The organism is Paenibacillus aquistagni (genome assembly GCF_900177815.1).
Taxonomy (GTDB): domain Bacteria; phylum Bacillota; class Bacilli; order Paenibacillales; family Paenibacillaceae; genus Paenibacillus_B; species Paenibacillus_B aquistagni.
Window position 1 is genome coordinate 1 of sequence record NZ_FXAZ01000001.1, and the last position, 230,686, is coordinate 230,686.

Sequence of the window (230,686 nt, forward strand, 5' to 3'; positions counted from 1 at the left end):
AGACCCCTTGAAGACGACGAGGTAGATAGGTTGGGGGTGGAAGCACAGCAATGTGTGGAGCTGACCAATACTAATCGGTCGAGGGCTTATCCTAAGAAATAAGATGACTTTACTTCCTTCACGATCAGTTTTCAGGGTGCAAGCCTTGAATAGACGATTTTGAGCTGCACGCCTTTTAAGAGGTTTGAACTTTTGCTGGGGATTAAGCTCTGCAGGATGACAGCGCAAAAATCAGGTTTGGTGACGATGGCGAAAGGGTTCCACGCGTACCCATCCCGAACACGACCGTTAAGCCTTTCAGCGCCGATGGTACTTGGACCGCAGGGTCCTGGGAGAGTAGGACGTTGCCAAGCCAACCTTTCTTTAATAGGAATACATCATCATATGAGTTCTTATTAAAGAATAACAGAGTGTAGTCGACACTGATTGCACAACTATACACGATTATTCCCTGATAGCTCAGTTGGTAGAGCACTCGACTGTTAATCGAGTTGTCACAGGTTCGAGTCCTGTTCGGGGAGCCATATGGAGAGATGTCCGAGTTTGGTCGAAGGAGCACGATTGGAAATCGTGTAGGCGCCACAAGCGTCTCGGGGGTTCGAATCCCCCTCTCTCCGCCAGTTACTTTCATGCGGCCCGTTGGTCAAGGGGTTAAGACACCTCCCTTTCACGGAGGTAACAGGGGTTCGAATCCCCTACGGGTCACCATATGGACACTTAGCTCAGCTGGGAGAGCACCATCTTGACAGGGTGGGGGTCAGCGGTTCGAACCCGTTAGTGTCCACCATAGAAGCTTATATCTTCAAAAAGATACATAGCGAGTAGAAATTAATATCTTGGACGCTTAGCTCAGCTGGGAGAGCATCTGCCTTACAAGCAGAGGGTCGGCGGTTCGATCCCGTCAGCGTCCACCATAATATCGCGGGGTGGAGCAGTCTGGCAGCTCGTCGGGCTCATAACCCGAAGGTCGTAGGTTCAAATCCTGCCCCCGCAACCAATCCACACATGGAGCTGTGGTGTAGAGGCCTAACATGCCTGCCTGTCACGCAGGAGACCGCGGGTTCGAATCCCGTCAGCTCCGCCATTTTCATCTTAAGTGAGGCCCGTTGGTCAAGGGGTTAAGACACCTCCCTTTCACGGAGGTAACAGGGGTTCGAATCCCCTACGGGTCACCACTAAGAGCCATTAGCTCAGTTGGTAGAGCACCTGACTTTTAATCAGGGTGTCGAAGGTTCGAGTCCTTCATGGCTCACCAGTTTCATACATGATGCCACAGCGTGGCTTTGCCTCTGATATTATCAGAGGTTTTTTTGTATATCTCGTAAAAATAGCATTGCACAATCCAGCTAGTATCGATAGGATAGGTCAAGTAGATTAAGGTGAATACATCGTCTTTTTTCATAAACGAGAGTCTATCAGTCAGGAGAATGCCATTATGCTAAAAAATATGACAGAGGGAAATCCTGCGAAGTTAATCTTCATGTTCACAATCCCTTTGTTAATCGGGAACTTGTTTCAACAGCTCTACAGTATGGCTGATACGTTAATTGTAGGTCGAACAATTGGGGTTGGAGCACTGGCTGCTGTTGGTGCCACGGGGAGCATTACTTTTCTTATTATCGGCTTTGCGCAAGGCTTAACCGTCGGTTTCTCTATTGTAACCGCTCAGCGCTTTGGCGCAGGTGATGAGCGTGGAGTCAGGCAAAGTGTAGCGGTTAGCGCACTCCTCAGTCTCATTATTACCATTATCCTTACGACACTAAGCGTTCTTTATGCGAGGTCCATCCTTGAATGGATGCAGACTCCGCCTGAGATAATAGATCAAGCCTATCAATATATCAACATCATCTATTGGGGAATTGCCGCTTCGGTATTGTTTAACCTGCTGTCCAACATTATACGGGCTTTAGGAGACAGTCGGACGCCTTTACTATTTCTTATTATCGCATGCGTGCTGAATATAATCTTGGATTTATTGTTTATTTTAGGCTTCTCCATGGGTGTAGAAGGTGCAGCTTGGGCAACCGTCATCTCACAGCTTGTATCAGGAATTCTCTGCTTGTGTTATATGATTAAGAAGCTTCCCATTGTTCGCTTGACCCGTGCTGAATGGAAAGCTGATAAGCAAGCATGGATAGAGCATATGCGATTGGGGCTGCCGATGGGCTTCCAATCTTCGATTATTGCGATCGGCGCGATTATCCTTCAAGCAGCCTTGAACAGCCTTGGGGCAATGTCGGTAGCCGCTTATACTGCTTCACAGAAAATTGATATGGTCGCGACAATGCCAATGGCATCCTTCGGCATGACGATGGCTACATATGCCGCTCAAAACTACGGAGCAAGGAAGTTCGAGCGAATACGCCAAGGGGTCAAGCAATGCTGTATCATGTCGGTTAGTTTTAGTGTTGTTGTAGGCTTGATTATTATTTTAGCTGGACATAAGCTCGTGGAGATCTTTGTTGGACCCGGGCATCCTGAGGTCATTGAGCTAGCCCAAACCTATCTCGTCATTAACAGCGTCATGTATTTTGTTTTAGCGTTTTTATTTATATTTCGTTTTACTCTGCAGGGATTGGGCCAGAGCTTTGTTCCGACCTTTGCGGGTGTTATGGAACTTGTCATGCGTATTTTTGCGGCGATCATATTGGCTGACTATCTTGGGTTTGCGGGAGTATGTCTTGCGAATCCATTGGCTTGGCTCGGGGCGTGCATTCCGCTGACCATTGCTTATGTTATGTCTGTTAAAAAGCTGGTCTATCGCATATAGCTGATGCATAGCTAGACGAGCTGAACTTATATTCCTTAATCCTCAACGTTTAAAAGGTTGGAGCTCCTGCTAAAGCAGGTGCCCAACCTTTTTTATTAGGAAAATGAACATTCCGCTCCATATATTCAAAGTGTTGTGACAAGAAACTATTTCACTTGCAGTTCGCGTACCGCAAATGTTCAGTAGACATTCTATGCTGTTAGCCAACATCAATGTGCTTCATTCTGTTGGTTTGTTGAACGGTATCATCCCTCCTGATCGGACGTGTTACGTTCATTCAGCCTTAGCCATAATGGCCAAGTTGATATGGCTCGTCGTCATGGCGTTCCCCCTTCTTGATGCTTGGATTGAAGATGCTTCAGCACAACCTGATACAAATTGGCAGAATTAATGTGCTGGTGGGAAGCGTGCCAGATCACTTGACCATGATCGATGAACAGAATTTGCGGTGAAACGTGAGGAATGCCAAACTGAGCTGTAATTTGATTAGATAGCTGCTTCTCCTCAAGCACACGAACAACATAGATATGGATCTGACTGGCGATTGGCGCATACCGATTGATAAATAGATTAAGCGCCGAATGAGCCACACGGCTGGAGCCGCATTGGCTGCTATGCTTATACAACAGCACCGGTATCGTGCTGGACTCTTGAATGACAGACTGCAATTGCTCTAAGGTCTGTATAATCATTAATCCCGACATAGGCGACCCTCCTGTTCTGACTAAAAAGAGGCTGATAGGGAAAAAGCAGCTATGTATAAGCAGCAGTGCTGCGTTCTAGTGTCCTCATCTCCTTCATAAACTATTGCAGCATCAAGTTCAAAGAGAGGAGTTTATCGACATGTGGACATTGGATGGGATAACGTTTCTGCTGCTCTTTCTGGCAGCTTATCGATTGACACGCTTGATCGTATTTGACGACATTACCTCTTTTATTCGCAAGCCCTTCATTGAAGAGAAGTTCGAGCTTAATGACAAGGGCATGCTAGTTGCAGTCATAGAACAGAAGGGAGGAGCCTTTCATCGCTTCATGGGCAAGTTGTTGAGCTGCTATTGGTGCACCGGAGTATGGGCATCAGCAGCCGTTGTGCTGCTCTATCTGGTTGTGCCTGATGTTGTAAGCACACCTCTGATCTGGATATTGGCGATAGCAGGCGCAGCAGGCATTCTAGAGTCTTTCGTGAAGGGGTAAGAGCTTGAACTTACCCCTTGTCTTGATGGGATAAACATGGAGTTAAGAAGGAGTCAGGACAATCGTCGGTCTCTTAGAACGCTTCTCTAGCATATGATACATCATGGATGGTGGTGAATCGCTTTAGACAAGAGCAAGAGTGGACATCAGCCTATCAACCCGGTGCAAAAAGGTATGCTCTCTCTGCGTTCTAGCTATTGCACGAGCAGCTATCGCTTCTCTTTCTTCTTGCTGATTTAGATAGTGCATGATAAGCTCGGCACCTTCTTTTGGGGACTGGAAGCCAACGATTTCCTTGTCAGGCTCATAATATGTGCTGAGATCGGCTCGATAATCGATAAGCTGGAAAGCCTGGCAGGCTGAGATATCAAAGGTTCGATTATTGATGGAATGGGCGGGTGCGCCAGTACGATTCTTATCCAAGTAGCGATCGTCTTCACTGCGGTGAAGATTAAGTACAATTTTCGCTCCATTGAAGTAGCGAGGAGTTTCGGTAAAATTAATCCATTTGCTCCTTAATTGAGGTCGTACGCCTCGAGACCAATCCACGTGCTCCCAAAAATGGCCAATGAGATGAACGCGAGTCGATGGCGGGAGATAATGAAGCATCTCTTGCATCGTATCCAGTCTGTTTTTGTAGCCGGTGCCAATGAAGCATACGTCGGTACTGTAACTTGGATGTACTGGATAAGGCTTGAAAATATCCAGATCGGTTCCTAAAGGAAGATGAAAGACTTCTTTGCAGCCGTGAGCTTTATAGTACGGTATGCAGCCTGAATCAATCGTGAATATCGTGTCATAGGCAGCAGCGACTTCAAGGGCGTTGTCAATCGCATACGGATCATCAACAAACCATACTGCCGTATGGAAGCCCAGACTGCGAATTTGATGAACAATGGTTATCGGAAGATGTGATTTGGGACCGCATAAGGTGATAACAAGGTCAGGTGCATGCTCTCTGATTGCAGGAATAAGCTCTGTCAAAGGCCGACGATTCGTCAGAAAGAATGTTGTGTCATAACCGGCTGCGATCAAGGCCTTGATTAACGCATTATCCAGAATATCAATAGGCCTGCGATAACCTGAGGTGATATAAAAAAGTTTCATGGCGGAACCTCCGCATGACAAAGGTCTAAGAAGAAAAAAGGGATGGTTGGTTTACCACCCCATAACGGTCTGTACAATTGGTTAAAGATAAGCTTAGGTCGGGAATGGATAAGGAACGCCAGGGAAGATGTCTGGGCATTGCGGCGGGAATGTAACCACACAAGGATTCTCTGGGATTGGAATCTCTTGACGAGGCTGGCAGAGCTCCGCTTCGATGATAAGCTTAACGATTGCCGTGACCTGAATGCTCTGGCAGATTACGATGTCCACGTTGACGAAGGTGTCATCCACAACATCCAACACTTCGATCCGAGTAGCAGTCGGAACAATGTGGACATTGACATCTGTTCCAGGAGGCGCACAGAGAAGAACTTTTTCAAAGCGAACAAAGCTCTTCGTGTAACGGCAGTGAACGACGTTAGGTACAACCGAAGTATCAATGATGGTCACTTCATACGTACCAGACTTGCGGATAATAACACGCTGCAGTGTGACAGGCGTTGTGCCCACGGTTACGACAATATTTTCTCTGATAGAGCCCGGCTTCTCAACGGATTCTACATCAAGCACTGCAACTTCCACTCTATAAGAGCTTGGTAATGGCAAGCACAGTGCAGGGTCGATCGTAGATTCGTCGACAATTTGGGTCACTTTCAACACCCAGTCGAATATTTTAGGAACCTCAATACACTCCAAAGAGGGTAGAGGCAAATATTCCGGGACCTGTTGACCTTGGACTAATTTGCTCTCCATTAAGGTTTCAAGCCTCCTTTGTAGAATTCAAATTCAATAACATTCTATGGAGCGCCCGAGAAAAGGTGACGACACCCCATCATTTTATTTTTCTGGAGGATTGTTATGGAGCATTCAGCCTTTCACCGCATCTCGTCAGAGCTTCACTGGTTAAGCAAAACAACGACACGCAAGCTGACCCATGTTGTGCATTGCAAAAACCTTCCTCCCTCCATTACATCGTGGTCACTTAAAGGCTCAATCTGCGATTATTGCGCGCTGTACCTCCCTGAGGGGTTATTCATCCTTGTACGCACTGTGGATGAACTGCTGCTCCTGCGTGAAGCCAATCAAGCTTGGCTGGAGCTGCGGCTCGCAACCTCAAGGAACGTAACTGCCCCATATATATGTAAGGAAGGGGAGTCCATATACATAAGTTATGTGATGGTGGAAGAAGGGAAGCTTCGCTTTGTCGTCAGATCGTTAGCTAGCGGCGTATGGAATTCACAAGAAGCAGGTCGCAAGCTGCATTCGCCACAGGGGCAATGGAAGGTTAAACAGTCTGCTTTCAGTCTTGGCGATGCCCACATGCTGTACGGATTGCTTCAGCTTCATATCGAGGAAGAGCAGCTGGATATTCTGGTATGCGTGCGCATCAATCTTCTTGATGTACAATCAGCCCATTGGCAGGAACTGGGTCGGCATTATGGAGGGACTGGAGACTGGCAGCTGTCGTTAGCTAGAGATGAAGGGAACCTGCACCATGCTTCATGGGGGATTCCAATCGATGACTCTCATGGCTGTCACTACTACTATTGTACGCTTCATGCAATGAGGCCGCGGCCTGTCCTTGTATGGAAGGAGGAAGGAACACAATCGAGTGTTCCGCATTTCATTTTTGGCAATGGGCTGATGCTGTTGTTATTTATGAGAGAAGACGGTCATATGGTATATGGAATCTCTCTTGATCAAGGCAGGCATTGGCAAAGAGCCAATTGGATCTCATTTGGAGATAAGTCCTCGTTTTTATTTACACAAATCACTGGTGTAAGAGATGAGCAGTACTACCCGATGACGGCGCTTGGCGTAGGCGATCCGGAATATCGCATCTTCAATTGGTTTGACTTGTGCTGCCCATGGCTTTTTTGGCAAAATGAGAATCCTTATGTACTTCATCATGCATTGGAAGCGCAGCTGTCTTATCTTCACTCCTTAATAAAAGAAAAAGCAGCGGATTGGGTGTACGAAGTGACGCATCTTGCAGAACAGAAGGCGGCAATCGACCAGCAATTGCAACGAATCATGGTACAGTGGGAGACGTTGGAGCATAAGGAGAAGGAGCTTGAGTCAAGATTACGTCTTCTTGCTACTGCAGATGACATGGAACATTTGCCGCTTCGTCACATACGATAACCATAGGTCGACATTAGCGGAGGGAATGAAGATGTATATTGTAGTGAACGGGAGCATGTTTCGTGAATTGCGAGATTCACTGCTGCCCGATATTGTGCAGATGCTTGGTGAAGCATCATTTCCATTTAAGCTGGACCAAGCCCAGAATACACTTAGGATTACGCACCCGATTATGGGGAATCAGATCATTATAGTGTGTGAGAATCCAGCTCTTCAACAAGCTTTAGTGCTGAAGGCAGGCGATATGCTGGAGGAGTGCGGGTTTTATGTCACGATTCTTGAACGAATAGAGGATCAAGCAGCCGTCATTCAAGCTATGGATAAAGAAAAGCCGATCCTTTGGCTGAAGCTGCAGCAAGGAAGCAGTCAGGAGTGGAGTGCCCAATTTTCTTTTCAACAAATGAAATGGAGCAAATCACTAGCACATCGCATCATTAATCAACTGTCCCGCTGTTCAGATCTGGAGATTCAAGGCGTTCAATTTAACTGGAAAAATATGATAGGATCCATTGTTGCAAAGTCCGATCCCCCTTTTCCAGCCGTCACTTTGAATTGCGGAAGCGTAGAGGGATTATCGAGCTTCCAGCAGGGATTGCTCGCACAAGGCTTAGTAAAGGCGATTACATCCGTATACACGGATAGGCCTATATTGGAAGTGCTGCGCGCATTGCGATCCTTGGCTTATGAGCCAGGTGTCCATCCCCAGGTTCAACAGGAGGGGGTTACCGTAAGCAAGCCTTCCACAGAGCACAAACCGGATCATCGTGAACAGCAGCATCATTCAACAGCGCAGGATCAGGCTGGCGCATATGCTGCAAAGGCAGATCATCAAGCAGCACCAACCCATTCGTCAGCTGCTCATACAGTTAGCGAAGCAAGAGGGACGGCGGGTACCGATCAGCTGATGGTCGAATCCCATCAAGCAGCTTCGCCTGAAGGATCAGAAGCAGCAGTAGCGGAACAGCCAACGGATACAAGGCGTACTAAGGTGAAGAAGCTGGCTCGCCTCCATCGTTCCTATGATCAAGTGCGCAGCCATCACGAAGAGTACGAGAAGGAAGCATGTGCCAAGGGTGAAGGCTTAGATAACAAACCCGTTGCAGCACAAGCAGAAGCGAAGCTTATTGAATCCGCTTTGCGAGAAGAGGAAGCACCAAAGGCAGTGCTAGAGCAAGACCTAGCATCTAGCACTTTAAATGAAACGAATGAAAGCAATAACGATGTGAGGCGTCACAATCAAGTCTTACAAACCGAACAGGCAGCCTTAGATCAGACTGATTCTCCAGAAGCAGACTCAACGAAGGATGAAGAGCAGAAGATGAAGAAGCCGCCTTCCTATTCTACATTTCTATTATTGAAGGTTACTCATCAAGGAAAGGAAGCGCCAGATCGTGCTTTAGGTAATGCTTCAGGTAATGACAGACAGCGCGGTCAATCCTTTATGACCTATATGAATCAATTATCGACAGCCAAAGAGCCTGAGCGCAAGCAGCAGGAGATACCGACATTTAATATGTTGACCAACAAGAAATCCAATAAATCTTAGGAGCGTAGATGTGATCACCATTACAGCCCAAGCATATCGAGAGTTAGCTGGATATTGCGTTTCCAAGCTTCCAGTGGAAGCGTGTGGGTTATTGTCCGGCAGAGAGGGAATAGCGGAGACCTGCTGGCCGATCACGAATCGGGAGGAGAGTCCGACAGCCTTTACGATGGATGAGGCAGAGCTTGATATGGTGCTGGAGGAGATTGAGCGATCCGGCGAAGAGCTGGTAGGGATGTTTCACTCCCATCCGACAGCAGCGGCGAAGCCGTCACCCTTTGATAAGGAGCATATCGTGTTCCCTTGCTCGTATCTCATTTTATCCCTTGCCAGCGGCAGGCCTCGCCTTCGGTCCTACAAGCCTCAAGAGGGCGAGCTAATCCCAGAGAGAATCACGATTATATACGATAAATAAGGTATCCTCCCCTAAGAAGGGAAGGATACCTTTTCTTCGACTGCATAGGCATGTCGTAGTAAGGATAGCTCGAATTACAGTATAGTTGATTGATAAATATCTGCTGCGAATGATAGACCAGCAGTATTGATTGCACCGTTAGTCAAATAGTTTGTTACTTGGAAGGAGAAGACGAAGGTAACAGACAATGCGACAGATATCAGACCAAGAGAAGCTGGAATAGAGTAGAAACGAGTCTTCTGCCAGTTGTACGGGTTCGCTACATCTGTCGTTATCCCCGTAATAGGATTGAGAGAGCCGGCTTGCAAGTCGACATCTAGTCCAGGTACTGGGAACAAGCTAAGGGATAAAGGACTAAAGGCTTGTATGCGAGCGGTAACGGCGTTATCCGCAAACACGGTAAGTGCGATTAAGAAGTCGTTCACTATTCCGATAGTTAGTGGAATGGTTACAGATGCAGCAGCAAAGCCGTGTGTTTCACCTGGAATGAACGCGTTTTGTGTCCATACAAACTGTGGATCTGGGGCTGCAGCTAAGACGGTGTTGTCATTGTCGAACTTGCTCGGCTGCGGCCAAATCGTTGGTGCATTGCCGACATTTACAACGTTAGGTGCACTACCAGCTAAGAGTGCAGTTACAGCACCTGCACGTGTGTCAGCCGCGACAACATTCGTTGTTTGGCTTGTCAAACGCTGAATAGGTATTAAAGGCATGCGAGTAACCTCCTTATGAACGAGAATGGAAGGAAGGTTTATCCTTCTACCATTCTAGTATATGGCGTTGTAATAGGATTGATTGGATGAATGGCTAGCTTCAAACGTACAATCGAAATGAGAGATTCCTTCATATTAATATCTTAAGCTGTTCTATTCATAAGGAGGTTTCCCCGCATGTCGATTCCATTCAAACAAAACGAGAGATGCTACACTTTTGATTGCTTGCCTAAGGGCGAACGCAGACTGCAGTTTATTTTCCGGAATGAAACGAATCAGCCTTTGTGCAGCCTGTTGATCAAGATTCACTCGAAGAAACTTCATACTCATGAGCTGAATTCAGGCGAGGCTCATATTAAACGTCACGATGAAGGGCTGAAAAAGATAGATCACAAAAAGAAATCTCGTAAGCCGGGCTCACCAGAAGGGGTGTCTATTTCTTCAAACTATTGTGACTGCAACATTTGCAAGAGAAAACGCAAGCATGACTGTCATCATGGGCGGCATTCCAACCATGACCACGGCTGCTGTGATCACCATTCCTACGATCCTTGCAAGCAGAAAAAGAAAAAGGACTGCAAGAAGCCGCAGCCGGTGAAAATAGCAAAAGCGAAAGTTCAAACCACCTTCTGTGCGGATGTGCTGGAGTGGTGTCCGCCTAGCAAAAAAGTATGCATTGATTTTGAGGATGTGTTCTATGGGAAGTGTATTCCTTTCCACGCGCCGAACAATGTCTTGATTCTAACGCTGGAGTTCACGAAGCCGCTCTGTGGAAATGAAGTGTTAACCTTTGAGCCTGGGAGCGGTTATGGACCAGTATTGATTAATGATGATCACTTTAAGGATGATTGCTGCTAATAAGAGGGTTTAATCCTAGGCTATACGGGTTAACAAGACAAATAATCCGCTAGAGTCAAGCGCTCTGGCGGATTATTTGTTCATTCTTTTGGATTATGGCGTCCAAAATGTTCGGATTGTCTCCTGGATGAATGCATGCAGCTCTTGCTCTTGCTGGGATCTATTGGAGGCGATAATGCTAAGGCCGTGCTGATGGGGGAGATGATGCATTCGTAATGTATGCGAGGTTTCCGACAGGAAATCCTCCACCGCAGTAAGTACACCATTGCGAGGGCCGTATTCATGCTTTGCATTCCATACGGTTTCATTATGACCGCCTTCTATAAGCTCGTTTATTCCTGGAAGCATGCCTTTGCGTTCATTAGGCTGACGATAGGCTTCAGGAATGGAATCCGGAAAATAGTACATATCTCTTCTGGCATAAGGCCACTCGGTATCATGAAGAAAGACTAGGGGGAATGCCTCATACCTTTCTAGATATTTAAGCTCATGATAGACGGTGTACCAATTATGGTCACCGTCGATCAATACGACATCAGCTTCCGTAATGCTTGGGAGGCTGTTCAGGCTGTAATCACGAATGATCTCTACTGCCGTTCCATACTTGCTCTTAGCTAATTCCGTATCAAATTGAGGATAGGGATCAATGACCGTCAGCTTTCCTTGATGAGCCTGAGCAACCTCTAGCAGGTGCATCGTGTTGTAGCCTTGAGCACATCCAATCTCAATGATGGATAGCGGTGCTGTTCGCTGCAGTATCGGATGGATGATGTCCTTCCAAAAAAAATTCATCCGTTACCCTCCGTTCTTACCCATTGTACGTACGAATGAACTCTTCCACTCGATTGGAAAACAGCAGCGGAAGAGCTTCAAGCACCTGATGGATTGGCCAGTTCCACCACGCCATCTGCTCTAAGCGAGCGATGATGTCGGGGGTGAAGCGATAGCGAATGATCTTGGCCGGGTTCCCTCCAACTATCGCATACGGGGGGACATCCTTTGTTACGACACTGTGGGCAGCCACTACGGCACCGTTTCCGATGGTTACGCCAGATAAAATGAAAGAGCCCAGGCCGAGCCATACATCGTGTCCGATTGTCACATTGCCCTTTGTCTTTGGATGCCCTAATATCCCTTGTGCTTGTGGGAAGATGGGATTGAAAGGATAGGTGGTTACCCAATCAACATTATGCTCGCCGCCAAGCATAATCGTCACTCTTGCTGCAATAGAGGTATATTTTCCAATATGCAGTGTGGCGCCTTCACCCCATGAGAACACATCTGGTTCACCATAGGTCCATTCTCCAATAGGGTAACCGGCATATTTCGGGTTTTTGTTCATGAACATCGGGGGATTCCCCCTTGAAACCTAGACATGCCTAACGCTGAACATAACTGTTCATTCTCCATTGAAGCAAGTATTGCTCCAGTAATTGAATAACTTGCGGCGGGACAAAGTTCCCTTTAATTCCGATTCCAACGACAGTGTGAGGGAACAATTCCTCACCGGCATAGTTCGTCAAGACCGTGTCAAAAGGCTTCAATATGCTGGCAAAGGCTTGAGGAGTGAAGCGCCAATAATCAGCAGGATAATCATGAATCGGGAAGTTCATCACGGAACTGATCAATGCAATTCCGTTCGGCTTAAGGATGCGGTGAATCTCTTGCATGGCAAGCCTTGGGTCTTCAACGTGCTCCAATGTATCCATGCTGATCACGAATCCTGCGGTTTCATCGGGCAGGTCAATATGATGAAGATCAAGCACCATATCGACTCCGGGCCCAGGACGCATATCGCAGCCTACATAGGTCTTCCCAGGGAAATAAGGGCGAAGATCGGCAAACACTTCTTGCCCGGCCACCTGATATGCCCCAAACTCATATACCGGTTCTTGGTATGGCAATATGCCTGCACAAATGGCTACCAGATCTTTTATGATTTGTCTCAAGCTATTCACTCCCTATGCTGATGTGAGCCTACATAAAAAACGCTAGTAATGCTTATGTATTCTCACCATATTCATTTAAGCGATGGAAGTTGTTGAGACAGTCGCACAATTTACTTGTTGAAATGAACTTGAATAGGATTCATGACCGGGAACGATTGCTCAGCCACCTCCACTGAACCTTGGATGCTAAGTGGTCCTTGGAGAGCGTCGATGTCGACTTCTACTTGCCATTCTTTAAGCTCACCCCATACACCTGGATGCAGCGTTAAGTCCTCAATCGGCTCAATATGATACTTCCCGTCGGCACGAGCCTCCTTGAACCAATCGGAAGTGGTGAATTTCCAGCCTGTTTGTTTGCCGTTCCTCGTATATACCCCAACGGCTTGAACGAGTTCTGGAGATAAAATCTTGCCGCTAATAAGAGCGGAGGTAGGCGTCACTTGCAAGGTGATGCTCGGGCTTGGCAGCGATTCGCGGCTTAAGTTCCTAAAGAGCAGATTGGCATAAACGGTAATGCGATTCAGATCCATATCAACGTCAATCGATTGCTGAAACAAGGCCTCTACGTAATAATTGGTTTCGTTTGTACTCAAGAGGGATCACCTCACGGTTTCTTTTTTATGGGATCGCTTCATCAAGCTTAGCAATCGACCACGTATTGTCAGCTTAGCAGGAGAGGATGAAGGCTCTGTTTGATGTGCTGCAGCTGATGCTGATGCAACAGAGCTTGTATGCGCTAGAGAATGTCGTGGGGATGACACGTATGGGACGGTCTGTTCACCAAGTCTCTCGCTTTGTGTTGATTGTTGTTGATAGCCTGCCGTTCGCAAGGCATCCTTCTGAAGCAGCTGTTGAACATGCTGCTGCTTCTGCCGTACCTGCTGCCTCCAATACAACAACTTGGACTGAGAGGTAGCCAGCTCTTGCTGTAGTTGGTGCCGCTGCTCCATGATATTCATCATATAGGCAAGGGAGGATTCTGTATAAGTCACGGAAGCTTCGAGGCTTTGTTCCAACTTAAAGCACAGCAGCCATTCTGAGAGTGGAGAGGTATTGGCATCTATATGTTCATGCGGTGAGATCCACTGTGCAGGGGATCTGCGTGGGTGGGGGGCGCTCGCAAGCAATGTCCACCATACAGGCTCTTGGGCAGGAGAAGCGTTCAGCATTCCCCAAGTATGCGAAAGCGTGTCATATCGATGATGAAGAAGCTGTTGATCCGATACCCAGGTAAAGGACAACATCCCCTGATGGCTGCTTACCATCGCGGATGTAACTTGTCGAATTGGCGTGATGAGCTCTGCTTCAAGCTCAGGTTGCAGTACACTCGATTCCAGATCATCGAGATATCGCCTCACAATCATCCGGCCTCGCGGATAGCTTAAGACTACCCATACTCGTTTTTGCTTCGATTCTTCGACTTTTTGAATAAACAAGGGTTCGGCTGTATTCCAATCTCCTAGAAGCTCTTGACTAAATCCTTCTATCCACTGCATGCGTGAGGAATGATAATGCCATCTTAGCAGTGTAATGTGCTCTGACTTCCTGACAGCTGTTAATCTCCATTCCAAATTCTCATATGTTACATGGACTTCTGTAATGTTAGATTGAGCGATCAGCTCGTCTACTGCGCTCCAGTGCAGTCCGGTCAGCTTCGCTTGCAGCAATCGATCTGGTGTAAGAACGAACAGCTGCAAACCCTGATCCATGTGGAACAGTTGAAGCGATGTGATGGTATCTGCATATAGTAAAGGAATCGTAAGGGTATGAAATTGTTGGGTATCGGGGTCGTAGATGGTATGAAGAAGCTCTTCGTCTTCTGTCAAATAGACCACATGAACATTGTCTTGACGGTCAAGGCATACCGAAAAAAGGGTTGCCGAGTGAGCTATGGTATGCGGGGACAAGAGCTTCAGTTTAGAGTCCGCAAAGGTATCCATCAAGAGCCTGTGATTGCTGATGCGCACAACCGATAAAAGTCCCTTTGAGGCAATAACGCAGCGCACATTCATCATGAAGAGCCCTCGCCTCCTCTACACTACTGTTCCTTTATTCGTATTCATAAGCATGATGGAATAGGATGCCTTTTAGAAAAAATCATCTATGTAAACGGGTATTGATGTCAAAGAAAGAAGATTTTCCATACAGTATAAAGATTAGCAAAATTAGATGACGGCAAGTCACGGAGGGATTGATGTTGAGACTCGTCCAAATCTTACAGCAGCTGTTTCAATTGGAGGGTGAGGCCTTCGTAGAAGAACTGTATCGACAGATACTCGGACGAGAGGCTGAAGCAACCATAAAGGCCTATCATGCCCCGTCGATGCGTGCCCATTCGCCAAAAATGAATCTGATGCTTAACTTATTGCGCTCAAGAGAAGCCCGCTTGTTATACATGAGACCATCCATGGGAGCGATGCTTAATGGCTCGACGATTCAACATCTCATCTTGGGAACGCTGAATTCGAACACGGATGACGCCTTTGTCGCGTCGTTGTACCAGCAGCTGTTAAGCCGCGACCCTGAGCCTGATGCGGTGCAGCATTATGCCATTATGCTGCAAGGAGGACAGCATCGGTATGCTATTGTCGTGGGCATGCTGAGTGCAGAGGAATGCACAGGGCTTATTGCCTCCGGTGCAAGACATATACCTCCAGGTGTTTCTTTTGGGCAATATGCATTGAATCTAAATAAAAGTTCATTCACCCTTCATACTCCTGCACCGAAGCTTGCGCGCAAGCTGTCCATTGTCATCCTTACCTGGAACGGGCTTGACTACACGAAACGCTGCCTTCAATCGTTAAGCTATCTTGCAGGCAACTCTCTTGTAGATATTATGGTATTTGATAATGGCAGTCGTGACGGAACAGTATCTTATCTAAAGTCGCTGCCATGGATTAAGCATCACGCTCATCCGGACAATATCGGGTTTCCTGCAGGCAATAATGCAGCGATCGCCTTATGCCACCCTGAGAGCGATATTGTTCTACTGAATAACGACATTGTCGTGACCGATCATAATTGGCTTGAGAAGCTGCAGCAAACGGCCTACTCCGATACTCGCGTAGGCGTTGTTGGATGCCGGCTAGTAGGTGAAGACGGCCGACTGCAGCATGCGGGCACGTTTATCTTCTCTGAGACGTGCTGGGGTCAGCAAATTGGCGGTCAAGAAGTCGATATACAGCAGCATGAGCGCGTGCAAGACGTACAGGGTGTCGTCTTTGCCTGCACGTATTTGAAGCGTTCCATGATGAATCATATCGGATTGCTTGATACGGAATACTTTGCTTATTTTGAGGATACGGAGTATTGTCTTCGAGCCCTTGCCCATCACTATCGTGTCATTTGTGATGGACGTGTTACGCTGATTCATACGCAAAACACAACGACAAAGGTGAACAAGGTCAACTTCAACAAGCTGTTCGAGACGTCAAGAGACAAATTCCGGCGCAAGTGGGGGAGTTATCTGGATCAGTCCTATGAGCTGCCGGTCAACTGGCATTCGATCGCCAATGTATCATCTGGCTATGCCAATTCCTCTCGCAAGCTGATGGTCGCGCTTGATGAGCAGCATGTAAAGGTGCATTACCGGTATGTATATGGTCCAGGAACGCCTAACCCGGCCATGGAACCGCAATCGAGCAATGACTATCGTGTTAATTTGTTCAACAGCCGGCATAAGCATCCACATGCGACAGAGGTGGTGTATGGCCAAGGGGATGTATTCTTTAAAAATAACGGCAGATACAAGATCGGGTACAGCATGCTGGAGGTGGATGGGCTGCCGCGCGATTGGGTTCATCAATGCAATCAGATGAACGAGGTGTGGGTGCCGTCTCATTTTAATGTATCGACATTCCGAGACAGCGGGGTTCGAGTGCCGATGTATGTCATGCCATTAGGCGTCGATCCGAATTATTTTAATCCGAATATTCGCGCAACGCGGTTCTCCGATCGCTTTACCTTTCTTACCGTATTTGAATGGGGAGAACGCAAGGCCCCTCTTGAGATGCTTCAAACCTTCATCAATGAGTTCCGGCATGATGAGGTGCTGTTGGTATGCAAGGTCACGAACCAAGATCCTCATGTCCATGTGCATGAGGAACTTCGAAAGCTTGATTTGCAGGGTGCTAGATGCAGCATACACTTGCTGTACAACCAGAATCTTGAGGATTATTTGCTGGGAAGCTTGTATCGTGCAGCTGATTGCTTCGTCCTTCCAACAAGGGGAGAAGGCTGGGGCATGCCGATTCTCGAAGCGATGGCCTGCGGGCTGCCTACGATTGCGACGAACTGGAGTGCACAGACGGACTTCTTGAATGATACAACTGGATTTCCGATCCGTGTCAAAGGTTTGGTGCCTGCTGTAGCCAAATGCCCTTATTATCATGGATTTCGTTGGGCGGAGCCAGATCTTGAGCATATGGCCAGTCTTATGAGATTTGTGTACACCCATCACGAGCAGGTAAAGAAAAGAAGCGAGCTTACTGCGCATTACATTTTGAACAATTGGTCTTGGGCGCACGCAGCACAGAAGATCAAGAACCGCCTCAAGCAGATCATGTAGGAGGACCTAATGAAATACTTGGTTGGCATTCCGTATGTGAATCGCATCGATCTATTGCATCGTGCAATTCATAGTGTTCCTGTTTATTGGCCTCATACGGTCGTACTGGACAATTCCCCAGCAAGAGAGCTCAGGCAGGCATCGTGGCTGCAGCAAGTCGTTACCGTAGTGGAACCGCTTGTTCCGCTAACCTTTGTGCAATCCATGAACGCTTTTCAACGGATGGCAGCGGAGCGGGAGGCAGATGCTGTGTTCTATATGCACAATGATGCGGAAGCCCACCCTGGAACACCCGAGAAGTTTCTTGAGGTGCTCACTTCACTACAGGCTGCCGGGAGAAAGTGGGGCATTGCTCTGACCAACTTTGATGCTTTGGCAGCTTACAATATGGAAGCGGTGAGGGCTGCTGGCCCTTGGGATACTGTATTCAGCAGCTACTTTGCAGATATCGATTATCATCGCAGGCTGAGGCTGGCTGGGTATGAAGAGGTATTTACAGGACTTCCTGTTGAGCATCATGGCAGCTCAACACGCAAATCCGATTCAAAGGTCAATTTCATGGTAGATGTGACATGGCCCTTGTATGAACGTTACTATGAACTCAAGTGGGGCGGGAAGATGGCCGAAGAGAGATATCACACGCCTTTTAACCGTCCTCTATAAGGAGAGAGGACCATAAGATGAACCTGTCTGAACTAAAAGGCGACTATGATGGCTTCTATAGCCTTGGCTCTAATTGCTATCCAGCACAGAGGCTTGAGCGGTATGGGCTGAGGCCATACAGCGGTGTCATTGACTGGATGTATTCCAATTCGGTTGCAGGTCTCGTGAAGCTGTTGAATCATCGCTTCGACAGCTTCATGCATCCTGCGAACATGGTGATTGAAGGGACGATGTTCGAAGGCCATAATTACTCTGTTCGGGACTGCTTCTATGACATCGAATCTGTTCATGATTTCCTGACTAGTGAGCAAGTTGAAGGCTATCAAAGAAAGCTGCCCGAGTTCAGACAAACGATGGAAAGACGGGTCAATCGTCTTCTTCATAAGGCGGAGTATTGTCAGAAGCTGCTGTTTGTTCGCTTGCACGCAAGCTTCGTTGAGGCTTCTGTTCTGGAAGGAGCTCTAGCAAAGCTCGTCAAGCATCAATTCAGGCTGCTGGTTGTGAATCCAGGGCCTAAGACACTGCATGACCTTAATTGGCCGCTGCCCCACACCTGTGGCCTTCAACTGCCAATAGAGTGGGATGCAGAGAGCGATATGATCTGGAATGAAGTGTTTCGGGATATTCGCTATATTGCTCCTTCGCTATAAGGAAATCAATACTTGGTTTGGCAAACCATCGAGATAAAATGAATTTGAGAGAACACCATCTGATCTAATTCACGATCTTCAATAAAATGGCTGTTTTCTTTCCCATGATGGTCACCATTTTAGCTTAACGATCCACATTGATGAAAACAAAAAGCCTCCAAGCTGATATCAACTTGGAGGTACTATTATGAGCTGACTTGCTATGAAAAAGAACAAATGAAGTGATAGTTTAAGTTTATTTATTGTATGTTGACCAATTAGAAGCATTAGTTCACTCTAATTATAAACATGTCCTGCAAAACTAGCAAAGCTGCTTTTGACCCTTGTCAAGAGTAGTAATGTATCTGCCATCATTTAACCTTGGGGTGCTATTTTGATTGGTGTACAATGACGGGTTCAAGGATGCCAAGGTTTCAATGTCGTTTGCCTATCTGCCACTGAGGAAACGTTTAATATGGAAATAAATATGTGACGGAGTTTCGATAAGGGGAGTCTATACTGGATAAGAATATGCCTTACTTTCATGACAAAAGGGTTTGTAATGCTTCGTGAGGAGGTCATTTGAATCATGACGAAATATGCAAACAGAAATCAAAAAAGATATAGCGTAGGTGACATGTCCCGGATAAGCGGGCTTAGTATTCCTTCGATAAGATTCTATGATGAGAAGAAAATTCTTGTTCCCGCATATAGAGATGAGCAATCTCATTATCGTTATTACTCAGAGGAGCAGATTTTGACGGCATTATCCATTCGAGAATTACGATTAAGGGGCATATCAGTGAAAGAGATGGCCGATATTTTAGAGGCTGAATCGCTACATACACTTAATGATATATTGACGCAGAAAAGAAAGGTTATTGAGAAAAAGATTTTGGAATTGGAAAAATCAAAACAATTAGTAGAAACAAGTCGCCAGATTTTATCCCGTGTGCTAATGAATCGGGGGCAAACTGTTGCAGATGATCAAATTTTCCTAGCGGAGCTGCCTGTCTATAATTGCTTGTACTCGGATAGCGTTTCAAGAATATCGGTGGATGAGATTTTTTGGGATCGTTTTGCAGAGCTCTATCAATTGTTAGATGAGTATGGGTATAAGAGAACCCATCCTATCATGGCGGTGTTCCATGAACATTATACTCATCAGTTTTTCTTTGATAACGGACAGTTGGAGGTTTTTATTCCCGTGGAAGAATATGATGCTAGTAATCCGAATATGAAGCAATTTGGTGGATTTTTGACAGCAGGGATTGTAACGACAGGACACTATAATCAGATGTTGCCGTACTATACAAAGCTTGTTCGATGGATTGAGGAGAACCAATATGAAATTATTGGAGATCCGATAGAAATCTATGTAGTGGAATTTACACACACTCCTAATAGCAATGAATATGTGACCGAGATTCGCTTCCCTGTGAAAAAATCTAATTAAAAAAGGGCACTAAGCAAGTTGGGACTGATCCCTGTCTCACAAACAGGGGCAATCCCGTTATTGACTCTCAAGTGGTAGAGACTTTTATACTTAGTGTATATCGAGTATTTTCAATCTCATATCAAAGGAGGGATGATATAAAGTCAGCGCGCAAGTCAGATTAGCCTCTACTATGCCAGGTGCATATGTTTTTGTGAATTTTATAACAAACTTCTTTTTGCGAAACCCATAGCTGTCTACATATCTTTTGCCCATGTTTGTTTCAAAATTGATTGATGGTCTTTTAGCCGTACTTGCTGCGTTGCATCTCACTAAGAGCAAAGCAGGAATATTGAAATAATAGTTTGCATTGTTCGTGACGAACATGATAATGAGGAGGATGACATACAATGAAGAAATTGAGCGGAAAAACAGCCTTTATTACAGGAGCTGCGATGGGACTCGGAGCAGGAATTGCCAAGGTTTACGCACATCATGGAGCTAATCTGATATTAGCTGATATAAATCCAGATGTGGAGCAAGTGGCACATGAGCTTGCCGCTGAATATGGCGTTGAGGTCATAGCTGAAACAATCGATGTGACGAAGATCGAATCTTGCAAAGCAGCAGTGGAAAAAGGAATAAGCAAATTTGGCAGGATTGATATTCTCTGTGCGATTGCTGGTGTATGCAAATTGGGGGATTTTCTTGAAATGAGCGAGTCGGATCTTGATTTTCACATTAACGTGAATATTAAGGGAGTCTGGAACTCAACAAAAGCGGTGTTGCCTTATATGCTAAAGGATAACGGCGGGAATATTGTTGTGATGTCTTCGGTAACGGGTGATTTGGTTGCTGATCCTGGTGAAGTTGCATATGCGTTATCCAAATCCGCATTAATCGGTTTTACCAAAGCGTTGGCTGTAGAATATGCAACAAAGAAGATTCGTGTCAATGCAATTCAGCTAGGTTATGCACGTACACCGATGGCAGAAAGCATCGCAGTACAATCCAATCCAGCTAATCCAGAGGCTGTACTTGAGGAAATGGCAAAAGCGATTCCAATGCGCCGCTTGGGATTGCCGACAGAGGTAGGCGAGTTGGCAGCATTTCTAGGCAGTGACGAATCCAGCTACATAACCGGTGGGCAGTTTGTAATTGATGGAGGAAGCACATTGCCTGAGTCTGTATCGGTTGGTGTATAAACGTCGCTACAGTGCAAAGTAAATTGATATAAATGGTTCTTCGGAGGTTACGAGCTAGCAGTCCTCATTAAGTGAATGAGGGAACATGGCGCAGAAACACTTGGCAATTAATATGAAATACAGCAAGATTGTAAGATAAAATTATAGCAAGAGCTGCTAAAGTAAAATGGGAATAATTATGACCTGTACGGAATGCTAGCATAGCCTTACTAGCATTTGTTTGGAAAAGCCGCCAATCTGGCGGCTTTTCTTTTTGGATTGCTCCAAACCATCCTTTTTGGATATATATATCCAATCCATCCATTGATATACTGGTGTCTAATTCTTTAATCAAACTTTTGACGAAAGGTTAGTAGAAAGAGGGGTAGGAGACATGGGGAATCAAGTTGAAGAAAATCTCAAAACCGTAATTCAGCAAATGGAGTTGGCTTGCCAAGCCTCGGGGCGCAGCATCGATGACGTGCAATTATTATTGGCAACCAAGACTGTACCGCTTGAAAAGCTGCAAATGGCAATGAAAGCGGGTCAAACGCTGTTTGGAGAAAACAAAGCGCAGGAATTACGGGGCAAATTTCCACTGATGCAGCAGTATAAAGAGGTGGAATGGCATTTTATTGGTCATCTGCAAACGAATAAAGTGAAGGATGTGGTCAAATATGTTACGCTCATTCATTCTGTCGATCGTTTGAAATTGGGACAGGCTTTACACAAGCAGCTAATCAAGGAGAACAAGACCATGGATATTCTGATACAAATCAACACGTCCTATGAAGAAAGCAAATTTGGCGCTTCGCCGGATATGGCATTGGAATTAGCAGAACAATTGTCCCAGCTTGAAACGTTGAACGTAAAAGGCTTAATGACTATAGGAAAACTGAATGCCACAAACGACGAGACCCGGAACTGCTTCCGATTATTAAAAAAGATTCAAACTCAAATTAAGGATAAAAAGCTGCCGCGAGTAGAAATGGATATCCTCTCCATGGGCATGTCCGGTGATTTCAAGGTGGCTATCGAAGAAGGCGCTACCCTCATTCGCGTAGGAACAAGCGTATTTGGTGAACGTTACTTGCCAGACAGCTATTACTGGAACGAACACGCGAGTCAGGATGATTAGGAGAGGGGCAGGATGATTAGGAGAGGGGCAGGAGAACGAATATGAGCAATGCATCAACTTCGCTGCGCGGCCGTGATTGGATATCGCCATCTATAGCCGCCTTAATATCGGTCATTGTGAACTATGGGGGTACTTTTATTCTCGTGTTTCAGGCAGCAAAGGTTGCGGGATTAAGTCCTGAAATGACCGCTTCATGGATTTGGTCAATCTCTATTGGGGTAGGTATAACTGGGATATGGCTAAGCTTTCGATACCGGGAGCCCATTATTACTGCTTGGTCAACGCCAGGCGTGGCTTTTCTCGTTTCAGCTTTGGCGGTAACTCCTTATCCGGAAGCCATCGGCGCTTATCTTATCTCGGCTTTAGGATTTATTGCTCTAGGGTTATCGGGCATGTTTGAGCGCTTCGTTGGACTCATTCCTTCTGGCATCGCTTCAGGGCTGCTAGCAGGCATTTTATTGCAGTTTGGCATTTCGGCCTTCGGAGGAGCGCAAGTTGATCCATTGCTTGTTGTGATCCTGTTTGCCGCTTATATCGTGCTAAGACGCTTCACATCCCGCTATGCGATTGTAGGCATATTGGCCATCGGATTGGTGTATTTGATTAGCACGGGGAAAGCCGATTTCAGCACGATCCGATTGGCGATTGCCTCACCCGTCTTTGTCGTTCCTGAGTTTTCGTTGCATGCCACACTGGGCGTTGCTTTGCCGCTGTTCATTATTACCTTAACGGGACAATACATGCCTGGAATGCTCGTATTGCGCAATGACGGCTTCAAGACGAGCGCGAACCCGATCTTGACTGTAACAGGCATCGGCTCGCTCCTTGCAGCGCCATTTGGCTCGCACGCTTTTAATGTAGCAGCCATTACAGCAGCGATTTGCACGGGGAAAGACGCGCATGAGGATTCAAAAAAACGTTACATTGCCGGCATTGTCTGTGGCATGTTCTACATTGTTGTCGGGATCTTTGGCGTGACGTTGGCTGCACTGTTTTTGATTCTTCCTGCGACCTTTATCGCCACGTTAGCGGGCTTAGCATTGCTAGGTACCATTGGCGGCAGTCTCGCTGGCGCTTTAACGGATCCAAAGGGACGTGAGACGGCATTGATTACATTTTTAGCGACAGCCGCGAATGTGACCTTGCTTGGTGTCGGCGGGGCATTTTGGGGACTTGTTGCGGGTTTGGCAGCACATCTATTGATTCATGGGAAATGGCAAAGCAAGCGATACCGGCTCGGTGGAAGGCAACACGCTGAGCAAAAACAATAATGCGCAGATACAGAGCGGGAGCTTGTTTCACTATCAGCCGAACAGCGCAGGATAGCATCATGCTGGCGAAGAGACTGGAAACGGCTCGCTGGTCGGGGCTATGAGGGAAAAATAAAACGCAGCAGGGATGCCTGTATCATAGCAGCATCCCTGCTAGACGATAAATGCCTTCTTTAATGGTTGTTTCATCGACTTTAGCGAAACCGAGAACCCAACCTTTTCGATCGCTTTCCAAACAATATTTGCTAAGCGGATACACCCGAATTCCTTTTTCGAGCGCTAAGGCCGTCACCGCCTCTTCGTCAAATGCCGGCTCCGCCTCAAGAAGCATATGCAACCCCGTTTCTACGCCGCTCAATGTGAAGTGTTCACTCAGACCTGACGTAATGATAGCCTTTGTCATGGCTTCGTGCCTGCGCCGATATACATTTCGCACTCGTCTCATATGGCGCATAAAATGACCGTGTTCAATGAAATGAGTAAGGGTTAATTGCTCCATAACTGGAAGCTGGCGATAGGTGAACTCATGGACCTTAGCAAGCTGACGAATGGCCTCTTTGGGGCCGATGATCGCGGATATTCGAATGCCTGGAGCGATCATTTTAGAGAAACTAACCATATACAACGTGTTTTGAGGTTGTTGGCTGAACAAGGTAGGAAGTGGATCGCCGCGATATCGAAATTCACTGTCATAATCATCTTCCACGATCCAAAATCGATGTTGAGCAGCCATTTTCAGCAATTGCTGCCTGCGAGGCTCCGACATAATGACTCCCACTGCGCACTGGTGTGATGGCGTGACAAACACAAGCTTGGATTCAGGGTGAATATGGTCTGGGCAAAGCCCATACTCATCGACCGGAACAGAGGCAACTTGCATTCGCCGATACTTCATCGCCATCCAGGCCGCTGGGAAGCCCGGGTCTTCAACGGAAACCGTTTCTCCTTCATGCAAGAGGGCTTGGGCGATCAAATCGATGCTATGCTGTGCGCCTGAGGTTAACAGGATTTGATCGGTACTCACATGAACCCCTCTCTCAAGTGACAGATAGCGTTGAATTTGTTCTCGCAGCGGCAAAAATCCATAAGGGTCACCGTAAGCCCAACTGTCCAAGTCTGTTTTAGTGGAGGCCTGTAAAAAGGAGGTTCTCCAATTTCTTTGAAAATGTTCATCCAAATACGGCTCATGGGGACTAAAATCGATCTCTGCTTTTTGATGTTCTTTATCTCCAAACCAACTTTGCAAATGACCGACTGCAGCATTTAATAAAGGCAATTCAGGGGGAATTATTCCTTGAATTGCACCGTCTTCTGTAGGACGCGTCGCACAGGCGCAATCGCTAACTCTCGTTCCGCCGCGGCGAGAGGTTATCGTGTACCCGCGACTGAATAGTTCTTCGTACACGGTCTGAATGGTTGAACGGGAAACGCCGATCAATTGTGCGAGTTCTCGGGAAGGGAGCAGCAATTCCCCAGGCGGCCATTTGCCAGTTGTAATATTATGAATCGCTTGGTCTACTAGTTGCTGCCAAATGGGGCGTTTATCGTCCCGGTTAACTTTCAGCATTTGATTTACCTCCAGTATTTCTACTGAAATTATAGATTGTTAAAAGGTGGGTGAAAACTCTTATCGAGTTATTTCTTTCTAAGGCTTACAGGTAAATTTGTTTAATTCTTATAAAATGTGGCAAATAAAGTTAAATGTTAGTATAATGTGTTCTGTATAGTGTATACATATTGAATATGTTTTCTTCATCTATAGAATCTTGATTGAGTTGCGCTGGAAAAAACAATTATCTTATCAAGAAATAGCTGCTGAGCTTCTAACAACGTCAGAAATCATTCAACAAAAGCTTCATCGTGCAAGAAAGGCCTTACGAAAACAAATGAATGATTGGATGAACGAAAATTGATGATAACTCAATAGATCAATTGATTTGCGATTAAATATATACCTACTACTTTAATTAATCACCCCACCTTAGTAAATAATCACCTCATTAATATCAGACGGTAAGGAACTATCAAGTCTTGGCGCGATAAGCAATAGCAGCTCAGGGCAATTTGCCTTGTATACATTTGGTGACCTTATTAAAGGAGCGCATTCTTTTGAAAAAAATAAAGTTTGTCATTAGTTTTATCCTGATCTTAATTGGGTTTTTCATTACGGGTGAAAGCTATCAACTTTACTTGGATAATTTTGAAACCCAGAACTATAGCACTACTCTTTTCTTGAATGGATCTCCTAATAATACGGAGCAAAAAATGGTGGAAGATATAAAAAAAGCCGCTGAGCAAAATGACGTACAAGTCTTTACAGTTGTATCAGATGTGAAGAGTATGCTGTTAAGTGAACGTCGTATTTATGGAACTGTGGGCACAGAGAAATATATACGGGATCACTTTCAAATTAAAGGAAAGAGTTACCCTAGTATACTATCTGGAACTAAAAATATCGTTTTTCATTCGCTTGAACAACTTGTACAGAATGAAGACTTGACGAGCATCACCCAATATTACCTGATTGGCGCAAAGGATGCTGTTTTTAATTTTAAAGACAGCTTGAATGGCGTGTATGCAGGGAATTTTCCCCAAGAAGGATATGACAGCTCGGGAAAGGTGACTATTTTTTCTATTTGGTTATTGATTTCGTTTGTGCTGTTATTTCTATCCTATTACGACGTCACTTTACAAAAAAAAGAAAGCTTTATTCGAATCTCTTTGGGTGAGCGAACAAGCGTTGTTATGTTTAAAAATATAGCTTTGGATACGATCGTGTATTCCCTTGTTTTTTTTGGGACATTTTTTACTGTGCGATATTATACAAGTACGTTCTTTCACTTTGATATTTCTTTTGTTGTTTTCATGAGCATGTTATTTTTTAATGCTTTGTTATATCTCACGTTCTATTTTTATAATATAAAGGAAGCAATGGCAGATACTAAAAGCTCTAAGAAATTATTGGTTATGAATTACGGTTTGAAAATCTTCAGTGTAATGATTACATTAACAGTTGTTTCTAGCAATATTGCTGTTATAGTTGAGAGTTTACAATTTTATCAACAGCGCGCTTTTTTTAAAGAACATGCCGATTATTTTTATGTAAAACTGCAATATAGGCTTACACCAGAGCAGAGTGAAGACAACTCGCTTGAAGACTCCTTTTTGGTTACGGAAACGTTTTACCGTAAGTTCTTCAAAGACTTTGATGCTACACAGCTTGTTACTTCTGGCGTATTAGGTAACAATGTCATGCTGGCAAATCAAAACAGCTTACCTTACTTGCAAGATCATATTGAAGAATTAAGCATGATTAATTCGCAAAAAGAACTATATTTTATTTTGCCTGAGGATTTGAAGAATGACAAGAATCTAATCAGTCAACTGAAAAATAATGTTGAACTAGTGGAACAAACAAAGTTCGATTACGACTACGATATTATCTTTTATAAAGGAAATCCCAAGATAATTTGTATAGATGAATTTTCTATAAACGGTAGTTATTATATGAAGCTCCCGATTATTGTTTATAACAATATGGATTTAACTAATAGGGTGGATTTGGCGAACGCCAGTCATTTCCGTTGGGATTACGCCCATGATATTTTGTACAAGATTTCTCCCGATCAGCTAGACAGTTTTGTTGCGGAACACAATTCGGAAACCAATGAGCTTCACTACCAGCTAACAAATGTCCTTGAGAAATATGAGTATCAGTGGAGCATCATCAAGAGAACCTTGTACTTAAATGTAATCCTGACTCTACTAATCTTATTTTTGGAGTTCATTATTATTACGACTATCCTAAGATTGGAGTATAAAGTGAATGCGATAGAGTTAAGCATTAAAAAAGTATTAGGACATACGGTATGGCAAAAAAATCGAAAAATTTTACTGATTACCGTAATTCCTACGCTGCTAGGAATTGCTGCAGCATCAATATTAAGGCTGTTCACCGATGCAGAACATTTTTATGATTATTTGATTTATGGAAGTCTTCTTATATTAGCCATCGAACCCTTCATTATCTTGTCTTATATACGGAAGCTTGAAAGAGCCAATATTCAAAAAATATTAAAGGGGGGAAGCCTATGATTGAGATCAATAACGTATCAAAGTCTTTTGAAGATAAACCTTTGTTTGCTAACCTGAATTTAAAAGTAGAAAAAGGCGAGTTCGTTATTTTCTCAGGTCCAAGCGGATGTGGGAAAACGACTCTTCTCAATATGATTGGGGCTATTGAACCCATTGACAACGGCGAAATCCTTGTAGATAACCTTAATATTCAAAAAAGAAAAAACCAACTTCATTACTTCAAATTTAAACTGGGTCTTCTTTTTCAGAATTTTGCACTTGTTGAAAACAAGACTGTGAAAGAAAATCTAAACTTTGTTCGTAAAGAATGCCGATCGGGAGTGTCTATTGAACAGGCTTTGGAATGGGTCGGGCTAGCGGATAAACTTAATAAAAAAATATACACATTATCCGGAGGAGAACAGCAGAGGGTTGCGTTATCAAGACTAATGATAAAAAAATGTGATATTATCCTTGCGGATGAACCAACAGGTTCGCTCGACAGCAAAAATGCAGAGGTTGTACTGGACATTATTAAGCAGTTCCATACTCAAGGAAAAACGGTGATTATGGTGACTCATGACGAGGAAATAAAAATGAGAGGTGAGCGGATTATTCACTTATGAAAATAACACAGAAAAAAATCATTCGGCTTGTGACGGGTATCTTGCTGCTGATCTTTACGGTTTGGAATATTACATGGTTTGTTTATGTAGCGTTTAAATATACTCCTTATACGGAGTTGGTTCCAAAGGACAAATATGGGTCTCATCATATTGTGGATTCTGATGGATACAACTTTAATGTTGAAAAGCCAATTTATTTATTTTTTACTGGTAATTTAGCGGCTGTTGCTCCAGGTGCCGCTTGCACTCTCGTTATTTGGCCAGAAGTGTTTGGAGGATATGAGTACGGACTACGTGTAGAAGATGAGAGCGGTGGTTATGAGATAATAGTAGATTCGAATGGTAATGCCCTTCGATTAGACGGACAAAGTGATAATGAATTTGAACAATCAGTAGCTGTTATTGAAAACAACAGAGAGAGCATACAAAAGATATTTGAAAAGGCGAATAATCTTTGGGCTTTAGAGTAGAATTTTTTAATATGGCAATAGGACCCAATATAAACTTGCAGACTGCAGAATATACTTACAATCAATCATGTAGTAAACAAAGAAAAAGCGCTTGTGTTATACAACCGGTGATCCGGTCATATGACTAAGCGCTTTGATCATGTCTTGAGCAGCTTCCCGCGGAGTAAACAGGGAAGTAGCAGCCTGCTGCGCATATAAGCCCTTGGCTGCAGCCTCCTGATAGTTGTCGGCCACATGCCGCATAAGGGAACGCAGCGCGTCAACAGAGCATTCTGCCCACAGCTGATCACGCTGATAACCATCAAAGTAATGCTGCGGCTTCACGGGAACGAAGGTGAATGGGACAGGATAGCTGTTGTACTCATTCAAAAAGTCAGTATGGCCACCCCAGCCGGTAGCAATAATCGGCAGCCCTCTAACCGCAGCCTCCAGCATCGGATAGCCGACTCCTTCCCCGCGGCTGACGTGGACAAAGGCCTGGCAATGACGGAACAGAGCATCCATCTGCCATTCACTGCGGAACTCAAGGTCAAGATAGAGCGGAGCGGTTGGATGATGAATGCCCAATTCACTTTTCATCTGTGCAACGCTCTGATGCAGGTCAGGGCCTGCTGCTGTTTTGATTACGAGGCATACAGGGTCCTCGGGGCCAAACTCTTCCCAGAATGCTTTTAGGAGAAGATCCATGCCTTTGCGTTCAATCCAGGAGCCTACGGCTAAGAATCGGAAGGGAGGCAGATTCTGAAGGTACCCAGGTACGTGATGGGAGCCTGCTCTTTCCTTTGGGATATGCAGGCATGGGCGGATATGATACAGCGGGACCTTCACTCCAGAGGCACGAAAGACTTCCATATTGTTCGCACTCGGCAAAAATAGGGCGTTCATCTGATTGGCCTGATGCACCCAGCGATCAGGGATTTTGGACGTCTCCCAATAGGTGAAGCCAATGGAAGGGTGCAGCTTGCGCTTCCAGAGATCGGGGATGGAATGAAGCACATAGATGCGGCGCTTGGTTCTTATCTTTCGCTTTACAGCAAGATGATGAAGAACCTCCCGCTGCTCACGGGGCAGCTCAATCTCGGGCATTGCAGCGTGGAAGGCTTCGAGTTTTACATCCACGCCGCTCTCGTGCAAAGCCAGAACATACTGGCGAGTTGCTTTGGCATAGCCGGTAAAGTCGAACACATTACCTTGCCAGACAAGCTGAAGAATGAGGCTCACCCCCTATAGGATTAGGCTTCCTTCAGATTAAGACGCTTAGGATGAGGTAGGGGCAGGGGCAAAGCGATTGAATACATGAAGCAGCTTGTTGATGACGCGCGGCCAGTTGTATGTCTTCGCTGTTTCAATCGCATTAGCGGTCAAAAATTGTGTGAACTCCGGATCATTCATAATGCGATGAATGCCGTTCATCACTGCGCTCGCATCCCCTTTATTGACGAGTATGCAGTTCCAATTGTCTTTGCAGAATTCCTCATTGCCTTCAGCACGAGTCGTAACGACAGGCGCGCCGCAGGCCATTGCCTCTAGAATGGGAAGGCCGAAGCCTTCGTGATGGGAGGTTTGAACGAAGACACCGCAGTTGGCATATAAGTATGCGATCTGAGCATCATCGGGAAAAGGAAAGTGCATGGTCGAGATGCCGCGGACCTTGGGCCGCTCAATGCCGAAGGTTACGAAGGAAGCGCGCGGTTCATATTTGGCAAGCCCCTGCACGGCGCGAAGCGTCACTTCAAAGCCCTTCAAGTGCTGACTTCTGCGGCTGCAGGCCAGTATCCGGTACGGATCATGATCTTGTGTTCGATTCGGCTTGAAGATCTCCGTATCGACCGCAATGGAGATATTGTCCGCCGTCTTATGGAAACGCTCAAACAGCTGATTTGTCGTCCAGTCTGCGATGGTCAGCATGTGCACAGGCAGACGATAGGTATGACGAACGCGTTCTTGCATGTCTTTGAGCGCGGGATAATAGCTCTCTTCGATGTCTTGAACGAGGTACATCGGAATGCCCTGCCCGCCTTGATTCGGATCACAGCTGTTCCATACAACCGCCATCGTCTTCCACCAGGTTGCAATCTTGATGCCGCGGACTTTTTTAAGCTCCTTATACATGGCATTATAATTGGCGAAGCTTCTGAGCGGCACCTTCAAAGGAAACCAAGAAGGGTCGCCTTCGAGTGCGAACAGCTGGACATGAACACCTGCTTCATGAAGACGATTGACTTGCTCCATCACATTTTTTATTCCACCAGACAAACCAACTTTCTCCAATACATATACGATTTCTAACGTACTCATCAGCTACAATTGCTCCCCTCTCCACGTGGACCAGAACAGCTTCCGTGCTTCAAGCTCCTTGTGACGCCAGTAGCGATTCTTGTTGAGCTTCGTTGTTCCTCGCGTGTAGCCTTCAAGATGCACCGCATGAGCAGTGCCGCAATATACGACACGATACCCGTGCTGCTTCGCACGATAGCAGTAGTCCACATCTTCATATGCAATAAAGTAGCGCTCGGATAGCGGGCCAATCTCATCTATCAGCGCTCTTGAGATAAGCATTAATGCCCCGGTTACGGCATGCGCATCCTCTACAGCAAGAGCTGGAGGGTAGTCAGCAGGCTGGAAGCGATAGCGATGATCAAAGTTGCCTCGCAAGGAAGGGACGACTCCGCCATGCTGAATCGTCTGGTTCGCATACAGCAATCTTGCCCCAACAATACCGATACGGGAGTCCTGCTTCATCGTGTCAATCATGAGGTTCAGCCAGCCAGGCTGCTGGAACACGATATCGTTGTTGATCAAGATGACATAATCACCGCTTGATTGCTGTATGCCAGCGTTCACGGCTTTGCTGAAGCCTTCATTCACGGCATTGGCGATAAGGTGGACTTGGTTGTCTCTTGCCCATGGAATGAGCGCCTCTTGCACAGAGGCTGCGCTCCCATCATCAACAACAATAATCTCGCTCTTGAGATCGAATGTTGTTGCCTGGTAGCTGTTGACACATTGCTGGACCAGCTCTATATGGTTAATCGTAGGGATGATGGCACTAATCATCATGAGTCTCTCTCCTAGCTAATGAATTGAGAGCTCTCTAAGCCTGAGAGCAATCCTCTCTGCACATTGCCTCCACGTATATTGTTCGGCTACCGTCTGCCGTGCCCATGCCGCCTTCATTCGTGCGTCCTCTGGATGACTAACAACGTGGCGCATCAGCTGTCTTAGCGCAATTGGATCTGGATCAGCCCAGCATATCCGAGGAGTGGAGGGGCTTGAAGCTACTAAGCCTCGAATGGGAATAAGGAAGCTGTTGCCTTCATGCAGGAAGTCCAAATGAGCGGACCAATTGGTCGTAATGACAGGCAGTTCGCACGCCATTGCTTCCATTACAGTTAAGCTCCAGCCTTCCCCCCGTGTAGGCAGCACGTAGCCGTCTGCAAGGTTATAAAGATCAACCAGCTGTTCCTCGGACCAAGCTTCTACGGAAGAGAGCAGTTGAATCGAGGGGCGAGGTGTACCGCTGATCCGCTCTGCTGTGGCTTTGATTTGAGCATGCTGCCGATGGATCTCCTCTATGCTGCTGGCCCTCGACTTGATCAGCAGGCACACATCTTCTTGCTCGGAGAATTCAGTTGCGAAGGCTGCAACGAGACGTTCCACACCTTTGCGGTCATCAAAAGAGCATATACAGAGGAAGACAAAGCTTCGAAGATTCGGAATGGATAAGGAAGTAGGCCTCTTGCGAAAGACATCGCAATCTACACCGTAGGGCATGACCTTCAGCTTATGCAGAGGAACGCCGCTTCTGGCGAAAGACTCTTGATTGAAGCGGGACGGCACCCAGACCTCATTCATCATATTGCACATTCTAGCCCATGAACGAGGCAGCCTATGGCATTCGAACATGGTCATTCCAATCGTATATTGCTGAACAGGCTTGAAAAAATATTGAGCGGGATAATGGATGAGGACGGGATGGTTTGGAGGAAGCGCTGTATGCACAAGCTGATTGAAAAATGCGGCTTGATCTGCTTCGATCGGAATCTGAACAGTCTCGGGGTGGATCGGTGTATAGCGAACGGACACCTGCAGCTTGGTGAGCTCCTTGATCATCTGCCGATTCGCATTAGCATAGCCTGTTGGCTCATAAATCGTGCCAATGCTGTGAAGACTTAGTGCTCCGTTCACAGGATAACCTCCTTGTAAGGCTGAATAAAGCAGCCCTAATGGACCTAGGGCGGCAATCATTCACAAGCAGATAAAGCCAATTATTAGAATATATGTGATCAAGGCGCAATGGGGAACGGCACAATCCATTAAGTGAAGCGCTTAATCTCGTGATAAGCTCTGCCAAGACGGTATTCAGAAGGGCTGATGCCATATTTTTCCCGGAATTGATTCGTAAAATAATGAATAGAGTCATAGCCGAGCTCTAGCGCAATATGTGTAATGGTCTGCCTGCTTTCCATGAGCAGCACACACGCCTTTTTCATTCTGGCGTCAAGCAAATAAGCTTTAGGGGTGATTCCCATCTCCTGCTTGAAGAGACGGTAGAACTGAGATTTCTCAAGCCCGCTTATCGCACACCATTCCTCATGAGAAGCGCGGGTCTCTGGATGATTGTCCATCTCTTCGACAACATGGGCAATGCGCTCATCTATGGGCTTATTAACGCTCGCGATATGTGCCCATTGCAAGAGCCAGCTCTTAAGAAGCGAGGCAGCGGCTTCTTGTGTATAAGCTCCCTGCTGATTGAAGGCAGCTAAGGTCAGCTTCATGAGATCAATGAGGTGGGGATAGGAGCGCAGCGACATGGAGGTTGGCAGCAGATCAAGCGGCTTGCAGTTCCTGATGGCTGTCATCCACTCCTGCTGGTACTGATCCCATTCATAGGCAAAGTTCGGCTGATGTGGAGCCGGGGCGGTCCACAGATCAAAATAAATATTGTAAGCATCCATTGTCTCCATGGGCGCATGCTCAAATAAATGCCATTCTCCTGGTCGAACAAAGATAAGGGTTCCATTTGAGATGGGATGGCATTGATCCTCAACCAGCATATGGCCATGACCTTCGATAAAAAGGTGACAGGCATAACCATATCCTCTTCTTCGCTGTTCATCTCGCTCACCACGATAATTGTACAGATGAGCAGCACGCACATAAGGGGTAATGTCCGTTAGATCCTGCATGGATGACGCCTCCAATTCATGAGCAATATATCGGAATAATTTATAACCTGATGGAAGCTTGCCTAAATACGAAAACGTTAGGTCAATGATACAATGAGGCCAAATAAAAGTCATCTATAGGAGGATATTATGCGATTTAGACAAGTGCATCTCGACTTTCATACCTCTGGACTTATTCCGAACATCGGAAGAAAATTTTCTAAATCACAGTTTCAGGATATGCTGAAGCTCGGACATGTTGATTCGATTACGATCTTTGCCAAATGCCATCATGGGTACGCTTACTTTCCGTCAGAAACGATTCCCAAACATCCGGGACTATCGTTTGATCTGCTCGCTGCCCAGATTGAGGCTGCTCATGAGATTGATGTCAAAGTACCGATTTATCTCTCCGTAGGATTGGATGAGCATCTGGCGTGGGAGCATCCAGAGTGGCTGATGAGAAATGAAGAGGATAAGACGAACTGGGTGGATTCCTTTATGAAGCCTGGGTACCATCAGTTTTGTCTCAATACTCCGTATTTGGATCTCATGCTTGAACAGATTCAAGAGGTTGTTCGCAAATATGACGGAGATGGGATCTTCCTTGACATTGTCGGGGAGCGCAAATGCTATTGCCCAACCTGTCTGAAGCAAATGCTCAATGATGGCATGGATCCCAAGGACCCTGAGCAAGTGAAGGCCAATGGACAGCGCATCTATGCTCATTATACGAAGCGAGTGCGAGAGGCGATTGATGCGATTAAGCCTGGTCATCCCGTCTTCCATAATGAAGGCCATGTCCATCAAGGAAGATTTGAACTGGCGCGCATGAATTCTCATCTTGAACTGGAGTCACTGCCAACAGGAGGATGGGGGTATGACCATTTCCCATTGTCAGCTCGATATGTGCAGCAGTCAGGCATGGATTTCCTCGGCATGACGGGAAAGTTTCACACGTTCTGGGGGGAATTCGGAGGATACAAACACCCGAATGCCCTGCGTTATGAAGCAGCTTTAAGCATTGCCAATGGGGCTCGCTGCTCGATTGGCGACCAGCTTCATCCAGAAGGATTGATGGACCATGCGACGTACTCCTTAATCGGCAAAGCCTATCAGGAAGTGGAGCAGAAGGAGGCATGGTGTGCAGATACGATAAACCATGCAGACGTAGCTCTCTTTACGGTCGAAGCTGCGCGAATTCAGCAGGATAGCGGCTCGATGTTCTCTGGCAGGATCGACATGGGGGCAGTGCGCATGCTGCTCGAGGGCAACATTTTGTTTAACGTGGTTGATCTGGAATCCGATTGGAGCGAATATAAGGTTGTGATTCTGCCTGACTCCATATTGATGACGGAGCCGATTCTCAAGAAGGTAGAGAGCTATCTTGCTGGTGGGGGCAAGCTCCTAGCTTCTGGCCGCTCGGGACTGAACCCGGAAGGGACGAAGAGCATGCTACCGCTCGGTATTGAGGATTTGGGTGAGAACCCTTATAAGCCAGACTACTTCTATCCAGACTTCGAGATGTCTAACTGTGAGCCGGCATCCTATATTATGTACAGTCAAGGGCGCCGCATCGCTTTGATGGATGGCATCGAGCTTGGAAGAAGAGAAGACCCGTACTTTAACCGTGAAGCCTTCCAATTCAGTTCTCACCAGCACACGCCGACTTCGGGTGAATATGGCGGTCCTGGCATGGTGGAGACGAAGCAAAGCATCTATATTGCGTGGAATGTCTTTGAAGACTATGCAACGAAGGGCAGTCTTGTTCTAAAGGAAATGGTGCTTTATGCTCTTGCTCGCCTATTAGGAGAGAAGCAATCCATCGTGACTTCGCTGCCTGCTCAAGGCGTCACCACCATTCAGCATCAAGCTGGGGAAAAACGCTATGTGCATCATTTGCTGTATGCCTCACCAGTGAAGCGGGGAGAGCGGGTCGAGATCATTGAGGATATTGTACCGCTCTATGAAGTGAAGGTAGAAGTGCGATTGCCTGTAGAGGTTGCGCATGTCTATCTTGCTCCGCAGATGGAGGCTGTTCCATTCGAGAAGACGGCTCATGGCATCTCCTATATTGTTCCGAAGCTTGACTGCCATCAGATGGTTGTGCTTGATTATAAGAATTAAAAGATGTATGTAAGTGAAGCAGGGCTGTTGAACGCTGTTCGAGCTGTTTGGCAGGAGAGCGGCCTTGCTAATGTACAGGGAGGGCTGTCTGTGCTAAGAACAGGCAGCCTCTTCTTGTTGAATACCTAACGCTAAGGAGTACTCATGTTGATGCAGCGATGGGAGCATGTAGCGGCTAAAGTCAGTCAATATTTCCCTTCGACAAAATTCGAAAAAAAGGTTTGCAAATCTATTTTGTGTATGATATATTAATTCTTGTCCTCGCGAAACACGAGTTGCTGAAAACGAGCGTATAAGTGAGGAAAAGAGAGTATTTGGAAGATATGCGGACATAGCTCAGTGGTAGAGTATCGCCTTGCCAAGGCGAGGGTCGCGAGTTCGAATCTCGTTGTCCGCTCCAGAATTTTATATGCGCCCTTAGCTCAGCTGGATAGAGCGTTTGACTACGAATCAAAAGGCCAGGAGTTCGAATCTCTTAGGGCGCGCCACTTTTTATTGAAATGGATTAAGCCGGTGTGGCGGAATTGGCAGACGCGCGCGACTCAAAATCGTGAGGGAAACCGTGGAGGTTCGAGTCCTCTCACCGGCACCAATTCAAAAACGGGACGTAGCTCAGCTTGGTAGAGCACTTGGTTTGGGACCAAGGGGTCGCATGTTCAAATCGTGTCGTCCCGACCATCTTATTCAAATCATGGACTTACATAAGAAAAACCGCCATTGGGCGGTTTTTTGTTTTCTTTTCTAACAGAGGAACTGGAGGATTCATCTTGAATGCTAGGACAAGACTAATGCAGGATGGTCGTTAAAATATACTTGTTCGTAAGATTGCATATTTTGTCCGCTGGATACAATACACCTAATGCTTCTGGTCTATGCTTCCCTTAGCAATCATATTGCTCATCTGGTATCGTAAGTGAAAAGTCCCTTATTAGGGATTGCAACAGGCCTGAAACAACAGAAAGGGATTAGATGAATGAATGCTTCCAAGACAGCTAGACGCAGTATGAGTATCTCCGTGGTCCTTGCAGCCTTATTTATTATCTTTGCTTGGCTAGTGCTGACTGATCGGCTATCCTCATTCGATCTATTGATCATTGAGACGATTCAAGGTCTGGAGAGCCCGCTGTTAACCAAAGCCATGCTGCTGATTACCAAGACGGGGGAAGGCTTGCTGCTCATTATGATCACGCTTGCGATAATGATTGTGTTATTTGCTGTACTCCGTCATCGAAGAGAATTGGAACTGCTTGTATTTGTCTCACTTACTTCTGCTTGCTTAAATCAGTTGTTGAAGATCATAATCGTGCGTCCGCGACCCACCCTTAACCGCTTGATTGAGGTAGGCGGGTACAGCTTCCCAAGCGGGCATTCCATGGCTGCGTTCAGCTTGTACGGGACGGTCACCTATTTGCTATGGAAGCACATCCCGAATCGAGCTGGACGCATCGTGCTGCTGACATTGAGCGGCTGCTTTATTGTGCTCATTGGGTTAAGCCGAGTGTATCTTGGCGTTCATTATCCTACAGATGTTTTGGCAGGCTACTTAGCGAGTGCCAGCTGGCTGCTGCTTTCCATTAGCTTATATGAACGCTGGATCAGGAAGATATCTTAATCGCGGCGATCAACAATGCAAGATAGCTATGAATAATCAAGAATGATAATGAGAATAATTATCAGTATAAGAATAGTGTGGCAGGCAAGGTTAGAAATGGACAAAGCAGCCTTGGAGGAGGCTGCCTCGCATAGGGACAAGGTTTAGATCTTAGGCTCAAACGTTTTGCAGTCGGTTTCCTGGGAGTTCTTCGCTTGCTGTCCACGATGGCTGACCACATAAATCGAAGAAGCGTTGCATTTGTTGCCTGGTGCCCAGAATTTGCAGTTGTTTACTTCACAAAGCACATCTTTTGCCATGGCTCTCTTCACCTCCTATCCCTTATAGGATGGACAGCCAAGACAGCGTTTTATACGATCTTCGCTCATCTTTTTATGGATGAGCTCTTTTGTGTGCTTTGATTTCTCTTTTTTTCATTAGCGTTGGAAAAATTCAATCCATTCGCCCTCTGGACCAGAAATAAAGAAATAACGGTATCCATTAGGCAAGGTCGTTATTTGCTCATCCAAAAATGGAGCATCCGTATCCTTCAAACGTTGGAATTCAGCTTCAACATCCTCAACATGTATGGCAAAATGATGAACCGTCCCTTCACTAGGGAGCTGGTCGCTGTATCCTTGAATCAGTTCTACTTCCGTCTCGTCTTGGCCGTTAAAACCTAGAAAGGCCAGCTGGAAAATGCCGTTTGTGTGGGTTACCCGCTGTTTGAGTTCAAGACCGACAATGGTGGTATAGAAACGAATCGTTTTTTCAATGTCTCGTACAATAATGCCAACATGATCAATGCGCTTTTGTGCCATCAGCATCTGCTCCTTTGAATGTATGAGAGTATTCATAAATCATGGAGAAAGGACTAAAGTGGGGTATCTGTACATCCTCCATGTCACCTTCACATTTATCTGCCCATTTTGTTGAAATAAGTAATAGTTAATTCTATATAAATAATTCCGATGTGTAAAGTATGTATTATGCATTTCCCTTGATCTGCGGTTGCTTCATTGCAGAGCTTTCATTAGAAGTGAGTTAGAATGAAGCTTATGTTCCCAGATGCTATCTAAGCATTAGAGAGTTTACACTGCTTTAATAACTTTTTTCGAAAAAATGAACGATTGCATAAAGCAGATCGTATTAATGACGATTGCAATCCACAACATGCCGTTATATAAGCTGAACAATGGCAAGGAAAAGGTGAGCGGATGGAATGAAGCTGAAGAGTCACATCCCATTGCTTATATCAAAAGAAAGGAGCGTGAGAATGCTTGTCTGAACAGCAGCTGATTCAACAAGCTCAGCAAGGCAATACGGAGGCGCTTGCGCTCCTGCTGCGACAGCATTATGCCATGGTTCGCGGTTATATGCTTAAGCTGACCATGAATCCAAGCTTAACGGATGATCTGGTTCAAGATACAATGCTTCGAGCGATGGAGAAGCTTCATACCTACAATGGAAAGTCCAAATTCTCCTCCTGGCTGATCACCATTGCGACTCGATTGTACTTGGATCGACTGAAGCGGATGAAGGTAGAGAGACGATGGCTTGAACAGGAAGGACGGCTGATTCGCTATCAGGTGGAGACGAATCAATTGGAATGGAGCGAAGCTATGGAAATGCTCCAGCAGCTTCCCCCAGAGCAGCGAGCGGCGATTCTGCTGAAGCATTATTATGGATACGCCTATCCTGAGATTGCCGCGATCATGCAGTGCAGCGAGGGTACCGTCAAGTCCCGTGTACATTATGGTACGGAACAAATAAGAAAGGAGATGAAGGAGCAATGACAAGAGATAAGAATCCAGTACAAGCAGATCCCCAGTTGCTGCAGGATCAAGAGCTGACGCAGAAGCTGCTTAACAGTTGGAATCAGTTGGATCAGCTAAATGAGCGTACACCAATGCCATCTGAAGAAGATATGTTCCAGATGCTCGTACACCATAAACGGCGATTAAAGCACAAGCTGTGGAAAGAACTCGCATGGCTATGGATCCTTGCAGCCTTTGTGATTGCAGGCAGCTTGATACTTATGCACCGTGAGTTGATCCTCTATATTGGGATTCAAATTGCACTTGGCATTGGTGCAGCCGGCTACTTGATCTTGACTTCCTTTTATCGAAAAAAAGAGATGAGGGGGAGCACAAGTGAATAGTCCTGAAGAGGTTCCTGTGTGGGTATGGTTGATTCTCATCCCGATCCTGGTTGTACAGGGCACCGGCCTGTTCATACACGCAAGGAAGTCAGGGCGCTTCCCTTGGCTCTGGGCACTGTGGGGATTCATGAATGTTCCGATGCCGACACTTGTATATGTATTATTTGCAGTGAAACCATGGAGACGTTCTAAATCAGATTAAGCAATACCTTGGGAGGGGTAACGGATGGATACTTGGCAAACGATTCCTTGGCATTTGATTATGCCGCTTATTGTACTGCAGCTCATCCTGATGATAACGGCACTGATCTCGCTTGCAAGAACGCCATATACGAGAGGTCCAAAGTGGCTGTGGATTATACTGATTATTGGCCTTAATCTAATTGGCACGATCGCTTATTTCGTGGTTGGAAGGAGGGATCGCAGATGAGCAGCCTGGTTATCAAGCAGCTTACCAAGAGCTTTGGCTCTCATACAGCCGTTCATCCGCTTAACCTTACGATTCGAGAAGGCAAGTGCACAGCATTATTAGGTCCGAATGGAGCGGGAAAAACAACGACGCTTCATATGCTGACAGGTTTGTTGAAGCCTACAAGCGGGACGGTATCGCTTCGAACGAGTGCAGGAAAGAGTGTTGGTAGCGATCTTAGGCCCCATCTAGGGTTTTTGCCGCAGGCTCCAAGCTTCAGCGACTGGATGACAGGCAGAGAATGGCTGCGATTCATTGGGAAGCTGAGCGGTCTGAGCCGCAAGGAAGCAGCGTCGAGGGCTGGCCAGTGGCTTGAGACAACGGGGTTGGCAGAAGCGGCAGACAGAAGGATTGGCGGGTATTCTGGCGGCATGAGGCAGCGGCTTGGGCTGGCTCAAGCAATGATCCACGAGCCTTCTATTCTGCTTCTGGATGAACCGGTCTCCGCCCTTGATCCGATTGGCCGCAGAGAGGTGATGAGTCTTTTGCAATCCATGAAAGGCGAGATCACACTCTTATTCTCGACGCATGTTCTGCATGAAGTGGAAGAGCTATGCGATGATCTTGTCCTGATGAAGGAAGGCTCGATCGTGAAGCAAGGCGAATGGGCAGAGCTTCGCAAAGAGTCTGAGGGCACTGTAATTACAATAGAAGTGGAGCGATTTAGTGAAATGCAAGACTGGCTATCAAGCTTGTCTCAGCTTCCTTCCATAACAAAAACGGAGATTTCGGGGTATACCGCAGCACTCCATACTAATGATATGAACAAGGCAAGGCAAGCGCTGCTTCAGGAGGTCCAAAGGAAGCGTATTCCGCTCTCGCGGTTTGATGCAGGCGTGATATCATTGGAACAGCTGTTCATGGAGGTGGTTGCAAGATGAGGAACACCCTGATTTTATTTCAAAAAGAATGGATGGAGCTCATTCGTCATTATAAATGGCTGTGGGTGCCGCTCGTCTTCCTTTTGCTCGGTATTTCCCAGCCCATAACCATGAAGTTCCTCCCCGATATTCTTGCCAGTACGGGCAGTCTGCCGGAAGGCACGATGATACAGCTGCCTACGCCAACCTCAGGGGAAATACTTGGCCAAGTGCTTAGCCAGTTTAACACGGTCGGCATTCTCTTGTTGGTCCTTGCGACGATGGGAACCATCTCATCAGAGGTAAGGAGCGGGGTTGCAGGGGCGATATTAACGAAGCCCGTATCCCCTGCGTCTTACTTGGCAGCGAAATGGGCTGCCGCAATGTGCCTCACGATTCCAGCATTCAGCATAGGCTATGCGGGCGCGTGGTATTACACGGTGCAGCTGTTCGAACCTATTCCTGCACTTGCTGTTCTCACGGCAGCAATAGTTGCATTAGGCTGGTTCTGCTTTATTGTCACTCTTGCTGTTGTGATGAGCTTATGGCTTGCAAGCGGTGCGGCCGCAGCCTTCTCAACACTTGCTATCGCATTGCTGTTTGGACTTATAAACTTGCTATGGAAGGATTCCTATCTCCTTAATCCTTCTAAGCTTATCGAAGGCGCGCAGTATATGCTGATGGAACAGCCCCCGTCATTTTCAGTAGGGGTTACGGTCTTTATGACATTGCTGCTTAGCGGATTGCTTTTTGCTATTGGTTTGTGGAGTGCAACAAAGCGTCAGAGCTGGCTTCCTGCAGATAAAGGCTCTTACTAAGGTTAGTTTGCAGGTTTGAAAGGATGCAAGTATAAGAATCCCCTTCAGATGGTCACACTAGAAAAAAAAGAAGGAAATGAAGGGGATTCATTATGACGAAAGAACGTCGTTTGTTAGTTCAATTGTCATTGCGACTGAAATTGAAAAAACGCTTGAAGCGATGGAAGCGTCCGTTGTGGTCGTTGGCTGTCTTTTTATTATTCGCCGCCATCTTTACGATTGGAATTCGTATGATGGATGAGTCACGCAAGCTCACAGATCGCGCTATACCGGATAATTCGGAGGTACAAGCTGCATTTGCTGCGAGCAGCGAAGCCTTGGCTCAAAACGCTCACAAGCAGGTCATTGAGCAGCTGATGGGCGAGAAAAAGAAGCTGAAAGTGATTCAACGAACTTCGTATATATGCGGTCATGTCGATAAGTCACTAGGAAAGCAAGCGCCATCACAGGTGATTCAATTGCTGCTCGAACATCCGAACTGGAGTGCAGTGATGAACGCAAAGCATGAGATTGTACTCGAAGAGCGAATTGATGATTTGTCGGAAGATTGCAAGGAACGCGCTTATATTGGCCTTGATAAAGACGGCAATCTCACTTTATATGACGATGTGCCTGAAAAAGACAATGTGATGCGCACGTTCTTCCAGCTGGATGTGGAGTCTATGGAGAGCGCCCTGCCTCCACAGGTGCTTAAGCAGCTTCAAGATGGTATACGAATAACGGATATCGATGAATATCATAGCGTCATCTCAACCTTCAGTGACTATGCGGTTGAGGAGACGAAGGGCGTCATGAAGCAGACGCCCGCACCATAATCAAACGAATAGGATCGTAATGAGGGGCGCTGAGAACAGCGTCCTTCTTCGTTTTGTTTAATTAAGGGGAAAAAGAAGAAGAATAACCATGAGCTGTTGGAATATGATCAAGAGGAAGGTGACCCTATGGAATTGATGCTGATGCTGCTTATCATTCTGACGGCAACAAAGCTAGCCGGAGACCTGTCCGTTCGGCTGGGGCAGCCGTCGGTGCTTGGCAAGCTGATCGTGGGGATTCTGCTTGGGCCCGCGGCGCTTGGCTGGATCACCGAAGGCCATCTAATTACACAAATGGCGGATGTCGGCGTTATACTGCTCATGTTTATTGCTGGGCTCGAAACAGATATGGACCAGCTGAAGCAAAATTGGAAGTCGGCCTTCGCCGTCGCTGTCGGCGGCATCGTGCTGCCTTTTATCGGCGGATATCTCGGGGGCTTGGCTTTTGGGCTTGCCTCTACGCAGGCGATGTTTATCGGGCTATTGCTCTGCGCAACCTCGGTGAGCATCTCGGTACAGACTTTGAAGGATATGGGGCAGCTTAGTACGCGTGAAGGCACAACCATTCTTGGCGCTGCTGTCGTTGACGATGTCTTGGTCGTGATTATGCTTGCCTTCATGCTAAGCCTTCTTGGCGGTGGAGAAGTCAATCTTGCAGTCGTTATCATCAAAAAGCTGGCATTCTTTGCAGGAGCGATTATTGTTGGTTGGTGGGTCGTTCCCTATATCATGAAATGGCTGGCTCCTCTAAAAGTAACAGAGGCTATTATCAGCGCCGCCTTAATTGTCTGCTTCTTGTTCTCATATGCAGCTGATTATCTGGGCGTCGCAGGCATTATCGGTGCGTTCGCTGCGGGCATCGCCATCTCGCAAACGCCCTTTAAGCATGAGGTGGAGGATCGCATCGAGCCGATTGCTTATGCCATCTTTGTCCCGATCTTTTTTGTTAGTGTCGGGCTTAAGGTCACCTTTACGGGACTGGGCGAATATGTGTGGTTTATTATCGCCTTCAGCTTCATCGCGGTCGTAACGAAGCTCTTTGGCAGCGGTCTTGGAGCGAGACTAACGGGATTTAATCATCGAAGCTCGCTTGGAATCGGCGCTGGAATGGTATCCCGAGGGGAAGTGGCCTTGATCATTGCGACGACAGGCCTTGCAGGAGGCCTATTTCAAGAGGAATACTTTACGCCGCTTGTGCTTGTTGTCATTATTACGACGCTGATTACGCCGCCTATGCTTAAATCCATCTTCGGCAATCGACAGCTTGGATAGTAAGCAGCCTCTGCATTTTACTTCATGAAGTCTTTTGAAATAAGGGCCATTGAACCATTTTTGCCGGCCTGCTTCTGATGGATTCTCTTCCGGTTGATCTATGTTATAATAGGTTGAACACATATGTTCGCCTGTGACAGGATCGATAAGGGAGAGATTTTTTTTGCGCATTTTAGGAATTGATCCGGGGATTGCCATTGTCGGCTTTGGCTTCGTTGACAAGCAGGGGAGCCGCGTTGTGCCTGTTCAGTACGGCTGTATTCAGACAGAGTCCACGACGGCTCCAGAGGTACGGCTGCTGCAGGTATTTGAGGCGACAGAGAAGCTTCTCGATCAGTATAAGCCGGATGCAGTCGCGGTAGAGAAGCTGTTCTTCAACCGCAACGTCACAACGGCATTCTCGGTAGGACAGGCGAGAGGGGTTGTTATTCTCGCTGCTGCCAAGCGAGGGCTTCAGATTGCAGAATATACCCCTATGCAGGTGAAGCAGGCCATAGTTGGCTACGGGAAGGCAGAGAAGAAGCAGGTTCAGGAGATGGTGAAGCTCTTTTTGAAGCTTAAGGCCATTCCGAAGCCAGACGATGTAGCGGATGCGCTCGCAGTAGCGATATGTCATGCGCACTCTAGTGGATTACAAGATCAATTGAACGGAGCTTGGACTCGATGATAGATTATGTGAGAGGGCAGGTTGCCCATATAGAGACGGATAGTATCACGATTGATGTGCATGGGCTTGGCTACCGTGTGTTTTGCCCTAATCCATACGCATTTGCAAAGTCTGAGGAAGAAGTCATCGTATTTACGCATCATCATGTACGTGAAGATGCGATTTTGCTGTTTGGCTTCCCATCGCGCGAGGAGCAGAAATTGTTTCGCAGGTTGATAGATGTAAACGGCATTGGACCGAAGGTGGCGCTGGCGATGCTATCAGCAGGCAAGCCAGAATCGCTAGTGATGGCGATTCAGCAAGAGAACCTGACCTTCTTGACGAAGCTGCCTGGCATCGGCAAGAAGACAGCCCAGCGCATTGTGCTGGATCTAAAAGACAAGCTTGACAACATTGGCCTTGATCTTCGCGTTCAAGCGGAGACGCTGTTCGTGGACGCGCCAGCCATTCTATCGGATGAGGACCATTCCTCGTGGGGAGAAGCACGCGCGGCGCTTAAGGCGCTCGGATATCGCGATGCAGAGCTGGATCAGGCTTGGGCGGATCTTAAGCATCGCGTTCATGCGGATGAGAGCGTCGATTCGTTGATGAAGAAAGCTCTATCTGTACTGTTCACGGGTTAGAAAGGCGGTTAATCAATGGAGGATGAACGCATTATTTCAGCAAACTTCATGATGGAAGATCAAGCGGTGGAACTTAGCTTAAGACCGCGCTACTTAAATGAATATATTGGGCAGTCCCAAGTAAAGAACAATCTGAAGGTGTTCATCGAGGCTGCTAAGATGAGGAAGGAAGCGCTGGATCATGTGCTGCTGTACGGCCCGCCTGGACTTGGCAAGACGACCTTATCCAATATTATAGCAAATGAGCTTGGCGTTAATATTCGTACGACGTCAGGGCCTGCGATCGAGCGTCCTGGGGATCTTGCTGCCCTGCTAACGAACTTGCAGGAGGGCGATGTCTTGTTCATCGATGAGATTCACCGACTGCACCGCACCGTTGAAGAGGTGCTGTATCCTGCAATGGAGGACTTTGCACTCGATATTATCATTGGCAAAGGCCCCAGCGCTCGCTCCGTGAGATTGGATCTGCCGAAGTTTACGCTGATTGGCGCGACCACGAGAGCAGGATTGCTGTCCGCCCCATTAAGGGATCGTTTCGGTGTCGTCAGCCGTCTGGAGTTCTATACGACAGACGAGCTCAGCTTCATCGTATCAAGAGCAGCGGATATTCTTGATGTGGAAGTCATCGGCGAAGCATCTCATGAGATTGCAGTACGGTCGCGGGGAACGCCGCGGATCGCGAATCGCTTGTTGAAGCGGGTGCGTGACTTTGCTCAGGTAAGAGGCGATGGCGTGATTACACCTGAATTGGCAAAAGAAGCGCTGCACTTAATTCAAGTCGACCCGCTAGGCCTTGATCAGATTGACCACAAGATGCTTGAGGCGATGATCACAAGCTTCAGGGGCGGACCCGTTGGTCTGGATACGATCGCAGCTACAATCGGAGAAGAAAGCCAGACAATTGAGGATGTGTATGAGCCTTATTTGCTGCAGATCGGTTTTCTTCAACGGACGCCGCGTGGTAGAATAGCGACACCAAAAGCTTACGCGCATCTTGGCATTCCAATGCCGGATAGCCAGTCATAAACCGCAATACGAAAGTTCGGGAGACTTTCGTATTGTTTTTTGCGGGAGAGGAGACATACACATATGGTTATGAGAACATGGTTGCAGCGTACGGCTGTAACGGTTTCTGCCTGTGCATTGCTAGTCGGAGGTAGTGCTTTTGCTTCCTTGCCAGCAGCAGAGGCCGCTCAAAGCACAGATGCAGCGGCCCAAGCAGGCAGCAAGACGGAGGCGAACACCGCTATTCGTGTAGCTTTGTTTGGAAATCTGGGGAAAAGCACGCAGAATCGAGCAGGTCAGGTGACATTGTCCTCAGAAGGCGTGCTTAGCGTGAAGTCGCGCAGTGCAAGCGGGCAAGTTGCTTTAGGCACCAAACAGGCTCGATTCAGCCTGGATGGTTATCAAGTGAAGCTGTTTGAATCAAAGGACAAAGCAGCTGCACAAGCTGTATTGAAGCGTGCGCAAGCCTCAAACAGTGCTTACATGATTCAGATTCCAAGACGCGGGGCGACGTTCTATGCGGTCTATGCGGGCTCTTACGCGACAGAGGCGCAAGCTTCCAAAGCCCTTGCAAACTACCAGGCTGACGGCACGATGAAGTCTTTGACAGCAGGCTACAGCAGTGTGGTCGCAGGGCCAAATTATTGGCAGGCAGGTACATATGGATCTCAAGCAGAAGCGAATGCAGCTCGCAACGCGCTGCTGAATGCGAATATAGAGGCTTACACCGTAACGATTGAAGGTGAAGGTGCGCACCATACAGCTGTATGGGCTGGACAAGCAGGATCACAAGCTGCGTTATCGCAGCTGAAGGCGTCCATCCAGCAGGCTCTGCCCGGTGCGGCAGTTAGAGAGGTTCAAGCTCAGGGAGCCTTGATACACTCGATAGAAGATACAGGCTCAGGAACCATCGCGCGCTATAGTGTGTATGGCGCGCAGAAGTGGGCGTTGTCCACAGATGCTCAATCCATCAAGGTGTCAGAGCGATCGGGTCGCTCTTACCGCGGAATGATGGAGCTTAGCAGCTACAATGATGAGCTCGCGCTGGTCAATGAGCTTCCATTGGAACAATATCTGGTCTCGGTCGTTGGCGGCGAGATCTATCCGAACTGGCCGGAGGCTTCCCTGAAAGCCCAGGCAGTGGCAGCTCGTACCTTTGTGCTCTATCAGGGCAATAAGTTTGGCATAGCCAACGTCGTGGACACGACGCTAAGCCAGGCCTACAATGGCCTGGAGAAAGAGACAGATACTGTGCGTCGAGCAGTGGAATCAACGGCTGGCGAAGTATTGATGTCTGATGGCAAGCTGATTGAGGCGATCTTCAACTCTAATGCTGGCGGAATGACGGCAGAGGCAAGCGAGGTATGGGGCGGAGGCCTTCCTTGGGCGCAAGCGACAAAAAGTCCGGATGAAGGTGCTGAAGCGGGCAAGTATGCTTGGTATTATGTTGCATTAGAGGATGGAAAAGTTGGCTATGTTCGTGAAGATGTCGTGCAGCTGGATGCAGGACGGGACCAAGCAGGCTTCCAGATTGCAAGGCCAATCGAGGACAACACGAATATTCGTCCGTTCCCAGCCGTTCAATCGAATGCTGGACCGATTGCTTCCGTGAAGAAAAATACACGTCTTATCGTCATGGACACGGTGAAGGAATCCAATGCCTACAGCTGGATTCGCGGGCCATATACCGCTACGGAAGTGCTCAATATGATTCAATCCAAGACGAAGACCAAGATAGCAGGACCGCTCTATACGCTGACGATCGCTGAGCGAGGCCCATCCGGGCGCGCAACGAAGATTGAAGCGAATGGCGTGCCTGTTGAAGTGAGTTATCCGGATGCATTCCGAAGTGTGTTTGGCGGCTTGCCGAGCACCATGTTTGATATCGTGTCCACTAAGGATTACGCTGTCATGGGCAGTGATGGCAAAGCCGTTGCAGGAAGTGGAATAAGCGGCAAGCAGGCAATAGGCGGTAACGGCTCCTCCACGAGTCTTAAAAATGGCACCATCGTTGTCGATGGACAAGGCAAAGGAAGAGTGCTGAACGCGGAGACAATGTATATCTTTAAGGGCAAAGGCTATGGACACGGGATCGGCATGTCTCAATGGGGTGCCAAAGGCCTTGCAGATCAAGGGTATGACTACGAGCAGATCTTGAAATACTATTACAAAAATGTGGAACTTGTACAGCGTTAGGATGATACGACAATGGATGTAAATCAATTTGATTTTTATTTGCCTGAGCAGTTGATTGCTCAGACCCCACTCGCAGATCGCACGGCTTCGCGTCTGTTGACGCTGGATCGAGCGACAGGCAAGGTAGAGCATCATCAGTTTACCGATATTATGAACTATCTTCATCCTGGTGATCTCATAGTACTGAACGATACCCGCGTTATTCCTGCTCGTCTATATGGAATAAAGGCGGATACCGGAGCAAAGGTTGAGGTCCTGCTTCTCAAGCAGGAGGAAGGCGATGTATGGGAAGCACTGGTGAAGCCCGCTCGCAAGCTCAAGGTGGGCACTGTGGTTACCTTTAGCGAAGAACTGCGCGCTGTCGTAACCGAGGAGCAGGATATGGGAGGCCGACTGCTTCGCTTCGAGTACGAGGGCATCTTTCAAGAGATTCTTGATCGCTTGGGTGAAATGCCGCTTCCTCCTTACATCAAGGAGCAGCTTCAGGATCGAGAGCGATATCAAACCGTATATGCGAAGCATGAAGGCTCAGCTGCAGCTCCGACAGCAGGTCTTCACTTTACAGAAGAACTGCTTCTGGCTATTCAAGATAAGGGTGTTCAGATTGCACCGATAACGCTTCACGTTGGGCTAGGAACCTTCCGTCCCATGTCTGTGGACAATGTGGAAGATCACGTCATGCATGCGGAATATTTTGAAATTTCACAAGAGAGCGCCTCGTTGATTGCGAAGACAAAAGCAGAGGGCGGAAGAATTATTGCAATCGGCACGACATCAGCCAGAACGCTTGAGAGTGCAGCGCAGCAATTCGGCGGCTCCGCAATTGAAGCCTGCTCCGGCTGGACGGACATTTTTATCTATCCTGGCTATCCATTCAAGCTTGTAGATGCGCTTGTTACTAATTTCCATTTGCCTAAGTCCACGCTGGTGATGCTGGTGAGTGCACTTGCAGGCAGAGAACATATCATGAAGGCCTATGAAGCCGCTGTGCAGGAACAATACCGCTTCTTCAGCTTTGGAGACGCCATGTTCATATACGACAGCAGGTTCAACAGCAAATAACGAATAAGGATGATCTAATCAATGGCAGCAGTAACGTATGAACATATAAAGACCTGTAAGCAGACGGGCGCTCGTCTTGGAATTGTGCACACACCGCACGGCTCATTTGAGACGCCGATCTTTATGCCGGTAGGCACGCTGGCAACAGTGAAGACCATGAGCCCAGAGGATCTTAAGGAGATGGATGCTCGCATTATATTGAGCAATACGTATCATCTTTTCTTGCGTCCAGGACATGAACTTGTCCGTGAAGCAGGCGGACTGCATAAGTTTATGAACTGGGACCGTGCCATTCTTACAGATAGCGGTGGATTTCAGGTATTTAGCTTGAGTGATATGCGTAAGATTGAAGAAGAGGGCGTTCATTTCAAATCTCATCTAAATGGGGACAAGCTGTTCTTGTCGCCAGAGAAGGTGATGGAAATTGAGAATGCCCTTGGTCCGGACATCATGATGGCTTTCGATGAGTGTGCGCCTTTTCCTGCTGATTACGATTATGTGAAGCATTCCATGGAGAGAACGACTCGCTGGGCGGAACGCTGCCTGGAGGCTCATGCTAGACCGCATGATCAGGCCCTGTTTGCCATCGTGCAAGGCGGAATGTATGCAGACCTTCGCAAGCAAAGCGCGATGGATTTGACTTCGATGGATTTCCCGGGGTATGCTATTGGTGGACTGAGCGTAGGAGAGCCTAAGCATCTGATGTATGAGGTGCTGGATTCGACGATGCCGCTGCTTCCATTCAACAAGCCGCGCTACCTCATGGGCGTTGGTTCGCCGGATGCGCTGATCGAAGGGGCGATACGCGGCGTCGATATGTTCGACTGCGTACTGCCAACACGAATTGCGCGCAATGGCACCACGATGACAAGTGAAGGCCGTCTTGTTGTACGCAATGCGAAGTTCGAGCGAGACTTTGGTCCGCTTGATCCGAATTGCGATTGCTACACATGCCGCAACTATTCTAGAGCGTACTTGAGACATTTGATTAAGTGTGATGAGACATTCGGACTTCGTCTAACCACTTATCATAATCTGTACTTCTTGCTGAACTTGATGAAGCAGGTTCGACAAGCGATTCGCGACGACCGTCTTGGCGACTTCCGAGATGAGTTTTTCGAGAAGTATGGCATGGATCAGAATAAGAGCGGCTTCTAACCTTGGGGTAGACAAGCTTTCGCAAGGCCCATTCGCTTTGCAAGCTTGATGTCCGTACATAGATTGCTTATATGGAAAGGGGAATATTACACATGTTTATTGCAGCTGGAGCGGCTGGTGGTGGCGAAGGAGGATGGCTTCAATTAATCCTGCCTTTCGTGCTTATGTTTGCTGTATTCTACTTCTTGCTGATTCGTCCTCAGCAGAAGAAGCAAAAGCAGCGCAATTCGATGCTTGGCCAACTGAAGAAGGGGGACAAGGTCGTAACCATTGGCGGACTGCATGGTACCATCCTTGAGATTACAGATGATACAGTTGTGCTTCGTGTGAATGACGTTACGAAGATGACCTTTGACCGCAGTGCAATTAGCCATGTTTCAAGTGTGGAAGAGAACGCTTCTGCATAATATGAAACACAAATAACATGAATGGGATTCACCTTAGCGTGTGTTTCATTTCCAAGAAGGCGGGAGACTAGATGTCTCGCGCCTTTTTTCATATTTTTTTAAAGGCTATACCTATTCACAGCTCTAATAAGGTTTAACAGGGCGCAGCCAGATCTTTACGAGCACCAACATATGAAATGATATGCTGGATATAACGCGTAACGCTGGCTTCGATAGCGGCGCTTAACGGCTCATTGGCAATGCTTTGCGGCTCTATACAAGCATAACAGCCATCCCTGCAGCATGTATCAATGCTTCAAGGATGGCTATTCGTGTGCTTGCTATAATGAGCCGTGCCATAGCAGCCATTAGCGGCTAGCTATGTTTACCCTTTGGCTTGATAAGGTCTGATGCTCACCTGATCGCGAGAATCCATCTTGGCAAGCTTCATGCCAGCCCAAGAAGCAAATGCAGCAAGCGCTACGCCTGCGATCATATCAGACAGCCAGTGGATGCCGAAATAGAAAATGGAGAATACGATGCAGAATGCACTGATTCCCGTAATAATCTTCCAGATCTTCGTGTTAGATTTGAAGGCCAGCATGGCCACAGTAACCGAGATCGAAGTGTGCAAACTTGGGAAACAGTTGTCAATTCCAGAGAAGCCTCGATACTGCTCTTCAAAGGTTGGGAAGGCGTGCAGCATCAGAAATTCAACCGAAGCTGGCGCATAGGACCACACCTCATTGACTTGGACAAACAAATAAAAAGGCAGTGCGATTAAGTAATTGAGCATTATTGCATAACAAGTAGCTGTAGCTAGTCCTTTTTGATCCGTCGATACATAGATCATTAACGAGGATACGATTAAAGCTTGAAAGACAACCAGATAAAACACGCTAAGAATGGAAGTGAGTACAGGTGTCTCGAATACATTTTGGAAATGGTAAACGAATTGACCTTCGAGCTGATGAATGAACGGTGTCAGGTCAAATCCGGCATTCAGCCATTCTTCAAACTGCAGCTCATATTTGTTAACGAGTAGAATGAGTACGAGCATTATAAAGGATATGGTAAACCTTTTGGATTGAAATAGCGTCTTGATGAATGATTGAACCGCATAGAGCGGATTGCGGCCTGAACCTATCCATACAAGCAGGATGGTTGCTGCAACACTCCATAGAATAACGCTTTGCATCGTCTGAAACAGGATCATGAAGTCCTCCCTATTCTTGTGATCCACAGATCTTTATGATGAATATATGACAACGTGTTGGCAGATTCAGCTAATGACCTAGACCAACTTTCATAGTATATCACAAACGCTGCAGATCATCACAGGGAAGAACACAATTTGGATCGTTTGGGTCTATTCCTTTTTCATGTTAACGCCAACCACGCCCCCAAGGCCACCTGCCGCAAAGCTAAGCAGCATATACAGCGCTTTGTTCCAATCTAGTCCCGCATCCATGGCCAAGAAACCGATCATCAAGACGAGGATCATATAAAATAAGCCTGTCATCCCGCCATAATACCAGCCCTTCTTGCCGCTCCTTTTGCCTGCTGACCAGCCTCCAACGATCAAGGCAAAGCCATGAATGAGATATACATAGGTTGATGCTCCTTCTTCGCTGGATGAGCTTGCAACCAGGAGAACAGACAGTGCAAGAGCGCCAAGACCAAGCCACACAAAAGCGTTGCACAGTCCGGCTAGTATAGGATGACTTAGCTTCCATTGACCAACCCGCTGGAATGAACTCATATTAATTCCTCCCATTATGCTATTTGTATTCATCGTATGGGCAAGCTAGAGGAAATAGTACAAGACTTATTGTCATCGTAGACGAAAAAAACGGACAGCGATATAATTTCTAGATCGGGTTCGTGGGTAAACATGAACAATAAGAGAAAAGGCAATAGTACCTTTTAGATCGCAACAAGAGGAGATGGACGTTTTGGAACACCAAGTGGAAACGTGGCAAGTGACTGCAGCAGTCATTATATTTTTAGTGACATATGCCATCATTATTTCAGAAAAATTGAATCGGGCAGTAATTGCACTTTTTGGCGCTGTGATTATGCTTGTCCTGCAGATTATTGACGTGCATACGGCGTTTACGGAATACATTGAATGGAACACGATATTCCTGCTGGTCGGCATGATGATTCTGGTAGGAATCACGAACAAGAGCGGCATATTTCAATATATCGCTGTAAAAGCAGCGCAAACAGCAAAGGGAAGGCCTGTGCAAATATTGATTATTCTTACGCTGCTTACGGCAGTTGGCTCAGCTTTCCTTGATAATGTGACAACGGTTCTTCTCATTGTGCCGATTACATTCTCGATAACCCGCATTCTAAATGTGAATCCGATACCTTATCTTATGGCTGAAATTATTGCGGCAAATGTTGGAGGCACGGCGACAATGATCGGTGACCCGCCTAACATCATGATTGGTTCAGCGAATCCGCACTTGACATTCAATATGTTTTTACAATATCTCGCACCGATTGTCGTTGTCATCATGGCTGTCATCATCGTGCTGCTGGTCCTGATTTATCGCAAGCAGCTGAAGGTGACCGCTGAGCAAAGAGACGCATTGATGCAGCTCCAACCATCGGAGTACATTACCGATCGCAGACTTGTCCGCAAGTCCTTGATCGTGCTGCTGTTGACCATCGCAGGCTTTGCCCTTCACTCTGTAATCCATGTTGAAGCGGCAGTCGTTGCGATGGGCGGGGCTACCCTGCTGATGCTGATTGGACTTAAGACGGAGCATGAGTTGGAGGAATCACTCAATAAAGTAGAATGGATCACCATTCTGTTCTTCATTGGGTTGTTTATGCTTGTTGGAGGCTTGATTGAAGTCGGCATTATCAATCGTCTGGCTGAGGTGACTTTGAATGTCACAGAAGGAGATGTGGCGAAGACGTCCATGCTCATTTTGTGGGTATCGGGTATTGCTTCAGCAACAATTGACAATATTCCATTTGTGGCAACGATGATTCCTTTGATTAAGGATCTCGGTGTTCAGATGGGGATATCCGATCCATCCCAATTGAATCCGATCTGGTGGGCATTGGCGCTTGGGGCGTGTCTTGGCGGAAACGGTACAGTTATTGGCGCTTCCGCAAACGTGATCGTGTCTGGGATGGCCAAGCGTGAAGGTCATGGCTTCAGCTACTGGGACTTCTTGAAGATTGGAGCACCGCTGACGTTACTGTCGCTATTTATGTCCATGATCTATTTGCTGCTGTTTATTCTGTAAACCAGCAAAGAGGGATACGGCAATGCACTGCAATGTTAAAGCGAGATGGCAATTTTCACATCCTAACAGCGTGCATGCCCGCACATGGTACAGGTCAGACTACCCTTACATGGTTAATCGTTGTTCTTTTTCATGAGAAGCTAAGAGCTGCGAGGAGGGCGTGTAAGGGTGCAGTTATGGAATTCAATCTGGCATACGATGCTGATGTACGTTCTTGTATTTGCGATTCTTAGAATCATGGGCAAGCGGGAAATTGGCAAGCTGTCGGTATTTGACTTGGTCATCTCCATTATGATTGCGGAGATTGCTGTTTTTAGCATTGAGGATATGAATAAGCCATTATGGGAGTCTGTTGTACCCATTCTTGTTCTGGTGATTATACAAATTAGCCTCGCCTTCATCACGCTGAGAAGCCGGAGGGCACGGGCATGGTTTGATGGCAAGCCAAGTATTATTATTAGCCAAGGTCACCTAAACCGCGGCGAGATGCGCAAGCAGCGCTACAATCTGGATGACTTGATGCTTCAGATGCGCGAGCAAGGGATTGATAACCTTCAAGATGTTGAGTACGCAATATTGGAGTCTACTGGCAAGCTGACTGTTTTCTTGAAGGAGGATAGCAGCCAGGGAGGGCAAGCTCAGCAGGGGGGACAGCAGAGCGGAGGTATGCTCGATATTGCGTCGTCTGCGGATATTAGTGCAGGCGGCGGCAGTGAAGACGGGAATGATTCCTCTGATCAAAGAGGGGCAAGCGCACGTGGAAGTGCCGCATCGTCTTCCTCCTCTCAGTCCTCATCCTCCCAAGACGAGAACCAAGTGCTGAGATTCCCTGAACAAATCCACTTCACCACACTTCCGCTTCCGTTAATTATGGATGGCAGGGTGATGGATGAGAATTTGGATCAGATTGAGAAGACGAGATTCTGGCTGAAAAATCAAATCCAAGAGCATGGGGTATATGATTTTAAGGACGTATTTTTCTGTTCCATTGATCATCGCGGCAGGATGTTCTTAGATAAAAAGGATGCGCTTCGTTAAGCGCATCCTTTTTGTTATGAAGACTAAGCGGCCTTGTCGTGGAACCAGCGGCCGATAACGGGCATGCGAGCCATATCGCTGCGATCCACGAGCTTCATGAAGATGAGCAGCCCCGTATAGGTAAGCGCACCAAGCATGCTCGCTGCAATAAAACGGAAGACCATATGAATATCTCCCCATGGTGCATGAATGTAGGCGTATTGCGTCACAGCTGCCATAATAATCATCGCAGTGATGACTTTAAGAATATCCATCCACGGCAGCTTGAGCTTTAGCGATCGTGTAATCATATATGCATGCAAAGAGGTTACAATAACGATATTGATGCTGATTGCAATCACAGCCCCTTTAATGCCTAAGGCGGGAATGGAGGCAAGCTGGATAATAAGTCCAAGCTTCAAGACTGCGCCAATCAAGGTGTTGGTTAAGGCTGTGCCTGGGCGATCCAAGGCTTGCAGCGCGGCTTGCAGCGGCGCTTGAATGTAAATAAAGATTGCGACTGGCGCCATCCAGCGAAGCATGGTGCCTACGGAAGGATCATTGTACAGAATCGCGCACAAGGGAACGGCGAGCACGAACATAATGACGGCAAATGGCGCTCCGGACACCAAAGCAAGTCTAATCGCTTGATGCAGCCGCTTGCGGATGGTCTGCATATCCTTGCGACCGTAGGCTTCCGACAAGGAGGGGACAAGCGATACCGCCAAAGAATAGGTTAGGGCGCCTGGCAAGGTAAGCACAGGGATAATCATGCCTTGGAGAATACCGTATTGTGCAGTGGCCACGGCAGTTGTGACCCCTGCTATCGCGAGACTTCTTGCAATCGCGATGGATTCCAATAAATAGGAAAGCGATCCAATGAGCTTGCCGCCTGTTACGGGAATTGCGATCTTGAATAAATTGCGCCATTCTTTGGGCTGTTCCATTGACTCTGCTTCTTGCATGGCCTGGTCTGAATACGGATTCGGATGAGGAGCATCCTGAGCTTCGCTTCTTCTTGAAGCTCGAAGCTCCAGCCAGAGCACGAGTAGTCCTGCTAATTCGCCTATAACGACGCCAAGCATAGCCCCTGCCGCTGCCCATTCCAGACCATATGGAAGAAACAAGTAGGCGCAGCCAATCATGGTGATGATGCGGATCACCGTCTCTGCCACCTGAGAGGCGGCAGTTGGAATCATGTTCTGCTTGCCTTGGAAGTAACCGCGAAGCACCGATGAGATCGATACAAGCACAATGATCGGCGTCATCATCATAAAGGTGTAATAGACACGCTTGTCCGTTAGAATATATGACGTAATCCAAGGAGCGAGAATCAGGCACAGGCCTGACAGCAGGATACCTGCGGTTACTGAGAATAGAAGCGAGTTGTTCAGGATTTGCTTGCTTCTTCGGTGATCAGAGATCGCATCAGCTTCTGCGACAAGCTTGGCCACCGCAAGTGGAATGCCGCCTGTGATGAGGGTAATGACAACGAGCAAAAAAGGATAGCCGAGCTGATAAATGCCGACTCCCTCAGCACCAATAATTCGAGGCAGCGTAATCCGTGGAATGAATCCCAAAATACGATTAATAATGCCTGCTGCCAATAATATGAGCGTTCCTTGGATAAAGGACTGCTTCGTAGATCGCTTCTTTTTCAACGGGAATCCCTCGCTTAGGGTGAGACTTGTACTACAATGGTTAATACATAGTTATGCAGCGAGAGCACGATCCAAGACTGAAATTTTCGCTTTCAAACGGTTATGAGCAGGAAATGACATTTTTATCGCGAAATCATCAGATGAGGAGAGGGAAAGGAGAGGGCATAATGAGTGAACAGCTAGATATCAAAGACGTTGTCGCTGCCGCCCGAGCAGGAGAGCGCGATATGGTCACAGAGTCGTCCTCGAGTACGGAGAAGCATAGAGAACAAGAAGCGCATTCGTCGAATAACACAGTGGAAGCGCATGATTCGGATTATCCAGACAGGCCGCTGCTGCTGGATCAAGACATAGAGATGCTGTGCAGGAGTAAGGCAGAGGAGTTCTGGCTGCTTGGCTATGAGCAAGTTACAGCCGAGGAGATATGGGAGTGCGTTCTTCATAAGACGCGTAAGCAGCACACGAATCAGATGCACAAGGTTGTGAATGATATCTTGTCGCTTAAGGTTACGGACTTTATGAATTACATGACGATGCAGGCGTATCGCGGCTTCTCCTAGAAGAGAGGCCTTTTTGCTGAGAATCGGCCCATATTCTGCTGTTCATGCCAGTGAAATGGCTTACAGTCCTCGAATGTGAAAATTGACTCGAATTTTGGCGATAGCTATAATAGGAATATTGATTTAAGGAAAGGGGTATAGAGACGCAATGAAGAGAATTGTAGCGTTTGTGCTCATTGTTGTCGTTTCTCTTGGGGTAATGGCCTTTACTTCCCCATCGATCGTCAACAACATTCGTCTCGGTCTGGACTTAAAAGGCGGCTTCGAGATTTTGTATGAAGCTTCTCCACTTGAGGAAGGCGGAAAGGTTACATCTGATGCCTTAACACAGACTGCGAAAAGCTTAGAAAAGCGTATTAATGCGCAAGGTACAAGTGAACCGGAAATTACAACTGAAGGAACGAACCGTATTCGCGTAAAGATCGCGGATGTACAAGATGAGGAAGCGGTTCGCCAGAAGCTCAAGGAGCCGGCAGTATTAACCTTCCGCAGCTCAGATGGCTGTAAGGATGCTACAGATTACTGCAAGGTAGAGCTGAAAGGGACAGACTTCAAGGAAGGCGGCGCCAGCGTAGTGTTTGACGACCTCAGACAACCTGTCGTTGCAATTAAGCTTAAGGACGCTAACAAATTCGCAGAGATTACCAAGCGGCTAGCGTCAAAGCCGGAAGAAGAAAACAAGCTTGCGATTTACATGGATGAGAGATTAATATCTGCTCCTGAAGTTCGTTACGAGATTAGCGGTGGTGAAGCGACTATTACGGGCAAATACACCAACGCTGAAGCCAATGAATTAAAGGATACAATTAACCTTGGTTCATTGCCACTGAAGCTGACAGAGAAGTATTCGCAGAGCGTTGCGGCTACGCTTGGCAAGCTGTCTTTGGACCAAACGATTAAAGCAGGCATTATCGGTACGATCTTCATTTTGCTGTTCATGCTTATTGTTTACCGCATGCCAGGCATTGTGGCAGCCTTCTCCTTGATCGTCTTTACATGGGTGCTGCTGCTCGTATTCTGGGCTTCTAACATCACGCTGACTCTACCAGGTATTGCAGCCTTTATACTTGGACTTGGGATGGCTGTTGATGCCAATATTATTACGTATGAACGGATTAAGGATGAGCTGAAGAGCGGGAAATCTGTCATGTCTGCGTTAAAAGCAGGTTCTAAGAACTCATTCCGCACCATTGTGGATGCTAACGTGACAACGATTATTGCAGCTCTTGTCATGTATTTCTTGGGTGAAAGTCAAGTTAAAGGGTTTGCCCTTATTTTGATGATGACAGTCGTGGTTACGATTATTACAAACGTATTCTTGTCCCGTTGGCTGCTTCACCTGCTCATTAAGAGCAATGTGCTTAACAAGCCAGGCTACTATGGCGTGAAGGAGCGTGATATTCGTGCGCTTTAAGGGGACGTTCAACTTTGTTCATCAGAGCAAGTATTTCTTTATCTTTTCCATTGTGGTAACGATTCTTGGCGTGATCACCCTGTCCGTGTTCGGCCTTAATTATGGGGTAGACTTTAGTTCCGGTACGAATGTGGATATCACCGTCAAGCAGGAAGTGAAGAAGGAGCAGGTTGAAGAGATGCTTGCAACCTTCCAGCAATCCAAAGCTCCTGTCGTTACACCGGGGAGTGAGCGCTTAAACATCCGCTTTAACGATGTATTGAGCGATCAGCAGCAAAATGAGCTTAAGGCAGCCTTTGAGAAAATTTCGCCTGGGGCATCCTTTGAGATGAACGTGGTGGATGTAGAGATTGCCAAGGAATTGCAGCGCAATGCGATCTGGGCTGTGCTCCTGTCCTCTATCGGGATTATTATCTATGTCAGCATTCGCTTTGAATGGAGATTTGCGGTGTCAGCGGTTGTGGCACTGCTGCATGATGCCTTTATGGTCATCAGCATATTCTCGATCTTCCGGCTTGAAGTGAACCTTCCGTTCATCATAGCCATATTGACGATCATTGGTTATTCGATCAATGATACGATCGTTATATTTGACCGTGTTCGTGAGAATCTACGCTTTGCGAAAGTGCGCAATTGGGATGACCTAGCACATCTTGTGAATGATAGTATCTATCAGACGCTAACACGATCGATTAATACCGTTCTTACGGTATTGTTTGCAGCAGCGTGCTTGTTCATCTTCGGCAGTGAGTCGATTAAGATGTTCTCGCTCGCGATCTTGATTGGTCTTGGATTCGGTGCATACTCCTCCATCTTCATTGCTAGTCCATTGTGGGCAGTGCTGAAAAATAAGGAGCTGAAAAAGCCGAAAGCAGCAGCTAAGCCAAAGCAAGCTTAGACAGGACAAACACAAGATTTAAGTAAACAAAACGGAAGAAAACAACAAACCCAATCTGCTGTCTTCGGTTCAAATGGACAGTTTGATCGGAATGCATGGAATTATCGGGAACGTTATAAGCCGATATTCTGATCAAAGCCGCGTCTTTTAGGCGCGGTTTTGCTTGTTGGCAGCTATGAGAATGACAGAAGGGAAAGAGGGATGCAGCATGGCAGAAGGTCGTTTGTCTCAAGCTGAAAAAGGAGCAAAGATGGGGATCATCACTAACTTTGCCGTATCGATGCTCAAAGGCTTTGCAGCTATCTTCTCCGGCAGCTTCGCTTTGTTTGCTGATGCGATGCATTCCTTGACAGATGCCTTCGGTTCACTAGCTGTATGGCTGGGACTCAAGCTGTCTAAGAAGCCAGATCGTAATGAGCCTAACGCTCCCGGAAAAAATGAAGCGCTCGGCATGATGATTGTGGCCGTTGTCCTATTTGTCATCGCGATCGAACTGCTGATTCAGGCAGTACGCGTCGCGTATTCCGGGGAGACGATACGTCCTGCATGGTATGCCTTTGCCGCTTTGTTTGTGTCGATCGTGCTGAAGGAAGGGCTCTATCAATATCGGGTGAGACGAAGCAAGATGGTATCATCTAAGCTCTTGCTTCTGTATAATGAAGAGCGTCGGCAGGATATCGGCGTGACATTCATCGTGTTGCTCGGGATGAGTGCTGATCTCTTTGCCGCCAAGCTGGGCCTGCCATGGCTGTGGATTCTTGATCCATTCGCAGGCATCGTGATTGCCTGCTTAATGTTCTATAAGGGGCTTCAGCTTGTTCGAAGAGCTGTTCATGCCGCTTGGCAGCATGAACTCATGGCCGAAGAGGCAATGCCGTTCATGAAGACCGTTCAGAACGTAGATGGCGTTATCCTGATCAAGGAGCTCAAGGCAACGGAGCACGGGCATTATGTTATCGTGCAGGTTACCATAGGGGTGAATCCGAACTTGTCCGTTGCTGAGGGCTATCAAGTTGGCCATCGAGTGAAGGAGCATTTGATGCATCGATACCTGCACGTTGCTGATGTCGATGTTCATGTACATCCATTAGAGCGTGACGATCGCTATCAGATGAGCCTGGAGGAACCTTCTTCTCATTGGATTCAATAAGGAATCTATGGATGAAATATAGTATGCAGCAGTAAAGGAGAGAATCATGCTTCAATCACGAACAAGATGGCGAATGACGGAGATGTCAGAAGAGCGTGTAACACAACTGGCAGAGGAAACTGGATTGTCCCCTTTGCTTGCCAAGATGCTGCTCATACGTGGAGTTGACAATAAGGACAGCGTACAGCACTTTTTGCATGATGGCACAGAAGCGCTTTTAGACCCCTTCAAGCTGGCAGGAATGAGAGAAGCGGTTCTGCGTATACAGGAAGCTTTGCAATCCCATGAGCGAATATGGATATATGGAGATTATGATGCGGATGGCGTATCTAGCACCTCATTGCTCGTTCATCTTATGCGTCAGTTAGAAGCGAACTTCGACTATTATATTCCGCACCGGGCGAATGAAGGCTACGGGCTGAATACACGAGCCATAGATCTTGCGAAAGAGCAAGGTGTGACTTTAATTGTAACGGTGGATACAGGCATCAGTGCTGTTGAACAAGTGGCCTATGCTAAAGCGCTTGGCATCGACATCGTTGTTACGGACCACCACGAGCCGCCCGAGGAGCTGCCAGAGGCTTATGCTTTGGTGAATCCCAAGCTGCCGTATTGCCCTTATCCTTTCAAGGGACTAGCAGGGGTAGGGGTTGCATTCAAGCTGGCTCATGCACTATTGGGCGAAGTCCCTTATCATCTATTGGAGCTGGCTGCAATTGGCACGATTGCAGATTTGATGCCTCTGATGGGGGAAAACCGAGTGATTGTTCGCGAAGCGCTTAAGCGGATGCAGCACTCGCAGTATCCTGGCATCAAAGCCTTAATGGCGGTTGGCAATATCGAGCCACAAGCCGTCAATTCAATTAGTGTTGCTTTCTCAATGGCACCTAGAATTAACGCCAGCGGGCGGCTGGAGCACGCGGGAATCGCTGTTGAACTGATGACAACCGATGATGATCAGGTTGCTGTGGAGATTGCATCAGAACTTGATCGGCTGAATAAGGAGCGTCAAAAGCTTGTCGAGACGATGGTGAAGGAAGCAGAACAGCAGCTTGCAGAGAAGATTGAGCTGTATGGAGAGGTTCCCAAGGTCATTGTACTATCGAATGCAAGTTGGAATGTGGGCGTCATCGGCATTGTAGCCTCTAAGATTGTAGATCGTTACTACCGTCCCACTTTTATTCTTGGCATTGATGAAGCTACCGGTAAGTGCAAAGGGTCTGCGCGTTCAATCGATGGATTTGACTTATATGAGTCCATGACGGAGATAAAGGATGTATTTGAGCACTATGGTGGACATACTGCAGCAGCAGGCATGACCGTGTCTCAGGAGAAGCTTGCTGAGTTAGAGAGCCGCTTGATCGAGGTGGCAGACCGAGTGCTGAACGAGGAGCATTTTATTCCATGCACAGACGTAGATGCGGCTTGTGAACTGCAGGACATCTCCTTGAAGACGATTGAGGAGCTAAGTCTGTTAGAACCTTATGGGATGGGGAATTCCAGCCCACGTGTTCTGATTCACAGCGCTGTAGTAGCCGAGACGCGTACAATGGGCAAGGAAGGACAGCATCTGAAGATCATGCTGAAGCAGAACCAGGCGGCCATGGATGCAGTAGCCTTCCAGAAGGGGGCGCTTAAGGATCGCATAGCGGATCAGGTGCAGGTGGAGGTGCTGGGTGAGCTCAGCATCAACGAATGGAACGGATCACGCAAGCCGCAGCTGATGCTGCAGGATATTCGGATTAACGAACGTCAGCTTTTTGACTATCGATATTGTTCTGATCCTGTTCAGACAGCGGTGCAGCTGGCCCGCAAGCTTAATGATTCGATTGCTGGAGCGGCAGTCTGGTCAACAACGCTTAAGGAAGCAGGAGTGCATGCTGCGGAATCATTTGTTGATTGTCTAGATCGACAAACTGAAGATAATTCCTCTTTCCAAGAGCATGTAAAGGATGTTATCATCAGTTCGGTACCTGAATCGGCCGAGGCCTATTTAGCTCTAGCCAAGCGATATCCTGCCATGCAGAGAATGCATGTGGTGCTGCCAAAAGAACCGTCGGCGGGCAAGCTTAGAGCACCTAGCCGTCAGATGATTGTTCCCGTATTTGCACACTTGCGAGAGCTCGGATCTTGGAAGGATGAGGAAAGCACGCTGCAGGCTATTTCATTGCGAACAGGTATGTCCAAGAGAGAGTTGCGCATCCTTATGAATGTGTTTGCTGATTTGGCTTTTGTTCAGGTGGAAGAGCAGGTGTCTGGCTGTACGTACGAGATGGTGAAGGAACCGAAGAAAACATCCTTGGAAAGTTCAAGCTGTTATCAAGCGTGGTCTGCTCAAAGCGAGTGGGAATCACTATGGTACCGTGGAACGGCAGCTGAACTGCGCGAGAAGCTGCTGGCGCCTTGGAATAAGCATTAGGCATGATTCATGTTATCCATTTATACACGATAGAAGCGATGTCAGCAGGCGATTCCTTCTTTGAGAGTTGACTCTTCGAAGCATCCTTCTACATATTCTTTACTGTTCAAGGAGGAACCCTTTAATGGATTTTAAGTCTTATATTCGAGTGATCGAGGATTTCCCGAAGCCGGGAATCAGCTTTAAGGATATTACAACGCTCTTGAAGGATGGAGATGCTTATCGCGCCTCGATTCAAGCGATTGAAGATCTGGTAAAGGATTTGGAGATTGACGTCATTGCTGGCCCTGAGGCAAGAGGCTTCGTTGTTGGCGCACCGTTGGCGGTTCAGATGGGCAAAGGCTTTGTCCCGATTCGCAAAAGCGGCAAGCTTCCAGGCAAAACGGTAGAGCAGGGCTATGATCTTGAATATGGCAGCGACAAGCTTGCTGTTCATGACGATGCGATTCAGCCCGGACAAAAAGTATTGATTGCCGACGATCTTCTGGCGACAGGCGGAACGATCTGCACAACGGTCAAATTGATCGAGCAGCTCGGTGGCGTTGTCGTTGGCGCGGTATTCATGATCGAGTTAGAGGAACTAAACGGACGCGATAAGCTGCCAGGCCTACGCGTTCAATCCTTAATGACCTATTAATCTGATGAAATGCGGTATTCTAAGTTCTTGTAGCAGCTTAGAGTACCGTTTTTTTTGGTTTCAGCTTTACGATCGTGAAAGCACTGAGTTTATAAGCTTGCTTGGGATATTCAAATGCATCGTTATATGACACACGAAAGGCGGATTGCACATGGCCAATCGCAGAAGGAACATCGTCGTTACAGACTATGATGAACACTGGGTCTCTTTATTCGAGCAAGAAGCAGCGATTCTTCGTGATATTTTTAAGGATGAGCTCCTAGACATTCATCATATTGGCAGTACATCGGTGCCGCGCTTAAAAGCGAAGCCGATCATTGATATCCTGCCTGTTGTAAAGGATATTGCAAGGGTGGATGATTATAACGAATCTATGATAAACATAGATTATGAGCCGATGCACGAGTTTGGAATACAAGGAAGAAGATATTTCCGAAAGGGCGGGATAAATCGAACACATCAATTGCATGTGTTTCAATTCGATAATACGTATGAGATCGAACGCCATCTAGCCGTTCGTGATTACTTGAGAACGCATCAAGAAGACATGATTGCGTATGGGGACCTGAAGGAACAGCTCGCAGCATTGCACCCTGCGGATATTGAAGGATATTGTGACGGCAAGGATGAATTTGTTAAAGCATTGGAGAAAAGGGCTCTTGAGTGGAAGCGCGGTCTAACTGATTAGGCTCGCATTGTGTGCGATGAAGAGCGTTTAGATGATATAAAAAGAGCGCCCTAGACGATAAGGTCAATCATTCGTCTAGGGCGTTCTCCGATGTAAGGATTACATTTAATGAGCGGAGTCTTCTTTGTCGTTCGATAAGCCAAGCTTGTCAATGACGATGAAGAAGATATTCAAGACAATGGCAAGAATCGTGGCAAGCGCCATTCCTTTAAGCTCAACATCGCCAAGCTTCAGGGTAGCGCCGCTAATCCCGACCACAATAACAAGTGTTGCCAAGATTAGATTTTTCGGATTACTGAAATCTACTTTGGAGTCTACAAAGATGCGAAGACCCGAAGCTGCAATGACGCCGAACAAGAGCAGGGATACGCCGCCCATTACCGGAGTTGGAATGTTGGCGATCAATGCCGAGAACTGGCCAAAGAACGAGAGCAGGATGGCGAGCGCGGCAGCACCGCCGATTACGAATACGGAGTAGACGCGTGTAAGGGCTAATACCCCAATGTTCTCACCATACGTTGTATTTGGCGTGGAACCTACAAATCCTGATATAACAGTAGAAATACCGTTGCCTAACAAGGAACGATGAAGTCCAGGGTCGCTGGATAAATCTTTGCCAACAATATTGCTTGTTACCATCAAGTGTCCGATATGTTCTACGATAACAACTAATGCAGCTGGCAAGATGATGCCAATCGCCGTCCAATTGAATTCAGGGAAAGTAATCGTAGGCATTTTAAGTATGGCGGCTTCTTTTATCGGTTCAAAGCTTGCCACTTTTAAGAAGAACGACAAGACATAGCCGACAATAATACCGATCAGTATCGGAATGATGCGGAAGAATCCGCGGAACATTACGTTCCCGATAACGGTAACAGCAAGCGTTACCACCGCTATGGTTATGTTTGTATAGTTGAATGCGCCCTCTGCATCAGGGAGGAAACCGGACATGTTAGCGGCTACAGGAACAAGCTCAAGACCGATAACTGCGACAATAGCCCCCATTGCTGCTGGAGGGAATAGGATATCCAGCCAGCGCGTTCCTACCCATTTGACGATTAAGGCAACCACGATAAACACGATACCTACTATAATGAATGCGCCGAGTGCCTGAGGATAGTTCTCTGCTTTACCCGCTAACACTACGGTTACAGGCGAGATGAAGGCAAAGCTTGAACCGAGATAAGCTGGGATCAGGCCGCGGCATAAGATCAGATAAAACAAAGTCCCGATTCCGTTCATCAGGAGAACGATTCCTGGATCGACTCCAAAAAGATTAGGTACTAAAACAGTAGAGCCGAACATCGCAAACAGATGCTGGAAGCTAAGCAGTATGCCAGGACCAAGCGATGGCTTTTCGAGTACTTGAATTTCTCGTTGCAATGAGGATGCACTCCCTTTTTTCTATTTGATTGTGTAAACCTAACTATATAATTTACATGGAACGGGTTCCATATTTCAATATCTTTTTTCATTTTCGTGTCAAAAAAGATAACATCATCCCTGTTTTTCTGGAATAAGATCGCTTAATTCGACATATTATGACAAAATTCGCAATGAAAAATGGGATAACCATTGACGTGTATACGGTTCAAAGGCATAATTATAGGATAATCTGTAAACAGGGACGACGCACGACCCAAATGGAAAGGAATCGAGACGAGTCCGATGGGCATAGATCAATTATTGACGAAAGCTTCAACTTATATAAAAGAACCAGATTTGGACCGCATTCGTGAAGCTTATGAATTCGCTGACAAAGCCCACTACGGGCAAGTGCGCAAATCTGGAGAGCCATATATCCTCCACCCACTAGCTGTGGCGGATATTGTGGTGAGCATGCAGATGGACCCGACCTCTGTTGTCGCGGCCCTGCTTCATGATGTCGTCGAAGACACCTCTGTCTCGCTTGAAGAAGTACGGGAAAAGTTCGGTGATACCTGTGCGATGCTTGTGGATGGCTTGACAAAGCTTGAGCGCATCCGGTTCCGCTCCAAGGAAGAGCAGCAAAACGAGAATTATCGGAAGATGTTTGTTGCAATGGCTAATGATATTCGCGTCATTGTGATCAAGCTTGCCGATCGCCTTCATAATATGCGTACGCTTAAGTTTCAATCTGAGGAAAGCCAGCGCCGCATTGCCTATGAGACGCTCGAAATCTTCTGCCCGATTGCGCATCGTCTAGGGATATCTGCGATCAAGTGGGAGATGGAGGATATTGCGCTTCGTTATTTGAACCCGCAGCAGTATTACCGGATCGCGAATCTGATGCACAAGAAGCGGGCAGAGCGAGAGCAATTCATTACCGATGTGATTGATCGCATCAAAGAGAAGCTTGATGAGATGGGCATCGAGGCCGATCTGTCAGGCAGACCGAAGCATATCTATAGCGTCTACAAAAAAATGACCGTCAAGAACAAGCAGTTCAACGAGATCTATGATCTGCTTGCCATCCGCATTCTGGTGGATAATATTAAAGACTGCTACGCAACTCTAGGCATTATCCATACGCTGTGGAAGCCGATGCCTGGCCGATTTAAAGACTATATCGCCATGCCGAAGGCGAATATGTATCAGTCGCTGCATACGACCGTGATAGGGCCGACAGGTGAACCTACCGAAGTGCAGATTCGAACATGGGACATGCACCGCACGGCGGAGTACGGGGTTGCCGCGCACTGGGCCTATAAGGAAGGCAATCCCAATGGCGTAGGGGGCAGCTTCGAGGAGAAGATGACATTCCTGCGCGAGATCTTGGATCTGCAGCAGGAGACAAAGGATGCGAGCGAATTCGTCGAATCGCTCAAGATGGACTTTTTCTCGGATCTCGTGTTCGTCTTTACGCCTAAAGGCGAAGTTATTGAGCTTCCTGCAGGCTCGGTGCCGCTTGACTTTGCGTATCGCATTCATACCGAGGTCGGGAACCGGACGATTGGCGCCAAGGTGAACGGACGCATCGTACCGCTTGATCATAAGCTGAAGACAGGCGATATTGTAGAAATTCTGACTTCGAAGCATTCTTACGGTCCGAGCGTGGACTGGATGAAGATTGCTCAGTCTTCTCACGCGAGATCGAAGATCAAGCAGTGGTTCAAGAAGGAAAAGCGGGAGGAGAATGTTCAGAAGGGACGCGAAGCGATTGAAAAAGAACTGAAGCGTCTTGGCATGGACGTGATGGAAACACAGGCGTTAATGGCAGAAGACAAGCTGTTAGAAGCCGCTAAGAAGTTTAATTTCAATGACGTCGAAGATATGATGTCAGCGATCGGATTTGGCGGCTTGACCGCTGCGCAGGTCTGCACAAGATTGACAGAGAAGATGCGCAAGGAAGCCGAAGAAGCGCAGCTTAAGCATCTCGAATTGACACAAGAAGTCAAAGAGATGAAGAAGGACACGACGAATCGCAAGTCAAGGCCAACGAATGGGGTTCGCGTGAAAGGCATCGATAACCTGCTTGTCCGCTTTGCCCGCTGCTGCAACCCGGTGCCTGGGGATGATATCGTAGGTTATGTGACGAGAGGCCGTGGAGTTTCTGTCCACCGGGCAGACTGCTTGAACCTGCCGCAGGAGATTGAAGGGGAGGAAGCAGAGCGCATCATCGAAGTCGAATGGGAAGATTCGAACGAGGCGAATTACAGTGTCGATATTGAGATTACCGGCATGGATCGCCGCGGCTTCCTGAATGAAGTGCTGCAGGTGGTATCTGAGAGCAAGACAAATATTGCAGCCGTATCTGGAAGATCGGATAAGAACAAGCTTGCGTTAATCCATATGACTGTGCTGATCCGCAATACGGAGCATTTGCAGTCTGTTGTGGAGAAGATCAAGCGGGTCAAGGATGTTTATACGGTTCAGCGTATTATGCAGTAACGAAGCAGCAACGAATGGAACGCATAAAGAGATGACATAGAGACTTCAAACAACGTTATACCTGCAATGAACAGCTGCCGAATGAGGCGGCTGTTTTTGTAAGTGTTGCAGAATCTACTGTTTTTTAAGTCGAGAAGCCTTTTGTTAATATCTTCAGGTCTTTCAGATGACGCATGACTTTAACCTAGTCATTCGTTTACGTTGTGGACGGAATTTGTTGTAAAATGCAATTTGTTAAAGAAACTTTTGCACTAAATCGCATTCTTGACATTTAGCGCCTTACGTAGCAGCATAGCTAACCATAAGGATGGATAACAGAGGGCAAGTTGTAACCCCATTATTTTGGATCAACAAAGTGGCCCGAGTTAATGAGCGAAGTGGAATAAATGAACGCAGTGGAACAAAGGAGAGACACAAAGATGAAAATCGTTGTACAGCGCGCAAAAGATGCAAAAGTTGTTGTTGAAGGCCAAACGGTTGGCCAGATTGATAAAGGGTTCATGCTGCTTGTTGGCGTAACGCATGAGGATACGGAGCAGGATGTAAACTGGCTGGCGGACAAGATTGTGGGTCTTCGCGTCTTTGAAGACGAAGCAGGCAAGATGAACCATTCGGTTCAAGACATAGGTGGAGCTATTTTATCGGTATCACAGTTTACGTTGTATGGCGACTGCCGCAAGGGCAGAAGACCGAACTTTATGGCTGCAGCTCGTCCTGAGCAAGCTGAGCAGCTGTACGAGCGCTTCAATGATCGGCTGCGAAGCCATGGCCTTACAGTAGAGACGGGCCGATTCGGTGCAATGATGGATGTTTCCTTTATCAATGATGGTCCGGTTACCTTGATTTTGGATAGTGAGGGAAAGGCGTAGGGCATACTAAGGCATCAATTCTTCACAAAGGAGCCTGAAATATGCGACAATCTCTGCAGCAGTTAGCCGTTCAGTATGGTGCGCATCGTCATGCCCATTCTCATCGCGAACGAATGATGGAGCTAAGACAGCATGAGCCAGAAGCTTGTCAACAGCGCCGAGAGGCGCCTGCTGGTCGCCGATGTTGAGAATCTTCGTCATGTATAGAGGCATTCGTTTGGCAATTATTGTGTTTCAGGCCATGAGAATGAGGTTAATGGAACACTACACCAACATCCAAGATGAAGCTTCAAATACGGATGATTGGACTATTCAAACGGCAATCGCATGAGAATCCAATGATAACGAGGTGATCATCATGACACGAATTCAAGCTTATACAAGAACGGAAAACGAAGCGGAGGCGCTGCGCACCTCTCTTGTTAAGGTGGAAGCCACGCAGATCGAGATCGGATCTATGGAAGATCCACTGGACAAAGGGGCAATGGTTTTTGCACCGCTGCCAGCGAACCCAGCTGGAGTCAGCTATGCAGGGTCCACCGCTCTTGGCAATGCAGGAGTAGTGGTTACGAATCCCAGCACAGAGGACAACGACGAGGTAGGGGCTCCTTATGAGGCGCGCTCAGAGGATATTCCGCTTGCAACTGACCGTGATGCCATTCTTGATGATGGCGATGATATCGTTGATGCCCCTAGCGATTTGCAATACGTCGTATCTGCTGTTGTTCCTGAGGAGCGTTATCGTGAAGCAGTACAGATGATTCGCAATCGCGGAGGCTATGTACTGAATACGAGTGCGCGTGTGGAGTAAATGTGAGCGGCAGGCAGGCTCCCGTACATCTATAGGGATGTAATAGAATGGCTTATTAGAAACTAAGCATGTACTTTTAACACATGTTCTTTATAAGAGTTCAAGCTGCTCACTTCGTTACGAGGTGAGCATTTTTCTTTTCAGCAAAGGGAGGCCTAATGCTTGTTAAGAATAAAAACATGAGAAAAACGGTGTAGAGAATGCTTATAGAAGCTCGGTTATAAAGCGCTTTCTTTGTTGTAATCTTTTTGTAATATCCGTTTCATGTTCCTTTAATAAATGTTTCCTATAATAGGCTCATGACCCCCTTTTAAGAATATATATTTTGTTGACCTACAATGATGATTGTAGGTTTTTTTCTGTTTATATAAGGGAATGCTTGACTTTAGTGTGCTGCATTATTACAATGTTTGTTATATATCTTTAGTGTTAATAATGAACTTATATGGATTCAATGACGGGAACAAGTAAGCTGCCCCCTCATAAACAGAGATAGGCTCCATGGCTGGAAGAGCCTTTTATGCAGGACAGTTGAATGACACCCCAGAGAACCGGCGGCGAAAGACTTGCTTGAATGGCAAGCTCCGGTAGACGTTAGGCGTGATGCGCACGTTACAGCGAATGAAGCGGAACAGCAGGCGAAGGAGCAGGCAGGCGATTATCATTGGTAAATGGATATCGTACATGTGCTCTATAAGGCAATGTTCCGGAATGTGGGTGGCACCACGGGTGAATGGCACAACCAATCTCTCGTCCCTTTTGCTCTTTAGAGCGCGGGACGGGAGTTTTTTATTTTTTACGAGTATACAGGGCGAATGCATCACAAGTAGAATGTGGGCGGTTTGTGTAGGAGGAGGATAAGCATGGCTTTTCAAAAACCAACAGGAACCCAGGATTTTTTGCCTGGAACGGTTGAGATTTGGCAGCACGTTGAGAACAAGGCAAGAGAGATCTGCCGCAACTTTAATTACAAGGAAATTCGCACCCCGATCTTTGAACAGACAGAGCTGTTTGAGCGCGGCGTAGGGGAAACAACGGACGTAGTAGAGAAGGAAATGTATACGTTCGTGGATAAGGGCAAGCGCAGCATGACGCTTCGTCCAGAAGGCACAGCTGGTGTTGTGCGCTCTTATGTGGAGAACAAATTGTATGGTGATCCTGACCTAACGAAGCTCTTTTATATGGGGCCTATGTTCCGTTATGAGCGCCCGCAGGCAGGTCGTTATCGCCAATTCCACCAATTCGGGGTGGAGGCGCTTGGAGGAACCGATCCAAGCTTGGATGCCGAGATCATTGCGCTTGGCTACGAGATCATGAAGGGAATCGGCCTGTCTGGTGTTCGAGTGGAGATTAACTCTGTCGGCAATGCAGAGAGCCGTGCAGCTTATCGCGAGAAGCTGCTTCAATTCTTGACTCCGATGAAAGAGACGCTCTGCAAGGACTGTCAGTCCCGCATGGAACGCAATCCGCTGCGCGTGCTTGATTGCAAGGTTGATCAAGAGAAATTTGCGGATGCGCCATCCATTCTGGACAGCTTGGATGAGGAATGCGACACGCATTTTGCCAAGGTAAGACAGCACCTGGATGCGATGGGCATCGAGTATGCCGTCAATACTCGCCTTGTTCGCGGCTTGGATTACTATACGCATACTGCATTTGAATACAAAGCAGAAGGCATTGGCGCCATCGATACTGTTGGCGGCGGCGGCCGCTACAACGGGCTTGTATCCGATATCGGCGGCCCAGATCAGCCAGGCATCGGCTTTGCGCTTGGACTTGAGCGCATTGTGCTTCTGTTAGAAAGCCAGAAGGTGGATCTGAACGCGCAAGCCCCAATTGATCTGTACCTGATTGGCTTAGGTGAGGCAGCCGAAAATATGGTGACAAAGCTTCTTTATCAGCTTCGCAAGGAAGGCATTGTTGCGGAAAAAGACTACCAAGGCCGCAAAATGAAGGCGATGATGAAGTCCGCGGACCGCATGCAGGCGCGCTTTGCAGCTATTCTTGGGGACGACGAGCTTGAGAAGGGCGAGGTAGCCCTTAAGGAGCTTGCAACAGGGGAGCAGCGTCTTGTGCCGATTACAGAGCTTGCTCAAGCGATCCGCCAGGCTTAAGGCGGCCACTTCTTAAGCAAGTAAACCATTGTACGGCAGTGAGCGATGACAGCAATGCTGCTTTTAGACAATGAAGCAGCATGTTACGTTATTAAATTTATACTTATAGATGGGATGTGCCAGTTATGATGTACAAAACACATCATTGTGGAAAGCTAACAAAAGAAAATATTGGAGAGACGGTTACTCTCAATGGCTGGGTACAGCGTCGCCGCGACCTTGGCGGCGTATTATTTATCGATCTTCGCGACCGCAGCGGCATTATGCAGGCGGTATTCAATCCTGAATTCTCAGCAGAAGCGCATGCGATTGCAGATAGAGCCCGCAACGAGTTCGTAATTGCTGTAACTGGCACCGTCGTGCTTCGTGATGAGGAGACGATTAACAAGAATCTCCCGACAGGCGAAATCGAGGTACGTGTAACAGAAATCGAGATTTTGAACCAAGCGAAGAATCCGCCATTTTTCATTGAAGACGATATTGAGATTGATGAGTCCCTTCGTCTGCGCTATCGTTACCTAGACCTTCGTCGTCCCGAGATGCAGCAAACGCTCATGCTTCGCTCAAAGGCTGCAAAAGCTTTCCGCGACTTCTTGGACAGCGAGGAGTTCATGGAAGTGGAAACACCGATCTTGACGAAGAGCACACCAGAAGGCGCACGCGACTATCTTGTTCCAAGCCGTGTGCATCCAGGCGAATTCTATGCCTTGCCGCAATCTCCGCAGCTCTTTAAGCAGTTGTTGATGGTTTCCGGTATGGAGCGCTACTACCAGATCGCTCGCTGCTTCCGCGATGAGGACCTTCGTGCGGACCGCCAGCCTGAGTTCACACAGGTCGACATCGAGACATCGTTCTTGTCCCGCGATCAATTGCTTGACATGATGGAGAAGCTGATGGTTCACTTGTTCAAGACGACCAAGGGCATCGATGTTGCTACTCCTTTCCAGCGCTTGACTTATGATGATGCAATGAATAAATACGGCTCCGATAAGCCGGACCTTCGCTTTGGCCTTGAGATTCAGGATGTATGCGATATCGTTCAGAACTCTGGCGTGAAGGTGTTTGCTTCTGTTATTGAGAACGGCGGAGTGGTTAAAGCCTTGAACGCGAAGGGCTGCGGCACTTGGAGCCGTAAAGAGATCGACGACTTGGCACCATTTGCTGCTCGTTATGGCGCGAAGGGACTGGCTTGGATTCAAGTGAAGGACGGCGAATTCAAGGGTCCAATCGTGAAGTTTATGAGCGAAGAAGAGATCGCTGCACTTCGTGAGCGTCTTGGCGCAGAAGATGGAGACCTTATCTTGTTCTCCGCGGACAAGAAGAAAGTTGTATATGATGTGCTTGGCAATCTTCGTCTGCTTGTCGGCCGCCGCATGAATCTTATTAATGATAAAGAATACAAATTCGCATGGGTGGTTGACTTCCCATTGGTTGAGTATGATGAAGATGCGAAGCGCTATGTGGCTCTTCACCATCCATTCACACGCCCGCTGGAAGAAGATCTGCACCTGTTCGACACTGATCCAGGCAAGATGCGTGCAGAAGCGTATGACGTTGTCTTGAACGGCTACGAAGTAGGCGGGGGTTCCATGCGTATCTACAAGCGCGACGTGCAAGAAAAAATGTTCGCGGCGCTTGGCTTCTCACCAGAAGAAGCGCAAGAGCAGTTCGGCTTCCTGCTTAACGCGTTCGAATACGGAACACCTCCACATGGCGGTGTAGCATTCGGCCTTGATCGGCTTGTCATGCTTCTTGCTGGCAGCACGAACCTTCGTGAGACGATTGCTTTCCCTAAGACAGCGAGCGCAACCGACTTGATGACAGACGCGCCAAACGAAGTAGCCTTGAAGCAGCTTGAAGAGCTTCATATTCGCACCAAGGTGAAAAAAGAAGAAAAGAAGAGCGAACCTAACGCTTAATGAATACAGCTTACATGAGAAACGCTTCCGCCCTGTGCTTGGCGGCTAAGCGTTTCTTCTTCTGTAGAAGAAGGAGGCATGAGAATGCTTAATCAATTTTCCCGAACGGAGCTTGCGATTGGTCCTGAGGGAATAGAGAAAATGAAAAACAGCACCGTGGCTGTGCTTGGCATTGGGGGAGTAGGCTCAATCGCTGCAGAGGCATTAGCGCGCACGGGAGTAGGCCGCATTATTCTTATCGACAAAGATGTTGTGGATATTACCAATATCAATCGTCAGATTCATGCGCTTACGACGACAATCGGTCAAAAGAAAGCCAACTTAATGCAGGAGCGGATCAAGCTGATCAATCCTGAGTGCGATGCGATCGCGCTTAATATGTTCTATACAGAAGAGACCTGCGAAGAGCTTTTTAAATATGAGCTTGATTATGTCGTGGATGCCTCGGATACCGTATCCTATAAAATCCATCTGATTAAAGAGTGTCTGCGCCGCAAAATTCCGATTATCTCAAGCATGGGCGCCGCAAATAAAATGGATCCTTCTCGCTTTGAGGTTGCGGATATTTCCAAGACAAGCGTTGATCCTATTGCGCGTGTGATTCGTCAGAAGCTGCGCAAGCAAGGAATTAAAAAAGGGGTAAAGGTGGTCTTCTCTACTGAGGAACCGATTAAGCCTCGCGAGGATATTACGCAAAAGATCGTGCCTGAGAATGCGCCGGATATTCGCAAAGCGAAGCAGCCTCCATCTTCCAATGCCTTCGTGCCGCCAGTGGCAGGGCTTATTATGGTAAGTGTGGTTGTGCAGGATCTGTTGAAGAAAATGAAAAAAGAGCAGGAGCAAGCCGAACAATAGGTTTAAGCTTTTACTCTTCAGGAGCTGTTCATTGAATGTAAATTTCGATGGACAGCTTTTTGCTATTGCTGACATGGGGCGCACAATGTGTAACGGTGTGGAAGCACTTCAGCGTAGGATTGGTTTTCTCGCCTCCATGGTTATTGCAGCGAACATTCGTTCTTGATATCGTGAATAATCGACTTGATTATGATAAGATGTAGGCAAGTTGTTGGTAATGATCGTAAAGAGTGGTGACCGAGATGGACTTATTTTCATATCAGGAAGAACAGAACCCCAGCATGCGTCTTCTAGCTGATCGCATGCGTCCAAAAACATTGGATGAATATATCGGGCAGGAGCATATCGTAGGCCCGCATCGCTTGCTGCGGCGCGCGATTGAAGCTGATCGAGTCTCCTCGATCCTGCTGTATGGCCCTCCAGGATGCGGGAAGACGACGCTTGCGAATATTATCGCCGAACGGACACAAGGCGCATTTGTCCGCTTGAATGCAGTAGATGCTTCGGTAAAGGATGTCCGAGAGGTCATTCAAGAAGCAGAGACCGCGCGCAACATGTATGCGCGCAAGACGATCCTCTTTCTTGATGAGGTGCATCGCTTCAATCGCTCCCAGCAGGATGCGCTGCTTCCTGCCGTTGAGAAGGGGACGATTATATTTATCGGTGCGACAACGGAGAACCCGTTTCATACGGTCAATGGGGCTCTGATTAGCCGTTCTACTTTGTTTCAATTGAAGCCTTTGACAGCCGAGCACAGCATGCTCGCGATGCAGCGCGCTCTTCTAGACAAGGAGCAGGGCCTTGGCTTCCTGCCGCTGCAAGTGGATGAAGAAGCGATGAAGCATATTGCAGCTATGGCGAACGGCGATATTCGCAGAGCACTGAATGCCTTGGAACTCGCAGCAATGACGACAACGCCAGAAGAAGACGGCACGATCCGCGTGACGCTTCAAGAAGCCGAGGAGTCTGTGCGCAGACCTACCGTGCAGGCCGATGAATCCACTCAGTATGATGTGCTGTCGGCCTTTCATAAGAGTATCCGCGGTTCCAGTGATGCAGCGCTGTTTTGGTTCTTCTATGCTGTGGAGAAGCTTGGCATGGACCCGATGACCTTTATCCGCCGCTTAACCGTAGCATGCAGCGAAGACATAGGGCTTGCCAATCCACAAGCAATGGTGCAGGCTGTCAGCGCTCTAGAGGCCTATCATCGCATTGGATGGCCCGAGTCGAAGTATATTATTTCCCAGGCCATATTGTTTGCTGTGGAAAGTCCGAAGTCCAACAGCATTCCCGTTGCGATCCAGAGGATCATGCAAGCGATGGAGGAGAGCCGCTCAGCAGAGGTTCCGATGCATCTGCGAGACACGCATTACAAGGGTGCTGCTCAGCTTGGCAACAAAGGGTACCAATATCCGCATGATTATCCTGAGCATTATGTTGTGCAGCAGTATTTGCCTGATGCTATTCGCAATCGAACCTTTTTCATGGCCTCAGAGCAGGGAATGGAAGCAAAGATGAAGATTAATCAAGAGCGAAGACGCAATCGTGCTAGGCAGGAAAAAGGAGAACGATAGAAGTTGCTTCATGTAGAAGCAGGTTGCATCATAAGAGCAATGGGCTGTTAGGCTTGCGTACTTCTGATGGCCAGACAGCAACAAAAATTACGGTTTCCGTTTATTCGGAAGAAGGACCACGTCCATTGATGCAGAATTGTTGAAGTGATAGCAATGCTTAGTACAGCTTGCTGATTTATGAGAGCAGCATGACAGAAGGAAGCCTCGTGTGCTCTAGAGAATGGAACTCACAGCTGTTGCTTATCGTTTTGGCAAAACACATCAAGGGTAAACATGATCATGTGCGTTTGCCTAAGTGTGATGTTGTGTGACAGCATCCGATCTGATCAGCAATCAAAAGGACATTCCTTAGAATGGAAGCACCTGAACAAATCTTCCTCTTCATATGTGGTTATGTTCAGAAGATGGAGGACAAGATAAGGAAGGCAGCAGCCATTATCCATGCATGAGCCTGACAGAATGGAATGAACGATAAGGAGTCTGATTTCAATGGACGTATTCGAAGCAAAAGAATGGAGCCCTGATGTATTGGAAAAAGTATCGCAAACATTCAAAGCATTGGGGGACCCGACCCGTATTCGCATTTTGACTTTGCTGGCCAAGGAAGAATGTGCGGTAAATCAGATTGCAGAGAGCTTGCAGTTGTCCCAATCTGCGGTATCTCACCAATTGAAAACGCTTCGTGCGTATCGATTTGTCCGCTATCGCAGAGAAGGTCAGAATATGCTTTACTCTTGTGATGACGAACAGATCATTGGGTTGTTGAACGAAGCCTATCGTTATGCATCCACGGGGTCCTAATTGGGGTTAGTCGACTTGAATTAGTTGTGATAGGACTCGCAAAAGAATGAATATACATAATCTCAATCCTCGATATCGGAGGTGCTGCCATCTGGTTTAAAGGAGGTCGTTCTCCCGTCGGTTTGACGATTATGTCAAAAGTTCTATAATGGACGTAAGGCGAATAACGATTCAATGGATATGAATAATGCATCATGAGGAGGTGGACCTGTTCGTCATGGGAGGCGAATAGGGATACGTTTGGAGGATCCGTTACCGATATTTTGGGGAATGCTGTTAGTTGTAGTATTGGTTTTTTTGAATGGCTTTTTTGTTGCCGCAGAGTTTGCCATCGTGAAGGTACGAGGCTCTCGCATTGATACCTTGGTTCAAGAGGGCAATGCCAGAGCCAAACGTGCAAAAGTCCTGACCCATCACTTGGATGCGTATTTGTCCGCTTGTCAGCTGGGCATTACCTTGGCATCGCTAGGTTTAGGGTGGATTGGTGAAGCGACTGTGGCGAAGCTGCTTCATGATCCTCTGCAAGCATTGGGCTTTAGCGAGGCGCTTATTGTAACCATTGCGACAGCGATTGCATTTATTTTTATTACGATCATGCACATTGTGCTGGGCGAACTGGCGCCGAAGACACTAGCTATTCGCAAGTCCGAGCAAGTTGCTTTGCTGACTGCGCTGCCGCTCACCTTGTTCTATAAACTAATGTTTCCTTTTATTTGGCTGCTTAATGGAACCGCGAATATGCTGCTGAGAGTGTTCCGCGTGGAACCTGCTTCCGAGCACGATTCCGCTCACACCGAAGAAGAAATTCGTATTTTGGTCAAGGAAAGTCATAAAAGTGGACTCATTAATAATACGGAACTAACCTTGATGGATAATATATTTGAATTCTCCGAGACGCATGCGCGCGAAATTATGATACCACGTACGGAGATGGTCTGCTTATATACGGAAGACGGTTTTGAGAAGAATCAGCAAAAAGCCTATCGTGAGATGCATACCCGCTATCCGGTCTGTGATCCGGATAAGGATCATATTATTGGCTTCGTTCATATTAAAGACCTTGTTAAAGTGACTGATGTTAATCCGAATATCCGTGATGTTATACGCCCCATCCTTAGTGTGCCAGAGTCCATGTCCATCAGCGCGTTAATGAAGCTGATGCAGAAGACGAAAATGCAGATTGCAATCCTCATTGATGAATATGGTGGAACAGCAGGTCTTGTGACGCTTGAGAACATCATGGAAGAGATCGTCGGCGAGATTCAAGATGAATTCGATGAGGAACTTCCCCAGATGATCAAGCGCGCTGATCAGCTATACTCTATTGATGGCAAGATGCTTATTGAAGAAGTGAATGCTTACTTCGGCTGCTCCATATCCTTGGAGGATTATGATACGATTGGAGGATGGTTGTATTCTCAGGTGGAGATACCGCCTATGAAGGGACAACGAGTCACATTGGATCATGCGCTGGAGTTTATTATAGAAGATACGTATCATCTTCGAATTACAAGAATCCTGGTAAAAAAAATAGGTGAGCTCACGCCTTCCATGGAAACGCACGAAGACGCCTCATCGTTGAAGGAAGCCCGCTAATTTGAATAGCGGGCTTTTTCATATGTTTTTATTGCAGTGGGCATCGGTGTTCGCCAATCTATAAGGATGGAATATATTGAGAGCAAGGAGGTGGAGCGTATGCTAGCTTTTGTAGACAAAATCATTCTTCCTCTGCTCTCAATCTCGCATTCGCGCAAGATTGTCGAAGTAGGAGCGGAGTTTGGTAACACAACGTTGAAGCTGCTGGAGTATTGCCGAGTAGTAGGAGGGCACTTATTCGTTGCTGACCCTGCTCCTCGATTCGATGTAGAGGATTATAAACGCCGTTACCATAAGCAATTTCATATGCTCAAGGATTACAGTCTTGAGATTCTCCCTCATATTCACGACTATGACTGCATTCTATTAGACGGTGACCATAATTGGTATACCGTGTATAACGAGCTGAAGTGCATCGAGAAGATGGCGCTTCGCAATCAAAAGCTCCCTATTATTTTGCTCCACGATACGGAGTGGCCTTATGGCCGTCGAGATATGTATTACTTTCCTGATTCGATTCCTGATCTTTTTCGCAAGCCTTATGCGAAGAAAGGGATTAAGTTGGGACAGTCTATCCTGCTGGAATCAGGCGGAGCCAATGCGATCCTTAATAACGCGCTGTATGAGAATGGACCATGGAATGGGGTGCTTACTGCGATTGAAGATTTTCTGAAGCAAACACCGCTCCCTTACAGTTTCCATCGATGCTACTCCAATAATGGTCTTGGCATTCTCACACCGAAACACCCCGAGTTTGATAAAAATGTCCAAAACTTGATTACAGCCTCAGGCTTATAGGTGCATGGCATTTTGAAGAGGAGGAGGTATGGTGACTAGCTCCCTATTTACCATCGTCATTCTTGTAATGAATCAAATTGAGATTACAAGACAATGCATCGCTTATATTCGTGCACTCCAAAGCAAGCCTATCCCGATTCTAATCATTGATAATGGCTCGGATCCGATCTATTCCAATGAACTTAGACATCTTGGAGATGGATATATTCGCAATGAACAGAATCTTGGTGTCATTTCTGCAATGAATCAGGCGTGGCCATTGATCCAGACTCCGTTCGTGATGTATATGCATAATGATGTGCTTGTGCTGGAAAAGCATTTTGATGAAAAAATAACGGCTGTCCTTGCGCATATTCCCCATGTGGGAGCAGCAGGGTTCGGCGGCGGCTATATGGTGGATTGCCGAGGAACCCGCAATCGGTTTACAAGCAATTTGCTCGATGCTGAGGTACATGGAACTCGAATGATCGCTCCTTTCGTACCATCTGTCGCGCTTGACGGCTTATGCCTGATTATAAGGAAAGAGCTGCTCATTTCGTTGCGAGGCATTGCTAAGGAATATACGTACCACCATTTTTACGATATGGATATTTGCTTGGCGGCTATTTATCAAGGTTATAAAGTAGTTGCAATCAATATTCTGCATCAACATACAGGCTCAATGACCTCAAAGCGCGCGGATTATGTGAAGTGGTTAAGTGAACGCGGAATGACAGATATGGAGCTGTATGAATATAATCGAGGCATCTTCCATACCAAGTGGGGGCATAGAGGTTATGTGCTCGTGCATGAACATCACTTTCTATACCATGATAGAGCAGGCATGATTCCAATGAGAATTTAAGGAAAGAGGGATGGACCTTATTGTATGGGATGCATGCTTCGGACAGGCCGAGTGAAGGCTGATTACGTAAGCATGCAGACTGAGGAAGAAAATGAGGAGAGCTGGCTGGCCTGAAAGCTGCTTCATGCTGCAAGGAAACAGGCATTCGTTTAAGCGAAAATATGTTTTATAAAGAACAAGACGGCGTCTTAGAAGATACCGTCTTGTTTGAACTGCGAGAACATATTTAGCACAAAAGTGCCTTATCCCTGCTTGGCAGCAGTGGGTGCCTTTTTAGCTTTAGATGGCTTCTTTGCCTTCGTCGCCTTTGGCTTCTTCTCCAGAATAGGAGGACGCTTCGTATCGATCATATGAATATGATCGATCGTTCCTCCACCTAAGCATTGCTCGCCGTCGTAGAAGACGACAGCTTGGCCTGGAGTGATGGCACGCTGCTGTGTATCAAACACAACATGGACAGAGCCATCGGAGAGCTTCGTGAGCGTTACGCCTTGGTCTGCTTGGCGATAGCGGAACTTTGCCGTGCAAGTGATGGGCCCCTCCGGCATATCTCCGGCAATCCAGTTGACATTAACTGCCGTAAGCCCAGTTGAATATAAGCTTGGGTGAGCATCTCCCTGCACAACATACAAGAGATTCTGCTCTAGATCCTTATCGACGACGAACCATGGCTCGCCTGTACCAGAACCGCCGATGCCAAGGCCTTGCCGCTGTCCGAGCGTATAATACATCAGCCCGTCATGGCGTCCTTTGACTTCTCCTGTGCGTACATCCACCATTTGCCCTGGCTGTGCGGGAAGGTACTGGCTTAGGAACTCCTTGAAGTTGCGCTCGCCGATGAAGCAAACGCCGGTGCTGTCTTTTTTCTTCGCTGTTGCAAGGCCGTTCTCAAGAGCAATGCGGCGCACTTCGGGCTTAGGCAGATGACCGATAGGGAACATCGCTCGCGAGAGCTGCTCTTGGCTCAAGGCATTAAGGAAGTAAGTTTGATCCTTATTGCTGTCAACGCCGCGAAGCAGCTTGAATTGCCCGTCTTGTTCGATCACTCGCGCATAATGGCCGGTCGCTACGTACTGCGCTCCAAGATCAAGCGCGGTTTGCAGGAACTCGCCAAACTTAATCTCGCGATTGCACAGTACATCCGGATTTGGCGTGCGACCGTGGCGATATTCATCCAGGAAGTAAGCGAATACCTTGTCGTAGTACTGCTTTTCAAAATTTACGGTATAGTATGGAATGCCGATCTGTTCACACACACGGCGCACATCTTCAGCGTCATCCTCAGCTGTACAGTGGCCAAATTCATCGGTATCATCCCAGTTTTTCATAAATATGCCGATAACGTCATAGCCTTGTTCTTTCAAGAGCAGGGCCGTCACGGAAGAATCAACTCCCCCTGACATGCCGACAACGACACGAGTTGAGGCATTGCTAGTTGTCATGATTATCACCATCTTACTTTCTCATATTATTCTACGATCTATAGATACAGTGGTGGAGGAGCAGGAATGAAACGTGTTCAAGCGGCTAGTGCATGCTCTATAGCAACTTCCGCTGAGGTTCACATCGTGGAAATGCACACCACTGTCTACAAAGGCAAAAAGACTTATCGTATATTGTAACATACTCGCCTTTTATACCGAAAGTCAGAACAATTGTCAAGAAGTGTCCGAATAGAAAGGGATAATATTGTCCATAACGTGGATAGTTATGATAGGATATACAGAGTGGCTATAGGAATACACAGAATTAATATAGGAATAGATGAGGTGTCGATTGTAAATGAAGATTTCTACTAAAGGTCGTTATGGATTAACCATTATGATGGAGCTTGCGAGGAGCTATGGCGAGGGGCCGACTTCCTTAAAAAGCATTGCAGAGCGTAATCAGCTCTCAGAGCATTATTTGGAGCAGTTGATCGCGCCCCTTCGTAATGCAGGGCTTGTAAAAAGCATCCGCGGGGCATATGGAGGCTATATTCTTTCCCGCGAGCCAGAAGTGATTAGTGCTGGCGAGATTATCCGTGTATTGGAAGGTCCAATCTCTCCGGTTGATTTTACGGAGGAAGATGATCCTGCGAAGCGGGATTTGTGGATGCGCATCCGGGACAGCATTGCGCAGGTGCTGGATTCAACAACGCTTAATGATCTGATTCATTATAATGGTCAGTCCGGACAGGATAACTACATGTTCTATATTTAATATTAATAAAGTTCGAGATATTGCTCCTTGGCATCAAGCCGTTGCTGACCATTCGGGGCAGGAATTACCGTAATAGAGATGAGGGAAAGTCATGGAACATATCTACATGGATCACGCAGCCACGACGCCAATGCGCCAAGAGGTCGTAGAGGCAATGATGTGTGCGATGAACAAAAGCTATGGGAATCCGTCCAGCATTCATGCTTATGGACGTGAAGCTAAGCGAATGATCCAAGATGCAAGGGATCAGATTGCCTTGATGCTAGGCGCTTCTCCTCATGAGATTATCTTTACAAGCGGTGGCAGCGAGAGCGATAACACTGCAATCTTTGGCGCAGCTTGGTCTGCCTGGCTGAGAGCAAGAGAACACCAATCTGGTGCAGAGCGCTCTAAGCCCCATGTTATTACTTCCACGATTGAGCATCATGCGGTGCTGCATGCATGTGAGCATCTAGAGAAGCTGGGCTTCGAGGTCACTTATGTAGCGCCAGATGCTTGCGGTGTGGTGCGCCCCGATGCGGTTAAGGCGGCCATTCAGCCGAATACCTGCCTGATCAGCTTGATGATGGGCAACAATGAAGTAGGGAGCCTGCAGCCGATTCAAGAGATCGGAGAGCTTGCTCATGCTCATGATATTCTCATGCATACAGATGCTGTGCAAGCCTTAGGAATGATCGAACTGTCTTTGAACAAGCTGCCTGTTGATTTTGCCAGCTTTTCTGCTCATAAGATCAATGGCCCAAAAGGAGTAGGCATCCTATATGTGAAACAGGGCGTGGCCTATGAGTCCTTTATTCACGGAGGCAACCAAGAACGCAAGCATCGGGCAGGTACTGAAAATGTGTCTGGCATCGTAGGCATGGCTGCTGCAGTGAAGCTTGCTGAAGAGGAACGATCCGATAAGCTGGTGCAGCTTGCGGAGGTTCGGGATGCCCTTTGGACAGGATTGCAGGAGCTGTTGCAGGATCGAGTGGTGTTGAACGGTCACCCTACAGCACGTCTTCCCCATATTCTTAATGTCAGCATTCTTGATGTTCCGACAGAGAACATGCTGATGAATCTGGATATGATGGGTGTGATGGTGTCCAGTGGATCAGCATGCACCTCTGGCTCGCTCGAAGTCTCCCATGTGCTGCAGGCGATGGAGCTTTCTGACGAAAGATTGCGCTCGGCGATAAGATTCAGCTTTGGATTGGGCAATACTAAAGAACAAGCGCAAGAAGTCGTTAAACGAATTGCAACCATCGTCACCCGCGTACGTAATAGACACTGAGAGCTGTGAGATTCGAAGGTCTTCTTAGCGCAGGGGTGGCCTTGTGTACTAGAAGGAGGCTCTTCGATGAAAGTGCTTGAATTGATCGGACTTCCTGTTTATGACATTTTTACAGGCAAGAAAGTATCTAAGGTGAAGGATGTCTGGATTACAGAACAGTGGATGATTTCGCATTTGGAGCTAGAGAGCAGTCACCGCTTCTCTCGCAAGCTAAGAATGATTGCTTGGGAGCATATATCTGCGTTTGGCGAGGACGCCGTTATGATTAAGAGCCGTGCAGTGATCGAGGAGACAGAGCAGGTGCATGAAGGGGCGCGCACCTTTCTCATTGGTCCAAGACATTTGAAGGAGATCCCTGTCGTTACCGAGGAAGGAAACCAATTGGGAAGCATTGCGGATGTTTATTTTCGTCCCAATATGGGCAATACAGTAACAGGATTGGAAATTACAGACGGAATCCTATCGGATCTTCTAGAAGGAAGGCAGCAGTTGGATTGGACAAGCCAGATGCGTCTAGGGGATGACGCGGTGGTGATTGTGACCACGGCGTAAAGGGATCAATGTCTTGGAACGGAATGGTGAACGATATGCGATGCCCGAACTGCAACTCCAAAGATATCGGGAAGATTGGCTCCCATCAATTCTATTGCTGGGGCTGCTTCATTGAACTGACGGTAAATGGAGACAAGATGAGCGTCTATCAGGTCGAAGAAGATGGAACCTTGAGTTCCCTGGACGACCTGTTCTTTGGCGATGACTGGCTCCCAACCGATGTGGGAGAAACACAGACCTCTACTCAAATGTAGAGTAGTCTGGAAGAAGAGCGTTCTTCTTATAGAGGTTATGCTGAACGATGATGAGCATGCTTCTAGCAGGAGGGACGCTTATTTTGTGTACGTTATAAACTTGCACGCTATCGTATAATCAAGCAAGGCGTGCCTATTTTTGGCTCGGAATGATAGCGAATCCGTCCCATAAAATTTTTAAGAAATTTCATAATTTCATGGTCATACAGGATGGCATAACGTGATGCCCTTGCCCTGCAAGGCTTCAGCCCTCTCTATAAGCAACCGAGCAGATCGTAGAAGAATGTTAAAGCGCTAAATGCTGTGACATAATACATATTGTATTAAAAAATCGGTGTGCATACTATATATTGTGTTTATAAGAGAGGATGGAGATTAAAGATGTCAAAGGCAGCCATTCGAGTTCTACCTGAACAGTCGAATATACATACATGGTTTATGACTCAGGAACAGGAATCTTTCTACCCAGAGAAGCAACTGAGCGCCTCCATTGATCGCATTCTAGAAGGCCAAGATCGTGATCTCATGCAAGAAAATGCGAATGTGGATGGACGATCGCCAATGGGAATCATGAGCAAGATGGCGAGCGAAAGCTCCAAATGGTACGTGATGAATCATTTGATAAGCGACGAAGCGAGAGTTGCAATGGAGGCGAACCTGCTGTATCCGCATGATCTTGACTTCTATTCTACAGGTACAACGACCTGTTGCCAGATTCCGCTCGGCAAGATTCTTAAACAAGGCTTTAACACTGGACATGGACATATGCGCGAGCCTCAGGACATCAAGAGTGCGTTGGCGCTTGCCTCTATTATTCTTCAAGCCAACCAGAACCAGCAGCATGGGGGGCAAGCTTATCCAATGTTTGATTATGACCTAGCCCCCTATGTCGCGAAAACATACAATAAGCATGTGAAATATCTATCCTCACTTCCGCTTGCTCCTGATTATGATGTGGATGAGGAGGCATGGCGCTTGACGGAGCGCGATGTGTACCAAGCCTGTGAAGCGTTTATTCATAATTCCAACTCTATGCACTCAAGAGGAGGAGGGCAGGTTCCGTTCATCTCCATCAATTATGGTACAGATACCTCTAAAGAGGGACGAATGCTGATCAAGCAGCTGCTGCTCGCTACTCAGGCGGGTCTAGGCAATGGAGAGACGCCCATCTTTCCGATTCAGATCTTTAAGCTGAAGAGCGGGGTGAACTTCCAGCCTGAGGACCCGAACGTGGATCTCTATGAACTGGCACTTCAGACAACTGCGAAGCGCTTGTTCCCGAACTTTGCATTCTTGGATGCTCCTTTCAACGCTCAATATGATCAGGGAAACCCTGAGAGCGAGGCCTGCTATATGGGCTGCCGCACAAGGGTGATGAGCAATTTGAATGGTGATGAGACAGCCATTGGAAGAGGGAACCTGTCTTTCACTTCGATTAATTTGGTTCGATTAAGCCTGGTCTCTAGTGGAATAGAGGATTTTGTTGAACGCCTTCAAGAGCTGATTGCGATTGCGGAGCGACAACTGCTCGCTCGTCTTGACTTTCAGGGCGAGAAGCGGGCAAAGGACTTCAAATTTCTGATGCTTGAGGGAGTATGGCGCGGCAGTGAAGGGTTGAAGCCTGATGACAAGCTGCTTGATATCCTCAAGCAGGGAACATTAAGTGTTGGATTTATTGGACTTGCAGAAGCGCTTAAGCAGCTTACAGGCAAGCATCATGGCGAATCTGAGCAAGCGCGTAAGCTCGGCTATCGCATCATACAGATGATGCGAGCGCAGATGGACGAGGCTGCGGAGCGGACAGGGCTTAATTTCTCCTTGATTGCGACTCCGGCTGAAGGCTTATCGGGCAAGTTTACAAGACGGGATTGTGAGGATTTTGGAGTCATACCAGGGGTTACGGATCGGGACTACTATACGAATTCCTTTCATGTGCCTGTCTATTATCCGCTTACGGCATTTGAGAAGATCTGCATCGAAGGTCCGTTCCATGCGCTGTGCAATGCTGGCCATATTACTTACGTCGAGCTGGACGGCAGTGCATTATCCAACCCGCGAGCGTTGGATCGGCTGGTGCGTGCGATGGCGGAGCACGGAGTGGGCTATGGATCTATCAATCATCCAGTTGATCGCTGCAGCGCTTGCGGCCATCAAGCTATTATTGAAGCGGATTGCCCAGCATGCGGAGCCTCTACAGATGAGATTGAACGCATTCGGCGGATTACCGGCTACCTAGTTGGTACGATGGACAAGTGGAATACGGCGAAGCAGGCTGAAGAGGCAGATCGGGTGAAGCACCGATGAGCTTATACGTGATGTCGATTGTTCATGACAGTGTGGTGGACGGGGAAGGGCTTCGCACCGTTATCTTTTTCAGTGGCTGTCCGCACCGCTGTCTCGGCTGTCACAATGAGCAATCATGGAAGCTTGCGAATGGAACGCTAATGACAATCGATGAAGTGTGCCAAGAAGTCATGCGCAACCCAATAACGGATGTGACCTTGTCAGGCGGAGACCCCTTTGTTCAGGCGAAAGAAGTGGCGAAGCTGGCTAGACGTCTTAAGGAAGCGGGCAAGCATATATGGGCCTATACTGGCTATACGCTGGAGGAGCTGAAGCAGGGAACCGCGGACAAGCAGGAACTGCTTCGATATATCGATGTGCTGGTTGACGGCCGCTTCGTGTTTGAACGGAAAATTCCGGGGCTGTTGTTTCGTGGAAGCGACAATCAGCGCATCTGGAAGCTGAAGGATGGAGAACCAATCGGGTTAATTTCTTCCTAGTCTACATATACTCTACTGTATGATGCATGTCCGAATGTGGGGTGTGAAAGAAACAGTGGAGAAATTGATGAAGAACCGATTGTTCGTTTATGGGATATATGTGCTGCTTGGCCTTGTTATTATATATATGCTGTATCAATTGCGGCCGGTTATTGGACATGTTTATGACTTCTTGAAGTCTATTCTCGCGCCCTTTTTCCTCGCGATGATCATTGCTTATGTGCTTAATCCTGTCGTTACGCTGTTGAATGACCGCAAAGTGCCGCGAACCATCGCCGTTCTGTTAATCTACGCCGTCTTTATCATCAGCCTTGTGATCATTCTTATGAACATGATTCCGATGCTGATGGAGCAGCTTGAAGAGCTGAATCATCAGATGCCGCATCTGAATGCGAAGGCCGAGGATATTATGGATGGCATCAATCGTTCCGCGATTCTCCCTCATTCGGTTCGCTCAGGTGTGAATCACTGGATGTTTATCGCGGAGGAGCGGATGTCGAAGACCATTGCCGGGTTTATCGACAATATTGATGAGACCCTGAACGTGCTGATGCTTGCCCTCATCGTGCCGTTTTTGATCTTCTATATTCTAAAAGACTTTGAAGTGTTCGAGCGGGCTGTTATTGCCTATGTGCCTCGCAGTCACCGCAAGCACTTGGTGATGATGTTCAAAGACATTGATGCTGCGCTTGGCAATTACATTCGCGGACAGTTCCTCGTCTGCGTCATTATTGGGGTGCTTGCCTACATTGGCTATATAATCATTGGGCTGCCCTATGCGCTGCTGCTTGCCTTATGCGTTGCCATCTTCAACATCATCCCGTATCTCGGGCCATACTTCGGCGCTGCGCCAGCTATGATTGTGGCTTCGACGATCTCGATCAAGATGTTGATCTTTGTCGCTATCGTGAATACGATCTGCCAGATTCTTGAAGGGAACATTATCTCGCCGCAGGTGGTGGGAAGGACCTTGCATATGCACCCGCTCTCCATTATTTTTGCCCTGCTGGTGGGCGGTGAAGTTGCGGGCATCACGGGCTTAATATTGGCTGTGCCGTTTTTTGCCGTGATCAAGGTTGTGCTGCAGCATGTGTTTACGTATTATGTAAGGCGCAAGACCTTATAATGAAGGGAAAGCCCAAGGGCATGCCCCTAGCGGCATTAACGATGCAGATATAACTCCAAAAAAAGAAAAGCAGAAATCCTGTATGGGTCAGTCCCATGTCATTAGCCAGGATTTCTGCTTTTTTAATGATAATAGAAGGTATAAGTTGAGTTATAGACGAAACCGGAATTCGATTTGGCGATGCGGACCAGACTTCTTGTAGTCGCAGATGCTCTTTGTCGTTGCAACCTGCCTTTAAACGCGCTCGCTCATCTTGGAATGGCGAGGATAGAGATTATCTCTTCTTACCGTACTCTATTGGTCGTTCATTACGCGGTACAAAAGAATGGCAGCCTGCGCACGCGTGGTTGTGCCTGTCGGGTCAAATGTATTATTGCTCATGCCTTTGATGAACCCTTTGCTGACGGCGTACGCGACAGCAGCTTTTGCCTCGGAAGAGATGAGAGCCTCGTCTTTAAAGCCAGCTGTTGAGCTCGTTTGGGACAGGTCTGCTTTTAAGGCCTGTACAAGCATGACTACCATCTTCTCGCGGGTAATTGGCTTGCGTGCTCCAGGCTCAGCGATCCGCTCTTCCCATGTCATGCCGTTATTCGTCATGCGATCAAGCAAAGTGGCGAATTCCGCTTGAGTAAGGATGTCGCTTGGCTTGAAGGTGTCAATACGGTCTTTGCCTCGAAGCAAACCATGTGCAGCAATGACCTCAATCTCATCCTTGGCCCAGTGCAGCACGATATCTCTGAACGTTCTTGCATGTTCTGCTGCGGTGTAGGTGCCAAACTGGGTGATTGCGAAGGTGATCGCCTGCTTGTTCTTTGCCTTTATGCCTGCTTGATCATAATTCCAGACGCTGTTTTTCGCTTGGTCAAGATCAAGAGCATATAAGGCAGCCTTGCGAATATCCTTGGTGCGCACCGTCTGCTTCATGGTCATTTCCATTGAGGTGCTCTTTACATTTTCTGGACCACGGATAGTGATCATGGGAGAAGTGAAGGTTGTTTCGCCGCCATCTTTGCTGAACCCTTTCTCCTTGTGCTCTGCAAGGGATAGGACCAGCTCGAATCCATCTGTGCCAACAAGCGGCTTGATCGATTCAGATGGAAGCAAGAGACTGAATTCCGCAGCCGACAGCATCAGGCCTTTCTTCGACTCCAGCAGCTGTTCGACAGTAGATTTGTCCAGCCTGAAGGCAACTTCGCTGTACTCCTTAAAAGGAATATCGCTTATATCAAGCAGAACCTGCTTGACGGTGCTGTCTTGGAGCTGCTTTTTCACAGTCTCGGCATCGATGTTGAACACCGCTTTGACGATCTGGTCTTGCTTGGTCTCTACCAGCTTTCCTGCCTTCAAGGTCTTGCTGGAAGTATCCATACCAATAAATCCTCCTGGCCAAGAAGGCGAAGTCGGCGGCTCAGGCTCTGGGTTCGGAACGTTAGGCTTCTTCACATTGACGGTACCCGGCAGGACATGTTGGATTGGAATCTCCTCGCGATTTGCATTGTACAACCTTGCCTGACTGAGCTTGAAGTCGTATTTTCCTTCATGATCGCTCACGAAGGAGATTGTTGCGATGCTGCCGAAGTTAGGGACGGCGCCACCGCTTAAGCTCACGCTGTAATTCAAGGTTGTCATGCCATTCGGCTCCTCTTTGGTGTCTATGTCAATTTGAAGTGGGGTGCCTGGGAAGTGCTCTTGCTGATACGTAGCCATTGTAACGCTTGGCGACATCTGCAAGACAGTCAGCTTGCTGTCATAGGTGAGACTGAAGGATGCGGCGTATACCTCTTCGGTTACGGAATACTCGACCTTCACATCAAATGCCTCTCCTGTTTGCACATTTGCCTTGCTTACTGAGGCCGCCACCGCTTCAGGAATGAAGTGCTCTATTTGATGAGCTGGAGCTAATGTGCCGTTTAAAGCCGAATCATATACAAACAGGTCATATTGGTTCATGCCTATGCCGAGCGGTACACGTACGGTAAATGTACCGTCTTCTTCAATAATGCCGTCATACTGTGCACCGTACATATCCAGTGCCGCTACGGCAATGTACGCGCTTATTGGAAGATCCGCAGGGAACAATTCCATCAGCAAATCCTTCGTAACCTTTCCACGAATAACACCCATGCTTGGATCAAGCGGGTCAACGATCAGAGCTTCTTCATCCAATACGGACTCAGGTGCCTCGCGATCAATAATGAACGAGCCTGCCTGATTGTCAAGCTCTTCCTCATTGGCTACTGGTGTGAGACTATACAAGCCGTCAGGCAGCGGCGTCGACTGGCCGTTATTCAACACCGTGCCGTCCCATCCTTCTACACCATAGAGGTTCGGATGATGTTCTTCCATGCTCGTATACATGGTGCCCATGAAGTCGCCGTATACGATGTCAGTTACACTCATCGACACCTTGTCTAGCGGTTTGTTGACGGCGAAGGTGACGTCAGTTGCCTGCTGCGGGGATTCGCCGTTAGGAGAGAACAGCATAGGCTCTACCTTCACATCTGTGATGGCATCGATTTCAAACGCTTGACCGATGTACAAGCTGACAGGCAAGCGCAGCAAATGCTGCGTCGTCGCTTCCGTCAAGGTAATGATCCCCTCGTAGATGCCTTCTGGGGCCTGTGTCGGCACTTCAACCTGCACGTTAAAGCTGGCTTCTCCATTGGCCGGCACGTCGATGGTGCTGTGATCGAATGACAGATGAATCCCATTGCCGGTGCCGCTCCAAGTGCTTGATATCGCATAGCTTTGCGCTGCTTGGGCGATATCCTTTACCTTAATGGTTTGGCTTCGTGTGCCTGATGGCACTAAGCCGAAGGACACCCCGCCTGTCTCATACACGATGCTTGCTTTATCCTTTGTTGCGCTTGTGGAAGCTTGTACAAGCGCAATGGCCTGTGCTTTGATTGTCTCGTTCAGATCGACACGCCCAGAGCCTTGTTCCGTAACCGAATAGACGCGCTGGCTGCGATCTTTAATAGGCACCGCATTGTTCATCAGCAATGCTTTAAGCTCTGATGTTTTAATCTTATGCTGATATTGTTCCAGCAGCAGGGCAGCCGCGCCTGCTATATGAGGAGCAGCCATGCTGGTCCCTTGAGAATCCTTGTACGCATTGCTGTAGTCCCCATTCCATGAAGGAACGGATGAACGGATGGCGACACCAGGTGCGGTAAGGTCGGGCTTGATGGTGTAGTCAGGGTAGATAGGGCCGCGGGAGCTGAAGTCAGCGAGGAGATCTTGCTCTTGAACGGTGTTGAACGCAATGGATGTTACTCCTTGCTCGATATTGTTTAAGAGGGCTAGACCCGCTTCTCTTGAAATAGTGTAAGTAGGCGCATATTGGCCTTCGGCGCCAAGCGTTGCTTTGAGCTCACCAGGCGCATTGTTGAAGATGATAAGTGCAGCAGCTCCAGCTTTGGCCGCGTTGACGGCCTTCTCTTGGAAGCTGATATCGCCGCGCATGACAAGAACGAGCTTCCCAGCAGCATCCAAGCTGCTGTAATCTTCAGGCTTGCCAAGGCTTGCATAGACTGCTTCTAAGGTCTTGCCTTGCTCCGTAATCTCAGGAGCGTATTCAGCCAGCTGCGCGTACAAGGTGTCGATGCCTGCTGAAGTGAAGGTAGGCGTGATCAGCGGAGGGGTGGAGGCGCCAACGGAGATTGGGATATGAGCTCCGCCAGGCGTGCTGACCGTCCCCGGTTCGGGTCCTTCGTTGCCTGCTGCCAGCACAACCGTAACGCCTGCCAGCATGGCATTGTTGACAGCTACCGAATCAGCAGTGAAGGCGTTGTTGAACTTTCCTCCCAGGGAAAGGTTGATGACGTCCATCTTATCCGTTATCGATCGCTCGATAGCTGCGATAATATTCTCTGTTGATCCTCTACCATAAGGGCCAAGTACCCGGTATACATACAGATCGGCTTCAGGTGCTACGCCTCTCACCCATCCAGTGGAGCCTGTCGGATCATCCGGATCGCCACGTCCAACGATGGTGCCGGATACATGGGTGCCATGAGTGGTCTGATATTCCGTTCCATCTGCTAATGGCGGCTTCGACGAATCGGGGAGGGTTTCCATTGGATTATCGTCATTATCCACGAAGTCCCAGCCGCCCTTATAAGCACCTTGGAGGCTCGGATGATTCATATCGACGCCAGTATCCAATACGCCAACCTTAATGCCTTTGCCGGTGACATCAAGATCCCACAGCTTGTCCGCTCCAATATAGGGAGCGCTTTCATCCATGAGGGGCTTGAATACATATCCGTTGTCCACAGGCAGCGTCTTATATTCGAGATTCGGATAAACCGCTTTTACACTAGGAAGCCGGGTCAATCGATCAACTTCATTCGCGGGAATTACGACAGAGTAGCCATTGAATGCTTTGGTATACTCTCGATTAAAGCCAATATTCAAATTGTTTTGCGCTTGTGTCTTGAATGCTAGATGCTCTAGGCGGATTTTGCGTTCTTGGTCAGCGGTGGAGGTTTTGCTTGTGGATGAATGGGATTGAAATAAGGCGATTGGCTCATGGCTTAACTCGACGATGACGGTGATGGGTTCATCGCTGTCTGATTGCAAGATGAAGTTGTTTGCAAGAGGTGATGGTGATGTGCTCGGCTGGCCGGGAATCTGAAGCTTGGGCGACAATCTAGAGGTTATCTTGGGTGATAAGGACTCCTTCGCTGCTTCTTCTTGGGCGTAAGCAGGAGTGATTGCCGGGAAGAGCATAGCGGCCAGCATGGCCAGTGAGAGTATTCCGGCTAGGGGTTTGCGTATCGTTTTTGAGTTCAAGCGGTGGTCTCCTTTCGGGATATGATGCTGTGCTTCATCATCGGTGCGAACGAAGTGCAGGCAGCCCTCCTTTAGGAAAAAAATATAAATTCCATATGTTGCCATTAAGGCTAAGCATATTGTAGCGTACTGCTACTGCATAATCATGAGCATTATGTCCTATGAACAGTGGTCAAATTTAAGCTGCAATTGAAGGTGAATAACGCACAAATTTTCCATTTCATTTGAATTCAGCCTCATGCCATCAGCAGCTCCTGATTATGTTGAAAGATGCCACAATCCCCTGCATTACTGCGAAAAAACGCATCCTAACCATTTATTTCAGATCAGGACTTGCAAGGGGCGCTCCTTTTAATTTCAAGTACAGGGCCTTAATGGGTGTGAGAAAGCTCAAGATATATCAAATGCTGTCAAAAAACAGGTGAAATATCCACTAAAGTCCCGTATTTAATGTTCGAATCGCTTATGAAAGATGCCGCTTTGCGCTCAGTCAGGGTATAAGGAACTATTTTGAAAAATAAATAAAACAAATGTAAGGAAGTCACGTCTATAAAGCATAGGCAATGAATTCCATGGAAAAGTGAGGGATATGAGTGGTAAAAAAGACCTTTATAACCTTGCTGGTTTCTTTATTTATGATTGAAGGCTCAATAGTCGCGGGGGCTGCTGCTGATCCTACCGTGCAAGCAGGCAGTGAACGCGTAGCAGCGCCAGGTTCCTTAGACGCGTCATTTCAAGACACTCAGCAAAACAGTTATCGTGCGCCTAAAATTATTTCCTTTGAGCCAGGCCATCAGTCGACCCTAACGAAGGTGGATCAGCCTGTACTTCGGTTTACGTTTGACGAAGAGGTGGATAAAGGAAGCGGCGATCTGATTGTCTATGAGGCTTCAAGTCACAAAGAAGTATGGCGGAGCTCGGTAAAGGACCGCAATGTGACGCTGTCCGATGATGACAGGACGGTTAATTGGAAGCTTGGTACGCGCTTGGCGTGGGAAAGCTCTTATTATGTGACAATCGGCTACGGGACCTTTAAAGGAGAGCGGGGAGATTTCGTCGGGCAATATGGTCCAGATGCATGGCTGTTTAAAACATCTGTGGATGCTTCCGCTCCATATGCTGTGTCGTACTCGCCAGCAGCGGGCCAGCGCGACATAACCGTAGGCAGCAGCTTATCGATTACCTTTAATGAACCCGTATGGGCGCACGAGGGTTACATTACAATAAAGTCCATTACGCGTGATACAGTTCTAGAGAAGCTCCCTGTTACCTCTTCGCGTGTTACAGGCGAAGGGACGAAGACCATTAAGATCAATCCGAGTAAGGACTTCCAGCTGAATGAGCAGATTGCTATTATCGTGGATAAAGGGGCGTTCCGCGATAAGGATAAGCATCTGTTTCGCGGGATTGCGGAAGGGGATAACTGGCGCTTTACAACCAAAGCATTATCAGCAGACACGACACCTCCTGTTATTCAGTCCTATCGCATGATCAACAGTGAGACGATAAAGCTTACCTATAATGAAGCCTTGAATACGAACGCAGTTCCTCCTAAGAGCGCTTATCGTGTGCTCGTAAATGGCGAGGAGCGTACGATCAGCCGCGTATCCGTTAAAGACAACGCGGTAGAAGTAAAACTTAGCAGCGGTGTTGCTGCAGGTCAGGTAATTGTTCTTGCTTATGCTCCATCAAGCCAAGAAAGCGGTGTGGAGGATCGAGCAGGCAATCGTGCCAGTGATATTGGAGCCGTGCTCATTGAGAATGGTCAGGACACGACTGCTCCCAAGATGACAAATGCGGTGTTGTCAGGCTCAACACTTAAGCTTACATTCAGCGAGGCTCTTGAACAGGTGTCTTCGAATGCTGCTTCTCAGTTCAAAGTCACCTCTGATAACCGCGCCGTGTCCGTAAGACGCATCGAGCAGAGTTCCTCTAATACGATAACGCTAACCTTGCAGTCCTCTGTTTCCAACGGCCAGGTGGCGAAGCTGTCTTACACGCCAGGTTCTTATCCGCTTAAGGATAAAGCAGGCAACCCGCTGTCTGCGATAAAAGAGCAGCTCGTCCAGAACCTGCAGGATACTAAGGCGCCTACACTTGAGACGACCTCGGTCAAGGGCAATCTGCTCACACTGACATACAATGAGCTTCTTGATCCCGACGATGTTCCGATGAAGAGTCATTATTCCGTGCTTGTAAACGATATCGCACGATATGTAGATCGAGTGCAGGTATTGAATCACACCGTCGTTCTAACATTAAGTGCGGGCGTTAAAGACGGAGATAAAGTAAAAGTGTCCTATGTGCCTGGGGAACCGAGGATTCGCGATCTGGCGGGCAATGCGGCAGGCGGTTTTTCCTATAAGAACGTCACCGATGCTTCGGATCATACAGCGCCAACACTGAAGTCGGGTATCGTGAAAGGCAGTGTTGTCACCCTTGTATTCTCTGAGAAGCTAGATGTGAGCAGCATGCCAGCTTCCAATCAATTTTATGTGTATGATTCCAATGTTCTTCGTAGCGTGAACAGGATCAGCATGCAGCAGGCTACTGTTACGTTGGTGCTTGATAAGCCTGTGAGTGCTGCTGCGAATGTATCCTTAACTTATGTGCCTGGCAATACGCCGCTGCAGGATGCCAACGGCAACAAGGTAGCAGCCTTTGGGAATGCAGCGTTATCTAATCAGACCGATCAAGCATCGGGTAGACCGGAATATGTCGTTCAAGCGCCATATGATGCTTTTTTGGATGCCAACCTTTACTTGCTTCAATCTGAAGCCGCATCCACCTCAAGCGAGCGATCCCGATATGGCGAATCGATCAAAAAGTATACGGTATCTGAGAGCAAATTACGAGACGCGCTGCAGTACGCAGTTCGCTTCAGCCAAGACCATCATCTTGCTTTTGAGGTTCCAGTTAGCGAGAAAGCAGCAATGGTTGCTGTACCGCTTCAAGTGCTAGAGGAGATTCATGCAAAGGAAAAAGACGCAAAGTTCTCGGTGCGCTATGGTCATATTTTATACACGCTGCCGATTGATAAGCTGAATATAAGTCAGATCAAGCGTCAGTTCGGCTACTCGTCTTCCATCTACATTCAGCTTCAGATTGAAGAAGCCGCCAAGCAGGCAGGCACGATGTTAGGCGCCATAGAGGACAGCGGCGCTCTGCTGAAGGTGCTGCCGATTGATTTTTATCTTTCGGCTTATGCGGCTCAATCCGCCACTCATGCGCTTCAAGTTCCGATGGAGGCGAGAGTGAAGACGATGGGAACAGTTAGCAGTCAGCGGACGACGATGATCCGATATGATCGATCCCAGCAGCGGCTGCAGTACATCCCGAACAGGATGAAGCATAATGGAGGCTTATCCGTGCTTCATTTCTATCCTATGGATCATGAAGTGTTTGCTGCCGTTGAGCGGAGCAAGAGCTTTAGCGATATTCGAGCACACTGGGCACAGGCGTCCATTGCACATCTAGCGAATAAGTTTATTATAGAAGGTGTCAGCAGCAGTCGATTTGCGCCGAACGCCTCTGTAACAAGGGGGCAATTTGCCGTATTGCTTGCACGCTCCTTTGGACTCGAAGCGAATGCAAGCGATGCAAATGCCTTTTCGGATGTAGGCTCTTCCCATCCGATGGCAGCCTATATTGGCGCTGCTGCGAAGGCAGGCATCATCGGCGGCTATGAGAATGGCACGTTCCGGCCGAATCAGAATATTACGCGCGAGCAGATGGCCGTAATGCTTGTTCGAGCCATGGATGTTGTGAAGCGGGATACCTCTTACAACAGCAGTGTGCTTCAGGGCTTCAAGGATCGAGGCCGCATCTCCTCTTATGCGAAAGAGGCGGTGATTCGCTCGGTGTCTTCGGGCCTCATTGCAGGCGTTACCGCGAATACATTCGACCCGCAAGGAGCCGCCACGCGCGCTCAAGCGGCAGTCATGCTTGAGAGGCTGCTCGTTCAGGTGAATTATTTGACAAAATGAGCGCGGTAAAATATACTTTTGATGAATTAATGGTATAGGTTTGAACAATGAAAAACGTTGAAGAAACCGAAGTAAACAGAAGCCCTTGGACCAGAGAAAGAATTACAGTGCAGCGTGAGAGAAGATTAGCGATGCAGCGTCTTGCTTCATTAGCTAATAGAGCCTTTTGCCACTGCCAGGCTGAAATAATTCTTGCCATGAAGAACTGTTGAAAGCTAGTTTCAGAGTGTGAAAGGACTTCACCGGGTCGTTCCGTTATCGACGCTCAAGGAGATCGTGCGCTGTCTACACAGATAGGCGCGATAACCAGGGTGGTACCGCGATGCTCATCGTCCCTGTATTTTACAGGGGCGTTTTTTATTTTTATAGAACATGTTCAGGAGGAATCTTTGATGAAAGCAAGTGAGATACGTTCCAAATGGTTGGCATTCTTCGAGAGCAAAGGCCATCACATCGAGCCAAGCGCTTCGTTGGTGCCGCATAACGACCCGTCTTTGCTATGGATCAATGCGGGGATGGCGCCGCTAAAGCCTTATTTCGACGGCCGCGTGAAGCCGGAGAATCCACGCATTGCGAACTCGCAAAAGTGCATTCGTACGAATGATATCGAGAATGTAGGCAAGACACGACGCCACCACACCTTTTTTGAAATGCTCGGCAACTTTTCCATTGGCGATTACTTCAAGGAAGAAGTTATCACTTGGGCGTGGGAGTTCCTGACAGACAAGCAGTGGATCGGCTTTGATCCAAATCGCCTCTATGTCACGGTATATCCTGAGGATGAAGAAGCCTTCCGTTTCTGGAATGAGAAGATTGGCCTTCCGGAAGAACGCATTATCAAGACAGAGGACAACTTCTGGGATATCGGCGAAGGTCCATGCGGACCTTGTACAGAGATCTTCTACGATCGCGGCGAATCCTACGGGGACCCTAACGATCCAGAATGCTATCCTAGCGGCGAGAATGAGCGCTACTTGGAAGTATGGAACCTGGTATTTTCACAATTCAATCACAACAAAGACGGCAGCTATACGCCGCTTCCTAATAAAAACATTGATACAGGCGCAGGACTTGAGCGCTTCGCATCCATTCTTCAAGATGTGGACTCCAACTTCGATACCGATCTCTTTATTCCGATCATTGAAGCGACGAGCCGCATCGCTGGCGTGCCTTACAAGAACAATGAAGAGCATGATGTTGCGTTCAAGGTCGTTGCAGACCATATCCGTACGGTTGTATTTGCTGTAGGGGATGGTGTGCTTCCTTCCAATGAAGGCCGCGGATACATTATTCGGCGCTTGCTTCGTCGCGCGGTACGTTATGGCAAGGTGCTAGGCATTGAGCGTCCATTCATGGTTGAGCTTGTGAAGACAGTAGGCGATGTGATGGGTGGACACTACCCAGATATTGTTGAGAAGCGCGAGTTCATTGAGAAGGTTGTTAAAAATGAAGAGGAGCGCTTCCATGAGACATTGACGGATGGCTTGAACATCTTGTCTGAGATGGCAGCTGCGGCAAAGGCAGAAGGCCGCTCGCAGATCAATGGTCCAGAAGCCTTCAAGCTGTATGATACTTATGGCTTCCCGCTCGACTTGACGGAGGATTATGCAGCCGAGCATGGGCTGAGCGTCGACCATGATGGCTTCGAGCAGGCGATGCAGGAGCAGCGTGACCGTGCACGCGCAGCGCGTCAGGATGTGGAGAGCATGAAGGTTCAAGGCGGAGCCCTTGCCGACTACACCACTCCAAGCTCCTTTATTGGTTATCAGCAGGTAGAGGCTAGTGCTAAAGTGCTCGCGGTCATTGTCGATGAGGCGCTCGTAGAAGAGGCGGCTGCAGGATCAACCTGCCAAGTCATCCTTGATCAAACCCCGTTCTATGCCGAGAGCGGCGGCCAAGTGAGCGACAATGGCGTGCTTACGTCTAACGCGCTGAAAGCCATCGTGACCAATGTAAAGAAAGCACCTCATGGTCAGCACGTGCATGCTGTTACGGTAGAGTCAGGCACACTTAAAGCAGGAATGGAGCTTACCGCTTCTGTTGATCGTGCTGAGCGTGATTCGATCATTAAGAACCACACCGCAACGCATCTTTTGCATCGCGCGCTGAAGGATGTGCTTGGCGAGCATGTCAATCAAGCAGGCTCCCTTGTGGAAGAAGAGCGTCTTCGCTTTGACTTCACACAGCTTGGCAGCATCAAGCCAGAAGAGCTTCAAGACATTGAGCGCCGCGTTAATGAGCAGATCTGGAAGAGCACGCCGATTGTCATCGAAGAGATGAGCATTGATAAGGCTAAGGCTCTTGGCGCGATGGCCTTGTTCGGGGAAAAATATGGAGACGTTGTGCGCGTCGTTCAAGTAGGCACATACAGCATCGAGCTTTGCGGTGGCGTGCATGTGAAGAATACATCGGAGATCGGCTTGTTCAAAGTTGTAAGCGAGAGCGGCATTGGCTCTGGTGTTCGCCGCATTGAGGCAGTAACGGGCCGCTTTGCTTATCAATACATGGATGAGCAGCTGGATCTTTTGAAGCAGTCCGCTCAATTGCTCAAATCCAACATCCAAGACGTGCCAAAACGCATCGAGGGCATGTTCTTGCGCGAGAAGGAATTGCAGCGTGAGAACGAATCGCTGAATGCGAAGCTCTCAAGCATTGAAGCAGGCCAATTAACGGATAAAGTTCGCTCCATCGCAGGTGTGCAGGTGCTCGCTGCTGAGATTCAAGCCAATGGCATGGATGCCATTCGGACGACGGCGGATGAGCTGAAGTCGAAGCTTCCAGACACGATTGTTGTTCTTGGCGCTGTTGCTGAGGGCAAGGTAAACTTTGTGGTGTCTGTGGCTCCAGAGCTTGTGAAGAAAGGCTTCCATGCAGGCAAGCTGATCAAGGAGATTGCTGCTGTGACTGGCGGCGGCGGTGGCGGTCGTCCAGATATGGCGCAGGCTGGCGGCAAAGACGCAAGCAAGATTCAAGAAGCGCTTATGCTTGTAGATAAGCTAGTCAGCGATCAAGCAGATGCGTAAGTCATACTCAACCGTTCATTTTCAGTGAATAGCAAGATCATTCGCTGAGGATGGATTCAATCATAAGCAGGTAGTAAAGCTTAAGTGAGAAGACAGCTGCAGCAGAAGATGATTTGGAATAGAGGCGTATAAGAAGCATCTTGGGTATATAATAGTAGAAGAGTGCTTCTATATGCCTCTATGTTCATAAGTCTGGCACAAATATTGGGACACGGTTATCACGAGGATATTTTTTGTTTGACTTGGGTTGTGTTATGATAAGAGAAAAGCGAGGTGATGACGATGAGTTCGTTGGATAAGACGATGAAATTCAATGTAACAGCTGAAGAGCAAGCGACATCCAGTCAAGACATCCTATTGTCTGTGTATGATGCGTTGAAGGAGAAGGAGTACAATCCGATCAACCAGATCGTCGGATACCTGCTCTCCGGGGATCCAGCTTATATTCCACGTCATAACAATGCTCGAAGCCTCGTACGGAAAAAGGAAAGAGATGAACTGATCGAAGAACTGGTTCGGTTCTATCTTAGTCATCACCGTTAATCCTGTATGGGCCATGCTGCTTGAATGTTCTGTTCAAGCGTTGTGAACTTGAGCTGTAGGAGACGATCATGAGAATATTAGGATTGGACTATGGAGATCGCAAGATTGGTGTGGCTGTAAGCGATGCGTTTGGTTGGACAGCGCAGGGGCTTGAGGTTATTGTTCGCACCAGTGAAGAAAAGGTTTTAAAGCGTTTGGAAACGATCGTAAAGGATCATGAGGTCGAAGCGATCGTGCTTGGCTTGCCAAAGAATATGAACGGCACAGTCGGGCCGCGAGGCGAGATCAGCATATCCTTTGCGGAGACATTAAGGCAGTCACTTGGGTTGCCCGTTCACCTATGGGATGAGCGCTTGAGCACCGTGTCTGCAGAGCGGACCCTGCTCGAAGCGGATGTCAGCCGCAAGAAGCGCAGACAAGTAGTTGATAAAATGGCAGCAACGATTATTTTACAAACATATCTCGACTATCAATCTAGAAGGTGAGGGGTTAACAATGGCACATGACAACCATGCACATGAGGAACCGGAAATTATCTATATTCCAGATGACGAGGGCAATGAAGAAGAGTTCGAAGTCATTATGAAATTCGAGGTTGATGGTTCCGATAACAAATATATGATGGTCGTCCCTGTGGATTCAGAGGATGAGGAAACAGATGAGGTCTATGCCTTCCGTTATGAAGAAGACGGAGACGATTTGAAGCTCTTTATCATCGAAGATGAAGAAGAGTGGAATATTGTTGAAGAGACTTTTAACACACTGGTCGATTCAGAAGAGGAGCTGTAAGGCGTGAGTGAAGCCGTTCAACTCAAATTTATCGATGAACTATCGAAGCAATATGGAAGCGCGCTTGAAATGACCGATGAAGAAGGCAAGAGCCGTTTTTTTGATCTTCTTGCTGAATTCGAGGTTGATGGACATAGCTACGCGATTGTACAGGATCAAGAGGGACAATATGAACCCGAAGCTCTTCGCATGGTAAAGGACGAACATGGAACATGGCAGCTAGAGACGATCGACAGCGATGAAGAGTGGGAAGAGGTTATGGAAGCCTATGACGAGGTAGCCTATTCAGAAGAGCTGGATGAAGAACAGTAAGATTACGCTTTCTTCATCTGACCCATCTATATAAGTTGAACGATGGTAAGGAACAACTTATACAGCTATATGGAAGCGTTAAGCGGGTATAGTGGGGCTGAAGCATGTAATTCACAAGAAAAGGGCGGCTAACGACCGCTCTTTTTCCATGTAGGAGAGTGATCTATTGAGGACAGCGGCAAAAGCAGCACTCGCTTTATTTTCTGTTATTATTTTAATTATTGGTGCGGGTGCTTGGTATGTATGGAATGGAATGAAGCCCGTTCAAGGGCAGGACAAGCCAACTGAGGTTACGATTGAGCATGGAACCGGAACATCAGCCATCGCAGACAAGCTCGAACAGCAAGGCGTCATAAAAAATGCGATGCTCTTTAAGCTTTATTTAAAGTATAACAATCAGGGATCTTCCTTTAAGGCAGGGGAATATGCGTTTGAACCAAGCAGCACCTATGAAGCGATTATTCAAAAGCTTAACGATGGTGAGGTTATTCCTGTCGAGACGGTGCGGGTGACGGTTCCAGAGGGTTATACGATTGAGCAAATAGCAGCTGATCTAAGCGAACAGGGCATTGTGGAAAAAGCGGCGTTCCTGCAAGCAGCAGACAAGATCGCGAAGTCGAAGCCAGAGGGGATCACGCTGAATCTTCCTAAGCCCAATGATCAGGTAAAGCATGGCCTTGAAGGCTATTTGTTCCCGGAAACGTATGAATTCGCAGTAGGCACAAGCGCTGAGGATATGATCATTCGTATGATCAAAGAGACAGAAAAGAGATTAATTGAGATTCAAGACTTCGATGAGAAGCTGCAGGCGCGCAAGATGAATTTGCAGGAGCTGCTTACCGTCGCTTCGCTTGTGGAGCGCGAAGTGGTTGTGGATGAAGAACGTGCGCTTGTGGCAGGCGTAATCTATAATCGATTGAACAAACCGATGCGCTTGCAGATCGATGCGACGATTCAGTATGCGCTGGACAAGCCGAAGGAACGGCTGTATTATAAGGATTTGGAAATTGATAGCCCGTACAATTCGTACAAGCATGATGGACTTCCGCCAGGACCAATCGCAAGCCCGAGCATCGAATCGATTAAGGCAGCGTTAAGTCCGGAAGCATCGGATTACTTCTATTATGTAACGAAAAAAGACGGTACCCAAACTCATTTATTTGCTAAGACCTATGATGAGCATCTGCGCAATATTGAGAAGAGTAAACAGTAAAGTGGTGATTTCATGACAACAAAACCAGAACTGCTCATTACGGCGGGGACGCTTGAGGAAGTGAAGGCTTATTTGGAAGCTGGAGCAACCGCAATTACGGTAGGAGAGTCCAAGTATGGTATGCGTTTGCCGGGACAGATGACCCTTGAACATATACAGGCCGCGCTGCCGATGGTGCATGAGCATGGAGCGAAGCTCTATGCGGCGGTTAACCATATTTTTCACAACGATGCATTGCCAGGGCTTCAGCAATATTTGGCTGAACTTGAGCGCGTAGGGATTGATGGGATCACATATGGCGACCCGTCGGTATTGATGACGTCCAGAATAGCGGCACCTAGCTTGAAGCTGCATTGGAATGCGGAAATGACTTCAACCAACTATGCCACTGCGACATATTGGCAGAAGCGTGGCGCAAGCCGCATCGTGCTGGCACGCGAGCTGAATATGGATCAGGTTATTGAGATCAAGAAGCAGCTGCCGGATATGGAAGTGGAGGTTCAAGTGCATGGAATGACCAACATCTATCACTCGAAGCGCCACTTAATCCAGCACTATCTACGCCATATCGGCAAGGAAGAGGACACAGAGCATGTGGGCCTGGAGCGCAAGCTGTTCCTCATTGAGAAGGAACGTCAAGATGAGAAGTTCCCTGTTTATGAGGATGAGTATGGGGCTTATATTATGAGCTCTGATGATGTATGCATCCTAGAGGACTTGAAGCTGTTGCTGGATGCTAAGCTCGACAGCTTCAAGATAGAGAGCTTGCTTAAGCCGCGAGTATATAACGAAGCGGTGCTTCGCGCTTATCGCCGTGCGATAGATGAATATGCCAAAGATCCCGAAGGCTATGCATTCAAGCCAGAATGGATGGATGAGATTCGAACACTTCAAGATCCAGAACGCGAGCTGTCGTTTGGATTTTTCTATAAAGAACAGATGTATTAAGAAGGGGGCGTGAAGCCGATGACAACAAAAGTAAAGCATAAATACAACGGAAAACGTAACCGTCTCGATAAGCCGGAACTGCTCGCTCCCGCCGGCAACTTGGAAAAGCTCAAGTTCGCCATCCACTATGGCGCCGACGCGGTATACATCGGCGGCCAGAAGTATGGACTGCGCTCGAATGCGGACAACTTCAGCTTTGAAGAGATGCGCGAGGGCGTTGAATTTGCAAAGAAATACGGAGCAAAAGTATTCGTTGCGACGAACATTTATGCCCACAATGAGGATTTAGAGGGCATTGAGGAATATTTGCTGAACCTCCAAGATGCGGGAATCAGTGCGATCATAGCGGCAGACCCGATCATTATCGAGACCGCGCAGCGTGTGGCCCCGAAGCTTGAGGTTCACATCAGTACGCAGCAGTCAATCTCGAACTGGCAGACCGTTCAGTTCTGGAAGGATGAGGGAGCTCCTCGCGTCGTGCTTGCACGTGAGACGAGCATTGACGAGATTGCTGAGATCAAGGAGCACGTGGATATCGAGATTGAAGCCTTCATTCATGGAGCAGCGTGCTCTTCTTATTCCGGCCGATGCACCTTGTCGAACCACTTCACGGATCGGGATTCGAACCGTGGAGGCTGCTGCCAATCCTGCCGCTGGAAATACGACTTGTTCGAAGATGCGCGCGATGACCTCGACGAATGGATCAGCCAGACCGAAGCTGAAGGCGAGCCGGTGCTGGAGCAGTTTCGCGTAGGCATTACGCAGCTGCCGTTGTTCCAAGAGGGGCAAAACGAGTTCTCCATGAGCGCGAAGGATCAATGCTTGCTTGAGCATTTGCCAGACCTAATTGATGCTGGCATCGACAGCTTCAAGGTGGAAGGACGCATGAGATCGATTCACTACGTAGCGACGGTTATTAATGTCTATCGTCAGGCGATTGATGCTTACATGGAAGATCCGGACAACTATGAGCTGAATCCAGAATGGATTGAGGAGATCAATAAGGCTGCAAATCGTCCTGTGAATACGGGCTTCTTCTATGAAGAGCCTGATCATGAGGATCATATTTACGAGCCAGAGCAAAAGTCAACCCCTTATGATTTTGCAGGTCTAGTTATGGATTACGATGAGAGCACGAGAATGGCTACTATTCAGCAGCGCAATCACTTTAAGCCAGGAACCGAAGTTGAATTCTTTGGTCCCAATGGTACCTTCTTCAAGCAGAAGGTGGATGCCATTTGGGATACAGAAGGCCAAGTTCTCGATGCAGCGCGCCATCCTTTGCAGCTTGTTCGAATCAAGGTTGATCAGCCTGTCCATTATTTCGATATGATGCGCAAAAAGAATCGCTAGTGTGATCGGTGCTAGGTTAAAGAACGAAGCCTATGCGCGTTAAGAAGTTCGATAAATAGCGTCCCTTATCTCTTGCAGAGAAGGGGCGCTTTGTTGTGATGGATGCGCTGCGTCCATCTGCAACGATTTCACACCTGCTTCGGATCGACTATGAATGCCGGCAGCCATACCGAGATGCACGAGGATTGAAGAGATGCGCACCTGCCCATACTAGAAATAGCGACATTCCATTAAAGGGGCGTGGGTCCGGTGAAATCTCAAGCATCAATCAGACAACTGCGGCGCATCGGTTATGCAACTTTTATAATCACAGCAATGCTGTGCATCTGGGTGGCTCGACTTGCCTGGCTCCAATTTGTTGAAGCGTTTCAAGCGCTTCCCCATGATTCTCATACTTTAATGAAGCAATCGGTTATTCAGCGCGAACGCGGCATTGTTTTAGATGACGGCAGAGGTCATATTGTGGATCGTCGAGGTACACCGATAACAGGATTGAAGGCAAATGCGCTCATTTTCTTTCCTATTCAATCTTCAAAGGAACAAAAGGCTGCTGTAGAGCAAATTGCGTCGCTTCTTGAACTGGATGCAGGACAGCTGATGCGTCAATGGAGTATGGCTTCAGAACCATTTGTCCTGCGTGATAATCAGAAAAAAGTGGTATCGATAACTGAAACAAAATTGCAAACTTTGCAGCAATATCATTGGCCGGGGGTTCGACTGCTTCCATATACTGATCCTTACCCGCTAAAGGAGCTTACTCCACATTGGGTGGGTTATACGATAGAGGCAAGTACCGCCAATACAACTGGCGCCAAGGCTGAGAGGCATGATCATGGCTGGCGGTATAAAATGCGGAAAGGGGCATACGGACTGGAGCAATCCTTTAATCCTTTGCTCGCTGGCATCGGTCCTGTCACCTTTGTTCATTATCAGGACGCAGGAATGAAGCCGCTCCCGGGCCTTGACGTGCGAATTCGCAAGCCTGGCAACCCTTATTATCCGCTGCGGCTGGTAACGACAGCAGATCTAAGTCTGCATGAACCGATCGTTACCATTATGAAGCAGCATCATGTGAAAAAAGGAGCTGTCGTTGTCCTCGACGCAGCAACGCGTGATGTGCTGGCTATGGTCAGTGTGCCCGCTTATAATCCGGAGCGCATTGACCCAAAAGATCATGCATGGAATAATCTTGCGCTTCAGGCGGCAGCGCCAGGCTCAGTATTCAAACTTGTCGCGGCGGCGTGGGCTTTGGAATCAGGCGCATATAAGCCTCAGGATTCCTTTTATTGCAGCGGTGAGTATGGCAAGTACGGATTGTCTTGCTGGAAGAAAGGCGGTCACGGTACATTGACCTTGGAGGAAGCATTTGCACAATCCTGCAATGTGGCTTTTGCACAGATCAGTGAGCGCATGACTGCGCTGGATATGTACCATTATGCCCACAAGCTAGGGTGGATTGGTTCTGTTGGGCAGATTGGAAGCGACCATCTGGGGCATAGGGAGCTTGCTCAATTGCCGAATGAGGAAGGCGGTCGTATTGAAGGGCCAGGCAAGAAATCAATTGAAATGGGAGAAGGGGAAAAGGTTCAATCGTCCATCGGCCAGCGTGATGTTCGCATCACTCCACTTGCCGCTGCCAATGCCATGGTTACGCTCCTTCAAGGCGGAGTCTACGGCGAACCGCGCTTAGTGCAGCGAATAGAAGATCAATCCGGAGCGGTTATTTCAACCTTTTCCAAGCAGGCAAATCAAGAACGAAGGCTTCAAGCAAGGACCGCCCATTATCTTCGCTACTGGATGGAGCAGGTCGTAAAGCGAGGTACGGGGGAAGCGCTTCGTCATCGTGCTTGGACGCTCGCTGGCAAGAGCGGAACAGCACAAGCCGAAGCTTACGGAACGAAGCAGCTGCATACTTGGTTTGTTGGTTATGGACCAGTAAAAAAACCTCAATATGCAGTCGCGGTTGTATCGCTTGATGAAGAGAACGATAGTCAACATCGGGCAACAGCTGTATTTGGAGATGTAATGGATATGTTGGCTTCCTACCAAGTGAAGCCATAATGTTCGCATGAAGCTGGCGTCGTTGTAGAGAAGGATGTTTACGCATCGCAGGTACGGCTTAATTCTTAAGCTGCTTAGCTCAATACAAAGCGGTCAACTGGTTTGAAAGTAAGCCGCTCCCTATTACAACCAGCAAAGCCGTGAGATGCAGCAGGCATTCGCGGCTTTGGTTGCTTGTTGTCGTTATTGAATTCGGGATGGTCTACTCCTGCTTTGAATCGTGAGTGCTGTGCCCGCTGTGCTCAAGATGAGGAGAGAGCGGATTCGCATCGAACTCCTCGCTTGGCATTCGAATCCAGCGCTGCAAGTAGCCTTGATCAAAGAGCGCCTTAATCAATATGACGAGCACAGGCGACAGGATTAAGCCAGCAACTCCAAAGATCGATAATGATATGATCATGCAGGAGAGCATCGTGAATGCTGAGACGCCAAGGGTATTGCCGGTAATCTTCGGCTCAAGAATCTGCCGAGTAAGCATGACAGTGACAAGAATAACAAGCAGCCAGATGGCTTGGGCCGTGTGTCCGACAATAAATAAGTACGTAATCCACGGAATGAAGATCACCGGGATTCCTAGAATCGGCAGCACATCAAACAAGGCGCACAGCAGTGCGATTGAAAAAGCATTATCGACACCCAAGAGCAAAAATGAAATGAAAATGACAGTAAAGGATATCGAGATGAGTTTCGCTTGCGCTTTTATGTATACGCCAAGCCCTCGAAACACATTGTCTCTAAGGAAAACAAAAGCGTTCTTGAAGGTTCTCGGCGTCTTCTCCTGTGCGAGCTTTCGCCACGAGCTAATTTCTGTGCTCAGGAAGTAAGCCAAAACGATTGCGATCGCAAAGTTGAAAATGAAGGTAGAGAAGGTCGCGACATGATTGACAAGCCAGCTTAGAAATGTCTTCAGCCAAGTCTCCGCAACAGCTGCAAAGTCAGAGATGTAGGAGTTAATCCGGTCGGTTACGTCATGCGGAAGGGTCTCATATTTCATTTGGATGTAGTTCATGAGCGCGGTGGATTCCTTAATGACGATATCGCGGTATTGGGGAAGCTGGCTGATGAGATCGCTCATCTGCTGCGTAAATACAACGCCTGCTCCAACTAATGAACCGAGTATGATTAAGACGAATACAATAACAGAGATGGCTGAAGCGATGGATTTCTTCATCCCTCTTCTAGCGAGGAAGCGTGCCAGCGGCTCAATGATCAAATAGATGATGAACGCTAGAAAGATAGGAGCGGCAATGCGGTACAGATAGCTGAATGCAAGCATGGTCAGATAGACCGTGAGCACGATCAAGCCGATATCAAATGCTGTGCGCCAATATTTTCTATAAAAAGCGAGCATCAGCAGGCCTCCTTTTGGGTAATAGACATAGGTAAGAATGATTGGTTCATATTGTATTATTGTACACGAAATTGATTTCAGATGCCTATTCTGTGTGCGGTTATGATACAATATTGATGAAAAAAATATTGTTTAGAAACGGGGAACGAGGCGGATGGAAATCTTACTGCTGTGGATATTTTATATCCTTACGTTTTATGCGTTCCTCCCAGGTCTTATTAGCCGTCTCTTTGGCTTTCGCGTATTTCGAAGAGGTATAGCCGAGCGGGAGATTGCTTTAACGTTCGATGATGGTCCAGACCCAATTTACACGGCAAAGCTGCTCGATTTGCTGAAAACTTACAAAGCCAAAGCCACCTTCTTCGTCGTTGGGGTTCATGCTGAGCAGAACCCAGAGCTCATTAAGCGCATGCATGAGGAAGGGCATCTCATTGGCATCCATAATTATGTTCACAAGAGCAACTGGCTTATGCGTCCGAAGACGGTCAAGCGCCACATTCACAAGACCTCGGGTATGATTGAGGAGATTACCGGCAAGCCAGCGATTTATTACCGGCCGCCATGGGGCATTGTTAATTTGTTCGACTTTGGCAATCTGGGACATATCCAGATTATATTGTGGTCCGCCATGTTTGGTGATTGGAGAAAAAGACTGGGAGCAGAACGCTTATATAAGCGCATGAAAAAAACATTAAAAGGCGGGGAAGTGCTGCTGCTGCACGACTGCGGGCTTACCTTTGGGGCTGATCGAGATGCCCCGGAGCAGATGCTGTCCGCACTCGAACGCTATTTGAAGGATGCGGAGGAAAAAGAACTTCGCTGTGTACGAATTGATGAATTGATTCGCACAACGGAGAAGCACAAGGCGCTTCATCCTTCGCTGTTTAAGCGATTAACCGTCAAATTGTGGCTCGGTTACGAGAAGCTGTTTCATGTTGTGTTTGGTTTGAAGACAGCTAGTGAGACGAAGCCAGTCCTGCATTTTAGAGCTCGGCCTTATCATGGGGAAACGATGATGCTCGATGATGGAGTAACACTGCAGCATGATGATCAGGTGCTAGAGCTCCATTTTGACAACCAGCATCTATATGATATCGGCCATTCGTCGAAGAGCAGCGTGCACTTGGCGATTAAGCTCATTCGTGATGTTGAGAAGGCGCTCCCTGAGATTGCGGCTTATGTAGCGGAACGGCCGGAATTGCAGCAGATAAAGGCACTGTATGGCGTGAGCTTCATCCATCGAGGTCCTGAGCAGTTCGGATTTACCGTTCGGGATCTGCCTAAGGGACTGTTCAGTTGGATGACAAAGCGTTACTTGAAGCTGCTGCTGCGTGTCATTCATCCTATGGGACAGAATCGCTTAAGACAGCAGTCCGATCAACTCGTTCCTAAGACGATTACGATGTCGATGGAATATTTGATGAAGCGGTATGGTCCAGGATATCATTTTTCTGCCCATGAGATGGAGGCATCGATTCATGGAGCAGAGCAGCCGTTCAAAAATGCATCTTTGTAGTTGAACCACGTACATGATTAACTTTATTAATTAATAACAGCGGCAAATGGCAGAAGGATATTCCAATATCAGGCATTCATTCATATACAAGAGAAGCAACTCACTAGTGTGGCAATTTATGCCAATGCGTGAGTTGTTTTTTTATATTTATGCATCTTTTTGCAAATATTTTAATTTTGAATTGCTTTTAATTTTGATTTCATGTGAAGGACATGTAAAGTGGTGTGTCCTCCATGTAAGAACAAATGTCTCTCTATTTGGTGTAAAACCACAAAGAAAATCAAGTTTTGAGGAAAATTATGTATAAGTGTTGTTGAAACTTAATAAAAAAATGTGATCGGGAAGCTTAAAAATATTTTAAAAGAAACCTAACATAGGCATTTACAAAACGAAATTTATATAATAGTATTATGAAAAATATTCGTTTCCTGCTTATGGTACAGCTGTATTACACACTCATTTGACCACTGTTCTATAAGCGTGAGCCGAATATTCTCTATAATTCATTGGTAGATTTATAGAGACGGTATCATGGGTTAGAAGCAATCAATATTCGATTAGGGGGAAAAGACGTGAAAAAGAGACTATTAACCGTTTTGAGTCTTGTGCTCGCATTGACATTGGTATTGTCAGCTTGCGGCGGCAACGACTCTGCTAGCTCTACTGGCAACGGTAACACAAACACTAATAATTCTTCTGAAGGTAACAGCAATGAAGGTGGCGGTGATGAGATCATCACTAACGGTGTGATCCCTGCATCAGATCCTAGCAAAAACCCTGCTGCAGCTACAAACCGTACAGATACTGTTATTATCGGTATGACTGCACCAAATGGTATCTTCAACCCACTTTTTGCAGAAACAACTTATGATGTATATGTAGCTGAGGCATTATTTGATTCTTTGGTAAAGATCGAAAAGGATGGCTCTTATTCGCCGCAAATGGCAGATTATGAAGTATCCGAAGACGGCTTGGTGTACACTTTCACCTTGAAAGACGGCATCAAGTGGACTGACGGCACGCCTGTAACAGCGAAGGACATCGCGTTCTCCAGAACATTGTTGTTCGATAGCTCTTACGATGGCCCAACAGACGTTATGCAATCCGCTCCAATCAAAGGCGGTCAAGATTATAAGGATGGAAAAGCAACATCCATCTCCGGTATCAAAGTAGTAAACGACAAAACGATTGAATTCACAATGGATTCCGTTAACCCATTGGCACTTGCAACATTGGGCTCCGGCGTTATTCCTGAGCACTACTATGGCAAGGACTACAAGCAAGGCAACCTTGGCTTTATGAAAGACTTGTTCACGAAGCCGCTTGGTAACGGTGCATACATCTTGAAGAAGTTCGCTCCAGGACAAGAAGTTGTAATGGAAGCAAACCCTGACTACTATGCAGGCGCACCTAAAGTGAAAAACTTGATCTATAAAGTAACTACAGATGAGACGTTGGTTTCCAACCTGCAAACAGGCGAAACAGATATGGACTTCCCAACAGCGTCCAAAGACCAAATCGAAGATATCAAGGCTATGGGCTTCCTTGATACACAAATCTTCCCTACAAATGGCTATGGCTACATCGCAATGAACCATAATGATCCGAAGTTCAAAGATCAAAAGGTTCGTCAAGCGTTGACATATGGCTTGGATCGTCAACAAATCGTTGATGCTGTATACCAAGGCTACGCAAAAGTAATCAATGTTCCTCAGTCCGACCTGTCTTGGTCTTACACGGATGAAGGAATTGAAAAGTATGATTTCGATCTTGAAAAAGCAAAACAATTGTTGGATGAAGCTGGCTGGGTACCAGGCGCTGACGGCATCCGTGAGAAAGATGGCGTAAAGTTCAAAATCAACTTTGCTGCAACTTCTCCAAACCCAGTAAATGATGCAATCATTCCAATCGCTACAGCGAACTACAAAGAGCTTGGTATCGACTTCGTTGCTGAGCAAATGGACTTCAACGCCGTTATCGACAAGCGTAAAAAAGGCGACTTCGACATGCTGTTCATGGCTTGGGGCTTGACTCCAGATCCACAGTCCATGCAAAACGTATACATGACTAGCGGATCCCAAAACGATATCGGCTACTCTAACGCTAAGATTGATGAGCTCTTCAAGAAAACAGGTTCTACTGTAAACCAAGAAGAGCGCAAGGAACTGTTCAAACAAGTGTACCAAGAGATGAATGCTGATCTTCCATACATCTACTTGTACCAACGTTCTGATATGTGGTCGATGAACAACCGCGTAAAAGGATTTGATCTTTCTCCTTACAAAAACTTTACAGGTGATCTGAACGTTATCTCTGTTCAGTAATCATCAAAACTTCATTTATAACAGTCATTAATGTCTGTCCAATGCTCAGCCCTGTCGTGGCTGAGCATTGGGTTTATATGTAGCTAGGAGGAATATTTATGAAACAGTTTCTCATCCGGCGCATCTTGCAGATGATTCCGACCTTGATTGGGGTGTCGATCATCCTATTTAGCGTGTTCTCGATGGTTCCCGGTAACTTCATCGACTCGAACCAGACGATATCCGCTGAGCGTGCGGCAGAGTTGAAGCATATCCACGGATTGGATAAGCCTGCGACAGAACGTTATTTCATTTGGGCGTCAAACGCTCTCAAAGGTGATTTTGGTTATTCTTTCCAACACAAAGTAGATGTAACCACGGTCATTGATCGTTATATTTGGAACTCCGTCCTTATCGCAGCGTTTTCCATGATCTTTACATGGATCATTGCGATATTTATCGGCGTATTCTCAGCGGTCAAGAAGTATTCTCTATATGATGGAATTATAACGTTTATCGTCTTTGGACTTATGTCCCTGCCATCATTCTTCTTGGGTTTGCTTGCGATCAAATTCATAGCCGTAGATATGGGCTGGGCGCCTGTTGGAGGCATGTATACGACAGGAAGTAGTGCTACAGGATTTGCCAAAGTGTTTGATTTGCTTGAGCATATGATTCTACCCGTAACCGTATTGACAGCACTTGGTGTCGGCGGCCTTACTCGTTATTTCCGTACAAGCATGCTCGATATTATCAACCAAGATTATATTCGTACTGCACGTGCCAAAGGTGTAAAAGAAAGCACAGTTATTTTCAAGCATGCACTGCGCAATGCGCTTATTCCTGCGATTACGTTGCTTGGATTCGAGCTTCCTGCATTGTTCTCTGGGGCAATGATCACAGAGAAGATCTTTAACTGGCCAGGTATTGGTCGCGTATATTTAGACGCATTAAACTATCGTGACTACTTCCTGCTTATGGGATACTTGATGTTCCTATCATTCCTAACCGTATTAGGAAACTTGCTTGCAGATACGTTATATGGACTGGTAGACCCTCGTGTACGTCTGAAATAGAAAGGAGAAATTCATGTGTCCCAAGTTACTGCTAATCCAAACGTAACGACAGCAGCAGAGCCAAAAGTAAAGTCCGCATCACCTTGGGTTCTTGCGTTTCGCCAGGTGCGTCAAAGCAAGCTTGCCATCTTTGGTATTGTTATGTTGTTGCTTATGTTTCTTATTTGTTTTTTTGGTCCGTTCTTCTCACCATATACGATAGATACATTGAATATTCGCAACGGCAACAAGGCTCCATCTGCTGCACATTGGTTAGGTACAGATAATCTAGGTCGAGACATCTTGTTGCGTGTGATGTTGGCGGGTCGAATCTCGCTATTGGTTGGTTTTGTTGCCATGATGGTATCGGTGTCCATCGGTAGCCTCCTCGGTGCTATTGCAGGTTTCTATCGCGGGTGGGTCGATACGATCATCATGCGAATTATTGACATTATGATGTCTATTCCGTCTTTGCCATTGCTTATTATTCTCGGTAGTATTCTTTCGGATTGGAAGATACCGCCTTCAGAACGTATTTATATCGTCATGTTTATGCTAGGTATACTCAGTTGGCCAGGCCTTGCGCGTCTTGTGCGTGGTCAGATATTGAGCTTGCGTGAACAAGAATTTATGCAAGCAGCAGAGTCATTGGGCCTTCGTGACTCGAAGAAAATCTTCCGTCACCTGCTTCCAAATACGATCCCAATCATTATCGTAAACGCTACACTTGCTGTAGGTGGCGCGATCTTGATGGAGTCTGTATTGAGTTATTTGGGTCTTGGGGTTGTGCCTCCAACACCGTCCTGGGGGAATATGATTTCCGCGGCGAACAACTTGATCGACTTCCAGAAGCGTCCGTGGCTCTGGATTCCACCGGGTGTATGTGTGTTTATCACCGTTATGTCCTTTAACTTTGTCGGGGATGCACTGCGTGATGCATTCGATCCTAAGTCTAAGTCGAAGAGGTAGGGATAGATATGTCAAACAATTTAATCGAATTCCGCAATCTTCGTACCAACTTCTATACAGGTTCTGGTGTAGTCAAAGCGGTTAATGACGTTAGCTTTTCTATTCGCGAAGGGGAGACACTTTGTGTCGTAGGCGAATCCGGCTGCGGTAAAAGTGTTACTGCTATGTCTCTCATGCGTCTAGTAGCTACTCCAGGTAAGATTGTTGGCGGAGAGATTCTATATAAAGGTGAAGACCTTCTTAAATTAAAAGAACGTGAGATGCGTTATCTTCGTGGTAACGAGATTGCGATGATCTTCCAAGATCCAATGTCTTCGTTGAACCCTGTTCTGACCATTGGTCATCAGATTGCTGAGCCGCTTCGCATCCATAAGAAGTTATCCAAGCAAGAAGCGAAGAAAAAGTCCATCGAGCTTATCGAATTGGTAGGCATTCCGCGTGCCGCGAAGATCTATGATTCTTATCCGCATGAATTGTCCGGCGGCATGCGTCAGCGTATCATGATCGCGATCGCGCTCAGCTGTGATCCTAAGCTGCTTATCGCTGATGAGCCTACAACAGCATTGGACGTTACAATTCAGGCGCAGATTCTCGATTTGATGCGTGATATTAAGAAGGAATTCAATACAGCCATTATGATGATTACCCATGACCTTGGTGTTGTGGCAGAGATGGCGGACCATGTTGTTGTTATGTACGCAGGTAAAGTGATTGAAGAAGCGCCGGTACATGAATTGTTCAATAATCCGAAGCATCCGTATACGCAAGGCTTGCTGAAGGCAAAACCTGTCATCAGCAATCGTCAGGATCGTCTATATACGATTCCTGGACAAGTTCCTAACCCTGTAGAGCTTGGGGAGAACTGCTACTTTAATGATCGCTGCGAGCACTGTATGGAAATTTGCGTACAAAAGCAGCCAGACCTTAATATTTATGACAATAAGCATAAAGCTGCATGCTGGTTGTATGAGAAGGAGGGGAAGTAAATGACTCAGCCATTAATTGAAGTTAAAGATCTTAAAAAATACTTCCCAATCACTGGCGGCGTATTCCAAAGAACCGTTGGCCACGTTAAAGCGGTCGATGGTGTTTCCTTCTCTTTGAACAAAGGCGAGGCCTTGGGCCTTGTAGGTGAATCTGGCTGCGGTAAGTCCACGACTGGCCGTACTGTCCTTCGCCTGCTTGAGAAAAGCGGCGGTTCTGTTCATTTCAAAGGAACAGACCTGCACAGCTTGAATAAAAAAGATCTTCGCGCAATGCGCCCGAAGATTCAGCTCGTCTTCCAAGATCCGTATAGCTCCTTGAACCCGCGTATCAAGGTCGGTGAAGCAATCGGTGAGGCTCTTGTCGATCATGGCATCGTATCAAGATCAGAGGTTCGCGATCGTGTAAAAGAAATTTTGTCGATCTGCGGCCTGGCTCCTTATCATATTGATCGCTATCCGCATGAATTCTCTGGTGGTCAGCGTCAGCGTATCGGTATTGCCCGGTCGCTGATCCTAAAGCCTGAATTCATGGTGTTGGATGAGCCTGTATCAGCCTTGGATGTATCCATTCAAGCACAGATTATTAACTTGCTTACGGATCTTCAAGAGCAAAACGATCTGACGTACTTGTTCATCTCTCATGACTTGTCTGTCGTTGAGCACTTGTGCAACCGTGTAGGGGTTATGTATCTCGGCTCCATGGTTGAGATGGCGTCCCGCGATGAGTTGTTCAGCAATCCATTGCATCCGTACACGAAGGCTTTGCTGTCTGCGGTGCCGGTTCCAGACCCAACGAAGAAGCCTGAGCGCATCGTGCTGCAAGGGGATATCCCGAGCCCGGCGAACCCGCCATCTGGCTGCAAGTTCCATACTCGCTGCCCATTTGCTAAGGATATTTGCAAGCAGCAAATACCGGAGTACAAGGATGCGGGCAGCAACCACTATGTGGCCTGCCATTTCGCTGGAGAGTTTTAATCGTCTAGCAAATGCGAATGAAGAGCGAGCATGTCATGCATGCTCAGCTGATTTTATATTGCCTTACAGAGTAAAGCGTGGACTATATCGGTCCACGCTTTTTTTGTGCGAAGTTCCTTATCGTTCGAAGTTCCTTATCGTTTAATCCAAGAATGGCAGCTCGGTGTGGAAGCTAGCAGCAGCTAAGCCGGATTCACGCTACCTATGATTCTGCGATTGTCCTACCCGCTCTTACTAAGCTCATTTGGCATCATCAGGGCATGATGCAGCATTCGATGATCTTACCTCACTTGCAACTTTCTTGCCTCTACACGTAATTTCACTCTTCTATGTTCAATCGCTTTAATGTTTATTAACACCAAATTAACAGGCGCCCAAGTACAATAACTATAAACTTGGGAGGGATCGCAATGGCCAATATCTTGTTTAATCAGGTATACAAACGCTATGGAAAATATAAAGAGATTGCTGTAAGCGATTTCAATCTAACGGTCGAAGATACAGAATTCATTGTCCTCGTTGGCCCATCTGGATGCGGGAAGTCCACTACGCTTCGAATGCTGGCAGGCTTGGAGGATGTATCGGATGGAGAGATATACATTGGTGATAACCTTGTGAACGATATCCCTCCGAAGGATCGGGATATCTCGATGGTGTTTCAGAATTATGCACTCTATCCGAACATGAGCGTGTATGAAAATATTGCGTTTGGGCTCCGCTTACGGAAGCTGCCGAAGCATGAGATCGATCTTGCCGTGAAGCGAGCAGCACGTGTGCTTGAGATTGAGAACTTTCTGAATCGCAAGCCAAGAGAATTATCAGGCGGACAGCGTCAGCGTGTTGCGCTCGGTCGAGCCATTGTGCGCACGCCGCAGGTGTTCTTGATGGATGAGCCGCTGTCTAATCTGGATGCGAAGCTCAGAGTCCAGATGCGCTCAGAAATCATTAATTTGCACCGCAAAATTGAAGTCACGACGATTTATGTTACGCATGATCAGATCGAAGCCATGACAATGGGAGATCGCGTGGTCGTGATGAACCGAGGAATTATCCAGCAGGTAGACTCGCCAGAGATGATTTATAACAAGCCTGTCAATATGTTTGTTGCGAACTTCATTGGCAATCCGCCTATGAACTTTATTGAAGGGAAGCTGCAAGAGCGTGAGGGACAGCTTGAGTTCCACACGAACCGCTTTGCGTTAACGCTAACGTCCGAACAAGCACATACCTTGCGCAAGCACAATCTGTTGGACCGAGCAATCATCATGGGCATTCGCCCAGAGCATATTCATTTTATGGCTGAGGGTTCTGAGGATGCGGAGTCTATGGTTACAGGCATTCTTCAATTCAATGAATTTGTGGGGTCTGATCGCTATTATCATATCGACATCAAGCAGGAGCGCCCGCTCGTCATAAGGGCAAGCGAGGGAGTACGCAGTGAAGACGGCCATGCAATCTCAGCCCTTATCAACATGAATAAGGCTTTATTTTTCCATAAAGATACCGAAATGCTTCTGACGAAATAAGGAGGTTGGAGTCGTGAAGCAAGTCATGCAACGATGGAGAAGGTTATTTATCATCGCAAGTATAGTGGCAGCAGGTGCAGGTCTATACGGGCTGAAGCTGTATGGTGATCAGCCATCTGTTTATGCGGCATCCACTTCCTCGAATGTCAAAACACTCAGCATCAGCGACTGGAGCAGTGAAGAGGGGCAGATTGAGCCTTATTATCTGGAACAGCTTGAGCACTGGCAGGATGCGGGAGTACCATATGGTTCCAAGGAGATATCCATTGCAGCCGCACAATATGCGAACAAGTCTGAAGATGCCAAGCTTGAAGTCAAGGATTATGAGGGCAAGCAGGATGCCTTGATCTGGTCTAACCAGAAAGGTTACGTGGAATATGAAGTAGAGGTTGAGCAAGAAGGCCTATATGAGCTGTGGGCTCATTACTATCCGCTTCCATCGCATGATGGCGGCAACCGTCAGCCGGTGCTTGTATCCGCCCTAATAAATGGACAATATCCGTTTAATGAGGCGAGATCTATTGTGCTTGAACGGCATTATCGCGATGTAGATACGGAGCGCTACGACGAATTCGGCAATCAGCTTCGCGCGCAGATAGAAGAGATGCCGGGTTGGAAAGAGACGGCTTTTCGAGAATCGAATGGTTCCTATGCCCTGCCGCTTAAGTGGCATTTGAAGCAGGGGAAGAATACGATTCGCCTCCAAGTGCTGCAGCAGCCGCTGGCTCTTCATGAGCTCGGCATTCGGCCCGCAGCTGCGATACCTACGTACAAAGAGGTATTGTCATCTTATCCACAGGATGGGCTTCGAGAAGGAGAACCTCTAATCATCGAGGCGGAGCATTATCATTACAAGAACTCGACGTCGATCCAAAACGTCTACGACCGTGATCCAGCCACCAAGCCAAGCTCTGCAGGCAAGATTGCCTACAACACACTGGGTGGTTCTCGCTGGATGAAGGGCGGTCAAACCGTAAGCTGGAGCCTTGATGTACCGGAGGATGGCTTCTACAAGCTTGCGATGCGCGCCAACCAGAGCACGGTAAAAAACATGTCGGTCTTCCGCAGCATCTACATTGATGGGAATATACCATTTCAAGAAATGGAGCAGGTGCAATTCCCCTATGATGCCAATTGGAGGGGCGTTACGCTCTCAGATTCAGATGGACAGCCGTATGCGTTCTACCTGACGAAGGGCGAGCACACGCTCTCGATGGAAGCCCATTATGAGCCATACATGCCGATGATTATCGAGATGGATCATATCTCTAAGGAACTAAGATCCATCCTGCTGGAGCTTCGGATGGCCACAGGCAACCGCGAAGACAAATACCGGGTATGGAATGTGGAGAAGGATATCCCTGGGCTAATCGAGCGCATGGAGCGAATACGAGAGCAATTTATTGTACTGGAAGAACAGATGAAGAGCATCAATCCCAAGACAGACAATGTCGCGCAGATGCTGAAGAATGGTGCTGCGGATATGAAGAGCATTCTCAGCAAGCCCAATGAAATTCCCTATGCCAAGGAGCGAATTGCAACGGTTCAGGAGTCATTGGAATCGAATCGTTCCTTGTTGATGGATGCCCCGCTGCAGCTTGACCAGCTCTTGTTAGCTCCTGTGGATGCGAAGCTTCCTAGCATGACATCGAATATTTGGCAGAAGACCGGCGGTATGTTCCAGTCTTTGTTCTACTCCTTCCAGGATCGATCAACCACAACGAGTGGCGATGAAGATGTGCTTGATGTCTGGATGGTGTGGGGACGCGACTATGTGGATGAACTGCAGCGCTTGGTCAATGATCGCTTTACTCCTGAGACCGGAATCAAGGTGCATATCAACCTGATTCAGAATCCTCAGCTCTTAACGCTTGCCAATGCTTCTGGCATGATGCCGGATGTTGCCCTCGGCGTCCCAGTCAATGTTCCATTTGACATGGCGCTTCGCAATGCGGCACTTGATCTGTCCAAGCTTGAAGGCGCTGAGCAATTTTTCTCAAGATTCAATCCTGGGATGCTGCAGCCGCTGTATTATGATGGCGGGTATTACGGGGTTCCAGAGACGGTTCGCTTCAAGGTGCTGTTCTATCGCAAGGACATCTTGAATCAGCTTGATCTGGAGGTTCCAGATACATGGGATGATATATACAAGATGCTGCCAACGCTCTTGCAGAATCATTACAACTTTTATATGGACCCTGTGGATTATACGCCAATTATGTTTCAGAACAATGTCGATATGTACACCAAGACGGGACTAAAGACCGGACTTGACACACCAGATGCATTCAAGTCCTACAAGATGTGGACCGACTTCTACAACGTTCAAGGGCTTGAGCGGGTCGTGCAAAGCTTCTACAACCAATTCAGAAGAGGGGATATCCCGATCGGCATCTCTGATTTTAATATGTACATCCAGCTTCTAGTCGCAGCTCCTGAGATTGCAAACGATTGGGCTATTGCGCCAATACCAGGAACGAAGCAAGACGATAACAGCATGATTCGCTGGTCAGGAGGCTCCAACCCAACCAATGCGATGCTGTTCAAGAGCAGCAGGAAAGAGAAGCAAGAGGAAGCGTGGAAGTTCCTGCAGTGGTATATGTCCACCGAGATTCAGACGGAGTTCGGCTTGAATCTGGAGCAGTATTATGGGGAAACGTTCCGGTGGAATACGGCCAATGTCGAGGCCTTTGCACGAATGCCTTGGAAGCCGGAAAATCTTAGCGTCATCTTGGAGCAGTGGAAATGGACGAAAGAGGTGCCGCAGGTGCCTGGCGGCTACATGACAGATCGTGAGCTTGGCTTCGCCTGGAACCGGACTGTCGTCGATTCCGAGAATTCGCGGATATCTCTTGAGAAAGCGATCAAAGAGATTAATCGTGAGCTCGCTAGAAAGCAGCAGGAGTTCGATATCATCGGGCCGAACGGCGAAGTGCTGAAGTCGCTTGAGCTGCCAGATATGGAGAAACCGTGGGAGGGAGTGGATGAGTTTGTCGAATGACGCGACACCAGTCGTTCAGCAGCCGATAACGGCATCAGGAGCGAAGCTTAAAGGCAATCTGAGCCGCAAGCTGAAAGACAAGATGAGAGAGATGTGGAAGTTCCGACTGTCTTATCTCTTCATTGCTCCGTTCCTTATCGTATTCAGCCTGTTTATCATCATTCCCGTGCTGACCGGCGTTGCACTTAGCTTCACCTACTTCAACTCCATCGAATTTCCGAAGTGGGCAGGCTGGATGAACTATCAGAATCTCTTTTCACAGGATGTGATCTTTCTAAAGCACGTCATTCCCAATTCATTTAAATTCGCGTTGTTTGTTGGTCCCATCGGCTATGTGCTGTCTTTTGTGCTGGCTTGGCTCATTGCGCAGCTGCCTTCCACGATACGCGTATGGTATGCGCTCGCTATGTATGCGCCGTCGCTTACAGGCGGCATTGCCATGGTCGTTGTGTGGCAGGTCATGTTCACGGGAGACCGCACAGGCTACATTAACAGCTTCCTGCTAAAATGGGGCTTCATTGACCAGCCTGTGCTGCTTACGATCGATAAGGAATATCTCCTTGGCATCATGATCATCGTATCGATCTGGTCGAGCATGGGCTTAGGCTTCCTTGCGATCTTAGCCGGAATCTTAAACGTAGATCGCACCTTGTATGAAGCGGGACGAATCGACGGCATTTCGAGCCGGCTTCAGGAGATCTGGTATATTACAATCCCGATGATGAAGCCGCAAATGCTTTTTGCCGCCGTCATGGCGATTGTGGGCACCTTGAAGTCAGGCGGGATAGGGACTCAGCTGTCTGGCATGAATCCTACACCCGACTATTCCGGACAGCTCTTCATGAATCATATCGAGGACTTTGGCTTTACGAGGCTCGAACTTGGCTATGCAAGCGCCATCTCCATCGTACTGCTTATCTTAACGATTCTACTCAGCCGTTTCCTATGGATGCTGCTTGGCCCGAAGGAGGATGAATAGCATGACATGGCTACATCGGATACGTAGGTCGATGGCGAGCTCATGGTCCATGTACCGCAGCGACTTTCGCAGCTTGGACAAAACGCAGATCCTTCTGCTTTTTCTCTTGACTGTTCTTGCCATGTTTATGCTGCTTCCGCTTGTCTTTATATTCAACCATGCCTTCAAGCCGCTGCATGAGCTGTTCTTGTTCCCGCCAACGTTCTTTGTGCAGCAGGCGACAATGCAGAACTTTACGGATTTGCTTCATGCGACGCAGGATACTTTCTTACCGGTAACGCGCTTTATTTTCAACAGTATTATGGTGACGCTGCTGTCCACGGTAGGGATGGTGATCTTTGGCGCCTTATGTGCCTATCCGCTGTCTAAGCATCCCTTCCCGGGCCGCAAGATCGTGTTTGGCGTTATCTTGCTGTCCATCATGATTGCGGTAGAGACGATGGGCATTCCGCGCTATATTGTCGTGAAGTCCTTAGGCATTATGAACACGTATTGGGGCCATGTGCTGCCTATACTTGCTCTTCCGGTAGGCGTGTTTTTGCTCAAGCAGTTTATGGATCAGGTGCCCAATGAGCTGCTTGAGGCAGCAAAGCTCGACGGCGCCAGTGAATGGCAGATCTTCATGCGGATCATGATCCCGATTGTTACTCCTGCAATGGCGACAATCACCATCCTTTCGTTTCAAACAGCGTGGACGAATTCCGAGACCTCCGCCTTATTCATGCAGGATGATGCGATGAAGACGCTGCCATTCTACGTCGAATCACTTACTTCGAATCTTGCGAATACGGTTGCTAGGCAAGGGGTTGCAGCAGCGGCCTCATTGATCATTTTTGTTCCCAACCTGATGATCTTCTTGCTGTCTCAGCGAAAAGTAATTCAGACGATGGCCCATTCGGGTATCAAGTAGGGATTAACGGAGGTTCATTCATGAAAAAGCGATGGGATAGACAACGGCTCATCTATATAATGCTCGTCTTATCGATGACAATAACTGCCTTATTTCCTAGCTTGGCGTCAGCGGAACCGCCCTACACGACATTCAGCAAGGACGGCTACAATCGGACGATCCCGAGTCAAGCGGCCTATTATCCGTCTACCGTAGTAGGCGACAATCTGTATAAGACTTTGAATGAGAACGGAGTGGAGCGTCTTGATTATTCTCCACTTAAGCGGCCGCAGGATCTGTTTATCGATAGCAAAGACGAGATCTACATTGCGGATACCGACAACAACCGCATCGTACACTTGAATCAAGACGGGGCATTCGTCCGGGAGATTATGGCTGAAGGCATGAAGTCACCACAGGGCGTCTTTGTAACCGAAGCGGGAATCATTTATGTCGCAGATACAGGCAACAAGCGAATTCTGAAGCTGTCAGGAAGCGGAGAACTGCTTGCAGCCTACGGTCGACCAGAATCTAGGTTCATTGATGAATCCTTTCATTACGAGCCAACCAATCTCGTTGTCGATGAGCGCGGATTTATGTATGTAATCAGCAACGGGAGCTATCAGGGGGTTGTTCAGCTTGATCCTAGCGGCAATTTCTATGGCTTCTACGGAACCAACTTGACTGAAGTGAGTTTGATGGATATCGTTCGCAAGCTGCTGTATACCGAAGAGCAGTTGAGTCGCCAGGTCCGCACGCTACCAGCGACGATTCGCAATATTCATATTGATGAGAAGGGATTCATCTACACGGTCTCTTCAACAGATAAAGAGCAGGTGAAAAAGCTCAATATACGCGGGGAGAACCAGTGGAAAGAGAAGGCATTCGGGGTGGAGCCAAGATTTCGCAACCGAGGGACGAATGCGAATACAGAGACTGCAGATCCCAATCAAGAGGAGCAGAAGTCGGGCTTATCTGATATTACAGTGGACCGCAATGGCAACTTGGTCGCGATCGACAAAGTATCCAATGCGGTCATGCAGTACGGCCCTAACGGAGAGATGCTCTTCTTCTGGGTGGGTCAGGTGACGATTGGATCGCCCCAACTTGGAATTAGCCAAAGTCCAGTGGCTGTTGACACAAATTCCAAGAACGAATTGTTTATCTTGGATGACTCGCAGAATTTGATCCATGTGCTAAAACCAACGGAATTCGGCCTTCTTCTGCATGAAGCTACGACATTGTCGCAAGAAGGAAAATATGTAGACAGCGAGCCGATCTGGCAGGAGGTATTGCGGCTTAATGCCTTATATTCTCCAGCTTACCAAGGGCTGGCTGAAGCTGCGTATTACAAGGAGAACTATAAGGAAGCCTTGCGCTTGTTCAAGCTTGCAGGCGATGCAAGCGGCTATTCAGACTCCTTCTGGCAGCTTAGACTGCAGTGGTTTCAGCACAACTTCGCTTTGGTCGCCAATATTGCCTTTGTGGTTGTAATCCTGTTCATGATATGGAGCAGCCGCAAGAAGAAGCTGCCATGGCTTCATCAGCTTCGCCAAAAAACAAAAGCTTTCGTGGGCCAGAAGAAGCTGCTGTTCCAACTTAAGCAAGCCTTTATCATTCTTAGGCATCCTATAGATGGCTTCAGCGACCTCCGCTATCATCGAAAGGGCGGATATGTAAGTGCCTCCATCTTGCTTGTGCTGGTTGCGCTTGTGCTGCTGATGAAGGAGTATTACACCAGCTTCACCTTCATGCCTGTGCCAAGCAATGAACGAAACAGCGGCTTCTTGATTGCGATCTTCGTGACGTGGCTGACATGGGTCATCTGCAATTACTTGATCGGAAGCATCCGCCAAGGGGAGGCGCGTTTTAAGGATGTCTTTGTTGGCAGCTCCTACGCTTTATTCCCTATTGTCATTCTTGGGCTGCCGCTCGCCGCGGTATCCAACGTCATGACAGCAAGCGAGATGTCGATCTACAGCTTTTTTGAGACAGGAATGCTGTTGTGGTGCGGCTTGATGTTCTTCTGGATGATTCAGTCGCTTCAGAACTACAGTGTGGGCGAGACAATTGCGAATATTTGCCTAACCGCATTTGCGATGATGATTACGTGGGTGCTGATCTCCATCATCGTAGGTCTGTCCTCTGAGCTTCAGAACTTTTTCTATACCATCTATCAGGAGGTGTCGATGTGATGAGGGTACCTGCTAGGCTAAAGCGCATGCTGATTCTTACCCTGATTGTCGCTATGACGAGCGCAACCATCGTCACGTACTCCAATGCTGCAAAGACGAATGAATCTACAGAAGATAAGGCACAAGGAACGCAAGCTGCAATCAAAGAAGAAATGGCTGATCAACGGGATCAGGCTGATTCTAAGGAAGCAGCCAAGGTGTCTGATGAAGCGATAGAAGCAGGCAAACAAGAGGACAGTCAAGCTGGAAAAGATGCAGGGAAAACAACAGCAGCCAGCGCGAGCGAGCAGGCGAAGCAGCCGGCAAAGAACAGCTATGCATCCTTGTTTCCAGCAGATCAAGCCTTTCAGCTGGCAAGCGAGAATGAGAAGCTTGCACTGTTAGTCGATCGGAAGACAGGCCATTTCATTGTGAAGGATAAGCGAAGCGGACAGGAGTGGAGATCCTTCCCTGATTCCTATGGCTGGAATGACAAGGACAACACCAATGCATGGAAGAAGCATATGCAGTCTCCGCTGTTTATTAAATATGTGGAATTCAATGTACGCAAGGATCAGATGAAGGAAACGAATGTGATTGATCAAAAAGCTGCAATCGAGCAGTTCGAAATGACGGACAGCGGATTCAAGCTGACTTTTGAGATGTCGAACATCGGCTTTGTCGTCCCGATTGAAGTCTCCTTGCACGATGATTATGTCGAGACCAAAATCATCGAGGATGGCTTTAAGGATGGAAAAAGCGAAGAAGAGATGAAAGCCTACGAGGAGGAGACAGAGAAGAAAGACAAAAATGCTCGTATCGCCGCACTTCGTCTGTATCCTTTCCTTGGGGCTTATACGTCGGAACAAGAAGACGGATATCTGTTCATCCCGGATGGACCGGGGACGCTGATTCAGTTCCAGAAGGATCGTCCGCCGAACAATAACTTCTATTTTGAGCGGGTGTACGGGGAAGATTACGCGTTTAGCAACAATAACAACTCGTTCTCTATTCGAGAGCCGATTCGCATGCCGGTATTCGGCATTAAAGCTCAGGATCAAGCCCTTCTTGCGGTCATACAAGAAGGCGCGGTATATGGCAATGTGCTCGCTGCACCGTCCAAGTCCATGAATCAATACAACTGGGCTACTGCAGAGTTTACGTATCGCCAGCGCTTTTTCCAACCGACTGATAAGCGCAAACGCAACGGCTTCCAAACCTTTAACAAGGATCGAACAGCAGGAGATCGCTCGGTTCGCTACTATTTCCTGGATGGGAAGTCGCATGCTGCCAACTATGTTGGGATGGCTTCTCGCTACCGTCAAGTGTTGATGGAGGATGAGGGCTTGACGCGGATTCAGCTTGAAAATGGGGGTATTCGCCTTCCAATTCATCTGCTCGGCGCAGATTCGAAAGAGGGCTTCTTGTGGGACAGCTATGAATCGTTGACAACGACGGGGCAGGCCGAGGAGATGATCAATGAGCTGACGGCAGTCGGAGTCAAAAAGATGTCGATTACGTATTCTGGCTGGCAAAAGGGCGGGATAAGCGATTATGGCGGACACTTCCCGGTAGACAAGGGAATTGGCGGCAATGAGGGCATGAAGCACTTCATCGCTTACGCCCACAACAAGGGGCATACGGTGACGCTTGATGCTTCCTCCTATACGTTCAACAATACGGGGCGGGATGGCTTTCGCTCCAGCCGGGATGGTCTGCAGGATTTAGGCTCTGTGGTTATCCAGTATGGGGGCAGACGTGAAGCGTTTCGAACGCTTGTCAGTCCGCGCTTTATGGAGAAGGTGTTCCTCAAGGATTTCGAGAAGGTGAAGCAGCTTGGAGCAGACGCCATGGCTTTCGGCGATGGCATGGGCGCTCTCTTGAACAGCGACTTCAATGATCGATATGCCTCAACAAGAGAGGAAGTCAAGCAGCTGCAGGAGAATCTATTCGGCCAATCTGTTGATCTCCTTGGCTCAGCACAAGCGGACAGCGCGAATGCTTATGCTTGGAAATACGTCAATCACTTAAGCGGGGTGCCAATTGAGAATTCCTTTGATCTGTTCGTGGATGAAACGGTTCCATTCATGCAGATCGCACTGCATGGCTTGATCTCGTATTCATCGGAGTTTGCCAACATATCGGACAATTACACAGCTTACTTGCTAAAAAATGTAGAGTATGGCTCAATCCCAAGCTTCATGCTTACGTATGCTGCCTCTCAAGACCTGATTGGCACGCGTTCGCTGTACAACTTCTACAGCACGCATTACAAAGACTGGGCCGAAGAGGTTGCGATGCAATACAGCCGCTTCAATGATGCTCTGCACGATGTGCAGGATCAGATGATCGTCCATCATCAAGCACTTGCTGCTGGCGTGTACGAAACGACTTACGAGAATGGCAAGCGAATCATCGTCAATTATAATGAGACACCGTTTAATCAGGGAGGCGTTCAAGTGAAGGCTCAAGATTTTGCGGTTGTGAAGGGAGGGGGAGCTTAATGAGCAGATTCAAGCTAAAGGCTAGAACTTCGCGCCATCTGGAAGCACTTGTCTTTATTGCGCCATGGGTGATCGGTTTCTTATTGTTCATGGCATTCCCTCTTGGCTTCTCGCTGTACATGAGCCTTCATAAGGTAACCGTTCTGCCCACTGGGCTGAAATATGATTACCAAGGGCTCAAGTATTTTACTGAAATATTGTTCGGAAGCTCTGCTTTCTATGATAATCTGCTTCCCTTCTTTCAAGAAATTATCATCATGGTGCCGGTCATTATCGTATTCTCCTTGTTTATCGCAATCATGCTGAATCAGGACTTTCCGGGGCGCCTTGTGTTTCGAGTTGTATTTTTTCTTCCGATTATCTTTACGTCAGGCTATGTTCTCACCGAATTTGTGAATCAGGGAGAGGGGACGCTTGGTTTCCTTGAGCGTTTCTCCATCGGTGAATATTTGATTCAATTCCTAGGGGACAGCTCTTGGGCGAAGCCCGTAATGGATGTATTGAATCGATTTGTGCTTGTCCTCTGGTACTCGGGCGTGCAGATTCTCATTTTTCTTGCGGGAAGGCAGACCATCTCCAAGTCGAGCTATGAGTCAGCGCGAATTGATGGGGCATCTCCATGGGAGGTATTCTGGAAGATCACGCTGCCTGCGATGTCCCCGTTTATTTTGCTGAATCTGATTTATACGGTCGTGGATATGTTCACATTCCCGTACAACCCCGTCATTGAGCTCATTAACACTGGAAACTATGGCTACAACAGTGCTCTTGCCTGGATCTACTTTGTCGTCATTGCGTTGTTTCTAAGTGTCATTATGCTCTTGTTCTTAAGACTGAACCGACAAGCGAGAAGCCGCTAATAGCTGTGTAGATGCTGTGGCGAGAGGAGGATTCAATGATGGGCAAAATCAATATTGCCAAGTTCAAAGCCCCGCCCTTAAAAAAGAGGATAATGCAAAATGGGCTTCAAACGTTTCGCTACGCCATCTTGGGGCGGGAAGTCAACAGAGGCTTGCTGTTTAAAATTTTTATTTATTGGATTCTTATCGTAACCTCCTATATTTACTTGAATCCGATCCTGAAGATGCTGGTAAAAATGGTGATGAATGAAAAGGATCTTAATGATCCAACGGTGACCTGGATACCGCATGAGATCTATCTCGGTCACTTGAAGACGGCATGGGCAGCGCTTCAATATCTTGAATCCCTGTTTGTCAGCATCGGCATCTCCACGATTGTGGCGGTATTTCATGTGATCTCCTGCGGACTGATGGGCTATGCACTGGCTCGCATGCAGTTCCCCTTCAAGAAGCTGCTGACGTTCCTGCTTATTATGACGTTTATCATTCCACCGCAAGTCATCATTTTGCCCATGATTATTATGTACACCAAGCTCGGACTGCAGGGGAATCTGTTCTCCTTGATACTGCCCTCCTTGTTTGGATTTGGGATCAAGGGTGCGTTATTCGTTATTATATTCCGACAGTTCTATACGACCCAGCCGAAGGAACTTGAGGAAGCGGCCAAGATTGATGGGGCCAGCAGCTTCAAGTTCTACTGGAAGGTGATGTTTCCTCTTGCCAAGCCGGCCATTCTCGTTGTATCGTTATTCTCCTTTGTCTGGACCTGGAATGACACCTACTATCCAAGGATGTTTCTGGGCCAGTCGCCGCTAGTGCCGCTCGCGACTCAAATGAGCAGAGTGGATGCAAGCATTACGAGCATGATTGGCAATGAGGAGACTGCCTTAGTTCTAGTCGAGGCCATTAAGATGTCTGCCAGCTTCCTTGCGCTGCTTCCACCGCTTCTCATCTTCTTCTTTGCCCAACGCTACTTCGTCGAGAGTGTCGAGCGTACAGGACTTGTAGAATAAACGCGTTTAGCTGCTGCATAAGAGGCAAGCTGCTTGCTTCTGGCATGCTGCGTCTTATGCAGGAGTGGAGAATATGAAATGGGGGTGGACTAAGGAGCATATAGCACAAGGCTCTCTTTTACATGGTAACGTCATAGAGAATTCAGAAAATACACGGAGAAGGGATGTATGTTGATATGCCAAAACGCATGAATGTCATTCTCTTGATTTCGCTTGTATTTATTCTCATGTTGGCGGGATGCAGCTCTACGAACTCGGGGATCGAGGCACCGAAGAAGCAGACCCAGACTGAGGGATCAGGAACCAAGACGCCTGTGGAACAAAAGACAGAAGAGGATGAGAAGGATAAAGAGCCAGTGAAACTGGTCTTTATGGCGCCTTGGAGCAAAGAGCAGGTTGAGAGCCGATTTCACGAGGGAACAAAGGAGAAGTTCCCGCATATCACGATTGAGCCGACAGGCAAATTCGCAGATGCCGCCTCCTTTGACGAGCTGTTTGCTCAGAATGTGATGCCGGATATCATTCTAACGACAGACGGCTTCGATATCTTAAAAGATCGAGATATGCTCCTTCCACTTGATGATCTGCTTAAAGAACGCAACTTTGACTTCAACAAGATTCGACCCGGCATTATGGAAGCATTGAGAGCTAGAGATCCGGAAGGGCAGGGCAGGCTCCTTGGCATTCCGATCGAGGATGTTACCGTTGCACTGCATTATAACAAGGCCATCTTTGATAAATTCGGTGTCGATTACCCAACGGACGGGATGAACTGGGATGAAATTGTCGAGCTTGCCGCTTTAGTGACAGGAGAACGTGATGGAATTAAATATCGCGGCCTTGCAACCAACTCGTTATCGCAAGCGATGACACAGCTCTCGGCCAATGGTACCGATCCAGAGAGCGGAGAGCCGCAGTTCTCGAAGAATCAGGCCTTTGGCAAGTTCTTTGAGCTGGCGAAGCGCATTGCTAGCATTCCAGGCAACTGGGAGCCAGACATTCAATATGACTTTATAAAAGGGGATGTTGCGATGAGCTTGGGTCTCATTGCGAACACGATTCCTCATTATCCTGATGAGCTCGATTATGATGTTGTAAGCTTCCCGACTTGGCCTGATCTTCCAGGGATAGGACCATCCACATTGCCGCTTACTGTCGCTATTAACAAGCACAGCAAGCATATTGACGAGGCGTTGGATGTTCTTGAATATTTGCTCAGTGACGAGCAGCAGCTGCGGATGCACCGCTTGGAGGTTCCTTCTGTGTCTGGAGATCAAAGCATTCTTGAGCAGTTTGCTGCGGATACATTAGAGAAAAAAGGAGGTCGGGAACTCAATATAAAGGGAATCTATTCCTTGCAGCAAGCGAAGCCTGCTCTGTACAGCCCTTATGGACCGGATATTCTGCTCTATGGAACCAATTATGTAGGCTCGCAAGTTGTGCCATTCCTTAAGTCCGGCGATGATGTTCAAACCTTCCTTCGCAAGATGGATGAGGACTATGCGACTATTGTTAAGGAACGTCAGCTCCTGAACTAATGCTCTTTGCTCGACTCTTCAAAAGTGATGTCCATCCAAAAATGTAAGCGGATTCAATCTCTGTTAAAAGGAAAGGAGCTAGGAGAATTGAAGCGAAGTCTTTCTGTATTCCTCATGGTATGTATGGTGTTCATGATGGTATTAGCGGGGTGCAGCAGCAATGCCCCAGATCCTGTTTCAGAACAAACGCAAGCAGCGGATCAGACCGATCAGAAGAAGGTTGCGAATGAGGAAGGACAGGAGCAAGAGACTGTTCAGGCAGACAAGACAACAGCTGTAGCCTACAACGGAGATCCTGTGACATTGAAGTTTATTATTGCCGTGGATGAGGAGACATTCAACAACCAGTATAGGAACCATGTGGAACAGAAGTTCCCGAATATCAAGCTAGAGCTTGTGGATGCTGTATTGGACCGAACGGGGCTTCAGGAGCTGAATGCAAGAGGTGAAACTCCCGATATGTACGTCATGCATGAAGGCTATGAGGTGTTCGAGGAGTTGGATATGCTGGAGCCGCTTGATCCATACATTGAACAATCGAATTATGATCTTAGCGTCTTCCAGGATGGAGCTATCGACATTCTTCGTGCTCTAGACCCAGCTGGAACGGGACAATTGTATGGATTCCCATATCAAAGCTCTCAGAAGGCTCTTTTCTACAACAAAGATATTTTTGATAAATTTGGCGTGGACTATCCAACAGATGGAATGACCTGGGATGAAATTATCGAAATCGCGATGCAATTGACAAATGAAAGAGAAGGAATAAAGTACAAGGGGCTATCCTTTGGTTATTACTCGCATGCTTTTTCCCAATTAGGCGTTAATGGCACAGATCCAAAGAGCGGGGAAGTTCAGTTTACCAAGGATCCAACCTTTACCCAGTATTTTGATCTGCTGGATCGCTATCGAGCCATTCCGGGCATGATCGATACTAGTGGCTATAAATACAGTTTCAGCAATGAACAGAATCTGGCGATGTATGTGGGACAGGTGCAGCATCTCCCTCTCAATGCGAGGGTGGAGGGGTTGGATTTTGATATGGTTACGGTCCCTGCTTGGCCTAATCATCCTGGGGTGGGGCCTACCGCGCCTCCTGGAGCAATCAGCATCAATAAGCACAGTAAGAATAAAGAAGCAGCATGGGCGGTTATGGCTTTCCTCTCCTCTCCTGAAGGACAGATTACCCTGTCCCGTGCTGGCGGACCTCCCATTGTAAAGGACGAACAGGTAATAAGCTCCTACGCAGCAGATATCATTGAGGACAGCGGAAGGGAGTTCAATGTGACTCCAATTTTTAACCAGAAGCTAGCAAAGGTAGATCAGTTTTCTCCGTTTGGCCCACTCATTACGTTTCATTATGACGACTATATGAATCAGAAATCCAAAGACTTTGTGAAGATGCAGGAAAAGGATGTTGCAACGTTCCTGCGCGAGATGGAAGAGGAATATGTAGCGATCGTCAAGGAAAAGCAGGCGAAGCAGTAAGGCATCCAACCGCGCGCAGCAGCTCTGCGCGCGGAATTCCCGGTTGTTCACTAACGGATGAGATTAGCTGATTAGCCATGAGGGGGAATGAAGATGGGCAGGAAACGGTTTCGTTTAGCATGGATAAGCTTGCTTGTGCTGCTTATCCTAACCGCTTGCTCAGGCGGAGCGAATTCAGAATCGGCTGTAGAGACGGAGCCGAAGACACAAGTAGAGGTAGATCATCCGACGGAAGCTGATGAACAGCAGCCTGTAACAACCTTTTCTTCAGAACCAGTGGAGCTGTTGGTGGCGACACCCTGGGGCGAGGAATATTTTAATTCACGAATTAGCGATGTTATGCGAGAGAAGCTGCCTCACATTCAAGTGACCCATGTGGATTGGAACGGAACGATCGAGCAGATGCAAGAGCATAATGCTTCTCAGATCGTGCCGGATATCGTGCTTGCTTTTACCGGGCAAGCGCCGCTTGAAGAGCTGGAGATGGTATTCCCACTTGATGAGAAGATCAAGGAATACGGCGTTGATCTAAGTACGATCGACCCGGCTATTATTGCTCAGGTTAGGTCTCGAGACAAGCAGGGACGTCTGATTGGGATTCCTCAGGAGATGGGGGTTATTGGCCATTATTGGCCTTCATTACAATAAGGAGATCTTTGATCTGTTTGGAGTCGAGTATCCAACAGATCATATGACATGGGATGAAGCGATTGAGCTTGCAGGGCAGCTGACCGCTGAGCGCAATGGGGTACAATATCGAGGCTTGGAGATGGGCAGCTATACCTTTCCGTTAAAGCAGCTGTCCGTGACTTTGACAGATCCTAAGACGGGTAACGTTCAGCTTACGGAGGAGCCAGAGTTCACACAATACATGGAGCTGCTGAAGAAGCTGTACAGTATTCCGGGAATGTATGACGAGAATACCTATGGATTTAGTGATAAGACTGTTGCGATGCATATCGATTGGCATGGGTATCTTACATGGTTCGGCGGCAATGATGAGGAGGCGCAGGAATTCCAGCAGGAGATGGATATCGTGCCTGTGCCAACGTTTTCTGGAAAAGAGGGGCTTGCGCCAACGCCAAATACGCAGATTTTTGCGATCAATGCCTTTAGCGAGCATAAGGAGGCGGCTTTTCAGTGGATATTGGAGAGCATCTCGCCAGATTATCAGCTTAAGCTTGCCAAGTCGGGAACGCCGTCGGTCATTACTGGCGACAAAAGCATCAATGAACAGTTTGCACAGGACAATATCCGGTTTATTGGGAAAAACATCAACGCCTTTTTCCAATATCCTTTTACGCCTCCACCAGCCAAGATCAGTCCTTGGGACAGCTATGTGAAGCTTGAGGATGGGATCAAGACGTTCTTGCAATCGGATATGGATATTCAATCATTCTTGAGAGCTCTGCAAGAAGAATCGCAGAAGGCGATCCGTGAAGCACAATCTGCGAACGGCTAGATTCTAGGAAGAAGCGGAGTGCTGCTGCAGCCTGTAAAGCTCGTGAGCAGCGTTATAAGCTGCGTAATAAGATAAGCCGCGTCAAGAGGGGAAAAGGCCCTCTTTGGAGGGCCCTATCAGCCGCCTATTTTCGCTTATGGAGATAGAAATGCAAGGCAAGCAGGGGATAGGGGGCGGTTCAGGCTCTATTATTACAAAGATTAGCGCAACTCTATCGAAGCTCAAATCTGCCCCTACCCTTCGTATTTCCTTGCCTCCATATAAGTAAGCATAAGCGCTAATAAGAATACACTCATCAGCACGTCATAGATAATAAGGTAGCCGATCAGCATTGGCGGAGAATGGAATCGGTTGACAAGCAAGCTTGCCATGCCTGAGAAGATGAGCAGGCTGACAGCCATGGCTATAGATGGCGGCCAGTGCTGCTTCAGTGTTTGAAATGCACGGCGAAGGGCTGTATCAAAAGACAGCCTGTCTGTCACCATCGTAAATTCCAAATAAATAAGCAGCACCCGGAATACAAGAAAAAACAATAACCCTGCGCCTAAGCCTATGGTTCCAAAGAACAGGATTAATAGAGCCATGACAGCAGAGGTTGCAAGCATCATGGCCAGCTGCAAAAATAAAAAGGGGAGTCCGTATCGCTTATTGGCTTTCATGAGCTGAGACATGGATAAGGTCGTGCCTGTGCAGGAGGCAATGAGGGAACGGATGTAGCCTCCCTGCCCGAAGGACCATAGAAGGATCGCCACGAACAGAAACCATGAGAAAGGCAGTGAAAATAGGTGAAACATGGAAGGCATTCCGACTGCCACCAATACTCTAGAGCTTGACTCGGATGTAAGCGTAAGCGCTTGAGTGCCAAACAATATGGCCAGAAGAATAATATCGATGATGATGGGCTGGATGACAATATAAGGATAACGTATAAGGATATGATAGGCTTGAACAATTGGCATAGGCGCCTCCTTGAGGTAAAATATCACGTCTGAGATTAGGAATCAGCCTGCAGTTAAGCTTTGTCGGTTCTGTTCTAGAATGGATAAGGGATGACTGGGCAGCCGAATCCAAAAGGTGGAGCCTTCTCCAAGCTTGCTCTCGCACCATATTTCTCCTTGATGCGCTTCTACAAGCGCTTTGGCGATGCTTAATCCGACACCAAGCCCGCCGCTGTCTCTTGATCTTGACTTGTCAGTTCGATAGAAGCGGTCAAAGACTCGAGTAAGATCTTCCGCGGCTATGCCCATACCCGTATCTTTACAGAACACATAGATGCTCCCGTTCTGATGAAGAAGCCCGACTTGGATGTGACCGCCGCGGGGAGTGTATTTGATCGCGTTATACATAACATTAGATAAAATCTGCATCATTCGGTCTGGATCAACGAGCAGCATGCACGGCGTTCTGGATGGCACAAACTCGAACTGAATCTCTTTATCTCGGCTTAAGAATAAAAATCCCTCATAGATGTTTTGAACAAGACGTGAGAGATTGACCTCCTGCTTGTTCAGCTCAAATTGCGCACCTTCCGCTTCGGATAGCTTCTCCATATCTTCCACCAATCGATATAAACGCTCAATATCGACTAAAATGCGCTGGATATGCTCTGTTGTCAGCGGATAGATCCCGTCGATAATGGCGTCCAGATGGGACAGCACGGCAGTAAGCGGGGTTCTAAGCTCATGAGTAAGGTCCTGCATCAACTGATTGCGCCAAGCTTCATGCCGCTCGAATTGATTCATCAAGGTATTGATCGCCGTTATCATAATCTTCAGTTCTTCTGTTCCATGGACTTTTAGAGGAATTGGCCGGTTATCGATAACAATTGATTCCGCCAATCGTGCGGTTGTCCGAATAGATCGGCTTATCCGCCATGCTAGTCCTGTGCATACAAGAAGCACAGCCAAGATGCTAGCGATCAGCAGCTGCTTGCTGCGCAGTTGATACTGCTGCTCCAAGACCTGAAGGGCAGGTGAGTAACTGGCTTGCTCCATATCATAGTAAGTCATTAGATAGCCTTCTAGTTGTCCATCGATAACAACAGGTACTTCAGTGGCATAGATGGAAGGGCGAGCCTGCCACTGTGGATCAAGCAGATTGATATACAAGTCCTCTCGATTCGGTCCCGTATACTGAATGGGAACGGAGAAATGCTGGCTTGCTTCCTGAAACAGCGCCAAGCGCTCTGCTTGCTCTGTCGCATGCTTGAGGCGTTCCCGAATAGTGTACAGCAGGTGATAGCTTTGCTCCTTGGCAAGCTGCTGCTTGTACTGATGCAGCTCACGATCCCATACGTAACGGAACCCTGTATATAAGCTTGCAATCAACACGAATGACAAGCTCATCAGCAGCACAAGAAGCCAAGCTTGAGTTGATAGGGTCAAGGATGGCAGGCGTCGTCGCATACATTCTCCTCATTCATCAGGCTGTAAGTTGAACTTATAGCCGGAACCGATCTTCGTTAAAATGTATTTTGGATTTCTTGGGTCCTCTTCGATTTTCTTGCGAATATTCCGTATATGCACATCCATCACACGTCCATCTCCGATAAAACGATAGCCCTGCACCTCATATGATAAATCATGGCGGCTAAATACCTTGCCAGGCTTCTTGACGAGGATGCTCAGCGTACGGAATTCTGTTGCCGTAAGATTAGCCGGCTGCCCGTCTATATATACATCCTCAAGCTCGAAGTTGACCATCAGCTTCCTGCGGTTGAAGTAGAGGAGGCTTGGCCCGGTCTTGCTCAAAAGGTTGATTCTTCGCTGTAGAGCATAAATTCTAGCGATAACCTCCTTCATGCGAAAAGGCTTCGTTATATAGTCGTCCGCCCCCAGGTTAAGGCCATTGATCATGTCCACTTCACGAGCCTTGGATGTAATCATTATCAGAGGGACATTGGATACCTGCCTAATGTTGCGGCATACCTCTTCGCCTGATAGGCCAGGAATCATGAGATCGAGCACGATCAGGTCAAGCTTGTGCAATTGCAGCTTCTTCAAGGCGTCCCTGCCATCGCTTGTGATATGAACATTCCAGCCTTCGTTAATAAAATACGATTGCAAAATATCTCGGACCGAAGCTTCGTCTTCTACAATCAAGATGTCCATTCTGTACCCCCTTAGAACTCTTCATCATGATGTTATGACTGTAATAGCTTTTCAAAATGATTGATTCTAGTTCTTGGCAAACGGCGCTTGACAAAGAGACTCTATTCTATATTAATGCGTAGAATAGAGCTCCTAGACCAGACTGGAAGAACAAGTGAAGCGGGCATCGATGTCGCACTCTGTGGTATCCATATGATATTAGTAAACGCTTTCAATAATGTTTGGTTATATTTTACAACAAATACTAACGAAGTACATCTGTATTGTCAAATAAATTGTGTGAAAATATTACTTTTGCAAGGGGAAGCATTCAGACATAAGCCCTATGTTTGTTGAAAATTGTAACATAGAGCATGGTGTTATAGGAGAAAAAGACCAGCTGGAATCGGATACTGCCGCTCCAACTGGTCGGGTAATCGTTGTTACATCAATAAGATTGAATTAGATCTTCAAAACGCCGCCTTGGCTGGCATTTGTAACAAGCTTGGAGTAACGAGCCAGCAGGCCTGTTTTGACTTTCGGCTCGAATCCCTTCCATTCCGCACGGCGCTGTTCAAGCTCTTCCTCTGAGACTTGCAGCTCAATCTTGCGTTCGTTCAGGTTCAAGTCGATAATATCACCGTCTCTTACGAAGGCGATTGGACCACCTTCTGCGGCCTCAGGAGAAATGTGGCCGATGCTGATGCCGCGGGAAGCGCCTGAGAAACGACCGTCTGTAATCAAGCCGACCTTGGCGCCAAGCCCCATGCCCACGATCTGGGAAGTAGGGGCGAGCATTTCTGGCATGCCAGGTCCGCCCTTTGGCCCTTCGTAGCGGATAACCACGACATGGCCTTCTTTTACTTTGCCATTGGCGATGCCAGCCAATGCTTCATCCTGCGAATCGAAGCAGATGGCTGGACCTGTATGATGGCCGCCAACCGATGGATCGACAGCGCCGACCTTCACGATTGCACCTTCTGGAGCAAGGTTGCCGAATAATACGGCAAGGCCGCCGCGAGCAGAGTGAGGGTTGTCGATCGTATGAATGACATCCGTATTCAAGATCTCGCAGCCAGCAACATTCTCGCGAAGCGTATTGCCGGTTACGGTGATGCAATCTCCATGAAGGGCGTCATCAAGCTTGAACAGCTCATTAAGAACAGCGCTTACGCCGCCTGCATTGTGCACATCTTCGATATGCCAGTCTGAAGCAGGAGCGATCTTCGCCAGATGCGGAACGCGTTCTGCCACTTCATTGATGCGGCCAATTGAATATTCAACGCCAGCTTCATGAGCGATCGCAAGCGTATGAAGTACGGTATTGGTAGAGCCGCCCAGCGCCATATCAAGCGCGAAGGCATTATCAATTGCTTTTTCTGTTACGATATCGCGAGGCTTGATGTCTCGCTTGATCAGCTCCATAAGCTGTGCCGCAGAGCGCTTTACGAATTCACGGCGTTCTGGGGATACGGCAAGGATTGTGCCGTTGCCAGGGAGGGCAATCCCAAGCGCTTCAGCTAGGCAGTTCATGGAGTTCGCAGTGAACATACCAGAACATGAGCCGCAAGTTGGGCAGCCGTATTGTTCCAATTCGAGCAGGCTCTGCTCATCAATCTTGCCTGATTGGAAGGCGCCTACGCCCTCAAATACGCTTGTAAGCGAGATGGAGCGACCTGTCGAGTCTTTACCAGCCTTCATCGGGCCGCCGCTTACGAATACGGTAGGGATATTGCAGCGAAGCGCACCCATGATCATGCCTGGTGTAATCTTGTCACAGTTCGGGATACATACCATGCCGTCGAACCAGTGAGCGGATACGACCGTTTCTACGGAATCTGCAATAATATCACGGCTTGGCAAGGAGTAGCGCATGCCGATATGTCCCATGGCGATCCCATCATCAACACCAATTGTGTTGAATTCGAACGGAACGCCGCCAGCTTCACGAATCGCATCTTTTACAATCTTGCCGAATTCCTGCAAATGCACATGGCCAGGAACGATATCAATGTACGAGTTGCATACTGCGATAAACGGCTTGTCGAAGTCTTCTTCCTTCACGCCTGCTGCACGAAGCAAGCTGCGGTGAGGAGCACGATCAAAGCCTTTTTTAATCATATCTGAGCGCATTCTAGGGGATGCCATTACGATTCCTCCACTTCTGTACGTCATTGCTTCAACGTATTTCAAGTTATTAATATATGAGTCTACCATAATTGAGAATAAAACATAATATTTTTTAGCATAAAAACAAGATTTTTATATCAAAAGTAGAAAAGTAAGTATCATACATCTTTAAGAAATAATAGTATTGAGGGGCGTAAAGGAAAAACATCAGCAAGAAGAGGAATCGAAAGTGCAAAAAGAAGCAAAACAAAGAGAAATTAATAATTAAAAACAGCAAAAACACTTGAAAACATGGACGGGTGCTTTTATACTCAACCTAAAGGCTGACATCAGCTGTTCTTGGTTTATTTCGTTACTCAATCAAACCATACTGCGGTTAACTGTATAGATCTTGGATGCGAGGGGAGAAGAGATGCCTTTACCGTCAATTCGCTTTGGTCTAATGACAGATGTTCATTATGACATCATGCCTAATGCAAGCGCACGCCTTGAGGATTTTATTCAAGAGATGGTCAACGAGGATGTGGATTTTATTGTTCAATTAGGTGACTTCTGTCATCCGACACAAGAGAACAATCCTTTTTTACAGGTGTGGAACCAGTTTAAAGGGTCCCGCTATCATGTGCTTGGCAATCATGATATGGATCGCAATGACAAACAGACGATGATGGATTATTTGGGTATGCAAAGCTCATATTATTCCTTTGACCAAGGCGAGTTTCACTTCGTTGTATTGGATGGGAATTATCTCAAGCGTGGCGATCAGTATGTGGATTATGATCATGCGAATTACGGAAGATATCCCCATCTGGTCGATCATATTTCATCAGAGCAGCTGGAGTGGCTGAGGAAAGATCTAAGAGAGACAAAGAAGCATACGATCATATTCAGCCATCAGAATCTAGATGATTCGGAGCTTGGGCTCAAGAATGGCAGCGAGCTCAGGGAGATTTTTCGCATAGCTAATGAAGCGGCGGGATACCAGAAGGTGGTAGCATGCTTTAACGGACACAACCATCTAGATGGGGTTAAGGTCATTGATTCCATTTACTACATTCACGTAAACAGCATGTCTTACTATTATATGGGCGAGGAATATGATGTAATCCGGTATTCGGAGGAGGTGACGGGAAAGTATCCGATCTTAGCCAAGTCCGCTCCCTATGAAGATGCCTTATATGCTGTTGTAACCATCGGAGCAGGGTTAATAACAATAAGCGGCAGAGAAAGCCAGTATGTGGGACCTTCCCCGCGAGCATGCGGGCATCCAAACATGGCTGGCGGCCACGAAGTATCGGCTAGGATCTCAAGTCGGCAATTGCACTATTAGAAGACAAGCTAGTGTAAGCATTCAGTATCAATCCCTAGATTCCTAGATATCAATCCCTAGATATACGCATCCTAGTACAACACAGGGCGCAACCAATGAGGTTGCGCCCTGTGTTTAGGAGTGAAGCGGTAAAGTATATGTGAAGCATTCGTCAGGATCCGGTGTGATGAGATGAAGGGTTAGCGGGGGGAGGCTAACTATGCTTCATGTGCGAGCGCCAAGCGCCGCGGCGGATCCATCCGAATACAGCTTCGCTATTGGGTTCAATAACGGGGCGTGTCCATTGACGCACCTTCGGATGAAGCAATAAGATCGTGCTGGTCACTGCACAAGCAATCAGCAAGATGGCAAACCATCCATTCGTAATATGATCATACATGCCCGTGGCAGCGATGATGCGGATGATGATGCCGTGGATCAGAAATACGTAAAGGGTTCGTTTGCCCCAATCGGTAAAAGCGCACAATCGCTGCGGCACCCATGCTAGAAACGCAATGGAGCCGATAAATTCAATGCCATATATCACGCAGCGCATCACGATGGCTTGCCATGATGAATGCATCCACCCAAGCTCATAGAAGTTCATGCTGTTGGAGAGCCATGCGGGCTCCAAATGCGGAGCGAAGACAAACATGACCGTGAACAGCACGAGTGATACGGCTAAGCCAGCGGTGCGAATAGCCCCGTGCATGCGTGCTTGAATCCATTCTAAGGAGAAGCTGTAGCCAATCACGAAGAACGGGAAGTAGACAAGGGTCTTCATAAATCCGAACCAAGTTCCTTGTATCGGAAGAAAGCCTGCGAGAATGCCGATGGCACAAGCCCAGATGAACGGATGTCTCACATTCAAGCGAGCAAATACTCTCATAAGCAGTCTCCAGATCATATGCCCAACAAGAAACCATAATAATAGGTATGGCACAAAAAAGGAGTGCTTGATTCCCGGCACCTGAAACCAAATGATATCAAGCAGGGAATAAATCGATTGAAACAATAAATATTGAAGAGCTATTTGCTTCAAGATCCGGTCGCCTGAATGTCCTAACAGATTGTTTTTGGCAAAGTAACCGGTAACGCCGACAAACAGCGGCATTTGGAAGGTCAGCATCCATAAGAACAATGCTTTGACCTCAGGCATCGTTTGAATCAACGGTTCTACGGCATTTCCGACAAACACAGACACAATCAGCATGAATCGAAGATTTAATCCGAAATTCTCTCCACTCCAAGGCGAGTCCTTCGGATTGCTGCTGCGCAGGCGGTACCGCAATGGTGTTCCCGACATTGTCGTTCCTCCTCTTGCGAGTTCAAGGTAACGCCCAGAGTTTTTTGTTTATTTAATGTTTCGTATCGAAGATAACATATCTGGCAGTATGTTCTTGTGATATTAGTCACAAAGTATCCAGTGGAAAGGTTTGAATTTTTGGCAGTTTCATGAACGTGCATTTTTTAACGTAGTTGGCAGGCTTTTGATACAAGGTCTGAAGGGACTTTGATGTGGGAAACCATTTTTCCAATGATTGACGGCTTATTCGACTTCTCCTAAACTAAAGATGATCACGGGTAGGTGGAGGGAGTTGAGATTGTTGGAAGCGTTATCAGCTTGTGAAGGCAAGAAGCTTGATGTGGTGACCTTTGGCGAAACCATGGCTTTGTTCAGCTCAACAGACACACGAGGAATAGAATATGCACAGACGATGATGAAATCATTCGGCGGCGCCGAGAGCAACGTTGCGATTGGACTGGCTCGGCTTGGGCACCTTGTCGGCTGGTTCAGCCGATTGGGCAAAGATCCCCTAGGCCGATATATTTTAAAAGGAATTCGTGGGGAAGGCGTGGATATTTCCCGTGTAGAACTTGCGGATCACGAGGCGACGGGAGTCATGATGCGGGAACTGGTGGCAGGTCAATCGTCAGTGTATTACTATCGCAAGCATGCGGCAGTAAGCCGGCTTGCTCCAGAGCATCTTGACCCTGCCTATATCGAGAATGCCGCGATGCTTCATATTACCGGTATTACCTGCGCACTCAGCAGCTCATGTGCGGATGCCGTTGAGGCGGCTGTACGCATCGCGAAGGCAGCCGAGGTGAAGGTAAGCTTTGACCCGAATCTTCGACTGAAGCTGTGGACTATCGAGGAGGCTAGGGCAAGACTGCTGCCTCTTGCGGATAAGGTGGATTATTTTCTGCCGGGGCTTGATGAATTAAAGCTTTTGTACGGCACTAACGATCAGCAGCAGATCTTTAATCGCCTAGGACAGCTGTCCGCTGTGAGCGTGGTGAAGGGCGGGCTCGGTATGAACTATATTGTGCAGGGCACCCGCGTCGAGGAAGTGCCTTATCAGCCGGTGGCTCATGTTGTTGATACTGTAGGCGCAGGGGATGCCTTCTGTGCAGGCTTGCTGTCGGGTTTGGTTAGAGGCTTAAGCGTGCAGGAAGCGGTGCAGCTTGCCAATGTCACAGGAGCGATGGCCGTACAGGCGTTTGGAGATTGGGAAGCGCTTCCGACAAGGGAGCAGGTTGAAGCGAAGCAAAGCCAAGCTGTACATATTGAACGCTAGTCTTGATTAGGAAGAGGCATGATCCTGAGGAGGAGTGGAAGACATGAAGAAGATCCAATTGCTGAAGCAAATCCATGAGCAAGGCGTTGTTGCAGTACTGCGTGCAGATAACCATGAGCAGGTCATTGAAATGGCGGAGGAGGCAATCCTAGGCGGCATCAAAGTTATCGAGATCACGATGACGGTTCCAAAAGCACTTCGTGCGATCGAAGAGCTCGCTTCCAAATATTCAACGATTCCAGATGATGATAAGCCGTTTGCCATCATTGGCGCAGGAACGGTGCTCGATGCTGCCACTGCGCGGGCATGCATCCTTGCAGGAGCCGCGTTTGTCGTTGGCCCATCTCTGCAGGAGGATACTGTGAAGCTGTGCAATCGCTATCGCGTGCCGATTATGCCAGGCGTGATGACCATTGCGGATGTGCAGACAGCGCTCGAGCTTGGCGTGGATATCGTGAAGCTGTTCCCTGGCAATCTCTACGATCCATCCATTATCAAGACGATGAAAGGACCGTTGCCGCAAGCCAACTTTATGCCGACTGGCGGCGTCAATGTCGACAATCTGGCGGACTGGATCAAAGCAGGCGCTGTAGCGGTTGGAATCGGCTCTGACCTGACAAAGGAAGCGGTGGCGACAGGCGACATGAGCTGTGTGCGCAAGCAGGCGCAACGATATATGGCAGCTTATAGAGAAGCTGTCGGCACAAGCGTGAAGAAAAGCGAAGCTGTGACCTCTTAAGTGCAGTCCCTATCCTATTGTTAAACCGTGATGAAACGTAATCATTCCTGTATTGCTTCCAAATAACGTGTAAAGCCGGCATGGCTGCAGCATTCATGAATCATAGAGAGCAGTAAGTTTTCTTTTATCATATAAATCATAATCCCTTCTGCCGTGAATCATGTGGGTTCAAGCGCTAGAGGGGATTTTTTTATCCAAAATGGTCTTATTCATAAATGACCCTCACATCTCGGCAGAGACAGGCTTAATGATGCGCCGCAATGGTTGGATAAGCCAAGGCTAGGGCATTTTTCTCTCCACACTTTCATACTGTAGTTATAAGCTTTGCCGCTGCAAGGACACAAAGGATAAAAATTTAGTTATCTTCATACAATCGTCATCGGCAGGATAAAAAGTAGTGACATTCCTCACAAAGATTCCTTCCTTGATAGGTTAAGATTTGGTCGCATCATCCAATAGACAGGCTGTGAGTGGTTTGTCTTTAGGTGTGTAGATAGATGACTAGTTTCGTTCCGGTCTCAACAATATGGAGATCAAGGAAAGGAGATATAAGATATGGTTCAATTGCCGAAAGTCAATGATCTCGGCTTTTTTGAGATTCGCTTAGAATCGATTGGCGGCTTAGGCGCAAACCTGGCTGGCAAGATGCTTGCGGAGGCAGGCGTCGTGGGCAGCGGCCTGCATGGGGTAAGCTTCTCTTCCTATGGTTCAGAGAAGAAGGGTTCGCCCGTCAAGGCTCATATTCGATTCTGTATGCCGGACACCTTGATTCGAGATACGACGCCGATTGAGCGCCCGCATATTGTAGGTGTCTTTCATGAAGCGCTGTATAAGACGGTAAACGTGACCAGCGGCATAAAGGAAGATAGTCTTGTGCTGGTCAATTCAGAGAAAACACCTAAAGTGCTGATGGAGCGCATGGGGCTCGCTGGAGGCAAGATTGCGGTCATCGATGCAACAGGAATTGCTCTTGAGGAGCGCAATCGAGTGAATATGGCGATGCTTGGCGCATTGTTCCGCTTATGCGACTTTTTGGATCCAGAGAAAATGAAGGATGTTATTCGCAAATCATTGGAGAAGAAATATCCGAGCTCGGTTGATCCTGCGCTTCGTACGTTCCAGCGCGGCTATGATGAGGTGAAGTTTGAGAACTTCGCCTTCCCGGAAGGCTATACGCTGCCTGAACCTAAGCGCTGGGACATTCCGGTGCTGGGCTATGACACGCAGCCGATCGGCGGTGTGGTGGTGCATCCCGGCAATTCGGTGCTGAAGGACTTAAGCATCTCTCGCGCAGGCATGATGCCTCATCTGGCAGAGGACAAATGCATTCATTGTGCAGCATGCGACAATGTCTGCCCTGACTTCTGCTTCGTCTGGGAAGAGAAGGAAGACAAGAAGGGGCGCCCGCAGATGTTCCTGCAGGGCATTGATTACCAATACTGCAAGGGCTGCTTGAAGTGTGTGGAGGCTTGCCCGACAGACGCGCTGTCGAGTGAGAGAGAGCAGGATGGCTATGGTGAAGCGCATCGAACACCACATCCTTTCTCGCTTGTGCATCGCTTATAAATAAAGAGAAGCAGGCTGCATGTTACAGCTATCCATCGATTCGATGGGATCCATAGAGGAAAAATGAAGGGTAAAGGGGGAGAGGACCCGTGTCCATGGAGGCAGCAAACTCGACTACAACGAGCAAGATTGAAGAACGCATTGTCTATGAATCTGGCAATGAGATGGCCGCTTACGCCGCCTATCAAATCAACTATCATATTATGGGGTATTATCCGATTTCGCCTTCTACTGAGGTCGCCCAGTTTCTTGATCTAATGAAGGCCAATGGACAGCATGACATTAAGCTCATTCCAGCGGATGGCGAACATAGCTCTGCAGGGATCTGCTATGGAGCGTCGACAGCAGGCGGACGGGTGTTCAATGCAACGAGCGCCAATGGGTATATGTATATGCTTGAGCAGATGCCTGTTCAGTCGGGCACGCGCTTCCCGATGGTCATGAATCTGGTATGCCGATCTGTATCAGGACCGCTCAATATTCATGGCGATCATTCAGATTTGTACTTCGCGCTGAATACAGGCTGGCCGATTCTGCTCTGCCGCGATCCGCAGGCCGTGTATGATATGAACGTGATGGCGATCAAGCTGGCGGAAGATCCAGAGGTTCGCCTGCCGGTTATGGTTGCTTATGACGGCTACTTCACATCTCACCAGAAGCGCCGCGTAACGACTTTTGCAAACGTTGAGGATGTGCGTGCATTTGTTGGCGAGCAGCCAACAGGCTTCGCCAATACCCTTGACCGCGATAATCCGATCACGGTAGGACCTTACATGAACGAGCCGGATTATATCAACAACTGCTATCAACAGTCCATGGCGATGTACAAGGCCGGCGAAGTGTTTGACCGCATTCGCAAGGAGTATAGAGAGCTAACGGGCCGCGATTATCCGGTACTTGATCTATATCGCATGGAAGATGCTGAGGTTGCGGTCTTCTTGCTGAATTCCTCGGCTGAGATTATAAAAGATGTAGTCGATCAGCTGCGGGCGGAAGGCATCAAGGCAGGCTCCATCTCGCCAAATATCATTCGGCCGTTCCCAGCGAAGGAGATCGCTGAGGCGCTCAAACACGTGAAGGCTGTGACAGTAGGCGATCGCGCTGATTCTTATGGCGGCCATGGCGGCAATATGGTTAATGAGATCAAGTCAGCTTTAATGACCTATGGGGTGCATGAGCCGATGGTGATCAGCCGCATTTATGGTCTTGGCGGCAAAGACTTCTATGCCGAGGATGGCCACGCCTTCTTCCAATATGCGCTTGATGCGGTTGAGAAAGGCGCAGTAGAGAAGCCATTTGATTACCATGGGCACACAGCAGGCGATCCAAGTCAGGCGCCGAAGCGGGTTGTTGAGCCGCTGAAGCTGGAGGATCTGAAGACAGGTTTGATTAAGGTTACACCGAATGAAGAGACCGGCAAGCTTAATGTGCGAATTCCGCCGCTTCGCAATCTAACCCGCAAGCCAAAGCGAATTGCTCCAGGCCATGGGGCTTGCCCAGGATGCGGCATCTTCTCTGGCCTTGAAATGTTCTTCAAGGGCATTGAAGGGGATATTGTGACCTTGTTCCACACAGGCTGTGCGATGGTGGTGACAACTGGTTATCCATACTCGGCGCATAAGGCGACTTATATCCATAACTTGTTCCAGAACGGCGCAGCCACATTATCCGGCGTGGTGGAGATGTTCTGGGAGCGCAAGCGCCGCGGCGAGCTGGATCATTTGAATCTATCCGATGACTTTACCTTTGTTATGGTTACTGGAGACGGTGGCATGGATATTGGTATGGGGCCAGCCATCGGGGCTGCGCTTCGCAATCATAAGATGATTATTCTAGAGTACGATAACGAAGGCTACATGAATACGGGCGCGCAGATGTCGTATTCTACGCCGCTTGGCCATCGCACTTCGACATCCAATGTCGGCTCTGTGCAGCGCGGCAAAGGGTTCCATCATAAGGATACCGCACAGATCATGGCTGCTACGAACATCCCGTATGTGTTTACAGGCAGCGAAGCGAATCCGCAGGATCTCGTGAAAAAGGCAGCGAAAGCCCAGTGGTATGCGCAGCAGGAAGGGCTTGCTTATGGGAAAATTCTCATTACTTGTCCGCTGAACTGGCTGTCGGATGAGAAAGATGGAACATCGATCATTCAGGCTGCAGTCGATTCCTGCTTCTTCCCGCTGTATGAGGTAGAGCAGGGCATCACAACGATCACTTACGATCCTGAGGAGAAAAATAAGCGAATTGCCTTATCGGATTGGCTGAAGCAGATGGGCAAGACACGCCATCTGACGAAGCCGGAGAATGAAGCCAGCCTGCACGCCTTCGAGCAGGAGGTAGAACGCCGCTGGCAGATGCTTAAGGCTAAGCATGAAAGTCCGTTCTTATAAGTTAAATAGATGAAATGAAAGATAAAGGACCGCTTTCCTGAAGCTGCGCCGACATGGGTTTATCAGGCTGTAATGGCTTGAACCGTGTCGGCTGTGGTTTAGCCAGGGAGCGGTCTTTTTGTATGACTGTGCTATACTAAAGAGGTTAGCAGAGGACGACGGCTAAAGACATGACAAGGAGGAAGGTTGAGATGAAGAAAGAACCTATCCGCTACGAGGAACAGGTTCAGAAGCTGGCAGAGCTGCTTCGCTCCAGCGAACGCATCGTGTTCTTTGGTGGAGCAGGCACTTCCACAGAAAGCGGTATTCCGGACTTTCGTTCTGCGGGAGGAGTATTCAAGGGAGAGGAAGGCAAGGTGCCTTACCCTTATCCGCCCGAGGTGATGGTAAGCCGCTCCTTCTTCTACCAGAACACAGAGATGTTCTATACGTTTTATCGCGACAAGCTGATTCATCCTGAGGCCAAGCCGAATCCTGGTCATCAGGTGCTTGCGAAGCTTGAGGAGGAAGGTAGACTCCAAGCAGTCATTACGCAAAATATTGATGGCCTGCATCAGCTTGCAGGCAGCAGGGAAGTGATTGAGCTGCACGGCTCCATTCATCGCAATGATTGCTTGTCCTGTAGAGCTAGATATGACCTGTCCACTGTGCTGCACAGTTCAACCAATATACCAGCTTGTCCGGCCTGTGGAGGAATGCTGAAACCGGACGTGGTGCTGTACGAGGAGGCGCTTCATGAAGAGGATATCGCCTCAGCTATTCATCATGTTCAAGCGGCCGATCTGCTCATTATCGGGGGGACCTCGCTTAGCGTGCAGCCGGCGGCAAGCTTTGTACAGATGGGGCGGGGAGCTAGAATTGTGCTGATGAATCGCACGGAGACGTCCATGGATTGGCAGGCGGAAGCGATATTCAGAGAGCCGCTAGGGAAGCTGTTGGCCGATGCTTATCTGGCGCTGAAGCGTTAGATCCATAGGAGTGAAGAGGGGGAAGCTTTACATGTACATGATGGGGATCGATCTTGGCACAACGAATCGTAAAGTCGGGTTGTTCGATGAGAACGGACGGGAGCTCGCTATAGCGAGCCGGCCAACGGTGGCTATTGAGACGTCAGAAGGCCATTCGGTATATGATCCTGAAGCACTGTGGCAGGATGTCGTAGATATGATCAAGGAAGTCACGGCAAAGTCAGGCGCCAAGCGCGTTCAGACAATCGGAATCGCGAGCATGGCAGAAAGCGGTCTGCTGGTGAATAAGGAGACGGGACGGATTCAATCGCCGCTGCTGCCGTGGTTTGAGACAAGCTCAGCTCCGCAAGCGGAAATGATTAAGCGATCGGATACTCCGCTCGCCTTGTTCCAGCGCACGGGGCTTCATTTGTCCTTCAAGCATGGATTGCCGAAGCTGCTATGGCTGTATGATCGTGATCAAGAGATGTTTCGTGATGCCAAGTGGCTGTCCGTATCTGGCTTTATTGCCTATCGGCTGAGCGGGGTTATGGCATGTGATCCCACGCTTGCAACGAGGACGTTTGCGTATGACATGAGAAGGGACGAGTGGGATACGGCCTGGATTCAGGAGTTTGGCCTGCCAGCCGATGTATTCCCAGACGTTGTGCCGAGCGGAGCTCCACTCGGTACGGTAAAGACCGAGCTCGCCGCTTCGCTTGGCCTTGAAGCTTCGACAACAGTAGCCATCGCGGGTCACGATCATGTCGCGGCCTCCCTGGCCGTCGGGGCGGTGGAGCCAGGCGAGGTGTTTGCCTCTATGGGTACTGCGGAGACCTTGGTTGGCATGATGAAGCCAAGAGCGCTAGGCCAAGCGGAGTTCGAGACCGGCCTATCTTATGGCTATCATGTCATACCAGGGTATCAGTTCTGGATGGGAGGCAATGCCGCTTCTGGCGGCGCAGTCGAGTGGATTCGCAAGCAGCTTGGGGATGATGCGCTAAGCTACGACGAGATTGCAGAGCTGCTCATGGAAACGGAGAATGCCCCTAGCGAGGTGCTGTTCTTCCCTTATCTGTCGGGAAGCGGCGCCCCTTATCCGAACTCGCGTACTCGCGCATCCTTTATCGGATTAAGCTATGCCCATGGCAAGGCTGATCTTATTCGAGCAGTGTGCGAAGGCACCGCCTATCAGCTCACGATGATCAAGGAGAGCGCAGAGCATGTAACGGGACATCCGATTCATGTCATTCGCGCTGTTGGCGGCGGAACGCGTTTGAAGCCATGGCTTCAGATGAAGGCGAATGCAGCCAATGTGACGCTTATCGTGCCGCCAGTTGACGAAGCGACCTTGCAAGGCGCAGCCTATACCGCACTGCTTGGTGCTGGGCATCTGAAAGATTTAGGAGAGCTTAAGCAGCTGGTCGAAGGACGCGGAGTTGAGCAGCTTGATCCGGATGCTAAGCTTCATGCCCAGTATAAGCAAGTATATGAGCAGCAATATGTGGCAATGGCTGCAGAGCTGAGACGCTTAAGCCAATAGCGAGGGACAATAGCGAGGGACAATAGATGTTCTGCTGCGTGGCCTGATTCGCAGGAATTAGGATCGAGCAGTTTAGCCTGCAGGAGAGAACAAGGAAATAAGAAGTGGATGGAAGCCAATCCTGTTGTTGTAGGGGTTGGCTTCTTTTTTGCGCTGTCTTGATTATGTCCAAAGAAAAACTTGAGTTTGTCTATTGCCAATTCATGCAACATGGACATACAATGGTCTTTGTGATATTGATAATCAATATCAATAAAATGGAACGACTATACTGAACAAGGGTGACAGCATATGAGTGCATCTCTGCATGCAGGTAATAAACAGACAGACTCAACAAAAGTTAAGCTCAAGTCCCGGCCGTTGGCGGCTACGATCATCATGATCGGCGGCTTGATTGCTCTGGCGTTTGGCGTGGGACTCTCGGTATCCTTCGGAGCGGCCGACATCAAGCTTGCTGTGGTGTGGGACGCCATTTTTCACTTTGACAGCAATAATACCGCGCACCAAGTCATTCATGAGCTGCGCTTGCCGCGCGTATTCGGCGGCGCCATGATCGGTGCATGCTTTGCGGTTGCGGGGGCATTGATGCAGGGCATGACCCGCAACCCGCTCGCTGATTCCGGCTTGCTCGGCCTTAATGCGGGAGCGGGTTTTGTTTTAGCCATATGCTTTGCCTTATTTCCGGGACTACCCTTTATGTATCTGATCATTTACTCCTTCTTCGGCGCTGCGCTCGGAGCTGTTCTGGTCTATGGCATCGGGGCCGTGGGCAAAGGGCGCACTTCTCCTGTTCGATTGGTGCTTGCGGGAGCGGCGCTAAGTGCTCTGCTGACGGCGTTGAGTGAAGGCATTGCGCTGTACTTTCAAGTTGGACAGGACTTGGCCTTTTGGTACGCAGGGGGAGTTGCGGGAACAAAGTGGTATCAGCTTGAGATGATGTTTCCTTGGGTTGCAGCTGCCTTGCTGGCTGCAATTGTACTGTCTCCATCCATCACGACCTTAAGCTTAGGTGAGGATATTGCGAAGGGGCTGGGCCAGCGGACAGGGCTTGTTCGCTTGCTGGGTACGATCGTCGTCGTTATATTGGCTGGCGCCGCGGTCTCTGTCGTTGGAGCCGTTAGCTTCGTTGGGCTGATGATACCGCATATGGCACGTTATTTGGTCGGTGTGGATTATCGTTATATCATACCGTGCTCGGCAGTATTGGGAAGTCTTCTTGTCGTTTTCGCGGACCTTGCCGCTAGAATGGTCAACCCTCCATATGAGACTCCGATTGGTGCAATAATCGCATTAATTGGCGTTCCCTTTTTCTTATACCTTGCACGTAAAGAGAGAAGGGAGCTGTAAGCATGAACAACAACATGATAACGACGGAGCAGCAAAGGATGCAGCGAGGCTTGATCGTTTGTCTCGTATTTACGATTCTTATCGTCCTTGCCTTCATGATTAGTGTAAATACTGGACCGATCCGCTTAACTCCAGAGGAGCTGATCCGAACGCTGTTTGGAAAAGGGACTGCAAAGCAAGAGCTCATTCTGTTTGATTTTCGTCTGCCGCGGATTGTGATCTCCATGCTCATTGGTGCAGGACTTGCAGTATCAGGCTGCGTTATGCAGAGCATCTCTCGCAATGCGCTTGCTGACCCGGGCATCCTGGGCATTAATGCTGGAGCCGGACTTATGGTTATGCTGTTTGTATCCTTCTACCCGAATATGGCGACGGCTCCAATTATGGCGCTTCCGCTGCTTGCACTGCTTGGTGCCGGACTAACGGCGGCATTGATCTATATTCTCGCTTATAAGCAAAATGAGGGACTGTCTCCGACACGTCTGCTTCTAACAGGGATTGCAGTAGCTGCGGGAATCAGTGCAGCGATGATTGTGCTAACGCTAAGACTGAGTCCAGAGAAATATCAATTTGTCGCTTCTTGGCTTGCAGGAAGCATTTGGGGCTCCAATTGGAAGTTTGTACTGGCGCTCCTGCCATGGATCGTCGTGCTGCTGCCGCTTGTTTTCTATAAAGCACGTGTTCTGAATGTGATGAACTTGGGTGATCAGATCGCCACAGGGCTTGGTGCATCTGTGGAGCGGGAGCGACTTGTCCTTATTGCCTGCTCCGTTGCGCTTGCAGGCGCATGTGTTGCTGTAAGCGGCGGAATCGGCTTTGTCGGACTGATTGGGCCGCATCTCGCGCGCAGGCTTGTGGGGCCAAAGCATGAGCTCCTCCTGCCGACAACCGCCTTGGCCGGCACTCTGCTTGTATTGACAGCTGATACGCTGGGCCGCTGGATTCTTCAGCCTTCTGAGATTCCGACTGGAGTTGTGGTTGCAGTTATCGGCGCTCCGTATTTTCTCTATCTGCTTGCCAAAACGAAAGCGTAGCAGTGTTCTTGACACCGCTCTTTTTAGTTGATTAAGAAGATGGCTCATGAGATGTTTCTGTGAAAAGCGCTGTCAGAGGAGGTCGGCATCATGCACAAATGGATACATAAACATCGTTCCCCTGCATGCTTTGTGCCTGTTCAACTGAGTGAATGGGAAAGCATTACCCTACAAAATTACGAAGGGGAAGCATCGCCTTATTACCGAATCGTTGTCGTTGTGAGCGGCAGGGGCATCCTGCAGGGAGAAGAGAAGGAACATTTGATCTCGCGACGGGATATGGTACGCTGCCCTCCCGGGCAGCGCCTAAGCATAGTAGGCAGCACTCGTGCTCCCCTTCACGTTATTCAGCTCGAATATCATGCTCTAGGCGAACAGAATAAGCTGCCCCAAGCGGTTCGGGAACAAGCGTGGATCACTCCTTGTTCGATCGAGACCATGAGGGTTGTGCTTGAGCTGAGACAAGCATGGCTTCATCCTAGAGCAGGGGAGCCTTATCGTATCCAGCAGCTGTTCACGGAGCTGCTTATTGCTGTGGAGAAGGAGCGGGCAATGGACGAGCAGAACGCCTTGCCTTGGCTTGAGGATGCGCTGGCCTTTATGGAAGCCCATTATCATCAAGAGGTAACGCGCGAGCAGCTTGCGAGCAGAGCGAATGTGAGTCCCGAGCATTTCTCGCGCATGTTCCGCAAGCATACAGGGCGGACCTACACCGCACATTTGACCCTGCTGCGCGTTCGCCATGCCCAAAGGCGGCTATTGACTCAATCGATGGATCTTCATGCGCTCGCGCAGGAAGTAGGCTACAAGGAAAGCACTTATTTAAGCCGCAAATTCAAGGAGCTTGTAAAGCTGTCGCCTACTCGGTATCAGCATAAGCCAAAGCGCATTGCCGCATTGAATGTGAACCATACTGCGAGCCTGCTCGCCTTGGGGGTGGTTCCAGAGCTTGGCGTCTATACGACTTGGCTCAGAGAACAGCTAAGCGGCTCCTGTCACGCTGGCCGCAGGCTTGAAGATTCCTTAGCGCAGTCTGAAGCTTATTACCGCTCAATAGCTGCCGCTGAACCTGATGTCATTATTCATTACGAGGCAGCAGAGGGGAATCGTCAACTGCTGCCTGTGGCTCCTGTGCTGGAAATCCCCGTGGTGACAATGGGGTGGCGTGAGCAGTTTGAATATCTTGGGGCTATTGTGAATCGACTAGAACGAGCACGCCATTGGCTGGAACAATTTACACATCAGGTTGAAGCATGCAATCAACAACTGGATCATAGGCTCGGCTGCCGAGGAACAGCGATGGTGTGGGAGATCTGTGATCATGCCGCTTATGGCATTGGCAGCTGCTACGGTCGCGGGGCTCAGATCCTGTATGAGGAGCTTGGATTCCACGTGCCGCAGAAAGCAATGGAACAGAGCATGCTGACAGAAGGCTATATGGAAGTCCCGATTGAACAAATCACGGACTATTCGGCGGATTACCTGTTTGTTACATCGCTTCCCACGGAACGAGAAGCGCTCAGGCGCGTGGAGCAGCTTTTCTTATCTGAGCAGTGGCAGAGCATGGAAGCGGTACGCCAGGATCATGTGTATATTTTAGATCATGGGGAATTGTTCTATGGCTATGATCCGCTCTCTTCAGCGGCACAGCTGAAGAGATTTATGGAAGTGCTGTGCCCGAATCACAATATTATATAAATGAAGATCATATTTAGGCATGGTCAACTTCTCTCTTGCGTAGTACATTTTATTGAGAATGATTATCGTTATTACAAAAGAGGGGGATCATCATGAACATATCACTTCCACGGCAAAAAAGGGCTAGGCATCGATTCGTTGCAGGCTTCCTGCTGCTTCTTATTTTGAGCATGCTGTCGGCTTGCGGAGCGCAAGAAGCAGCCACGAGCAGTAATGTGGCGCCTGCTTCAGCGAAGGAGGAGAGCACGGCTGTTCAGTCTCGTGATGCGTCTAATGCAGCAGCAGACAGCTCTGAGGTGAGAACAATCTCGACCATCCACGGCGATATAGAGATTCCCGCTCATCCGAAGCGAATTGTGGCAGAGGAATATTTGGGCAGTCTTATTGCGCTTGATGTGATACCCGTAGGCGCTCCAGGGCTGACAACCCAAAATTATTATTTCAAGGAAGCGCTGACGGATGTCGCGGATACAGGCACATATGGCAAGCCATCGGTAGAGAACATTCTAGCACTCAACCCGGACTTGATCATTATGGGCAACGGCGAGAATTACGAGCTGCTCAGCAAAATCGCACCGACAATCGTAATTCCATATGGCGAGCTCAAAAATGTGCAGGAGGAGCTGACTTACTTCGGCAAGCTGCTTGGCAAGGATACAGAAGCCAAGGCATGGCTGGAGCAATACGATCAGCGCATCGCAGCAGCCAAGAAAAAGGTTGATGCGGCCATTCCAGCAGATGCCTCTTTCTCGATCATGGAAGATGGCGAGAAAAAGATCTGGGTATATGGCGACAACTTCGGCCGCGGCGGGCAGCCCATCTATCAGGCTCTGGGACGCAAAGCGCCGACTCCCATTGCAGATGAGCTCATGGAGAAGAAATGGGCTGAAATCTCGCTTGAACTGCTGGATACATACGCAGGCGACTACATCGTGTTAACGTCCAACCGCCTAAAGATCGAAGACTTGAAGTCTGATCCGATCTGGGCGAGCCTCCCTGCAGTCCAAAACAATCATGTCTACATTTGGCCAGAGGAACGTTCGTGGTATTACGATCCGTTGGCGGTTCTTGCTCAGACGGAGGAACTGACAACATGGCTTGCGGATAACGCCAGCCAATAGATGAAAACGCACTTCTATCGATCAAGCAGGTACTAGCTCTGATCGATAGGGGAGGTGCGTTTGTTATTATGCTTCCATGCCAGCCTTCTTGCTAATGAGCTGGGGAAGCTCATGCAGCAGCCGCTCTCTGGTCAGCGCATCGTTCAGATTCCAATGCAGGGCTGGAATCTGATGGACATGACCTTTTTGCACCGCAGGGAGATTGAGCCAGCTAGCGCTCTGCATCATGCGCTTCGCGGCTTGACGGGATTGTTCATGTTGTCCAAGCAGCAAGAAGATGCGGTCTCCCGCATACAGAGGCAGCTCCTCCTCTTCAATTTCTAAATAGCCATTGCCTGATTCCAAAAGCGGCTGCACGCGATCAACTGCCTTGAAGCCGTCACGGTGATAGAGTGCGGCAGACATTCCGATGGAGCCCATCACAAACAGCCGCTCTCCACGGTCATAAATGAAAACGGTCGCCGTCTCGTTCAGCTGTATCCAAGGCCTGAGTTCATTCCACATGTCCTGCTCTTTGCGCTGGAACGCTTCTAGCCACTGCTTCGCTTCCAACTGCTTTCCAAGAAGTTCTCCTAAGGTCAGGAGCCGCTCCTCAAGCGGTGCGAAGGAGTTGAATGTCACGGTTGGGGCAATGCCAGCGATGGCCCTGTAGAGCTCCTCCTCTTCATTGGCGATAATGATTAGATCCGGTGCCAGCCGCCTCGTCTTCTCCTGATCGAAGGGATGCCCGACATCTTCAATGTGATTAAGCAGATCCTCGTATATGGAGCCTTTCATAAAGGTAGAGGATGTTCCAACAGCCTCAACGCCGAGCGCTATTAGATCACCGAATGTCTCTCCGTGATAGATAAGGCGCTTTGGACGAAGCGGGATCTCCACGACATGGCCTGTCCAATCGGTTACGGTTACGCTGCCGCGCATCAGTCTTGCATACTGCTTGGGGGTGATGCCTACAACTTGTCGGAAGCGGCGATTAAAATAATATTCATCGGTGAACCCGACGGACAGCGCAATCTCTCTTAACGGTTCATCCGAGCTTTGCAGCAGTTCTTTTGCTTTATTGATGCGAACATCCGTTACATAATCGATCGGTTTCTTGCCTGTCAGCTCTTGAAACATCGGTGTATAACGCCAAGACGTTACATTTGCAAGCTGTGCAAGCTGCTTCACGGTAATATTTTCACTGTAATGCTGATTAATATATTGAATCGTCTGCTCTACCGATTGGGTAGGGCTAGGCGCCTTGCCAAGCCGCAGGTTATGTTCAAATATCGTGCTCATAAGCTGCATGAACAGCACCTGCTGATTAAACCAATCGATATCCGACTTCTCATTGCGATTCGCGTAAATCTCTTCGATTGATCGAAGGAAGCGAGACCATGGGTAGACGTATAACTCGTACTGCCCAGGAAAAAGGGGCGAAGGATAGACCTCGATGATGTCATTCGTCTTCCATTGCTCAATCCGAAAGGTTATGTGATAATAGCTAACGCTGCTGGCGCCATCGCTTGTCATGCAAAGAGAGGTCCCCGGCGGGACGATATAGCATTTGCCTGCCGTATAAATGAAAGGCTTGGACTCGATAAGCAGTCCCCCCGTTCCTTCTCTGAACACAAATAAGGAGTGCAGCTCGCATTCAACCCGCTCGAAGGTGCAATTACAGTGATGCCTGATGTAGAGGACATCTTCCAACTGAAACCTTAGGGAACGAAGAGAATGGGAGAGTTCATAGGTAGATCGCATGCGACAGCTCCTTTTTCATGTTGATAATAGTTCTCAATTAAAGATTGTATCCAAAATAAAGAAGCCTTTCAACGGTTTGTTGAAAAGCGTTCTTCCTCATTAACGCTATGCATCTTAAATTCTACTACAAGATGCGCTGAGCTGATCTTTACTTGCTTTCTAGCTTCTTGTTGTTAAGCAGTTCAGGCAGCTGCTGTATGATATATTCCCGCGTTGTGGCATCGCTCTCTGAGAGGCGAATCGGCAGCTGATAGACATGGCCGTTTTTTACTGCGGGCAGATCACTCCAGAGCCTGCTCTTCATCATCTCATTCGTGGATTGAACCGCATCTTCAGAGATAGGGGTAAGGATAAAGATACGATCGCCTGCAACCTCAGGCAGCAGTTCCATCGAGATTTCCTCAAATCCATTGCCCGCATCGAGTACAGTCTGAATGCTTGGCGTTGGCTTAAAGCCGTTTTCTTGATATAGGATTTGCGAGAAGCCAGTTGCGGCCATGACGAATAGGCGGTTGCCGGGGTAATAGGTGAGCACACTAGCCGTTTCGCCAGGCTTTATCTCCGCGCTGTGAAGCTGCTCCCACAGCTGCTGTTCTTTGGCATGGTAGTCCGTAAGCCATTGCTCAGCCTCCTCCTTCTTATCGAAGATATCGCCCATCAAGCGGAGCCGTTCATCAAGCGGTGCAAACGTATCAACCACCAGCGTCGGCGCAATTTTGGACAGTTCGCTATAAATCTTCTCGTCCGTGTTGGCAATCAAGATCAGGTCAGGATCAAGCTCCAATACCTTTTCAAAATGAATAGGGAAGCCGACATCAGTAAGCGAGGTCAACTTGTCTTCAAAAATCGTTCCTTCATAAAAGGCGCTCGCAGCTCCGATCGGCATGATGCCAAGCGCAAGCAGGTCCCCTAACGACTCGCCGTGGAAGACAGCACGCTTAGGAGAAGCAGGAATCGTGACCTGATGTCCGACTGCATCTGTCATGCTGCGCTCTTTTGGTGCGGACGCTTGGTTGGTTTCGCTTTGGGCTGACGTAGTGCTGGGCGCAGGCGAGTTCGCTGCCGAGCCTTCGCTAGATGCGCCGCAAGCCGTTAATAGGGAGCTGAGCAAGACGAAGATGCCAAGCCAAGCTCCTAGTCGTTTTATTTGAAACATGATAGACCTCCTCAAACGTATATAACAATAATGATAATCATTATCAACAAAAGCTATCTTATATAAATTTCGAGGAGAGCTCAATGGATAAATTTTAGATAGGGTCTTCGTTTTGTATAAAGCCATTGTGTATGGCGACACCGAGAGTGAAGGGGGAAGGGCTAGTTCGTTCTTCCCCTGCCATTGCAATTGTCAATGATGCTGCTCGACAAGAGCAGCTTGTGATAATTGTGACTTGGAGCTTGTGGGGCTATTGTTCAATAACGCAGAATACCTGCTGTCGATATTGCGTGGGAGACTGCTGATAGAATCGGCGGAACTGTCTTGAAAAGTAGAGCGCATCAGGGATGCCTACAGATGAAGCAATTTGCTCGATGGTCAGGTCCGGCCGCTCGCGCAGCAGCTGGCGTCCCTTGTCAATTCTAAGCTTCAACAAGAAGGTGACAGGGGACAGCTCCGTCACCTGCTTGAACAGCCGTGACAGGTAGGCTCTGCTGTATCCGAGGCTTGATGCCATCTGCTCCATGGTGAACGGATGGGCATATTGGGTGGACATCATCCGAATCATCTGCCTTACAATTTGCTCAGATTCATGCTCTGGCCGCAAATGCGAATCTCCTTCTGCATCGGTTGCAACCTCTGCATAAGCAGCCATGATAAGATGTAGATACCCTGCTGCCCTGATGTCGCAAGCCGCTGTGCGTTCTTTGAAGTCTTGACGAATGCGAGCCAGCCAATCGAACAGCTGCGTGTTCTCCTTCAGATGGACTACCGGCGCATGCATCGTCAGGCCAGCTCTTCTGACAAGAGAACCAGCCTTCTTGCCTTTGAAGGCGACCCAGCGGTACAGCCAAGGCTCCTTCTCGTCTGCCTGATAATTGACTAGCTGATTCGGCGTGATGAGAAAGGCGTCTCCTGCGCCTAAGGCGAAGGTCTTCCACTCTGTGGAGAATTGGCCTTTGCCATCAATAATCTGGTGAAGCAAATAATAGTCATACAGCTTGGGTCCTAGATGGTGGCCGGGCTTCGTGCGGCTCTCGCCGGCAAATAGAATATGAAGATCCTCGTTCTCGATCAGCACGGGATTCGGGGACACCTCGTAAGACGATTCATAACCAGCCGCATCTAACGAAGAATGCCTGCTGGCCGATTCCTGCTGGTCAAGCAGCAGGTGGGATGTCTCTATTGAACTAGCCTTATCATTCATGGTATACCTCCTGAATCATAGAGGGTGCTGTGGCGATGATAAGGTTATCATATCACATTTATCCATATGTAGTTCACATCAGACTATTACGATCTCCGTATCGAGCAAGTAAGATGGAGATAAGAATCAGAGGTTTAGCATGATAGTCAAAGGAGGAAGTGTTAACATGAGTCACGTGCAATGGCTGGAAGAGTTTGATAATCGTATGGGAAAAGCTGCGGAAAGGGTTCGTTTTTTCCATGCTCCTGGACGTGTAAACCTGATTGGCGAGCATATTGATTACAACGGGGGACTTGTACTGCCTGCAGCGCTTCATATTGGCACGACATTAATGATTAGACCTAGACAGGATCAATGGGTTCGCTTGGCGAGCCTGCAGTTTCCTGAGACGGGAGAAGCCTCCATTCATGCACTTCCTGAAGCAAAAGCGGATGTATGGACGGATTATGTGTATGGCGTTATGCAGGAGCTGGCTGTGGACAATAAGCCTGTGAGGCATGGGTATGACATCCTGATTACTGGCAATATTCCAAATGGCTCGGGCCTGTCCTCCTCCGCTTCATTAGAGGTTGTGGTCGGATATGCGCTGATGACGATGGAAGGCTATGCTATTGATCGGACGAAGCTGGCGGTCTTGTCACAGCGGGCAGAAAACGGATTTGTTGGCGTTAATAGCGGGATAATGGATCAATTTGCAGTATCGCAAGGCAAGAAGGACCATGCGATCCTCTTGAATTGCGACACGCTTGCGTATGAGCATGTTCCATTTCAAATACAAGGCTACAAGCTGGTCATCGGCAACACGAAGAAGCGCCGGGGACTGGTGGATTCCAAATACAATGAGCGCAGATCACAGTGCGAAGCAGCGCTTGCTGTGCTGAAGACGGTTCATCCTGAGCTTGAATATTTGGCTCACTTGAGTCCAGATGCCTTCGAGCAAGCGAAGGAGGCAATTGAGGATGAGACGGTGAGCAATCGGGCCCAGCATGTCGTGTATGAGAATGAGCGGGTGAAGCAGTCGATGACAGCACTTTCTCAAGGCGACCTGAAGGTGTTTGGTGAACTGATGAATGCGTCCCATATGTCCTTGCGCGATCTCTATGAAGTCAGCTGCACCGAGCTAGATGTGATGGTGGAGGCAGCGCTCGCTATTGAGGGAACCTTAGGTTCCAGAATGACTGGCGCAGGCTTTGGCGGATGCACCGTGTCGCTTGTGAAGGAGGAGGCAGTTCCAGCCTTTATCGAGGGTGTGGGTGCTCACTATGAAGAAAAGACTGGCATCACGCCAGAATTCTATGTATGCGAAGTCGGGGATGGCGTGCATGAATGCAGCCATGAAGCGACAATAACGGAGGTGTAGAACATGGCAGTATTAGTAACAGGCGGTGCTGGTTATATTGGCTCACATACCGCAGCTGAATTGATTGCAAGAGGCGAGGAAGTTGTCATTGTCGATTCTTTGGAAACGGGGCATCGCGGCGCGGTGCTGGGCGGTACTTTGGAGATTGGCGACATTCGAGATCAGGAGTTTTTGAATGCGGTATTTGCAAAGCACTCCATCGATGCGGTTATTCACTTTGCTGCTTATTCGCTCGTTGGCGAGAGCATGACGAACCCGGGCAAGTACTATGACAACAACGTACACGGTACCCTTGTGCTGCTGGAAGCCATGCAGGCTCACGGCGTCAAGCATATCGTATTCTCTTCAACGGCAGCCACGTATGGAGAGCCAGAGCGCGCGCCGATCGTAGAGAGCGACCGCACCAATCCAACGAATGTGTATGGAGAGACGAAGCTGGCTATGGAGAAGATGATGGGCTGGTTCGACCAGAGCTATCAGCTTCGCTACGTGGCCTTGCGATATTTCAATGCGGCTGGAGCCCATGAAAACGGGTTGATTGGCGAGGATCATCGGCCAGAATCGCATCTTGTGCCGCTCGTGCTGCAGACGGCTCTTGGGAAGCGGGAAGAGATCGCGGTATTCGGCAGCGACTATGATACCAAGGATGGCACTTGTGTTCGTGATTACATTCATGTCAGTGATCTTGCTGACGCTCATGTTCTTGCTTTGCAATACTTGCGTCAAGGCGGTGCGAGTGATGTGTTTAACCTGGGCAATGGGACAGGATTCTCGGTGCTTGAAGTGATTAAGACTGCAGAGGCAGTAGTAGGCAAGCCGATCCGAACGGTTATGAAGGAACGCCGAGCAGGCGATCCTGCCATATTGATCGCTTCTGCCGATAAAGCCAAGCAGGTACTCGGTTGGCAGCCTAAGCGCGATCAATTGACTCAGATCATGGAAAGCGCGTGGAGATGGCATTCCTCGCGTCCTAACGGCTACGCAGACTAATGGTGATGCAATACAAGAACGAAGCGTTGACGGATAAGGAGGTCATCAATATGGGAGTACAATCCGAATCGATGCGTGAGGAGTTCGCTGCTGTCATGGAATCAGAGGCCCAAAGTGAGGGGATGTCGCTCACCGAGCAGGTGCAGTGGAGCATTGAGGAATTGCTGCGCTATGGAGTGAATAAGCAGCTGATGGAGCCTGCGGACTGTCCGTATGTGCGCAATGCGCTGCTTGATCTGTTCCATCTACGTGAGCCGCATCCGATGTATAAGAGCGAATATGCCAAGGAGCACACGAGCGAAGAAGACGAGCTTCAGCCGATTATGAAGACACTGCTTGATTACGGCCATATTATCGGTCTTACGAAGCATAATACGATAACGGAGCGCGATCTGCTCGATGCAAGAATTACGGGCTTATTGATGCCAAGACCTTCGGAAACCAATGCTAAGTTCCAGCGCACAGCTCGTGAAGAGGGGATCGAGCAGGCGACTGCCCAATTTTACAAGCTGTGTGTAGACAGCAATTATATTCGGATGGATCGGATTCGCAAGAACAGCTACTGGCGTTATGAGAGCGAGTATGGCGATATTGAGATCACGATCAATATGTCGAAGCCGGAGAAAAGCCCAAAAGAGATTCTGGAGGCCAAGAAGGCAGGTACGTCTCATTATCCACAATGCCTTCTCTGCGCAGACAATGTAGGCTATGAGGGGCATTCGAATCATCCAGCCCGCCAGAATCTTCGCCAGATCCCGATTCAACTAGAGGATGAGAGCTGGTTCTTTCAATATTCGCCTTATGTGTATTACAACGAGCACAGCATCGTCTTGCATCATGATCATGTTCCGATGAAGCTGACGAAGCGCACGTTTGAGCGTCTGCTCGCCTTTACAGCCCAGTTCCCGCATTACTTTATCGGCTCGAATGCCGATCTGCCGATCGTCGGCGGCTCGATCCTGAGTCATGACCATTTTCAAGCAGGACGGCATACCTTTGCGATTGAAGAAGCGAAGACGGAGCGCAAGTTCCAGTGGACGGCATATCCTGGCATTGAGGCAAGCATCGTGCACTGGCCTATGAGCGTGCTGCGCCTAGCCGGGAAGGATCGCCATCAGCTTGCTCAAGCTGTTCATGCGATCTATGAGAGCTGGCAGCAGTACAGCGATAGAGAAGCCATGATCATCGCATTTACGGAGTCGGAGGCTGGCAGGGTTCCTCATAATACGGTTACGCCAATTATGAGAAGACGAGGCGAGCTGTATGAGGCAGACGTGGTGCTGCGCAACAACCTGACGAGCGAAGCGCATCCAGAGGGTATTTACCATCCTCACCGGGAGATGCATCATCTGAAGAAGGAGAATATAGGCCTCATTGAAGTGATGGGGCTTGCTATCCTTCCAGCTCGCCTGCAGGCTTCCATTACGAGCATTATCTCGATTCTTGCGGGAGAAGGATCTTGGCAGGAGCAGCGCATGGCGCTTCGCGAAGAGAATGCCTTATATGTGCACAAGGATTGGATAGATGCCTTGGTATCGAAGCATGGCACATCCTTGGACGCTCATGAAGCAGAACATGCAATTAAGCAGGATATGGGACGGTTGTTTGTCGAAATTCTAAGTCAAGCAGGTGTTTATAAGCAAGATGATGCTGGACGTCATGCCTTCTTGCGTTTTACAGAGCACCTGGGGATGGAAGAAATCTGACGACTTCAAGTAGAGAAGAGGCGAGAGCATGACTACCGTTATGGTATCGGTACAGACCGTGGATCATGAACTGTATGGCAAGTGCTTAAGTGTTGAAAATGAAACCTACACGCTAATGGTTCCACTCGATTATGGAATCCGCATCATTCATTTCAGCTTGCGAGAAGGCTGCAACGTCTTCTTCTACGATGCGAATGAAGCCATTACTCAGTCTGGGGATGCGTTCGAGAAAATGGGATCAGACGGCTGGAAGCTAAGAGGCGGGCATCGCTTATGGACGAGTCCCGAGGCCTTTCCACGCACGTATGCACCAGATGATCAGCCCATTACTTGGAGCAAGACAGAAGCAGGCGTGCTGCTGACTTCAGCGCCAGAGCCATGGACGCATCTGCAAAAGCAAATCGAAATTCGCTTTGTCGGAGAAGAGGTAGAACTGATTCATCGCGTGACCAATGTTGGAGCATGGACGATTGAGACTGCGCCTTGGTCGCTGAACGTGATGGCGCCGGGCGGAACGGCAGTCATTCCTCAAGTCAGCCGCGATACAGGCCTTCTGCCGAATCGCAATCTTATCTTATGGCCTTATACGAGAATGAACGATGAACGCGTAGAGTGGGGCAATGATGCCATCGTAATCAAGCAGTCGCAAGATGCGGATCAAGCCTTTAAGATCGGGATCAATCATGAGCCTGGCTTTGCAGCCTGCGTGTATCCAGACGTTACCTTCGAGCTTCGCTATGAGCATAAGCCCGAAGCGGTGTATCCTGATGGCGGCTGCTCTTTTGAGTGCTACACGAATGAGCATATGATGGAGCTTGAGACATTGGCGCCGCTTGAGAAGCTTGAGCCTGGACAGACCGTCGAACATAAGGAAACGTGGAAGCTTGTTACAGGACAGACGGTATCCCATTATCGGCAGCTATAGCAGATCGTATATCTTTCAGAGCGCATATAGCGATATTGGTGAAATGCTTGTAAGGAACAGCAGCAATTCATCTTGCTGCTTTTATCCCAGAAATATCATGTATCCAATTTGTATCGTTAATTAATATCGCCAGCTTGACCGGCCTGTTATCATCTTCCTCGTTTGTTGCAGATGGTATCAGGCTTTTTTCTTGCTATGAAGCTAGGAATTGTCGTATATTGTTCTCTATTCTTCTCTTTACATAACCTTCCTGCGCCTTCATAATGAAGGAGATTCATAGGATTAATGATCCAATTATAATGAAGGTGGTGTACTTATGAGGCGTATTCGTACAGGAGTAGCAGCTTTGCTCGCGATGATGCTGATCGTGCTTGCAGGCTGTCAATCTGTTGGCGGCGTGGATATTGCGCAAGTTGTGAAGCAATCGCTGAATGTCAAATCCGTAGAATCTAAAGAAACACTTACACTGAAACTGAATGTAAACAAAGAGGCTAAGCTGAATCAAGAAGATGAAGAGATGATTGCTCTCTTGAATGGCTTGCAAATCGATCTACATACAATGAAAGAATCCAATGAGAAGATGTCGGCCAAGGGTGAATTGAAGCTTAAGGACAAGACACTTCCCTTCCATATTACTGTAGATACGAAGAACATTGCACTTGATGTCAAGGGTGCCAAGGAAGCTCTTGTCATTCCGATTACAGAAGTGGATCCTAGCATGGCGGAATTAACACCGGACGTGAAGGAGCTAGAGGCGTTCCAGCAGGCGCTCGTTCAGTGGTTCACCAAAAATGCACCGAATCCGAAGAATATTAATGTAACAAGCGGCATGGAAAATGTATTTGGCGAGTCCAAATATTTGGATCGCATTCATCTGGAGTTTGGCGCAGATGAGACGCTTGGCTGGATTCAAGGATTTGTGAAGGCCGTTCTTGCTGATGAGGAAGGTACGAAAGCGTTCCTTGAAGAGGTTGGCAAGCTGTATGGCCCAATCGTGAGTGGTCTGATGGAGCAAGAAGGCATGGAAAGCATGGAAGGCATGGATATGTTCAAGGACGGAGAGCTCTTTGCTGCTTATGCATTCAAGTGGCTGAAGGAAAATGGCGAAACGATGCTGAATGAGCTTACAACAAGCTGGGAACAAGCGGTGAAGGATTCCCCGGAGCTTGCGCAGGTACTAAGCGATAAGACGAAGCTGAAGCTTGATCTGTACAGCGACTCGGCCAAAAATATTCATAAGTCTGTCATGGAACTGAACATTCAGCTTCCTACAGCAGAAGACATGCCAGTAACGAGCATCAGCGTTCAGACAACATCTGAACTTAAAAACCATAACAACACAGTCAAGGTTGAACCTATTGACATTAGCGAAGCGGTAAACGTAGTCGAGCAGGAGATGACGCCTGGTGAATGGCTTCGATTCTTTGAAGATGGTTCTTTAGCTAAGGATATGCTCTTGCAATCAGGCATCACAAACAAATTTGTTTATCTGCCGATTGCGCAGGATGAATATGATGAATGGCTGAATGATTCGCCGCTTCCTTATGTGGACAAAGGCGTTACGATGGTTCCGCTTCGCTATGTGGCTGAGGAACTGGATGCAGAAGTGAAGTGGGACAGCAAGCAGAAGCAAGTTACGATGATTGATGACCTGACTGGCAGCAAGATTGTGCTTAAGCTGGGCAGCAATATCGCCCTTGTGGATAATGTAGAGAAGAAGATCAGCGGCACACCGGTAATGAGCAAGGAAGGCAATGTCTATGTGCCGCTGCGCTCGGTATCGGAGCTTCTTGGAGCCAAAGTGCAATATGAAGGGGATGCCGTGTACGGCAGCTACGTAACCATCGAGCGTTCTTAATTCGTTAGACAACAAGCTCAAGCAGGCACATTCGATCATATTCGGATGAACGCTGCTTGAGCTTGTTTTATATCATGCTGCTGCCTTAAAGATGTGAGCCTCCACTCGCATCAATCAGCTGCCCGGTTACCCAGCGGCTGTCTGAGGAGGCGAGAAAGGCTGCGATATCCGCGACGTCCTCGGGTTCTCCCCAGCGCTTGAATGCGGACAGCCCTGCAGCCAATTGCTGGCCCTGAGGGTCGCTTAGCGTTCCGCTGTTCATTTCGGTATTGATGATACCAGGAAGTATGGCATTGACGGTGATGCCGCGGCTTCCAAGCTGCTTCGCTAAGGCAAGGGTAAGGGTATTTATCGCTCCCTTCGAAATGCTGTAGGTAAAGACGCTAGGAGAAGCTGCCCGTGTCACGAAGGAAGAGAGATTGATAATGCGTCCACCATCTCTAAGACGCGAGAGTCCCTGCTGGATCATAAACAACGGAGATTTCACATTGATATTCATCACTTCATTAAACGATTCTTCCGTTGCTTCTTCTAGCGTTAGGATCTGCCCGATTCCAGCATTGTTTACTAGAATATCGAACTGCTGCTGCCCCGTTCTTGCATGAAGTTGTTCATCCATGGCACCGTACAGATCATGAATGCCCTGAAGCGTGCTGATGTCTGCTCCTATTGAAAATGCGGAGCCGCCGTGGCTTATAATCTCCTGAACGACTTGCTCGGCTTCCATCTGTCTTCTTCCGTAATGGACGGCGACCAGAGCCCCCTCTTGAGCGAGACGCAGGGCAATCCCGCGGCCAATGCCTCGACTGGCTCCTGTTACGAGCGCTGCTTTATTTTTTAAACTGTTCATCTTAACCTCTCCTTATCGTTCATTTATGCATGGTGATTTCATGGATAGTTATATCACAGCTTCTTTTTAGAAATATTGCGGTGTCATTTTAGAAAAGGGCTTAACGCTGAATATCCTTGACAATATCAATAATATCAACAATATCAACGGCCTTAACGGCAGTATCGACGGCATCAACGGTTGGATGGCAGGAGAAGGCTTCAATAGGGCTGCGTGGAGCGAAGAAGATAAATAAATATCATCCATTGGTCAAAATAGGTAAAAAATGAAGGATTTTAGATGTTTGTGAAGAAGAGTTATGATGCACCTCCTTTCCACAGCAAGTAAGTAATGATAAACTAAGGTTCGGACTGAGATTGTCATGCCAATACTTGGAATATATTCTTAGTCTGAGAGAATGAAGGATCGGAGTTGCAGTCTTTCATTAGGAGCGGTAAAACGGCATAAAGGGATGGAATTATTTTGCAATTCATTATCCGAAGTCGCACAGGATATATGTAATTCCTGTAACGGAACAAGGGGAGAATAACTTTCATGGCCAAATCACTAGGATCGAGCACAAACATCATTATCCGAATTGAGATCGACAAGAGCAAGTGCACCTTCGCTCAGGTTGCCCAGACAATTGGGGAAAGCGGTGGTGATATTGTGGCGATCGACGTTATCCGCAGCAGTGGAACGGTCACGCTGAGGGACTTAACGGTTAATGTGTTTGATGGTAGTGTTGGGGACCGTATTGTTGGGCGGTTAAATCAGATTGAAGGAATGAAGGTTATCAATGTATCCGATCAGACCTTCTTGATGCACCTTGGCGGCAAGATTGAGATGCAGCCGAAGATTCCGATTCGCAACCGCGACGATCTATCTCGTGTATATACACCGGGAGTAGCGCGCGTCTGTATGGCGATTCATGAAGATCCGAACCGCGCGTTTACGCTTACGATTAAGCGTGACACGGTAGCTGTCATTTCTGACGGTACAGCCGTATTGGGGCTTGGCAATATTGGCCCTCGAGCAGCAATGCCTGTTATGGAAGGGAAAGCGATGCTGTTTAAGCAGCTGGCAGGAGTGGATGCATTTCCGATCTGCTTGGATACACAGGACCCAGACGAGATCGTCAGAACGATCGTAGCTATCGCTCCAGGGCTTGGTGGAATTAATCTGGAGGATATTTCGGCACCTCGCTGCTTCGATATCGAACGCCGCTTGACGGAAGCGCTCGACATTCCTGTATTCCATGATGATCAGCATGGAACCGCTGTCGTATTGCTGGCAGGAATCCTTAATTCCCTGCGTATTGTAGGCAAGAAGCTTGAGGATTGCAAAGTTGTGCTGTGCGGCATTGGCGCGGCAGGGATGGCTTGTACGGATATTCTGATCTCTGCGGGAGCGAAGAAGGTGATTGGCGTTGATCGGCAAGGAGCGCTCGTTCGCACGACTGCTTATGAGAATGAGGCTTGGAATGCTTATGCGGCGAAGACCAATCCGGAGCTTGAGGAAGGCGCGCTTGCTGATGTTATTCAAGGCGCAGATATCTTCATCGGTGTATCAGGACCTGGGGTGCTGAAGCGTGAGAATGTGGAAGCGATGGCGAAGGACCCGATTGTATTTGCAATGGCTAATCCAACGCCTGAGATTGACCCTGATGAGATTGAGGAAATTGCGCGCATTATCGCCACCGGACGTTCTGATTATCCAAACCAGATCAACAATGTACTGTGCTTCCCAGGATTATTCCGGGGGCTCTTGGATTGCCGCGCATCGCGGGTTACCGAGAACATGAAGCTGGCGGCAGCTTATGCGATAGCGGAAGTGGTGTCTGAGGATGAACTGAGCGAGCTGTATATTATTCCGTCCGTGTTTAATGATAAAGTTGTGCCGAAGGTGCGCGATGCAGTTATTGATGCTGCTTATGCCGATGGTGTAGCACGTCGCCGCGACTTCAGAGACAAGAAGTAAAGTTAGCCTGTGAACGGCTGCAAGCATTGTCTCGACATACAAGTGTGACCTCACAAAAGATAATAAAGGACCTCCATGACCACGAAGATTGTGGTTATTGGAGGTCCTTTGTTGGTTAGGGATAAGCTGCTTGCAGATCTTCACACCCAGCCGAATGCACGCGCCAGCTGCGCGGTAATGAATGTAACCCCGATCGCGATGCCTAAAGGAATAAGGGCGGATAATATAGTCCACTTCTTGCTGTGTGTTTCTTTATAAATATTGAACAATGTCGTACCACATGGATAATGGAGCAGAGAGAACAGCATCATATTGAGCGCAGTAAGCCACGTCCAACCATGATTAACAAAGATCTCCTTAATATTGTCAATGCCATCCGCGTCTACCATAGCGCCAGATGACAGGTACCCCATCAGTAGAATGGGCAGGACAATCTCATTGGCAGGCAGTCCGAGCAGGAAGGCCATAATAATGAAGCCGTCCATGCCGAGAAGCTGGCCGAAGGGATCAAAGAAGCCTGCCATATGATTCAGGACACTGTCTCCACCAACGAATACATTTCCAAGAATCCAAGTGATAACCCCAGCAGGCGCTGCTACGATAACGGCACGCTTCAACACGCTCCAAGACTTGTCACGCGAAGCGAGCAGGACCGTCTTCCAGAACTGGGGACGGCGATACGGCGGCAGCTCCAAGGTATAGTGAGTCGGTACGCCGCGAAGCAATGTCTTGGACAGCACCCATGATACGGTAAAGGTGACGACAATGCCGAACATGACCATCGCAAGCACAACCCCGGCGGTAGCAAAGGATTGAAGGCCACCGGATACACTTACCGTCATAAATAACGAAGCGAGTAGAATAAGCGTTGGCCATCTGCCGTTACAAGGTACGAAGTTGTTCGTCACAATAGCAAGCATCCGCTCCCGCGGAGACTCGATGATTCGCGTGGACATAATCGCAGCCGCGTTGCAGCCAAATCCCATGGACATGGTCAGTGCCTGTTTGCCATGGCCTCCTGCGCGCTTGAACAGACGGTCCATATTGAACGCTACCCGCGGCAAATAACCGAAGTTCTCCAGCAGCGCAAAGGTTGGAAAGAAGATGGCCATAGGCGGCAGCATCACACTGATTACCCAGGCAGAGCCTCTATATAAACCAAGCACAAGCAGGCCATGCAGCCAATCTGGCGCATGAATCGCTTGGAAGAACATTGTGATGTATCCTTCAATGAAGCCGAACATATCAGCGAGCATAGCAGATGGCACGTTGGCGCCGGCAATGGTAAGCCAGAAGACGACAGCCAGCATGGCGAGCATGATAGGGAAGCCCCACAGCTTCGAGGTCAAGATGCGATCCAAGCGACTTGTGCTGGCAAGCTTCGCGCGATCTTCATAGCGTACCGACGCATCGCATATCTCATGGGTGATCTTGTAGATGTCACCCACAATGCCATCGCGCACCGCATCTCCTTGCGACATGCTGCGCGCCTTATCCAGCAGCTGATCGAGCGCCGAAGCGCTTGGCGCATTAGTGGCAAGCGGTCTCTCCATATTGGAGCACCTCCTTCCGTGACGCAGCATTCTGATCGCGTTGGAGCCATTTCTTCAATGAAGTCAGCAAGCTCTCATCGTCATCAAGCAATCGGAGCGCGATCCATCTTGACGGCAGATGGGTGCCGAACATCTCGCGAACCTGCGGCTCAATGGCAGCAATCTTCTTTTCAATCTCCTCGCTGTAGGTGATCGATATTGGAGAAGGAACAACTGCGCCGCTTGCAACAAGCATCACCTGCTTCAACAGCTCATCGATTCCTTTCTTGCTTCGTGCGGAGATGGCGACTGTTGGCACGCCAAGCTTCTCCTGCATCTTCTTAAGATCAATCTTAATGCCAAGCCGTCTCGCTTCATCCATTAGATTGATGCATACGACGACGCGATTGGTCATCTCAAGCACTTGCAGCGCCAAGTTCAGATTGCGCTCTAGGGAAGTGGCATCCAAGATAACAATCGTTACGTCAGGATTTTCAAATATAATGTAGTCTCTTGCGGCTTCCTCATCGGTTGAGTTGGAATACAAGGAATAGGTGCCGGGAAGGTCGACGATTCGAAACGAAGCGTCATCATATTCAAAGAAGCCTTCTGCACTCGTTACGGTCTTGCCCGCCCAGTTGCCCGTATGCTGGCGCAGACCTGTTAAGGCATTGAATAAGGTGCTCTTCCCTGTATTCGGATTCCCCGCTAATGCAATGGTGTATGATCTCATGATCTTATTCTCCTATTCGTTCTCCCCAGATCTGGGAGCTTTCTTCACTGCGAAGGGCGATGGTAGTATTGTTCACTCGAAAGGCGATAGGATCTCCAAGCGGGCTCTTCTGCAGAACCTCGATCCGATTGCCAGGTACAAATCCGAGATCAAGCAGGCGCCTGCGCATGACGCCTTGTACTTCGATGCGAGTAATGCGAACCTGATTGCCCGTTCCTGCTTCTAGTAAGGTTGTTTCTGCTGAAGCCATAAGTAGTACCTCCTGTTTTTGCATAGGACAGAATGTTTCTATAAGGCAACTTTTTCAATAGCATATGCCCAAATCCATAAAAAGGATGATCTATTTGAAAAATAAAAGCAGGATGAAAGGGCTGCTTTTATCTCTATATGATGTGAACAAAACATGATCATAACTCAGGTTTTAGTATATAGCAAACTTGTTTCTTCGGCAACATATTCTTTCCCTAGGGAAACTTTTAACGGTTAAAATGGAGAGCATTAATAAAACAAAAATAATTCGCGCATATCGTTGATAGCGTTTGTTGTTTGCACAATCTTCGTCAGAAAATGAAGCGTATGGAATTAGGATGATAATTCCATTTTTATTTCCTTATAAATCCAATTATTTACAGAACTATCAGCCTTTTATATTGACGTTCATCCTTGAGCCATTACAATAACACTATAATGCATTAAAGTATTTATGCACATTCGCATTAATTAGATGCTGCGACGCAACCCTGCATCTCAAATGTCCACAAGCTCAGCTTGTATATGGCGTTGGAGCCCGAGGTAATGACGGTTGTTGTCAAAAGCACAAATTGAAGCCTTGAATGAAGAAGAAAAGGGGTCGAGTAGTCATGACGTTAAAAAGGAATTTTCGCATTCTGCTTGGCATTTGCTTAAGCAGTATGTTGATCTTGGCAGCATGCGGGGCGAACACAGGGAAGGAAGCGAGCTCTACTGAAGGACAAGCCTCAGAGGGCTCTTCGGGGAAGAAGATCAAGATCGGCATTACGCAGATCGTAGAGCATGCTTCCTTGGATGAAGCAAGAAGAGGATTTCTGAAAGCGCTTCAGGACAATGGATATGAAGAAGGGAACAATTTAGAGGTCGACTTTCAAAATGCGCAAAATGATCTGAATAATGCTTCGACCATCGCTCAAAAATTCGCCTCAAGCAAACTGGATCTGGTGCTTGCCATCGCGACGCCTTCCGCTCAAGCGGCTGCGCAGAATATCAAGGATGTGCCAATCCTGTTTACAGCGGTAACCGATCCGGTCGGTGCAGGTCTCGTTAAGAGCATGGAAGCACCAGGAAGCAATGTGACCGGGACAACAGACATGCATCCAGAAGCTGTATCGACCTTGATGGAATTCATTCACAAGAATGTCAAAGACGTAACGGCCGTAGGCATAATGGCTAACGAAGGGGAACAGAACACGGTAGCCAATGTGATGGAGGCGCAAAAGGCAATCGAAGCCTTGGGGCTCAAGGTTGTAAAGGCGCCGGTAACCAACAGCTCTGAGGTCAAGCAAGCGGCGGAATCCTTGGCAGGAAAGGTCCAAGCGATATATGTGCCTCAGGATAATACCATCGTCAGCGCGCTGAGCACTGTTGTAGGCGTTGCCAATGAGAAGAAGATTCCGCTCTTTGTCGCAGAAAAGGATTCGGTTAAAAATGGCGGTGTGGCGTCATATGGCTTTGAATATTTCGATATCGGTTATACGACCGGCAAGATGGCCGTAGACATATTGAAAAATGGAAAAAATCCTGCAGAGCTTGCCGTCAAGTATCCGGAGACGCTTGATCTGGCCTTGAATTTGAAATCCGCAGCAAGCCAAGGGTTTGAAGTAACAGATGCCATGAAAGCTGAAGTAAAGCCTGAAAACTTGTTTGAATAAACTAGAAGACAACGTAATCACACAAGAAGAAGTGAGTGAGATGGGTATGCATGCAGTCCGTTAGCCGATTGGACATTCGCGCTTGGCGATGTTCACTTGCTGCGGACTGTTCTGCTAACAAGGGGAGGAAGATACAATGCTTGGAGGAGCCTTTCTAGATGTGCTTTTAAAGTCCTTTGAGGCAGGGCTGATCTATGCCATTATGGCCTTAGGGGTGTACATGACGTTTCGCATTTTAGATTTCCCGGATCTAACAGTGGATGGAAGCTTTACAACGGGAGCAGCTATTGCAGCCGTATCGATCGTCAATGGGCTGCCGCCTATTATTGGAACCATCCTTGCCTTTGCTGGGGGATGTATAGCAGGAGCCTTGACCGGAATCATGCATACAAAGGGGAAGATCAATCCTCTCTTGTCCGGTATTCTTATGATGATTGCCTTATATTCCATTAATCTGCGCATTATGGGCAAGTCCAATATCTCACTGTTGAATCAGGACACCCTGCTGACCCCGCTTGCTGGGCAATATACGCTGGCGATTATCATGCTGATATTCATCCTTGTGATCCGGCTGCTGCTCAACCTATTTTTACGCACCGAGGTTGGTCTTGCGCTGCGGGCGACAGGGGACAATCCGCGTATGATCCGAAGCTTTGGCGTACATACCGATCATACGATCATCATTGGGGTCAGCCTGTCCAATGGACTTGTAGCTTTATCTGGAGGCTTGGTTGCACAATACCAAGGGTATGCGGATATTCAATCTGGTGTCGGTATGATTGTGATCGGACTTGCATCTGTCATTATCGGCGAAGCCATCTTCGGACATAAAACGATTGCAAGAACGACGATGGCCGTTATTCTAGGCGCTGTATTGTATCGCATCATTATAGCCATTGCACTGCAGCTTGAGCTGAACGCGACAGATCTGAAGCTGCTTACAGCTGGCATTGTCATCATCGCCTTGATCCTGCCGATGACAGAACGCTCGCTTCGTGAACGCAGCATCAGCCGCAAGCGGGCTGACGAGCTGCTTAGGAAGGGAGGGCATCTGGATGCTTAAGGCAGAGCAAGTATGCAAGCTGTTTAACGCAGGGACAGCAGATGAGAAGTTCGCGCTCCAACATGTCAATCTGGAGCTTCATGAAGGCGACTTTGTGACGATTATCGGAAGCAACGGAGCTGGGAAGTCAACGTTGATGAATGTCATATCGGGTGTGATGATTCCAGACATTGGAACGATACGCATCCAAGGCATGGACGTCACGACTATGCCTGAGCATGTTCGCAGCAAGTGGATTGGCCGAGTCTTTCAGGACCCGATGGCAGGAACGGCTCCTTCGATGACGATTGAGGAGAATCTTGCGCTAGCTTTTGCACGCGGGGGAAGAAGAGGGCTGAGGCTTGGGCTGGGCAGAAGGAGAAGGGAATGGTTTCGCTCCCAACTTGAGGATCTCGGCCTTGGCCTAGAGGATAGGCTGACAGCTAGGGTAGGCCTGCTGTCCGGAGGAGAACGGCAGGCGCTCAGCTTGTTGATGGCTACCTTTATGAAGCCAAGTCTCCTGCTGCTCGATGAACATACGGCAGCGCTCGACCCGGCTCGCGCGGAGATGGTTACAAGACTGACAGAGCGGATCGTTCGCGACAGCGCATTGACGACACTGATGGTGACCCATAACATGGAGCAGGCGATTCGACTCGGCAATCGCTTGATTATGATGGATAAGGGACGAATCATATTAGATATCGGGCCGGATGAAAAGGGGATATTGACCGTGGATAAGCTGCTGCGTGAATTCGAACGTCTAAGAGGCGAAAAGTTTGTTGATGACCGTGTAGTATTAGGGAGCTAATACGGGATCTGGAAGCTGTGTTTTTAACTGCCACACCTTGATGCAAATATCGATTAGATATTTGTGTTTTGGTGTGTTTTTTTACATTTTTCATCCAATTCATATCAAGATATAACGCTGGTAAACCGATATAAGATTAGGGGTATTTCTGCCTAATTATATGCGTGTTGAATGAGGGGATGTAAAAGATGAGAGGATTAAGGCACAGTATTATTGTGAAGATGATAGCGGTGATCGGGATTTTGCTAGTCGTCGTATGTTCACTATTTGTTATTCGTCAAAATAATCAGCAAGAACGGCTCCTCATGCAGTCATTTGAACAGCGGTTAGATATTATTATGAATTTAGAGATTCGCGAGATTGTGTCTGCCATTACTAACGCTGCGTACAGCTTCTCCAGCAGTAAGGAATCTACGGATTATGCATCTAATCCTAATTTCCGGCTGATGAAGGGGAAGTTGGATCTTATTTCCAAAAATGATATTGTCAATGCCTTTATCCTCGTACCTAAAGGAGAAGCGGACAAAGAGTTCAAGGTCATTCAAGGCAGTACGAATTTCGAGGTACAAGGCTTTAAGCCAGGTACAATGCTGCCTGCGCAGCCTGCGATGGATGCCGCGTATAAGAATATGCTTAAGAATGGAATTACGCTTTCCGAAGCCTTCACGATCAATGATCATGACATCATAACGGCTCTTGCACCGATCAAGGATGCTCAAGGCAAGATGATCGGGGTCTTTGGAATGGATTATGACTTTACAGTCATTCAAGACAAACTTAACCAGATGACTTTTGAAACGATCGGTCTTGCAATCATTCTCCAAATCATTGGGGTACTGGTGTTGATCTGGTATATTCGCTTCCAATTGAAGCCTCTCATTCGAGTGAAGTCGCTTGCTGCACAGGCGGCGGGTGGAGACATGACCGTAAGGCTCCACGTATCAGGCAAGAGCGAGATTAGTCAGGTTGCGCTCGCATTCAACCAGATGATCGAGAAGCTTAATGCGCTCCTAATTGAAGTGAGATCAGCTTCAACAGGCGTGTCGCAAGCAACTAAAGAGCTAGGGACAGCTGCAGAGGAAACGGCACTCAGTGCCTCTGAGGTAAGCGCATCGATGCAGCAGGTGGCATCGGGTTCGCAAGTTCAGCTGCAAAGCACGGAAGAGACGAAGCAGGCAATGGGAGAGATTGCAATTGGTGTGCAGAAGCTGTCCGAGACGTCCTCTTTTGTTTTTGATAAGATGACGAGTTCTTCCGCACAAGCCACGGAGGGGCGGGAAGTCATAACTCGTACCGTTGAGCAGATGGTTCTTATTCAAACAGCCTCAGAAGAAACGAATCATTCTCTTACAGAGCTTACTCGTGAAGTATCCGAGATCAGTGATGCCGTTCAATTTATTCAAGGAGTGGTGAAGCAAACGGAACTGCTTGCTCTTAATGCATCGATCGAGGCGGCGAGAGCAGGCGAGCACGGGAAGGGATTCCAAGTGGTTGCCCATGAAGTTCGCAAGCTAGCGGAACACTCCAAGTCCTCACTCGATCATATTATGGGACTTATTGCGAATATTCATGCAAGACAGCAAGCGACGGAGAAAGCAGCTTCTGAGCAGCAGCTGGCTGTAGCGGAAGGCTTGAAGGTGGTTGAGGCAGCGGATGATGCCTTTGTGGACATCTCGGAATCGGTCCACGAGATATCCACACAGGTAAAAGAGGCAAACCTCATTGCAATGGAAATGTCAGCTGCTTGCGAACAAATATCAGCATCTTTAGACGAGTTGACACATATTGCTGTTCAAAGCCATGATCATAGTGAGCAGGTAGCGGCAGCGACAGAAGAGCAGACAGCCATGACAGAGCAAATGAAGGCTACCGCTGATCAGTTGAAGCATCTCAGCACACAGCTGGAAGAGCAGCTTACGCAGTTCAAAGTATAAGGGGTGATTGCGATATCTTCTCCTAAGGTGGTTTGGATTACAGGAGCATCAAGCGGCTTTGGCAAGCTTGCCGCTCAGGTGTTTGCTAGGAATGGGGATACGGTTATTGCTGCACTTCGGCAAAAAGACGCGCGGCAAGCGGCGTTATTAGCTTCTATCGAGGCACCGCATCGTGATCATGTCTTTGTCTATGAGCTGGATGTTCGTGAAGAGCAGCAGATTCAAGCTGCGGTGAATCAAGTCATCAAAGAGCATGGTCGTATTGATGTGCTTATCAATAATGCGGGTTATGCAGTAGGCGGCTACGTTGAAGATCTGGATATAGAGACGTGGCGAGAGCAATTCGATACTAATGTGTTCGGCCTTATCCAAATGTGCAAAGCTGTTATCCCCTATATGAGGGAAGCGCGTGCAGGATGCATCATTCAGATGAGCAGCATAAGCGGCAGAATGGCCTTTCCCGCCTTAGGCCCTTATGTAAGCAGCAAATTCGCGGTGGAGGGGTTCAGCGAGACGCTGCGACTTGAGCTGCTGCCTTATGGAGTTGATGTTGTCTTAGTGGAGCCAGGAAGCTATCGTACAAAAATATGGGCGCGCGGCATCACTTCAGCATCTCAGGATGATACCCCTAATGCGAGGTTTGTAAGCCGTATTATGGAGCAGGTGAAAAAGACGGGGGAGCAGGCGCAGGATCCAAGAGAAGTTGTTGATCTTCTGCTTCGCATCGCACATCTTCCGAATGGAAGCAGACGTTTACGCTATCCAATCGGCAATAGGGTATCCTTGAATCTTGCTGCAAGAGCGCTTCTTCCTTGGCGAATATTTGAACGAATGGTGTGGAAGGTAATAGGGATTAGAATCAATAGAAAATAAAGTGTTTGCTCACAAACTAAAGAAGTATCCTCAGCCATCTGTAGAAGGAGTGGCGAGGATGCTTTTTATTTTACAGGCAGCTGTCGCACTTCAAATGACAACCTGTCTTCATTAGCATCTATAACTGCAGGAATTGCTGCCAGCTCTCATAACTGTATGACTTCTGGTTACGCTATTAGCAGGAGGTGTCGAAAATGCCGCATAACAAATCAGAGCGCACGCATGAGCTTCAAAATAAGTCCAAGTGGAGTGAATCAAGTATTACCTTGAAGCCGCATAAGGCTGGACATCGTGCGCCAAATGTAAACAACATCCCTAAGCAGGAATCCTAAGAAGTCATAATATGGTGGACTTGTAATTGATGGAAAAAGGAGAAGATGAGATGTCAAGAAAGCAGCCAGGACATTCCAAACAAAAGAAAACAACACGCACGGCTGATGCGAATCATGACAAAGGTCAGCACCGTTAGGAGAGATGACATGACACTAGGCAGCCTTGATCTTAACAGCGACTACAACTGTGCTTCAGCTCATGTGGATGTGCCTCGAATCCAAGCGGAACTAGAGCGCTTGGCAGACATTCCGAGCACTTCTGTGAACAAGGAAGATGAAGAGGAACGGAATCATCTTAACAATCAATTGAGCTTCATCAAGAATAAATGCGGACTGCGGTAAGATCAGCTTAGCTTAAAGGAAATATATAACCCGACCCCGACGAATTATTGTTCGTCTTATGTTTCCTTATGAAGCAGGAAGTTTTGACACAATAAAAAAGCCTCTAATCTCACGCGAGTGTGAATTAGAGGCCATTTTTAGTTATTTTTCATTAGGATGAAAGAAACAATCCATGTTAAAAAGCAGCTTGAGCTTCTTTGGGCTTGCTAATTTATGTGGCAGAGACGCTAGAAGCAGAGAGCGGAGGGACAGTCTTCGCATTGGAAGTATTCGATTCATCGGTATCCTGCTCATCTTCCATTTCCTCAACTTGATCTGCTGCTTGTTCAGCGTCTTGAGCCTGCCCGCCCAATTGAAGCTGATACATACGATGGTAGCGTCCTTCTATTGCCATCAGCTCATCATGGGTTCCCTGCTCCACGATTTCTCCACGATGCAAAACGAGTATCTTGTCAGCTGACCGAATCGTTGAGAGCCGATGCGCGATAATGAAGGTGGTGCGTCCACGCTTCAGCACATCCAGTGCATCTTGGATCAATGCTTCTGTCTCCGTGTCGATATTCGCTGTAGCCTCGTCAAGGATTAGGATCGCAGGCTCAAATGCCAATGCCCTCGCAAAGGAAATAAGCTGCCGCTGACCAGCGGACAAGGTGCTTCCTTTTTCAATTACAGGTTCATCAATTCCCTTCGGCAGCTGCTTCAGGACGCGATCTGCGCCAACTGCTTTTAGCGCTGCTTCGACCTTTTCCCGGGAAATACGAGGGTCGCCTAAGCTGACGTTGGAGGCAATGGTGCCTGTGAACAAGTAAGGGTCTTGAAGCACGATGCCCATATGCTCACGAAGCCATTGCTTCGGTGTATCCACGATTCTTTTACCATCAATACGAACTTCACCCTTCTGAGGATCATAGAAGCGGAAGAGCAGGTTCATAATCGAACTCTTGCCTGAACCCGTATGCCCGACTAGCGCTACCGTCTCGCCTGGCTTGGCTTCAAAGTTGATATTTTTAAGCACATAATCTTCGCTTTTGTAAGCAAAGGAGACATGGTCGAATTCTACGTGCCCTTGATATCTTGGCATAGAACCTTCATGGACATCCTCGCCCGGCTCATCCATGAGCTCAAAGGCGCGTCCTGCAGATACAATGGATTGATCCAGCTTAGCGAGCTGGTTAACCATGCCGGTTATCGGCTGGAAGATACGAGAGAGCAGATCCGTGAAGGCATACAGCACACCTAATGTAATAATGCCTGAGCCAGTTAAGGAAGCCCCGCCGAAGTACCAAAGCACCGCTGCAAAGGATAAGTTGCGCAAGACTGTTACCAGATTGTGAGAAGTTAAGGCATTCAAGGACAGCATTTTGTTGGAATAGGTCAGATAGTCCTCGTTTAGCTTCTCGAATTCCTCCATCGTTTGCTTTTCGCGGCGGAATGCGCGAATAACGGGCATCCCTTGAATGGATTCATTGATAATGGCATTGATGGAGCTTAGCCGCGAGCGAATGATCGTGTTAAATTGTGTTGCATACTTGCGATAAAGCACGATCCAAGCGATAAGGATCGGAACAAGGATTAAGCTCATCAGCGCAAGCTTCGCATCTAGGATGAACAAAGCGGTATAGATCCCTACAATTGTAATAATCCCTGAGGTGAAGTTGGACAGCACTGCAACGAACAGATCCTTAACCGCTTCTGTATCGTTCGTAATGCGTGACACGACTTTGCCTGCTGGCAGGTTGTCGAAATAAGGGATCGGCAGCCGCTGCACATGCGCATAAATATCGCCGCGCAGCTTGCGAATTACCTTGTTCGCTGCGGTTTGAAGGCCAAGGATCTTGCCGAAGCTCATGATGATGCTGATTGCAAGCATAAGCAGGTAGATGCCGAGCCATTTGATAATGCCATGGACTTCCGGTTCATAGAAGACCAGCATCTCCTTCAGTGGAAGCAGCCGCGCTTCACCCTGCCATTCCTGATCCCGTGAGGTAATGGTAAGAATCCCATCGTTGAACTCACGGGTTCCGGCAGGATTAGGGACAACCTCATTCGTTAAGTAAAACGAAGTTCCGACTTGAATAATATGGACGCCTTCCCCGCGAGTCTCCTCCGGACTGAAGCGGTCCGTCCGCTTATAGGTGTGATCTTCATACGTTACATTATATTTGGATTTCGTGTTCGTCTCATAGTAAGGCTGTTCAATGCCAAGAATATGCTGATCGATGATTGCCTTGGCTATGAATGGAGCGGTCAGTTCAGCCGCGACAGACAGAGTGAGCATCAACAAAGCAACGATGAAGCTGACCTTGTATTTCATCGCATACTGCCACAGGCGCCTTCCGACGTTCTTCGCCTTTACAGCCTCGACCGGCTGTTCTAATTCTTCCGTATGCATAAAGAGGATTCCCTCCATTTCAATTAAAGTTCCATTTCAATTCAAGCTGCTGCACGAAGGCAGCAGGCGTTAATAGGCTCTTGCCATATTACAATGAAGATTCGAGCTGCTGGCGTTCATATTGCTCACGATACCAGCCGCCACGCGCCATAAGCTCCTCATGCGTGCCCTGCTCGACGATTGTCCCATCATCCAGCACGATAATCATGTCCGCATGCTCTACTGCAGACAAGCGGTGAGTTGTGATGAATGTCGTCTTGCCTGCACGCTCGCTACGAATGTTAGCGATGATATTCGCCTCCGTTCTTGCATCAACGGCAGAGAGGGCGTCATCCAAGATGAGGATCTCGCTGTCTGCGATGAAGGCGCGTGCAAGAGATACGCGCTGCTTCTGGCCGCCGGAGAGCGCAACTCCTTTTTCTCCGACGAGGGTATGGATGCCGTCTGCAAGCGTCGGCACGTCCTGAGTAAAGGAAGCGGTCTCGATGGAGTCAAGCACATCTTGTTCTGAACCTTGCCCGCGTCCATACAGAATATTTTGCTTAACGGTCTTCGAGAACAGGATTTGTTCCTGTGGAACGTAGCCAATCCAGCCACGGAGCTGCTCAAGCTCGATCTTTGTCATGTCTGTGCCATTCACCAGCAGCTCTCCTGAGCCGATTGGATATTCGCGCAGCAGCTGTCTGACGAAGGTGGATTTGCCGCTGCCCGTACGACCGACAATACCGAGCGTCTGTCCTTTTCTCAAGGTTAGATTAATGTCGATCAAATTATCCACCGTCGAGGTCGGATAACGGAATTGATAATTTCTCCATGTTAAGGTCTCAGGGACTTGAATGTTAACCGGACTCTTGGCATCCTGCACATCAGGCTCATAATCGAGCGTCTCATTCACACGATCAAGGGAGGCGTTGCCGCGCTGCATAATGTTGATGAGATCACCAATCGCAAACATAGGCCAGATCAGCATGCCAAGATACATATTGAAGGCAACCAGATCACCGATGGATATCTCATTATGAATGATGAGATAAGCCCCGTAGCCAAGACCAATTAGATAGCTAAGCCCGATGCTGAAACGAATCGTTGGATCAAACATGGCATCGACCTTGGCCACATCCACATTCTTCTTGAACACATCCTGCACAATGTCGCGGAAGCGCTTCTCGTCGTGCTGCTCCTGCACATAAGCTCGAATGACACGCACGCCGCCGACGGATTCGAGCACCTGATCATTCATGGTGCCGAAGGCATCTTGTGCAATCGTGTAGCGCTCGTGGATCATCTTGCCGAACACTTTCATGGCTAGCGCGATGATTGGCAGCGGAAGCAATGCGGCAAGCGTGAGCTTCCAGCTGATCAGGCTGATCATGGCCACGAGAACAACGAGCAGGAATACAGTGGAGTCGGTAATAAGCAGCATGCCATAGCCTGCCGTCTCGGAGACCGAGCGCAGATCATTGGTGGCACGAGCCATCAGATCACCAGTACGATACTTTTCATAGAAGGGAGGAGTCATCTTGAGGAGATGGCTCATGTATTTGGAACGAAGCTTGCGTTCAACAAGGATGGAGCCTCCAAACAGTAAGTACATCCAGATGTAAGTGATGACATAGATGACGGCCATCGATACTAATATATAGATGATATAATACTGTAAGCTGCTCCAGGTTATGGTTCCAACCACGATGCTGTCAATGGCAGAGCCAAGCAGACGAGGGGGAACCAGTTCGAGAATACCGACGATGACGAGCAGGGCGATCCCAATGATATAACGGGTGCGATGCTCTCGGAAAAACCAGCCGAGCTTCTGTAATACCGCAAACATGAATAATTCACTTCCTTTTCAGAATAAAATGCAAACAAAAAAGGTATACCGTCGTAAACGATATACCTTGTGGGCAACAAAGGAATATGTATACGAGCTTGTGAGCCCGTATGTTGATGCGCATCTCTTCATTGGAAGACACGTCGAGTGTTGCTTGACATAGCTACAGTCAAGTCAAGTATATCCTCAACATGCTTGAAAAGAATGGATGTACGCTTCAGCAGGGCTCCATGTATGTAATTTGCTATCCTCACGATGGTGAAGATCAATCATCAAGTTGTACATGGTTTGCACCTGCCCTTCGTGTTAGAATGTGCACGCTGTCGTGCTTGCTTTGTAGATTCTAGCATCCAATTCTTCACATTGTCAATTCAATTTTAGCCATCTTCGTTGTAAAGAATAATTATAATGAAGGACGCCTCTGCATCAGAGATGCCTCAGTCCCCGCGCGCTCAGCCGCCTTTGCCGATGATTATCGACAGCAGCCCAGCTGCAATGAGAGGTCCTACAGGCACGCCCCGGAAGAGGGCAACGCCGATAACCGTACCGATGAGCAGGCCTGCTACAATCGTTGGAGACTGGCTCATGAGAAAGGCGCCTCGTCCTCCCAAATAAGAGACAAAGATCCCGATGGCAATCCCTAATAATGACTTCCAATTCATAAAGGAGGACAGCATCGTTTCAAGCGTATATTTTCCACTGGCGATAGGAGCCATAACCCCGATCGTAAGGATGATAATCCCTATTGTAAGTCCATACTTCTCGATCCATGGGAACAGCGAATCGAGCTTGGTCACGCGAAGCAGCAGCAGGACGACCATGGCGATGGTCACCGTTGAGTTGCCGCTAATTAGACCAAGTCCCGCTAAAGCAAGCAGGATGATGGAGGGAATGTCAATTTGGCTCATGTGATGGACAACTCCTTTCAATTTTACTACCATATCATAATGAGGCTTGATTGAACATGAAGCTATTAACAGGATGACCAAGAAGAAGCAATCGTATCAGAAGGATAGAAGGGATGGGATTATAGATGAAGCGGATATTGCTAACAGGCTTTGAGCCTTTTATGAAGGAGGCCATTAATCCCTCTTGGGAGGCGGTGCGCCGATTGGATGGCGAGCGTATTGCCGGATATGAAGTGAGCGCATGTGAGCTCCCAACGGTATTCAAGCGCGCCCAGCAGGTCTTGATTGAGCAGATCAAGAAGCTTAGGCCATCTGTTGTGATCTGTGTAGGTCAAGCAGGGGGAAGAGCGGAGATTACGGTGGAGCGTGTCGCCATCAATCTTATTGATGCGCGTATCCCCGATAACGATGGCGAGGCGCCGGTCGATGTTCCCGTCGCAGATGAAGGCCCCGCAGCCTACTTTGCCTCCATTCCCGTCAAAACCATTCAGCATCAGCTTAAGCAGGCAGGCATTCCTTGTCAGGTGTCATATACAGCAGGTACTTATGTATGCAATTCCACCTTCTATGCGCTTATGCATGCCATATATTCGATGCAGGCTCAAGATGAGATTAGAGGGGGATTCATCCATATTCCATTTTTGCCAGAGCAGGCCGCTCATCATCCTGGCAAGCCCAGCATGAGCTTGGAGGTTGTGATTGAGGCGCTGAGAAAGGCGATAGAAGCACTGGATACAGAAGCATCAGCTGGTGAGAGTGCAGGAACGCTGCATTAATGCAAGAGCAGCATGTCAAGGGAGCAAGGCGCTCCCTTGTTCGATCGCGATAAAAAGAGGCGGGTTCTCATGAGATGAGAATGCCGCCTCTATGTATAATATAAAGCTTATGCCTTAGCCTTGAGCCTGCATGTCGGCCCATTCCTCACGGCTTGGCCCATAGGTTCCAGGAACGACAAGTCCTGCTTGGCGCATAAGAACGGTCATCTGTCCACGATGATGCGCTTGGTGCTGGATCAAGAAGCGAAGGGTGCTTGCGTTTGCACTCTCTCTGCCGAATACTTTGCGGACGTCCATCAGCGATTCGTCTGTCCAAGCAGACGTCATCGCTTGCACGAAGCTGTCACTAGCTTGTTTGTAGCTGTCGGCAATTACAGCAGCTTCTGTTGGAGTGCTGCGATAGTCTCCCAGACTGATCATCTCAAGACCAACCTGTTCGGCGAATACGGGGATGCTGTGTGCCAGATGCCAACCGAGTTCGCCTAGCTTAAAGTGGTTCTCCACCACCTGCTGGGGCAGTGACTCATCTGTAAGGACATGAAGAAGGCGCAAGGTTGCTTCTGATTCCATTGCCCACTCTTGTAAAAACTCCTCCACCGTTCTAAACATCAACATACCTCCCAAGTCTTTTGGTTTTTGAATGCTTCAATATGGTTTGGAACTTCGTTCCATTAAGTAGTATAGCGAACTCTTGTTTGCATTGCAAATGCCAGCCATCTCGTCATAACCAATAAATAAAGCAGCTGCTTCATCGATAGAAGCGCTGCTTTCATGGATGCCATAACCTCTGGCCGTAATTGTCTTTGTCGTCGTACCTAACTAAACTTGTACAAGCGTCAGCACGCTTAAGAAATGAGTGATGGAACCGGCCAGCACGAACAAATGCCAGATCATGTGATGGAACGGAAAAGCCCGCCACACATAGAAGATGGTTCCTACGGAATATAGAATTCCGCCCGTTACGAGAAGATTAAGCCCAACAGCTGGCATGGTGCTCGTAAGCGGTCCCCATGCAATGACGATAATCCAGCCCATTAACAGGTACAGGGCTGTTGAGGCAAAGAGAAACTTCTTGGTGAAGAATGCCTTGAACACGACACCTCCTACAGCAATGGCCCACACGATGCCAAATAGCGTCCATCCGAGCTTAGGCGGCAAAGCGATCAGTACGATCGGGGTGTAGGTTCCTGCGATAAACAGGTAGATGGATGAGTGGTCAAAGGTCTCGAACAAGTCTTTGACTTTCCCCTCAGGGAAGCTGTGCACCAAGGTTGATGCGGTGTAAAGAAGCAGCATCGTGATCCCGTAAATGGTGAAACTGACCACATGCATTGGCCCCCCATAGATCGCGGCAAAGACAATAAGCAGTGTCAATGCAGCGATACTGAGGACGACACCGATGCCGTGGGTTATGGCATTTGCAATCTCTTCTCCGCGAGAGTAAGTATGGGTGTTCGCCATCATTAATCAACTTCCTTCCCATGCTTCTGCTGCAAGCAGCAGACAGCGCTTCTACTTCTATTGTAGCGGAGTGGGCTTGCGCCTGCAAATGAAGCTTTCATGAAATTGCAAGCCATAGCGCATGAGGGATAAAAGAGGAGAATCCAAGCGTCTGTCGAAGTGGAAGAAGGTTGGGTAAAAAGGAAGGCATGCGGCTAGACCATGCTTTGACGAGGTAAATGTAAGCACTTACGACTTATACATGTGAACAGCGGGCTTTTGGTCTTTTGGCTGTTTTTGACCATTAGGAGGGGAATTATGGAGCGTACAGCGATTACGGAGCTTGCTCAACGAATGAAACAGAATGTAGAAAAGGTGATTGTGGGCAAGCAGGAAACGATGGAGCTGCTTTTTGTCGCCTTGTTTACAGGCGGCCATGTCCTGCTGGAGGATGTGCCTGGAACGGGGAAGACCTTGCTTGCTAAAGCGATAGCCAAGAGTATAGATGGTCAGTTCAAGCGCATACAATTTACGCCAGACCTATTGCCTACGGATCTATCAGGCATGAATGTATACAGCCAGAAGAGCGGGGAATTTCATTTCCGTCCAGGACCGATATTTACGAATATCCTGCTCGCTGATGAGATTAACCGGGCGACGCCAAGAACGCAATCAAGCTTGCTTGAGTGCATGGAGGAGCGTCAGGTCAGCATTGATGGGGAGACTTACGTTCTGGATAAGCCTTTTTTAGTATTAGCGACGCAGAATCCGCTTGATAATTATGGGACCTTCCCTTTGCCGGAAGCGCAGCTGGACCGCTTCATGCTGAAGCTCAAGATGGGCTATCCGACCTTTGAAGAAGGGGTCGATATTCTGAAGCGCTTCCGTACGGAAGATCCGCTCGCTGCGATAGAACCTGTAGCAGCGCAGGAAGAAATCATTGCTGCACAACAGTATTATGTGAATGTACGCGTCGAAGATGCCATCCTTGCTTATATTGTTCGCTTGGTGGAAGCAACCAGACAGCATCCTGATATTGCACTTGGGGCGAGTCCGCGTGCGAGCCAAGCTCTGCTTCGAGCGGTTCAGGCGTATGCGATTGTGAAGGGAAGGGATTATGTTATTCCAGATGATGTGAAAGCGATGCTTGCTCCTGTGCTGTCCCATCGCTTGCTGTTCCATCACCATCAGCATTCACGAGAGACGCAGGCTGAACAGGCGCTGCAATCCATCATGAGGCAGGTTGCGGTTCCAGCTGAGCCTGTCGCATCGGAGTGACGCATGATGCCTCTTCATTGGTTGTTACTGTGTGCAGGGCTTGCTGCAGCGGCAATTGGCTTCTTGTATGACCGCTTGTCGTTAAGGCGGCTAAGCTATGCGCGACACTTCACGAAGGACCGCTTATACGCGGGAGAGAGGCTGGAGATGGTGGAGACGATACGCAACGACAAGCTGCTGCCGCTGCCATGGGTCCGCTTGGAGTCGATGATTCCAAGCTCCCTGCAGTTCGACAGCCAGTCGAATCTGGAGATCAGCATGGGGGATGTGTCTCAGAACCACAAGAGCCTGTTTTCTTTAAATGGCTATCGTCAGATTGTGCGCAAGCATCAGCTCACCTGCACCAAGCGGGGGATTTATAAGGTGGACACGGCAACGCTTACCGTAGGAGATTTGTTTGGGGTGTCGGAGAAGGTCAAGCAGATTCCGCTGAACATCGAGCTCATGGTGTACCCCGAGATTGTTCAGCCGCGCGATATTCCGTTCTCCAACAAGAGCTGGATTGGCGATGTTACAGTGCGGCGCTGGATGATGGAGGACCCCTTCTGGAAATCAGGGGTAAGGCCTTATCAGGCAGGCGACTCTCTCAAGTCTGTCCACTGGAAGGCAACGGCGCGGGCACAATCCCTGCAGGTGCATCAGCTTGATTACACCGCGGATCGCAAGCTGATGATCGTGGTTAATGTAGAGACCGATGAGAAGATGTGGGATAAGGTAACGAAGCCGGAGCTTGTGGAGCAGGCGTTGTCTTATGCTGCGTCCCTCGCGCATGTATCGATTCAGCAGGGAATTGAGACGGGCTTTGCCTGCAACGCCTATTTACCGGATACGCCGAAGGGGCAGATGCTGCATATTCCAATGGCAGCCGGCACTCATCATCTGCAGGCGATGATGGAGGCGATGGCGAAGCTTAGGCTGGAGCTGTCACTGTCCTTTGTGACGATGATGAAGGAGTGGGAGAACGCATCGAACGTTGACTTCTTGATTATTAGTCCGATTGAGCCGCATGAAGCAGAGGCGAGCTTTCGATTGATTCGTCAACGCGGCAACACGATTGATGTGCTGAGGCTCCATTCTTCTCAGCAGAAGGTCACAAGCGAGGAGGCCGCCAGCGCATGAAAGGACAAGAACGAGGACAAGTGCGGCTTGCTTGGCAAAGAGTGCTTGCTGTGTGGCATGAATATATTCTGTTCTTCCCTGTGTTCGGCATTACCTGCTGTCTCTTGCTAACTGAAGGGGAGCGGGGGTTATGGTTGTTCGTGTGGTACCCGCTTAGTGCACTTATTGGTGCGGCGTGGGGCGTGATCGTGCGATGGAGGCGGGAGAACCTATGGATATTGCTCCTGTCGGTAGGAGCTATGGCTCTTGCAGCGGCGGGTATCCTGCAGGAATACTTCACATGGCAGCAGGGTGCTGCAGGAATGCTTGGATATATGCTGCTTGCCCGAGGTATCCAAGCCGGGTCAAGGTCTTATGCGATGCTTGAAAAGCAGTGGCAGTTTGCCGGGATTGCTCTTACCCTGATTAGTTATGCCGCAGCTCACTATGTGGAGTCGCTCTTCGTGCTGCAAGGGTACTTGTCTATTACCGGAATGATATCCTTGCTTACGCTGCTGTTTTACTTGAATCATCATCAGCTGGTTCGAGCAAATCGGGCGCTTCATGGCGGGAATGGACAGCTTCCCCGTTCGATAGCTTCCTTTAATCGCCGTTATCTGGCTTATCTAGTGCTTGGCATCGTGGTCATGGTGCTGATTTTCTTTAGCTCCTTCATGGACGAGGTGTCAAGCCTGCTTCATCGGTTCATCGCGATGCTGTTAAGGCCCGGAGAGACGGTGGAAGCTCCCCCGCCGCCGCCACCTGGCCCCAGCGCGAACGATTTTCTGTCAGGCTTGGGTGAGGCGAAGGAGCCAAGCGCATTTGCGAAGCTGATGGAGCGGCTCATGATCGGAGCAGGCTGGCTTATCATTGCGGCGCTAACCATCTGGGTGCTAGGGATCGTGCTCAAGAAGCTGATAAAGACCTGGATGCCAGGCTTATGGAAGCGGCTTATGCTGCTGTGGGCAAAGAAGGATCGAGCAGAAGCGAGTCGAGGCTATGTGGATGAAGAGACCGATCTATTCCAGTGGGAGCAGCTTCGTCATCGCTTAACGAATCCAATCATGAAGGCGGCTGTGAAGCTTCGCAGGAGAACGCCGCGGTTAGAGGATTATGCAACGAATAAGGAACGGATAAGGTTTCTATATCGCGACCAAGTGAGGCGGGCTGTCAAGGCGGGTTATGAGCCGCACCGTTATTTAACGCCTTCTGAGACGCTGCAAGGAATTGCGGAGCAGCAGCCAAGCGCGAGCCCGGACAGCTTAAAGGCATTATCCCATGCGTATAATGAGGCGCGTTATGGAGATCAAGAGATGTCGGATGCACAGGTAAAGCATTTGGCGGAAGCCCTTGAGTCGAATCATTCCTATAAGCCGAGCAAAGATTAATATTTGGTGCTGCCTGCTATGCGGCAGGCAGCGGCAGGTGTAAGTGCGATAGCTGAGCTCATACAGAATCGCATAGCAACAAAGGAAAGACCTTCGTACAGGGAATGCTGGACGAAGGTCTTTTGGTATGGCATGAATGCAGTCCAGTTAGGGAAGTTGAACTTACCAGTTCGAGCCCCCGGAGGACTGATTGTTATTTTTGTTGTCAGAGCCGAAGCTTGCGCCGCCAGAGCTGTTGGAACCGCTGCCCCAACTAGAACCGCCAGAGCTATTGCTCCAAGAGGAACCATTGGACTGGCTGTTCTGCGCCTGCTCGCGTCTTTGCTGCTCTGCTCGCCTTGCCTCCTCCTTGCGGCGCTCTTCAGCCAGCACGGACTGGTAGGCAGACTCCATAGAGGAGATGAGTCCCGCCATGACTGCCGCTTCTCTTGCTGCTTGATCATAAGCGCCTCGTCTCATGAGGTTATCCACGCTGGACATAATGCTCGAATGCTGGGAATGATAGCGTGAGACATGAATCTTGCGCTGCACCTTACGATATGTGGATTGATAGCGGCGTTCGAGCTGTTCGATCTCTCGCTCCGCATTTTTCTTTTGCACAGAAGCGTATTCGACTTGCTGGAGATACTTCTCCGCTCGCGTTTGATACTCGGATGCCACCTCCGTGAGCAGCTCGACATCATAAGGAGGTGCAGCGTTCATCTGCTGAACTCCAGCCTTTAACTTCGACAGTGCATTCTCCTCTTGCGACCACATGCGGACCAGATGATGGCGCGCGATTAAGCTCTGCCCTTTCTCATAGGCTTGGTCGCCTCTAGATTGCAGACGCCTTGCTTGCTCCATGGATTGATCCAGCCCATGAATCAAGGCTTCAAACGCCTTGGCCTGCTCGTGCTGCGCTTGAACTTCTTTCATATGCAGATCAAGCGCTTGGCGCGCTTCTTCGTATTCTTGTATCTCTTCGGAGCTCAAATGCTCAATCCGAGGCAGCTCTTGTGAGGCCTCTGCAATGGCCTTTCGCCCATAATCGCCTTGCAGCCACTCGGATTCCCAGTGCTTCTTGCGATAGAGCTGCTCCGCATGAGACGACCAAGAATGGGTGGAGACGTCGAGCTTGGAATAGGCGAGGATCTGTTCCTTCAGATCCACGATATCCTTGCTGTTGCGAAGCTTCAGCTCCTTCAATCTTTGCGTCATCTGCACGGCGTCCTTCACAAGCTGCGTTCTTGCTTCCGCATGCTTCACCGCCTCAGGCATATTGCCTTCCTTCAGTTCGCTTAGCATCTGCTCGTTCAGCTGCTCGGCACGTGCTAATGTACCATACGGGTCAATGCGAATAAGCTTCAGCTTCTGCTCCGTCACAATCGCTTCTATGTCCTGCACAGCTTGCTGTCTTGCTTCAGGAAATGCGCGATAGGATTCTGCGAATGAAGCAATGGCTTGGACATCGCTGTCATAGCGCTGCAGCAAGGCTTGAACCTGGCCCATCAGCTCATCAGCGCCTACGGGATCAAAGGCGTCCATATCATCTACAGCCTGCAGCTGCTGGATGATATGATGAGCGCGTTCTTCAAGACGAGTAAGCGGCCAGCCTCTAGCATGCTGCTCAGAACGATACAGGTGTTCAAGCTGCTGCATTCGTTCTCGACTGTCCTGCAAGCCTTGAACGAGTTCTTTTTCCGTCTCTTCGATGCCAGTTATGCGTGCGTGCAGCTGTTTGTTGCTCTCATTGCGCGAGCCAAGCAGCGTCTTCGTCTCTTGGTACTTTTTAACATAGGTTGAGGTGAGCAGCTTCACAAGCTTGGTTCTTCCAAGGTCCTCCCAGGCATGCTGCACGACAATCAAATTATCGGTCAGCTGTGCTTCGATCTCCTTGGCGCTCTGTAACGTATGTCCTTGATATAAGCTGGCAAAGGATTGAACCCTGCTCAAGCCACTGCTGGCTTCAGCCATAGCGGCTGGCAGCTGGGATAGTAAGCGCTTATATGCAATCAAGCGGATTACGAACAGCAGGATTGGAATCAACAGCGCTATCACGACTAGCGTAAGTGCGATCGTTGGCCAAGGCAGGCTTTGCATGCGCTCGGCGATGCTAGGCCCTTTGACAGGCCAAGCTTCAGTTGGCTGCTTCTGGCCGCTGTTGTTTGATGCGTCAGCACCCGATGCATCAGGGTCATTGCTCCCGCTGCCAACGGCTTCTCCGGCAGAATTGGAGGAACTGGAGGGTGCCTTCAGCCCTTCAGCTGCCTGCATAAGCGCGATGGCGGCGCGTGCAAAGTTGCCTTTTTTAGCTTCAGGGATAAAGTGTGCATCGACGAATTCGCTGAGCTTCTGACCGACCTGGCCATCCCCATTGTAATCATCGGGCAGGGCATCAATTTTTTCCTGCAGGGCGCTGTTGTTGAAGTTCATCTCCACCCGACGATCCTGTTTTGAGAGCACTATGAGGACATCGTCCGCAGTCAGCTTCCACGCTTGATAGACAGAGGTCGCATAATCGCTTGGAATTTCGCCATCAAAACTGTCTATCGTGAGCAGGTAATAGGTATACGTGTTACCTTGTGCAGCCTGCTTAATGTATGATACGGACTCTTTAGGAATCATCCCTGCCGTGTCCAGAACGAGCCCTTCCTTGGCTGGCAGTGAGGCTGCCCCAGCCACATTGGGCATGAGCAGGCTTAACATGAGCAGCAGCATAAAGGCACAAGCTGCCCATTTGCTGGAACGAGGCACAGGTACATCGTGAATGGCGGTTGTCATGCAATCTCTCCTTCTTACGGTATAGGTTGTATGTGAGCTGTTCATGAGCTTCTGAGAATAAGTGCTTTTTGAAAACAAATGCCTGATGAAGTCATCTTCAATCTTGCAGCGAGCCGGTACAGATTTAAAACATCAACTGTATGCTGCGAGGAGCAGATCGGGTTAGTGTATTCTCTATCTATTGAAATCGATTAAAGCCATTTTGTCTATGATAAGCTGTGGCTGGCTGAGAACGGAAGCCGACATTTGGACTGCGATACATACGGGCAACATCGATATTTGCCCATTGTGATGGCGCTTTTCTGCAAACGTGGAACAGGGGAACGGTGCTGATTATTACAGTAGCTGCTGTGGCGATACCACACGGTTTAGTTTGATTTCAATTAATTAAAACAATATTATTGAATTGAGTATATTGACATTCCGTTTTTATTCCATTATGATACGACTAACAATCCATGCATGGATGTGAATATGAGGTGTTGTTCATGAGTGAATCGAATATAACAGAAGCGCAATTTCTACAGTCTTACGACCCAAGCCGATATGAGCGCCCTATCGGTGTTCCAGCTGATATCGTGCTGTTTACGATATCAAGCGAGCCGGTTGCCGGCAGCACGAAGAGTCTTCCTAAGCGCGAGCTCAAGGTGCTGTTGATTAAGAGAAAAGGCCATCCTGATCGAGGGAAATGGGCGCTTCCGGGTGGATTTTCCTCACCCCAGGAGACGCTCTATGAGGCAGCGAAGCGCGAATTGAAGGAAGAGACAGGGCTTGATCGCATTCATTTTGAGCTGCTAGGGCTGTATGACACGCCAGGGAGGGATAAGCGCGGCTGGGTCATCTCAGCGGCATTCGTAGCGCTCCTTAATGAACGCTATCTGGCGAAGCGGACGGCACAAGATGATGCAGAAGAAGTAGGGCTGTTTTCTATCGAAGAAGCACTTTCGCTAGAGCTTGCCTTCGATCATCGCGATATTATTCGAGATGCGCTGAAGCATACCGAGCGCCAGATGCTAAGCACGACGATAGCCCGCGAACTGCTCGATCCTGAATTCACCATAGCGGAGCTGCTGCAGGTAATCCAGACGGTCGTGCCTGAATACGCAATGACAAAATCAAACTTTATACGCAAGCTGTTAATGACGAAGAGCCACCCTATCATAGAACCTGTGGAAGGCAAGTTCTCCACGGCCTACTCGCAGCGTCCAGCCCAGTTGTACCGCTTCGTAGAGGGCTATGAACCTGTTCTGTCTCTGTATGGCGATATCTCGCCGCAACAAGATTAAAGTTGGCGCTTAGGCATCATGGTGTATGTGATGTTCCAGCCTGAGCATAATGGGAGTATCAGCGTTGAGGGCTCATTTTTGAAGGGAGTGTCCAGAGCATGGATCAGAATCATTTAACTTTGCACACGGATAAATATCAAATTAATATGATGTACGCGCACTGGAAGAATGGCAATCATCATAAGATAAGAGCTTTCGAGGCGTATTATCGTAAAAATCCATTTCAAGGCGGCTATGCAGTATTTGCTGGACTTGAACGCATTCTTCAATATTTGGAAGGGCTCCGCTTTGATGAGAGCGATATTGCTTATTTAAGAGAGCAAGAGGAGCAGTATGATGAAGAATTCCTTCAGGAGCTGCGGCAATTTTCCTTTACAGGAGAGGTGTACTCGGTGAAGGAGGGCACGATCGTGTTCCCAAACGAGCCGCTTATTCGTGTGGAGGGGCGCTTGTTCGAGATCCAGCTCGTGGAGACGGCGATTCTTAACTTTATGAATTATCAGACCTTGATCGCAACCAAGGCGGCTCGCATCAAGCAGGTTGCAAATGACGGCATCCTGCTTGAGTTTGGGACAAGACGCGCGCAAGAAGCTTCGGCTGCGCTCTGGGGAGCACGAGCTGCTGTCATCGGCGGCTTTGATGCGACGAGCAATCTGCTGGCAGGCAAGCTGTTCGGCATTCCTACCAAAGGCACTCATGCGCACGCTTTTGTACAGGATGCCAGAACCGAGCTGGCTGCCTTCGAGGCCTACGCCAATGCGCTGCCAGACCACGTCACTTTGCTCGTCGATACCTATGATACCCTCAAGAGCGGAGTGCCTAATGCAATTAAGGTTGGACATAAGCTGAAGGAACAGGGGAAGACGTTAAGAGGCATTCGTCTCGACAGCGGCGATCTTGCATATTTGTCGCGTGAAGCAAGAAGAATGCTTGATGAGGCAGGCTTGCCAGAAGTGAAGATCGTCGCATCAAACGATCTTGATGAGTACACGATTCAGAGCCTGCTGTCGCAAGGCGCGCGCATCGATACATGGGGGGTTGGCACCAAGCTGATTACGGCCCAGGATTCGCCATCACTTGGCGGGGTCTACAAGCTGGTAGCGAAGCTTGAAGGAAATGAATGGGTGCCAACCATTAAAATATCCGGCAATCCAGAAAAGGTTACGACGCCTGGACGCAAGCAATTGATGCGGATCATCAACCGGCATTCCGGCCGTGCAGAAGCCGATTATCTCATGGATGTGGAGGAGAGTCTTGAGGGAGTAGAGAAGCTAAAGCTGTTCGATCCTATTCATACGTATCTGCATAAGTTTGTGACCGACTTTGACGCGGTGCCGCTTCATGAGCTGGTGTTCAGCAAGGGAGAGCGCACAACGGCTGCTCCCGCCCTTGATGAGCTGAGGGCATATCATGCTGAGCAGAAGGGATTATTCTGGAATGAATACATGCGCAATCTGAATCCTGAACGCTATCCTGTGGATCTTAGCCAACAGGTGTGGGATACGAAGATGAAGCTGATTGCAGAGCACACGAAGAAGGAAGGGTAGCGAAGAGGAGGTAGAATCTATTGCGAATTGGCATATTTGGCAGCGCTTTTGATCCGTTTACGAATGCTCATGGCTTCACAGCATACAGCATCGCAGAACGAAGAAGATTGGATAAGGTTATCTTTGTGCCCTCAGCGGACCTTAGAAGCGATAAGGAACTGCAGGCGAATAATGAACACCGTTGGCAGATGCTTCAGCTTGGCATTCAAGACGGACCGCTTAATCAAGAGGGAGCCTCGCTCTTTGAAGCAAGCCGCATCGAGTTGGATGCGACAGCAGGAACCCATTATACGCTGCATACGATGAATCAATTCAAAGAGCAGTACCCTGAGGATGAACTGTTTTTTATCATGGGAGCTGATCTGCTGCCGAATCTGCATGAGTGGCGTTATGGAGATGAGCTCGTTAGCCAGCATCGGTTTATTGTTATGGCGCGCGGCGGTTATGACATGCTTGAGATTATTGCCAGAAATCCGCTTCTTAGACGTCATGAGATGAACTTTGACCTGCTGCACAAAGGACTTGCCATTGAGATATCTTCAACTTATATTCGCGAGGAGCTTCGAATGGGAGCGAGCCTGCCACGCTACTTGATGCCGCGCTCGGTGGAGGATTATATTCTTGAGCATCGGCTGTATCAGGCCACATCGTTATTGCCATCTGTCACAGAGCTAAAATAGCAAAAGGGAATCACAGGAAGCTGCTGCTTCTCGTGATTCCCTTTTGTGCATGTGCTTGTATAAGGAATGCTCTCGTGAAATCAATTCATGTCCTCACCTGATTCGCAGGCTCTAGTCTAAGCAATCGCGGCGCTAGCGCTTCGAACCGCTTGATTCTCTGAGAACAAGCTCAGTCGGCAGGCTAAGCGTGCTAAAGGATGGCTCTGAGGTTCCCACCATATCGATAATCTTCTGCACAGCTGCCTTCGACATCTCATAGAGCGGAAGCTTGACTGAGGACAGCTTAGGCACCGTTCTCGAAGCCAGATCAATATCGTCAAAGCCGATAACTGCAATCTGTTCTGGAACCCGAATGCCGTGCTCGTGCAGCACTTCAATAATGGACAGAGCCATGTCATCGTTAGATGCAAATATTGCAGTCGGCAGTTCCTTAGAAGCGAGCAGCTTTCTCATCTCCGTGGCCGCACGCTGCTTGCTGAAATGGCCATTCAGCACAAAGGAATCCTTCACGGTCAATTCATGCTTTCGCATCGTATCCAGATAAGCCGTGTATCGTTCCTTGCCGGAATACGTATTCTGCTCACCGCACACGATGCCAATCTCCTGATGCCCAAGGGCAATCAAATGCTCGATAGCCGCAACGGTTCCATCATAATCCTTCGAATTAATGACAGCCAGATGTCCTTTATCGAGCCGTTCAGCAAGAATCTCTGTAATGTCATAGTCAATGATGACAAGAGGCGCGTTGAGATCGGAGAGCTCACGGACAATCTCGATATCCTCTTGAATGCCAACCAATATACCTCCATCAATACGCTTCTGCATGAAGGCCTGCTTAATCTTTTGAAAGTCCTCTCGGCTATATACAGTATGAATAAGGACATAGAAGCCCTTGGCATTGGCTGTATCGACAACCGCTTCAACAAACGGGGCAAAATAGTTATTTTGATAGATCCGATTGCCTATGTTTTTGCCGCTTAGACTTATTGCAAATAAACCAATGGTATCCGTACGCTTGCCTGCAAGGGCGCGAGCAAAACTATTGGGTTCATAGTGATGCTCTTCAATGACCTTCAATACCTTGACTCTGGTCTCTTCGGGGACGTTCGGATAGTTGTTAATGACACGAGATACGGTACTTCGGGATACTCCGGCGAGCTTGGCAATATCTTCGCTGCGCATACTTCCTCCTTGTGAAACGCCCGTTGTTAACCTGATTGTACAGGGGAAGGACTCGAACTGGCAAGCACTCCTATTCGATCCAACATTCTGAAGCAACAAAGGAATGGCGTTAGTGGTGATCGCGTACGTAAGAAGATGCGATTCTACCCCATTTGGTTATTTTACAAAAACAGAAATATTTATTTTGCTTTTGTACTTTTATAACGAAATATTCACAAAACAAATATAAACAAACATATTATACCTTTGTTTATGTTGACTTGAGCGCAGGATCTGATACGATAAAGATAGAGATCTCAAGAGAGAATAAGGGAGAGAATCATGATGGAACAATTGACAATCGTGAAACCAACTGCTCAGGATGTGCATGCGAAGGCGCCATTCCTTCGTGAAATGATGGAGATTACGTATACGATGTGGAAGAATGGCTGGGATGAGCGCAACGGCGGCAATGTCAGCTATATCGTTGACGAGGCGGAAGTGGCGCAATATATCGACATTACGAAGATCGATCGTACGCTGAACCTGACATTCCCTGTGTCCGAGCTTGCGAACAAATATTTTGTGGTAACGGGATCTGGCAAGTATTTTAAAAATATGATGGCTGACCCTGAACATAATCTTGGTGTAATTCGTGTAACGGAGGACGGCAAGAGCATCGATATTTTGTGGGGATTAAAAGGCAATGCGGTGCCAACAAGCGAGCTGCCTTCTCACTTTATGAGCCACATTGAACGATTGAAGATGGATCCGAGCCATCGTGTGGTCATGCATAATCATGCGACGAATGTGATTGCCATGACCTTTATTCACGCATTGGATGAGAAGGGCTTCACGCGAACATTATGGGAAATGTGTACGGAATGCCTGGTTGTATTCCCAGACGGCATTGGCATCTTGCCTTGGATGGTGCCTGGCAGCACAGAGATCGGCCGTGCTACAGCGGAGAAGATGAAGAAGCATCGCGCAGTGATCTGGCCTCATCATGGAATCTTTGGCACAGGCACTACAATCGATGAAGCGTTCGGCTTGATTGAGACTATCGAAAAGGCTGCTCAAATCTACATGCTCATCGTAAGCTCTAATCAGCCGATCCTACAGCGCATCACAAACCAAGAATTGATTGATCTGGCAAAGGCATTTGGTGTTGAGCCGATGGCCGGCATTTTGGATTAATAAATGGAATAGCATGATCGCAACAAAGAAGACCTGATTTCATTATTGAAGTCGGGTCTTTGTTTATGATTGACGAAAAGTATCGTTTAGGACAAGGATTAGAGAATCGACTGGCGAAACGTTCACTATAGAGAGGTGCTGCTGGTCTCATCGTTAAGACCCGAATTGTCAAGATGATCAGTAGCGATATGGAGGATCATTCACTGACCTAACATGACGACATCTGAGGAGGAGAAGTAAGAATGGGAGGTTTATCGATTTCTTTGTGGGGAATTGCTGCAGAAGGTAGCACAGTACAAGCGAATCAACATGAAAGGGGAACGATGACCTGGTATCCAGTTGCAGGTGATCATCGCGCTGCTGCGTGGGTAATCTGTCCCGGCGGCGGATACGTGATGCGGGCTTGCCATGAAGGAGAAGCGATTGCAAAATGGCTGAACCGCTTAGGGATGACGGCATTCGTTCTGAATTACAGCGTGCATCCGCATCGCTTTCCTACGGCGCAGCTTGAAGCTGCACGCGCGATACGCCTGCTGCGCTATCATGCAGAGGAATGGAGAATCGATTCATCCCATATCGGAATCATGGGCTTCTCGGCAGGAGGGCATCTTGCTGCTGGAGCGGGAACAAGATATGACCTTGGACAACCTGATGCGCTAGACCCTGTGAATCAGATGAGCAGCAGACCCGATGCCCTAATATTAAGCTATCCCGTCATCACTTTTCTGCCTCCACATGCTCATGAGGGCTCTGTTCTCCATTTGCTTGGCAATTCATGTGATGAAGAGATGCGAAGGCTGCTGTCTCATGAACGGCATGTGACTTCAGATACGCCAATGACGTTTATTTGGCATACGGCTGATGATGAGGCCGTTCCTGCTGCGAACAGCATCGCTTTTGCCGAAGCTCTAAAGCAGCATGGAGTGCCCCATGAGCTCTGCATCTATGAGAGCGGACCACATGGGCTCGGCCTCGCTTCTGGGCATCCGCATGCGAAGGAGTGGACAACGCATGCGGAGGCATGGCTTAAGCGCCAAGGATGGCGTTAGTCCGCATAGCCGGCAGCCCATTCTTCAATCTGATCGGAACGATAGCGGTGAGTACCCGGCTCCTGCCGATTGGCTGCTTCAATCATGGCCATGGCAATATGCTTAGCTTGAATTGGACGATAGCGCTTAAGCGGACCGATGAGCATCCATGAGAAGAGCGGGCTCAGCTGCTGGGCGAACTGCTCTGCAGTCCGCTCTTCTTTGCGATCGCCAAGTATAAGCGAGGGCTTGAGAATGTGCAGCTCAGGAAGCTGCAATTCCTCAAGTGAAGCCTCCAGCTCCCCCTTCACGCGGCTGTAGAAGAAAGGCGACTTCGGGTCAGCGCCCATCGCAGTAACGACCAGAAAGCGTTTGGCACCCGCCCGCTTCGCGCATTGAGCCGCCTCAAGCGGGTAATCATAGTCCACCTTGCGAAAGGCAGCTTGAGAACCTGCCTTTTTGATCGTTGTCCCCAGACAGCAGTAGACATCGTCCACGTTGAATAAAGATTCGTGCTCTTTTAACTTATCGAAGGCGATCAAATGCTCTTCATAAACCGCATCCTGCTTGTTCAGCTCTCGTCTCGTTAGTACGACAATTCGTTCATAACGGAGCGTTAAGAGTGAGAGCAGATGTCCTCCGACAAGGCCTGTTGCACCAAGAAGCAAGGCGCTCTTTGACATGGTCGTACCCTCCTGTGGCGAGCATGTAATGGATAGAAAAATAAAATAAAGGGAAGAGCATTCATAAATTATTCATAAATCCTTATATCATGTGAATCTTTCTAATCTTTCATATCGAAGTATATGGATACGGATATGAAAAATGAGCAGGGCTCTCCCTGCTCATTCTAATGTTCATAGACAGCTGAGACTGTGATACGCTCTATGGCTGCCGCTCGGGAAGCTGTTCTACATAGCTGTCTGATAGATTTAAGAGCTGCAAGGCTCGTTCATACTCCTCATTGCTGGAGTTCAAGGCGTCTATACTTTGTTGCTTTAATAGATGCTCTTCTCCGTCCTCATACCCGCTGCCGGATACGAATAGGGTCGTATCGTTGACATAGGAACCGCTAGGCAGATAATAGCGCTCAGGCAGCAGGTTGCTGGATTGATTAACCATATCCTGGCCAAAGTGAATTTGCTCCTCAAGCGAAATGCCAAGCAAATTCGCGATTGTAGGCAGCAGATCTACTTGGCCGCCAGTGTGGCTGCTAACCTCAGGCTCGATGCCTTCACCTAGAATAAGCAGCGGAATATTAATCATATCTGCATAGCCGTATTCGCGTCCGTGAATCTCGGCCATCAGATCTTTCTCATGCTGATCGAGAGAGTAGAGCGGCAGTCCGAGATGATCACCATAGATAACGATCAGGCTGTTGTCCCATATTCCTGATTGTTTGAGCTCTGTAATGAATTCCCCTAGCGCGGCATCCGCATAGCTCTGCGCTCTTAGGTAATCGCCAACCATCGTCTTCTGATAGGCTTCTGGAAGCACAATCTTGTCTTTCTCAGGAGGCGTTGTATAAGGATGGTGCGCTGTCATAGAGAGAACATGCGCATAGAACGGCTGCCCGCTATTGGCCATGTCCTTCAGCTTCGTCATCGACTTCCGATAGAGCACTTCGTCTGAGGCGCCAAAAAATATTTGATCCTCGTCGCCAAAGTATTCCGCATCATAATAGTGATCGAACGAAAGTGCTTCATACAATTCTTTACGGTTCCAGAATTCGACGACATTGGTATGGAAGGTGGCGGATTGATAGCCCGATGCCTTTAATAACTTAGGCAAGCTTGGCAGCTCCTTCATCGCATACATCTGAGAGGCAGCGCCAGTTCGAGGAATATACATGGAGGAGTTAACGACGAACTCCGCATCCGACGTATTGCCTGAACCGACCTGCTGATAGAATTTTGGAAAATAAAGAGATTCGTTCATGAGCTTATTCATATTCGGTGTTACTTCTTGCCCATCCACCTCAAGACCAAGCAGGAAGTTCTGAAAGGACTCCAGTTGAATAATGATCAAGTTCTTCTCCTTGGCGATGCCTTGAAGCTTAGGTTCATTCACCGTTTTTACTTTTTTAATCTCATTAATGGAAGCTTGGGTGATCTCGGTGTGAGGAACCATATCAGGCTTCTTTGCAGCGGAAAGAATCGTATACGCCTCATAATTCAATATCCCCATCTGTTCAGCCTTTACTAGCTCATTCATACTCGCCCGATTCGGCAAAATGTTAAACATACACACGATCAATGACAGCACAAATACCGTAGTGACTGTGCTTTTTCTTACTCTTCCAGAATGTTTGGAACGCCATTTCTTCGCATTATTGCTTCGGTAAAGCCAGATTGCGAGCACAATGACATCAATAAAAATAAACAAAAAATAAGGATCTAATAGTGAAAAGACACTGTTTTTAACCGCTGTCACTTGATTCACTTGATCCAATGCCTTGTAAGTCACGATAACCCCGTAGTACTTATAATACATAATGACAGCAAACAAGATGCCAGTCAGAACGAGATTGACGGTTAGATAGATCGGGATCTTGCGTTTGGTAGCAAACCACTCAATCAGACAGAAGAAGATCCAAATGAAGGGCAGTTCCTTAAAGATCAGCGTCCAGGAAGGACCATCATCAAAAATAACAAACCAAGCCAGCCAGCTCTTAACTAGAAGAACGACGGTGAAGAAGAGAAAGGGCTTAATTTGCATCCACCGTTTCGGTGTGGATTGCAGCTCCAACACCACCAACACCTACTTTCAGCAATGTTCTGAACATTTGCAGAGTGGACCAGACTCTGAAATATAAAGATATTGTATATAGTGACACATAACGAAAAGAGGTTCAATGCTCATCTGCTCGGATTTGTGCTCAGTTTTTCAACATAGCGTGAATTTTTGAAGCCAATCAACCTTTTTCAAAGAAGCCCGAGGTTCTCCATGATGTGCAATCCAATAGGAAGGAGGCTAAAAAAGAATTTAATATACATGATGTATAATACTTCACAAATTTGACAAACGATTGTATACTGAGATCAAGCAACAGGCTTACGGCGTGCTGTTCCTAGCTTCGGATGAATCTCGCTTTATGACAGGTGCTGAACTTGTCATCGATGGCGGATGGACAGCCCTTTGATCCACCTTTATCATTCATTGAAGTTTAATCATGGGTGATTGTATTGCAGCAGCCGCTGTCAGCTAAGGCTTGGCAGCGGCTGTTTCTCTTTAGAAGAGGGCTTTTAGGAATATCGAGATACGGGATTAATAATATAGGGGCCTTTGAGCGAAAGATTAAGAATCTGTTCTGCCATATCGATCTCGTCATAAGGCATCTGCTGCTCCACCCACCATATGATAACCTCCAAGATTGCTGATTCTACGAATTTAATAATAACCTCGCGCTTGGCAGTAAGGTTCTGATCATCCGGCTCGGTGTGATTAATGCCGTAGGTAACAAATTCATGCAGCACAGCAGAAAGGCCTGCCGTGAAGCAGGGGACACGATTAGTAACGAGCATCGCACGGTAAAGATGATAGTGCTCGGCAATATGATGGAAGATGCCAACGAACAGCGGATGGGGCTTGTCTGAGGTGAATTTGCTTTCGATCATCGTCTCCCATTTGACATTCACGACGGAGTTCAATTCCTTCAAGACTTGATCGACAATGCAATTAAGCAGCTCATGCTTGTCCTTAAAGTGCAAATAAAAGGTAGCCCGTTTGATCGTTGCTCGATCGACGATATCCTGAACCGTAATTTGCTCAAGATCCCGCTCTTCCATCAGGGTTATGAAGGCATCTTGCAGCAGTCGGCGAGTGCGGATCACACGCGGGTCCTTTTTAGGTTCCGTTTTCATGATCAATCATTATCCTTTATCCAATTTTTCTACTCAGTATACCATGCCCGTGGAATAGTAGAAAAGAAAGCCGCGACCACCTAGACAAAGAAATACCGCTCCAACTTCTTAGAAGTCAAAGCGGCATGATCTAACAGTGCGCAGAGGATTAGTCCTCATCCTCGTCGTCCTCATCTTCATCCTCATCATCATCGTCATAGTCTACGCTGTCCTCATCTTCGTCTTCATCCTCATCTTCGTCGTCGGAATTGTCCTCGTCGTCTTCATCCTCATCTTCGTCGTCGGAATCGTATTCGTCGTCTTCATCCTCATCTTCGTCGTCGGAATCGTATTCGTCGTCTTCATCCTCATCTTCGTCGTCGGAATCGTATTCGTCGTCTTCATCCTCATCTTCGTCGTCGGAATCGTATTCGTCGTCTTCATCCTCATCTTCGTCGTCGGAATCGTATTCGTCGTCTTCATCCTCATCTTTGTCGTCGGAATCGTCCTCGTCGTCTTCATCCTCATCTTCGTCGTCGGAATCGTATTCGTCATCTTCATCCTCATCTTCGTCGTCGGAATCGTATTCGTCGTCTTCATCCTCATCTTCATCCTCATCCTCATCGTCATCATCACTGCTGACAAGGAGTTCCTCGTCTTCCTCATCCTCGTCCTCATCTGCTTCAAGATCCAAATCGATCTCGAATTTTGTTCCGTCCACAAGCTCTACTTCTACCTCTTCAACTTCGTCCCAATCAATATCGGACAGCCAAGCTAATAGAGAGGACTCTTTCTCTTCTGTAAGACCTGCCTCGACGAGATCATCATAATTGTAGCTTTCTGACTTGCCGTTTTCATATTCAACTTCGATGTCATCAATATTTTCTATTGAATGGCTTAACAATTCGGATTTCACTTTATTGAATTTTTCCAATCTTATCAATCCTCTCTAATTTAGAAGTAGAAAGAAATACTTGATTTACTCTATTCTATGTAAACTCGATGTAGTTGCTTGGGTAAATAGGGGGATTCACGCGCGGATGTTTTGATGTTGTACAGACGTATATTTTCCCTATTAACCTGTAATCGCCCTTACTGATTCTCTTAAAATCACATATTTTAATGCATATCGTAGTAGAGAAGGGGCGAATTCTATGAAAGGGTTGATTCTTTGTGCAGGCAGAGGCAGCAGGCTCCAGCCTTTCTCTTACCTAACCTCCAAAGTACTTTTGCCCGTCGCAAACAAGCCACTTATTTTTTATAACATTGAAAAATGCATTGCGCTAGGGATCACGGACATTGGTCTTGTTATTCGGCCTTCACAGCGCGACATGTTTCTGGATGCTGTAGGCACTGGAGAGCGATGGGGCATCCGCTTAACCTACATCTATCAGCATCATCCAAGAGGGATAGCAGACGCGGTCAGACAAGCGGAGGCGTTCATCGCTAACGATGCGTTTTTGCTCTTGCTTGGCGACAATTTGATCGCGAACTCCTTGGAGGCGATGACGCAGTCCGTCATTCAAAATGGTCACGATGGAGCGCTCCTGCTTGGAGAAGTGACGAAGCCGCAGGACTATGGCATTGTCGAGATTAAAGACGGAGTCATTATTGGATTGGAAGAGAAGCCTGCTCAGCCAAAGTCAAATCTAGCCATCATGGGAGCTTACGCATTTACCCCCAAGATCTTCAGTGCCGTTCGTTCGATCTCGCCATCGCAGCGAGGGGAGTATGAGATGACGGATGCGATATCTTATCTAATCGACCAAAAGCATTCGATATCTTATGACGTGACGTATGATTCCCATACTGATGTCGGGACGACGGAACGATGGCTTGAGGCAAACCGATGGATGCTCGATAAGCTTGCAGGGCAGAAGAGCGGAGCTTATGCAAGTGGGACGAATACCGTCATTCCGCCTGTGCTTATCGATCCGAGCAGCAAGCTTGAGCATTGTACGGTTGGTCCTTATGTGGTTGTTGGTCCTCATGTTGTGCTCAAGGATTGTGAGGTAGAGGACAGTATCCTCTTGGAAGAAGTGTTCTTAAGCCGCTGCAAGCTAAAAGGATCAATCGTAAGCCGCCAATATGCGGTGCCGCCACTTGAGGGGGATGCTTGATGAACATTTTGGTTATAGGAACAGGCTATGTTGGAGCAACAACAGCAATACTGCTGGCAAAGCTAGGAGCTAACGTAACAGGGCTTGATCTTGATGAAGGAAAGATTAAGCAGCTGCAGAATGGAGTACTCACCTTCTATGAACCGGGCTTAGAGCCGCTTCTTCAAGAGCAGATGCAAGAAGGACATCTAACCTTCACGACCAATGCAATGGCTGTGGAGCAGCATGAGATCATTTTTATATGTGTGGGAACACCATCACGCTATGACGGCAGCACAGATCTATCCGCTGTACGGAAGGTTGCTGAACGTATCGGGCAGCAGATGTCAAGTCCTAAGCTTGTCGTAATCAAGAGCACCGTCCCGCCAGGCACGCAAAAGCGGGTTAAACGGTGGATACAGGAGAAGCAAATCAAGCCCATCTCATTTGATGTGGTATCCAATCCTGAATTTTTAAGAGAGGGCAATGCGGTATACGATGCCTTTCATCCCGATCGCATCATTATTGGGAGTGATACAGAAGCAGCGGGCAAGCAGGTGCATGCGCTGTTCGATGCTATTGAGTGTCCCGTCGTTCTTACGAATCCTCAGACCGCAGAAATGATTAAGTACGCCTCGAATGCTTTTTTGGCAGCCAAAATCTCTTATATGAATGAACTTGCTAGATTGTGTGATGAAATCGAGGTATCCGTCACGACGGTTGCTGAAGGAATGGGATACGATCCGAGAATCGGGCGCTCGTTTCTGCAAGCAGGGATTGGCTACGGCGGCTCCTGCTTCCCCAAGGATGTAAGGTCTCTATTGTCGCTAGGGGCAGAGCTTAATACGGAGCTTGGCATCCTAAAGCGAGTCGTTGACGTCAATCATTCGCAATATCGTTATTTGATGAAAAAAGTAAAGCGCAAGCTCGGTCTCTTAAGAGGGAAGCGGATCGCAATCTTGGGTCTTTCCTTTAAGCCGGAGACGGATGATTTAAGAGAAGCGCCAGCCTTGGCTGTCATTAGCGAGCTGATGGAGCACGGGGCTTTGCTTAAGGTGCATGATCCTGTAGCAAAGCTGCCAAGGGAGATGCAATTTCCATCTATCAAATCTTTTCCAACTATTGAAGAAACACTGCTTGGCGCACATGCTGTCATCTTATGTACAGAGTGGAAGGCATATGTGGAGGGAGATTGGGAGAGCTGGAGACCGCTTCTCACAGAACCTTATGTATTTGATGGACGCAATGTGCTGAATGCAGGCAGGCTGAAGTCTTTGGGTTACCATTATGAGGGGATAGGGGCTAGGTGAGAAGCATGAATCGCATCTTAGTAACAGGTGCAGCAGGCTTTATCGGCTCGCACTTATGTGAGGAACTGTTAAAGGATGAAGGCAACGAGGTGATCGGTCTTGATGCTTATCTTGATTACACGACACCGGTCTGGGTTAAGGAGCGCCATCTGTCATCCCTTCTTACCCACCCTCGATTCAAGCATGTGAAGGATGATCTGTTAACGGTTAACTGGGAGCAACTGCTCCCAGGCATTGATATTGTCTATCATCTGGCAGGCATGCCGGGTGTCAGGGCAAGCTTCGGCCCAGACTTTGCGTTATATGCAAAGCACAATATTGTGGCGACACAGCGCCTGCTTGAAGCGTGCAAGGACAGCCTGGTGAAGCGTGTAATCTTCGCCTCTACCTCCTCTGTCTATGGAGAGAGGAAGGGGAAAGTTGATGAGGATGATCTGGTGCTTCCTCTATCTCCTTATGGGGTGAGCAAGCTGACCTGTGAGCATCTGTGCCGCATATATAGTGAGCAGGAAGGAATTCCAATCGTCATTTTGCGCTTTTTCACCGTATATGGACCTAGACAGCGGCCGGATATGGCGTTTCATCGGTTTATTAAGCATATGGTGGAAGGCGTGCCTATTCCGCTGTATGGAGACGGCACTCAGAGCCGGGATTTTACTTATGTTGGCGATTGCGTGCGAGCCGTGGCGGCGGCTGCTACAGCCAAGCATCTTATTGGAGAAACGATTAATATTGGCGGGAGAGAGCGAGCGTCCATTAATACTTGCATCGCACTGATCGAGCAGCTGCTAGGACAGAAGGCGAGCATCCGTTGGATGGGGCATCCTGCTGGAGAGCCGAAGAGCACATGGGCTGATGTATCCAAGGCAGAGAAGCTGCTTGGCTATGCTCCTGTTGTAGACTTGAAGGATGGATTAGCAGCACAAATTCGATATGTGCAGGAATTGTATAAGAGATAGTCGACAACCCGTCATGCAGCATAAACGAAAAATCGTAAAAAAACCTCTGCACCCTTATCGAAGGCGTGCAGAGGTATTGTCTTGCCTTTATCCCCATACGGACAAAATGTCTTGAGCGACTCGGTCCCAATGGAAGCGCTGCTCTGCTAGGCGCCTGCCTCTTAAGCCCATCTGTCTGCACTCATCCATATTGCTAAGCAGATGGTTCAATTTTTCAGCGTAATCAAGCGGATTATCCGGATCTTCGACGAGAAGTCCATTGTTGTTCATGATGATTTCAGGATTGCCTCCCCGAGCGGTGGTCATGAATGGGAGACCCGCTGCCATCGCCTCATAATGAACTCTTGCAAGCGGCTCGTTCCAAATGGAGGTGCATACAAAGACATCAGCGGCTGAGAACCAGCGATGAACCTCCTGTGCATCGATATACCCGGTCGTTATTACAGGGAGCGGAGACCGCTCTGCAATGGCGCGCACATATCCGATGTAGTCGCTGACCCGATTGTCACTATACCAAGCCCCTCCAACGACGACAAGCACTGCATTGGAATGTTTCACATGCGACATGGCTCTGACGAGTACATGCGGTCCTTTGTTGCGTGAGAGCCGTCCGACAAACAGGATGACTTTTTTGGAGTCAAGCTGGTGCTGGGCGCGCAGTGATTGGCGTATGGACATGGCGGATTGAGATTCCAGCCAAGGGGCAAAGCGGTCGAGATCGACGCCGGAATAGATGGTGCGAAGCTTGGGCTCGACGTCAGGAAAGTAGCGGGCGATCTCAGAGCCGATATAATTGCTGATGGTTACGATGCGCTCGGTATGTGCAATAACAGCCTGAGCTTCTTCTGGCCTGATCTTTGCCGGATTGAACATGTCATTGTGCATGCTGAGTACAATGCGCGAGCTTGGAGCAACACTGCGTACCGGCAGCACCATCCGAGGGCGATTGAAGATATGAATGACATCATAGTGCTCACCACTAGCACTTAAGAACTGAACGACACCATCTGCATAGGTCTCAAACACGCCTCCCGATGGAATACGAACATACCGGACGCCATGAACGACTTCATCTGCCGGCAGCTCAGGATCATCTCTGCCCACTATCGTTATTCGATGATATTGGCTGATCTGGCGGGTCACTCCACCGATATAGGTTTGGATTGCTCCGCCCCTAATATTGGGCACCGGCAGCTTCTCTGTACAGATTAACAATACATTCATCGCCGTCTCCTCCTTTCATCAAGCTGTCTTCCGTGTTCGGATCTGGCGTCTAGTTCTTCTTATCGTGCGTTTTGCTGCACTGCGTCTTTGCTGGAGTGAGCGTTTGGCTGTGGTTTGTCGTCTTTTCGTGCGGACTGGCCGTTTTGTCTTTTGGCGAGAGTTTGAGTAGGAGCGTGAGCTTTTTCGTTTGAGGGAGCTGCTCTTGCCTTTTCGTGATCGTCTTGATTTGGCAGCGTATTTTGGCACTCTTCTTCTACGAACGGGGGGGGACGTCGCTTCTGCAGCAGGGAGAGCGCTAAAGAGAGGGGGTTCTATGGGCAAGGGATTAACTGCAGGATCCTCTACCGCGACAGCAAGGGAGGGTTCAGATGCGGCTTCTTTGCCGTCATCATGGGCTGATCCAGCACGGTTTGCGATCTCCTTCGATTGCAAGTTCAAGGTGGATGTGCTATCCTGCTCATTCCATGTCGGCGTTTCTACTCCGTCTAGGGTCGCGGATGCGGTGCCATCAAATGCAAATGCAGTTGCGTCGCTTGATGCAGATGGGACAACACCGATAGGAGGGAGGGGAAGGTCCCACTCCATTTCAACAGGTTGAACGATATAATCTCCTGCCGGGTATTTATCGATATCCTTCCACAGTTCTTGCAGCGCTTGGGCTTTGGTGCTTTCTGTAGTGAGCACACGCTGGAGTATAGGGGTAAGCTCCATATTCATGAAGGTCACTGGATCAAATACAATCTCTTTGACGTGCTTGTAGAACTCGTTAGGGAATGCCATATCAATCCATAGAATTTCGAACATTTCGCGATCCATCGGATTGCCTTGGTTGTAGGCTTCAATCATGCCGCGTATCCAAGTAAGATCCCAGACGCCCATATCGTCCATCGTGCTTGTAATCAACTTGCGCAAATCCCGAAACGGAAGATCATAAGCGACCCCATCCAGATCAATAACCCAGATTCCGCCTGGCCCCATTTGGCCATTGGACCATCCATAGTCCTGATGGGCAAGTCCCCAATAGGACTCTCCCATTGCGGTCATCTTGGCATAGCTTGAAGTGAGGAAGCGGTCAAGCGCCTCTCTTGCCTGGCGATCAAAGTCATCAACGACTTGCAGCAGAAGATCGCTCCCAGCGGTATCGCGATAAGCTTCAGCGATATGCTTGAACCAGCCAATCTTTGCAATAATCTTCTCATAGTTTTTGATCCAGCCGTATAGACGGGAGGATCTTGCGGATCCGTGCGGAGGAACATAGCCTTTGGTATGAAAGTGAAACTCGCCGAGTCCCTTGCAGAGGGCAGAGGCACCTTCTAGATCGATCTTGGATGCCTGCTGAAGCGCAATCCAATCCGTAACGATCCAGAGCTTTCCGCCTGCCTCCACATACAACTGTCCCTCTATAGTTGGTATAAGCGCAGGCACGCGAGCTCCTTGCTCCACCAAATACTGCTGTGCGCCTACGCTAAATAAGCTTCGCTGCGGGATGCGGTGCAGAACCTTGATGCTCCTCGTTCCTTTATTCGTCTCAATCTTCCAGATGGCCCCGCCCTTGTCTGGCTTAGAGGTAACGAGCACCATGCTGGACACTTGCATATCATATTGCTTCATTACTTGATAGGCGAGTTCTTCTAACTCAGGAGGCACATATTGTTCGAGGACGACTCCCGGTGACACGGTGTCCACCAAGTGATCCCATGGCACGACTTGATATTGATCCAAGAGGTTCCCTCCATTCTAAGCATTCTTTGCTGTTTGGAGATTCGTTACTGCTTCTTGGTAGGTATCCAACAGCTTTCGTGTAACATTCGTGATGTGATAGCGCTCATGCACATGCTCTCTGCCCCATTGTGCGAGCGAGCGTCGCTCCTGTTCGCTTACGTTCAGAATCCGCTCGATATCCGACATAAACTTTACAATGGTAAAGGCTTCCGGGGTGGCGCCATGGTCGCCAAACCAGCTGTCCCATGCCGCGGCAGCGTTTGAAGGTTGGATTGCGCCGATATATCCTTTTGTTCCATAAGCAATAAATGGGAGCATGCTTGCCATCGCTTCCAAGGCGACCCGACCTGTGCCAATGACACAGTCTGCTACCTGATAGTAAGCATGGATATTGGTCGTCTCGCCTACGAAGGTAACCACTTGTTGCGGAAATAACAGGTGCTCCTGCTTGGCAAGATCCGTGAGCATTTTCTCGTCTTTTCCATCTCCAACAATGATCATGTACAGTCGCTGAAAGCCGAAATTGCGAAGCGCGGAGGCTGCATGAATAACCTGCTTGCATATCTCTGCCTTTTCCCAAGACAGTCTGCTCGCATACAGGGCAATGAGCGCATCGGAAGGCAGGCCAAGCTTTTTTCGCAGGTGCTCGCGATAGACCTCGCTCCTTGCTTGATATTCACCTGTGTCAATGCCGTTTGGAATGAGATAGGATCTGATTCCGTTTGTTCGAAGCATCCGCTCTACCGCAGGACTCACGCTAATGATGACCGCATCCTTCAAGTCATCTAGGAAGCTGTGATCGTAATACGTGCCGTGGACGGTAAATACAAATGGAAGGTGGGCGGCGCAAGCGACCGCCTTGGCAATCTTCCCAGAAGGGAATTGATGGGCATGGATAATATGGACGGGGTTCCGTTCAACGATGGAGGACAGCATGTGCATAAGCTCCTGCTCGCGTTCTGTATTCGGCTCATGATTATCCAAGACGAAATCAAGCTCATACACAGGGCACCCAAGTCCAATGAAGGCTTGAAGAAGCTTTCCTTGCTTGCCGGCAACCGTTACTTTCACTCCCTGGCGAAGCAGTTCCCGAGTTAGGGAGAGGGTGTAGGTTTCTGTGCCTCCGATATTGAATTGATCAAGGACCATCAAAATGTGAAGCGGGAGTGTTTGAGATTTTACTATAGGAGATGTGCAAGGAGTTGCCTGAGGAGGTCTTTGACTGGAATCTCGCTTGCTGCTGCGGGCATCTTGCTTGGAATGTGAAGAGGTCAGGGATGCTTGCTTCGAGCTGGAGGTCTTGGCAGATGAGGACCGTTTATTGGTTTTCATTCATTCACATCCTTTCCACAGGCGTACACGTATACTGCTATTCTTATGTCACCGACTGCGAAATGGCATGTATATTCGCGGATGGATCTTAAAAAGTTGTAAATTCAGCGGTGCTTGGATGACCTTTCTATTGCATGTGAATATAGTATAGGAAGGTTAACAAGCGGCTTGAACGACTTGGATAAGGGAGGGCGCACATGCTAGAGCATAAGCACGAGCTTGAAGGGACTTATGATTCGCTGATCGAGACGATATGCGCTAGCTTCCAACTAGGTACATGGTCAGGTCATTGGGAGCGTCTTGGCGGTTCTTTCAATGAAACGCTGCGGCTTGGCACCGATCAAGGAACGTATGTCTTGCGCATGCTTAGTCCATCTATCAATTTGGAGCGCATGAACGAGCTTCAATCTATCGTTAACCATCTGCATGATGAAGGCTTGCCTGTAGCCGTGCCATTGCTAGGCAAGGAGCAGTCCTGCGCGGCAGTCTTCAACGGACGCCTGATCCAAGTCACGCCAAACTTGCCGGGAAGGCGCTTCCAATGCAAGGAAGCTCAGGTGAAAGCCAGCGGACATATGCTAAAGTGGTTCCATCGTTCCCTCCTTGGGTGTAATCTTAAGGAGAAGCCCGGCTACTCATTCTACCCCCCGAGACGTTACTACGAGGATGCGATGACGAAGCTTGGACAACTCAGGAACATTCCTATAGATGAACAGCGGCTAGCCGCATGTTATATTGAACGGACGTTAGCCTTATGGGAGCAGATGAATGAACTCCCTCGATCGATTCTTCATGGGGACTGGCATTTTTGGAATCAACTGTATACCAAGAGCGAGATTAGTGCTGTGCTGGATTATGATTATATGGAAAAAGGCATACGCATCCATGATGTAGCGTATGCCTTGTGGTGCATCTATATTTTGCTGCCAGAGCACAAAGACTCCTTCGATATGGCTTTTCTTGAAGGGTACGGGCATCTAACCGATGAAGAGCAGGCGCTCCTGCCTGATATGGTAGCGCGAATCTCGCTGTTCTTCCTGCTACACTCGCTTCATCACGTAGAGCCTGCGGCAAAGTGGAAGCAGCAGGCCATGAGACAGCTTCCCCTCCTGCAGTGGCTGGATGGAGAAGGACGGGATCGCCTGCAAGCCTATCAGACTTTGCAGATGAAGAACATGGGAGAATAGCAAGCTTTCAAAGCATTAAAGGATCACTTGAAACGCGCGCGCTTGCTATTCATGGCTTGCAACGGAGGCATGCTGCTCCTGCTTGGTTAGGAGCAATCCTATTGTTTGAGTATCGTAACAAGAACTTACAGGACAGGGAGGGGAAATGATGAAGACAGAGCAGCATATTGACATTCGGCTTCGTCCGCTACTGCTGCCAGAAGATCTTAAGCACGCCATCGCATGGTATCAGGATGAAGAGGTGCTCTACTATTCTGAGGGCATCGGTGTTCGACCATACAACGAAGAGCGGCTAGAGCTTATGTATGGCTATTTGAGCCGAATTGGCAAAGTATATATTATTGAGGCGATAGAAGAGGGACTCTGGCAGCCGATTGGCGATATCACCTTGTCTGAACAAGATCTTCCAATAGCGATAGGGCATCCGGATTATCGCTCCAAAGGGATTGGGCGCAAAGTGCTTCAGCTTATACAGGAGGAAGCGAGAAGGTTTGGATGGACAGAACTCAAGGTGAAGATGATCTATGACTATAATGAGCGGTCGAAGCGGCTGTTTACCAGCATGGGTTTTGAGGAAAAAGGACAGGGCGTTGACAGTAATGGCGTATTGTACCGAAGTTACGTATGTGCGTTGTAAGAACCGTACTTATGAGAGAGGCGTCCAATGAGGCGAATTGTAGTAGAATGGCAATAGGCGCCTCAGGAGACAATAGAAACGCTTATTTCTGTTCACAACCGAGCATTGTCGTAAACGAAACAAGCTGCCTTCGGTCGCAAACCGGAAGCAGCTTGTTTGGCTAGGCTTTTCAATATCATAACAGAGGGCTTTGACCAAGCTGAACGCTGAGCAACGTCGAATGAAGTCCTTGGCTTGTTGTTATTCCCTGCCTATCTATCGAGCATGTACGGCATCCGATGAGGTGCTGACATAGTCTAGTCTGTTAGCTTAATCTCTTTGGCTCGTCCTTTATACCATTCGAAGAAGGCGACGGCCTGCTCCAAGGGAACATCCTGAATGCTGGCGTGATAGATCGGCTTCGAGCGGTTGGTTGTTTCGATCGTGGCAAGCCCAAGCCAGCGCTGGATCGGATTGCGTGCAACTTTGACTTCAATGACCTTTTCCCGCTTGGAAATAAACATATGGGTAGACCAGCTGCCTGTTCTGAATTGTATAAAGCGCTGATTCATGACATATCGGGCATTCCGATAATCAAGGATACGAGTCAAGATGATAGAGATGAGAAGAACAGCAGCTAATACCCACCACCAGCCGTGGAATCCGAACCAAGAAGGTGTGAAATAAAGCAGGGCCCCAAGCGCAATGATAAAGATCCAGCTTGGTCTTGCAAGTCTAGACCACAGGGAGGCTTTAGGCAGCTTCTGCATCATATTACTCAGCTCATAAGCGGGTAGAATCTCTTGAATCATCGCGTAAGCCTGCTGTACAGGAAGATAGGGATATAAGGAACTGCTCGAAAGTTTCGCGTCTTCTAGTGATAGATCTCCTGCGCTTGTCAACTTTACCTCGGCTAGACCAAGTAATCGCTTCATCAAGGGCTGCTTGATCTCTACAGCTTGTACTTTGTCTTTGGCAATCGAGAAGGAGGACTCGTTCAGGACGCCTCTTACAATGTAAATATGCGAGTCATCCGATGAGATCTCGTATTTGCCATACAGCAAATAGGTACGCACCATACCAAAAGCAAGCGACAACGCGATAAGCGCCAGAATGATTATGATGGTGAGCCACCAGGAGCTAAGCACTTGGTTCGCAAGTCCTTCTGCCTCCTGCTCGACATGGAACATGTCATTGAGCTTGAAATAAAAGGATACGAGCAGCGGAATGAGCACAAGAAAGCTTAAGGATGTAAAGGAAGCTTTGATCGTATCTTTTCGAGTTGGCTGAAAATGTATGGTTCGTGTTGAACGATTCTGCGCAACAGAAATGTTGTTTGGTGCCGCTTCTTCGTCCTTGTCGAGAACTTCACTTAAATTTACATTGCAGGCTGAACGGCCGCCTGCTTGCTCTCCATGTAATCGAGCAGGTGCATGAATGCCTTCATGTGCTGCATCATCTTGATGAGAGCTGGCATTCAGCTGTTCGTCTTGGGCCTCGTCAGATCCTGTCACACGCTCGATGATCCTTGCAGCCTCAGCCTTCGTGATGGCTTTGAATACGACGGCTGCATCTTCCCCGCTGATTCCAGTCTCGAACCGAAGCGAAGTAACATGAAGCATGCGGTGAACGAAGGACGTGTGCTGGCTATGATTTTGCACCTTGGAATAAGGGATGGACTGCTTCGTTTGCTTCAGCAACCCTTTATACAGTTGAAAAGCATGTTCATCGAGTTCATAACGCTTCGTGAGCCATCTCTGTATGATCGCCATCAAGCTGATTCCAAAGATAAAGTAGAAAATGATGCGGCCGTAAAATACAAATGCAGATGTGGATTGCCACTGCAGCACGAATAAATAAAAGGCGGCGATAGCTGAATTCTTGATCAGTCTTCCGAGCTCAAACAGCATGACAAGCGGATGATAGCGCTGTGGTCTCATAAGCGGTCCACCTCGCCCACCTTCGCGTACTGTGCAATCTGATTGCGCAGTGCGACAGCAACCTCCTTCGGAAGAGCGGGGATGGAATGGGAAGAGCCCATCGTCTCTATCGAGATGGAGCATAGTCCATATTTTCTTAGCAGCGGCCCTTGAACAGTAGATACGGATTGAATTTTTGTCATGGGAACGAGCTGGTGCATTTCCTTCCACGCGCCGGACTTTAGCTGCAGGAATTGCTCATCGACGCCATAGCGCCAATTTTTATACAGCAAAAAGGGCTTGATCAAGGACCAAATGCTTGAGATTATGGACAGAATGGTAATAGCGATAAGGACCCAATAGACCCATGGATACCAATCGTAGCGATAATCGAGATAAAATAAGATCCCAAGCACGACAAATCCAATGATGTTAAGCAAGGCATCGCTGATAAGCCATACTTTGACCGCATCCTTGGACAATCGGTGCTCTGGGGATGGGATGTGCGTACTCATGATTTCACTCCTAAGTTGTTTCTGTGGATGTTAGCTGCAAGGGAACCATTCATATTATCATACTACGTGAACGTATACGAGATCGTTTCATCGTCTATTATACGATACGCTATCAACCCGCAATGGATTTCAGTGTAGATGCTGGAAGGATGCGAAGCGAGGAGGGGGAATACAGATGAACAAGTTAGTCATAATTGAGCAGCTTGAGAAGCAGCTGGCGCTGGAGGGCCATCTTATTGGGGTTGCGGCAGGCTCGGGTATGACCGCAAAGTATGCTGAACGGGGCGGTGCGGACTTTATTCTCGCGTTGAGCTCAGGACGATATCGCCAGATGGGAGTCAGCTCACTAGCTGGCTTTATGCCGTTTAAGAACAGCAATGAGCTTGTCATGGAGTTCGGCTCGCAGGAAATTATCCCAGTTGTTCGTCGTGTACCTGTCGTGTTCGGACTCTGCGCTACGGATGTTACTCTTCATCTTGATTCATATCTGGACTTGATCGAAGCACATGGCTTTGCGGGAATCAATAATTACCCGACAATCGGCATGATGGATGGACAATATCGCGAGGCGCTCGAGGAAGCAGGACTGTCTTTTGATAAAGAGGTGGAGGCGATTCGGCTTGCGAGCGAGAAGCAGCTGTTTACGGTCGCGTTTGTGTTCAATGCGGAGCAGGCGAAGAAGATGCTTCATGCTGGCGCGGACGTTATCTGCGCTCATCTAGGCTTCACCAAGGGAGGCGTGCTCGGCGCTAAGAAGGTGCTGTCGCTTAAGGAAGGTGCGCTGCTTGCGCGGGAAGTCTTTGCTGCTTGCGAGGAACAAACGCGGGCGAAGCAACCTTTTTACATGGTGTACGGCGGACCGATCAGCACGCCAATTGATGTGAAGACTATGTACAGCCTGACTGGCGCGCATGGCTATATCGGCGGCTCCTCATTCGAGCGCATTCCTGTGGAAGATACGATTGTGAAGACGGCTTTTGATTTTAAGCGGGCAGGCGTGTCGAGCCAAGATGGGGATCTGAAGCGCCACATGGAAGAACTGCGGCAGCATTATGATTATGTATCCTTTGTTAAAGAGTATGTAGCGGAGCACTACCATGAGGATATCACGTTCAGCGAGATTGCTAGACTTGCCCATGTGTCGCGAACCTATCTGAGCGCTTTGTTTAAGAAGGAGGTAGGCTATCCCTTTAGTGCCTATTTGACCGAAATCCGTATGAGCAAGGCGAAGGAGTGCATGCAAGAGGGCCATGTCAAGCTTGCGGATGTCGCAAGCCTGGTTGGATACAACGATTATGTGCATTTTAGCAAAATGTTTAAAAAGCAATTTGGCCTCTCGCCGAGAGCTTATCAGCAGCAGCTTGAGCCGAAGCAAGAGCAAGACGAAGCGTAAGGAAAGGTTTGAGTTTAATCGTACATATGCACAAGAATAGCATACATAATGACAATTATTTATATAAAAGAAAGCGTATACTTAAGTCATAAACAAAAGCAAAGAGCAATTATCCTAACAATCGAACGCTTCCCTATAGAAGGGAAGATGGACAAGGAGGAACGCCCATGAAAACGGTAGCAGTAGTAGGCACGTTTGACACAAAGGGGAAAGAATTCCAGTTTGTTCAAAGCATCTTGCAGGGTTTAGGTGTAAACACGCTTATGATTCACAGCGGCGTATTTGAACCGATGTTTGTGCCGGATATATCGAATCAAGATATCGCGCAGGCTGTTCATGAGGATATGAATGATATCGCAAGACAAAAGGACCGCGCCAGGGCGACTGAGGTGCTGGCACGCGGCTTAGAGGTGCTAATTCCGAAGCTCTATAAGGAAGGAAAGTTCGACGGGGTTCTGTCCTTTGGAGGAAGCGGTGGAACATCCATTGTTACGCCTGGAATGAGAGCGCTTCCGATCGGAGTGCCGAAGATGATGGTGTCCACGGTAGCTTCAGGCAATGTATCTCAATACGTCGGCACCAGCGATATTATGATGTATCCATCGATAGTGGACGTAGCGGGATTGAATACGATTTCTATCAAGATCTTTACGAATGCGGCACTTGCGATGGCAGGCATGGTGAAGCATGAGATTCCAGAGCAGGAAGTTGAGAAGAAGCCGTTGATAGCAGCGACGATGTTCGGCGTGACGACACCATGTGTCGATCAGGCAAGAGCCTATCTGGAAGCACAGGGCTACGAGGTGATCGTATTCCATGCGACAGGCGCAGGCGGCAAGACAATGGAGAAGCTGATCGAGTCCCACTACTTCGACGGGGTGCTTGACTTAACAACTACGGAATGGTGTGACGAATTGGTTGGCGGTGTGCTGAATGCAGGCCCGCATCGTCTAGAAGCGGCAGGTCGTGCCGGGGTGCCGCAGGTGGTCTCTGTTGGTGCGATCGACATGGTCAACTTCGGTCCTTATGATACGGTGCCAGCGAAGTTCCAAGGAAGGAATCTGTACAAGCATAATCCGACGATCACGCTCATGCGCACAACTGCGGAAGAGAACGGGCAGCTCGGCAAAATCATTGCTGAGAAGCTGAACAATGCCAGTTCGAAAACCGCGCTAATGCTGCCGTTAAAGGGCGTATCCGCGCTTGATGCCGAGGGGCAGCCATTCTACGGGGCTGAAGAGGATCGGATGCTGTTTGACACGCTGCGACAGCATATTGATGCCACGAAGGTGGAACTGATCGAAGCAGATACGCATATTAACGATGAGGCCTTTGCCCTTCAGGCGGCGAAGAAGCTGGTAGAGCTGATGCAGGCATAATCAGTCAGTGGAGCTGATCTTGACTAGACAGTATGCCGTTCGATTCAGGGCAGCATGCTCGTAGGGCAAGCAGGGGAAACAAGCAGGAACCGATATGAATCGTTCAGGATAAGCCGTTCTTTTTGACCAGCCATGCAGTACTGCAAATGCAGCACTTACGATTAAGGAGGACATCATCATGATGCATAATAGAGAAGAAATCATCAAAGCGTTGAAAGAGCAAGTCGCACAAGGCAATAGTATTCTTGGAGCAGGGGCAGGAACGGGTATCTCTGCGAAGAGCGGGGAAGCTGGCGGCGTAGATTTGATTATCATTTACAACTCAGGACGCTATCGGATGGCAGGACGCGGATCGCTCGCTGGACTTTTGCCTTATGGCGATGCAAACCAAATTGTTGTGGATATGGGTGCTGAGGTGCTTCCGGTTGTGAAAGAGACGCCCGTGCTGGCAGGGGTGTGCGGTACAGATCCATTCCGCATTATGGACGTATTCTTGAAGCAGCTGAAGGAGCAAGGCTTCGCGGGTGTTCAGAACTTCCCGACAGTTGGCCTGATTGATGGCGTGTTCCGTGCAAATCTTGAAGAGACTGGCATGGGCTATGATCTTGAGGTCGATATGATTCGCAAAGCCCATGAGCTAGATCTCTTGACTACACCTTATGTATTCGATGAAGAGCAGGCGATCAAGATGGCGAAGGCAGGCGCGGATATTCTCGTTGCTCATATGGGTCTTACAACGAAGGGAACGATCGGTGCGAAGACTGCCCTTACATTGGATGACTGCGCGGAACGCATTCAGAAGATTGTCGATGCAGGCAAGTCGGTTAATCCAGACATTATGGTCATCTGTCACGGCGGACCGATCGCTGAGCCAGAAGACGCACAATACATCTTCGAGCATACAAAAGGCGTAGACGGCTTCTTCGGCGCTTCCAGCATTGAACGCTTTGCGGCTGAAGTGGGCATCAAGCAGCAAGCAGAAGCTTTCAAACGCGTAAAGCTGAACTAAAGCATTGATCATCCATGTGCTGATAATAGATGCAAGCTCATGAATCGTGCAGGCAGCATGTGGGATTATAGATCTAAAGTGTATATAAAAATACTTGAACGATAAGCTCAATAAGGGAAGCCCGCGGCAATCGAAGCTGCGGGCTTCTTTCTTTTTCTGCATGGTTGCTTCAACGATGTCAGATCATGTTCTGTCTTGTCACATGCATATGTAAATGCAATAATATGAAAAAGGTAACATTTACATCTTGAATCATCATTAGCTTATAGGGAAAAGAGGAGAGTTCACATGAGTCAGCAGCAAGCCGTTAGCAAGAGAACGACACCGCCGTTCCGTGCGGATCAAGTGGGGAGCTTTCTTCGCCCGCAAGCGTTGAAGGAAGCAAGGGAGCAGCATCAGCAAGGCAAGATCACCAAGGAGGAGCTCCGTAAGATTGAAGATCGCGAGATCAAGCTGCTTGTGGAGAAGCAAAAGGAGATTGGGCTTCAAGCGGTTACGGATGGGGAGTTCCGCCGGACATGGTGGCATCTTGACTTTATCGAAGTGCTAGAGGGCATTCGCGTATACGAATTTGAGGTTAAGGGCCTATTTAATGGCGCGATGAAAAAGGCCAAGGGATATACGGTAGCCTCCAAGCTGGCGTTTCCGAAGGACCATCCCTTCCTTGAAGATTTTAAATATTTGAAAAGCATAGCAGGCGAGCATGCAGCGAAGCTTACGATTCCTGGCCCGAATATGATCTTTCATTCTGGCGTAATCGCTAGTCAGGCCTACCTCGATAAGCCCGCATATCCAACGCTTACGGATGTGGCGCAGGATATCGTGCAGGTGTATCAGGATGCGATTCAAGCTTTCTATGATGCGGGCTGCCGCTATCTCCAGCTCGATGATACAAGCTGGGGCGCATTGTTCAGCGATGACTTCCGCGACAAGCTTCGCCACAATGGCTTTGATCCAGATGAGATGACCAAGACGTTTGCTGATATTACAGTAGAGGCGTTAAAGCATAAGCCTAGCGATATGGTCGTTACCCTTCACATCTGCAGAGGCAACTTCAAGTCTTCATGGCTGTATCAAGGCGGCTATGAGCCGATTGCCGAGCAGTTGTTCTCTCGTGTGAATGTGGATGGGTTTTTCTTAGAGTTTGACAGTGATCGAGCAGGTGACTTTAAGCCTCTGCGCCACATTAAGGATCAGCAGGTCGTGCTGGGCTTAATTACGACGAAGACGGGGGTCATGGAAGATAAGGAGGCTATTAAGAAGCGGGTGCAAGAAGCCGCTGAGATGGTAGATATCCACCAGCTATGCATCAGTCCTCAGTGCGGCTTCGCTTCTACTGAAGAAGGAAATACGATTGCCGAGCAGGAGCAATGGAATAAGCTTGGGCTTGTTGTTGAGCTAGCACAAGAGATCTGGACATCATAAATGGCAAAGAGCCGTTCGATAGATTCGCAGAATGAGGCACTTATATGGCCCGTTGATCCGATTCTATCGCTTCGGCTCTTTTTTCGCCCAATTCCTCTACGTGTAAGCGAGGTTAAGCGTGCAGGTCTTGCAGGTGAGGCATGGAACTCGTAACATATTGGTCCTTCAGCAGGATTTGCCTGATTGCGCATTGTAGTTGCGTACGATCATGCCTGTGGCAGGAAACATGCCAAGCTTTTTATAGTATTCCTGCAGGTGTTGGTCGCACATAAGATCAATCATATAGAGGCCTTGAAGCTCCTCTAGCATGGTACGAACCAGTTGGCCTCCGATGCCTTTGTTCTGGTAGCTCGGCAGCACCTCAAGCAGCGGAATATAGGCAGATAAGACGCCATCGCTTATGGCCGTAATAAAGCCAGCTGCTTGCTTTGCTTCATCGTCAATCGCGAGCACCACCTTGTAGCTTTGCTGAAGCAGCTTCAAATGTGCTTCTGCAGAAGGCGGATTGGGCCAATCAACAAAGAAGCCCTGCAGCATGTCTGGTGTTAGATGTTCAAGAGAGGTTGTATACCGCATAAACATATCTCCTTAACTGATGATAATTTCTATTATAATATAATAGACAGGAAAAAGGAGGGAATATATGTGGAGACATTGTTACTGGCTGAAGTTGAAGTGATGCTTGAGCGCTATATAGCTGCTACGAATACGCATGATTTCTCGGAGGTGGCAAAGCTCTTGCATGAGGGGGCGGTATATTGGTTCTCCGATCGCACCTGTACATCAAGAGCAGAGATTCAAGCTTACTTCGAACATGCGTGGAATGTTGTTCAAGATGAGGTGTACTCCGCATTGGATGTACAGTGGATTGCGGTGGACGAGCATGCTGCTACTTGCATTTATACCTACCATTACGAGGGCTGGATCAATGGACGCCAGGCTTCGGGCAAAGGCAGAGCAACTAATGTATTTGTGAAACAAGAAGGCGTATGGAAGCTCATTCATGAGCATCTCAGCTCACTCGAATGAGGAGTAGTAAACGTGAAGGCAATGGAAATCCCTTGCTTTACATATAGTCACATTTCAGCTGCAGCAAAATAAGGATATGATCAGGATTCCCAAGAGGGAAGCTTGCGATCATATCCTTATTTATTATTGATCAGATCATCTTATTCGTTACCTTCAGCTTCTTCTAAGCTAAGCTGCCACTCGATGCCGAATTGGTCGGTAATTTGGCCATAGCATTTGCTCCAGAATGTCTCCTGCAGCTCCATGCCTACCTTGCCGCCTACCTTCAGCTTGTGGAACCAGTTCTCGATATCCTCACGGCTATGGGTAACAATGGCGAGTGATACGTTGTTTCCCAGTACAAACGGCATGCCTGGGAAAGTGTCGGAGAACATGACATTGCTGTCGCTAATCATTAAGCGGGCATGCATGACAAGATCCTTTGCTTCTTCCGGAAGCGGATACTCGGGGTTTGGAGGTTGTTCTCCAAAAGTCATGATGTGCGGCTTCTCTGTGCCGAACACATCAGCATAGAACAAAACCGCTTCACGGCAGTTGCCATTAAAATTCAAATACACATTTACAGCCATTGCTCATTACTCCTTCCATGCGAGGAAAATGGGATTGCAGCAGGTGTAATCCTAAGGTCAAGTACAAGGCCTGGCAAGGTTAGGTTGACCGGACAAGCAGCTGCATGTTTATCATATCCGGTCTACAGACCCTGTACAAGTATGTACGGGATCGCCTTGACGCAAACATGCCAATTGCTCAAGATGTTCGCGTACCGCATTTATTCTCATATTTAGAAGAAATGATGTCAGGCTGAAAAATAATTTGACATCACAAGCAGGGATCTTTATTATTAAATCGTAATTATTACGATTAAGAGGTGATGTCATGACATCTTCAGCTATTCCGGTAACGGTGCTTAGTGGTTACCTTGGTTCAGGCAAGACCACCATTTTAAATCATGTGCTGCATAATCGCGATGGCCTGCGTGTTGCGGTTATTGTTAACGATCTGAGCGAGGTAAATATTGATGCTTCTATGATAAAAGATGGAGGAGGGTTATCGCGTACAGAAGAGACACTAGTGGAAATGTCCAATGGATGCATTTGCTGCACATTGCGTGAAGATTTGCTTCGCGAGGTAGAGCGTCTTGCTAAGGAAGGGCGCTTTGATTATATATTGATTGAATCTACAGGGGTGGGAGAGCCAGTCCCAGTCGCTCAGACGTTCACTTATGTGGATGAGGAGCAGGGGATTGATTTGACAACGTATTGCCGATTAGATTGTATGGTTACGGTTGTCGATGCCTATCGATTCTGGCATGACTACACAAGCGGCGAATCGCTGCTCGAACGAAGTCAAGCTGTAAGCGAAGAAGATAACCGAGATGTCGTTGATCTGCTGATTGATCAAATTGAATTCTGCGATGTGCTTATTCTAAACAAATGTGACAGAGTAAACGTAGAGGAGCTTCAGGAATTAGAGCGTGTGCTGCGCAAGCTTCAGCCTCGAGCCCAATTTATTCGCAGTTCGCATGGGCAGGTTGATCCTGCCGAAATCTTAAATACAGGCAGATTCAACTTCGAGGAAGCGAGCACATCAGCAGGCTGGATGAAGGAGCTGGAGAAGAGCGAGCATACGCCTGAGACAGAGGAATACGGAATATCCTCCTTTGTCTACGAGCGCGCGCATCCTTTTCACCCTGAGCGCTTAATGCGCTGGATGGAGCAATTGCCTGCAGAGATTGTCCGGGCAAAAGGAACGGTGTGGCTTGCGACACGTCCTGATTATGCTCAGAGCATGAGCCAAGCGGGGCCATCGATTCAGTTTGGACCTGCTGGATATTGGATAGCGGCTCTGCCTGAAGAGGAGCAGCGTGCAATATTGTCCGAAGAGCTAGAGGCAGGCATGCATTGGCACCCGGTCCATGGCGATCGGATAAACAAGATCGTGTTTATTGGCATTGAGATGAACCGAGAGGAAATTATCACCTCGTTGGATGCTTGTTTGTTAGTAGAGGAGGAAATGGGTCAGGATTGGACCGTATTCGTGGATGAGTTTCCAAATATAACAGAGGAGATGCAACAATAAGCCTCTATACATCGTCATAGAAGATAAAAAGCATCGCAGCTTGTTGGACAAGCCAAGCGATGCTTTTGTGGTTCTAATGAGAACATCTTAATGTTGGTTTGTTCGAATGAAAGTAAAGTGATAGAACGCAGCAGTTGCAAATGCTCACTTGAATCATCTATTCGTGCTTCTCTTAATGGGATAAAGGAATATGGATGGAAGTGTTTTTGATAAGGCAAGGAAGGCTCCTTGCCTGCGTGTTATCTTTGAGGAGGCTTGATTTACGTCTTGGAACGATCCAATAAAGAGGTAACAAGTGTCTTCAGCGCTTCTCGCTCATGTGGATTGAGCTGGTAGAACACTTGAAGAATATGTTTTTCCTCATCAGAAAGAAACAGTGTTCTGTTCGTTGCTGCGGGAAACAGCTCATTGATCGATATTCCGAGCGCTTGACATATCTTATCAAGCGTATCAAGCTGAGGGGAGCGATTGTCATTCTCAATCTCGCTAATGGTTGATTGCGTCACTCCGGAAAGTTTGGACAGCTGAGTTGTCGTTAAGTTTTTCTCTCGCCGCAGCGTTCTTAGGCGATCTCCTATCTGCATTCTGTCTGCCTCCAAATCCATCAAATTGCCCAGACCCCAGTTGAATCCTAAAGTAAGATAAATGCTTAAAAAAAATTTATTGTGTAATTTTTGGGATTTAATTATTTATACCCCGAAAGCATACAAGTGATGTGGAAGGTCTTTTGGATATCTTTTTACAGATTGCTCATTTACAAAATATCTCTATTAAGATAATATGTAAGGTGCATGACGAATGATCTATCTTTATGTCGAGATGTGTGACTACAAGACTAAAGATATATTGCGTCAAGCTGTAAATTATGTATATGGAATGATTCAATAGACAGGATGATACGACCTAGCTGACGCAAGATCGTGGTCATGAATACACGCTGTGTGAGGGAGAAGCCATGACAACAGGACAGGCTTTTATCGCTAAGGCTCCCAACCTTTGTGAATAACATCCCAAACACATAATGAGCATGAGTAAAACGATAATCCAAGCTTCTTTTGGAAACAACGGGTTGCAGGCGTAGTGTAGTTACTGTCGAACAAGACCTTCAACTATACATAGTACATCATGAGTAGGTCATTGGACGAGGTGATAAAGATGACGGAAGAACAGATATTGGAGCACTTGCAGAATCGTTTGCAGCATCGGCTGCATCATCTGTCAAGGCTGTCAAATGAGCAATTGAGGGAGCGAATTCGCACAACCGTACTTGATTACTCAAAAGAAGCGTACTTGACGCATACACAAATCAATCATTTTACCCAAAGGCTGTATGACATGTACCGTGGGCTTGATGTCGTTCAACCGCTCATGGATGATCCGCATATTACAGCCATTATGATCAACAGCTACGATGAGATCTATATTGAACGAGAAGGCAGCACTGTCCTTAGCGAACAGCGCTTTGAGAGTCAAGAAGCCTTCATCCATTGGATATATAAAATAACGGAGAAGGTCCGTCCATCAACGGATGAGCTGCCTCCGCTCATGGATGTAAGGCTTGAAAATGAGTCCCATGTTAATATCGTCATGCCGCCGGTTGCTGTGCATGGGCCGACGATGACGATTCATAAACGCGCGGATTCGACCTTGACGATTGATAAATGGATTAATAAAGGCAGCATACCGAAGGATGCGGCAAGGCTGCTGCAGAACCTTGTGCGATGCAAATATAATATTCTCATCAGTGGAGAAACGAGGTCAGGCAAGACCACCTTATTGAATGCTCTGACGAACAGCATCCCTAATGATGAGCGCATTATTACGATAGAAGATATAGCAGAGCTTCATGTTGATGAGGTTCCGAATCGAGTTCAGATGGAAGCCTGGAGAATGACTTCAGATGGACTTAGCAGAAGCTCGATCCGTGAGCTTATTCATCGTTCCTTGCGAATGGGAGCAAATCGCTTAGTATTAGGCGAGATTCGCGGCGCGGAAGCGGCGGATTTGATGCAGGCGATGAACGGAGGACTGGACGGATCGCTGTCGACCGTCAATGCTTGTTCTGCTGAAGATGTGCTGAACAGGCTGGAGACGATGATGCTTGCAGGAGGGTACCTGCCTGCAGAAGTTGTCCGTAAACAGATTTGTTCTGCTATCGATATCATTGTCCATGTCGCGAGACTTTCCGATCAATCCCGCCGCATTGTGGAGATCTCGGAGGTGTTGGGAGTCAGAAATGGCTGCATTCAGCTTAATCCGATCTATCTCTATAAGGATAAGCAGGACAAGGCTCTTCATCCATCAGGCAGCCTGCGCCGGACTTCCAATGAGTTCGTGCATACGGCAAAGCTGTACTTGTCTGGGATGCGGGAGAATGAATGGATGTTTGTATAGTCCACGAAGGCGATGCGCGGCAGGTCTCCTGCGATGCAGGCTGAAGGGATGATTAAGGAGGAGGGAGGAGAGGAATAGGAGTCTGGGCTGAGGTGTGGCAGGATTCTACTCCTTAAGTTATGGATATGGGGAAAAAGAAATGGAAGTACTTATCTCACGAAGGGCGCCCTTCCATCGGCTCGTCTCCTGTCAGCAGCGTCGTGATTGCCGTGGCAGGCACAGCGGAAGGCGTGGGCTGCAGTCATACTGCGATCATGCTTGCACAGCAATTGGCCCGAACAAGGCACACCGTGGCATTGTATGAGGCGAATGGTTCAAGAGATTTTGAACGAATTGAATGTGTTCATCGTGAGGTGGAATACCGATCGTTGGACATGAGCCAATTTCACATTCGAGGTGTGGATTATATTAAATGCAGTGCCCATTTGCAAATGGGGGAGCTGGTGTCAAGAGGATATGACTACATCATTCTTGATATCGGTAACTTTTCGGGGTCTGCTTATTTTGACTATTTCAGATATGCGCATATCTCGATTGTCGTCGGATCTGGAAGCGTCTGGAATCAACCAGACATTATTGCTTTTTACGATCAACAGGCAGACCAAGATATAAGCCAGTGGACGCTGTGCATTCCGCTAGCAACGAAGCAGATCGTTAAAAATATTCAGCGGCTGGTGCCGATTGAGCAAATCTATGCGCTGCCCTCGATTCCAGATCCATTTGCGGAGCAGGAGGATATTGAAGAGGTTGTGAGAGCCCTCGTTCCGATCGAACATCGAAATGCCCCCAGCAATTGGCTCAGAAGATGGATAGGAAAAAGCTAGCAGATAAATTTACATTCATTATTGATTGAAAAGTAGAACTATGCTATATTTTCCTCGAAGGTAAGCGTTATAACTTCTGTATAGCTGGCCAGCGATCCGCTAGACTTCTTCCTTCACCTTGCAACCTTAACGATGAGAAAAGGGTGAATTGTGATGAAAAGAAATAAGGCGATTATTGTAATGATGGCAATGCTCTTATCCTTGTTGTTTGCAGTTTCTGCGTCAGCGGCAGATGTAAGAACGGATGCTGCTTCTCTAGCCAGCGCCATTGGGTATTCGATCACCGGACAAGGGGATTTGACGGTTACTGGCTATGTAACTCGCCAAGCTTATCCTGGTACGGATGAAAATGTACGTTTAATTCGCACTACTCCTTCTGGCAACAGCTACATCTACGATATTAGTCCGATGTATGGCATCGGCAATTTCAGCCACACGTATCATAACCTGCCACAAGGCACTTATCATATTTTCTTCCCAACCTCACCGTGGTCTGTTTCGAATGTGAACTTGCAATTTAATTAGAGGATGAAGTCCCTTACTGTGCTTATCAGGCTGGAAGGGACTTTTTTATGAGGATGGACTGCTGCACATCTGGCGTTGGGAGCCGTGTAGGGCTCTAGCAGATTGTAAAGCGTCTACTGCTAAGGGTTGCCCAAGCAGGGGGGACGAACATTCGCAGTGGGAATACATTGCGTCATGCTAAAAAGCCGAGCAGCCTTGTACACTTCAAGGCTGCTCGGCTTATTTATGGCTGGCGATCCGCTTAGCGCTTGCCGCGTGCCTGGCGGCGCCCGCCATCCGCGCGTCCATTGGAGCGCCCGCCGCGCTTACTAGCGTCTGCGCGCTCATTACCGCGCCCACCGCGCTTGTTAGCGTCCGCGCGTTCACTACCGCGCCCACCGCGCTTGTTAGCGTCTGCGCGTTCACTACCGCGCCCGCCGCGCATACCCGCGTCCGCGCGCTCACTGCCGCGCCCACCGCGCAAGCCAGCGTCTGCGCGCTCACTACCGCGCCCACCGCGCAAGCCAGCGTCTGCGCGCTCACTACCGCGCCCACCGCGCAAGCCAGCGTCTGCGCGCTCACTACCGCGCCCGCCGCGCAAGCCAGCGTCTGCGCGCTCACTGCCGCGCCCACCGCGCTTACTGGCGTCCGCGCGTTCACTACCGCGCCCACCGCGCTTACTAGCGTCTGCGCGTTCACTACCGCGCCCACCGCGCTTACTAGCGTCTGCGCGCTCACTGCCGCGCCCACCGCGCTTACCAGCGTCTGCGCGTTCATTGCCGCGCTCCGGCTTCGCCTTCGGCGCTGCGCCGCCGCGTTCAAGTCCCGCTTCTCCAAGCTGACGCTGTGGAAGCGTCATGCGAATGCCGCGCTCAATCTGCTCCAGCTTGCCGCGATCGCGCGCGGTGACAAATGTAATTGCTGTGCCGCTGTTGCCAGCGCGGCCTGTACGGCCGATGCGGTGAATATACAGCTCGGCATCTGCCGGTATATCATAGTTGAACACGTGGGTTACACCTTCCACGTCCAATCCACGCGCTGCCATATCTGTGGCAACCAGAACTTGAAGCTTGGCATCGCGGAAGCTCTTCATAACCTGCTCTCGCTTAGCTTGCGTGAGATCGCCATGCAGCTCATCGGAAGCGTAGCCCATCTCCTGAAGCTCTTCATTCAGCTTGCTCGCCCGCCGTTTCGTTCTGCAGAATACAACAGCCAAATAAGGATGCTGCTGATCGATCAGCGAGCACAAATCCTTGAATTTGGAACGATCGGTGACCTGCACCGCAATTTGCTTAATGTCCTTGACCGTAATCTGCTCCGAAGCGGCCTGAAGATGCTCGGGCTGCTTCATATAGGCTTGAGCCAATTGCCGAACCTGCAGCGGCATTGTGGCCGAGAATAGCAATGTCTGACGGCTTGTAGGGGTCTGCAAAATAATGTCTTGCACTTCCGTCAGAAAGCCCATGTGCAGCATTTGATCTGCCTCGTCGAGTACCAGCATGCGCAGCTTGCCAAGCGAAATGGAGCCGCGGCGCAAATGATCCAAGAGGCGTCCTGGTGTCGCAACGACAATATGAACGGCTCCCTTCAGCTTCTGAAGCTGGCGCTCCACGTCCTGCCCGCCGTATGCGGCAAGCACACGTGCGCCGACGATAGGGGAGAGCTTCTTCAACTCGGTCGTAATCTGGATCGCGAGTTCGCGAGTCGGT

At 48.2% G+C, this 230,686-nt stretch carries 195 protein-coding genes, 13 tRNA genes, 2 rRNA genes and 1 pseudogene (1 of these 211 cut by a window edge); 155 read left to right on the forward strand and 56 right to left on the reverse strand.

Translation table 11 applies throughout. The features are described from left to right. The 12 genes from B9Y93_RS00005 to B9Y93_RS00060 all read left to right on the forward strand — a co-directional run. Positions 1 to 94 (forward strand): 23S ribosomal RNA (locus B9Y93_RS00005); the annotation flags it as partial. A gap of 142 nt (positions 95 to 236) precedes the next feature. After that, a 5S ribosomal RNA gene (gene rrf / locus B9Y93_RS00010) occupies positions 237 to 353 on the forward strand. A 95-nt stretch (positions 354 to 448) separates the two neighbouring features. Further along, positions 449 to 524 (forward strand) — tRNA-Asn (locus B9Y93_RS00015). 3 nt (positions 525 to 527) lie between these two features. Continuing rightward, positions 528 to 620, forward strand: a tRNA-Ser gene (locus tag B9Y93_RS00020). Between the two features lie 13 nt (positions 621 to 633). Beyond that, positions 634 to 708: transfer RNA gene (locus tag B9Y93_RS00025), tRNA-Glu, on the forward strand. Between the two features lie 3 nt (positions 709 to 711). Then, a tRNA-Val gene (locus tag B9Y93_RS00030) sits at positions 712 to 787 on the forward strand. 51 nt (positions 788 to 838) lie between these two features. Beyond that, positions 839 to 914: transfer RNA gene (locus B9Y93_RS00035), tRNA-Val, on the forward strand. A 6-nt stretch (positions 915 to 920) separates the two neighbouring features. After that, positions 921 to 997: transfer RNA gene (locus tag B9Y93_RS00040), tRNA-Met, on the forward strand. A gap of 10 nt (positions 998 to 1,007) precedes the next feature. Then, positions 1,008 to 1,084: transfer RNA gene (locus B9Y93_RS00045), tRNA-Asp, on the forward strand. Positions 1,085 to 1,100: 16 nt separating this feature from the next. Then, positions 1,101 to 1,175, forward strand: a tRNA-Glu gene (locus tag B9Y93_RS00050). 4 nt (positions 1,176 to 1,179) lie between these two features. Beyond that, positions 1,180 to 1,255: transfer RNA gene (locus B9Y93_RS00055), tRNA-Lys, on the forward strand. A 180-nt stretch (positions 1,256 to 1,435) separates the two neighbouring features. Next, positions 1,436 to 2,770, forward strand: coding sequence for an MATE family efflux transporter (locus B9Y93_RS00060; RefSeq protein ID WP_085492343.1), 1,335 nt, complete (start codon positions 1,436 to 1,438; stop codon positions 2,768 to 2,770). A gap of 317 nt (positions 2,771 to 3,087) precedes the next feature. Here B9Y93_RS00060 and ytxJ read toward each other — a convergent pair whose 3' ends face one another. Further along, the gene (ytxJ, locus tag B9Y93_RS00065; protein WP_085492344.1) at positions 3,088 to 3,474 is read right to left on the reverse strand and encodes a bacillithiol system redox-active protein YtxJ; all 387 of its coding nucleotides are present in this window, start codon (positions 3,472 to 3,474) and stop codon (positions 3,088 to 3,090) included. 139 nt (positions 3,475 to 3,613) lie between these two features. Between ytxJ and B9Y93_RS00070 the strand changes: the two genes are divergently transcribed. Further along, entirely contained in the window at positions 3,614 to 3,964 is a 351-nt protein-coding gene (locus tag B9Y93_RS00070; protein ID WP_085492345.1) for a DUF1360 domain-containing protein, read from the forward strand. Between the two features lie 123 nt (positions 3,965 to 4,087). On the opposite strand, the gene B9Y93_RS00075 is transcribed toward B9Y93_RS00070, so the two are convergent. Together B9Y93_RS00075 and B9Y93_RS00080 are read right to left on the reverse strand one after the other, a co-directional pair. After that, entirely contained in the window at positions 4,088 to 5,071 is a 984-nt protein-coding gene (locus B9Y93_RS00075; protein WP_085492346.1) for a CgeB family protein, read from the reverse strand. Between the two features lie 93 nt (positions 5,072 to 5,164). After that, on the reverse strand, positions 5,165 to 5,824 hold the full coding sequence (locus B9Y93_RS00080; protein ID WP_085492347.1) for a BMQ_0737 family morphogenetic spore coat protein: 660 nt from the start codon (positions 5,822 to 5,824) through the stop codon (positions 5,165 to 5,167). 105 nt (positions 5,825 to 5,929) lie between these two features. Between B9Y93_RS00080 and B9Y93_RS00085 the strand changes: the two genes are divergently transcribed. From B9Y93_RS00085 to B9Y93_RS00095, 3 genes are read left to right on the forward strand one after another with little or no spacing between them, the layout of a single operon-like run. Beyond that, positions 5,930 to 7,216 carry an RNA-binding protein gene (locus B9Y93_RS00085; protein ID WP_085492348.1) on the forward strand — a complete coding sequence of 429 codons (1,287 nt, stop codon included), beginning with the start codon at positions 5,930 to 5,932 and terminating at the stop codon, positions 7,214 to 7,216. A 31-nt stretch (positions 7,217 to 7,247) separates the two neighbouring features. Continuing rightward, complete coding sequence (locus B9Y93_RS00090) at positions 7,248 to 8,762, forward strand: hypothetical protein (protein ID WP_085492349.1); 1,515 nt, start codon at positions 7,248 to 7,250, stop codon at positions 8,760 to 8,762. 10 nt (positions 8,763 to 8,772) lie between these two features. Beyond that, the gene (locus B9Y93_RS00095) at positions 8,773 to 9,174 is read left to right on the forward strand and encodes a M67 family metallopeptidase (protein WP_244903246.1); all 402 of its coding nucleotides are present in this window, start codon (positions 8,773 to 8,775) and stop codon (positions 9,172 to 9,174) included. 74 nt (positions 9,175 to 9,248) lie between these two features. On the opposite strand, the gene B9Y93_RS00100 is transcribed toward B9Y93_RS00095, so the two are convergent. Further along, positions 9,249 to 9,887, reverse strand: coding sequence for a hypothetical protein (locus B9Y93_RS00100; RefSeq protein ID WP_085492351.1), 639 nt, complete (start codon positions 9,885 to 9,887; stop codon positions 9,249 to 9,251). Between the two features lie 177 nt (positions 9,888 to 10,064). Between B9Y93_RS00100 and B9Y93_RS00105 the strand changes: the two genes are divergently transcribed. Next, complete coding sequence (locus B9Y93_RS00105; protein WP_085492352.1) at positions 10,065 to 10,745, forward strand: hypothetical protein; 681 nt, start codon at positions 10,065 to 10,067, stop codon at positions 10,743 to 10,745. Between the two features lie 93 nt (positions 10,746 to 10,838). Here the strand turns inward: B9Y93_RS00105 and B9Y93_RS00110 are convergent, their stop codons facing one another. From B9Y93_RS00110 to B9Y93_RS00130, 5 genes are all read right to left on the reverse strand, one after another. Next, positions 10,839 to 11,537, reverse strand: coding sequence for a class I SAM-dependent methyltransferase (locus B9Y93_RS00110; RefSeq protein WP_085492353.1), 699 nt, complete (start codon positions 11,535 to 11,537; stop codon positions 10,839 to 10,841). 16 nt (positions 11,538 to 11,553) lie between these two features. Continuing rightward, entirely contained in the window at positions 11,554 to 12,093 is a 540-nt protein-coding gene (locus tag B9Y93_RS00115; protein ID WP_085492354.1) for a CatB-related O-acetyltransferase, read from the reverse strand. Between the two features lie 31 nt (positions 12,094 to 12,124). Then, positions 12,125 to 12,694, reverse strand: a complete 570-nt coding sequence (locus tag B9Y93_RS00120) for a class I SAM-dependent methyltransferase (RefSeq protein WP_085492355.1) — start codon at positions 12,692 to 12,694, stop codon at positions 12,125 to 12,127. Between the two features lie 110 nt (positions 12,695 to 12,804). Continuing rightward, positions 12,805 to 13,287: a hypothetical protein gene (locus B9Y93_RS00125; RefSeq protein WP_085492356.1), complete on the reverse strand. Its 483-nt coding sequence runs from the start codon at positions 13,285 to 13,287 to the stop codon at positions 12,805 to 12,807. Positions 13,288 to 13,293: 6 nt separating this feature from the next. Continuing rightward, positions 13,294 to 14,709: a hypothetical protein gene (locus B9Y93_RS00130; protein WP_085492357.1), complete on the reverse strand. Its 1,416-nt coding sequence runs from the start codon at positions 14,707 to 14,709 to the stop codon at positions 13,294 to 13,296. 179 nt (positions 14,710 to 14,888) lie between these two features. Here B9Y93_RS00130 and B9Y93_RS00135 point away from each other — a divergent pair, with 179 nt between their 5' ends. The 7 genes from B9Y93_RS00135 to B9Y93_RS00165 all read left to right on the forward strand — a co-directional run bounded on the left by B9Y93_RS00135 (position 14,889) and on the right by B9Y93_RS00165 (position 23,581). Then, positions 14,889 to 17,261 carry a DUF4214 domain-containing protein gene (locus tag B9Y93_RS00135; protein WP_085492358.1) on the forward strand — a complete coding sequence of 791 codons (2,373 nt, stop codon included), beginning with the start codon at positions 14,889 to 14,891 and terminating at the stop codon, positions 17,259 to 17,261. Between the two features lie 9 nt (positions 17,262 to 17,270). Further along, a complete protein-coding gene (locus B9Y93_RS00140; RefSeq protein ID WP_085492359.1) occupies positions 17,271 to 17,924 on the forward strand; it encodes a glycosyltransferase family 2 protein in 654 nt (217 codons plus the stop codon). 17 nt (positions 17,925 to 17,941) lie between these two features. Then, the gene (locus tag B9Y93_RS00145) at positions 17,942 to 18,574 is read left to right on the forward strand and encodes a DUF1796 family putative cysteine peptidase (RefSeq protein ID WP_085492360.1); all 633 of its coding nucleotides are present in this window, start codon (positions 17,942 to 17,944) and stop codon (positions 18,572 to 18,574) included. Positions 18,575 to 19,142: 568 nt separating this feature from the next. Further along, a complete protein-coding gene (locus tag B9Y93_RS00150; RefSeq protein WP_085492361.1) occupies positions 19,143 to 20,009 on the forward strand; it encodes a MerR family transcriptional regulator in 867 nt (288 codons plus the stop codon). A 389-nt stretch (positions 20,010 to 20,398) separates the two neighbouring features. Next, positions 20,399 to 21,193, forward strand: a complete 795-nt coding sequence (gene ucpA, locus B9Y93_RS00155) for an SDR family oxidoreductase UcpA (RefSeq protein WP_085492362.1) — start codon at positions 20,399 to 20,401, stop codon at positions 21,191 to 21,193. Positions 21,194 to 21,566: 373 nt separating this feature from the next. Next, on the forward strand, positions 21,567 to 22,310 hold the full coding sequence (locus tag B9Y93_RS00160) for a YggS family pyridoxal phosphate-dependent enzyme (RefSeq protein WP_085492363.1): 744 nt from the start codon (positions 21,567 to 21,569) through the stop codon (positions 22,308 to 22,310). Between the two features lie 41 nt (positions 22,311 to 22,351). Beyond that, the gene (locus B9Y93_RS00165; protein WP_085492364.1) at positions 22,352 to 23,581 is read left to right on the forward strand and encodes a benzoate/H(+) symporter BenE family transporter; all 1,230 of its coding nucleotides are present in this window, start codon (positions 22,352 to 22,354) and stop codon (positions 23,579 to 23,581) included. 136 nt (positions 23,582 to 23,717) lie between these two features. Here B9Y93_RS00165 and pdxR read toward each other — a convergent pair whose 3' ends face one another. Then, entirely contained in the window at positions 23,718 to 25,148 is a 1,431-nt protein-coding gene (gene pdxR, locus B9Y93_RS00170; protein ID WP_085492365.1) for a MocR-like pyridoxine biosynthesis transcription factor PdxR, read from the reverse strand. A 199-nt stretch (positions 25,149 to 25,347) separates the two neighbouring features. On the opposite strand from pdxR, the gene B9Y93_RS25140 reads away from it, so the two are divergent. The 4 genes from B9Y93_RS25140 to B9Y93_RS00185 all read left to right on the forward strand — a co-directional run bounded on the left by B9Y93_RS25140 (position 25,348) and on the right by B9Y93_RS00185 (position 28,751). Next, on the forward strand, positions 25,348 to 25,494 hold the full coding sequence (locus tag B9Y93_RS25140) for a sigma factor-like helix-turn-helix DNA-binding protein (protein ID WP_425320326.1): 147 nt from the start codon (positions 25,348 to 25,350) through the stop codon (positions 25,492 to 25,494). A 196-nt stretch (positions 25,495 to 25,690) separates the two neighbouring features. Beyond that, on the forward strand, positions 25,691 to 27,676 hold the full coding sequence (locus B9Y93_RS00175) for a hypothetical protein (protein ID WP_085492366.1): 1,986 nt from the start codon (positions 25,691 to 25,693) through the stop codon (positions 27,674 to 27,676). Further along, positions 27,673 to 28,281 carry a cell division ATP-binding protein FtsE gene (locus tag B9Y93_RS00180; protein WP_085492367.1) on the forward strand — a complete coding sequence of 203 codons (609 nt, stop codon included), beginning with the start codon at positions 27,673 to 27,675 and terminating at the stop codon, positions 28,279 to 28,281. The genes B9Y93_RS00175 and B9Y93_RS00180 overlap by 4 nt, the downstream gene beginning before the upstream one ends. Continuing rightward, a complete protein-coding gene (locus tag B9Y93_RS00185) occupies positions 28,278 to 28,751 on the forward strand; it encodes a hypothetical protein (protein WP_085492368.1) in 474 nt (157 codons plus the stop codon). Before B9Y93_RS00180 ends, B9Y93_RS00185 begins: the two co-directional genes overlap by 4 nt. Before the next feature lie 96 nt (positions 28,752 to 28,847). Here the strand turns inward: B9Y93_RS00185 and B9Y93_RS00190 are convergent, their stop codons facing one another. From B9Y93_RS00190 to B9Y93_RS00210, 5 genes are all read right to left on the reverse strand, one after another. Beyond that, complete coding sequence (locus B9Y93_RS00190; RefSeq protein ID WP_244903247.1) at positions 28,848 to 29,972, reverse strand: glycosyltransferase; 1,125 nt, start codon at positions 29,970 to 29,972, stop codon at positions 28,848 to 28,850. A gap of 36 nt (positions 29,973 to 30,008) precedes the next feature. Continuing rightward, positions 30,009 to 31,049: a glycosyltransferase family 4 protein gene (locus B9Y93_RS00195; protein WP_085492369.1), complete on the reverse strand. Its 1,041-nt coding sequence runs from the start codon at positions 31,047 to 31,049 to the stop codon at positions 30,009 to 30,011. A gap of 3 nt (positions 31,050 to 31,052) precedes the next feature. Continuing rightward, positions 31,053 to 31,811, reverse strand: a complete 759-nt coding sequence (locus B9Y93_RS00200) for a glycosyltransferase family 2 protein (RefSeq protein WP_244903248.1) — start codon at positions 31,809 to 31,811, stop codon at positions 31,053 to 31,055. A 15-nt stretch (positions 31,812 to 31,826) separates the two neighbouring features. Further along, positions 31,827 to 32,939, reverse strand: coding sequence for a glycosyltransferase family 4 protein (locus tag B9Y93_RS00205; protein WP_085492370.1), 1,113 nt, complete (start codon positions 32,937 to 32,939; stop codon positions 31,827 to 31,829). A 128-nt stretch (positions 32,940 to 33,067) separates the two neighbouring features. Beyond that, positions 33,068 to 33,940 carry a helix-turn-helix transcriptional regulator gene (locus B9Y93_RS00210; RefSeq protein ID WP_085492371.1) on the reverse strand — a complete coding sequence of 291 codons (873 nt, stop codon included), beginning with the start codon at positions 33,938 to 33,940 and terminating at the stop codon, positions 33,068 to 33,070. A gap of 129 nt (positions 33,941 to 34,069) precedes the next feature. On the opposite strand from B9Y93_RS00210, the gene B9Y93_RS00215 reads away from it, so the two are divergent. The 7 genes from B9Y93_RS00215 to B9Y93_RS00240 all read left to right on the forward strand — a co-directional run bounded on the left by B9Y93_RS00215 (position 34,070) and on the right by B9Y93_RS00240 (position 37,658). Next, positions 34,070 to 36,046, forward strand: coding sequence for an alpha-amylase family protein (locus B9Y93_RS00215; protein WP_085492372.1), 1,977 nt, complete (start codon positions 34,070 to 34,072; stop codon positions 36,044 to 36,046). 3 nt (positions 36,047 to 36,049) lie between these two features. Next, on the forward strand, positions 36,050 to 36,175 hold the full coding sequence (locus B9Y93_RS24995; protein ID WP_280522872.1) for a hypothetical protein: 126 nt from the start codon (positions 36,050 to 36,052) through the stop codon (positions 36,173 to 36,175). Positions 36,176 to 36,371: 196 nt separating this feature from the next. Next, positions 36,372 to 36,446, forward strand: a tRNA-Gly gene (locus tag B9Y93_RS00220). Between the two features lie 11 nt (positions 36,447 to 36,457). After that, positions 36,458 to 36,534 (forward strand) — tRNA-Arg (locus tag B9Y93_RS00225). 21 nt (positions 36,535 to 36,555) lie between these two features. Continuing rightward, positions 36,556 to 36,638: transfer RNA gene (locus B9Y93_RS00230), tRNA-Leu, on the forward strand. 9 nt (positions 36,639 to 36,647) lie between these two features. After that, a tRNA-Pro gene (locus B9Y93_RS00235) sits at positions 36,648 to 36,724 on the forward strand. Positions 36,725 to 37,019: 295 nt separating this feature from the next. Next, positions 37,020 to 37,658 (forward strand): phosphatase PAP2 family protein, encoded by a 639-nt coding sequence (locus B9Y93_RS00240; RefSeq protein ID WP_085492373.1) that lies wholly within the window; start codon positions 37,020 to 37,022, stop codon positions 37,656 to 37,658. Positions 37,659 to 37,801: 143 nt separating this feature from the next. Here the strand turns inward: B9Y93_RS00240 and B9Y93_RS00245 are convergent, their stop codons facing one another. Continuing rightward, a complete protein-coding gene (locus tag B9Y93_RS00245) occupies positions 37,802 to 37,957 on the reverse strand; it encodes a DUF1540 domain-containing protein (RefSeq protein WP_085492374.1) in 156 nt (51 codons plus the stop codon). A 117-nt stretch (positions 37,958 to 38,074) separates the two neighbouring features. Next, positions 38,075 to 38,458 (reverse strand): VOC family protein, encoded by a 384-nt coding sequence (locus B9Y93_RS00250; RefSeq protein ID WP_085492375.1) that lies wholly within the window; start codon positions 38,456 to 38,458, stop codon positions 38,075 to 38,077. Positions 38,459 to 38,789: 331 nt separating this feature from the next. On the opposite strand from B9Y93_RS00250, the gene B9Y93_RS24430 reads away from it, so the two are divergent. The 16 genes from B9Y93_RS24430 (at position 38,790) to yajC (ending at position 51,147) form a co-directional block, all read left to right on the forward strand. Then, the gene (locus B9Y93_RS24430) at positions 38,790 to 38,936 is read left to right on the forward strand and encodes a hypothetical protein (protein ID WP_176228804.1); all 147 of its coding nucleotides are present in this window, start codon (positions 38,790 to 38,792) and stop codon (positions 38,934 to 38,936) included. After that, a complete protein-coding gene (sigY, locus tag B9Y93_RS00255) occupies positions 38,918 to 39,433 on the forward strand; it encodes an RNA polymerase sigma factor SigY (RefSeq protein WP_085492376.1) in 516 nt (171 codons plus the stop codon). The genes B9Y93_RS24430 and sigY overlap by 19 nt, the downstream gene beginning before the upstream one ends. Then, a complete protein-coding gene (locus B9Y93_RS00260) occupies positions 39,430 to 39,798 on the forward strand; it encodes a YxlC family protein (protein WP_085492377.1) in 369 nt (122 codons plus the stop codon). Before sigY ends, B9Y93_RS00260 begins: the two co-directional genes overlap by 4 nt. Next, positions 39,791 to 40,000 carry a sigmaY antisigma factor component gene (locus tag B9Y93_RS00265; protein WP_085492378.1) on the forward strand — a complete coding sequence of 70 codons (210 nt, stop codon included), beginning with the start codon at positions 39,791 to 39,793 and terminating at the stop codon, positions 39,998 to 40,000. Before B9Y93_RS00260 ends, B9Y93_RS00265 begins: the two co-directional genes overlap by 8 nt. A gap of 24 nt (positions 40,001 to 40,024) precedes the next feature. Beyond that, the gene (locus B9Y93_RS00270; protein ID WP_085492379.1) at positions 40,025 to 40,228 is read left to right on the forward strand and encodes a PLDc N-terminal domain-containing protein; all 204 of its coding nucleotides are present in this window, start codon (positions 40,025 to 40,027) and stop codon (positions 40,226 to 40,228) included. Continuing rightward, positions 40,225 to 41,148, forward strand: a complete 924-nt coding sequence (locus tag B9Y93_RS00275) for an ABC transporter ATP-binding protein (RefSeq protein ID WP_085492380.1) — start codon at positions 40,225 to 40,227, stop codon at positions 41,146 to 41,148. The genes B9Y93_RS00270 and B9Y93_RS00275 overlap by 4 nt, the downstream gene beginning before the upstream one ends. After that, complete coding sequence (locus B9Y93_RS00280) at positions 41,145 to 41,945, forward strand: ABC transporter permease (RefSeq protein ID WP_085492381.1); 801 nt, start codon at positions 41,145 to 41,147, stop codon at positions 41,943 to 41,945. The genes B9Y93_RS00275 and B9Y93_RS00280 overlap by 4 nt, the downstream gene beginning before the upstream one ends. 92 nt (positions 41,946 to 42,037) lie before the next feature. Then, positions 42,038 to 42,760 carry a BofC C-terminal domain-containing protein gene (locus B9Y93_RS00285; protein ID WP_085492382.1) on the forward strand — a complete coding sequence of 241 codons (723 nt, stop codon included), beginning with the start codon at positions 42,038 to 42,040 and terminating at the stop codon, positions 42,758 to 42,760. A gap of 126 nt (positions 42,761 to 42,886) precedes the next feature. Beyond that, entirely contained in the window at positions 42,887 to 44,029 is a 1,143-nt protein-coding gene (locus B9Y93_RS00290) for a cation:proton antiporter (protein WP_085492383.1), read from the forward strand. Between the two features lie 163 nt (positions 44,030 to 44,192). Further along, positions 44,193 to 44,696 carry a crossover junction endodeoxyribonuclease RuvC gene (ruvC, locus tag B9Y93_RS00295; RefSeq protein WP_085492384.1) on the forward strand — a complete coding sequence of 168 codons (504 nt, stop codon included), beginning with the start codon at positions 44,193 to 44,195 and terminating at the stop codon, positions 44,694 to 44,696. Then, positions 44,693 to 45,319: a Holliday junction branch migration protein RuvA gene (ruvA, locus tag B9Y93_RS00300; RefSeq protein ID WP_085492385.1), complete on the forward strand. Its 627-nt coding sequence runs from the start codon at positions 44,693 to 44,695 to the stop codon at positions 45,317 to 45,319. The genes ruvC and ruvA overlap by 4 nt, the downstream gene beginning before the upstream one ends. Before the next feature lie 15 nt (positions 45,320 to 45,334). Beyond that, complete coding sequence (ruvB, locus tag B9Y93_RS00305) at positions 45,335 to 46,345, forward strand: Holliday junction branch migration DNA helicase RuvB (protein ID WP_085492386.1); 1,011 nt, start codon at positions 45,335 to 45,337, stop codon at positions 46,343 to 46,345. 63 nt (positions 46,346 to 46,408) lie between these two features. Further along, on the forward strand, positions 46,409 to 48,520 hold the full coding sequence (locus tag B9Y93_RS00310) for a SpoIID/LytB domain-containing protein (protein ID WP_085492387.1): 2,112 nt from the start codon (positions 46,409 to 46,411) through the stop codon (positions 48,518 to 48,520). 12 nt (positions 48,521 to 48,532) lie between these two features. Beyond that, positions 48,533 to 49,582 carry a tRNA preQ1(34) S-adenosylmethionine ribosyltransferase-isomerase QueA gene (queA, locus tag B9Y93_RS00315; RefSeq protein WP_085492388.1) on the forward strand — a complete coding sequence of 350 codons (1,050 nt, stop codon included), beginning with the start codon at positions 48,533 to 48,535 and terminating at the stop codon, positions 49,580 to 49,582. A gap of 21 nt (positions 49,583 to 49,603) precedes the next feature. Then, entirely contained in the window at positions 49,604 to 50,740 is a 1,137-nt protein-coding gene (tgt, locus tag B9Y93_RS00320; RefSeq protein WP_085492389.1) for a tRNA guanosine(34) transglycosylase Tgt, read from the forward strand. 92 nt (positions 50,741 to 50,832) lie between these two features. After that, the gene (gene yajC / locus B9Y93_RS00325) at positions 50,833 to 51,147 is read left to right on the forward strand and encodes a preprotein translocase subunit YajC (RefSeq protein ID WP_085492390.1); all 315 of its coding nucleotides are present in this window, start codon (positions 50,833 to 50,835) and stop codon (positions 51,145 to 51,147) included. Positions 51,148 to 51,511: 364 nt separating this feature from the next. Here yajC and B9Y93_RS00330 read toward each other — a convergent pair whose 3' ends face one another. Both B9Y93_RS00330 and B9Y93_RS00335 read right to left on the reverse strand, forming a co-directional pair. Beyond that, the gene (locus B9Y93_RS00330) at positions 51,512 to 52,342 is read right to left on the reverse strand and encodes a phosphatase PAP2 family protein (protein WP_085492391.1); all 831 of its coding nucleotides are present in this window, start codon (positions 52,340 to 52,342) and stop codon (positions 51,512 to 51,514) included. Positions 52,343 to 52,495: 153 nt separating this feature from the next. Then, on the reverse strand, positions 52,496 to 52,888 hold the full coding sequence (locus B9Y93_RS00335) for a TIGR04086 family membrane protein (RefSeq protein ID WP_085492392.1): 393 nt from the start codon (positions 52,886 to 52,888) through the stop codon (positions 52,496 to 52,498). Between the two features lie 184 nt (positions 52,889 to 53,072). Here B9Y93_RS00335 and B9Y93_RS00340 point away from each other — a divergent pair, with 184 nt between their 5' ends. Together B9Y93_RS00340 and B9Y93_RS00345 are read left to right on the forward strand one after the other, a co-directional pair. Continuing rightward, positions 53,073 to 54,395 carry an ArsB/NhaD family transporter gene (locus B9Y93_RS00340; protein ID WP_085492393.1) on the forward strand — a complete coding sequence of 441 codons (1,323 nt, stop codon included), beginning with the start codon at positions 53,073 to 53,075 and terminating at the stop codon, positions 54,393 to 54,395. Between the two features lie 198 nt (positions 54,396 to 54,593). Next, positions 54,594 to 55,433, forward strand: a complete 840-nt coding sequence (locus B9Y93_RS00345) for a YetF domain-containing protein (RefSeq protein WP_085493885.1) — start codon at positions 54,594 to 54,596, stop codon at positions 55,431 to 55,433. 23 nt (positions 55,434 to 55,456) lie between these two features. On the opposite strand, the gene spoVB is transcribed toward B9Y93_RS00345, so the two are convergent. Then, a complete protein-coding gene (gene spoVB / locus B9Y93_RS00350; protein WP_085492394.1) occupies positions 55,457 to 57,073 on the reverse strand; it encodes a stage V sporulation protein B in 1,617 nt (538 codons plus the stop codon). A 167-nt stretch (positions 57,074 to 57,240) separates the two neighbouring features. On the opposite strand from spoVB, the gene B9Y93_RS25145 reads away from it, so the two are divergent. The 7 genes from B9Y93_RS25145 to B9Y93_RS00385 all read left to right on the forward strand — a co-directional run bounded on the left by B9Y93_RS25145 (position 57,241) and on the right by B9Y93_RS00385 (position 64,839). Beyond that, positions 57,241 to 57,633: a post-transcriptional regulator gene (locus B9Y93_RS25145; protein ID WP_370739005.1), complete on the forward strand. Its 393-nt coding sequence runs from the start codon at positions 57,241 to 57,243 to the stop codon at positions 57,631 to 57,633. Positions 57,634 to 57,781: 148 nt separating this feature from the next. After that, on the forward strand, positions 57,782 to 59,047 hold the full coding sequence (gene secD / locus B9Y93_RS00360; protein ID WP_085492395.1) for a protein translocase subunit SecD: 1,266 nt from the start codon (positions 57,782 to 57,784) through the stop codon (positions 59,045 to 59,047). Then, positions 59,037 to 59,945, forward strand: coding sequence for a protein translocase subunit SecF (secF, locus tag B9Y93_RS00365; protein ID WP_085492396.1), 909 nt, complete (start codon positions 59,037 to 59,039; stop codon positions 59,943 to 59,945). The genes secD and secF overlap by 11 nt, the downstream gene beginning before the upstream one ends. Positions 59,946 to 60,153: 208 nt before the next feature. After that, positions 60,154 to 61,095, forward strand: a complete 942-nt coding sequence (locus B9Y93_RS00370; protein WP_176228805.1) for a cation diffusion facilitator family transporter — start codon at positions 60,154 to 60,156, stop codon at positions 61,093 to 61,095. 46 nt (positions 61,096 to 61,141) lie between these two features. Further along, complete coding sequence (gene recJ, locus B9Y93_RS00375) at positions 61,142 to 63,514, forward strand: single-stranded-DNA-specific exonuclease RecJ (RefSeq protein ID WP_085492398.1); 2,373 nt, start codon at positions 61,142 to 61,144, stop codon at positions 63,512 to 63,514. A gap of 124 nt (positions 63,515 to 63,638) precedes the next feature. Continuing rightward, positions 63,639 to 64,151 (forward strand): adenine phosphoribosyltransferase, encoded by a 513-nt coding sequence (locus tag B9Y93_RS00380; protein WP_085492399.1) that lies wholly within the window; start codon positions 63,639 to 63,641, stop codon positions 64,149 to 64,151. Positions 64,152 to 64,302: 151 nt separating this feature from the next. After that, positions 64,303 to 64,839, forward strand: a complete 537-nt coding sequence (locus B9Y93_RS00385) for a GrpB family protein (protein WP_085492400.1) — start codon at positions 64,303 to 64,305, stop codon at positions 64,837 to 64,839. Positions 64,840 to 64,944: 105 nt separating this feature from the next. Here the strand turns inward: B9Y93_RS00385 and uraA are convergent, their stop codons facing one another. After that, positions 64,945 to 66,222 (reverse strand): uracil permease, encoded by a 1,278-nt coding sequence (gene uraA / locus B9Y93_RS00390; RefSeq protein WP_085492401.1) that lies wholly within the window; start codon positions 66,220 to 66,222, stop codon positions 64,945 to 64,947. 285 nt (positions 66,223 to 66,507) lie between these two features. On the opposite strand from uraA, the gene B9Y93_RS00395 reads away from it, so the two are divergent. The 12 genes from B9Y93_RS00395 to B9Y93_RS00450 all read left to right on the forward strand — a co-directional run bounded on the left by B9Y93_RS00395 (position 66,508) and on the right by B9Y93_RS00450 (position 80,890). Continuing rightward, positions 66,508 to 68,709 (forward strand): RelA/SpoT family protein, encoded by a 2,202-nt coding sequence (locus tag B9Y93_RS00395; protein ID WP_085492402.1) that lies wholly within the window; start codon positions 66,508 to 66,510, stop codon positions 68,707 to 68,709. Positions 68,710 to 69,128: 419 nt separating this feature from the next. After that, positions 69,129 to 69,578 carry a D-aminoacyl-tRNA deacylase gene (dtd, locus tag B9Y93_RS00400; RefSeq protein WP_085492403.1) on the forward strand — a complete coding sequence of 150 codons (450 nt, stop codon included), beginning with the start codon at positions 69,129 to 69,131 and terminating at the stop codon, positions 69,576 to 69,578. A gap of 41 nt (positions 69,579 to 69,619) precedes the next feature. Further along, positions 69,620 to 69,766, forward strand: a complete 147-nt coding sequence (locus B9Y93_RS24435) for a hypothetical protein (protein ID WP_169026134.1) — start codon at positions 69,620 to 69,622, stop codon at positions 69,764 to 69,766. Between the two features lie 170 nt (positions 69,767 to 69,936). After that, positions 69,937 to 70,389: a hypothetical protein gene (locus tag B9Y93_RS00410; RefSeq protein ID WP_085492405.1), complete on the forward strand. Its 453-nt coding sequence runs from the start codon at positions 69,937 to 69,939 to the stop codon at positions 70,387 to 70,389. 863 nt (positions 70,390 to 71,252) lie between these two features. Next, positions 71,253 to 72,503, forward strand: a complete 1,251-nt coding sequence (gene hisS / locus B9Y93_RS00415) for a histidine--tRNA ligase (protein WP_085492406.1) — start codon at positions 71,253 to 71,255, stop codon at positions 72,501 to 72,503. Between the two features lie 125 nt (positions 72,504 to 72,628). Next, entirely contained in the window at positions 72,629 to 74,422 is a 1,794-nt protein-coding gene (aspS, locus tag B9Y93_RS00420) for an aspartate--tRNA ligase (RefSeq protein WP_085492407.1), read from the forward strand. A gap of 84 nt (positions 74,423 to 74,506) precedes the next feature. Beyond that, positions 74,507 to 75,277, forward strand: a complete 771-nt coding sequence (locus B9Y93_RS00425) for a tRNA threonylcarbamoyladenosine dehydratase (protein ID WP_085492408.1) — start codon at positions 74,507 to 74,509, stop codon at positions 75,275 to 75,277. 242 nt (positions 75,278 to 75,519) lie between these two features. Further along, positions 75,520 to 76,851 (forward strand): replication-associated recombination protein A, encoded by a 1,332-nt coding sequence (locus B9Y93_RS00430; RefSeq protein WP_085492409.1) that lies wholly within the window; start codon positions 75,520 to 75,522, stop codon positions 76,849 to 76,851. 489 nt (positions 76,852 to 77,340) lie between these two features. Next, positions 77,341 to 77,652: an ArsR/SmtB family transcription factor gene (locus B9Y93_RS00435; protein WP_085492410.1), complete on the forward strand. Its 312-nt coding sequence runs from the start codon at positions 77,341 to 77,343 to the stop codon at positions 77,650 to 77,652. Positions 77,653 to 77,922: 270 nt separating this feature from the next. Then, positions 77,923 to 79,248 (forward strand): hemolysin family protein, encoded by a 1,326-nt coding sequence (locus tag B9Y93_RS00440; protein WP_085492411.1) that lies wholly within the window; start codon positions 77,923 to 77,925, stop codon positions 79,246 to 79,248. A gap of 99 nt (positions 79,249 to 79,347) precedes the next feature. Then, a complete protein-coding gene (locus B9Y93_RS00445) occupies positions 79,348 to 80,046 on the forward strand; it encodes a class I SAM-dependent methyltransferase (RefSeq protein WP_085492412.1) in 699 nt (232 codons plus the stop codon). A 28-nt stretch (positions 80,047 to 80,074) separates the two neighbouring features. Next, positions 80,075 to 80,890, forward strand: a complete 816-nt coding sequence (locus tag B9Y93_RS00450) for a glycosyltransferase family 2 protein (RefSeq protein WP_244903250.1) — start codon at positions 80,075 to 80,077, stop codon at positions 80,888 to 80,890. A gap of 242 nt (positions 80,891 to 81,132) precedes the next feature. Here B9Y93_RS00450 and mnmA read toward each other — a convergent pair whose 3' ends face one another. Then, positions 81,133 to 82,332: a tRNA 2-thiouridine(34) synthase MnmA gene (gene mnmA, locus B9Y93_RS00455; protein WP_085493888.1), complete on the reverse strand. Its 1,200-nt coding sequence runs from the start codon at positions 82,330 to 82,332 to the stop codon at positions 81,133 to 81,135. Between the two features lie 340 nt (positions 82,333 to 82,672). Here mnmA and cymR point away from each other — a divergent pair, with 340 nt between their 5' ends. The 7 genes from cymR to B9Y93_RS00490 all read left to right on the forward strand — a co-directional run bounded on the left by cymR (position 82,673) and on the right by B9Y93_RS00490 (position 89,080). Beyond that, a complete protein-coding gene (gene cymR, locus B9Y93_RS00460) occupies positions 82,673 to 83,092 on the forward strand; it encodes a cysteine metabolism transcriptional regulator CymR (protein ID WP_085492413.1) in 420 nt (139 codons plus the stop codon). A 91-nt stretch (positions 83,093 to 83,183) separates the two neighbouring features. Further along, positions 83,184 to 84,365 carry a cysteine desulfurase family protein gene (locus B9Y93_RS00465; RefSeq protein WP_085492414.1) on the forward strand — a complete coding sequence of 394 codons (1,182 nt, stop codon included), beginning with the start codon at positions 83,184 to 83,186 and terminating at the stop codon, positions 84,363 to 84,365. A 66-nt stretch (positions 84,366 to 84,431) separates the two neighbouring features. Beyond that, complete coding sequence (locus B9Y93_RS00470) at positions 84,432 to 84,917, forward strand: PRC-barrel domain-containing protein (protein ID WP_085492415.1); 486 nt, start codon at positions 84,432 to 84,434, stop codon at positions 84,915 to 84,917. Positions 84,918 to 84,952: 35 nt separating this feature from the next. Beyond that, a complete protein-coding gene (locus tag B9Y93_RS00475) occupies positions 84,953 to 85,171 on the forward strand; it encodes a hypothetical protein (RefSeq protein ID WP_085493889.1) in 219 nt (72 codons plus the stop codon). Between the two features lie 438 nt (positions 85,172 to 85,609). Further along, positions 85,610 to 87,475, forward strand: coding sequence for an anaerobic ribonucleoside triphosphate reductase (locus B9Y93_RS00480; protein WP_085493891.1), 1,866 nt, complete (start codon positions 85,610 to 85,612; stop codon positions 87,473 to 87,475). An 11-nt stretch (positions 87,476 to 87,486) separates the two neighbouring features. Then, the gene (nrdG, locus tag B9Y93_RS00485) at positions 87,487 to 87,954 is read left to right on the forward strand and encodes an anaerobic ribonucleoside-triphosphate reductase activating protein (RefSeq protein ID WP_085493890.1); all 468 of its coding nucleotides are present in this window, start codon (positions 87,487 to 87,489) and stop codon (positions 87,952 to 87,954) included. 55 nt (positions 87,955 to 88,009) lie between these two features. Further along, a complete protein-coding gene (locus tag B9Y93_RS00490) occupies positions 88,010 to 89,080 on the forward strand; it encodes an AI-2E family transporter (protein ID WP_085493892.1) in 1,071 nt (356 codons plus the stop codon). A gap of 294 nt (positions 89,081 to 89,374) precedes the next feature. Here B9Y93_RS00490 and B9Y93_RS25000 read toward each other — a convergent pair whose 3' ends face one another. After that, positions 89,375 to 93,877: a S8 family serine peptidase gene (locus tag B9Y93_RS25000; RefSeq protein ID WP_176228806.1), complete on the reverse strand. Its 4,503-nt coding sequence runs from the start codon at positions 93,875 to 93,877 to the stop codon at positions 89,375 to 89,377. A gap of 593 nt (positions 93,878 to 94,470) precedes the next feature. On the opposite strand from B9Y93_RS25000, the gene B9Y93_RS00500 reads away from it, so the two are divergent. From B9Y93_RS00500 to B9Y93_RS00545, 10 genes are all read left to right on the forward strand, one after another. Continuing rightward, positions 94,471 to 97,863 (forward strand): SwmB domain-containing protein, encoded by a 3,393-nt coding sequence (locus B9Y93_RS00500; protein WP_085492417.1) that lies wholly within the window; start codon positions 94,471 to 94,473, stop codon positions 97,861 to 97,863. 392 nt (positions 97,864 to 98,255) lie between these two features. Then, complete coding sequence (gene alaS / locus B9Y93_RS00505) at positions 98,256 to 100,886, forward strand: alanine--tRNA ligase (protein WP_085492418.1); 2,631 nt, start codon at positions 98,256 to 98,258, stop codon at positions 100,884 to 100,886. Between the two features lie 282 nt (positions 100,887 to 101,168). Continuing rightward, positions 101,169 to 101,429, forward strand: coding sequence for an IreB family regulatory phosphoprotein (locus B9Y93_RS00510; RefSeq protein WP_085493893.1), 261 nt, complete (start codon positions 101,169 to 101,171; stop codon positions 101,427 to 101,429). A gap of 68 nt (positions 101,430 to 101,497) precedes the next feature. Continuing rightward, the gene (ruvX, locus tag B9Y93_RS00515) at positions 101,498 to 101,914 is read left to right on the forward strand and encodes a Holliday junction resolvase RuvX (protein ID WP_085492419.1); all 417 of its coding nucleotides are present in this window, start codon (positions 101,498 to 101,500) and stop codon (positions 101,912 to 101,914) included. A 10-nt stretch (positions 101,915 to 101,924) separates the two neighbouring features. Continuing rightward, complete coding sequence (locus B9Y93_RS00520; RefSeq protein WP_085492420.1) at positions 101,925 to 102,218, forward strand: DUF1292 domain-containing protein; 294 nt, start codon at positions 101,925 to 101,927, stop codon at positions 102,216 to 102,218. A gap of 3 nt (positions 102,219 to 102,221) precedes the next feature. Beyond that, on the forward strand, positions 102,222 to 102,530 hold the full coding sequence (locus B9Y93_RS00525; RefSeq protein WP_244903251.1) for a DUF1292 domain-containing protein: 309 nt from the start codon (positions 102,222 to 102,224) through the stop codon (positions 102,528 to 102,530). A 166-nt stretch (positions 102,531 to 102,696) separates the two neighbouring features. Continuing rightward, positions 102,697 to 103,743: an endolytic transglycosylase MltG gene (gene mltG, locus B9Y93_RS00530; protein ID WP_085492421.1), complete on the forward strand. Its 1,047-nt coding sequence runs from the start codon at positions 102,697 to 102,699 to the stop codon at positions 103,741 to 103,743. A gap of 12 nt (positions 103,744 to 103,755) precedes the next feature. Next, a complete protein-coding gene (locus tag B9Y93_RS00535; protein ID WP_085492422.1) occupies positions 103,756 to 104,691 on the forward strand; it encodes a peptidase U32 family protein in 936 nt (311 codons plus the stop codon). A gap of 18 nt (positions 104,692 to 104,709) precedes the next feature. Continuing rightward, positions 104,710 to 106,044 carry a peptidase U32 family protein gene (locus B9Y93_RS00540; protein WP_085492423.1) on the forward strand — a complete coding sequence of 445 codons (1,335 nt, stop codon included), beginning with the start codon at positions 104,710 to 104,712 and terminating at the stop codon, positions 106,042 to 106,044. A 249-nt stretch (positions 106,045 to 106,293) separates the two neighbouring features. After that, positions 106,294 to 108,105 carry a peptidoglycan D,D-transpeptidase FtsI family protein gene (locus B9Y93_RS00545; RefSeq protein ID WP_244903252.1) on the forward strand — a complete coding sequence of 604 codons (1,812 nt, stop codon included), beginning with the start codon at positions 106,294 to 106,296 and terminating at the stop codon, positions 108,103 to 108,105. A gap of 202 nt (positions 108,106 to 108,307) precedes the next feature. Here B9Y93_RS00545 and ytvI read toward each other — a convergent pair whose 3' ends face one another. After that, positions 108,308 to 109,456: a sporulation integral membrane protein YtvI gene (gene ytvI, locus B9Y93_RS00550; protein ID WP_085492424.1), complete on the reverse strand. Its 1,149-nt coding sequence runs from the start codon at positions 109,454 to 109,456 to the stop codon at positions 108,308 to 108,310. A gap of 154 nt (positions 109,457 to 109,610) precedes the next feature. On the opposite strand from ytvI, the gene B9Y93_RS00555 reads away from it, so the two are divergent. The 18 genes from B9Y93_RS00555 (at position 109,611) to B9Y93_RS00640 (ending at position 134,694) form a co-directional block, all read left to right on the forward strand. Then, entirely contained in the window at positions 109,611 to 110,972 is a 1,362-nt protein-coding gene (locus tag B9Y93_RS00555) for a polysaccharide deacetylase family protein (RefSeq protein ID WP_085492425.1), read from the forward strand. 572 nt (positions 110,973 to 111,544) lie between these two features. Then, entirely contained in the window at positions 111,545 to 113,296 is a 1,752-nt protein-coding gene (locus B9Y93_RS00560) for an ABC transporter substrate-binding protein (protein WP_085492426.1), read from the forward strand. A gap of 98 nt (positions 113,297 to 113,394) precedes the next feature. Next, positions 113,395 to 114,351: an ABC transporter permease gene (locus tag B9Y93_RS00565; protein WP_085492427.1), complete on the forward strand. Its 957-nt coding sequence runs from the start codon at positions 113,395 to 113,397 to the stop codon at positions 114,349 to 114,351. 9 nt (positions 114,352 to 114,360) lie between these two features. After that, entirely contained in the window at positions 114,361 to 115,299 is a 939-nt protein-coding gene (opp4C, locus tag B9Y93_RS00570) for an oligopeptide ABC transporter permease (protein WP_370739009.1), read from the forward strand. A gap of 8 nt (positions 115,300 to 115,307) precedes the next feature. Continuing rightward, positions 115,308 to 116,285, forward strand: a complete 978-nt coding sequence (locus B9Y93_RS00575) for an ABC transporter ATP-binding protein (protein ID WP_085492429.1) — start codon at positions 115,308 to 115,310, stop codon at positions 116,283 to 116,285. After that, entirely contained in the window at positions 116,286 to 117,260 is a 975-nt protein-coding gene (locus B9Y93_RS00580; RefSeq protein WP_085492430.1) for an ABC transporter ATP-binding protein, read from the forward strand. Between the two features lie 410 nt (positions 117,261 to 117,670). Beyond that, positions 117,671 to 118,786, forward strand: coding sequence for an ABC transporter ATP-binding protein (locus tag B9Y93_RS00585; protein ID WP_085492431.1), 1,116 nt, complete (start codon positions 117,671 to 117,673; stop codon positions 118,784 to 118,786). Between the two features lie 13 nt (positions 118,787 to 118,799). Beyond that, complete coding sequence (locus tag B9Y93_RS00590; protein ID WP_244903253.1) at positions 118,800 to 121,787, forward strand: extracellular solute-binding protein; 2,988 nt, start codon at positions 118,800 to 118,802, stop codon at positions 121,785 to 121,787. Beyond that, a complete protein-coding gene (locus B9Y93_RS00595; protein ID WP_085493897.1) occupies positions 121,777 to 122,766 on the forward strand; it encodes a carbohydrate ABC transporter permease in 990 nt (329 codons plus the stop codon). The genes B9Y93_RS00590 and B9Y93_RS00595 overlap by 11 nt, the downstream gene beginning before the upstream one ends. Before the next feature lies 1 nt (position 122,767). Further along, on the forward strand, positions 122,768 to 123,676 hold the full coding sequence (locus tag B9Y93_RS00600) for a carbohydrate ABC transporter permease (RefSeq protein ID WP_085492432.1): 909 nt from the start codon (positions 122,768 to 122,770) through the stop codon (positions 123,674 to 123,676). Between the two features lie 20 nt (positions 123,677 to 123,696). Then, positions 123,697 to 125,850: a YIP1 family protein gene (locus B9Y93_RS00605; RefSeq protein ID WP_085492433.1), complete on the forward strand. Its 2,154-nt coding sequence runs from the start codon at positions 123,697 to 123,699 to the stop codon at positions 125,848 to 125,850. Next, positions 125,850 to 128,333: a DUF5696 domain-containing protein gene (locus B9Y93_RS00610; protein WP_085492434.1), complete on the forward strand. Its 2,484-nt coding sequence runs from the start codon at positions 125,850 to 125,852 to the stop codon at positions 128,331 to 128,333. Before B9Y93_RS00605 ends, B9Y93_RS00610 begins: the two co-directional genes overlap by 1 nt. After that, positions 128,333 to 129,193: a carbohydrate ABC transporter permease gene (locus B9Y93_RS00615; RefSeq protein WP_085492435.1), complete on the forward strand. Its 861-nt coding sequence runs from the start codon at positions 128,333 to 128,335 to the stop codon at positions 129,191 to 129,193. Before B9Y93_RS00610 ends, B9Y93_RS00615 begins: the two co-directional genes overlap by 1 nt. A 35-nt stretch (positions 129,194 to 129,228) precedes the next feature. After that, positions 129,229 to 130,206 carry a carbohydrate ABC transporter permease gene (locus tag B9Y93_RS00620; RefSeq protein WP_085492436.1) on the forward strand — a complete coding sequence of 326 codons (978 nt, stop codon included), beginning with the start codon at positions 129,229 to 129,231 and terminating at the stop codon, positions 130,204 to 130,206. Between the two features lie 176 nt (positions 130,207 to 130,382). Continuing rightward, positions 130,383 to 131,744 carry an ABC transporter substrate-binding protein gene (locus B9Y93_RS00625; RefSeq protein ID WP_244903255.1) on the forward strand — a complete coding sequence of 454 codons (1,362 nt, stop codon included), beginning with the start codon at positions 130,383 to 130,385 and terminating at the stop codon, positions 131,742 to 131,744. Positions 131,745 to 131,831: 87 nt separating this feature from the next. Then, the gene (locus B9Y93_RS00630; protein WP_244903256.1) at positions 131,832 to 133,232 is read left to right on the forward strand and encodes an ABC transporter substrate-binding protein; all 1,401 of its coding nucleotides are present in this window, start codon (positions 131,832 to 131,834) and stop codon (positions 133,230 to 133,232) included. A gap of 93 nt (positions 133,233 to 133,325) precedes the next feature. Then, entirely contained in the window at positions 133,326 to 133,880 is a 555-nt protein-coding gene (locus B9Y93_RS00635; RefSeq protein WP_085492438.1) for a hypothetical protein, read from the forward strand. Next, positions 133,852 to 134,694, forward strand: a complete 843-nt coding sequence (locus tag B9Y93_RS00640) for an ABC transporter substrate-binding protein (protein WP_176228807.1) — start codon at positions 133,852 to 133,854, stop codon at positions 134,692 to 134,694. The genes B9Y93_RS00635 and B9Y93_RS00640 overlap by 29 nt, the downstream gene beginning before the upstream one ends. A gap of 233 nt (positions 134,695 to 134,927) precedes the next feature. On the opposite strand, the gene B9Y93_RS00645 is transcribed toward B9Y93_RS00640, so the two are convergent. The 4 genes from B9Y93_RS00645 to ilvD form a co-directional block, all read right to left on the reverse strand. Next, a complete protein-coding gene (locus tag B9Y93_RS00645) occupies positions 134,928 to 135,653 on the reverse strand; it encodes a hypothetical protein (RefSeq protein ID WP_085492440.1) in 726 nt (241 codons plus the stop codon). Between the two features lie 42 nt (positions 135,654 to 135,695). Continuing rightward, on the reverse strand, positions 135,696 to 137,099 hold the full coding sequence (locus B9Y93_RS00650) for a sensor histidine kinase (protein ID WP_085492441.1): 1,404 nt from the start codon (positions 137,097 to 137,099) through the stop codon (positions 135,696 to 135,698). Between the two features lie 9 nt (positions 137,100 to 137,108). Beyond that, positions 137,109 to 137,804, reverse strand: coding sequence for a response regulator transcription factor (locus tag B9Y93_RS00655; RefSeq protein WP_085492442.1), 696 nt, complete (start codon positions 137,802 to 137,804; stop codon positions 137,109 to 137,111). Positions 137,805 to 138,245: 441 nt separating this feature from the next. Further along, positions 138,246 to 139,931 (reverse strand): dihydroxy-acid dehydratase, encoded by a 1,686-nt coding sequence (ilvD, locus tag B9Y93_RS00660; RefSeq protein ID WP_085492443.1) that lies wholly within the window; start codon positions 139,929 to 139,931, stop codon positions 138,246 to 138,248. Between the two features lie 394 nt (positions 139,932 to 140,325). On the opposite strand from ilvD, the gene B9Y93_RS00665 reads away from it, so the two are divergent. Beyond that, a complete protein-coding gene (locus B9Y93_RS00665; RefSeq protein ID WP_085492444.1) occupies positions 140,326 to 141,243 on the forward strand; it encodes a metallophosphoesterase family protein in 918 nt (305 codons plus the stop codon). 193 nt (positions 141,244 to 141,436) lie between these two features. Here B9Y93_RS00665 and B9Y93_RS00670 read toward each other — a convergent pair whose 3' ends face one another. Beyond that, positions 141,437 to 142,528: an acyltransferase family protein gene (locus tag B9Y93_RS00670; RefSeq protein WP_085492445.1), complete on the reverse strand. Its 1,092-nt coding sequence runs from the start codon at positions 142,526 to 142,528 to the stop codon at positions 141,437 to 141,439. 301 nt (positions 142,529 to 142,829) lie between these two features. Between B9Y93_RS00670 and B9Y93_RS00675 the strand changes: the two genes are divergently transcribed. From B9Y93_RS00675 to B9Y93_RS00720, 10 genes are all read left to right on the forward strand, one after another. Next, a complete protein-coding gene (locus tag B9Y93_RS00675) occupies positions 142,830 to 143,804 on the forward strand; it encodes a sugar kinase (protein ID WP_280522884.1) in 975 nt (324 codons plus the stop codon). Between the two features lie 43 nt (positions 143,805 to 143,847). Beyond that, complete coding sequence (locus B9Y93_RS00680; RefSeq protein ID WP_085492446.1) at positions 143,848 to 144,543, forward strand: bifunctional 2-keto-4-hydroxyglutarate aldolase/2-keto-3-deoxy-6-phosphogluconate aldolase; 696 nt, start codon at positions 143,848 to 143,850, stop codon at positions 144,541 to 144,543. Positions 144,544 to 145,098: 555 nt separating this feature from the next. Continuing rightward, complete coding sequence (locus B9Y93_RS00685; protein WP_085492447.1) at positions 145,099 to 146,109, forward strand: 2-oxoacid:acceptor oxidoreductase family protein; 1,011 nt, start codon at positions 145,099 to 145,101, stop codon at positions 146,107 to 146,109. A gap of 95 nt (positions 146,110 to 146,204) precedes the next feature. Continuing rightward, positions 146,205 to 148,502: a thiamine pyrophosphate-dependent enzyme gene (locus B9Y93_RS00690; protein WP_085493900.1), complete on the forward strand. Its 2,298-nt coding sequence runs from the start codon at positions 146,205 to 146,207 to the stop codon at positions 148,500 to 148,502. 191 nt (positions 148,503 to 148,693) lie between these two features. After that, the gene (locus B9Y93_RS00695) at positions 148,694 to 149,470 is read left to right on the forward strand and encodes an NAD-dependent protein deacylase (protein WP_085492448.1); all 777 of its coding nucleotides are present in this window, start codon (positions 148,694 to 148,696) and stop codon (positions 149,468 to 149,470) included. A gap of 31 nt (positions 149,471 to 149,501) precedes the next feature. Further along, positions 149,502 to 150,992, forward strand: a complete 1,491-nt coding sequence (locus B9Y93_RS00700; RefSeq protein ID WP_085492449.1) for an FGGY-family carbohydrate kinase — start codon at positions 149,502 to 149,504, stop codon at positions 150,990 to 150,992. Positions 150,993 to 151,283: 291 nt separating this feature from the next. Next, on the forward strand, positions 151,284 to 152,339 hold the full coding sequence (locus tag B9Y93_RS00705) for a FecCD family ABC transporter permease (RefSeq protein WP_085492450.1): 1,056 nt from the start codon (positions 151,284 to 151,286) through the stop codon (positions 152,337 to 152,339). Positions 152,340 to 152,377: 38 nt separating this feature from the next. Next, positions 152,378 to 153,373 carry a FecCD family ABC transporter permease gene (locus B9Y93_RS00710; protein WP_370739008.1) on the forward strand — a complete coding sequence of 332 codons (996 nt, stop codon included), beginning with the start codon at positions 152,378 to 152,380 and terminating at the stop codon, positions 153,371 to 153,373. A gap of 90 nt (positions 153,374 to 153,463) precedes the next feature. Then, a complete protein-coding gene (locus B9Y93_RS00715) occupies positions 153,464 to 155,071 on the forward strand; it encodes an AraC family transcriptional regulator (protein ID WP_085492452.1) in 1,608 nt (535 codons plus the stop codon). Between the two features lie 92 nt (positions 155,072 to 155,163). After that, entirely contained in the window at positions 155,164 to 156,192 is a 1,029-nt protein-coding gene (locus tag B9Y93_RS00720) for an ABC transporter substrate-binding protein (RefSeq protein WP_085492453.1), read from the forward strand. Between the two features lie 66 nt (positions 156,193 to 156,258). Here B9Y93_RS00720 and B9Y93_RS00725 read toward each other — a convergent pair whose 3' ends face one another. From B9Y93_RS00725 to B9Y93_RS00735, 3 genes are all read right to left on the reverse strand, one after another. After that, positions 156,259 to 157,935, reverse strand: a complete 1,677-nt coding sequence (locus B9Y93_RS00725; RefSeq protein WP_085492454.1) for a helix-turn-helix domain-containing protein — start codon at positions 157,933 to 157,935, stop codon at positions 156,259 to 156,261. 148 nt (positions 157,936 to 158,083) lie between these two features. Beyond that, positions 158,084 to 159,091 (reverse strand): ABC transporter substrate-binding protein, encoded by a 1,008-nt coding sequence (locus B9Y93_RS00730; RefSeq protein WP_085492455.1) that lies wholly within the window; start codon positions 159,089 to 159,091, stop codon positions 158,084 to 158,086. 250 nt (positions 159,092 to 159,341) lie between these two features. Further along, entirely contained in the window at positions 159,342 to 160,298 is a 957-nt protein-coding gene (locus tag B9Y93_RS00735) for an AraC family transcriptional regulator (protein ID WP_085492456.1), read from the reverse strand. A gap of 166 nt (positions 160,299 to 160,464) precedes the next feature. On the opposite strand from B9Y93_RS00735, the gene B9Y93_RS00740 reads away from it, so the two are divergent. The 5 genes from B9Y93_RS00740 to B9Y93_RS00760 all read left to right on the forward strand — a co-directional run bounded on the left by B9Y93_RS00740 (position 160,465) and on the right by B9Y93_RS00760 (position 167,137). Further along, complete coding sequence (locus B9Y93_RS00740; protein ID WP_085492457.1) at positions 160,465 to 161,658, forward strand: galactokinase; 1,194 nt, start codon at positions 160,465 to 160,467, stop codon at positions 161,656 to 161,658. A 3-nt stretch (positions 161,659 to 161,661) separates the two neighbouring features. Further along, a complete protein-coding gene (gene galE, locus B9Y93_RS00745) occupies positions 161,662 to 162,648 on the forward strand; it encodes a UDP-glucose 4-epimerase GalE (RefSeq protein WP_085492458.1) in 987 nt (328 codons plus the stop codon). A gap of 50 nt (positions 162,649 to 162,698) precedes the next feature. Further along, on the forward strand, positions 162,699 to 164,354 hold the full coding sequence (locus B9Y93_RS00750; RefSeq protein ID WP_244903257.1) for a UDP-glucose--hexose-1-phosphate uridylyltransferase: 1,656 nt from the start codon (positions 162,699 to 162,701) through the stop codon (positions 164,352 to 164,354). Positions 164,355 to 164,382: 28 nt separating this feature from the next. Further along, on the forward strand, positions 164,383 to 165,279 hold the full coding sequence (locus B9Y93_RS00755; protein WP_085492459.1) for a hypothetical protein: 897 nt from the start codon (positions 164,383 to 164,385) through the stop codon (positions 165,277 to 165,279). A gap of 316 nt (positions 165,280 to 165,595) precedes the next feature. Then, entirely contained in the window at positions 165,596 to 167,137 is a 1,542-nt protein-coding gene (locus tag B9Y93_RS00760; RefSeq protein ID WP_085492460.1) for a copper amine oxidase N-terminal domain-containing protein, read from the forward strand. 85 nt (positions 167,138 to 167,222) lie between these two features. Here the strand turns inward: B9Y93_RS00760 and B9Y93_RS00765 are convergent, their stop codons facing one another. Continuing rightward, the gene (locus B9Y93_RS00765) at positions 167,223 to 167,987 is read right to left on the reverse strand and encodes an SDR family oxidoreductase (protein WP_085492461.1); all 765 of its coding nucleotides are present in this window, start codon (positions 167,985 to 167,987) and stop codon (positions 167,223 to 167,225) included. 534 nt (positions 167,988 to 168,521) lie between these two features. On the opposite strand from B9Y93_RS00765, the gene B9Y93_RS00770 reads away from it, so the two are divergent. Further along, positions 168,522 to 169,946 carry an NAD-dependent malic enzyme gene (locus B9Y93_RS00770; RefSeq protein ID WP_085492462.1) on the forward strand — a complete coding sequence of 475 codons (1,425 nt, stop codon included), beginning with the start codon at positions 168,522 to 168,524 and terminating at the stop codon, positions 169,944 to 169,946. Between the two features lie 140 nt (positions 169,947 to 170,086). Here the strand turns inward: B9Y93_RS00770 and B9Y93_RS00775 are convergent, their stop codons facing one another. From B9Y93_RS00775 to B9Y93_RS00785, 3 genes are read right to left on the reverse strand one after another with little or no spacing between them, the layout of a single operon-like run. Beyond that, positions 170,087 to 171,499: a nucleoside recognition domain-containing protein gene (locus B9Y93_RS00775; protein WP_085492463.1), complete on the reverse strand. Its 1,413-nt coding sequence runs from the start codon at positions 171,497 to 171,499 to the stop codon at positions 170,087 to 170,089. Continuing rightward, complete coding sequence (locus B9Y93_RS00780) at positions 171,477 to 172,211, reverse strand: FeoB small GTPase domain-containing protein (protein ID WP_085492464.1); 735 nt, start codon at positions 172,209 to 172,211, stop codon at positions 171,477 to 171,479. The genes B9Y93_RS00775 and B9Y93_RS00780 overlap by 23 nt, the downstream gene beginning before the upstream one ends. A gap of 4 nt (positions 172,212 to 172,215) precedes the next feature. After that, positions 172,216 to 172,461, reverse strand: coding sequence for a FeoA family protein (locus B9Y93_RS00785; RefSeq protein ID WP_085492465.1), 246 nt, complete (start codon positions 172,459 to 172,461; stop codon positions 172,216 to 172,218). A gap of 610 nt (positions 172,462 to 173,071) precedes the next feature. Between B9Y93_RS00785 and B9Y93_RS00790 the strand changes: the two genes are divergently transcribed. From B9Y93_RS00790 to B9Y93_RS00815, 7 genes are all read left to right on the forward strand, one after another. Further along, on the forward strand, positions 173,072 to 174,115 hold the full coding sequence (locus B9Y93_RS00790) for an ABC transporter substrate-binding protein (RefSeq protein ID WP_085492466.1): 1,044 nt from the start codon (positions 173,072 to 173,074) through the stop codon (positions 174,113 to 174,115). Between the two features lie 136 nt (positions 174,116 to 174,251). Next, positions 174,252 to 175,178 carry an ABC transporter permease gene (locus B9Y93_RS00795; RefSeq protein WP_085492467.1) on the forward strand — a complete coding sequence of 309 codons (927 nt, stop codon included), beginning with the start codon at positions 174,252 to 174,254 and terminating at the stop codon, positions 175,176 to 175,178. Next, positions 175,171 to 175,968 carry an ABC transporter ATP-binding protein gene (locus tag B9Y93_RS00800; protein WP_085492468.1) on the forward strand — a complete coding sequence of 266 codons (798 nt, stop codon included), beginning with the start codon at positions 175,171 to 175,173 and terminating at the stop codon, positions 175,966 to 175,968. Before B9Y93_RS00795 ends, B9Y93_RS00800 begins: the two co-directional genes overlap by 8 nt. A 188-nt stretch (positions 175,969 to 176,156) precedes the next feature. Continuing rightward, positions 176,157 to 177,902 carry a methyl-accepting chemotaxis protein gene (locus B9Y93_RS00805; protein WP_085492469.1) on the forward strand — a complete coding sequence of 582 codons (1,746 nt, stop codon included), beginning with the start codon at positions 176,157 to 176,159 and terminating at the stop codon, positions 177,900 to 177,902. Between the two features lie 3 nt (positions 177,903 to 177,905). Then, entirely contained in the window at positions 177,906 to 178,775 is an 870-nt protein-coding gene (locus tag B9Y93_RS00810) for an SDR family oxidoreductase (protein ID WP_085492470.1), read from the forward strand. A 194-nt stretch (positions 178,776 to 178,969) separates the two neighbouring features. Next, positions 178,970 to 179,107, forward strand: a complete 138-nt coding sequence (locus tag B9Y93_RS24440; RefSeq protein ID WP_169026075.1) for a hypothetical protein — start codon at positions 178,970 to 178,972, stop codon at positions 179,105 to 179,107. A gap of 147 nt (positions 179,108 to 179,254) precedes the next feature. Next, positions 179,255 to 179,449 carry a hypothetical protein gene (locus tag B9Y93_RS00815; protein ID WP_085492471.1) on the forward strand — a complete coding sequence of 65 codons (195 nt, stop codon included), beginning with the start codon at positions 179,255 to 179,257 and terminating at the stop codon, positions 179,447 to 179,449. A gap of 211 nt (positions 179,450 to 179,660) precedes the next feature. Here the strand turns inward: B9Y93_RS00815 and B9Y93_RS00820 are convergent, their stop codons facing one another. From B9Y93_RS00820 to B9Y93_RS00830, 3 genes are all read right to left on the reverse strand, one after another. Further along, the gene (locus tag B9Y93_RS00820) at positions 179,661 to 181,841 is read right to left on the reverse strand and encodes an ABC transporter ATP-binding protein (RefSeq protein ID WP_085492472.1); all 2,181 of its coding nucleotides are present in this window, start codon (positions 181,839 to 181,841) and stop codon (positions 179,661 to 179,663) included. Between the two features lie 88 nt (positions 181,842 to 181,929). After that, positions 181,930 to 183,669, reverse strand: coding sequence for an ABC transporter ATP-binding protein (locus B9Y93_RS00825; protein WP_085492473.1), 1,740 nt, complete (start codon positions 183,667 to 183,669; stop codon positions 181,930 to 181,932). Positions 183,670 to 184,121: 452 nt separating this feature from the next. Beyond that, positions 184,122 to 184,568 (reverse strand): DUF441 domain-containing protein, encoded by a 447-nt coding sequence (locus B9Y93_RS00830; protein ID WP_085493902.1) that lies wholly within the window; start codon positions 184,566 to 184,568, stop codon positions 184,122 to 184,124. A gap of 134 nt (positions 184,569 to 184,702) precedes the next feature. On the opposite strand from B9Y93_RS00830, the gene pcp reads away from it, so the two are divergent. After that, positions 184,703 to 185,353, forward strand: a complete 651-nt coding sequence (gene pcp / locus B9Y93_RS00835) for a pyroglutamyl-peptidase I (RefSeq protein WP_085492474.1) — start codon at positions 184,703 to 184,705, stop codon at positions 185,351 to 185,353. A gap of 114 nt (positions 185,354 to 185,467) precedes the next feature. Here pcp and B9Y93_RS00840 read toward each other — a convergent pair whose 3' ends face one another. Both B9Y93_RS00840 and trhA read right to left on the reverse strand, forming a co-directional pair. After that, on the reverse strand, positions 185,468 to 185,962 hold the full coding sequence (locus B9Y93_RS00840) for a DinB family protein (RefSeq protein WP_085492475.1): 495 nt from the start codon (positions 185,960 to 185,962) through the stop codon (positions 185,468 to 185,470). A gap of 210 nt (positions 185,963 to 186,172) precedes the next feature. Beyond that, a complete protein-coding gene (gene trhA / locus B9Y93_RS00845; protein WP_085493903.1) occupies positions 186,173 to 186,814 on the reverse strand; it encodes a PAQR family membrane homeostasis protein TrhA in 642 nt (213 codons plus the stop codon). 297 nt (positions 186,815 to 187,111) lie between these two features. On the opposite strand from trhA, the gene B9Y93_RS00850 reads away from it, so the two are divergent. The 3 genes from B9Y93_RS00850 to B9Y93_RS00860 are packed head-to-tail and all read left to right on the forward strand — an operon-like array spanning position 187,112 to position 190,557. After that, positions 187,112 to 188,071 carry an AAA family ATPase gene (locus B9Y93_RS00850; RefSeq protein WP_085492476.1) on the forward strand — a complete coding sequence of 320 codons (960 nt, stop codon included), beginning with the start codon at positions 187,112 to 187,114 and terminating at the stop codon, positions 188,069 to 188,071. 3 nt (positions 188,072 to 188,074) lie between these two features. Next, positions 188,075 to 189,190 carry a DUF58 domain-containing protein gene (locus tag B9Y93_RS00855; RefSeq protein ID WP_244903258.1) on the forward strand — a complete coding sequence of 372 codons (1,116 nt, stop codon included), beginning with the start codon at positions 188,075 to 188,077 and terminating at the stop codon, positions 189,188 to 189,190. After that, positions 189,187 to 190,557, forward strand: coding sequence for a DUF4129 domain-containing protein (locus tag B9Y93_RS00860; RefSeq protein WP_085492478.1), 1,371 nt, complete (start codon positions 189,187 to 189,189; stop codon positions 190,555 to 190,557). The genes B9Y93_RS00855 and B9Y93_RS00860 overlap by 4 nt, the downstream gene beginning before the upstream one ends. Before the next feature lie 162 nt (positions 190,558 to 190,719). Here the strand turns inward: B9Y93_RS00860 and B9Y93_RS00865 are convergent, their stop codons facing one another. Beyond that, positions 190,720 to 193,317 (reverse strand): TPM domain-containing protein, encoded by a 2,598-nt coding sequence (locus B9Y93_RS00865; protein WP_176228808.1) that lies wholly within the window; start codon positions 193,315 to 193,317, stop codon positions 190,720 to 190,722. A gap of 488 nt (positions 193,318 to 193,805) precedes the next feature. On the opposite strand from B9Y93_RS00865, the gene B9Y93_RS00870 reads away from it, so the two are divergent. The 3 genes from B9Y93_RS00870 to nadD all read left to right on the forward strand — a co-directional run bounded on the left by B9Y93_RS00870 (position 193,806) and on the right by nadD (position 196,830). After that, positions 193,806 to 194,603, forward strand: a complete 798-nt coding sequence (locus B9Y93_RS00870; protein ID WP_085492480.1) for an NUDIX domain-containing protein — start codon at positions 193,806 to 193,808, stop codon at positions 194,601 to 194,603. A gap of 98 nt (positions 194,604 to 194,701) precedes the next feature. Beyond that, entirely contained in the window at positions 194,702 to 196,150 is a 1,449-nt protein-coding gene (locus B9Y93_RS00875) for a nicotinate phosphoribosyltransferase (protein ID WP_085492481.1), read from the forward strand. A gap of 20 nt (positions 196,151 to 196,170) precedes the next feature. Next, entirely contained in the window at positions 196,171 to 196,830 is a 660-nt protein-coding gene (nadD, locus tag B9Y93_RS00880; RefSeq protein ID WP_085492482.1) for a nicotinate (nicotinamide) nucleotide adenylyltransferase, read from the forward strand. A 132-nt stretch (positions 196,831 to 196,962) separates the two neighbouring features. On the opposite strand, the gene B9Y93_RS00885 is transcribed toward nadD, so the two are convergent. Continuing rightward, positions 196,963 to 198,012, reverse strand: a complete 1,050-nt coding sequence (locus B9Y93_RS00885) for a LacI family DNA-binding transcriptional regulator (RefSeq protein WP_085492483.1) — start codon at positions 198,010 to 198,012, stop codon at positions 196,963 to 196,965. A gap of 324 nt (positions 198,013 to 198,336) precedes the next feature. On the opposite strand from B9Y93_RS00885, the gene rhaD reads away from it, so the two are divergent. Continuing rightward, on the forward strand, positions 198,337 to 199,188 hold the full coding sequence (gene rhaD, locus B9Y93_RS00890; RefSeq protein WP_085492484.1) for a rhamnulose-1-phosphate aldolase: 852 nt from the start codon (positions 198,337 to 198,339) through the stop codon (positions 199,186 to 199,188). Positions 199,189 to 199,430: 242 nt separating this feature from the next. Beyond that, positions 199,431 to 200,237: an alpha/beta hydrolase gene (locus tag B9Y93_RS00895; RefSeq protein ID WP_085492485.1), complete on the forward strand. Its 807-nt coding sequence runs from the start codon at positions 199,431 to 199,433 to the stop codon at positions 200,235 to 200,237. Here the strand turns inward: B9Y93_RS00895 and B9Y93_RS00900 are convergent. Next, positions 200,234 to 200,899 carry an NAD(P)H-binding protein gene (locus tag B9Y93_RS00900; protein WP_085492486.1) on the reverse strand — a complete coding sequence of 222 codons (666 nt, stop codon included), beginning with the start codon at positions 200,897 to 200,899 and terminating at the stop codon, positions 200,234 to 200,236. The genes B9Y93_RS00895 and B9Y93_RS00900 overlap by 4 nt on opposite strands. Before the next feature lie 202 nt (positions 200,900 to 201,101). Continuing rightward, complete coding sequence (locus B9Y93_RS00905) at positions 201,102 to 202,934, reverse strand: LTA synthase family protein (RefSeq protein ID WP_176228870.1); 1,833 nt, start codon at positions 202,932 to 202,934, stop codon at positions 201,102 to 201,104. Positions 202,935 to 203,253: 319 nt separating this feature from the next. Between B9Y93_RS00905 and B9Y93_RS24305 the strand changes: the two are divergent. After that, positions 203,254 to 203,358 (forward strand): annotated as a pseudogene (locus B9Y93_RS24305) (SDR family oxidoreductase); the annotation flags it as partial. A 103-nt stretch (positions 203,359 to 203,461) separates the two neighbouring features. Here B9Y93_RS24305 and B9Y93_RS00915 read toward each other — a convergent pair. Next, on the reverse strand, positions 203,462 to 204,079 hold the full coding sequence (locus tag B9Y93_RS00915; RefSeq protein ID WP_085492487.1) for a TetR/AcrR family transcriptional regulator: 618 nt from the start codon (positions 204,077 to 204,079) through the stop codon (positions 203,462 to 203,464). Between the two features lie 148 nt (positions 204,080 to 204,227). Next, positions 204,228 to 204,992, reverse strand: coding sequence for a hypothetical protein (locus B9Y93_RS00920; RefSeq protein WP_176228809.1), 765 nt, complete (start codon positions 204,990 to 204,992; stop codon positions 204,228 to 204,230). Between the two features lie 220 nt (positions 204,993 to 205,212). Between B9Y93_RS00920 and B9Y93_RS00925 the strand changes: the two genes are divergently transcribed. Genes B9Y93_RS00925 through B9Y93_RS00935 form a run of 3 tightly spaced genes read left to right on the forward strand, consistent with a single transcriptional unit; the run spans position 205,213 to position 208,426 of the window. Next, a complete protein-coding gene (locus B9Y93_RS00925) occupies positions 205,213 to 206,178 on the forward strand; it encodes a sugar phosphate nucleotidyltransferase (RefSeq protein WP_085492488.1) in 966 nt (321 codons plus the stop codon). After that, on the forward strand, positions 206,178 to 207,467 hold the full coding sequence (locus tag B9Y93_RS00930; protein WP_085492489.1) for a UDP-glucose dehydrogenase family protein: 1,290 nt from the start codon (positions 206,178 to 206,180) through the stop codon (positions 207,465 to 207,467). Before B9Y93_RS00925 ends, B9Y93_RS00930 begins: the two co-directional genes overlap by 1 nt. Positions 207,468 to 207,472: 5 nt before the next feature. Beyond that, the gene (locus B9Y93_RS00935; protein ID WP_085493906.1) at positions 207,473 to 208,426 is read left to right on the forward strand and encodes an NAD-dependent epimerase/dehydratase family protein; all 954 of its coding nucleotides are present in this window, start codon (positions 207,473 to 207,475) and stop codon (positions 208,424 to 208,426) included. A gap of 87 nt (positions 208,427 to 208,513) precedes the next feature. Here the strand turns inward: B9Y93_RS00935 and B9Y93_RS00940 are convergent, their stop codons facing one another. Genes B9Y93_RS00940 through B9Y93_RS00950 form a run of 3 tightly spaced genes read right to left on the reverse strand, consistent with a single transcriptional unit; the run spans position 208,514 to position 212,704 of the window. Then, a complete protein-coding gene (locus B9Y93_RS00940; RefSeq protein ID WP_085492490.1) occupies positions 208,514 to 209,650 on the reverse strand; it encodes a glycosyltransferase family 4 protein in 1,137 nt (378 codons plus the stop codon). 18 nt (positions 209,651 to 209,668) lie between these two features. Then, entirely contained in the window at positions 209,669 to 211,372 is a 1,704-nt protein-coding gene (locus B9Y93_RS00945) for a CotS family spore coat protein (protein WP_085492491.1), read from the reverse strand. Positions 211,373 to 211,387: 15 nt separating this feature from the next. Next, positions 211,388 to 212,704, reverse strand: a complete 1,317-nt coding sequence (locus B9Y93_RS00950) for a glycosyltransferase (protein ID WP_085492492.1) — start codon at positions 212,702 to 212,704, stop codon at positions 211,388 to 211,390. 197 nt (positions 212,705 to 212,901) lie between these two features. Here B9Y93_RS00950 and B9Y93_RS00955 point away from each other — a divergent pair, with 197 nt between their 5' ends. Together B9Y93_RS00955 and B9Y93_RS00960 are read left to right on the forward strand one after the other, a co-directional pair. Further along, the gene (locus B9Y93_RS00955; protein WP_085492493.1) at positions 212,902 to 213,891 is read left to right on the forward strand and encodes a phosphotransferase; all 990 of its coding nucleotides are present in this window, start codon (positions 212,902 to 212,904) and stop codon (positions 213,889 to 213,891) included. Positions 213,892 to 214,036: 145 nt separating this feature from the next. Then, entirely contained in the window at positions 214,037 to 214,528 is a 492-nt protein-coding gene (locus tag B9Y93_RS00960) for a GNAT family N-acetyltransferase (RefSeq protein WP_097675915.1), read from the forward strand. Between the two features lie 296 nt (positions 214,529 to 214,824). On the opposite strand, the gene B9Y93_RS00965 is transcribed toward B9Y93_RS00960, so the two are convergent. Continuing rightward, positions 214,825 to 216,447: a PH domain-containing protein gene (locus tag B9Y93_RS00965; protein ID WP_085492495.1), complete on the reverse strand. Its 1,623-nt coding sequence runs from the start codon at positions 216,445 to 216,447 to the stop codon at positions 214,825 to 214,827. Beyond that, positions 216,444 to 216,941 carry a PH domain-containing protein gene (locus B9Y93_RS00970; RefSeq protein ID WP_085492496.1) on the reverse strand — a complete coding sequence of 166 codons (498 nt, stop codon included), beginning with the start codon at positions 216,939 to 216,941 and terminating at the stop codon, positions 216,444 to 216,446. Before B9Y93_RS00970 ends, B9Y93_RS00965 begins: the two co-directional genes overlap by 4 nt. 175 nt (positions 216,942 to 217,116) lie before the next feature. Here B9Y93_RS00970 and B9Y93_RS00975 point away from each other — a divergent pair, with 175 nt between their 5' ends. From B9Y93_RS00975 to B9Y93_RS00990, 4 genes are all read left to right on the forward strand, one after another. Beyond that, positions 217,117 to 218,334 carry a phosphoenolpyruvate hydrolase family protein gene (locus B9Y93_RS00975; RefSeq protein WP_085492497.1) on the forward strand — a complete coding sequence of 406 codons (1,218 nt, stop codon included), beginning with the start codon at positions 217,117 to 217,119 and terminating at the stop codon, positions 218,332 to 218,334. Between the two features lie 167 nt (positions 218,335 to 218,501). After that, positions 218,502 to 219,713: a Tm-1-like ATP-binding domain-containing protein gene (locus tag B9Y93_RS00980; protein WP_085492498.1), complete on the forward strand. Its 1,212-nt coding sequence runs from the start codon at positions 218,502 to 218,504 to the stop codon at positions 219,711 to 219,713. A gap of 178 nt (positions 219,714 to 219,891) precedes the next feature. Further along, entirely contained in the window at positions 219,892 to 220,722 is an 831-nt protein-coding gene (locus B9Y93_RS00985) for a phosphoenolpyruvate hydrolase family protein (protein WP_085492499.1), read from the forward strand. A gap of 288 nt (positions 220,723 to 221,010) precedes the next feature. Beyond that, positions 221,011 to 222,147 (forward strand): 5-methyltetrahydropteroyltriglutamate--homocysteine S-methyltransferase, encoded by a 1,137-nt coding sequence (locus B9Y93_RS00990; RefSeq protein ID WP_085492500.1) that lies wholly within the window; start codon positions 221,011 to 221,013, stop codon positions 222,145 to 222,147. Between the two features lie 165 nt (positions 222,148 to 222,312). Here the strand turns inward: B9Y93_RS00990 and B9Y93_RS00995 are convergent, their stop codons facing one another. After that, complete coding sequence (locus B9Y93_RS00995; protein ID WP_085492501.1) at positions 222,313 to 222,723, reverse strand: GNAT family N-acetyltransferase; 411 nt, start codon at positions 222,721 to 222,723, stop codon at positions 222,313 to 222,315. A 69-nt stretch (positions 222,724 to 222,792) separates the two neighbouring features. Between B9Y93_RS00995 and B9Y93_RS01000 the strand changes: the two genes are divergently transcribed. Continuing rightward, positions 222,793 to 223,176 (forward strand): YybH family protein, encoded by a 384-nt coding sequence (locus tag B9Y93_RS01000; RefSeq protein ID WP_280522873.1) that lies wholly within the window; start codon positions 222,793 to 222,795, stop codon positions 223,174 to 223,176. 140 nt (positions 223,177 to 223,316) lie between these two features. Here the strand turns inward: B9Y93_RS01000 and B9Y93_RS01005 are convergent, their stop codons facing one another. Continuing rightward, entirely contained in the window at positions 223,317 to 223,745 is a 429-nt protein-coding gene (locus tag B9Y93_RS01005; protein ID WP_085492502.1) for a VOC family protein, read from the reverse strand. 307 nt (positions 223,746 to 224,052) lie between these two features. Here B9Y93_RS01005 and B9Y93_RS01010 point away from each other — a divergent pair, with 307 nt between their 5' ends. After that, complete coding sequence (locus tag B9Y93_RS01010; RefSeq protein WP_085492503.1) at positions 224,053 to 225,255, forward strand: GTP-binding protein; 1,203 nt, start codon at positions 224,053 to 224,055, stop codon at positions 225,253 to 225,255. A 260-nt stretch (positions 225,256 to 225,515) separates the two neighbouring features. Here B9Y93_RS01010 and B9Y93_RS01015 read toward each other — a convergent pair whose 3' ends face one another. Continuing rightward, positions 225,516 to 225,839, reverse strand: coding sequence for a helix-turn-helix domain-containing protein (locus tag B9Y93_RS01015; protein WP_169026046.1), 324 nt, complete (start codon positions 225,837 to 225,839; stop codon positions 225,516 to 225,518). Between the two features lie 571 nt (positions 225,840 to 226,410). Between B9Y93_RS01015 and B9Y93_RS01020 the strand changes: the two genes are divergently transcribed. From B9Y93_RS01020 to B9Y93_RS01030, 3 genes are all read left to right on the forward strand, one after another. Further along, positions 226,411 to 227,649 carry a TadA family conjugal transfer-associated ATPase gene (locus B9Y93_RS01020; RefSeq protein ID WP_176228810.1) on the forward strand — a complete coding sequence of 413 codons (1,239 nt, stop codon included), beginning with the start codon at positions 226,411 to 226,413 and terminating at the stop codon, positions 227,647 to 227,649. 119 nt (positions 227,650 to 227,768) lie between these two features. Beyond that, on the forward strand, positions 227,769 to 228,473 hold the full coding sequence (locus B9Y93_RS01025) for a hypothetical protein (RefSeq protein WP_085492506.1): 705 nt from the start codon (positions 227,769 to 227,771) through the stop codon (positions 228,471 to 228,473). Positions 228,474 to 228,626: 153 nt separating this feature from the next. After that, positions 228,627 to 228,998, forward strand: a complete 372-nt coding sequence (locus B9Y93_RS01030) for a hypothetical protein (protein WP_085492507.1) — start codon at positions 228,627 to 228,629, stop codon at positions 228,996 to 228,998. 241 nt (positions 228,999 to 229,239) lie between these two features. Here the strand turns inward: B9Y93_RS01030 and B9Y93_RS01035 are convergent, their stop codons facing one another. Beyond that, positions 229,240 to 230,686, reverse strand: the 3' portion of a protein-coding gene (locus B9Y93_RS01035) for a DEAD/DEAH box helicase (protein ID WP_085492508.1). Its footprint extends 233 nt past the window's final position; only the last 1,447 of its 1,680 coding nucleotides appear in the window; the start codon falls outside the window, past its right edge; it ends in the stop codon at positions 229,240 to 229,242.

Excerpts from the sequence above, each read along its gene's own strand:
- B9Y93_RS00860 (WP_085492478.1), top strand. The coding sequence starts at position 189,187 with ATGAAAGGACAAGAACGAGGACAAGTGCGGCTTGCTTGGCAAAGAGTG.
- B9Y93_RS24435 (WP_169026134.1), top strand. The coding sequence starts at position 69,620 with ATGCGACAATCTCTGCAGCAGTTAGCCGTTCAGTATGGTGCGCATCGT.
- B9Y93_RS00720 (WP_085492453.1), top strand. The coding sequence starts at position 155,164 with ATGAACATATCACTTCCACGGCAAAAAAGGGCTAGGCATCGATTCGTT.
- B9Y93_RS00340 (WP_085492393.1), top strand. The coding sequence starts at position 53,073 with ATGGACGTTTTGGAACACCAAGTGGAAACGTGGCAAGTGACTGCAGCA.
- B9Y93_RS00940 (WP_085492490.1), bottom strand. The coding sequence starts at position 209,650 with ATGAATGTATTGTTAATCTGTACAGAGAAGCTGCCGGTGCCCAATATT.
- B9Y93_RS00620 (WP_085492436.1), top strand. The coding sequence starts at position 129,229 with ATGATGGGCAAAATCAATATTGCCAAGTTCAAAGCCCCGCCCTTAAAA.
- B9Y93_RS00960 (WP_097675915.1), top strand. The coding sequence starts at position 214,037 with ATGATGAAGACAGAGCAGCATATTGACATTCGGCTTCGTCCGCTACTG.
- B9Y93_RS00130 (WP_085492357.1), bottom strand. The coding sequence starts at position 14,709 with ATGATGAATGTGCGCTGCGTTATTGCCTCAAAGGGACTTTTATCGGTT.
- B9Y93_RS00135 (WP_085492358.1), top strand. The coding sequence starts at position 14,889 with ATGTTGAGACTCGTCCAAATCTTACAGCAGCTGTTTCAATTGGAGGGT.
- B9Y93_RS00715 (WP_085492452.1), top strand. The coding sequence starts at position 153,464 with ATGCACAAATGGATACATAAACATCGTTCCCCTGCATGCTTTGTGCCT.
- B9Y93_RS00970 (WP_085492496.1), bottom strand. The coding sequence starts at position 216,941 with ATGAGTACGCACATCCCATCCCCAGAGCACCGATTGTCCAAGGATGCG.
- B9Y93_RS24995 (WP_280522872.1), top strand. The coding sequence starts at position 36,050 with ATGTATGTAAGTGAAGCAGGGCTGTTGAACGCTGTTCGAGCTGTTTGG.
- pdxR (WP_085492365.1), bottom strand. The coding sequence starts at position 25,148 with ATGCTGAAAGTTAACCGGGACGATAAACGCCCCATTTGGCAGCAACTA.
- rhaD (WP_085492484.1), top strand. The coding sequence starts at position 198,337 with ATGGAACAATTGACAATCGTGAAACCAACTGCTCAGGATGTGCATGCG.
- B9Y93_RS00875 (WP_085492481.1), top strand. The coding sequence starts at position 194,702 with ATGGATCAGAATCATTTAACTTTGCACACGGATAAATATCAAATTAAT.
- B9Y93_RS00685 (WP_085492447.1), top strand. The coding sequence starts at position 145,099 with ATGGTTCAATTGCCGAAAGTCAATGATCTCGGCTTTTTTGAGATTCGC.
- B9Y93_RS00935 (WP_085493906.1), top strand. The coding sequence starts at position 207,473 with ATGAATCGCATCTTAGTAACAGGTGCAGCAGGCTTTATCGGCTCGCAC.
- tgt (WP_085492389.1), top strand. The coding sequence starts at position 49,604 with ATGGCAGCAGTAACGTATGAACATATAAAGACCTGTAAGCAGACGGGC.
- B9Y93_RS00645 (WP_085492440.1), bottom strand. The coding sequence starts at position 135,653 with ATGCCAATTGTTCAAGCCTATCATATCCTTATACGTTATCCTTATATT.
- B9Y93_RS00800 (WP_085492468.1), top strand. The coding sequence starts at position 175,171 with ATGCTTAAGGCAGAGCAAGTATGCAAGCTGTTTAACGCAGGGACAGCA.
- B9Y93_RS00575 (WP_085492429.1), top strand. The coding sequence starts at position 115,308 with ATGTCAAACAATTTAATCGAATTCCGCAATCTTCGTACCAACTTCTAT.
- B9Y93_RS00795 (WP_085492467.1), top strand. The coding sequence starts at position 174,252 with ATGCTTGGAGGAGCCTTTCTAGATGTGCTTTTAAAGTCCTTTGAGGCA.
- B9Y93_RS00950 (WP_085492492.1), bottom strand. The coding sequence starts at position 212,704 with ATGAAAACCAATAAACGGTCCTCATCTGCCAAGACCTCCAGCTCGAAG.
- B9Y93_RS24430 (WP_176228804.1), top strand. The coding sequence starts at position 38,790 with ATGACGATTGCAATCCACAACATGCCGTTATATAAGCTGAACAATGGC.
- B9Y93_RS01020 (WP_176228810.1), top strand. The coding sequence starts at position 226,411 with ATGACGGAAGAACAGATATTGGAGCACTTGCAGAATCGTTTGCAGCAT.
- B9Y93_RS00775 (WP_085492463.1), bottom strand. The coding sequence starts at position 171,499 with ATGGAGAGACCGCTTGCCACTAATGCGCCAAGCGCTTCGGCGCTCGAT.
- ruvB (WP_085492386.1), top strand. The coding sequence starts at position 45,335 with ATGGAGGATGAACGCATTATTTCAGCAAACTTCATGATGGAAGATCAA.
- B9Y93_RS00930 (WP_085492489.1), top strand. The coding sequence starts at position 206,178 with ATGAACATTTTGGTTATAGGAACAGGCTATGTTGGAGCAACAACAGCA.
- B9Y93_RS00145 (WP_085492360.1), top strand. The coding sequence starts at position 17,942 with ATGAACCTGTCTGAACTAAAAGGCGACTATGATGGCTTCTATAGCCTT.
- B9Y93_RS01005 (WP_085492502.1), bottom strand. The coding sequence starts at position 223,745 with ATGGCTGTAAATGTGTATTTGAATTTTAATGGCAACTGCCGTGAAGCG.
- B9Y93_RS00285 (WP_085492382.1), top strand. The coding sequence starts at position 42,038 with ATGACGAAAGAACGTCGTTTGTTAGTTCAATTGTCATTGCGACTGAAA.
- B9Y93_RS00840 (WP_085492475.1), bottom strand. The coding sequence starts at position 185,962 with ATGTTTAGAACGGTGGAGGAGTTTTTACAAGAGTGGGCAATGGAATCA.
- recJ (WP_085492398.1), top strand. The coding sequence starts at position 61,142 with ATGCTTCAATCACGAACAAGATGGCGAATGACGGAGATGTCAGAAGAG.
- galE (WP_085492458.1), top strand. The coding sequence starts at position 161,662 with ATGGCAGTATTAGTAACAGGCGGTGCTGGTTATATTGGCTCACATACC.
- secD (WP_085492395.1), top strand. The coding sequence starts at position 57,782 with ATGAAGAGAATTGTAGCGTTTGTGCTCATTGTTGTCGTTTCTCTTGGG.
- B9Y93_RS00670 (WP_085492445.1), bottom strand. The coding sequence starts at position 142,528 with ATGTCGGGAACACCATTGCGGTACCGCCTGCGCAGCAGCAATCCGAAG.
- B9Y93_RS00370 (WP_176228805.1), top strand. The coding sequence starts at position 60,154 with ATGGCAGAAGGTCGTTTGTCTCAAGCTGAAAAAGGAGCAAAGATGGGG.
- pcp (WP_085492474.1), top strand. The coding sequence starts at position 184,703 with ATGAAGCGGATATTGCTAACAGGCTTTGAGCCTTTTATGAAGGAGGCC.
- B9Y93_RS00430 (WP_085492409.1), top strand. The coding sequence starts at position 75,520 with ATGGACTTATTTTCATATCAGGAAGAACAGAACCCCAGCATGCGTCTT.
- yajC (WP_085492390.1), top strand. The coding sequence starts at position 50,833 with ATGTTTATTGCAGCTGGAGCGGCTGGTGGTGGCGAAGGAGGATGGCTT.
- B9Y93_RS00085 (WP_085492348.1), top strand. The coding sequence starts at position 5,930 with ATGGAGCATTCAGCCTTTCACCGCATCTCGTCAGAGCTTCACTGGTTA.
- B9Y93_RS00380 (WP_085492399.1), top strand. The coding sequence starts at position 63,639 with ATGGATTTTAAGTCTTATATTCGAGTGATCGAGGATTTCCCGAAGCCG.
- ucpA (WP_085492362.1), top strand. The coding sequence starts at position 20,399 with ATGAAGAAATTGAGCGGAAAAACAGCCTTTATTACAGGAGCTGCGATG.
- B9Y93_RS00655 (WP_085492442.1), bottom strand. The coding sequence starts at position 137,804 with ATGGACATCTTGATTGTAGAAGACGAAGCTTCGGTCCGAGATATTTTG.
- B9Y93_RS00790 (WP_085492466.1), top strand. The coding sequence starts at position 173,072 with ATGACGTTAAAAAGGAATTTTCGCATTCTGCTTGGCATTTGCTTAAGC.
- ytvI (WP_085492424.1), bottom strand. The coding sequence starts at position 109,456 with ATGCTCGCTTTTTATAGAAAATATTGGCGCACAGCATTTGATATCGGC.
- trhA (WP_085493903.1), bottom strand. The coding sequence starts at position 186,814 with ATGGCGAACACCCATACTTACTCTCGCGGAGAAGAGATTGCAAATGCC.
- B9Y93_RS00820 (WP_085492472.1), bottom strand. The coding sequence starts at position 181,841 with ATGCATACGGAAGAATTAGAACAGCCGGTCGAGGCTGTAAAGGCGAAG.
- B9Y93_RS00735 (WP_085492456.1), bottom strand. The coding sequence starts at position 160,298 with ATGAATGATAAGGCTAGTTCAATAGAGACATCCCACCTGCTGCTTGAC.
- B9Y93_RS00410 (WP_085492405.1), top strand. The coding sequence starts at position 69,937 with ATGACACGAATTCAAGCTTATACAAGAACGGAAAACGAAGCGGAGGCG.
- B9Y93_RS00780 (WP_085492464.1), bottom strand. The coding sequence starts at position 172,211 with ATGAGATCATACACCATTGCATTAGCGGGGAATCCGAATACAGGGAAG.
- B9Y93_RS00825 (WP_085492473.1), bottom strand. The coding sequence starts at position 183,669 with ATGTTTGCGGTATTACAGAAGCTCGGCTGGTTTTTCCGAGAGCATCGC.
- alaS (WP_085492418.1), top strand. The coding sequence starts at position 98,256 with ATGAAAGCAAGTGAGATACGTTCCAAATGGTTGGCATTCTTCGAGAGC.
- B9Y93_RS00110 (WP_085492353.1), bottom strand. The coding sequence starts at position 11,537 with ATGAATTTTTTTTGGAAGGACATCATCCATCCGATACTGCAGCGAACA.
- B9Y93_RS00995 (WP_085492501.1), bottom strand. The coding sequence starts at position 222,723 with ATGCGGTATACAACCTCTCTTGAACATCTAACACCAGACATGCTGCAG.
- B9Y93_RS00100 (WP_085492351.1), bottom strand. The coding sequence starts at position 9,887 with ATGCCTTTAATACCTATTCAGCGTTTGACAAGCCAAACAACGAATGTT.
- B9Y93_RS00280 (WP_085492381.1), top strand. The coding sequence starts at position 41,145 with ATGAGGAACACCCTGATTTTATTTCAAAAAGAATGGATGGAGCTCATT.
- B9Y93_RS00480 (WP_085493891.1), top strand. The coding sequence starts at position 85,610 with ATGACTCAGGAACAGGAATCTTTCTACCCAGAGAAGCAACTGAGCGCC.
- B9Y93_RS00215 (WP_085492372.1), top strand. The coding sequence starts at position 34,070 with ATGCGATTTAGACAAGTGCATCTCGACTTTCATACCTCTGGACTTATT.
- B9Y93_RS00115 (WP_085492354.1), bottom strand. The coding sequence starts at position 12,093 with ATGTTCATGAACAAAAACCCGAAATATGCCGGTTACCCTATTGGAGAA.
- B9Y93_RS00270 (WP_085492379.1), top strand. The coding sequence starts at position 40,025 with ATGGATACTTGGCAAACGATTCCTTGGCATTTGATTATGCCGCTTATT.
- B9Y93_RS00150 (WP_085492361.1), top strand. The coding sequence starts at position 19,143 with ATGACGAAATATGCAAACAGAAATCAAAAAAGATATAGCGTAGGTGAC.
- B9Y93_RS00990 (WP_085492500.1), top strand. The coding sequence starts at position 221,011 with ATGAGTCAGCAGCAAGCCGTTAGCAAGAGAACGACACCGCCGTTCCGT.
- B9Y93_RS00900 (WP_085492486.1), bottom strand. The coding sequence starts at position 200,899 with ATGTCAAAGAGCGCCTTGCTTCTTGGTGCAACAGGCCTTGTCGGAGGA.
- B9Y93_RS00665 (WP_085492444.1), top strand. The coding sequence starts at position 140,326 with ATGCCTTTACCGTCAATTCGCTTTGGTCTAATGACAGATGTTCATTAT.
- B9Y93_RS00755 (WP_085492459.1), top strand. The coding sequence starts at position 164,383 with ATGACTACCGTTATGGTATCGGTACAGACCGTGGATCATGAACTGTAT.
- B9Y93_RS00610 (WP_085492434.1), top strand. The coding sequence starts at position 125,850 with ATGAGGGTACCTGCTAGGCTAAAGCGCATGCTGATTCTTACCCTGATT.
- B9Y93_RS00635 (WP_085492438.1), top strand. The coding sequence starts at position 133,326 with ATGGGCAGGAAACGGTTTCGTTTAGCATGGATAAGCTTGCTTGTGCTG.
- B9Y93_RS00740 (WP_085492457.1), top strand. The coding sequence starts at position 160,465 with ATGAGTCACGTGCAATGGCTGGAAGAGTTTGATAATCGTATGGGAAAA.
- ruvX (WP_085492419.1), top strand. The coding sequence starts at position 101,498 with ATGAGAATATTAGGATTGGACTATGGAGATCGCAAGATTGGTGTGGCT.
- B9Y93_RS00445 (WP_085492412.1), top strand. The coding sequence starts at position 79,348 with ATGCTAGCTTTTGTAGACAAAATCATTCTTCCTCTGCTCTCAATCTCG.
- ruvA (WP_085492385.1), top strand. The coding sequence starts at position 44,693 with ATGATAGATTATGTGAGAGGGCAGGTTGCCCATATAGAGACGGATAGT.
- B9Y93_RS00425 (WP_085492408.1), top strand. The coding sequence starts at position 74,507 with ATGCTTAATCAATTTTCCCGAACGGAGCTTGCGATTGGTCCTGAGGGA.
- hisS (WP_085492406.1), top strand. The coding sequence starts at position 71,253 with ATGGCTTTTCAAAAACCAACAGGAACCCAGGATTTTTTGCCTGGAACG.
- B9Y93_RS01010 (WP_085492503.1), top strand. The coding sequence starts at position 224,053 with ATGACATCTTCAGCTATTCCGGTAACGGTGCTTAGTGGTTACCTTGGT.
- B9Y93_RS00985 (WP_085492499.1), top strand. The coding sequence starts at position 219,892 with ATGATGCATAATAGAGAAGAAATCATCAAAGCGTTGAAAGAGCAAGTC.
- B9Y93_RS00140 (WP_085492359.1), top strand. The coding sequence starts at position 17,271 with ATGAAATACTTGGTTGGCATTCCGTATGTGAATCGCATCGATCTATTG.
- B9Y93_RS00600 (WP_085492432.1), top strand. The coding sequence starts at position 122,768 with ATGACATGGCTACATCGGATACGTAGGTCGATGGCGAGCTCATGGTCC.
- B9Y93_RS00565 (WP_085492427.1), top strand. The coding sequence starts at position 113,395 with ATGAAACAGTTTCTCATCCGGCGCATCTTGCAGATGATTCCGACCTTG.
- B9Y93_RS00975 (WP_085492497.1), top strand. The coding sequence starts at position 217,117 with ATGAACAAGTTAGTCATAATTGAGCAGCTTGAGAAGCAGCTGGCGCTG.
- B9Y93_RS00585 (WP_085492431.1), top strand. The coding sequence starts at position 117,671 with ATGGCCAATATCTTGTTTAATCAGGTATACAAACGCTATGGAAAATAT.
- B9Y93_RS00730 (WP_085492455.1), bottom strand. The coding sequence starts at position 159,091 with ATGTTTCAAATAAAACGACTAGGAGCTTGGCTTGGCATCTTCGTCTTG.
- ytxJ (WP_085492344.1), bottom strand. The coding sequence starts at position 3,474 with ATGTCGGGATTAATGATTATACAGACCTTAGAGCAATTGCAGTCTGTC.
- B9Y93_RS00905 (WP_176228870.1), bottom strand. The coding sequence starts at position 202,934 with ATGCAAATTAAGCCCTTTCTCTTCTTCACCGTCGTTCTTCTAGTTAAG.
- B9Y93_RS00535 (WP_085492422.1), top strand. The coding sequence starts at position 103,756 with ATGACAACAAAACCAGAACTGCTCATTACGGCGGGGACGCTTGAGGAA.
- ilvD (WP_085492443.1), bottom strand. The coding sequence starts at position 139,931 with ATGGCATCCCCTAGAATGCGCTCAGATATGATTAAAAAAGGCTTTGAT.
- B9Y93_RS00070 (WP_085492345.1), top strand. The coding sequence starts at position 3,614 with ATGTGGACATTGGATGGGATAACGTTTCTGCTGCTCTTTCTGGCAGCT.
- B9Y93_RS00805 (WP_085492469.1), top strand. The coding sequence starts at position 176,157 with ATGAGAGGATTAAGGCACAGTATTATTGTGAAGATGATAGCGGTGATC.
- B9Y93_RS00210 (WP_085492371.1), bottom strand. The coding sequence starts at position 33,940 with ATGCAGGATCTAACGGACATTACCCCTTATGTGCGTGCTGCTCATCTG.
- B9Y93_RS00965 (WP_085492495.1), bottom strand. The coding sequence starts at position 216,447 with ATGAGACCACAGCGCTATCATCCGCTTGTCATGCTGTTTGAGCTCGGA.
- B9Y93_RS00885 (WP_085492483.1), bottom strand. The coding sequence starts at position 198,012 with ATGCGCAGCGAAGATATTGCCAAGCTCGCCGGAGTATCCCGAAGTACC.
- B9Y93_RS00765 (WP_085492461.1), bottom strand. The coding sequence starts at position 167,987 with ATGAACAGTTTAAAAAATAAAGCAGCGCTCGTAACAGGAGCCAGTCGA.
- B9Y93_RS00060 (WP_085492343.1), top strand. The coding sequence starts at position 1,436 with ATGCTAAAAAATATGACAGAGGGAAATCCTGCGAAGTTAATCTTCATG.
- B9Y93_RS00605 (WP_085492433.1), top strand. The coding sequence starts at position 123,697 with ATGAAAAAGCGATGGGATAGACAACGGCTCATCTATATAATGCTCGTC.
- B9Y93_RS00275 (WP_085492380.1), top strand. The coding sequence starts at position 40,225 with ATGAGCAGCCTGGTTATCAAGCAGCTTACCAAGAGCTTTGGCTCTCAT.
- B9Y93_RS00345 (WP_085493885.1), top strand. The coding sequence starts at position 54,594 with ATGCTGATGTACGTTCTTGTATTTGCGATTCTTAGAATCATGGGCAAG.
- B9Y93_RS00615 (WP_085492435.1), top strand. The coding sequence starts at position 128,333 with ATGAGCAGATTCAAGCTAAAGGCTAGAACTTCGCGCCATCTGGAAGCA.
- dtd (WP_085492403.1), top strand. The coding sequence starts at position 69,129 with ATGAAAATCGTTGTACAGCGCGCAAAAGATGCAAAAGTTGTTGTTGAA.
- B9Y93_RS00165 (WP_085492364.1), top strand. The coding sequence starts at position 22,352 with ATGAGCAATGCATCAACTTCGCTGCGCGGCCGTGATTGGATATCGCCA.
- B9Y93_RS00725 (WP_085492454.1), bottom strand. The coding sequence starts at position 157,935 with ATGCGATCTACCTATGAACTCTCCCATTCTCTTCGTTCCCTAAGGTTT.
- queA (WP_085492388.1), top strand. The coding sequence starts at position 48,533 with ATGGATGTAAATCAATTTGATTTTTATTTGCCTGAGCAGTTGATTGCT.
- cymR (WP_085492413.1), top strand. The coding sequence starts at position 82,673 with ATGAAGATTTCTACTAAAGGTCGTTATGGATTAACCATTATGATGGAG.
- B9Y93_RS00750 (WP_244903257.1), top strand. The coding sequence starts at position 162,699 with ATGGGAGTACAATCCGAATCGATGCGTGAGGAGTTCGCTGCTGTCATG.
- B9Y93_RS24440 (WP_169026075.1), top strand. The coding sequence starts at position 178,970 with ATGCCGCATAACAAATCAGAGCGCACGCATGAGCTTCAAAATAAGTCC.
- B9Y93_RS00260 (WP_085492377.1), top strand. The coding sequence starts at position 39,430 with ATGACAAGAGATAAGAATCCAGTACAAGCAGATCCCCAGTTGCTGCAG.
- B9Y93_RS00980 (WP_085492498.1), top strand. The coding sequence starts at position 218,502 with ATGAAAACGGTAGCAGTAGTAGGCACGTTTGACACAAAGGGGAAAGAA.
- B9Y93_RS00385 (WP_085492400.1), top strand. The coding sequence starts at position 64,303 with ATGGCCAATCGCAGAAGGAACATCGTCGTTACAGACTATGATGAACAC.
- B9Y93_RS01030 (WP_085492507.1), top strand. The coding sequence starts at position 228,627 with ATGAAAAGAAATAAGGCGATTATTGTAATGATGGCAATGCTCTTATCC.
- B9Y93_RS00680 (WP_085492446.1), top strand. The coding sequence starts at position 143,848 with ATGAAGAAGATCCAATTGCTGAAGCAAATCCATGAGCAAGGCGTTGTT.
- B9Y93_RS00290 (WP_085492383.1), top strand. The coding sequence starts at position 42,887 with ATGGAATTGATGCTGATGCTGCTTATCATTCTGACGGCAACAAAGCTA.
- aspS (WP_085492407.1), top strand. The coding sequence starts at position 72,629 with ATGATGTACAAAACACATCATTGTGGAAAGCTAACAAAAGAAAATATT.
- B9Y93_RS00895 (WP_085492485.1), top strand. The coding sequence starts at position 199,431 with ATGGGAGGTTTATCGATTTCTTTGTGGGGAATTGCTGCAGAAGGTAGC.
- B9Y93_RS00540 (WP_085492423.1), top strand. The coding sequence starts at position 104,710 with ATGACAACAAAAGTAAAGCATAAATACAACGGAAAACGTAACCGTCTC.
- B9Y93_RS00450 (WP_244903250.1), top strand. The coding sequence starts at position 80,075 with ATGGTGACTAGCTCCCTATTTACCATCGTCATTCTTGTAATGAATCAA.
- B9Y93_RS00180 (WP_085492367.1), top strand. The coding sequence starts at position 27,673 with ATGATTGAGATCAATAACGTATCAAAGTCTTTTGAAGATAAACCTTTG.
- B9Y93_RS00695 (WP_085492448.1), top strand. The coding sequence starts at position 148,694 with ATGAAGAAAGAACCTATCCGCTACGAGGAACAGGTTCAGAAGCTGGCA.
- B9Y93_RS00700 (WP_085492449.1), top strand. The coding sequence starts at position 149,502 with ATGTACATGATGGGGATCGATCTTGGCACAACGAATCGTAAAGTCGGG.
- B9Y93_RS00785 (WP_085492465.1), bottom strand. The coding sequence starts at position 172,461 with ATGGCTTCAGCAGAAACAACCTTACTAGAAGCAGGAACGGGCAATCAG.
- B9Y93_RS00440 (WP_085492411.1), top strand. The coding sequence starts at position 77,923 with ATGCTGTTAGTTGTAGTATTGGTTTTTTTGAATGGCTTTTTTGTTGCC.
- B9Y93_RS25145 (WP_370739005.1), top strand. The coding sequence starts at position 57,241 with ATGAGTGAACAGCTAGATATCAAAGACGTTGTCGCTGCCGCCCGAGCA.
- B9Y93_RS00465 (WP_085492414.1), top strand. The coding sequence starts at position 83,184 with ATGGAACATATCTACATGGATCACGCAGCCACGACGCCAATGCGCCAA.
- B9Y93_RS00760 (WP_085492460.1), top strand. The coding sequence starts at position 165,596 with ATGAGGCGTATTCGTACAGGAGTAGCAGCTTTGCTCGCGATGATGCTG.
- B9Y93_RS00185 (WP_085492368.1), top strand. The coding sequence starts at position 28,278 with ATGAAAATAACACAGAAAAAAATCATTCGGCTTGTGACGGGTATCTTG.
- B9Y93_RS00310 (WP_085492387.1), top strand. The coding sequence starts at position 46,409 with ATGGTTATGAGAACATGGTTGCAGCGTACGGCTGTAACGGTTTCTGCC.
- B9Y93_RS00865 (WP_176228808.1), bottom strand. The coding sequence starts at position 193,317 with ATGACAACCGCCATTCACGATGTACCTGTGCCTCGTTCCAGCAAATGG.
- B9Y93_RS00770 (WP_085492462.1), top strand. The coding sequence starts at position 168,522 with ATGGCCAAATCACTAGGATCGAGCACAAACATCATTATCCGAATTGAG.
- B9Y93_RS01015 (WP_169026046.1), bottom strand. The coding sequence starts at position 225,839 with ATGCAGATAGGAGATCGCCTAAGAACGCTGCGGCGAGAGAAAAACTTA.
- B9Y93_RS00435 (WP_085492410.1), top strand. The coding sequence starts at position 77,341 with ATGGACGTATTCGAAGCAAAAGAATGGAGCCCTGATGTATTGGAAAAA.
- B9Y93_RS00705 (WP_085492450.1), top strand. The coding sequence starts at position 151,284 with ATGAGTGCATCTCTGCATGCAGGTAATAAACAGACAGACTCAACAAAA.
- B9Y93_RS00250 (WP_085492375.1), bottom strand. The coding sequence starts at position 38,458 with ATGGCACAAAAGCGCATTGATCATGTTGGCATTATTGTACGAGACATT.
- B9Y93_RS01025 (WP_085492506.1), top strand. The coding sequence starts at position 227,769 with ATGGATATGGGGAAAAAGAAATGGAAGTACTTATCTCACGAAGGGCGC.
- B9Y93_RS00475 (WP_085493889.1), top strand. The coding sequence starts at position 84,953 with ATGCGATGCCCGAACTGCAACTCCAAAGATATCGGGAAGATTGGCTCC.
- B9Y93_RS00650 (WP_085492441.1), bottom strand. The coding sequence starts at position 137,099 with ATGCGACGACGCCTGCCATCCTTGACCCTATCAACTCAAGCTTGGCTT.
- B9Y93_RS00200 (WP_244903248.1), bottom strand. The coding sequence starts at position 31,811 with ATGATGATTAGTGCCATCATCCCTACGATTAACCATATAGAGCTGGTC.
- B9Y93_RS00710 (WP_370739008.1), top strand. The coding sequence starts at position 152,378 with ATGCAGCGAGGCTTGATCGTTTGTCTCGTATTTACGATTCTTATCGTC.
- B9Y93_RS00625 (WP_244903255.1), top strand. The coding sequence starts at position 130,383 with ATGCCAAAACGCATGAATGTCATTCTCTTGATTTCGCTTGTATTTATT.
- B9Y93_RS00090 (WP_085492349.1), top strand. The coding sequence starts at position 7,248 with ATGTATATTGTAGTGAACGGGAGCATGTTTCGTGAATTGCGAGATTCA.
- B9Y93_RS00160 (WP_085492363.1), top strand. The coding sequence starts at position 21,567 with ATGGGGAATCAAGTTGAAGAAAATCTCAAAACCGTAATTCAGCAAATG.
- B9Y93_RS00815 (WP_085492471.1), top strand. The coding sequence starts at position 179,255 with ATGACACTAGGCAGCCTTGATCTTAACAGCGACTACAACTGTGCTTCA.
- mnmA (WP_085493888.1), bottom strand. The coding sequence starts at position 82,332 with ATGACAACTAGCAATGCCTCAACTCGTGTCGTTGTCGGCATGTCAGGG.
- B9Y93_RS00915 (WP_085492487.1), bottom strand. The coding sequence starts at position 204,079 with ATGAAAACGGAACCTAAAAAGGACCCGCGTGTGATCCGCACTCGCCGA.
- B9Y93_RS00855 (WP_244903258.1), top strand. The coding sequence starts at position 188,075 with ATGATGCCTCTTCATTGGTTGTTACTGTGTGCAGGGCTTGCTGCAGCG.
- B9Y93_RS00240 (WP_085492373.1), top strand. The coding sequence starts at position 37,020 with ATGAATGCTTCCAAGACAGCTAGACGCAGTATGAGTATCTCCGTGGTC.
- B9Y93_RS00955 (WP_085492493.1), top strand. The coding sequence starts at position 212,902 with ATGCTAGAGCATAAGCACGAGCTTGAAGGGACTTATGATTCGCTGATC.
- B9Y93_RS00335 (WP_085492392.1), bottom strand. The coding sequence starts at position 52,888 with ATGAGTTCATTCCAGCGGGTTGGTCAATGGAAGCTAAGTCATCCTATA.
- nrdG (WP_085493890.1), top strand. The coding sequence starts at position 87,487 with ATGTCGATTGTTCATGACAGTGTGGTGGACGGGGAAGGGCTTCGCACC.
- B9Y93_RS00075 (WP_085492346.1), bottom strand. The coding sequence starts at position 5,071 with ATGAAACTTTTTTATATCACCTCAGGTTATCGCAGGCCTATTGATATT.
- B9Y93_RS00555 (WP_085492425.1), top strand. The coding sequence starts at position 109,611 with ATGGAAATCTTACTGCTGTGGATATTTTATATCCTTACGTTTTATGCG.
- B9Y93_RS00690 (WP_085493900.1), top strand. The coding sequence starts at position 146,205 with ATGGAGGCAGCAAACTCGACTACAACGAGCAAGATTGAAGAACGCATT.
- B9Y93_RS00080 (WP_085492347.1), bottom strand. The coding sequence starts at position 5,824 with ATGGAGAGCAAATTAGTCCAAGGTCAACAGGTCCCGGAATATTTGCCT.
- B9Y93_RS00105 (WP_085492352.1), top strand. The coding sequence starts at position 10,065 with ATGTCGATTCCATTCAAACAAAACGAGAGATGCTACACTTTTGATTGC.
- B9Y93_RS00195 (WP_085492369.1), bottom strand. The coding sequence starts at position 31,049 with ATGAGTACGTTAGAAATCGTATATGTATTGGAGAAAGTTGGTTTGTCT.
- B9Y93_RS00870 (WP_085492480.1), top strand. The coding sequence starts at position 193,806 with ATGAGTGAATCGAATATAACAGAAGCGCAATTTCTACAGTCTTACGAC.
- B9Y93_RS00395 (WP_085492402.1), top strand. The coding sequence starts at position 66,508 with ATGGGCATAGATCAATTATTGACGAAAGCTTCAACTTATATAAAAGAA.
- B9Y93_RS00245 (WP_085492374.1), bottom strand. The coding sequence starts at position 37,957 with ATGGCAAAAGATGTGCTTTGTGAAGTAAACAACTGCAAATTCTGGGCA.
- B9Y93_RS00925 (WP_085492488.1), top strand. The coding sequence starts at position 205,213 with ATGAAAGGGTTGATTCTTTGTGCAGGCAGAGGCAGCAGGCTCCAGCCT.
- B9Y93_RS00580 (WP_085492430.1), top strand. The coding sequence starts at position 116,286 with ATGACTCAGCCATTAATTGAAGTTAAAGATCTTAAAAAATACTTCCCA.
- B9Y93_RS00520 (WP_085492420.1), top strand. The coding sequence starts at position 101,925 with ATGGCACATGACAACCATGCACATGAGGAACCGGAAATTATCTATATT.
- B9Y93_RS00330 (WP_085492391.1), bottom strand. The coding sequence starts at position 52,342 with ATGATCCTGTTTCAGACGATGCAAAGCGTTATTCTATGGAGTGTTGCA.
- B9Y93_RS00850 (WP_085492476.1), top strand. The coding sequence starts at position 187,112 with ATGGAGCGTACAGCGATTACGGAGCTTGCTCAACGAATGAAACAGAAT.
- B9Y93_RS00470 (WP_085492415.1), top strand. The coding sequence starts at position 84,432 with ATGAAAGTGCTTGAATTGATCGGACTTCCTGTTTATGACATTTTTACA.
- B9Y93_RS00510 (WP_085493893.1), top strand. The coding sequence starts at position 101,169 with ATGAGTTCGTTGGATAAGACGATGAAATTCAATGTAACAGCTGAAGAG.